This window comes from Marinobacter sp. C7, assembly GCF_022343555.1.
Lineage (GTDB): Bacteria > Pseudomonadota > Gammaproteobacteria > Pseudomonadales > Oleiphilaceae > Marinobacter.
In genome coordinates this window covers 1,698,743-1,929,428 of the sequence record NZ_JAKQZH010000001.1, presented here as the reverse complement: position 1 = coordinate 1,929,428, position 230,686 = coordinate 1,698,743, and the positions used below count along the sequence as shown (strand labels likewise).

At 57.7% G+C, this 230,686-nt stretch carries 207 protein-coding genes, 6 tRNA genes and 1 riboswitch (2 of these 214 cut by a window edge); of the genes, 124 read left to right on the top strand and 89 right to left on the bottom strand.

The window, feature by feature from the left end:
* Positions 1-613 carry the 3' portion of an HD-GYP domain-containing protein gene (locus tag MD273_RS19150; RefSeq protein ID WP_502846036.1) on the top strand. Its footprint begins 701 nt before the window's first position, so only the last 613 of its 1,314 coding nucleotides appear in the window; its start codon lies off the left edge, out of view; the stop codon is at positions 611-613.
* Here MD273_RS19150 and MD273_RS08890 read toward each other — a convergent pair.
* Complete coding sequence (locus tag MD273_RS08890; protein WP_239037377.1) at positions 603-1,721, bottom strand: organic solvent ABC transporter permease; 1,119 nt, start codon at positions 1,719-1,721, stop codon at positions 603-605. The genes MD273_RS19150 and MD273_RS08890 overlap by 11 nt on opposite strands.
* A gap of 250 nt (positions 1,722-1,971) precedes the next feature.
* On the opposite strand from MD273_RS08890, the gene MD273_RS08885 reads away from it, so the two are divergent.
* Genes MD273_RS08885 through queF form a run of 3 tightly spaced genes read left to right on the top strand, consistent with a single transcriptional unit; the run spans position 1,972 to position 4,531 of the window.
* A complete protein-coding gene (locus MD273_RS08885) occupies positions 1,972-2,922 on the top strand; it encodes an ABC transporter ATP-binding protein (protein ID WP_239037376.1) in 951 nt (316 codons plus the stop codon).
* On the top strand, positions 2,919-3,692 hold the full coding sequence (locus MD273_RS08880) for an ABC transporter permease (protein WP_239037375.1): 774 nt from the start codon (positions 2,919-2,921) through the stop codon (positions 3,690-3,692). The genes MD273_RS08885 and MD273_RS08880 overlap by 4 nt, the downstream gene beginning before the upstream one ends.
* A gap of 14 nt (positions 3,693-3,706) precedes the next feature.
* A complete protein-coding gene (queF, locus tag MD273_RS08875; protein ID WP_239037374.1) occupies positions 3,707-4,531 on the top strand; it encodes an NADPH-dependent 7-cyano-7-deazaguanine reductase QueF in 825 nt (274 codons plus the stop codon).
* A 10-nt stretch (positions 4,532-4,541) separates the two neighbouring features.
* Here queF and MD273_RS08870 read toward each other — a convergent pair whose 3' ends face one another.
* Together MD273_RS08870 and MD273_RS08865 are read right to left on the bottom strand one after the other, a co-directional pair.
* The gene (locus MD273_RS08870) at positions 4,542-5,999 is read right to left on the bottom strand and encodes an adenylate/guanylate cyclase domain-containing protein (protein ID WP_239037373.1); all 1,458 of its coding nucleotides are present in this window, start codon (positions 5,997-5,999) and stop codon (positions 4,542-4,544) included.
* Position 6,000: 1 nt separating this feature from the next.
* A complete protein-coding gene (locus MD273_RS08865) occupies positions 6,001-6,312 on the bottom strand; it encodes an Mpo1-like protein (RefSeq protein ID WP_239037372.1) in 312 nt (103 codons plus the stop codon).
* Positions 6,313-6,451: 139 nt separating this feature from the next.
* On the opposite strand from MD273_RS08865, the gene MD273_RS08860 reads away from it, so the two are divergent.
* The 7 genes from MD273_RS08860 (at position 6,452) to secF (ending at position 12,731) form a co-directional block, all read left to right on the top strand.
* Positions 6,452-7,015: a nitroreductase family protein gene (locus tag MD273_RS08860; RefSeq protein ID WP_239037371.1), complete on the top strand. Its 564-nt coding sequence runs from the start codon at positions 6,452-6,454 to the stop codon at positions 7,013-7,015.
* A gap of 50 nt (positions 7,016-7,065) precedes the next feature.
* Positions 7,066-7,152: transfer RNA gene (locus MD273_RS08855), tRNA-Leu, on the top strand.
* 31 nt (positions 7,153-7,183) lie between these two features.
* A complete protein-coding gene (gene queA, locus MD273_RS08850) occupies positions 7,184-8,287 on the top strand; it encodes a tRNA preQ1(34) S-adenosylmethionine ribosyltransferase-isomerase QueA (RefSeq protein WP_239037370.1) in 1,104 nt (367 codons plus the stop codon).
* 14 nt (positions 8,288-8,301) lie between these two features.
* Positions 8,302-9,423 (top strand): tRNA guanosine(34) transglycosylase Tgt, encoded by a 1,122-nt coding sequence (gene tgt / locus MD273_RS08845; protein WP_239037635.1) that lies wholly within the window; start codon positions 8,302-8,304, stop codon positions 9,421-9,423.
* 29 nt (positions 9,424-9,452) lie between these two features.
* Positions 9,453-9,815: a preprotein translocase subunit YajC gene (gene yajC, locus MD273_RS08840; protein WP_092002558.1), complete on the top strand. Its 363-nt coding sequence runs from the start codon at positions 9,453-9,455 to the stop codon at positions 9,813-9,815.
* Between the two features lie 92 nt (positions 9,816-9,907).
* Positions 9,908-11,785 (top strand): protein translocase subunit SecD, encoded by a 1,878-nt coding sequence (gene secD / locus MD273_RS08835; RefSeq protein WP_239037369.1) that lies wholly within the window; start codon positions 9,908-9,910, stop codon positions 11,783-11,785.
* Positions 11,778-12,731 carry a protein translocase subunit SecF gene (gene secF / locus MD273_RS08830; RefSeq protein WP_239037368.1) on the top strand — a complete coding sequence of 318 codons (954 nt, stop codon included), beginning with the start codon at positions 11,778-11,780 and terminating at the stop codon, positions 12,729-12,731. Before secD ends, secF begins: the two co-directional genes overlap by 8 nt.
* A 70-nt stretch (positions 12,732-12,801) precedes the next feature.
* Here the strand turns inward: secF and MD273_RS08825 are convergent, their stop codons facing one another.
* A complete protein-coding gene (locus tag MD273_RS08825) occupies positions 12,802-13,602 on the bottom strand; it encodes an inositol monophosphatase family protein (RefSeq protein WP_239037367.1) in 801 nt (266 codons plus the stop codon).
* Positions 13,603-13,792: 190 nt separating this feature from the next.
* Between MD273_RS08825 and trmJ the strand changes: the two genes are divergently transcribed.
* From trmJ to der, 13 genes are all read left to right on the top strand, one after another.
* Entirely contained in the window at positions 13,793-14,659 is an 867-nt protein-coding gene (gene trmJ, locus MD273_RS08820; protein ID WP_239037366.1) for a tRNA (cytosine(32)/uridine(32)-2'-O)-methyltransferase TrmJ, read from the top strand.
* Positions 14,652-15,425 (top strand): serine O-acetyltransferase, encoded by a 774-nt coding sequence (gene cysE / locus MD273_RS08815; RefSeq protein WP_239037365.1) that lies wholly within the window; start codon positions 14,652-14,654, stop codon positions 15,423-15,425. The genes trmJ and cysE overlap by 8 nt, the downstream gene beginning before the upstream one ends.
* 77 nt (positions 15,426-15,502) lie before the next feature.
* Entirely contained in the window at positions 15,503-16,000 is a 498-nt protein-coding gene (iscR, locus tag MD273_RS08810) for a Fe-S cluster assembly transcriptional regulator IscR (RefSeq protein ID WP_092002540.1), read from the top strand.
* A gap of 21 nt (positions 16,001-16,021) precedes the next feature.
* Complete coding sequence (locus MD273_RS08805) at positions 16,022-17,170, top strand: IscS subfamily cysteine desulfurase (RefSeq protein WP_239037364.1); 1,149 nt, start codon at positions 16,022-16,024, stop codon at positions 17,168-17,170.
* Positions 17,171-17,239: 69 nt separating this feature from the next.
* The gene (gene ndk, locus MD273_RS08800) at positions 17,240-17,668 is read left to right on the top strand and encodes a nucleoside-diphosphate kinase (protein ID WP_239037363.1); all 429 of its coding nucleotides are present in this window, start codon (positions 17,240-17,242) and stop codon (positions 17,666-17,668) included.
* Positions 17,669-17,727: 59 nt separating this feature from the next.
* Positions 17,728-18,840: a dual-specificity RNA methyltransferase RlmN gene (gene rlmN / locus MD273_RS08795; protein ID WP_239037362.1), complete on the top strand. Its 1,113-nt coding sequence runs from the start codon at positions 17,728-17,730 to the stop codon at positions 18,838-18,840.
* Between the two features lie 76 nt (positions 18,841-18,916).
* Entirely contained in the window at positions 18,917-19,678 is a 762-nt protein-coding gene (pilW, locus tag MD273_RS08790) for a type IV pilus biogenesis/stability protein PilW (RefSeq protein ID WP_239037634.1), read from the top strand.
* 16 nt (positions 19,679-19,694) lie between these two features.
* On the top strand, positions 19,695-20,663 hold the full coding sequence (locus MD273_RS08785; protein WP_239037361.1) for a RodZ domain-containing protein: 969 nt from the start codon (positions 19,695-19,697) through the stop codon (positions 20,661-20,663).
* Between the two features lie 34 nt (positions 20,664-20,697).
* Entirely contained in the window at positions 20,698-21,816 is a 1,119-nt protein-coding gene (gene ispG, locus MD273_RS08780) for a flavodoxin-dependent (E)-4-hydroxy-3-methylbut-2-enyl-diphosphate synthase (RefSeq protein WP_239037360.1), read from the top strand.
* A 49-nt stretch (positions 21,817-21,865) separates the two neighbouring features.
* Entirely contained in the window at positions 21,866-23,146 is a 1,281-nt protein-coding gene (gene hisS / locus MD273_RS08775; RefSeq protein ID WP_239037359.1) for a histidine--tRNA ligase, read from the top strand.
* 41 nt (positions 23,147-23,187) lie between these two features.
* Positions 23,188-23,844, top strand: a complete 657-nt coding sequence (locus MD273_RS08770) for a YfgM family protein (RefSeq protein WP_239037358.1) — start codon at positions 23,188-23,190, stop codon at positions 23,842-23,844.
* The gene (gene bamB, locus MD273_RS08765; RefSeq protein ID WP_239037357.1) at positions 23,844-25,016 is read left to right on the top strand and encodes an outer membrane protein assembly factor BamB; all 1,173 of its coding nucleotides are present in this window, start codon (positions 23,844-23,846) and stop codon (positions 25,014-25,016) included. The genes MD273_RS08770 and bamB overlap by 1 nt, the downstream gene beginning before the upstream one ends.
* Positions 25,017-25,025: 9 nt before the next feature.
* Entirely contained in the window at positions 25,026-26,447 is a 1,422-nt protein-coding gene (der, locus tag MD273_RS08760; protein ID WP_239037356.1) for a ribosome biogenesis GTPase Der, read from the top strand.
* Between the two features lie 11 nt (positions 26,448-26,458).
* Here der and pta read toward each other — a convergent pair whose 3' ends face one another.
* From pta to MD273_RS08745, 3 genes are read right to left on the bottom strand one after another with little or no spacing between them, the layout of a single operon-like run.
* Positions 26,459-28,609, bottom strand: coding sequence for a phosphate acetyltransferase (gene pta / locus MD273_RS08755; RefSeq protein WP_239037355.1), 2,151 nt, complete (start codon positions 28,607-28,609; stop codon positions 26,459-26,461).
* A gap of 23 nt (positions 28,610-28,632) precedes the next feature.
* Positions 28,633-29,826 (bottom strand): acetate/propionate family kinase, encoded by a 1,194-nt coding sequence (locus MD273_RS08750; RefSeq protein WP_239037354.1) that lies wholly within the window; start codon positions 29,824-29,826, stop codon positions 28,633-28,635.
* A gap of 17 nt (positions 29,827-29,843) precedes the next feature.
* A complete protein-coding gene (locus MD273_RS08745) occupies positions 29,844-32,261 on the bottom strand; it encodes a bifunctional diguanylate cyclase/phosphodiesterase (RefSeq protein ID WP_239037353.1) in 2,418 nt (805 codons plus the stop codon).
* A gap of 238 nt (positions 32,262-32,499) precedes the next feature.
* On the opposite strand from MD273_RS08745, the gene ccoM reads away from it, so the two are divergent.
* Positions 32,500-32,655, top strand: coding sequence for a cytochrome c oxidase subunit CcoM (gene ccoM / locus MD273_RS19200; protein WP_239037352.1), 156 nt, complete (start codon positions 32,500-32,502; stop codon positions 32,653-32,655).
* A gap of 57 nt (positions 32,656-32,712) precedes the next feature.
* Here the strand turns inward: ccoM and MD273_RS08735 are convergent.
* The 3 genes from MD273_RS08735 to MD273_RS08725 form a co-directional block, all read right to left on the bottom strand.
* Positions 32,713-32,788 (bottom strand) — tRNA-Glu (locus tag MD273_RS08735).
* 121 nt (positions 32,789-32,909) lie between these two features.
* A complete protein-coding gene (locus MD273_RS08730; RefSeq protein ID WP_239037351.1) occupies positions 32,910-33,818 on the bottom strand; it encodes a TIGR01777 family oxidoreductase in 909 nt (302 codons plus the stop codon).
* A gap of 28 nt (positions 33,819-33,846) precedes the next feature.
* A complete protein-coding gene (locus tag MD273_RS08725) occupies positions 33,847-34,233 on the bottom strand; it encodes a sirohydrochlorin chelatase (RefSeq protein WP_239037350.1) in 387 nt (128 codons plus the stop codon).
* Positions 34,234-34,332: 99 nt separating this feature from the next.
* On the opposite strand from MD273_RS08725, the gene MD273_RS08720 reads away from it, so the two are divergent.
* The 5 genes from MD273_RS08720 (at position 34,333) to MD273_RS08700 (ending at position 38,916) form a co-directional block, all read left to right on the top strand.
* Entirely contained in the window at positions 34,333-34,935 is a 603-nt protein-coding gene (locus tag MD273_RS08720) for a DUF924 family protein (RefSeq protein ID WP_239037349.1), read from the top strand.
* Between the two features lie 160 nt (positions 34,936-35,095).
* Entirely contained in the window at positions 35,096-35,818 is a 723-nt protein-coding gene (locus tag MD273_RS08715; protein WP_239037348.1) for a murein L,D-transpeptidase catalytic domain family protein, read from the top strand.
* Between the two features lie 142 nt (positions 35,819-35,960).
* Positions 35,961-36,036: transfer RNA gene (locus MD273_RS08710), tRNA-Gly, on the top strand.
* A 133-nt stretch (positions 36,037-36,169) separates the two neighbouring features.
* Positions 36,170-36,970, top strand: a complete 801-nt coding sequence (locus MD273_RS08705; protein ID WP_239037347.1) for an MOSC domain-containing protein — start codon at positions 36,170-36,172, stop codon at positions 36,968-36,970.
* A 2-nt stretch (positions 36,971-36,972) separates the two neighbouring features.
* Positions 36,973-38,916, top strand: a complete 1,944-nt coding sequence (locus MD273_RS08700) for an ATP-binding cassette domain-containing protein (protein WP_239037346.1) — start codon at positions 36,973-36,975, stop codon at positions 38,914-38,916.
* 56 nt (positions 38,917-38,972) lie between these two features.
* Here MD273_RS08700 and MD273_RS08695 read toward each other — a convergent pair whose 3' ends face one another.
* Together MD273_RS08695 and MD273_RS08690 are read right to left on the bottom strand one after the other, a co-directional pair.
* The gene (locus MD273_RS08695; protein WP_239037345.1) at positions 38,973-39,404 is read right to left on the bottom strand and encodes a universal stress protein; all 432 of its coding nucleotides are present in this window, start codon (positions 39,402-39,404) and stop codon (positions 38,973-38,975) included.
* Positions 39,405-39,554: 150 nt separating this feature from the next.
* On the bottom strand, positions 39,555-40,376 hold the full coding sequence (locus MD273_RS08690) for a hypothetical protein (protein WP_239037344.1): 822 nt from the start codon (positions 40,374-40,376) through the stop codon (positions 39,555-39,557).
* 432 nt (positions 40,377-40,808) lie between these two features.
* Between MD273_RS08690 and fadB the strand changes: the two genes are divergently transcribed.
* The 3 genes from fadB (at position 40,809) to topA (ending at position 47,053) form a co-directional block, all read left to right on the top strand.
* Complete coding sequence (fadB, locus tag MD273_RS08685) at positions 40,809-42,956, top strand: fatty acid oxidation complex subunit alpha FadB (protein WP_239037343.1); 2,148 nt, start codon at positions 40,809-40,811, stop codon at positions 42,954-42,956.
* Positions 42,957-42,988: 32 nt separating this feature from the next.
* Positions 42,989-44,164 carry an acetyl-CoA C-acyltransferase FadA gene (fadA, locus tag MD273_RS08680; RefSeq protein ID WP_239037342.1) on the top strand — a complete coding sequence of 392 codons (1,176 nt, stop codon included), beginning with the start codon at positions 42,989-42,991 and terminating at the stop codon, positions 44,162-44,164.
* Positions 44,165-44,413: 249 nt separating this feature from the next.
* Entirely contained in the window at positions 44,414-47,053 is a 2,640-nt protein-coding gene (gene topA / locus MD273_RS08675; RefSeq protein ID WP_239037341.1) for a type I DNA topoisomerase, read from the top strand.
* A 258-nt stretch (positions 47,054-47,311) separates the two neighbouring features.
* Here the strand turns inward: topA and MD273_RS08670 are convergent, their stop codons facing one another.
* Together MD273_RS08670 and MD273_RS08665 are read right to left on the bottom strand one after the other, a co-directional pair.
* Complete coding sequence (locus MD273_RS08670; RefSeq protein WP_239037340.1) at positions 47,312-48,187, bottom strand: NAD(P)-dependent oxidoreductase; 876 nt, start codon at positions 48,185-48,187, stop codon at positions 47,312-47,314.
* Between the two features lie 165 nt (positions 48,188-48,352).
* Positions 48,353-48,595 carry a PA2433 domain-containing protein gene (locus MD273_RS08665; protein WP_239037339.1) on the bottom strand — a complete coding sequence of 81 codons (243 nt, stop codon included), beginning with the start codon at positions 48,593-48,595 and terminating at the stop codon, positions 48,353-48,355.
* A gap of 333 nt (positions 48,596-48,928) precedes the next feature.
* Here MD273_RS08665 and MD273_RS08660 point away from each other — a divergent pair, with 333 nt between their 5' ends.
* Together MD273_RS08660 and MD273_RS08655 are read left to right on the top strand one after the other, a co-directional pair.
* On the top strand, positions 48,929-50,140 hold the full coding sequence (locus MD273_RS08660; protein ID WP_239037338.1) for a pilin: 1,212 nt from the start codon (positions 48,929-48,931) through the stop codon (positions 50,138-50,140).
* Between the two features lie 145 nt (positions 50,141-50,285).
* A complete protein-coding gene (locus MD273_RS08655) occupies positions 50,286-51,632 on the top strand; it encodes an erythromycin esterase family protein (protein WP_239037337.1) in 1,347 nt (448 codons plus the stop codon).
* A 79-nt stretch (positions 51,633-51,711) separates the two neighbouring features.
* On the opposite strand, the gene gltA is transcribed toward MD273_RS08655, so the two are convergent.
* The gene (gene gltA, locus MD273_RS08650) at positions 51,712-52,986 is read right to left on the bottom strand and encodes a citrate synthase (RefSeq protein ID WP_239037336.1); all 1,275 of its coding nucleotides are present in this window, start codon (positions 52,984-52,986) and stop codon (positions 51,712-51,714) included.
* A gap of 477 nt (positions 52,987-53,463) precedes the next feature.
* Here gltA and sdhC point away from each other — a divergent pair, with 477 nt between their 5' ends.
* The 18 genes from sdhC to MD273_RS08560 all read left to right on the top strand — a co-directional run bounded on the left by sdhC (position 53,464) and on the right by MD273_RS08560 (position 79,105).
* Positions 53,464-53,841: a succinate dehydrogenase, cytochrome b556 subunit gene (gene sdhC, locus MD273_RS08645; protein WP_239037335.1), complete on the top strand. Its 378-nt coding sequence runs from the start codon at positions 53,464-53,466 to the stop codon at positions 53,839-53,841.
* Positions 53,838-54,179 carry a succinate dehydrogenase, hydrophobic membrane anchor protein gene (gene sdhD / locus MD273_RS08640; RefSeq protein WP_502846051.1) on the top strand — a complete coding sequence of 114 codons (342 nt, stop codon included), beginning with the start codon at positions 53,838-53,840 and terminating at the stop codon, positions 54,177-54,179. Before sdhC ends, sdhD begins: the two co-directional genes overlap by 4 nt.
* Before the next feature lie 3 nt (positions 54,180-54,182).
* Positions 54,183-55,955, top strand: a complete 1,773-nt coding sequence (gene sdhA, locus MD273_RS08635; protein WP_239037333.1) for a succinate dehydrogenase flavoprotein subunit — start codon at positions 54,183-54,185, stop codon at positions 55,953-55,955.
* 17 nt (positions 55,956-55,972) lie between these two features.
* The gene (locus tag MD273_RS08630; RefSeq protein ID WP_239037332.1) at positions 55,973-56,677 is read left to right on the top strand and encodes a succinate dehydrogenase iron-sulfur subunit; all 705 of its coding nucleotides are present in this window, start codon (positions 55,973-55,975) and stop codon (positions 56,675-56,677) included.
* Between the two features lie 307 nt (positions 56,678-56,984).
* A complete protein-coding gene (locus MD273_RS08625) occupies positions 56,985-59,822 on the top strand; it encodes a 2-oxoglutarate dehydrogenase E1 component (protein ID WP_239037331.1) in 2,838 nt (945 codons plus the stop codon).
* 25 nt (positions 59,823-59,847) lie between these two features.
* Complete coding sequence (gene odhB / locus MD273_RS08620; RefSeq protein WP_239037330.1) at positions 59,848-61,068, top strand: 2-oxoglutarate dehydrogenase complex dihydrolipoyllysine-residue succinyltransferase; 1,221 nt, start codon at positions 59,848-59,850, stop codon at positions 61,066-61,068.
* 35 nt (positions 61,069-61,103) lie between these two features.
* Positions 61,104-62,546, top strand: coding sequence for a dihydrolipoyl dehydrogenase (gene lpdA, locus MD273_RS08615; RefSeq protein WP_092002416.1), 1,443 nt, complete (start codon positions 61,104-61,106; stop codon positions 62,544-62,546).
* Positions 62,547-62,582: 36 nt separating this feature from the next.
* Positions 62,583-63,749, top strand: a complete 1,167-nt coding sequence (gene sucC / locus MD273_RS08610) for an ADP-forming succinate--CoA ligase subunit beta (protein WP_239037329.1) — start codon at positions 62,583-62,585, stop codon at positions 63,747-63,749.
* Positions 63,749-64,621 (top strand): succinate--CoA ligase subunit alpha, encoded by an 873-nt coding sequence (gene sucD, locus MD273_RS08605; RefSeq protein ID WP_239037328.1) that lies wholly within the window; start codon positions 63,749-63,751, stop codon positions 64,619-64,621. Before sucC ends, sucD begins: the two co-directional genes overlap by 1 nt.
* A gap of 156 nt (positions 64,622-64,777) precedes the next feature.
* Positions 64,778-65,992, top strand: coding sequence for a tryptophan--tRNA ligase (locus tag MD273_RS08600; protein ID WP_285229125.1), 1,215 nt, complete (start codon positions 64,778-64,780; stop codon positions 65,990-65,992).
* 48 nt (positions 65,993-66,040) lie between these two features.
* A complete protein-coding gene (locus MD273_RS08595) occupies positions 66,041-66,871 on the top strand; it encodes a segregation and condensation protein A (protein WP_239037327.1) in 831 nt (276 codons plus the stop codon).
* Between the two features lie 43 nt (positions 66,872-66,914).
* The gene (gene scpB, locus MD273_RS08590) at positions 66,915-67,535 is read left to right on the top strand and encodes an SMC-Scp complex subunit ScpB (protein WP_113862926.1); all 621 of its coding nucleotides are present in this window, start codon (positions 66,915-66,917) and stop codon (positions 67,533-67,535) included.
* Positions 67,536-67,570: 35 nt separating this feature from the next.
* Positions 67,571-68,533, top strand: coding sequence for a 23S rRNA pseudouridine(2605) synthase RluB (gene rluB, locus MD273_RS08585; protein WP_239037326.1), 963 nt, complete (start codon positions 67,571-67,573; stop codon positions 68,531-68,533).
* Between the two features lie 133 nt (positions 68,534-68,666).
* Complete coding sequence (locus tag MD273_RS08580) at positions 68,667-69,350, top strand: GntR family transcriptional regulator (RefSeq protein WP_502846035.1); 684 nt, start codon at positions 68,667-68,669, stop codon at positions 69,348-69,350.
* Position 69,351: 1 nt separating this feature from the next.
* Positions 69,352-72,846 (top strand): chromosome segregation protein SMC, encoded by a 3,495-nt coding sequence (smc, locus tag MD273_RS08575; RefSeq protein WP_239037324.1) that lies wholly within the window; start codon positions 69,352-69,354, stop codon positions 72,844-72,846.
* 129 nt (positions 72,847-72,975) lie between these two features.
* Positions 72,976-74,046 carry a cell division protein ZipA gene (gene zipA, locus MD273_RS08570; RefSeq protein WP_239037323.1) on the top strand — a complete coding sequence of 357 codons (1,071 nt, stop codon included), beginning with the start codon at positions 72,976-72,978 and terminating at the stop codon, positions 74,044-74,046.
* 72 nt (positions 74,047-74,118) lie between these two features.
* Positions 74,119-76,152, top strand: a complete 2,034-nt coding sequence (gene ligA, locus MD273_RS08565) for an NAD-dependent DNA ligase LigA (protein WP_239037322.1) — start codon at positions 74,119-74,121, stop codon at positions 76,150-76,152.
* Positions 76,153-76,336: 184 nt separating this feature from the next.
* Positions 76,337-79,105: a hypothetical protein gene (locus tag MD273_RS08560; protein WP_239037321.1), complete on the top strand. Its 2,769-nt coding sequence runs from the start codon at positions 76,337-76,339 to the stop codon at positions 79,103-79,105.
* 4 nt (positions 79,106-79,109) lie between these two features.
* Here the strand turns inward: MD273_RS08560 and mnmC are convergent, their stop codons facing one another.
* Complete coding sequence (gene mnmC, locus MD273_RS08555; protein ID WP_239037320.1) at positions 79,110-80,987, bottom strand: bifunctional tRNA (5-methylaminomethyl-2-thiouridine)(34)-methyltransferase MnmC2/FAD-dependent 5-carboxymethylaminomethyl-2-thiouridine(34) oxidoreductase MnmC1; 1,878 nt, start codon at positions 80,985-80,987, stop codon at positions 79,110-79,112.
* 3 nt (positions 80,988-80,990) lie between these two features.
* Entirely contained in the window at positions 80,991-81,605 is a 615-nt protein-coding gene (locus MD273_RS08550; RefSeq protein WP_502846050.1) for a peptidylprolyl isomerase, read from the bottom strand.
* Positions 81,606-81,761: 156 nt separating this feature from the next.
* On the opposite strand from MD273_RS08550, the gene MD273_RS08545 reads away from it, so the two are divergent.
* From MD273_RS08545 to MD273_RS08525, 5 genes are all read left to right on the top strand, one after another.
* Entirely contained in the window at positions 81,762-82,586 is an 825-nt protein-coding gene (locus MD273_RS08545) for a CheR family methyltransferase (RefSeq protein ID WP_239037319.1), read from the top strand.
* 3 nt (positions 82,587-82,589) lie between these two features.
* Positions 82,590-83,795: an MFS transporter gene (locus tag MD273_RS08540; protein ID WP_239037318.1), complete on the top strand. Its 1,206-nt coding sequence runs from the start codon at positions 82,590-82,592 to the stop codon at positions 83,793-83,795.
* The gene (locus MD273_RS08535; RefSeq protein WP_239037317.1) at positions 83,785-84,402 is read left to right on the top strand and encodes a flavin reductase family protein; all 618 of its coding nucleotides are present in this window, start codon (positions 83,785-83,787) and stop codon (positions 84,400-84,402) included. The genes MD273_RS08540 and MD273_RS08535 overlap by 11 nt, the downstream gene beginning before the upstream one ends.
* A 22-nt stretch (positions 84,403-84,424) precedes the next feature.
* Positions 84,425-85,342, top strand: a complete 918-nt coding sequence (locus MD273_RS08530; protein ID WP_239037316.1) for a LysR family transcriptional regulator — start codon at positions 84,425-84,427, stop codon at positions 85,340-85,342.
* A 103-nt stretch (positions 85,343-85,445) separates the two neighbouring features.
* Positions 85,446-85,817: a DUF7352 domain-containing protein gene (locus MD273_RS08525; RefSeq protein ID WP_239037315.1), complete on the top strand. Its 372-nt coding sequence runs from the start codon at positions 85,446-85,448 to the stop codon at positions 85,815-85,817.
* A 34-nt stretch (positions 85,818-85,851) separates the two neighbouring features.
* Here the strand turns inward: MD273_RS08525 and MD273_RS08520 are convergent, their stop codons facing one another.
* Entirely contained in the window at positions 85,852-86,514 is a 663-nt protein-coding gene (locus MD273_RS08520; RefSeq protein WP_239037314.1) for a cupin domain-containing protein, read from the bottom strand.
* An 18-nt stretch (positions 86,515-86,532) separates the two neighbouring features.
* A complete protein-coding gene (locus tag MD273_RS08515) occupies positions 86,533-87,063 on the bottom strand; it encodes an isochorismatase family protein (protein WP_239037313.1) in 531 nt (176 codons plus the stop codon).
* A 206-nt stretch (positions 87,064-87,269) separates the two neighbouring features.
* On the opposite strand from MD273_RS08515, the gene MD273_RS08510 reads away from it, so the two are divergent.
* The 5 genes from MD273_RS08510 to MD273_RS08490 all read left to right on the top strand — a co-directional run bounded on the left by MD273_RS08510 (position 87,270) and on the right by MD273_RS08490 (position 90,323).
* Positions 87,270-87,360: transfer RNA gene (locus MD273_RS08510), tRNA-Ser, on the top strand.
* A gap of 332 nt (positions 87,361-87,692) precedes the next feature.
* Positions 87,693-88,199 carry a YeeE/YedE thiosulfate transporter family protein gene (locus MD273_RS08505; protein ID WP_239037312.1) on the top strand — a complete coding sequence of 169 codons (507 nt, stop codon included), beginning with the start codon at positions 87,693-87,695 and terminating at the stop codon, positions 88,197-88,199.
* A complete protein-coding gene (locus MD273_RS08500; RefSeq protein ID WP_239037311.1) occupies positions 88,196-88,807 on the top strand; it encodes a DUF6691 family protein in 612 nt (203 codons plus the stop codon). Before MD273_RS08505 ends, MD273_RS08500 begins: the two co-directional genes overlap by 4 nt.
* Before the next feature lie 12 nt (positions 88,808-88,819).
* On the top strand, positions 88,820-89,635 hold the full coding sequence (locus tag MD273_RS19145) for a protein tyrosine phosphatase family protein (protein WP_353050303.1): 816 nt from the start codon (positions 88,820-88,822) through the stop codon (positions 89,633-89,635).
* 7 nt (positions 89,636-89,642) lie between these two features.
* Entirely contained in the window at positions 89,643-90,323 is a 681-nt protein-coding gene (locus MD273_RS08490; protein WP_239037309.1) for a DUF6969 family protein, read from the top strand.
* A gap of 11 nt (positions 90,324-90,334) precedes the next feature.
* On the opposite strand, the gene MD273_RS08485 is transcribed toward MD273_RS08490, so the two are convergent.
* The gene (locus MD273_RS08485) at positions 90,335-90,613 is read right to left on the bottom strand and encodes an acylphosphatase (protein WP_239037308.1); all 279 of its coding nucleotides are present in this window, start codon (positions 90,611-90,613) and stop codon (positions 90,335-90,337) included.
* 81 nt (positions 90,614-90,694) lie between these two features.
* On the opposite strand from MD273_RS08485, the gene MD273_RS08480 reads away from it, so the two are divergent.
* Positions 90,695-91,462 carry a fructosamine kinase family protein gene (locus tag MD273_RS08480; RefSeq protein ID WP_239037307.1) on the top strand — a complete coding sequence of 256 codons (768 nt, stop codon included), beginning with the start codon at positions 90,695-90,697 and terminating at the stop codon, positions 91,460-91,462.
* Here the strand turns inward: MD273_RS08480 and MD273_RS08475 are convergent.
* Positions 91,447-92,394: an AEC family transporter gene (locus MD273_RS08475; protein ID WP_239037306.1), complete on the bottom strand. Its 948-nt coding sequence runs from the start codon at positions 92,392-92,394 to the stop codon at positions 91,447-91,449. The genes MD273_RS08480 and MD273_RS08475 overlap by 16 nt on opposite strands.
* Before the next feature lie 86 nt (positions 92,395-92,480).
* Between MD273_RS08475 and MD273_RS08470 the strand changes: the two genes are divergently transcribed.
* Positions 92,481-94,535 carry a sensor domain-containing diguanylate cyclase gene (locus MD273_RS08470; protein ID WP_239037305.1) on the top strand — a complete coding sequence of 685 codons (2,055 nt, stop codon included), beginning with the start codon at positions 92,481-92,483 and terminating at the stop codon, positions 94,533-94,535.
* Between the two features lie 65 nt (positions 94,536-94,600).
* On the opposite strand, the gene MD273_RS08465 is transcribed toward MD273_RS08470, so the two are convergent.
* Both MD273_RS08465 and MD273_RS08460 read right to left on the bottom strand, forming a co-directional pair.
* Entirely contained in the window at positions 94,601-94,933 is a 333-nt protein-coding gene (locus MD273_RS08465) for a branched-chain amino acid transporter permease (protein ID WP_239037304.1), read from the bottom strand.
* Entirely contained in the window at positions 94,926-95,630 is a 705-nt protein-coding gene (locus MD273_RS08460) for an AzlC family ABC transporter permease (RefSeq protein ID WP_239037303.1), read from the bottom strand. Before MD273_RS08460 ends, MD273_RS08465 begins: the two co-directional genes overlap by 8 nt.
* Before the next feature lie 127 nt (positions 95,631-95,757).
* Here MD273_RS08460 and MD273_RS08455 point away from each other — a divergent pair, with 127 nt between their 5' ends.
* The 4 genes from MD273_RS08455 to pgsA are packed head-to-tail and all read left to right on the top strand — an operon-like array spanning position 95,758 to position 99,129.
* Entirely contained in the window at positions 95,758-96,009 is a 252-nt protein-coding gene (locus MD273_RS08455; RefSeq protein ID WP_239037302.1) for a YheU family protein, read from the top strand.
* A gap of 46 nt (positions 96,010-96,055) precedes the next feature.
* On the top strand, positions 96,056-96,715 hold the full coding sequence (gene uvrY, locus MD273_RS08450; protein WP_239037301.1) for a UvrY/SirA/GacA family response regulator transcription factor: 660 nt from the start codon (positions 96,056-96,058) through the stop codon (positions 96,713-96,715).
* A complete protein-coding gene (gene uvrC, locus MD273_RS08445) occupies positions 96,699-98,561 on the top strand; it encodes an excinuclease ABC subunit UvrC (RefSeq protein WP_239037300.1) in 1,863 nt (620 codons plus the stop codon). Before uvrY ends, uvrC begins: the two co-directional genes overlap by 17 nt.
* 7 nt (positions 98,562-98,568) lie before the next feature.
* On the top strand, positions 98,569-99,129 hold the full coding sequence (gene pgsA / locus MD273_RS08440; RefSeq protein WP_239037299.1) for a CDP-diacylglycerol--glycerol-3-phosphate 3-phosphatidyltransferase: 561 nt from the start codon (positions 98,569-98,571) through the stop codon (positions 99,127-99,129).
* A 16-nt stretch (positions 99,130-99,145) separates the two neighbouring features.
* Here the strand turns inward: pgsA and MD273_RS08435 are convergent, their stop codons facing one another.
* From MD273_RS08435 to MD273_RS08400, 8 genes are all read right to left on the bottom strand, one after another.
* Positions 99,146-99,751 carry an ABC-type transport auxiliary lipoprotein family protein gene (locus tag MD273_RS08435; RefSeq protein ID WP_239037298.1) on the bottom strand — a complete coding sequence of 202 codons (606 nt, stop codon included), beginning with the start codon at positions 99,749-99,751 and terminating at the stop codon, positions 99,146-99,148.
* Positions 99,751-100,689, bottom strand: a complete 939-nt coding sequence (locus tag MD273_RS08430) for an MlaD family protein (protein WP_239037297.1) — start codon at positions 100,687-100,689, stop codon at positions 99,751-99,753. The genes MD273_RS08435 and MD273_RS08430 overlap by 1 nt, the downstream gene beginning before the upstream one ends.
* The gene (locus MD273_RS08425; RefSeq protein WP_239037296.1) at positions 100,689-101,525 is read right to left on the bottom strand and encodes an ABC transporter ATP-binding protein; all 837 of its coding nucleotides are present in this window, start codon (positions 101,523-101,525) and stop codon (positions 100,689-100,691) included. The genes MD273_RS08430 and MD273_RS08425 overlap by 1 nt, the downstream gene beginning before the upstream one ends.
* A gap of 3 nt (positions 101,526-101,528) precedes the next feature.
* Complete coding sequence (locus MD273_RS08420) at positions 101,529-102,692, bottom strand: ABC transporter permease (protein ID WP_239037295.1); 1,164 nt, start codon at positions 102,690-102,692, stop codon at positions 101,529-101,531.
* Between the two features lie 53 nt (positions 102,693-102,745).
* Positions 102,746-103,360, bottom strand: coding sequence for a thiamine ABC transporter ATP-binding protein (locus MD273_RS08415; RefSeq protein WP_239037294.1), 615 nt, complete (start codon positions 103,358-103,360; stop codon positions 102,746-102,748).
* The gene (thiP, locus tag MD273_RS08410) at positions 103,353-105,059 is read right to left on the bottom strand and encodes a thiamine/thiamine pyrophosphate ABC transporter permease (protein ID WP_239037293.1); all 1,707 of its coding nucleotides are present in this window, start codon (positions 105,057-105,059) and stop codon (positions 103,353-103,355) included. The genes MD273_RS08415 and thiP overlap by 8 nt, the downstream gene beginning before the upstream one ends.
* Positions 105,035-106,039: a thiamine ABC transporter substrate binding subunit gene (gene thiB / locus MD273_RS08405; protein ID WP_239037292.1), complete on the bottom strand. Its 1,005-nt coding sequence runs from the start codon at positions 106,037-106,039 to the stop codon at positions 105,035-105,037. Before thiB ends, thiP begins: the two co-directional genes overlap by 25 nt.
* Before the next feature lie 51 nt (positions 106,040-106,090).
* Positions 106,091-106,192, bottom strand: a riboswitch (TPP riboswitch).
* A gap of 48 nt (positions 106,193-106,240) precedes the next feature.
* Positions 106,241-106,621 (bottom strand): rhodanese-like domain-containing protein, encoded by a 381-nt coding sequence (locus MD273_RS08400; protein ID WP_239037291.1) that lies wholly within the window; start codon positions 106,619-106,621, stop codon positions 106,241-106,243.
* 282 nt (positions 106,622-106,903) lie between these two features.
* Here MD273_RS08400 and MD273_RS08395 point away from each other — a divergent pair, with 282 nt between their 5' ends.
* The 4 genes from MD273_RS08395 (at position 106,904) to MD273_RS08380 (ending at position 112,473) form a co-directional block, all read left to right on the top strand.
* Entirely contained in the window at positions 106,904-107,893 is a 990-nt protein-coding gene (locus MD273_RS08395) for a hypothetical protein (protein ID WP_239037290.1), read from the top strand.
* Between the two features lie 24 nt (positions 107,894-107,917).
* The gene (locus MD273_RS08390; RefSeq protein ID WP_239037289.1) at positions 107,918-108,526 is read left to right on the top strand and encodes an outer membrane beta-barrel protein; all 609 of its coding nucleotides are present in this window, start codon (positions 107,918-107,920) and stop codon (positions 108,524-108,526) included.
* Between the two features lie 180 nt (positions 108,527-108,706).
* Entirely contained in the window at positions 108,707-109,828 is a 1,122-nt protein-coding gene (locus MD273_RS08385; RefSeq protein ID WP_239037288.1) for a metallophosphoesterase family protein, read from the top strand.
* Positions 109,825-112,473 (top strand): AAA family ATPase, encoded by a 2,649-nt coding sequence (locus MD273_RS08380; RefSeq protein WP_239037287.1) that lies wholly within the window; start codon positions 109,825-109,827, stop codon positions 112,471-112,473. The genes MD273_RS08385 and MD273_RS08380 overlap by 4 nt, the downstream gene beginning before the upstream one ends.
* A gap of 50 nt (positions 112,474-112,523) precedes the next feature.
* Here MD273_RS08380 and MD273_RS08375 read toward each other — a convergent pair whose 3' ends face one another.
* The gene (locus tag MD273_RS08375; protein WP_239037286.1) at positions 112,524-112,730 is read right to left on the bottom strand and encodes a cold-shock protein; all 207 of its coding nucleotides are present in this window, start codon (positions 112,728-112,730) and stop codon (positions 112,524-112,526) included.
* 365 nt (positions 112,731-113,095) lie between these two features.
* Here MD273_RS08375 and MD273_RS08370 point away from each other — a divergent pair.
* The 3 genes from MD273_RS08370 to MD273_RS08360 all read left to right on the top strand — a co-directional run bounded on the left by MD273_RS08370 (position 113,096) and on the right by MD273_RS08360 (position 114,814).
* Positions 113,096-113,171, top strand: a tRNA-Gly gene (locus MD273_RS08370).
* A gap of 88 nt (positions 113,172-113,259) precedes the next feature.
* A tRNA-Cys gene (locus MD273_RS08365) sits at positions 113,260-113,333 on the top strand.
* A gap of 194 nt (positions 113,334-113,527) precedes the next feature.
* On the top strand, positions 113,528-114,814 hold the full coding sequence (locus tag MD273_RS08360) for a sensor domain-containing diguanylate cyclase (protein ID WP_239037285.1): 1,287 nt from the start codon (positions 113,528-113,530) through the stop codon (positions 114,812-114,814).
* A 59-nt stretch (positions 114,815-114,873) separates the two neighbouring features.
* On the opposite strand, the gene MD273_RS08355 is transcribed toward MD273_RS08360, so the two are convergent.
* Positions 114,874-116,961, bottom strand: a complete 2,088-nt coding sequence (locus MD273_RS08355; protein ID WP_239037284.1) for a hypothetical protein — start codon at positions 116,959-116,961, stop codon at positions 114,874-114,876.
* Positions 116,962-117,302: 341 nt separating this feature from the next.
* On the opposite strand from MD273_RS08355, the gene MD273_RS08350 reads away from it, so the two are divergent.
* Positions 117,303-117,971 carry a phosphoribosyltransferase gene (locus MD273_RS08350; protein ID WP_239037283.1) on the top strand — a complete coding sequence of 223 codons (669 nt, stop codon included), beginning with the start codon at positions 117,303-117,305 and terminating at the stop codon, positions 117,969-117,971.
* Here the strand turns inward: MD273_RS08350 and MD273_RS08345 are convergent.
* The 6 genes from MD273_RS08345 to MD273_RS08320 all read right to left on the bottom strand — a co-directional run bounded on the left by MD273_RS08345 (position 117,952) and on the right by MD273_RS08320 (position 127,084).
* The gene (locus MD273_RS08345) at positions 117,952-120,828 is read right to left on the bottom strand and encodes a bifunctional diguanylate cyclase/phosphodiesterase (RefSeq protein ID WP_239037282.1); all 2,877 of its coding nucleotides are present in this window, start codon (positions 120,826-120,828) and stop codon (positions 117,952-117,954) included. The two genes, MD273_RS08350 and MD273_RS08345, sit on opposite strands and share 20 nt — an antisense overlap.
* Positions 120,829-120,943: 115 nt before the next feature.
* On the bottom strand, positions 120,944-122,503 hold the full coding sequence (locus MD273_RS08340) for an FGGY-family carbohydrate kinase (RefSeq protein ID WP_239037281.1): 1,560 nt from the start codon (positions 122,501-122,503) through the stop codon (positions 120,944-120,946).
* Between the two features lies 1 nt (position 122,504).
* The gene (locus tag MD273_RS08335) at positions 122,505-124,082 is read right to left on the bottom strand and encodes a glycerol-3-phosphate dehydrogenase/oxidase (protein ID WP_239037280.1); all 1,578 of its coding nucleotides are present in this window, start codon (positions 124,080-124,082) and stop codon (positions 122,505-122,507) included.
* Positions 124,083-124,085: 3 nt separating this feature from the next.
* Positions 124,086-125,690, bottom strand: a complete 1,605-nt coding sequence (locus tag MD273_RS08330) for an FAD-binding oxidoreductase (protein ID WP_239037279.1) — start codon at positions 125,688-125,690, stop codon at positions 124,086-124,088.
* A 117-nt stretch (positions 125,691-125,807) separates the two neighbouring features.
* The gene (locus MD273_RS08325) at positions 125,808-126,467 is read right to left on the bottom strand and encodes a transglutaminase-like cysteine peptidase (RefSeq protein ID WP_239037278.1); all 660 of its coding nucleotides are present in this window, start codon (positions 126,465-126,467) and stop codon (positions 125,808-125,810) included.
* A gap of 8 nt (positions 126,468-126,475) precedes the next feature.
* A complete protein-coding gene (locus tag MD273_RS08320) occupies positions 126,476-127,084 on the bottom strand; it encodes a type II secretion system protein N (RefSeq protein ID WP_285229123.1) in 609 nt (202 codons plus the stop codon).
* 245 nt (positions 127,085-127,329) lie between these two features.
* Here MD273_RS08320 and gspE point away from each other — a divergent pair, with 245 nt between their 5' ends.
* From gspE to gorA, 11 genes are all read left to right on the top strand, one after another.
* Positions 127,330-128,838 (top strand): type II secretion system ATPase GspE, encoded by a 1,509-nt coding sequence (gene gspE / locus MD273_RS08315; protein WP_239037276.1) that lies wholly within the window; start codon positions 127,330-127,332, stop codon positions 128,836-128,838.
* A 3-nt stretch (positions 128,839-128,841) separates the two neighbouring features.
* Positions 128,842-130,053, top strand: a complete 1,212-nt coding sequence (gene gspF / locus MD273_RS08310) for a type II secretion system inner membrane protein GspF (RefSeq protein ID WP_239037275.1) — start codon at positions 128,842-128,844, stop codon at positions 130,051-130,053.
* A 66-nt stretch (positions 130,054-130,119) separates the two neighbouring features.
* Complete coding sequence (gspG, locus tag MD273_RS08305; RefSeq protein WP_239037274.1) at positions 130,120-130,572, top strand: type II secretion system major pseudopilin GspG; 453 nt, start codon at positions 130,120-130,122, stop codon at positions 130,570-130,572.
* Between the two features lie 6 nt (positions 130,573-130,578).
* Positions 130,579-131,106: a type II secretion system minor pseudopilin GspH gene (gene gspH / locus MD273_RS08300; RefSeq protein WP_239037273.1), complete on the top strand. Its 528-nt coding sequence runs from the start codon at positions 130,579-130,581 to the stop codon at positions 131,104-131,106.
* Positions 131,106-131,480 (top strand): type II secretion system minor pseudopilin GspI, encoded by a 375-nt coding sequence (gene gspI, locus MD273_RS08295; RefSeq protein ID WP_239037272.1) that lies wholly within the window; start codon positions 131,106-131,108, stop codon positions 131,478-131,480. The genes gspH and gspI overlap by 1 nt, the downstream gene beginning before the upstream one ends.
* Positions 131,480-132,247: a type II secretion system minor pseudopilin GspJ gene (gspJ, locus tag MD273_RS08290; protein WP_239037271.1), complete on the top strand. Its 768-nt coding sequence runs from the start codon at positions 131,480-131,482 to the stop codon at positions 132,245-132,247. The genes gspI and gspJ overlap by 1 nt, the downstream gene beginning before the upstream one ends.
* Positions 132,244-133,257, top strand: coding sequence for a type II secretion system minor pseudopilin GspK (gene gspK / locus MD273_RS08285; RefSeq protein ID WP_239037270.1), 1,014 nt, complete (start codon positions 132,244-132,246; stop codon positions 133,255-133,257). Before gspJ ends, gspK begins: the two co-directional genes overlap by 4 nt.
* 2 nt (positions 133,258-133,259) lie before the next feature.
* Positions 133,260-134,564: a type II secretion system protein GspL gene (gspL, locus tag MD273_RS08280; RefSeq protein WP_239037269.1), complete on the top strand. Its 1,305-nt coding sequence runs from the start codon at positions 133,260-133,262 to the stop codon at positions 134,562-134,564.
* A gap of 4 nt (positions 134,565-134,568) precedes the next feature.
* On the top strand, positions 134,569-135,099 hold the full coding sequence (locus MD273_RS08275; protein ID WP_239037268.1) for a type II secretion system protein M: 531 nt from the start codon (positions 134,569-134,571) through the stop codon (positions 135,097-135,099).
* A 14-nt stretch (positions 135,100-135,113) separates the two neighbouring features.
* Complete coding sequence (locus MD273_RS08270; protein WP_239037267.1) at positions 135,114-135,785, top strand: GNAT family N-acetyltransferase; 672 nt, start codon at positions 135,114-135,116, stop codon at positions 135,783-135,785.
* A 26-nt stretch (positions 135,786-135,811) separates the two neighbouring features.
* Positions 135,812-137,173 (top strand): glutathione-disulfide reductase, encoded by a 1,362-nt coding sequence (gene gorA, locus MD273_RS08265; protein WP_239037266.1) that lies wholly within the window; start codon positions 135,812-135,814, stop codon positions 137,171-137,173.
* 47 nt (positions 137,174-137,220) lie between these two features.
* Here gorA and MD273_RS08260 read toward each other — a convergent pair whose 3' ends face one another.
* The 3 genes from MD273_RS08260 to MD273_RS19070 are packed head-to-tail and all read right to left on the bottom strand — an operon-like array spanning position 137,221 to position 142,331.
* Positions 137,221-139,176 carry an ATP-binding protein gene (locus MD273_RS08260; protein ID WP_239037265.1) on the bottom strand — a complete coding sequence of 652 codons (1,956 nt, stop codon included), beginning with the start codon at positions 139,174-139,176 and terminating at the stop codon, positions 137,221-137,223.
* Entirely contained in the window at positions 139,173-140,147 is a 975-nt protein-coding gene (locus MD273_RS08255; protein ID WP_239037264.1) for an ABC transporter substrate-binding protein, read from the bottom strand. The genes MD273_RS08260 and MD273_RS08255 overlap by 4 nt, the downstream gene beginning before the upstream one ends.
* Before the next feature lie 36 nt (positions 140,148-140,183).
* Positions 140,184-142,331, bottom strand: coding sequence for a TonB-dependent receptor plug domain-containing protein (locus MD273_RS19070; RefSeq protein WP_285229122.1), 2,148 nt, complete (start codon positions 142,329-142,331; stop codon positions 140,184-140,186).
* 131 nt (positions 142,332-142,462) lie between these two features.
* Between MD273_RS19070 and MD273_RS08245 the strand changes: the two genes are divergently transcribed.
* On the top strand, positions 142,463-143,104 hold the full coding sequence (locus MD273_RS08245) for a J domain-containing protein (protein WP_239037263.1): 642 nt from the start codon (positions 142,463-142,465) through the stop codon (positions 143,102-143,104).
* Here MD273_RS08245 and MD273_RS08240 read toward each other — a convergent pair.
* The 4 genes from MD273_RS08240 to MD273_RS08225 form a co-directional block, all read right to left on the bottom strand.
* Positions 143,075-144,085, bottom strand: a complete 1,011-nt coding sequence (locus tag MD273_RS08240; RefSeq protein ID WP_239037262.1) for a bile acid:sodium symporter family protein — start codon at positions 144,083-144,085, stop codon at positions 143,075-143,077. The genes MD273_RS08245 and MD273_RS08240 overlap by 30 nt on opposite strands.
* Complete coding sequence (locus MD273_RS08235) at positions 144,082-144,765, bottom strand: FadR/GntR family transcriptional regulator (protein ID WP_239037261.1); 684 nt, start codon at positions 144,763-144,765, stop codon at positions 144,082-144,084. Before MD273_RS08235 ends, MD273_RS08240 begins: the two co-directional genes overlap by 4 nt.
* An 84-nt stretch (positions 144,766-144,849) precedes the next feature.
* Positions 144,850-146,328 carry a flavin-containing monooxygenase gene (locus tag MD273_RS08230; RefSeq protein WP_239037260.1) on the bottom strand — a complete coding sequence of 493 codons (1,479 nt, stop codon included), beginning with the start codon at positions 146,326-146,328 and terminating at the stop codon, positions 144,850-144,852.
* A 107-nt stretch (positions 146,329-146,435) separates the two neighbouring features.
* Complete coding sequence (locus MD273_RS08225; RefSeq protein WP_239037259.1) at positions 146,436-147,335, bottom strand: LysR family transcriptional regulator; 900 nt, start codon at positions 147,333-147,335, stop codon at positions 146,436-146,438.
* 115 nt (positions 147,336-147,450) lie between these two features.
* Here MD273_RS08225 and MD273_RS08220 point away from each other — a divergent pair, with 115 nt between their 5' ends.
* The gene (locus MD273_RS08220; protein WP_239037258.1) at positions 147,451-149,067 is read left to right on the top strand and encodes an NADH-quinone oxidoreductase subunit L; all 1,617 of its coding nucleotides are present in this window, start codon (positions 147,451-147,453) and stop codon (positions 149,065-149,067) included.
* On the top strand, positions 149,064-151,493 hold the full coding sequence (locus MD273_RS08215; RefSeq protein WP_239037257.1) for a YbcC family protein: 2,430 nt from the start codon (positions 149,064-149,066) through the stop codon (positions 151,491-151,493). The genes MD273_RS08220 and MD273_RS08215 overlap by 4 nt, the downstream gene beginning before the upstream one ends.
* Positions 151,494-151,603: 110 nt before the next feature.
* On the opposite strand, the gene MD273_RS08210 is transcribed toward MD273_RS08215, so the two are convergent.
* Complete coding sequence (locus MD273_RS08210) at positions 151,604-152,572, bottom strand: beta-ketoacyl-ACP synthase III (RefSeq protein WP_239037256.1); 969 nt, start codon at positions 152,570-152,572, stop codon at positions 151,604-151,606.
* 187 nt (positions 152,573-152,759) lie between these two features.
* On the opposite strand from MD273_RS08210, the gene MD273_RS08205 reads away from it, so the two are divergent.
* The 4 genes from MD273_RS08205 to MD273_RS08190 all read left to right on the top strand — a co-directional run bounded on the left by MD273_RS08205 (position 152,760) and on the right by MD273_RS08190 (position 157,196).
* A complete protein-coding gene (locus MD273_RS08205; protein ID WP_239037255.1) occupies positions 152,760-153,002 on the top strand; it encodes an HP1242/YdcH family protein in 243 nt (80 codons plus the stop codon).
* 407 nt (positions 153,003-153,409) lie between these two features.
* Positions 153,410-153,871, top strand: a complete 462-nt coding sequence (locus tag MD273_RS08200; protein ID WP_239037254.1) for a (2Fe-2S)-binding protein — start codon at positions 153,410-153,412, stop codon at positions 153,869-153,871.
* Positions 153,868-156,201 carry a xanthine dehydrogenase family protein molybdopterin-binding subunit gene (locus MD273_RS08195; protein WP_239037253.1) on the top strand — a complete coding sequence of 778 codons (2,334 nt, stop codon included), beginning with the start codon at positions 153,868-153,870 and terminating at the stop codon, positions 156,199-156,201. Before MD273_RS08200 ends, MD273_RS08195 begins: the two co-directional genes overlap by 4 nt.
* A gap of 2 nt (positions 156,202-156,203) precedes the next feature.
* Positions 156,204-157,196 (top strand): XdhC family protein, encoded by a 993-nt coding sequence (locus MD273_RS08190; protein ID WP_239037252.1) that lies wholly within the window; start codon positions 156,204-156,206, stop codon positions 157,194-157,196.
* 56 nt (positions 157,197-157,252) lie between these two features.
* Here MD273_RS08190 and MD273_RS08185 read toward each other — a convergent pair whose 3' ends face one another.
* Positions 157,253-158,521 carry a tyrosine-type recombinase/integrase gene (locus MD273_RS08185; RefSeq protein ID WP_239037251.1) on the bottom strand — a complete coding sequence of 423 codons (1,269 nt, stop codon included), beginning with the start codon at positions 158,519-158,521 and terminating at the stop codon, positions 157,253-157,255.
* A gap of 300 nt (positions 158,522-158,821) precedes the next feature.
* Between MD273_RS08185 and MD273_RS08180 the strand changes: the two genes are divergently transcribed.
* Positions 158,822-160,291 carry a malate:quinone oxidoreductase gene (locus MD273_RS08180; protein ID WP_239037250.1) on the top strand — a complete coding sequence of 490 codons (1,470 nt, stop codon included), beginning with the start codon at positions 158,822-158,824 and terminating at the stop codon, positions 160,289-160,291.
* A gap of 719 nt (positions 160,292-161,010) precedes the next feature.
* Here MD273_RS08180 and MD273_RS08175 read toward each other — a convergent pair.
* From MD273_RS08175 to MD273_RS08135, 9 genes are read right to left on the bottom strand one after another with little or no spacing between them, the layout of a single operon-like run.
* Entirely contained in the window at positions 161,011-162,615 is a 1,605-nt protein-coding gene (locus tag MD273_RS08175) for a complex I subunit 5 family protein (RefSeq protein ID WP_239037249.1), read from the bottom strand.
* Positions 162,501-163,997, bottom strand: coding sequence for a complex I subunit 5 family protein (locus tag MD273_RS08170; RefSeq protein ID WP_239037248.1), 1,497 nt, complete (start codon positions 163,995-163,997; stop codon positions 162,501-162,503). Before MD273_RS08170 ends, MD273_RS08175 begins: the two co-directional genes overlap by 115 nt.
* Complete coding sequence (locus tag MD273_RS08165) at positions 163,994-165,463, bottom strand: complex I subunit 5 family protein (RefSeq protein WP_239037247.1); 1,470 nt, start codon at positions 165,461-165,463, stop codon at positions 163,994-163,996. Before MD273_RS08165 ends, MD273_RS08170 begins: the two co-directional genes overlap by 4 nt.
* On the bottom strand, positions 165,460-165,810 hold the full coding sequence (locus tag MD273_RS08160; RefSeq protein WP_239037246.1) for a cation:proton antiporter subunit C: 351 nt from the start codon (positions 165,808-165,810) through the stop codon (positions 165,460-165,462). The genes MD273_RS08165 and MD273_RS08160 overlap by 4 nt, the downstream gene beginning before the upstream one ends.
* A complete protein-coding gene (locus tag MD273_RS08155) occupies positions 165,810-166,508 on the bottom strand; it encodes an MnhB domain-containing protein (protein ID WP_239037245.1) in 699 nt (232 codons plus the stop codon). Before MD273_RS08155 ends, MD273_RS08160 begins: the two co-directional genes overlap by 1 nt.
* Complete coding sequence (locus tag MD273_RS08150) at positions 166,505-166,780, bottom strand: Na(+)/H(+) antiporter subunit B (protein WP_239037244.1); 276 nt, start codon at positions 166,778-166,780, stop codon at positions 166,505-166,507. Before MD273_RS08150 ends, MD273_RS08155 begins: the two co-directional genes overlap by 4 nt.
* Positions 166,773-167,093 carry a cation:proton antiporter gene (locus tag MD273_RS08145; RefSeq protein ID WP_239037243.1) on the bottom strand — a complete coding sequence of 107 codons (321 nt, stop codon included), beginning with the start codon at positions 167,091-167,093 and terminating at the stop codon, positions 166,773-166,775. Before MD273_RS08145 ends, MD273_RS08150 begins: the two co-directional genes overlap by 8 nt.
* Complete coding sequence (locus MD273_RS08140) at positions 167,086-167,400, bottom strand: MrpF/PhaF family protein (protein WP_239037242.1); 315 nt, start codon at positions 167,398-167,400, stop codon at positions 167,086-167,088. The genes MD273_RS08145 and MD273_RS08140 overlap by 8 nt, the downstream gene beginning before the upstream one ends.
* Positions 167,397-167,912 carry a Na+/H+ antiporter subunit E gene (locus MD273_RS08135; RefSeq protein WP_239037241.1) on the bottom strand — a complete coding sequence of 172 codons (516 nt, stop codon included), beginning with the start codon at positions 167,910-167,912 and terminating at the stop codon, positions 167,397-167,399. The genes MD273_RS08140 and MD273_RS08135 overlap by 4 nt, the downstream gene beginning before the upstream one ends.
* A 207-nt stretch (positions 167,913-168,119) precedes the next feature.
* Here MD273_RS08135 and MD273_RS08130 point away from each other — a divergent pair, with 207 nt between their 5' ends.
* Both MD273_RS08130 and MD273_RS08125 read left to right on the top strand, forming a co-directional pair.
* Positions 168,120-168,500, top strand: coding sequence for a c-type cytochrome (locus MD273_RS08130; protein WP_239037240.1), 381 nt, complete (start codon positions 168,120-168,122; stop codon positions 168,498-168,500).
* Between the two features lie 469 nt (positions 168,501-168,969).
* Entirely contained in the window at positions 168,970-169,941 is a 972-nt protein-coding gene (locus MD273_RS08125; RefSeq protein WP_239037239.1) for a DUF5602 domain-containing protein, read from the top strand.
* Between the two features lie 7 nt (positions 169,942-169,948).
* Here the strand turns inward: MD273_RS08125 and MD273_RS08120 are convergent, their stop codons facing one another.
* The 12 genes from MD273_RS08120 to soxC form a co-directional block, all read right to left on the bottom strand.
* A complete protein-coding gene (locus MD273_RS08120; protein WP_239037238.1) occupies positions 169,949-170,884 on the bottom strand; it encodes an MBL fold metallo-hydrolase in 936 nt (311 codons plus the stop codon).
* A gap of 41 nt (positions 170,885-170,925) precedes the next feature.
* Positions 170,926-171,684 (bottom strand): thiol:disulfide interchange protein DsbG, encoded by a 759-nt coding sequence (dsbG, locus tag MD273_RS08115; RefSeq protein WP_239037237.1) that lies wholly within the window; start codon positions 171,682-171,684, stop codon positions 170,926-170,928.
* A 32-nt stretch (positions 171,685-171,716) separates the two neighbouring features.
* Positions 171,717-172,232, bottom strand: coding sequence for a GlcG/HbpS family heme-binding protein (locus tag MD273_RS08110; protein WP_239037236.1), 516 nt, complete (start codon positions 172,230-172,232; stop codon positions 171,717-171,719).
* Positions 172,233-172,260: 28 nt separating this feature from the next.
* Positions 172,261-172,722, bottom strand: a complete 462-nt coding sequence (locus MD273_RS08105; protein WP_239037235.1) for a DsrE family protein — start codon at positions 172,720-172,722, stop codon at positions 172,261-172,263.
* A gap of 3 nt (positions 172,723-172,725) precedes the next feature.
* Positions 172,726-174,483 carry a thiosulfohydrolase SoxB gene (gene soxB / locus MD273_RS08100; RefSeq protein ID WP_239037234.1) on the bottom strand — a complete coding sequence of 586 codons (1,758 nt, stop codon included), beginning with the start codon at positions 174,481-174,483 and terminating at the stop codon, positions 172,726-172,728.
* 93 nt (positions 174,484-174,576) lie between these two features.
* Complete coding sequence (locus tag MD273_RS08095; RefSeq protein ID WP_239037233.1) at positions 174,577-174,882, bottom strand: HEPN domain-containing protein; 306 nt, start codon at positions 174,880-174,882, stop codon at positions 174,577-174,579.
* A 23-nt stretch (positions 174,883-174,905) separates the two neighbouring features.
* Positions 174,906-175,745, bottom strand: a complete 840-nt coding sequence (gene soxA, locus MD273_RS08090; protein ID WP_239037232.1) for a sulfur oxidation c-type cytochrome SoxA — start codon at positions 175,743-175,745, stop codon at positions 174,906-174,908.
* A gap of 51 nt (positions 175,746-175,796) precedes the next feature.
* Positions 175,797-176,108 carry a thiosulfate oxidation carrier complex protein SoxZ gene (gene soxZ / locus MD273_RS08085; RefSeq protein ID WP_239037231.1) on the bottom strand — a complete coding sequence of 104 codons (312 nt, stop codon included), beginning with the start codon at positions 176,106-176,108 and terminating at the stop codon, positions 175,797-175,799.
* A 25-nt stretch (positions 176,109-176,133) separates the two neighbouring features.
* The gene (gene soxY, locus MD273_RS08080) at positions 176,134-176,622 is read right to left on the bottom strand and encodes a thiosulfate oxidation carrier protein SoxY (RefSeq protein ID WP_239037230.1); all 489 of its coding nucleotides are present in this window, start codon (positions 176,620-176,622) and stop codon (positions 176,134-176,136) included.
* An 18-nt stretch (positions 176,623-176,640) separates the two neighbouring features.
* On the bottom strand, positions 176,641-176,994 hold the full coding sequence (soxX, locus tag MD273_RS08075) for a sulfur oxidation c-type cytochrome SoxX (protein ID WP_239037229.1): 354 nt from the start codon (positions 176,992-176,994) through the stop codon (positions 176,641-176,643).
* A 51-nt stretch (positions 176,995-177,045) separates the two neighbouring features.
* Entirely contained in the window at positions 177,046-177,723 is a 678-nt protein-coding gene (locus MD273_RS08070) for a c-type cytochrome (RefSeq protein WP_239037228.1), read from the bottom strand.
* Positions 177,707-179,038, bottom strand: a complete 1,332-nt coding sequence (soxC, locus tag MD273_RS08065; protein WP_239037227.1) for a sulfite dehydrogenase — start codon at positions 179,036-179,038, stop codon at positions 177,707-177,709. The genes MD273_RS08070 and soxC overlap by 17 nt, the downstream gene beginning before the upstream one ends.
* A gap of 198 nt (positions 179,039-179,236) precedes the next feature.
* Between soxC and MD273_RS08060 the strand changes: the two genes are divergently transcribed.
* Positions 179,237-180,304 carry an MBL fold metallo-hydrolase gene (locus MD273_RS08060; protein ID WP_239037226.1) on the top strand — a complete coding sequence of 356 codons (1,068 nt, stop codon included), beginning with the start codon at positions 179,237-179,239 and terminating at the stop codon, positions 180,302-180,304.
* Between the two features lie 8 nt (positions 180,305-180,312).
* Here the strand turns inward: MD273_RS08060 and MD273_RS08055 are convergent, their stop codons facing one another.
* Genes MD273_RS08055 through MD273_RS08045 form a run of 3 tightly spaced genes read right to left on the bottom strand, consistent with a single transcriptional unit; the run spans position 180,313 to position 182,049 of the window.
* Complete coding sequence (locus MD273_RS08055; protein WP_239037225.1) at positions 180,313-180,903, bottom strand: ATP-dependent zinc protease family protein; 591 nt, start codon at positions 180,901-180,903, stop codon at positions 180,313-180,315.
* Positions 180,903-181,475 carry an acyl carrier protein phosphodiesterase gene (locus MD273_RS08050; protein WP_239037224.1) on the bottom strand — a complete coding sequence of 191 codons (573 nt, stop codon included), beginning with the start codon at positions 181,473-181,475 and terminating at the stop codon, positions 180,903-180,905. The genes MD273_RS08055 and MD273_RS08050 overlap by 1 nt, the downstream gene beginning before the upstream one ends.
* Before the next feature lie 34 nt (positions 181,476-181,509).
* Positions 181,510-182,049: an outer membrane beta-barrel protein gene (locus tag MD273_RS08045; protein ID WP_239037223.1), complete on the bottom strand. Its 540-nt coding sequence runs from the start codon at positions 182,047-182,049 to the stop codon at positions 181,510-181,512.
* Positions 182,050-182,300: 251 nt separating this feature from the next.
* On the opposite strand from MD273_RS08045, the gene MD273_RS08040 reads away from it, so the two are divergent.
* On the top strand, positions 182,301-183,713 hold the full coding sequence (locus tag MD273_RS08040) for a TrkH family potassium uptake protein (RefSeq protein ID WP_239037631.1): 1,413 nt from the start codon (positions 182,301-182,303) through the stop codon (positions 183,711-183,713).
* Between the two features lie 3 nt (positions 183,714-183,716).
* Here the strand turns inward: MD273_RS08040 and glgP (MD273_RS08035) are convergent, their stop codons facing one another.
* From glgP (MD273_RS08035) to glgC, 5 genes are all read right to left on the bottom strand, one after another.
* Positions 183,717-186,242 carry an alpha-glucan family phosphorylase gene (gene glgP, locus MD273_RS08035; protein WP_239037222.1) on the bottom strand — a complete coding sequence of 842 codons (2,526 nt, stop codon included), beginning with the start codon at positions 186,240-186,242 and terminating at the stop codon, positions 183,717-183,719.
* A 72-nt stretch (positions 186,243-186,314) separates the two neighbouring features.
* Positions 186,315-186,677, bottom strand: a complete 363-nt coding sequence (locus MD273_RS08030; protein ID WP_239037221.1) for a PilZ domain-containing protein — start codon at positions 186,675-186,677, stop codon at positions 186,315-186,317.
* 100 nt (positions 186,678-186,777) lie between these two features.
* Complete coding sequence (gene malQ, locus MD273_RS08025) at positions 186,778-188,259, bottom strand: 4-alpha-glucanotransferase (RefSeq protein ID WP_239037220.1); 1,482 nt, start codon at positions 188,257-188,259, stop codon at positions 186,778-186,780.
* Positions 188,256-189,986, bottom strand: coding sequence for a glycoside hydrolase family 57 protein (locus MD273_RS08020; RefSeq protein WP_239037219.1), 1,731 nt, complete (start codon positions 189,984-189,986; stop codon positions 188,256-188,258). Before MD273_RS08020 ends, malQ begins: the two co-directional genes overlap by 4 nt.
* A complete protein-coding gene (gene glgC / locus MD273_RS08015; RefSeq protein WP_239037218.1) occupies positions 189,976-191,241 on the bottom strand; it encodes a glucose-1-phosphate adenylyltransferase in 1,266 nt (421 codons plus the stop codon). The genes MD273_RS08020 and glgC overlap by 11 nt, the downstream gene beginning before the upstream one ends.
* A gap of 194 nt (positions 191,242-191,435) precedes the next feature.
* Between glgC and glgB the strand changes: the two genes are divergently transcribed.
* The 3 genes from glgB to glgP (MD273_RS08000) are packed head-to-tail and all read left to right on the top strand — an operon-like array spanning position 191,436 to position 197,365.
* The gene (gene glgB, locus MD273_RS08010; RefSeq protein WP_239037217.1) at positions 191,436-193,322 is read left to right on the top strand and encodes a 1,4-alpha-glucan branching protein GlgB; all 1,887 of its coding nucleotides are present in this window, start codon (positions 191,436-191,438) and stop codon (positions 193,320-193,322) included.
* On the top strand, positions 193,319-194,776 hold the full coding sequence (gene glgA, locus MD273_RS08005) for a glycogen synthase GlgA (protein ID WP_239037216.1): 1,458 nt from the start codon (positions 193,319-193,321) through the stop codon (positions 194,774-194,776). Before glgB ends, glgA begins: the two co-directional genes overlap by 4 nt.
* Before the next feature lie 36 nt (positions 194,777-194,812).
* The gene (gene glgP, locus MD273_RS08000; RefSeq protein WP_239037215.1) at positions 194,813-197,365 is read left to right on the top strand and encodes an alpha-glucan family phosphorylase; all 2,553 of its coding nucleotides are present in this window, start codon (positions 194,813-194,815) and stop codon (positions 197,363-197,365) included.
* Here glgP (MD273_RS08000) and MD273_RS07995 read toward each other — a convergent pair.
* Positions 197,362-198,540: a 1-acyl-sn-glycerol-3-phosphate acyltransferase gene (locus tag MD273_RS07995; protein WP_239037214.1), complete on the bottom strand. Its 1,179-nt coding sequence runs from the start codon at positions 198,538-198,540 to the stop codon at positions 197,362-197,364. The genes glgP (MD273_RS08000) and MD273_RS07995 overlap by 4 nt on opposite strands.
* 216 nt (positions 198,541-198,756) lie before the next feature.
* Here MD273_RS07995 and recQ point away from each other — a divergent pair, with 216 nt between their 5' ends.
* Positions 198,757-200,637 carry a DNA helicase RecQ gene (gene recQ / locus MD273_RS07990; protein ID WP_239037213.1) on the top strand — a complete coding sequence of 627 codons (1,881 nt, stop codon included), beginning with the start codon at positions 198,757-198,759 and terminating at the stop codon, positions 200,635-200,637.
* On the opposite strand, the gene MD273_RS07985 is transcribed toward recQ, so the two are convergent.
* Entirely contained in the window at positions 200,638-201,198 is a 561-nt protein-coding gene (locus tag MD273_RS07985) for a PaaI family thioesterase (protein WP_239037212.1), read from the bottom strand. It lies immediately after the preceding gene.
* 241 nt (positions 201,199-201,439) lie between these two features.
* Between MD273_RS07985 and MD273_RS07980 the strand changes: the two genes are divergently transcribed.
* The 5 genes from MD273_RS07980 (at position 201,440) to selD (ending at position 207,436) form a co-directional block, all read left to right on the top strand.
* The gene (locus MD273_RS07980) at positions 201,440-202,297 is read left to right on the top strand and encodes a type 2 periplasmic-binding domain-containing protein (RefSeq protein WP_239037211.1); all 858 of its coding nucleotides are present in this window, start codon (positions 201,440-201,442) and stop codon (positions 202,295-202,297) included.
* A gap of 72 nt (positions 202,298-202,369) precedes the next feature.
* Complete coding sequence (locus tag MD273_RS07975; RefSeq protein ID WP_239037210.1) at positions 202,370-203,902, top strand: bifunctional GNAT family N-acetyltransferase/carbon-nitrogen hydrolase family protein; 1,533 nt, start codon at positions 202,370-202,372, stop codon at positions 203,900-203,902.
* Positions 203,903-204,064: 162 nt separating this feature from the next.
* Entirely contained in the window at positions 204,065-204,460 is a 396-nt protein-coding gene (locus MD273_RS07970) for a hypothetical protein (protein ID WP_239037209.1), read from the top strand.
* Between the two features lie 40 nt (positions 204,461-204,500).
* Positions 204,501-205,160 (top strand): helix-hairpin-helix domain-containing protein, encoded by a 660-nt coding sequence (locus MD273_RS07965; RefSeq protein ID WP_239037208.1) that lies wholly within the window; start codon positions 204,501-204,503, stop codon positions 205,158-205,160.
* Positions 205,160-207,436, top strand: coding sequence for a selenide, water dikinase SelD (gene selD / locus MD273_RS07960; protein WP_239037207.1), 2,277 nt, complete (start codon positions 205,160-205,162; stop codon positions 207,434-207,436). Before MD273_RS07965 ends, selD begins: the two co-directional genes overlap by 1 nt.
* Here selD and senB read toward each other — a convergent pair.
* Positions 207,433-208,404, bottom strand: a complete 972-nt coding sequence (gene senB / locus MD273_RS07955) for a selenoneine biosynthesis selenosugar synthase SenB (RefSeq protein ID WP_239037206.1) — start codon at positions 208,402-208,404, stop codon at positions 207,433-207,435. The genes selD and senB overlap by 4 nt on opposite strands.
* Positions 208,405-208,558: 154 nt before the next feature.
* Here senB and MD273_RS07950 point away from each other — a divergent pair, with 154 nt between their 5' ends.
* From MD273_RS07950 to MD273_RS07935, 4 genes are all read left to right on the top strand, one after another.
* A complete protein-coding gene (locus tag MD273_RS07950; RefSeq protein WP_239037205.1) occupies positions 208,559-209,434 on the top strand; it encodes a putative selenate ABC transporter substrate-binding protein in 876 nt (291 codons plus the stop codon).
* Positions 209,434-210,084 carry a phosphonate ABC transporter ATP-binding protein gene (locus MD273_RS07945; RefSeq protein WP_239037204.1) on the top strand — a complete coding sequence of 217 codons (651 nt, stop codon included), beginning with the start codon at positions 209,434-209,436 and terminating at the stop codon, positions 210,082-210,084. Before MD273_RS07950 ends, MD273_RS07945 begins: the two co-directional genes overlap by 1 nt.
* 17 nt (positions 210,085-210,101) lie before the next feature.
* On the top strand, positions 210,102-211,568 hold the full coding sequence (locus tag MD273_RS07940; protein ID WP_239037203.1) for a PhnE/PtxC family ABC transporter permease: 1,467 nt from the start codon (positions 210,102-210,104) through the stop codon (positions 211,566-211,568).
* Positions 211,569-211,708: 140 nt separating this feature from the next.
* The gene (locus MD273_RS07935) at positions 211,709-212,272 is read left to right on the top strand and encodes a hypothetical protein (protein WP_239037202.1); all 564 of its coding nucleotides are present in this window, start codon (positions 211,709-211,711) and stop codon (positions 212,270-212,272) included.
* Positions 212,273-212,284: 12 nt separating this feature from the next.
* On the opposite strand, the gene MD273_RS07930 is transcribed toward MD273_RS07935, so the two are convergent.
* Positions 212,285-212,743 (bottom strand): hypothetical protein, encoded by a 459-nt coding sequence (locus tag MD273_RS07930; RefSeq protein WP_239037201.1) that lies wholly within the window; start codon positions 212,741-212,743, stop codon positions 212,285-212,287.
* Between the two features lie 135 nt (positions 212,744-212,878).
* Here MD273_RS07930 and MD273_RS07925 point away from each other — a divergent pair, with 135 nt between their 5' ends.
* From MD273_RS07925 to MD273_RS07915, 3 genes are all read left to right on the top strand, one after another.
* Positions 212,879-213,799 carry an ABC transporter ATP-binding protein gene (locus tag MD273_RS07925; RefSeq protein WP_239037200.1) on the top strand — a complete coding sequence of 307 codons (921 nt, stop codon included), beginning with the start codon at positions 212,879-212,881 and terminating at the stop codon, positions 213,797-213,799.
* A gap of 21 nt (positions 213,800-213,820) precedes the next feature.
* Entirely contained in the window at positions 213,821-214,582 is a 762-nt protein-coding gene (locus MD273_RS07920; RefSeq protein ID WP_239037199.1) for an ABC transporter permease, read from the top strand.
* Positions 214,583-214,674: 92 nt separating this feature from the next.
* Complete coding sequence (locus MD273_RS07915; RefSeq protein ID WP_239037198.1) at positions 214,675-215,082, top strand: DUF192 domain-containing protein; 408 nt, start codon at positions 214,675-214,677, stop codon at positions 215,080-215,082.
* Here MD273_RS07915 and MD273_RS07910 read toward each other — a convergent pair.
* A complete protein-coding gene (locus tag MD273_RS07910; RefSeq protein ID WP_239037197.1) occupies positions 215,079-215,870 on the bottom strand; it encodes an enoyl-CoA hydratase in 792 nt (263 codons plus the stop codon). The two genes, MD273_RS07915 and MD273_RS07910, sit on opposite strands and share 4 nt — an antisense overlap.
* 186 nt (positions 215,871-216,056) lie before the next feature.
* Between MD273_RS07910 and MD273_RS07905 the strand changes: the two genes are divergently transcribed.
* Positions 216,057-216,200, top strand: coding sequence for a hypothetical protein (locus tag MD273_RS07905; protein ID WP_239037196.1), 144 nt, complete (start codon positions 216,057-216,059; stop codon positions 216,198-216,200).
* Complete coding sequence (locus MD273_RS07900; protein WP_239037195.1) at positions 216,197-216,748, top strand: nucleoside 2-deoxyribosyltransferase; 552 nt, start codon at positions 216,197-216,199, stop codon at positions 216,746-216,748. The genes MD273_RS07905 and MD273_RS07900 overlap by 4 nt, the downstream gene beginning before the upstream one ends.
* Here MD273_RS07900 and MD273_RS07895 read toward each other — a convergent pair.
* The 3 genes from MD273_RS07895 to MD273_RS07885 are packed head-to-tail and all read right to left on the bottom strand — an operon-like array spanning position 216,740 to position 219,659.
* A complete protein-coding gene (locus tag MD273_RS07895) occupies positions 216,740-217,651 on the bottom strand; it encodes a formyl transferase (protein WP_239037194.1) in 912 nt (303 codons plus the stop codon). The genes MD273_RS07900 and MD273_RS07895 overlap by 9 nt on opposite strands.
* Before the next feature lie 18 nt (positions 217,652-217,669).
* Entirely contained in the window at positions 217,670-218,791 is a 1,122-nt protein-coding gene (locus MD273_RS07890) for a GNAT family N-acetyltransferase (RefSeq protein WP_239037193.1), read from the bottom strand.
* Positions 218,792-218,804: 13 nt separating this feature from the next.
* Positions 218,805-219,659, bottom strand: coding sequence for a cupin-like domain-containing protein (locus MD273_RS07885; RefSeq protein WP_239037192.1), 855 nt, complete (start codon positions 219,657-219,659; stop codon positions 218,805-218,807).
* Between the two features lie 429 nt (positions 219,660-220,088).
* Between MD273_RS07885 and MD273_RS07880 the strand changes: the two genes are divergently transcribed.
* From MD273_RS07880 to MD273_RS07855, 6 genes are all read left to right on the top strand, one after another.
* Positions 220,089-220,487, top strand: coding sequence for an HIT family protein (locus MD273_RS07880; RefSeq protein ID WP_239037191.1), 399 nt, complete (start codon positions 220,089-220,091; stop codon positions 220,485-220,487).
* A 9-nt stretch (positions 220,488-220,496) separates the two neighbouring features.
* Complete coding sequence (locus MD273_RS07875; protein WP_239037190.1) at positions 220,497-221,696, top strand: tyrosine-type recombinase/integrase; 1,200 nt, start codon at positions 220,497-220,499, stop codon at positions 221,694-221,696.
* Entirely contained in the window at positions 221,689-222,441 is a 753-nt protein-coding gene (locus MD273_RS07870) for a hypothetical protein (RefSeq protein ID WP_239037189.1), read from the top strand. Before MD273_RS07875 ends, MD273_RS07870 begins: the two co-directional genes overlap by 8 nt.
* A complete protein-coding gene (locus MD273_RS07865) occupies positions 222,431-223,294 on the top strand; it encodes an OST-HTH/LOTUS domain-containing protein (protein WP_239037188.1) in 864 nt (287 codons plus the stop codon). The genes MD273_RS07870 and MD273_RS07865 overlap by 11 nt, the downstream gene beginning before the upstream one ends.
* Before the next feature lie 129 nt (positions 223,295-223,423).
* Positions 223,424-223,621, top strand: coding sequence for a helix-turn-helix transcriptional regulator (locus tag MD273_RS07860; protein WP_239037187.1), 198 nt, complete (start codon positions 223,424-223,426; stop codon positions 223,619-223,621).
* A 203-nt stretch (positions 223,622-223,824) separates the two neighbouring features.
* The gene (locus tag MD273_RS07855; RefSeq protein ID WP_239037186.1) at positions 223,825-225,534 is read left to right on the top strand and encodes a replication endonuclease; all 1,710 of its coding nucleotides are present in this window, start codon (positions 223,825-223,827) and stop codon (positions 225,532-225,534) included.
* A gap of 167 nt (positions 225,535-225,701) precedes the next feature.
* On the opposite strand, the gene MD273_RS07850 is transcribed toward MD273_RS07855, so the two are convergent.
* From MD273_RS07850 to MD273_RS07835, 4 genes are all read right to left on the bottom strand, one after another.
* A complete protein-coding gene (locus MD273_RS07850) occupies positions 225,702-226,790 on the bottom strand; it encodes an HNH endonuclease family protein (RefSeq protein ID WP_239037185.1) in 1,089 nt (362 codons plus the stop codon).
* Positions 226,787-227,881 carry an adenine-specific methyltransferase EcoRI family protein gene (locus MD273_RS07845; RefSeq protein ID WP_239037184.1) on the bottom strand — a complete coding sequence of 365 codons (1,095 nt, stop codon included), beginning with the start codon at positions 227,879-227,881 and terminating at the stop codon, positions 226,787-226,789. The genes MD273_RS07850 and MD273_RS07845 overlap by 4 nt, the downstream gene beginning before the upstream one ends.
* A 725-nt stretch (positions 227,882-228,606) precedes the next feature.
* Positions 228,607-230,358: an ATP-binding protein gene (locus tag MD273_RS07840; RefSeq protein ID WP_239037183.1), complete on the bottom strand. Its 1,752-nt coding sequence runs from the start codon at positions 230,356-230,358 to the stop codon at positions 228,607-228,609.
* Positions 230,359-230,360: 2 nt separating this feature from the next.
* Positions 230,361-230,686, bottom strand: the end of a protein-coding gene (locus MD273_RS07835) for an SIR2 family protein (RefSeq protein ID WP_239037182.1). The gene runs 706 nt beyond the window's last position; only the last 326 of its 1,032 coding nucleotides appear in the window; the start codon falls outside the window, past its right edge — the gene reads right to left on this strand; its stop codon occupies positions 230,361-230,363.

The following is a 230,686-nucleotide window of genomic DNA, read 5'->3' as shown; positions in this document are numbered from 1 at the left end:
CGCCCGTTATCGGACCTACGTAGAGAAAGGCCTCGCCATGCTTGAGGGTACCGGTGTATCCCGGGCAGTCCTGAGCGTGGTTGGTGGACACCGCGAGAGACACAATGGCTCAGGTTTCCCCCAGGGCGTTCGGGGCACCCGGATTCCGTTGATGGCAAAAGTGGCGGGTATTGCCGAATATTTCGAGTCGTTGATTGGTCCGAGAGAGGGGGGGGATGATCCCATGACCCCCGCGAAGGCTGTCAGTCTGCTCTACGAGATGAGGAATATCGAATTCCAGGAAGATCTGGTGGAGAATTTCATTCAGGCCATTGGAGTCTACCCCACCGGCAGTCTGGTGGAGCTCAGCGATGGCCAGCGTGGCATCGTGGTATCCCATTCTCCGGAGCGCCGCTTGTGGCCCAAGGTGATGGTCATGACTGATCAGGAGCACCAGCCCCTGAAATCGGCGCATATTATTGATCTTGCCAAGTACAACGAGAGCCGCGACGTCAATGAAGCCCTGATCGTGAAGGAATGCCTGCCGCACGGCTCGGAAGGCCTTGATCCTTCGCGGTATGACGTGACCGGTGCAGAGTCCCGCTGGAGCCTGGGTCGTCTGATCAGCGGATAATCACCCTCAGGCTCTTGCGTATCCAGCGGTAGGTGTTTTCGGGGCGGAAGCTCATCACCAGTTCCGATTCACCGCCGCTGCTTCCACTGACGAAATAGTCCACCTCGGCACTCTGCCAGCTCCATGCGTGTATCGTGACGTCCTCCGGCCGCGTACTGATGGCCTCGATGGCAGACAGTTCGATTGGTCCCCCGATTCGTTTCACCCGGACGCTTTTGATGCCGGTGTCGCTTGCCGGATGGCTGGCTACGTCCTCATCGAGATAATAGCGATTGCTGACCGCTGTCGTGATGTCTTTCAGTTCCCTGCGCAGGTAAGTCCGCGCATCTTCATTGTCGATTTCGTCCATGGTGCGGATGGCTTCCAGGATCCGGTCGCGTTTTGCCTGAAGGTCCTGTCGGTACTCCGTTTCCGGATCCCAGTCCGCCTCGTTCTCCGGTCTCTCGGGAGCATTCTGGATTTGTTCCGGCGTTGGAGGCGGTTCGCAGAGTTCGTCGCCCTCGGGATGGAAACAGATCCTGGCCAGCAACTGGTTGGCTGGTGAGGGTGTCGTGCCCGTGGCGGTGAATTCCGTGGTGGGTACGTTGAAGTCGATGGGGGAGTCTAGCAATGGTAGGGCTGCGTTCAGCTGGTCGATCACCCGTTGGCGGATTTCGATGCCTTCGCCCTCCGGTACGCCCTGGGTCCAGTCCAGTAACATCAGCAGGCGGGTCATATTCATCAGAGACGCGTTTTCCAGGAGGTTCAGTTCGGTGCCGGTATGGGTTCGCAGGCCTTCGGCATCGACTGTCGGAGTTTGCAGCGCACTTCGGATCCCGGGAAATAATTCAAGCAGGGTGACGTGGCGCCGGGCCGGCACATTGTCTGCCAGGACCAGGTCTCCGACCCGAAAGCTCACGGTTTCGCCGGGATAATAGCGGAATTCACCATCGGCGCCGGTGGTGCCGCTCTGGCTTGCTGTGCTGAAACTCAGGCCGCTGAATCCGTTGTAGTTCAGCTGCCCGCTGCTGGTGGCGGAACCGCCACCGTCATCGCTGCCAAGGCAACCGGACAGCGAAAGCGAGGTCAGCAGGGTAAGCAGGGGTACAGTTCGGTGAACGGATTTCATGTTTCGGCGTACATCCCGGTCCTGGTGGCTGGCAGCGGACGATCCTGACAGCGTTTTGTAAGTTGTTGTAACCGCATTATAGGGATGGCTGTTGGCAGATATCGCGATTCCTGTCGCAGTTTGGACCTTTGGGCGGGTTGGCGGGCAGGCCCTTGAATTCCGTCAATTTGCCACAATGAATAGCACTCTACTTTTTGGCTTGCGCGGTTGTGCGGGCCGCCATCGAAATCCATCGGATCCGGGATGAGCTATGACCAATGCGCTGGAAATTGAGGGTCTCACCAAGACCTACGGTGACGGGTTTCAGGCCCTCAAGGGGATTGATCTTCATGTCAGGGAAGGGGATTTCTTCGCACTGCTCGGACCCAATGGGGCCGGGAAATCCACGACGCTGGGCATCGTCTGCTCACTGGTCAACAAGACCGCTGGCAAGGTTCGGGTGTTCGGCCACGACATCGATACCAATCTGGCAGATGCGAAACTGAACCTCGGCGTTGTTCCGCAGGAGTTCAACTTCAATCAGTTCGAGAAAGTGTTCGATATCGTGACTACCCAGGCGGGTTACTACGGGATCCCTCTGGCCCGGGCCTCCGTCTCCGCCGAGAAATACCTGAAGAAGCTGGGGCTCTGGGACAAGCGGAACACCCCGGCCCGCATGCTCTCCGGTGGCATGAAGCGGCGACTGATGATCGCCCGGGCACTGGTGCACGAGCCGAAGCTATTGATCCTTGATGAGCCGACCGCGGGTGTGGATATTGAACTGCGCCGATCCATGTGGACCTTTCTCGAGGAAATGAACCGGGAGGGCACCACCATCATCCTGACCACGCATTATCTGGAGGAGGCGGAAGCTCTGTGCCGGAACATTGCCATCATTGACCACGGCAAGATTCTCAAACACACCAGCAAGCGTGACTTGCTGCAGCAGCTGAGTGTGGAGACCTTTGTGATGGATACCGAGAAGGAGCTTTCCGAAGCGCCGCGATTGCAGGAGGTAACCTGCCGCATCAATGACGAGGGTGCGCTGGAAGTGGATGTGGAAAAAGGACAGGGTCTGAATGCGGTGTTTGCCCAGCTCGATCAGCTCGGAATCAAGGTAGTCAGTATGCGCACGAAGGCCAACCGCCTTGAAGAACTGTTCATCCGGATGGTGGAAGAGAATGCTGCCGAAGCCCGCAAGAACGTGGAGGGCGTGGCATGAGGCTTGATGCATTGTGGGTTGCGTTCTATACCATCGTTCTCCGTGAGATTCGCCGGTTTACCCGGATCTGGCCGCAGACGCTGTTGCCTCCGGCCGTCACCATGACTCTCTATTTCATCATCTTTGGTAACCTGATCGGGTCCAGAATCGGCGAGATGGGCGGCTTCAACTACATGCAGTTCATTGTTCCCGGCCTGATCATGATGGCGGTGATCACCAATTCCTACGCCAACGTGGTGTCGTCCTTCTTTTCAATGAAGTTCCAGCGCAGTATCGAGGAGCTGCTGGTATCACCCGTGCCGAACTGGGTGATCCTTGCCGGTTACGTGACCGGTGGTATGGCCCGTGGCCTCGGTATCGGGGTCATTGTCACGGCGCTCTCCCTGGCATTTACGCAATTATCGATTCACAGTCTCCCGATGGTGGTGGTCACGGTGTTCCTGACGTCCGCTCTATTTGCCCTCGGCGGCTTTATCAACGCCATGCTGGCGACCAAGTTCGATGACATCTCAATTGTACCCACGTTCGTGCTGACGCCTCTGACCTACCTGGGCGGTGTGTTCTACAGCATCGACCTGCTGCCAGGGTTCTGGCAGGGCGTGTCCATGGCGAATCCGATCCTCTACATGGTGAACGGCTTTCGTTTCGGCATACTGGGTGTTTCGGACGTTAATCCGTTCGTGTCTCTTGGTATGATTCTGGTCTTCATCGTTGTACTGGCGTTCATTGCCCTGCGCATGCTTGAGCGAGGCAAGGGAATACGCCACTGATTTCAGGAACCGATATGGCTTTGCACAATGCGCCGCTGGGCAAGTCCAGCGAATACCCGGATTCTTACAATCCGACCCTGCTGTTCCCGGTGGCGCGGGAGGAAAACCGGCGCCGGCTCGGGCTTGAGGATGGTCGCTGGCCCTGGTTTGGCGAGGATCTGTGGCAGGCCTGGGAAGTCTCCTGGCTGCGGCCCGGTGGTCTGCCTGCAGTTGCCTGGGCCGAGATTGTCGTACCGGCCGCGTCACCATTCATCATCGAATCCAAGTCCCTTAAGCTATATCTGAACTCGCTGAATCAGCACGTGTTCTCCACGGCTGAGCAGATGGTGGAAACGGTTGTCAGTGACCTCTCCAGCGCCTGCGGTGCGGCGGTCCGGGTGAGCCTGCACAGCGTCGATGAGAGTGGGGAGGCCATCGGGCGCCCGGCAGACTATCAGCTGATTGATGACGAGCCCGTCTCCGACGTGGTGTACCAGTATGCCCCGGAATCCCTGGGGGTTGAGGCGGGGGCAGAGCGGGTTACCGAGAGGCTGTGTTCGCACCTGCTCAAGAGTAACTGTCCGGTGACCGGTCAGCCGGATTGGGGAACGTTGCTGATCAGCTACACGGGCCCGAAGATCGATCGTTCGTCCCTGCTGCGGTATATCGTCAGCTTTCGTAACAAGCAGGATTTTCACGAGCATTGCGTGGAAACGGTCTTCACGGATCTCATGGAGAAATGCCAGCCGGCCGAGCTGGCCGTGTGCGCACGTTACACCCGCCGGGGCGGTCTGGACATCAATCCCTGGCGTAGTACGCAGGCAGAGGGCAGTGCCGGTCCGCGGCTGATCCGCCAATAGCTAATGGGGTTTAGCCAAGCTTGCCGGAGTCAGGGAGGTCTTCTTCGGAGCGAAGGCGGTCGGCGGCATCCTCAAGCGCTTCCAGGATGGCCTTGCGTTCCTTCTCGGTGATCTTGTCGGAGTCGAGGTACATGGCAAAACCGCTGTGCTCGTGTTCCAGGAAGCTCCGGTTCGGGCCCATATCGCGGCGGAAATCCACCACCTCATAGATCGGGACCGGCTTGGCGAAGCCCTTGACCGTGATTTCGCCTTTGTCGCGGCACATGATCCTGTCCTTGATCAGTGAGAACGTCTCGTAGGATACGAGGATCTCCCCGGGTTCAGCCAGGGATTCGAGCCGGCTCGCCAGGTTTACTTCCTTGCCGATAATGGTGTAATCCATCCGGTTTTCGGCGCCGAAGTTACCAACAGTCGTATACCCGGTGCTGATCCCCATGCGGATCTGCAGGGGAGTCTTGATGCCCTGGCTGCGCCACTTCTGGCGCATGATCTTCATGTGTTTGCGCATCTCGATGGCCATGGAGACGCAGGCAAAGGCATCCTCCTTCTGGCCCCGGCTGGTGGGATCCCCGAAGAACACCATGATCGAGTCACCGACAAACTTGTCAATGGTCCCGCCGTATTTCAGGGCCACCTCGGACATACCGTTGAAGTAGTGGTTGAGCAGTTCGGTCAGGGCCTCCGGCTCCATTTCTTCTGAAAGCTCGGTGAACCCCTTGATGTCCGAGAAGAAGACCGCGAGTTTCTTGCGCTGGGTTTCGAGGCGGACATCCCGCTCACCGGTAAAGATTGACTGCCAGACCTGGGGAGACAGGTACTTGGACAGCTTGTGGGAGAGCGCAATCGATTGTTCCCGCTGGTTCTGGATCTGGGTTTTGGCCAGCATCAGGGCACGAGCCTGCTGGTGCGAATAGAAAGCCGTTACGCAGATATAGATGCCGGTGGCCAGGACCGCGCTGATGCTGGTCAGCAGGGGGGCCTGGAATGAATCCGCCGGGCCAGCCAGGGCGACTCCGGATGCCATCGCGGCAGCCATCAGGGTCGTCCCCAGCAGCCATTGACGAATACCGCCGATAATCAGGCAGCTGAACATCATCATCAGGGAAACCGAAACCGCGGGAACGGCGACCAGGCCGGTAAGACCGATGAAGGAGCCGCCCAACACGCAGTCCACCAGCAGCATCTTCTGGCGAATTCGGGGTGAGCGGTTCAGGAAGGTTTTCCGGGTCAGCAGATGGGCGATGTGAGGCCAGAGCAGGGCGCCGGCAACCAGCCACAACAGCCACTGGTCGAACGCGCTTTGCAGAACGCCAATAACGATGATGACCGCAGTGACGGTGTAAGCCAGGATGCGCCCGCTGTAGTCCGGCATCGGGGGGACAGCCGTTGAACTGTTGCCCTGGTCGTGGGCCAGCGCATTACCGGCGCTGCCACTTGCATTTCGCAACTCCGCAGAGGCGCTCATCATCTCAGAAACGAATCCTGCCAATCAGCATGTCTCGAAACATAACCCAGTCCCCCATCAGACTGTATAGTGGGTATTTGAAGGTAGCCGGGCGATTCTTTTCGAACTTGAAGTGGCCCACCCAGGCGAAGCCGTATCCGATAACCGGTAGCGCCAGCAGCCACAGCAGTTTGCCTGAGGTGATCGCCCACACTGCGACGATCAGAACCAGCAGACTGCCGGCAAAATGCAGGCGGCGGCAGGTTACATCACTGTGTTCTTCCAGATAGTAAGGATAGAATTCTGAAAAGTTGCGAAATCCGTTCTGGTCATTCATGGTGCTGCCACTTCATTTATAGTTGTTAACATGGGCCAACCAGAATTGAAGGTTACCAGTATTACGTATAAGCCACAATTCACGTGTGGGCTTCCAGACGGCGCTTTTTGAACACATTTCTTCCTGACAGCGAGTGGATATGACGTCAGTTACCGAGTTTCTTCTCAATCGCAGTTCCCAGCCGCGTCTCACAGCGCCGGCCCCCGACCGCGCGACCCTCGAAAAGGCCTTTGCCTGTGCCGCCCGGGCGCCGGATCACGCACTGTTGCGACCCTGGCGCTATCTGGTGATCGAAGGGGAGGGGTTGGAGCAGCTGGGCAATCTGTTTGCATCCACTTGCCCCAATAATGCAGACGAGTCCGAGATCGAGAAACTCCGCCGTGCTCCGCTGCGCGCGCCGATGATTGTCGTCGGGATTGTGTCACCGAGCGAGCATCCCAAGGTCCCGGAGGTTGAGCAGCTGTTGTCTGCGGGTACCGGCATGAGCTTTCTGGAGTTGGCGCTTCAGGAGGCTGGATTCGGCGTCATGTGGCGTACCGGGCCGATCGCGTATCACCCTGCAGTCCGGGAGGGGCTGGGCCTGTCGGAGCATGAATCCATCATCGGTTTTCTCTATACCGGAACGGTCGCCATGGAGAAGCCGAGGGTGCCCCGCCCCGACGTTCACGAGTTCGTGTCGGACTGGCCGCCGGAACGCCCGTAATGTTATTGCTTTCGAAAATAACGTCAGTATAATCCCCCACACTCTCCGATGGCGGCGTGGTGAAATTGGTAGACACGACGGATTCAAAATCCGTTGGGGTAAAACCCGTGGCGGTTCGAGTCCGCCCGCCGCTACCATCTTCCTGCAGTCTCGAAACCAGTCCATCCCATGAACGTCTCCGACTTTTATTTTGACCTCCCGGACGAGTTGATCGCCCGGTATCCGCTCAAGGAGCGCAGTGCCTCCCGTTTGCTGTGCCTGGAGGGTCTGACCGGCAAGCTTGATCACCTTCGGTTCACAGACCTGCGGGATCTGGTCCAGGAAGGCGACCTGCTGGTTTTCAATGATACCCGGGTGATTCCCGCACGGTTGTTCGGCAAGAAGGAAACCGGGGGCCAGGTGGAAGTACTGGTCGAGCGGGTAACCGGTGAGCACGAGATCCTTGCCCATGTTCGCGCTTCCAAGGCGCTCAAGGACGGACAGAAGGTCATCCTCGAGGACGGCAGCGTGCTGCGCATGGTCGGGCGGCAGGAGGCACTGTTCCGGTTGGAGACCGAAACCGGTGAACCTGTGCTTGAACTGCTCGATCGCATCGGCCATATGCCGCTGCCTCCCTATGTTGACCGCCCGGACGAATCCTCTGACCGGGAGCGTTACCAGACCGTCTATGCCCGCGAGGCCGGTGCGGTGGCAGCGCCAACGGCAGGATTGCACTTTGACGAGGCGATGCTGGAGCAGCTTGAGGCGCGGGGGGTCGAAGCCACCTTTGTTACGCTGCATGTGGGTGCCGGTACGTTTCAGCCGGTGCGTGTGGACCGTATCGAAGATCACGTGATGCATAGCGAGGTGGCGCACGTGCCCGAGGAAACCGTCGAGGCGATCGAACGCACCCGTGCGCGTGGCGGTCGTGTCATCGCTGTCGGGACCACATCGGTACGTTCGCTTGAGTCGGCAAGCCGGGGAGGTCGCGTCCGGGTCTTTCGGGGTGAGACCGACATTTTCATCCACCCGGGCTATCGCTTCCAGACGGTGGATGCCCTGATTACCAATTTCCACTTGCCGGAATCGACCCTGATCATGCTGGTCAGTGCCTTTGCCGGTTACGACAACGTGATGGCGGCTTACCGGGAGGCAGTGGCAGAGCGTTATCGTTTCTTCAGCTACGGTGATGCCATGTTCATCACAAGCCAGGAGCCCAGCCGGGGTATGCTCCTGGGGGCATCTGCCAGCGTTGCAACTACCGAATCCGACGAGTCCGGAGAATCATCGTGACCAATTCCTGCTTCATGTCTTTCGAGAAAATCACCGAAGACGGTCGGGCCCGGCGCGGCCGGCTGACGTTTCCCCGGGGCGTTGTCGAAACGCCGGCATTCATGCCCGTGGGCACCTACGGAACCGTCAAGGGTATGCTGCCTCGTGATATCCACGAGATCGGCGCCCATATCATTCTGGGTAATACCTTCCATTTGATGCTCCGGCCCGGTACCGAAGTGGTCAAGGCTCATGGTGACCTGCATGACTTCACCCAATGGCAGGGGCCGATTCTGACAGACTCAGGCGGTTTCCAGGTATTCAGCCTGGGCGACATGCGCAAGATCACGGAAGAGGGCGTCACCTTCCGGTCGCCGGTGGACGGCTCGAAAGTGGAGTTGTCACCGGAAATTGCAATTCAGGTGCAGCGCGATCTCGGTTCGGACATCGTCATGATCTTTGACGAGTGTACACCGTATCCGGCAACCGAAAAGCAGGCCCGGGAATCCATGCAGCTCTCGCTCCGGTGGGCAGAGCGCAGCAAGAAAGCCCATGATGGAAATCCGGCAGCGCTGTTCGGTATTGTTCAGGGTGGCATGTACGAGGATTTGCGTGATCAGTCCCTTGCCGGTCTCACCGAGATCGGTTTCGATGGCTATGCCATCGGTGGCCTGTCAGTCGGGGAACCCAAGGAAGACATGATCCGCATCCTCGATCACCTGCCGCCGAAAATGCCCGAAGACAAACCCCGCTACCTGATGGGGGTCGGTCGCCCGGAAGATATCGTCGAGGCGGTTCGTCGTGGGGTCGACATGTTCGATTGTGTAATGCCCACGAGGAACGCCCGCAACGGTTACCTGTTTACCTCCACCGGCATCATCAAGATCCGTAATGCCCGTCACCGCCATGATACCGGTCCGCTGGATGAGCGCTGTGACTGCTACACGTGCCAGAATTTTTCGAGAAGTTATCTGCATCATCTGGATAAATGTGGAGAAATGCTCGGGGCACAGTTGAATACCATTCATAACCTGCGGTTCTACCAGAACCTGATGGCCGGATTGCGTGGTGCCATTGAAGCAGGTACATTGTCGGACTTTGTAAGCGACTTCTACGCCCTTCGCGGCGAATCGGTGCCGCCGCTGGCCGGTGCCTGAACGAATTGCCAAACCAACGGAGACAATCAATGAAATCAATGAAATTTCTTGTTGCTGGACTGATGGCCCTGATGCCTGCACTGGCGATGGCCCAGGATCCGGCAGCCCAGGGCATGGGCGTGATGGGGCAGGTGATCTTCTTCGCCGGCTTTATCCTGATTTTCTACTTCCTGATCTGGCGCCCCCAGTCCAAGCGTGCCAAAGAGCACAAGGCGCTCATGTCCGGCCTGAACAAGGGTGATGAGGTTGTGACTTCCGGTGGTGTTGCCGGCAAGATCACCAAAGTGACTGATGACTTCATCGTGATCGAAGTAGCCGACAACGTCGAAATCAAGGTTCAGAAGGTTGCCGTTGCCGCAGCCCTGCCAAAAGGTACCCTGAAGGATATCTGATCCAGGCTATCTGCCTTCCCAGGAACCTGCCTGTCTGATTCTTTCTGGCTGACAACCACGGCCGGCCCCGGGGCCGGCTATTAAGGGAACCCATGCTGAACAAGTATCCGCTCTGGAAAAACCTGGTTATCCTGGTCGCGCTCGTGATCGGGTTTATCTACGCTCTGCCCAACCTTTTCCCCGATGATTTCGCCATCCAGATTACTGGCGCCCGAAGCAGCACCGAAGTGAATGAACGTGTGCTGAACCGGGCGGTCCAGGCGCTGGAGGCCGAGGGCATCGAGGTGAAAAGCAGTTCTCTGCAAGAGCGTGATGCCCTGATTCGCCTGACCAGTTCTGATGATCAGCTCAAGGCCCGCCCCACGGTCCAGCAAGCGCTGGGTAACGAATACCTGGTGGCGCTGAATATGGCTGCATCCACCCCCGACTGGCTCAAAGCTGTCGGTGCCGGCCCCATGAAACTGGGGCTGGATCTGCGCGGGGGGGTCCACTTCCTGCTGGAAGTGGATATGGATACTGCTGTTCAGCAGCGGCTTGAGGCCCTGTCCAGTCAGATCAAGCGTGAGCTCCGGGAAGAGCGGGTTCGGTATCGTGGCGGTGATGTGGTCGCCGGTGATCGCCAGATCGTTCTGAGTTTCCGCGATGAGGGCTCCCGCTCCGAGGCATTTGATCTGGTGAGGGACCAATACAACCAGTTCCTCCTGGACGAGCAGACGCAGGATGATGAGTTCCGGCTGGTGCTGTCACTGTCAGAGGCGGAGGTGAAGTCCATCCAGGAGTATGCCCTGGAGCAGAACCTGACCACCATTCGCAACCGGGTCAACGAGCTGGGTGTGGCGGAGCCGCTGGTCCAGCGTCAGGGCACCGATCGCATCATTGTTGAGTTGCCCGGCGTTCAGGATACCGCGCAGGCCAAGCGGGTACTGGGTGCTACCGCCAATCTGGAGTTCCGGCTTGAGGCGCGTCCCGATGCCCCGGCCGGCGAGACCGAGCAGTACAGCTTCCGGGACAACCCGCAGCGTACTGCCCGCCTCGAGCGTGATGTCATCGTAACCGGCAATAATGTGGCCAATGCCCAGCAGGCATTCGACGAGAACGGCCAGCCGCAGGTCAATATCACCATGGATTCCGTGGGCGGTGACCTGATGAATCGGGCGACACGAAACGCCATTGGCCGTCGTATGGCGGTGCTGTTCATCGAATACCGGACCGAAACCGAAAGCCGGATGGTGGATGGAGAGCCCACCATGGTCGAGAAGCGGGTCGTGGAGAAGGGCATTATCAGTCTCGCCACCATTCAGTCTGCGCTGGGCAGCAGTTTCCGGATCACCGGTCTGGATTCCATTCCCGAGGCGTCCGAGCTGGCGCTGTTGCTGCGTGCGGGCGCACTGGCTGCTCCCATGTACTTCGTGCAGGAGCGGACTATCGGGCCAAGCCTGGGGCAGAAAAACATCGACGCGGGCATGATGTCGGTGGCGCTGGGCTTTGCCCTGGTCCTGGTCTACATGATCATCTACTACCGGGGATTCGGGCTGATCGCCAACGTCTCCCTGACTCTCAACCTCATGTTGTTGATTGCCTGTATGTCCATCCTGTCCGCAACGCTCACCTTGCCGGGTATTGCCGGTATCGTGCTGACCGTTGGTATGGCGGTGGATGCCAACGTTCTGATATTCGAGCGCATACGTGAAGAGCTGAGAGCAGGAGTTGCGCCGCAACTCGCAATCAACGCGGGTTATTCCCGGGCGTTCGTGTCGATCTTTGATGCCAACATCACCACTCTGCTGGTGGCGGTGATCCTGTTCGCCATGGGATCCGGCCCGGTCAAGGGCTTCGCCGTTACCCTGTGCATCGGTATTCTCACGTCGATGTTCTCCGGACTGATGGTCAGTCGCAGTATCGTGAATCTTGTGTATGGCGGTCGGAAGATCGGAAAGCTGTCGATTGGAGGGAAGCTCGCAAATGTCTGAGCTGGAGAATAAACCGTTTGATTTTATGGGGTTCCGGAAGGCCGCTTCCGTCCTCTCCATCGCCCTGATCATTGCCTCGATTGCACTGCTGGCGGCGCGCGGCCTCAATCTGGGTATGGATTTTACCGGGGGCACCTCCGTTGAATTCGAGTATGTCGAGGCGCCGTCACTGGATAATATCCGTAGCCAGCTGGATGAGGCCGGTTTCGAGAAATTCGTGGTTCAGAATTTCGGGTCCGATACCACAATCCTGATTCGCCTGGCAGAAGCGGGCAATGACGAGCTGGCTGTTGAGGTCGCATCTGCCCTGAAAGGGGGAGGTGCAGAGTTCGAGCTGATCAGCTCCGAATTCATCGGCTCCCAGGTGGGCGAGCAGCTGAAGGAAGACAGCGGCCTCGGCCTGTTGTTGGCACTGGCGGTTGTGCTCATCTACGTGGGCATGCGCTTCCAGTTCAAGTTTGGCATCGCCTCGGTGTTGCCGCTGGCTCACGATGTGATCATTGTCCTGGGCGTGTTCGCGCTGTTCCAGTGGACCTTTGACCTGACCGTGCTGGCCGCCTTGCTGGCCGTGATCGGTTATTCTCTCAACGACACCATCGTTGTTGCGGACCGTATCCGGGAAAACTTCCGGAAGATGCGGGTAGGGGATGCCTGGGACATCATTAACACCTCGATCCATCAAACCATCAGTCGGACCATCAACACATCCGGAACGACATTGGTGGTGCTGTTCGCGCTCTACCTTTTCGGCGGTGAAGCCATCAACAATTTTGCGCTGGCGTTGATTATCGGTGTTCTGGTGGGTACCTATTCCTCGATCTATGTATCAGCCAACCTGCTGATCGCGTTCGGTGTGTCCCGTGAGGACATGATGCTGCCGGTCAAGGAGGGCGCCGCAGGACAGGAAGAGGATGAAGAGCCGCCCGAATGGCTCAACCGGATGTGAATTCCGGCCATAAAAAAACCGCCACTCCCTGGAGTTGGCGGTTTTTTTTTTGGCTTGCGGAAATTGCCGGTCAGCGCGGCAGGCGTCCCCGGAAGGGGTGTAGCGTCTTCAGGACTTCCCGGAAGAGTTTCGGGTTGGCCACGACCAGCTGCCGTGCATTGCCGGTGGACGGGTTGCCGGAGAAGTCGCCGGTCAGCGCACCGGATTCCATGGCCAGTGTCACGCCGAGGTCCAGGTCGGCTGCTTCCGGGCGGAAGATGACGGCGGCGTCCAGGCTGCCGGAGGCAACTCGCGCAATATCCAGGACCACACAACCCGAGCTGCGGAACATGGCCGAATCATGGGCGATGACCGAAGCCATTTCGCCCCAGAGCTGTGAGTTTTCGCTCTTGCGGGCCTGGTCCATCAGGTTGGTGGCAATCGCTGCCTTGTCGATCTGCTTGATTTCGGAAGTGCGTACCCGACGGCTGTTCAGGGCTGCACCGTGCCCCCGGGATGCGGAATACTCCTCGCCGGTGATCGGGTTTACGATCAGCAGGTTTTCAGTGCGGTTGTTACGCTTCTGGGAGAGAGCCAGAACGAAGTCCGGGATCCCGCGCAGGAAGTTTTCGCGGCCCAGCACCGGAAAGATGTGCCAGCTCTTTTCACTGGTGCCGGCGCTGGCTTCGTTCAACGGGGCAATCGTGTGGTCCTTGTAGGACTTCTCGAGCTGCTCCTTGAAATTGTCATAAATGGACTGCTCAACCCGATCCAGCTGGCGGCGACGTTCGCTCTCGTCCTTGCCATTGGGTTCCTGGCGCTCGAAATGGGCTTTCAGGTAGTCGGACCCCTGACGCGCAACGCGCAGGGCCATTTTGATTGCTGGTTGCATCTGAGTGTTCATTATCCAGGTGTGTGGAGGCCGGCTATGATAGCAAAAGATGACCTGCCTTGTATGTTTTTTGACTCCGGAAAACCACGGATGGCGGTGGGTTACGGAATTTCCGGAGAGGTGGAAGGGTGGTGGTTCTGGTATCATGTCGCGTTTGGTTCACTCTGCAGACAGAAACGGGCTTTTGACGATGCACAAACCCGCGCTCCCCCTGGAAGGCACGGACACCTACAACGACCGGATTCGCATTGTTCTGGTTGAAACCTCCCACTCGGGAAACATTGGCGCGGTTGCCCGGGCCATGAAGAATATGGGGCTGGGGAATCTGTGTCTCGTCAATCCCAGATCCTTCCCCGATGAGGCTTCATACGCCCGTTCCTCCGGTGCCGCGGACGTGCTCGACCGGGCGCAGGTGGTCAGTAGCCTGGAAGAGGCTATCGAGGATTGTGTACTGGTGATGGGAACCAGCGCCCGTGGCCGGAAGGTTCCCTGGCCAGTGATGCCGCCACCCGAAGCGGCTGAAACCGCGTCAGAAGCAACAGCCGGCGGCACGGTCGCGCTGGTGTTCGGGCGTGAGAACAATGGCCTGAGTAATGACGAACTCCAGCATTGTCACCACCACATCCATATCCCTTCCAATCCGGAATACAGCTCTCTGAATCTGGCGATGGCGGTACAGGTGATGTGTTACGAATTGAGGATGTTTTACCTGCGTAACCTTGAAGGTGACGAGGTTAGCCCATACCTCAAGCCCATGTCGGCGCCGGGCGACGCCGGCTGGGATGTGTCTCCGGCCTCGGTCAGGGATGTGGAAGGTTTCTTCGAGCATCTGGAGCAGATGCTGGTGGACGTGGAATTTCATCGGCGCGAGAATCCGCGCCAGCTTATGACTCGCTTGCGGAGGCTTTTCCAGCGAGCCAGACTGGATCAGATGGAGGTCAATATTCTCCGCGGCATCCTGACGGCCGCCCAGAAGGCTGCCGCAAAGGCACCGAATCAACGTCAATCCACCGATGGAGAGTCATCGGCGACGGGACAGGAAAAAGGCCATGTTTGAACGACTGAGGGAAGACATTAACAGTGTTTTTCACCGGGATCCGGCGGCGCGGAACACGTTTGAGGTTCTGACCAATTACCCCGGCCTCCATGCGCTGCTGTTTCACCGGTTTGCCCACTGGCTCTGGAAACTGGGGCTGAAGTGGCTGGCGAGGACGATATCGACTATTGCCCGTTGGCTCACCGGTATCGAGATCCATCCCGGGGCGACGATTGGCCGCCGGTTCTTCATTGATCACGGCATGGGTGTTGTAATCGGTGAGACGACCGTTATCGGGGATGATGTGACGCTTTACCAGGGTGTGACTCTCGGAGGTACCAGCTGGAACAAGGGTAAGCGCCATCCGACCATTGGTGATGGTGTGGTGATCGGTGCCGGCGCCAAGATCCTTGGGCCTTTTGAGGTAGGTGAGGGCGCGAAGGTCGGTTCGAACTCGGTCGTGACCAAAGAGGTCCCGGCGGGGGCCACCGTGGTCGGTATTCCGGGGCGGGTGATCGTCAAGCGCAAGTCCGAAGACGATCTTCGCCGCAAGGAGATGGAAGAGCGTATGGGCTTCGATGCCTACGGTGTCACGGAGGAAATGCCGGACCCCGTGGCTCGGGCCATGCGGGCACTCCTTGATCACATGCATGCAGTCGATGACCGCATTGAAAACATGTGCAAAGCCATCCGGAAGGTTAACAGTGAATACCAGAACGGAGAGTTGCCGCCGCTGGATGAAGAGGACTTTGACTGCGTCCGGGATGACACGGATACGCGGAGTTGAATACTTGACTGAATTACTTGGTCAATTCATACTCGCACCTGTTAATCGAGATTCAATCCCATCACGGGGCTGACGCCATGAAACTGACCACCAAAGGCCGCTATGCTGTTACGGCGATGTTGGACCTGGCCCTCCACGGGGATCAGGGGCCGGTCAGTCTGGCGGATATATCGTCCCGGCAGGAAATCTCGCTATCCTACCTGGAACAGCTGTTCTCCCGTCTGCGTCGCCAGAAACTGGTTGTCAGCATCCGTGGCCCCGGTGGTGGTTACCGCCTGAGCCGGGATGCGGATCGTGTCTATATCGCGGAAGTGGTTGATGCGGTCAGCGAGTCCCTTGATACCACGCGCTGTGGAAACAAGGGCGACTGCCAGAACGGGGAGAAGTGCCTTACCCACCATCTCTGGTCTGATCTGAGTGATCAGATTCATCAGTTTCTCAGTGAGATCAGTCTCGGGGATCTGATGAAAAAGCATGAAATCCGTCAGGTTGCGGATCGTCAGAACCGTCGCCAGGACGGCAAGGATTCTGAAACCATCAACACCGACCGTCTGACCGACCAGGCGCCGGCCTGATACAGAACGTTCTTACAGATCATGAAAAAGCCCGTATATCTCGATTACGCGGCAACGACGCCCGTTGATCCCGTTGTTGCCGATGAAATGGCCAAATACCTCACGCTCGATGGAGTGTTCGGTAACCCGGCTTCCCGTTCCCATGCCTATGGCTGGCAAGCCGAGGCCGCAGTTGAAGCGGCCCGGCGGCAGGTTGCCGACCTGATTTCGGCGGATCCGCGGGAAATTGTCTGGACCTCCGGTGCCACTGAATCCGATAACCTGGCCATCAAGGGTGCGGTGGGTGATCGCAGCGATGTTCATGTCATCACCTCCAGGATTGAGCACAAGGCCGTCATCGATACCTGCAAATGGCTCGAAAGCCGTGGTATCGAGGTGACCTGGCTGGATCCGGATCCGGACGGGCGTATTCCCCTGGAAAAGGTGACTGCAGCACTCAGGGATAACACGGTCCTGGTCAGCCTGATGTTGGTTAACAACGAACTGGGCTGCATCACGGACATCGCGGCGATCGGCAGCGAACTCCGTGACCGGGGAGTGCTGTTCCATGTGGATGCCGCGCAGGCGGCGGGCAAGATGCCCGTTAACCTTAATCAGGTACCCGTGGACCTGTTGTCCCTGTCCGGGCACAAAGTGTACGGACCCAAGGGGATCGGTGCGCTCTATGTCCGCCGTTCACCAGACGTTCGGATCGAAGCCCAGATGCATGGCGGTGGCCATGAGCGGGGGATGCGTTCCGGCACGTTGCCGACTCACCAGATTGTCGGAATGGGTAAAGCCTTTGCGATCGCCGCTGAGGGCCTTGAGGCGGAAATGGCGCGTCTGGAATCGCTGCGCTCGGCGTTTCTGAAAGGGCTCGACGGCCTTGAGGGTGTGACCCTGAACGGAAGCGAGTCCCACCGGGTGCCGGGTCTGATCAATCTCTCGTTCGAGGGCGTGGAGGCGGAGTCCCTGATGCTCGGGTTGCGGGATCTGGCGGTCTCATCCGGTTCTGCCTGTGCATCGGCAACCATCGAGCCTTCCTTCGTGTTGCGAGGTATTGGCCTGAGCGATGAACAGGCGCATCGCGCGCTGCGCTTTTCCATGGGACGGTTTACCACCGAGGAAGAAGTCGCCTTCGCAAGTTCGCAAATCGTTGATGTCGTTACCCGCCTGCGTTCTGTGCGGTAGGCAGTAGGCCCCGGACTGCGTATAATCGCAGGCCTGAATTTTTAACCCGAACCATACTGGAGACTTACCATGGCAAATGAGCGCACGCTCTCTATCATCAAACCCGACGCAGTCGCCAAGAACGTAATCGGCGAGATCTACAGCCGTTTCGAAAAGGCTGGTCTGCAGATTGTTGCCGCCAAGATGATGCACCTGACCCAGGAGCAGGCTGAAGGCTTCTACGCTGAGCACAAAGAGCGTCCGTTCTTTAATGACCTGGTAGCGTTCATGACTTCCGGTCCGGTTGTGGTTCAGGTTCTGGAAGGCGAAGGCGCCATCCTGAAGAACCGTGACCTGATGGGTGCCACCAACCCGAAGGAAGCCGATGCCGGCACCATCCGCGCCGATTTCGCATCTTCTATTGATGCCAACGCCGTTCACGGCTCCGATTCCGCGGCTTCAGCCGAGCGCGAAATCGCTTACTTCTTCAATGACAACGAGATCTGCCCGCGCGGCTGATCTGGTTGTAAGGGGCAGCCTCCGCTGCCCCGAATTGGTTATTTGATCGAGGTTATGAAATGACAGCTGCTGCTGAAAAAACCAATCTGCTGGGGATGCCCAAGGCCAAGCTCGAGGCCTTCTTCGAGTCCCTCGGCGAGAAGCGCTTCCGTGCGCAGCAGGTGCTGCAGTGGATCCACCAGCGTGGTGTGGATGACTTCGACCAAATGACCAATATGAGCAAGGCGCTCCGGGAAAAGCTCAAGGAAGTGGCAGAGGTTCGGGGGCCGGAGGTCGTTTACGACGAAACCTCGAAGGATGGTACCCGGAAGTGGGTCATGCGCATGGATAACGGCAACAGCGTCGAGACCGTGTTGATTCCCGACGGCGAGCGGGGAACCCTGTGCGTGTCATCCCAGATCGGTTGCAGCCTGGACTGCACCTTCTGCTCTACCGGCAAGCGTGGATTCAACCGGAATCTGACGGCGGCGGAAATTATCGGCCAGGTGTGGGTTGCGCGAAAGGCGTTCATGCCGTTCGACCCCAATGCCGACCGGCCGATTACCAATGTTGTGATGATGGGCATGGGCGAGCCTCTGCTCAACTTCGACAATGTCGTCGACGCCATGAACCTGATGATGGAGGATCTGGCCTACGGGATCTCCAAGCGCAGGGTCACTCTCAGCACCTCTGGGGTCGTACCTGCTCTGGACCGGCTCGGTGAAGTTACCGATGTTTCACTGGCCATTTCGCTCCACGCGCCCAATGATGAATTGCGTAACCAGTTGGTGCCGTTGAATAAAAAGTACCCGATTGCGGAATTGCTCGCGGCAACGCGCAAGTATCTCGGCAGGCTGCCGGACAAACGCAAGGCAACCATCGAGTACACGGTGATCGAGGGGATGAATGACCAGCCGGAGCACGCCCGGCAACTGGTTGCCCTGTTGAAAGGGCTGCCCTGCAAGATCAACCTGATTCCTTTCAACCCGTTCCCCGAGAGCGACTTCCGGCGCCCGAGCATGAATGCGACCCGCCGGTTCCAGACGGTGTTGAATGAAGCAGGTTATATCGCGACCATCCGGACGACCCGGGGGGACGATATTGATGCTGCCTGTGGCCAGCTCGTTGGCAGGGTCGAGGACCGGACTCGCCGGAGCCAACGGTACATTGCAGTGCAGCAGGTTAATCCCTGATTCAGAAACCAGATGCGAGGATTGCAGAACAGTGGTGACTAAACCGGTGATCAGACGTGTTTCCCTTCTGGTGCTAATGTCTCTGACCATGGTGTTTTCCGGATGTGTTACCACCACTGACAGTCGATTCTCCCGCGAAGCCGATCGTCAGGAAGCCCTCGATAATTATGTAACGCTGGCAACCGCGTACATCGGTCAGGGAAACCTTGAGCGCGCAAGGCATCATCTGGATCGGGCCCTCGAACTGGATTCCGATGCGCCGGCCGCACTGGCCGCAATGGGGCTGGTCTACAATTCCGAGGGCGAAGCCGAGCTTGCCGAGTCCAGTTTCCGTAAAGCGATCCGTGCCGATGAAGGCTACACCCGTGCCAGGGTCTATTACGGTGCCTTCCTATACAGTCAGGGCCGGTTCGCCGATGCCCGTGACCAGTTCAGGGCGGCGTCCCGTGATACAGAGTATCCCGACCGTGGCTCCGTGTTCTTCAATCTTGGCATGTCCCAGGAGCGGCTGGATGAGCCGGACAATGCCATCACGTCATACCGCCGGGCAATCGAGTTATCACGAGGCGACGCCCGCCCCCTGCTAGCCTTGTCCCGGGTGCTGGTGGAGCAGGGTGAGTATGAGGCTGCTTCCCGTTACTACAGCCGATTATCCACCGCCATCGCCCGGAATCCACGCATGACGCATTCCGCGGAAAGTCTGTACACCGGCATCCGCATTGCCCGTTATTTCAATAACAAGAACCAGGAGGCGAGCCTGGCGATGTTACTGAAGAACGAATACCCGGAGTCAGTTGAATACCAACAATATAAGGTACTGATTTCTAATGGCCAGTGATGAAAACCCTCAACCAGTGGTAAACGATCCTGTCGGGCTCCAGCTCAAGCGCGCCCGGGAGAAACTGGGGCTTGGAATTGACGATATTGCCCGGGCACAACATCTGCGTCCCGCGATCATCCAGGCCATCGAAAACAGCGAACACACCCGGATCGACAGCGAACTTTTCCTGAAAGGCTATGTCCGGGCCTATGCAAGCCAGGTAGGGCTGGACCCTGACAGCCTGATTGCAAATCTCGACCGCGAGCTGGAACCGCTTCGCGTCGAGCGCGAAAAACAGCATGAAGACAATCCGCTGGTGGACATCGAGCGGCGTCGGCGCCAGAAACGGCGGATGGCGAAGATCCTGATATTGATTCTGGCCGTTGCACTGGCGGGCGTTCTTGCCTACCGCTTTGTCCTGCAGGATGACGGCACGTCCGCGACCGTTGAATCCGTGGAGCAGCCTTCGGAACCGGAGTCGGAACCGGATATGACAACGGCCGGTTCCGCTACCGAGTCGGAGGTGCCGGCGACAGAGGGCGCCGCCGAGTTGGCGCCCCTGGACGATGAGCCGGTATTGTCAGAGGCTGAAACCCCGGCGGGCGAGAGCGTTTCGGAAGAGGCCTCGGAGCCGGCGCCACAGGAAAGTCCGCTTGCGGAACCGGCTGCGGAGTCGGCTGTCGAACAGCCGGTCACGGTCGTTGAGCAGCCGGAGCCCCTTGTGGAGAATCCCGAGGAGCCGGTGGTGGTCGGAGACACAGCACGGCTCCAGATGACGTTCACAGCGGACTGTTGGGTGCAGGTGAGTGATGCCAACGGCAATCGCCTGGTAGCGTCGCTGCAACGCCAGGGCGACAGAGTTGATGTGTCAGGAGATGCGCCCCTCCGGGTCGTGATCGGAGCCGTGGATGCAGTGGGTTCCGTCCGTTTTCAGGGCGAGCCGGTGGACCTTGGTGATTTCAGGGTTGCCAACAACCGTACCGAATTCACGCTGTCCCTCTGACAGGTACAGTCGACATTCTATTGGTCAGTCAGACATGAAACACGAATCCCCGATAAAGAGACGTAAATCCCGCCAGATCATGGTTGGAAATGTGCCGGTAGGCGGTGATGCGCCGATCGCGGTGCAGAGCATGACCAACACCAACACGTGCGATGTGGATGCCACCGTTGCCCAGATCCGCGCCCTGGAGGAAGCGGGTGCCGATATCGTCCGGGTATCGGTTCCGTCCATGGATGCGGCCGAGGCTTTTGGCAAGATCCGGGAGCAGGTATCTGTTCCCCTGGTATCCGATATCCATTTCGACTACAAAATCGCCTTGCGCGTTGCCGAACTGGGTGTGGACTGCCTGCGCATCAATCCCGGTAACATCGGCCGCGAGGATCGTGTGAACGCGGTAATCAGTGCCGCCCGGGACCGGAATATTCCGATCCGGATTGGCGTCAATGCCGGTTCTCTGGAAAAAAGCCTTCAGCGCAAGTACGGTGAGCCCACCGCGGACGCGCTGGTCGAATCGGCCATGCGCCATATCGAGATTCTCGACCGCCACGATTTCCAGGACTTCAAGGTCAGCCTGAAGGCCTCGGAGGTGTTCATGACCGTCGATGCTTACCGGAAGATCGCCAGCCAGATTGAGCAGCCGCTGCACCTTGGCATCACGGAAGCAGGCGGTTTCCGCTCGGGTACTGTCAAATCGTCCATCGGTCTGGGCATGCTGCTGATGGATGGAATCGGCGACACCATCCGGGTCTCCCTGGCCGCGGATCCGGTGCAGGAGATCAAGGTTGGCTACGACATCCTGAAGAGCCTGCGCCTGCGCAGCCGCGGCATCAATTTCATTGCCTGCCCCAGCTGTTCCCGCCAGAACTTTGATGTGATCCAGACCATGAACGATCTGGAGGCCAGGCTGGAGGACGTCAATACCTCCCTGGACGTCGCCATCATCGGTTGTATCGTCAATGGTCCTGGCGAAGCCAAGGAAGCTGACATTGGCCTCACCGGTGGCAGCCCCAGGAACCTGTTCTACATGGGTGGCAAGCCCAACCAGAAGCTGGATAACGCCACGCTGACGGATGACCTGGAACGTTTGATCCGGGAAGAAGTAGCGCGCAGGAAAGAGCAGGAAGAGGCCATCATCGCCCGGTCAGACGACTGACCAGACTTCAGTTCACCAGTTAACCATCAGAAACAGTTAAGGGTTTCACTTGGCTAAGATTCAGGCAATTCGCGGGATGAACGATATCCTGCCGGAGCAGACGCCGGTATGGCAGTTTGTGGAAGCGACCGTACGACAGGTTCTGCGACAGTATGGTTACCAGGAAATCCGTATGCCGATCGTCGAGCAGACGGACCTGTTCAAGCGCTCCATCGGCGAAGTTACCGACATTGTCGAAAAAGAGATGTACACCTTCGAGGACCGGAACGGCGACAGCCTGACCTTGCGTCCCGAGGGTACTGCCGGCTGTGTGCGCGCCGCGGAAGAACATGGGCTGTTGTTCAACCAGACCCGTCGTCTCTGGTATACCGGCCCGATGTTCCGGCACGAACGGCCCCAGAAAGGCCGGTACCGTCAGTTCCATCAGATCGGGGTGGAATGCTTCGGTATGAGTGGGCCCGACATTGACGCCGAGTTGCTGATCCTGACCGCCCGTCTTTGGCAGGCGCTGGGACTGTCCGGGCATACCCGCCTGGAAATCAACTCCATCGGCACGTCGGAATCCCGGAAAATCTACCGGTCCGCGCTGGTGGACTACCTTGGCCAGTACAAGTCGGAGCTGGATGCGGACAGCCAACGCCGGCTGGAAACCAATCCGCTCCGTATCCTGGACAGCAAGGACCCCGGTACCCGCAAGATTCTGGAGAATGCCCCGCGTCTGGATGATTACCTGGACGACGAGTCCCGGGCCCATTTCGACCGCCTGCGTCAGCTACTGGACGCCGCGGGCATCGAGTATACGGTGAACCCGGCTCTGGTTCGCGGGCTCGACTATTATGGCAAGACGGTTTTCGAGTGGATCACGGACAGTCTTGGTGCACAGGGAACGGTTTGTGCCGGCGGCCGCTACGACGGACTGGTGGAGCAGCTCGGTGGCAAGCCTACGTTCGCGGTGGGTTTCGCCATGGGAATTGAGCGGCTGATTCTGTTGCTGGAGACTCTGGACCTGATTCCCGACCACGTGAACAGCAACGCTGATGTTTATGTGACTGCCATGGGCGAGGGTGCGGTGGCCCCGGCGCTGGCACTGGCGGAGAAGCTGCGGAACGAGCTTGCAGACTACGTTGTGGTCACCCACTGCGGTGGCGGTAGTTTCAAGAGCCAGATGAAGAAAGCGGACAAAAGCGGTGCTCGCTACGCCGTGATCCTCGGCGAGAACGAAGTTGCCAGTGGCACTGTGGGGCTGAAACCTCTGCGCTCGGATGAATCGCAGAAGGAAGTTCCCCAGGCAGAGCTTGCCGAAGCACTGGCAGACGCACTTTCAAACTGATTTCAACGTTACAAAAGCAATAATTTTCAACAGGAGTCATCATGGCTGAACTGCGCACCGAAGAAGAACAGGTCCAGGCGATCAAGGATTGGTGGAAGAGGAATGGCAGTTCGTTGCTGATTGGTATCGGTGCCGCGCTTGCCATCGTCTTTGGCTGGCAGGCCTGGCAGAACCACCAGGCCCAGCAGCGGACCGAAGCTGCCAACCAGTTTGCCAACCTGCTGAACGCGTTCAGCAGTCAGGCGGATGAAACATCCAATGAGACGGTTGCCTTTGTCGCCGGCAAGCTGCGGGAGGATTTCACAGACAGTGCTTACGCTATCTACGGTAACCTGATCCTTGCCCGCCAGCAGCTGATGGAGCAGGGCGACCCGGAAGCTGCGGTCGACTCCCTTGAATGGGCGCTGGAAAAGGCCAAGGACCACGCTGCCCTGGCGTTGGTGGTGAAGAATCGGCTGGCCCGTGCCCAGTTTGCCGCCGGCCAGTATGACGAAGCCCTCGCCACCATCGATGGTGTCAGTAATGCAGGTACCTTTGCTCCGATTCTGTCGGAACTGAAGGGTGACATCCTGTTGGCACAGGGTGACCGGGACGGGGCCAAAGAAGCCTACCTGACCGCGCGTGAGCAGAGCTCACAGGGCCGCAGTGGCATTCTTGAACTGAAGCTGTCTGACCTGGGTGTCAGGGAGGACGTCTGATGCCGGGGCTTCGCTTGAGCATCCCGAAATCAGCTCTGTTGGCAGGCCTGCTTGCGCTGGCGGCTCTCAGTGGTTGCAGCACCACGGACACCTTCGAGCAGCCAGCACCGGTTCCGGAAATCGATCCAACCGTCAGGTTCAAGCAGGTCTGGAGCATGTCTGTGGGCGATGGCCACGATGGTGACTTCCTGTACCTGGCACCGCTTAATGCCGGCGACACCGTCTATGCGGCATCTGCCGACGGCGAGTTGGTGGCAGTGGCCCCTGAAAACGGCGAGGTGTTCTGGGAGCGGGAACTGGAGGACCGTATCTTCGCCGGCATCGGTGGTGATGCCAGCCAGTTGTACCTGGTAACCCGTGAGGCTGACCTGCTTGCCCTGTCCCGGGACGGCGGTGAGGAACAGTGGCGAGCATCATTACCGACAGAGGTGCTGGCAGCGCCCCAGTCCAACGGATCGATGGTGGTCATCCAGACGACCGACGGACGTGTGCTGGCGTTCAATGCCGCAGACGGAGAAAAACTCTGGCAATACGATGGTCAGGTGCCGGTGCTTTCGATGCGGGCCGCTGCTGCACCGCTGGTCGGCGGTGACATCGTTATTGCCTCGTTTGCCAACGGCAAGCTGATCGCGCTGGCAGCAGATTCCGGCCAGCCCCTGTGGCAGTACGAGCTCGGTCAGCCCCAGGGGCGAACCGAACTGGAGCGTCTGGTTGATATCGGCGGGCAGCCGCTGGTTCTGGACTCCGCTCTGATGGTGGTGGGTTACCAGGGCAAGCTTGCGCTACTGGACATCCGGACCGGCCAGGAAATCTGGAGCAAGAAGGCATCCAGTCTCTATTCGCCCATGATTGGCAATGGTTCAATTTACCTCGCTTCGGCCAATGGGGATATTGTCGCCCTGCGCGGTTCCGATCGCAGGGAGCTGTGGGTGCAGGACCGCTTGTCCTGGCGACAGCTGACCCAGCCGATGGCGACAGGCGATTATCTGGTGGTGGGCGACTATGAGGGCTACCTCCATGTGGTATCCCAGGAAGACGGCAGCCTCCAGGGCCAGCTTGAATTCGACGATGAGGGTATCCGCGTACCGGCACAACGCCTGAGCAATGGTAATCTGCTCGTTTTTGGAAACAGCGGCCGCCTGGTGAATTTCGAACTCAGGCCAGTAGAGTAACGCATCATTATGACCCCAGTAATTGCCCTTGTCGGTCGCCCGAACGTCGGGAAGTCGACCCTGTTCAATCAGATGACCCGTTCCAGGGACGCCCTTGTGGCGGATTTCCCCGGGCTCACCCGTGACCGGAAATACGGCGAGGGCAACTATGAAGGCCAGCGGTTTATCGTGATCGATACCGGAGGCCTGACCGGAGACGAGGTGGGTCTCGACGCCGAGATGGCACGCCAGTCCATGCAGGCGGTCGAGGAAGCGGACATCGTACTGTTTCTGGTGGATGGCCGCGCTGGTCTGACGGCCGGAGACGAGATGATTGCCGACCACCTGCGCCGGAGTGGTAAACAGGCGCATCTGGTGGTCAACAAGACAGACGGCCAGGACCCGGACGTTGCTGCCTCGGATTTCTACAGTCTGGGCTTCGAGTCCGTCTACCTGATTGCCGCCTCCCACAACCGGGGCATCCGGTCCATGCTGGATGAATTGCTCCCGCGCCCGGAAGATACCGAAGAGGAAGACCGGGCTGACAAGTACCCGGGAATCCGGATTGGTGTGGTGGGCCGTCCGAACGTGGGTAAGTCCACCCTCGTGAACCGGATGCTCGGCGAGGACCGGGTGGTGGTATACGACATGCCCGGAACCACCCGTGACAGCGTCTACATCCCTTATGAGCGTCAGGGGAGCCAGTATACCCTGATCGATACGGCCGGCGTGCGCCGACGCAAGAACGTTCGAGAGGTGGTAGAGAAATTCTCCATCATCAAGACGCTGCAGGCCATCGATGATGCCCACGTGGTGATCCTGGTGATTGATGCCCGGGAAGGGTTGGTGGATCAGGATCTCCACCTGATCGGTTTCGTTCTGGATGCAGGCCGGTCACTGGTGATTGCCGTGAACAAGTGGGACGGTATGGATCCCGATGACCGGGCGCGGGTCAAGGAACAGGTGCAGCGTCGCCTGGACTTCCTCGATTACGCGGACAAACATTACATCTCGGCGCTGCACGGTTCCGGTGTCGGTGTGATGTACGAATCCGTGGAGGCCTGCTACGAATCGGCGATGGCGAAATGGCCGACCAACCGCCTGACCGCAATCCTGCAGGATGCGGTCGCCCAGCATCAACCGCCGATGGTCCAGGGACGTCGGATCAAACTCCGCTATGCTCACCAGGGCGGCTCAAATCCGCCGGTCATCGTTGTGCATGGTAACCAGACGGAATCCTTGCCCGGTGCCTACAAGCGATACCTTGAGAACACCTTCCGCAGGGTATTGCAGGTGACAGGGTCCCCGATCCGTTTCGAGTTCCGCTCCAGCGAGAACCCGTTCGCCGGAAAGGTGGACCGCCTGACGCCGCGTCAGAAGGTCAAGAAGGACAACGACCTGAAAAAGGGTCGCCGCATCCGCAAAACCCGGCAGAAAAGCCTCAAGCGTTAAGCGGGCAGGCTTTACGCCAGCCCGGCATCTTCCACTTGCTTTGCCTGTACCGCCGTAAGGGCGATGGTGAAGACAATGTCTTCCACCAGAGCCCCGCGGGAGAGGTCATTCACCGGCTTGCGCAGGCCCTGGAGCATCGGACCGATACTGACCACGTTGGCGCTGCGCTGCACGGCCTTGTATGTGGTATTGCCGGTGTTGAGATCCGGGAATACAAACACCGTCGCCCGGCCGGCCACCTTGCTGCCTGGAGCCTTGCTGCGCGCGACGCTCTCGATGGCTGCCGCATCGTACTGTAACGGCCCATCGATGAGCAGATCCGGTCTCCGTTCCCGCGCGATGCGAGTGGCTTCCCGGACCTTGTCCACGTCATGGCCCGTGCCGGATTCACCGGTGCTGTAACTGATCATTGCTACCACGGGATCGATGCCAAATGCTTCGGCAGATTGCGCGCTCTGAATGGCGATGTCGGCCAGCTCCTCGGCGTTCGGGTCCGGATTGATGGCACAGTCACCGTAGACCACGACCTGCTCCGGAAGGAGCATGAAGAAAACCGAGGATACCACCCGTGCCTGGTCGTGAGTCTTGATCAGTTGCAGGGCGGGGCGCACGGTGTTGGCCGTGGTGTGAACAGCACCGGAGACAAGGCCGTCGGCCTCATCAAGAGCGACCATCATGGTGCCCAGCACCACGTTATCTTCCAGCATGGCCTCTGCCATTTGCGGAGTCAGCCCTTTGTGCTGGCGGAGATTGACCATCGGATCCACATAACGGTCCCGTACCGCCGCCGGTTCGATCACTTCGATCTCATCCGGTAACGTCAGCCCCAGGGTTTCCGCGACACTGCTGATCTGGTTCCTGTCCCCGATCAGCACGCAGCGCGCCAGTTTTCGTTCGTGGCAGGTGATGGCAGCCTGGATCGTTCTGGGTTCGTTGCCCTCCGGCAGGACTATGCGTTTGTTTGCCGCCCGGGCGCGTTCGGACAGCTGATAACGGAACGCCGGGGGCGAGAGCCGGCTCTGACGTTCCACCCGCAGATGTTCGCGCAACCAGTCCGCGTCGATCCGGGGAGCGACTGCGTCCATCGCCTGTTCAATCCGCTCGGGATCGTCCAGCGGAATAGCGGACGACAGGTTGGCAAGCATGTGGGCGCTTTCATAGGTGTTGGTCTCGGAGCCAAGCACCGGCAAACCGGTATCCAGCGCCCGCCGGCACAGGTCAATAACAGATTGTGCCGGCATCAGGCTGCCGGTCAGCAGCAGTCCGGCCAGCGGAACTCCGTTTAGCGCTGCCAGCGCGGTTGTTACAACAATGTCCTCCCGGTCCCCCGGGGTAACCATCAGGGTGCCGGGTTTGAGCGTGTCGGTCATGTTTCGGATGGTTCGGGCGCACACTGATACGTTCTTGACGCGCCGTTTTTCCATGTCGCCCGCATTGAGTACAGTGATACCCAGTTCCCGGACGATATCGGACACCCGGGGCGCCAGCAATTCCGGTTGCCATGGGACCTGGGCCAGCAATCGGAGCTGGCCCTTGCTGAATACCTGACATTCTTTCTGGTAATCGATCGCCTCTGCCGGCTCCTCGTCCCTTTGCAACGTCAAGCCGGATTTTTCCGGCTCGCCCACCTTGTTGAGGATGGCGGCGATGACGTCCGGATCATTGGGGTCGGCATAGAGCCGGCGGGAAAAGTCCAGTTCCTCATCCAGCTCCGCGGCGCTGCAGTTTTTCGGGGTACTGACCAGGATAACCTCTGAGCCCAGGTTTCGGGCTACTTCGACGTTCAGGCGCGCAATATAGGCTTCGCTCCGGTCTGGTACCAGGCCCTCGATCACCACCACGTCGACTTTGCTGGCGACTTTGTGGAATTCGCCAACCACGTTCTCCATCAGCAGGTCGGATTGGTGCCGGTTGAGGAGTTGCTGGGCTCTCTTCAGTGGAATGGGTTCCGGGGTATCCAGGTGACTGCGGTCGCGGACGAAAGCAACGGAAGAGTCCTGCCCGGCATTGTGCAGAGACTCGGCCTCGTGTACCGACTGACTGAAAGGCTTGTAAAAGCCGACACTGACGCCCACGCGTTCCAGCGCCCGCAACAGTCCGAGACAGACTGAGGTCAGACCGGCATTCATGGAGGTGGGGGCGATAAAGAGACTCTTGGCCATAACGGGTATCCTGGCGTTGGAGATCAGTTCGAAGCGCTGGTGAGGCGGACGGCCTCCCGGGCAATCACGAGCTCCTCGTTGGTGGGAATGACCAGAACCGGAAACCGTGATTCCGGGCTCTCGATGTGACCGCCACTGTATTCGCCTCCGTATCGGTTCAGTTCCTGATCAAGATCGAAGCCCAGAAGCTTGAGGTTGTCCAGGGTCTGTTCCCGTACCCGCGAACTGTTTTCGCCTATGCCACCGGTGAATACCAGAGCATCAAGGTGATGCAGGGAGGCCATCATGGCCCCGATATAGCGGGCCAGGCGGAAACAGAAGACCTCGATTGCAATCCGCGATGGCTCATGGCCGTGTTCGGCCAGGTCACACAGTGTGCGCATGTCATTGGTCTGGCCGGACAGGCCGAGCAATCCGCTTTCATGGTTCAACACATGGTGCAGTTGATCCTGGGCAATGCCCCTGGATTTCAGGTAGTCAAAGAGTCCGGGGTCGATATCGCCACTGCGGCTGCCCATGACCAGACCTTCAAGAGGCGTAAGCCCCATGCTGGTATCGGCACTGAGGCCGTCACGAATGGCCGCAATGCTGCATCCGTTGCCAAGGTGGGCCGAGATGATGGATGTGGTGGCAGGTGTTTTACCGAGGCGCCGGGCGGCTTCTGTCAGCATGAAACTGTGGCTGATGCCGTGAAATCCGTAGCGGCGTACCCCCCAATCCCGGTAATAAGAGTAGGGCACGGCATACAGGTAGGCTTTCGGGGGTAAGGTCTGGTGGTATGCCGTATCAAATACGGCAACGTTAGGTACGCCGGGGAACAGGCTTCGGGTACTGTTGATGCCGGAGAGATTAACCGGGTTATGGAGGGGGGCCAGGCCCGCACAGTGTTCAATTGCCTCGAGGACCTGATCGTCTATCAGGGCGGCTTCCCGGAAGTTCTCACCTCCGTGCACAACCCGGTGCCCGATTGCTGCAGGCGGTCCCGACAGCAGTCCGGAGTCTGTCAGGGCTTTGGTCATGGCCTCCAGAGCCTCCCGATGAGTCGCCCCGGCCGGTAACGGAAAGTCACCCTCCAGTTCCGGGATGCGCGCTACGGCATCGTCGTGGTTGAGGCGCTCTGCCAGCCCGGTAGCGGTACACCGCAGGCTGTGTGAGTCAAACAGGGCCAGCTTCAGCGTAGAGCTGCCGCAATTGACCACCAATATTGCATTTTCCATAACCGTTTCCCGTGTGTTCAGACCGGTATCCGGTGATTGTCTCTGATCCAGGTTTCAAACTCCGTGGCTGGCCGTGGTCTGCAGTAGAAATAGCCTTGCGAATAGTCGCAATTCTCACGTCTGAGGAAGTCGGCCTGGTCCTTTTCCTCAACGCCTTCAGCAATCACTTGCAGACCAAGGCTGTGTGCCATGTTGATAATGGCACGGACAAGGGATGCATCCTCAGGTTCCTTGGTGACATCGTTCACGAAGGATTTGTCGATCTTGAGAACGTCGAAAGGGTAACTCTTCAGGTAGCTGAGTGCCGAATAGCCAGTCCCGAAATCATCAACGGACAGTCTCACTCCCGCCTGATCCAGACGATAGAGGATCGTGGCCGTTTCAATGGAGTTATCGAGGAGCAGGCGTTCGGTGATCTCCAGCTCCAACAGTTCGGGTTTCAGGCCGCTGTTGTTGAGTGCGCTCATCACCGTATCCAGGAATCCGGGATCGCGGAATTGACGGGGCGAGACGTTCACCGATATACCGATGTCCCGGCCTGCGGTTTTCCGCCAGCCGACTGCCGCCCGACAGGCCTCCCGTAGAACCCACTCTCCAACCGGAGTGATCAGGCCGGTTTCTTCGGCCAGCGGAATGAAGCGATCAGGCATGACCAGCCCGAGCGTCGGGTTGTCCCAGCGTAATAAGGCTTCCGCTGCCTGGAGTTCGCCGCTCTCGGTATGGACGATGGGCTGGAAGTGGAGCTGGAATTCATTGAACTCAAGGGCCCGGCGCATGAGCGATTCCATTTGCAGACGCTCATGGGAAACTTCGCTCATTTCCGGGGAGAAGAGCGCAAAGGCACTCTTGCCTTTGTGTTTGGCCTCGTACATGGCGGCATCCGCATGTTGGAGCAGCGTGCCGCTGTTGTCCGAATCGGTGGGGAAGATGGCAATGCCGATGCTCGTGGTAACAAACACTTCCTGGGCGTTCAGGGTGAACGGTGGCTCAAAGGTTTTGAGGATGCGTTCCGCCACCTGGGAGCAAGCGTCCGGCCCGGGCAGACCGGGCAGGATGACCAGGAATTCGTCGCCGCCAAGCCGGGCGACGGTACTGGTCCCTCGCAGACAGCTTGAAACCCGCCGTGCGGCTTCGATGAGCAGGTTGTCTCCGGCATCGTGGCCGAGGGTATCGTTAATGTGCTTGAAGTTGTCCAGGTCCAGGAACATGACGCCGACAAGCGTGTTCTCACGGCGGGCCTGGGCCAGCGCAAGTTTCAGGCGGTCCAGGGCAAGCATCCGGTTAGGAAGGCCTGTGAGGATGTCATAGTTTGCCTGGCGCAGCAGTTGCTGCTCATAGCGTTTACGGATGCTCACATCCTCGCCGAGGATCAGGAAGCCGGTGATTTCGCCGTCGTTATCCTTGATCGGGGTAACGACCAGTTGCTCCCAGAACCGCTCGCCACTCTTGCGAACGCTGTTGACCTCACCCTGCCATACGCCGACGCGCTGCACCTGCAGGCGGATGGATTGCCACAGATTCTGGCGTTCCCGGTTTTGGCCACTCTCATTGCCCAGATCTGCAGGGTGCTTGCCGAGGATAGAGTTCCGGTCGAACCCCGTGAGTTGTGTGAACTTCTGGTTTACGTACTCAATGCGCCACTGGCGGTCGCAGATCAGAACCGAGGAGGGGCTTTGTTCTATGGCCTTGGAGAATTTCCGGATTTCGGCGGCGTCCCGCTTTTGCCTTGCGATGTCGGTATTGAGGCGCTCGCGCATCTGGTTGATGGCATCCACAACCTGCCCGAGCTCATCCCTGTGATTGGCTGGGGAGTCGGGGCGATCCAGGGTGAGCCGCTGGGAAAGATTCGAAAGGGAAAAATCCCGGGCGTAGGCCGCCATTCGGGAAAGGTGCCGGGTGACCAGATACCGGAAAATCCAGAGGATAAGGATAGAGACAAATAATGTTTTCAGGAACTGCGTGACCAGAATGACACCAATCTTCTGTTTCATCTCCCGATATACCCGGTCGAGATTGGCGGTGATCGTCAGTTCACCCAGCCTGAAACTCTGGTCGCCGTCATGCACCAGAGTGAAGCTGTGGGTTTGGGTCTTCGCATTTCGTGGAATATCGCCCATCACCAGTTCGGAATCGGGCTCGATCCTCAGCCTGAGGTGCGTAATGTCCGGCAGACTAAGGATGCCTTCCATCTGGATTTGCAGAAGTTTCTGGTCGAGGGCCCAAAGACTTCTGGCAAGGCTTGATGCGTAACCGGATTCAATCACTTTCAGGCGCTGATCGATCAGGCCCACGTCCTTGCGATAGTCGGAGTAGAGCTGAATGCCGGAAGCGATCAGCGTGAAGACTGAGCTGAAGAGCAGAATCCAGGCCAGCAGCCTGAAAGACAGGGGAGAGCCTGAGCGTAAACGTTGGAAATGCTTCGACAAATTTGGCATGTCGTGAGTACTGCCACCCTGCTGGGAGAGGAAACCAGAGCCTTCGCACCCTTCCGAATATAGCAGTTGTCTTCGGCAAAATCCCTGCAAATGCAGGAAAACTGGAGAGAATTGTGTGACGAATTGGTGTTTTTTCGTATTTGGAGGCGAAAGGCTGGTTTGACCTGGGTCAATACCCTGGTTTCAGGGCCGGCGTAACCTGAGCTTAATCAAGTTTGATAAGTGAAGGAGAGTAATTATGTATATGGACGCCGTGGTAATCGCAGGTATTGTAACCGTACTACTGATGGTGGGCTTCTTCGTGGGTGTTGGCGTCTTTGTGATGAAAGACCAGAAGCAGCACGGGCACGATGCGAAAAAGCATCAGGGTAAGCATGGCGGAAAGCCGGTTTGACGAATTCGGGATTGCTGATCAGCAAGGAAGCTGATTAATCCCGGGCAAGAAGAAAATTGGCGTCCCCTAGGGGGTTCGAACCCCTGTTGCCGCCGTGAAAGGGCGGAGTCCTAGGCCACTAGACGAAGGGGACGCAACGTTTTCAAAAGCTTGCCTCGTCGAGGTGGCGCGTATATTAAGTAAGCCTCGGGGCGGTGTCAACGCTTTTTCCCAAAAAAATCTGGGGATCCACGCGGAGCATCGATTCGATGTCGCTACCGTGCACCGACGGAATCCTCGAGAGCCGCCTCCAGATCCTCGAACCGGAATCCGAAGCCCTCTTCTGTCAGTTTGGCCGGCCGGGCATTCTGCCCCGTCAGAAGAAGCCGGGACATTTCGCCCAGTGCCAGCTTCAGGACCGGTGCCGGCGCCGGAAATGGTGTGGGACGGTGTAACACCCGGCCAAGGGTCCGGGTGAATTCGGCATTGGTGACCGGATTGGGGCTGACCACATTGTATGGCCCCCGGGCGCTTTCCGTATCGACCATCCAGATCAGCGCGTTGACAACGTCCGTCCGGTGAATCCATGGCATGTACTGTTTACCGCTTCCCAGGCGACCACCAAGGCCGAGCCGGAAGGGCAGCAGCATTCTTTGCAGGAAACCGCCGCCCGGACCGGCAACCACACCGGTCCTGGACAGACAGACGCGGGTGTTGCCGTCTTCCAGCTCCATGGCCGCCTTTTCCCAGTCACTGCACAATCGGTGGGTGAATTCATCGTGGGGCGCCGTGTTCTCGGTGACAGGCGAAGCTCCCTGGTCGCCGTAAAAACCCACCGCGGATCCGGATACCAGCACCGTTGGTGACTCTTCCCACGTCTTGATGATCTCGACAAGTTTTGCGGTCAGCAGAATCCGGCTGTCCCTGAGGTCCTGTTTCCGGCTGGCAGACCAACGTTTGTCCGCGATGCCTTCCCCCGCCAGATTGATCACTGCATCGAAACCGGGGCCGGAACGCAGTGATTCGAGGTTGTTGACTGCTTCAACCCGACCGCACAGCGCCCTCACGCTCTCGACTGGCTGTCGGCTTAGTACGGTGAGCTGATCTCCCCGCTCAAGCAAACGGGGGCAGAGTTCTTTACCGATAAAACCGGTGCCGCCGGTAATGAGAATCCGTTTTGCCATAACCTGTGCCTCCGTCATTGTCACCCTGTCAGGGCGGGGAAGTCCTCGCCCGGTCCAGTTGCAGGGTGACCACGTCCTTGATCGCCTCTCCAAGCAGCGGATTTTCGCCGATTGGTGGTGCCAGATGAATTTTTACTCCATGGTCATTTTCGAGGTCCCTGATCATTGCCGGGACGTCTTTTCTCAGGTGCCGGCCTGCAGCCAGGAACAGGGGCACCACCGTATACTCATAGATGTTGTCGGTGATGCCCTCAGCGATGATCTTTTCCAGTGAGGGGGAGGCCAGCTCCATGTAGGCTATACGGGAGCCGGCGACAGCCTGAAGGGTGGGCGCGGCGAGCTGTTCGAAGGTTTCGCACCAACGTTTATCGCTGCTTCCGTGAGCCAAAAGAACGATGCGGTGACTGCTGGTCATTTATGCTCCTGAGTCATCAATTAGGGGAAGCCCGTCGTATTCCTGCACAATTGTGCGCCTTTGAAGCGATTTCAGTCCAAGATATCAGGGTGTGGCTTAATGTTCGATTGGAAAGAGATTCTGGATTTCTGGTTCGGAGAGCTTGACGATCTGGGGCTTCCGGACCGTTTTCACCGGAACCGCTGGTTCCGGTCGGACCGGAAGTTTGACCAGGAGTTGCGGAGGCGATTTCTTTCAATGGTGCTTTTTGCTTCCGAGCAGGGTCTCGACCACTGGCGCACGGAGCCGGGTGGGGCGCTCGCGGAGATTCTTCTGCTCGATCAGTTCTCCCGCAATATCTACAGGGGCGGGGCGCTGGCGTTCGAGCAGGATGCGCTGGCGCGAAAACTCTGCCGGCAGGCGATGCACAAGGGGCAGGATATGGCGCTTGTTCCGGTCCAGCGGGCCTTCCTGTATATGCCCCTGCAACACTCTGAGCGCCTGGAGGACCAGGACCTCTCAGTGGAGTGTTATGGCCAGCTGGCCGCCACAACCAGAGGGGTTCTGGGTGATTTCATGAAAAGCTTCCTGGAATCGGCGGAAGAGCATCGAGCCATTATTCGCAGGTTCAGGCGCTTTCCCCACCGGAACCGGGCCCTGGGACGAACGTCCACCCCCGAAGAAAGAACCTATCTCGAAGGAGGAAAGTCCTTCGGGCAGTGAGCGGCCGATGCAGTATTGGTTCATTTGTTACTGTTCTGTATAAAAAGTGTACGATTTGGCCGGTTTATCATCCATTGCTGATAGAATGCCTCAAAATTCAGGTGGTCCGGAGTCAGCGTAATCCGGATCTTGCCTCCAGATTCTGCCGTGGTGATTGAAGATGCTGTATTTCAGCGAGCGTATTGCTTTGTTCCTGTGTTTGCCGATTTTAACCCTGTTGAGTGTGCAGGCTCACTCAGCACCCCTTGACGACACCCTCGTGGCACGTATGGCCGAGTCTGCGCCCCGGCTGGATTCCAAAGTGCTGTCGATGGCGGTGAGCGCGTCCCGGTGTGCTGTGGGCAACGGAGTGGCAATGCCCGAACGTCTTGCTGTCATAGACTTTTCTTTGCCGTCCAGTCAGGAGCGCATGTGGATTTTCGACGTTCGCACCGGTGACCTTTTACTCAGGGATCTCGTGGCCCATGGCAGGAAGTCGGGCAATTTCCGGTCGACAGCGTTCTCCAATGTGGAAGGCAGCAATATGTCCAGCATCGGTTTGTTCCGGGGCAGTGAGTCGTACTATGGGAAGCATGGCTATTCGCTGCGCCTTGACGGGCTGGAGCCGGGGGTAAACGATCTTGCCCGCCAGCGCGCGATTGTGATTCACGGCGCCGATTATGTTAGTGACAGTTGGGTGGATCAGTACGGACGTATTGGCCGGAGCCTGGGGTGTCCGGCGGTGGATAACCAGGTGATTGAAGAGGTGGTCGATAGTCTCAAGGGCGGCCAGCTGGTCTTCAAATACTATCCGGATCAGGAGTGGCTCCAGAGCTCCAGCTTTTTGCACTGTGACGATACCCGTATGGCCGCAGCTGCCGGAAAAGGGGAAGGTCAGGGTTGATTTGCCTGCCTGCAAATTCAACGAATTGCGCGGTATCTGAACAGATTTTCCAGGCCTGAAAAAAAGTTGAAAAAAAGAGGTTGACGGCCGGAGTCTGATCCGTAGAATACGCCTCCGTTGACGGCAATTACCGTTCAGCAACGCGGGAATAGCTCAGTTGGTAGAGCACAACCTTGCCAAGGTTGGGGTCGCGAGTTCGAATCTCGTTTCCCGCTCCAGATTTCGAAACCCGGCTTTGAAAAAAGCCGGGTTTCTTCGTTTAAGGGCCACGCTCAGCCGCAGCGCCCGAACCGCCTCTCGGTTATACTCGGCAGCCATACCCAGTTCTTTGCAGGAAGGGAGGCGCTCAGCATGAGAATCCACTCGCTTTATCTTTATCCGGTGAAATCGCTGGCCGGCATCCAGGTTGATTCCTTTGCCATGGACGAGTTCGGGCCGGCCGGGGACCGGCGATGGATGATCGTGGATGACGAGCGTCGCTTTGTTACGCAGCGCAATTATCCCCAGCTGGCGCGGATCAACGCTTTTTTTTCAGGCGCCCGTGTCGAGGTGGACATCCCGGGTGAGGGTGCCTTTTCGCTTCAGCCAACCGGGGAAACCTTGCCTGTGCTGGTCTGGCGCGACTGGGTGAAAGCCCGGGTGGGCAATTCAGAGGCCAGTGAAGCGTTATCCCGGTTTTGTGGCCAGCGGTTCCGGTTTGTGTATATGCCGGAAGAAACTTTTCGCCGGATTGATGCGGATCGGGTCGGGGAGTACCGAAGAGTAGGGTTTGCTGATGGTTTTCCATTTCTGATCACCAACCTCGCATCGCTGGATGAGCTGAACGGCCGGTTGGAGAAGCCAGTGGAAATGCGCCGCTTTCGTCCCAATATCGTGGTCGAGGGGGCTGAGCCCTGGGTAGAGGATGACTGGCGGGAGCTGCAGATCGGCGCGCGGCAGTTTCGGCTGGTAAAGCCGTGCTCCCGCTGTATCATGACCACCGTTGACCCGGACCGGGGAGTGAAAGATCCCGCCGCCCAGCCACTTCGCACACTCACAGGGTACCGTCGTACCGACGAGGGCGTCATCTTCGGGATGAACGCCGTCCACGATCAGCCCGGCAAGATCCGGGTCGGTGACCCTGTAAGTATTGTCAAAACGGAGATTACCTGAACGTGCCTTTGTTAACTCTGGATTCGGTTTCCCTTTCCTATGGCATGCATCCGTTGCTGGATGATGCTTCTCTGGTGATTGAGGCCGGCGAGCGCGTGTGTCTTTTGGGTCGTAATGGTGAGGGCAAGTCGACCCTGCTGAAGATCGTCAGCGGCGAGGTCACGCCCGATGGTGGAATCGTGCGCCTGGATGACGGTGCCGTGCTGGCGGTATTGCCACAGAACCTGCCTTCCGATGACACCCGAAGCGCCTACGATGTGGTTTCAGGCGCTTTCCCGGAAACCGGGGAGTTACTCGCCGAGTTTCACCGGCTTTCCCAGCAGGCCGACGAAGCGAGCCTGGAAAAAATGACGCGGGTACAGGAGCGTCTTGAGGCATTGGATGGCTGGCGTCTGGATCAGAAGGTGAACACCATTCTCGGGCAATACGGAATCGATCCGGATCGGCGCCTGAATACGCTCTCGGGAGGCTGGCAGCGCCGGGTGTTGTTGGCACGCGCGCTCGTGGCCGAGCCTGACATTCTGCTGCTCGACGAGCCGACCAACCATCTGGATGTGCCCGCCATCGCCTGGCTGGAGGAGGCGCTGTCCCAGTTCCGTGGCGCCATGCTGTTTGTGAGTCATGACCGGGCCTTTATTCGCCGCATGGCCACCCGGATCGTGGAACTGGATCGCGGAAAGCTGGTCAGTTTTGCAGCCACCTATGACCGTTACCTCGACCTCAAGGAGAAGGCTCTGGAGGAAGAGGAGCGCCAGAATGCCCTGTTTGACAAGCGCCTCAAGCAGGAAGAGGCGTGGATTCGGCAGGGCATCAAGGCGCGCCGGACCCGCAACATGGGGCGTGTTCGGGCACTCAGGGCCATGCGAGAGGAGCACCGGCAGCGGCGGGTCAGGGGCGGCACGGCGAGCTTTGCCGTGGAAGAGGCTGACCGTTCCGGCAAACTGGTGGTAGAGGCCCGGGGTGCCGGATTCGCCTATCCCGATGGTGCACCGGTAATCCGGGACATGGAGCTGACGATCCTTCGGGGTGACAAGATCGGTCTGGTGGGGGAAAACGGAACGGGCAAGACCACCCTGGTGCGTCTGCTGCTGGGTGACCTCAAGCCCACCGAAGGAACCATCCGCCTGGGCACAAACCTGGAAGTTGCCTATTTCGATCAGTTACGGGGCGAGCTGGACCTTGAACGCAACGCCCTGGATAACCTCTCCGAGGGCCGTGAGTTCATCGAAATCAACGGCCAGAGCAAGCATGTGCTGGGCTACCTGCAGGAATTCCTGTTCACGCCCGAGCGGGCCAGGTCGCCTGTGCGGGTGTTCTCCGGTGGAGAGCGGGCCCGGCTTCTGCTCGCCAAGTTGTTCAGCAAGCCGGCCAATATCCTGGTGCTGGACGAGCCGACGAATGATCTGGATGTGGAAACGCTCGAGTTGCTGGAAGAGCAGCTGGCCGAGTTCAAGGGCACCGTCATCGTGATCAGTCACGACCGCGAGTTCCTGGATAACGTGGTGACCGAGACCATTTTTCTGGACGGCACCGGCAGGGTTCGGGAATACGTGGGCGGCTATTCCGACTGGCGCCGGCAGGGCGGGCAATTTCCGTCGGAGCGCGGAGGCAATCGGCCGGACAAACAGGATAAACAGGAAAAATCCGGTGAGCGCACGAGCCCGGATTCCAATGGGGCCAAAGCAGACGCTGAGAAGCCCTCTGCAAAAGCCAAACCCGCCAAGCTCAGTTACAAGCTGAAGCTGGAGCTTGAACAGCTCCCCGCAAGAATTGAAGCGCTTGAACAGGAAGTGGCCGAGCTGCAGGAGACCATCTCGGCGTCGGACTTCTATTCCGGGCCAGCGGACGAGGTCGCCACAACCCTGCAAAAGCTGACGGATGCAGAGCAGAATCTGGAAGCAACCATCGAACGGTGGATGGAACTGGAAGAGCAGGCTGGTCAGTAGGTTTGGTAGGGGCGGCAGGTCGCTCTGCCGCCCTGAGGGTCGTTAGTCGGCGCGGATCAGTGAATCCGGACCGCCAGAACGTCACATTCGGTGCCGTGCAGGACGCCGTTGGCGGTTGAGCCAAGCAGCAGCTGGAAGCCTTTGCGGCCATGGCTGCCGACAATGACGAGGTCCACATCCTGCTCCTTTGCCAGCCGGTGGATCTCGGATTCCGGCCGGCCTACCGTTACGACCTGGTTTTCCTTGGTCACTCCGTATTCATCCCCGTACTTGCCCAGCTGCTCCTTGGCTGCCTTGTCCAGCTGGTCCTGAAGCTCGGTCAGGTCCATGGGGATGTCGCCACCATAGGCATAGCCCACCGGTTCAACAACGTGTACGAGCATCAGTTCGGCGCCGTGGGCGCTGCTCATGGCCTTTGCCTTGTTGAGCACCTGCGGAGCCTCTTCCGTCAGGTCAATGGCAACCAGCATTTTCTTGTAGGCGGACATCGCATCACTCCTTCGCATCGGGCTTACATAGGAAATAGTAGTCCAAATCTAATCGAATGAGTGTAGCGGGAAACTGACAGGTATCAATACAGCGACGGAAAAAAATGAACTCTGACGGGGAATTACACCCCGTCAGCGATTGGTGGCCGGTCAGGAAGCGGAGTTTTCCAGCAGGTCAATGGTGGTTGCCAGGCTGTTGAGAATGCCCTTTGAGTAACGGTCGATCACAAAGCCGACATTATTCTCGTTGTAGTTGATGTATGAGCCCCGGATGAATTGCCATTTTGAGCTGATGTCGTCCAGCAGGGTCTTGAGTTCGCCCTGGGCCGGGCCCTTCCTGACGGTTGCCAGCAATTGATCGAATTCCATGGCCTGTTCGTCGAGGGAAGTCTCGGTGTCCGAGCCCTGGAAGGTCTGGGTGACGGCTGAATTACTCCTCACAGAGTACTTGGCCATCATCTGCGCCATCTTGACCGCGGCCATGCGTGCCGCTTCCACCCGCGGGTTGGTATCCGTTTCGCTGCTTTCCCGGGCGATCGCGTAGAGCTCCGTGGCCATGTTGTTCATGGTGAGGGCCTGGTTTGCCATGTCGGAAACGAGGCGGAGGTCCGGGTATCCACGATTACGCACATCGTTGATGTTGTCCCGCATCAGGGCCTTGAACTTGTCAAACTCCTGATTGAGTGACTCCAGTTGATCCTCGGACAGCACGCCGGCGGTACTCTGGCTGAGGCTGTTCATGGCGTCGTTGGCGGAGTTGATGCCCACCACGATCTCGTTCAGGGTGTCGGTAGCTCCGGTACCGCTGAAGCGATAGTAGGCATCCAGTGCCATATAGTTGCTGATCCGGAAGTTGTGCAGGTCGGACAGAAAGGTATTGGAGCTCTCCTGCGCTTTGGTGCCGAGGGACGTGAGGGCTAACGCGATCAGGCCGATAGCCAGGGATGCAAATCGGAGGCGGGCGTCTTTCATCGGATGACTCTCCGTAATACTGTGTTGTTATTGTCGACCAAAGTCGTACTTCGAAGGTAAATTAACTGTTCGGGCCAATCAAGCTGTTTTGGCAGAACGTACAGTGGCAATTGTGAACAACCGTCAAAGCATTGTGATCAAGCTCACACGAGCTCGATATTTCCATGCCAGGGGCCTGAAATACAACAATTCATTCGTTTTTTTTCGTTGGGTGCCTCCGTTCGCTCGGGGATTTTTGCTCACCCGCAGTAAGAAACAAATTGACAAACGCTCGGTTTTTTTTCATCGTGTGCCCTCACGATTCAAACGACTGTATGAATTTTTGGATCGGAAGATCGGGCAGTGACCGAAATCTCGCTGCACGGGCAGCCGCAAAGACGGACCAGGTCGGGCGGTTGTCAGCAGTTCCAAACACAGACTGGAGATCAGTTGATGATTTACGAAGGTAAAGCCATCACGGTTAAAGAGATCGAAGGCGGGATCGCTCAGTTGAACTTTGACTTGCAGGGCGAGTCAGTCAACAAGTTCAACCGTCTCACCATTGAAGAGCTTGGTGCCGCAGCCGAAGCACTCAAGTCCCAGAAGGATCTTAAGGGCCTGGTAGTTACCAGCTCCAAGGACAGCTTCATTGTCGGTGCCGATATCACCGAGTTCACCGAGCTGTTCGCGGGTTCCGAAGAAGACCTCGTGGCCAACAACCTGAATGCCAACGAGGTATTCAACGCGATTGAAGACCTGCCGTTCCCGACCGTTACCGCCATCAACGGTATCGCTCTGGGTGGTGGTTTTGAAATGTGCCTGGCCACTGATTACCGGGTCATGGCTCCGAAGGCCAAGGTAGGACTGCCGGAAGTGAAGCTGGGCATCTTCCCGGGCTTCGGCGGTACCGTTCGTCTGTCCCGTCTGGTGGGTGTGGACAACGCCGTCGAGTGGATTTCCGGCGGTAGCGAAAACCGTGCCGATGCCGCTCTGAAAGTGGGCGCTGTTGACGCCGTTGTAGGTGCCGACAAGTTGGTTGAAGCCGCGGTTGCCATCATCAACCAGTGCAACGAAGGCAAACTTGATCACATGGCCCGTCGTGAAGAGAAGAAGGGCAAGATCAAGCTCAATGCCATGGAAAGCATGATGGCCTTCGAGATTTCCAAGGCGTTCGTGGCCGGCAAGGCCGGCAAGAACTATCCGGCGCCGGTGGAAGCCATCAAGACCATGCAGAAGCATGCCAGCCTGACCCGCGACAAGGCGATTGAAGTAGAAGCCAAGGGCTTCGCCAAGATGGCCAAGACCAACGTCGCCGCGTGTCTCGTTGGCCTGTTCCTGAACGACCAGGCCCTGAAGAAGAAAGCCAGTGCCTGGGAGAAGGAAGCCTCTGATGTGAACCTGGCCGCTGTACTGGGCGCCGGTATCATGGGTGGCGGTGTGGCGTTCCAGTCCGCGCTGAAAGGCACCCCGATCATCATGAAGGACATCAATCAGGACGGCATCAAGCTGGGCCTGAATGAAGCCAAGAAGCTGCTGTCCAAGCGTGTTGCCAAAGGCAAGATGGACGCCGACAAGATGGGCGATGTCCTGAACAACATCACTCCGACCCTGAACTACGGTGATTTCAAGAACGTAGACCTGGTCGTTGAGGCTGTTGTCGAGAATCCGAAGGTGAAGGATGCGGTACTGCGCGAGACCGAAGACGCAGTTCGCGAGGACACCATCCTGACGTCCAACACCTCCACCATCTCCATCAACCTTCTGGCCAAGAACCTGAAGCGTCCGGAGAACTTCTGTGGCATGCACTTCTTCAACCCGGTGCACATGATGCCGCTGGTTGAGGTTATTCGTGGCGAGAAGACCAGTGATCGCGCCATCGCGACCACCGTGGCTTACGCCAAGGCCATGGGCAAGACTCCGATCGTGGTCAACGATTGCCCGGGCTTCCTGGTGAACCGTGTCCTGTTCCCGTACTTCGGTGGCTTCGCTGCACTGGTGCGTGACGGCGCGGACTTCCAGAAGATCGACAAGGTCATGGAAAAGTTCGGCTGGCCGATGGGTCCGGCGTACCTGCTGGACGTTGTCGGCATGGATACCGCCCGGCACGCCAACGAAGTAATGGCCGAAGGTTTCCCGGAGCGCATGAAGGCCGACTTCAAGTCCGCCATCGACGTGATGTTCGAGAATGACCGTTACGGCCAGAAGAACGACAAGGGCTTCTACAAGTACGAAGAAGACCGCAAGGGCAAGCCGAAGAAAGTTGTCGACGAAGAAACCTACAAGCTTATCGAGCCTGTGGTTAACGGCAAGAAAGACTTCGAGGAAGACGAAATCATCGCTCGCATGATGATTCCTCTGTGCCTGGAAACCGTTCGCTGCCTGGAAGACAACATTGTTGAAGACCCGGCCGATGCAGACATGGGCCTGATCTACGGTATCGGTTTCCCTCCGTTCCGTGGTGGTGCTCTGCGCTACATCGACGACATGGGCGTCGACAAGTTCGTCGAACTGGCAGACAAGTATGCAGATCTTGGTCCTCTGTACGCGCCGACCGAGAAGCTGCGTGAAATGGCCAAGACTGGCAAGAAGTTCTTTGGCTAACCCTAACGAGATTTCCGAACGGAGAAAGATCTATGAGCCTTAATCCGAGAGACGTTGTCGTCGTCGATTGCGTGCGGACTCCGATGGGTCGTGCCAAAAACGGCTGTTTCCGCAACGTACGCGCCGAGACCCTGTCGGCTGCGCTGATTGAAGCACTGTTTGAGCGCAACCCGAAGCTCGACCCGAAAGAAGTGGAAGACGTGATCTGGGGTTGTGTAAACCAGACCAAAGAGCAGGGCTTCAACGTGGCCCGGCAGATTTCCCTGCTGACCCGTATCCCGCACGAGTCTGCGGCCCAGACCGTCAACCGTTTGTGTGGTTCCGCCATGAGCGCCATCCACACGGCCGCCCAGGCGATCCAGACTGGTAACGGTGACGTGTTCTTTGTCGGTGGTGTCGAGCACATGGGTCACGTACCCATGACCGAAGGCTTCGACCACAACCCGGCTGCGTCCAAGTATTCCGCCAAGGCTTCCAACATGATGGGCCTGACAGCGGAAATGCTGGCCAAGATGCACGGCATCACCCGTGAGCAGCAGGATGAGTTCGGTGCCCGTTCCCATCGTCTGGCCCATGAAGCGACCGTTGAAGGCCGGTTCAAGAATGAAATCGTGCCCATCGAAGGTCATGACGAGAACGGCTTTGTGAAGCTGATCGAGGAAGACGAGACCATTCGCCCGGAAACCACCGTTGAGTCCCTGTCTCAGTTGCGTCCGGCGTTTGATCCGAAGAACGGTACCGTGACGGCTGGTACCTCTTCCCAGCTGACCGATGGCGCTTCTGCCATGGTGCTGATGTCCGCCGAGCGGGCCGAGGCACTGGGTCTGACCCCGATCGCCAAGATTCGCAGCATGGCCGTTGCCGGCTGTGATCCCGCAATCATGGGTTACGGCCCGGTACCGGCCACCAAGAAGGCGCTCAAGCGTGCAGGCCTGAAAGTCGAAGATATCGACTTCTGGGAACTGAACGAAGCCTTCGCCGGCCAGTCCCTGCCGGTCCTGAAAGACCTGAAACTGCTGGGTGTCATGGAAGAGAAGGTAAACCTGAACGGCGGTGCGATTGCCCTGGGCCATCCGCTCGGCTGTTCCGGTGCCCGGATCTCCACCACACTGCTGAATGTCATGCAGGCCAAAGGCGGAAAGCTTGGTGTTTCCACCATGTGTATCGGTCTGGGCCAGGGCATCGCCACGGTGTGGGAGCGTATCTGATTCCAGCTGTGGAACTGATCGCTCTGTGTACAGGAGGCCCGGCAATCGCCGGGCCTCGCTGTTTGTGGGCTGTGAAAAAAGGCCTACGGAAAACAAAGAATGGGTTGTCTTGCCAATCTTGACCCTGTAAAACAGTGGGCCTATACAGAATGGCGGTGCTTGTGTGTTTTCTAGCCGCCTGATTTTACAGCGAGTTTACGGTTTGCTGATTATTTGACCGATTTGTCGCCAAGGAAACAGATCTCCGATATGGGTAAAAGTCTCGTAATTGTCGAGTCGCCAGCGAAAGCGAAGACCATCAACAAGTACCTGGGCTCCGACTACATCGTGAAGTCCAGTGTGGGGCACATCCGGGACCTGCCAGTCAGTGGCAGCGGTTCCCAGAGCGACCCCAAGGAACGTGCGCGCCAGGCTGCGCTGACGCGGAAGATGAGTCCCGAAGAGAAGGCCGAGCACAAGAAGCGCAAGGCCCGGGAGCAGCTGGTGGCCCGTATGGGCGTGGATCCTGATCAGGACTGGCAGGCCCGGTACGAAGTCCTGCCCGGCAAGGAGAAGGTCGTCAGCGAACTCAAGCGTCTGGCCAAGTCGGCCGACCACATCTACCTGGCAACGGATTTGGACCGCGAAGGGGAGGCCATCGCCTGGCACCTCCAAGAAACCATTGGCGGCGACTCCGACAAGTACCGGCGCGTGGTCTTTAACGAGATCACCAAACGCGCCATTCAGGAGGCATTCAAGGATCCGGGGCATCTGGACACGAACCGGGTAAATGCGCAGCAGGCCCGCCGTTTCCTCGATCGGGTCGTGGGTTACATGGTATCACCACTGCTATGGGCGAAGATTGCGCGTGGTCTCTCCGCCGGACGGGTTCAGTCCGTGGCGGTACGCCTGATCGTTGAGCGGGAGCGGGAAATCCGCAAGTTCGTGCCGGAAGAGTTCTGGCAGCTGCATGCGGACCTGGCGCCAGAAGGTGCGAAGGAACCCGTGCGCTTCGAGGTGACCCGGTACAACGATCAGCCCTACCGGCCGGTCAATGAGTCCCAGAGCAACGAACATGTAACGCGCCTGAAGGCCGGCAGCTTCAAGGTTGCCAAGCGCGAAGACAAGCCGACCCGTTCACGTCCCTCTGCTCCCTTTATTACGTCGACGCTGCAGCAGGCGGCGAGTAACCGCATGGGCTTCAGTGTGAAGAAGACCATGATGCTGGCCCAGCGCCTGTACGAGGCGGGCTTCATCACCTACATGCGTACCGACTCCACCAATCTGAGTCAGGACGCGGTAGCCAGCTGTCGGGAGTTCGTCAAGAAGCAGTTCGGCGATAAATACCTGCCCGAGAAGCCCCGGGTCTACGGCAGCAAGGAGGGCGCCCAGGAGGCTCACGAGGCGATTCGGCCGACCGAGGTAAGCCGTCGTCCCTCTGACATCACGGGCCTGGAAAAGGACGCAGAGAAGCTCTATGACCTGATCTGGCGCCAGTTCATTGCCTGCCAGATGGCCGATGCCGAGTTCCTGAGCACCTCCATCGTAGTGGCTAATGATGGCTATGAGCTTCGGACCCGTGGCCGTATCATCAAATTTGACGGTTTTCTCAAGGCCGCGCCCCAGTCCAGCAAAAAGGACGAAGATGTGGCGTTGCCGGACATCCAGGTCAACGATCCGCTGGACCTGAAAAAGCTCGATCCGAGCCAGCATTTCACCAAGCCGGCGCCGCGCTATACGGAAGCCAGCCTGGTCAAGGAGCTGGAAAAGCAGGGTATTGGCCGTCCATCCACCTATGCCTCGATCATCTCTACCATCCAGGACCGCGGTTACGTACGTCTGCAGAACCGGCGCTTCTATGCCGAGAAGATGGGCGAGATCGTTACCGAGCGGTTGTCCGAGTCCTTCCCGAACCTGATGGACTTCGATTTCACAGCCCGCATGGAAGACGAGCTGGACGAGATCGCCGAGGGTGATGAAGACTGGAAAAAGGTTCTCAATGATTTCTACAGCCGGTTCCGCCAACAGCTGGAATCTGCTGAGAAAACTGAAGGCGGCATGCGTGCGAACACGCCCACGGAAACCGATATTCCATGCCCGTCCTGTGGCCGGAACATGCAGATCCGCGTGGCCAGCACCGGTGTTTTCCTGGGTTGCTCCGGGTACTCACTGCCACCCAAGGAACGCTGTAAGACCACTATCAACCTGATTCCGGGCGACGAGGTGGTGAGCGCCGATGAAGACGTGGAAGGCGAGGGCGAAACCCGCCTGCTGCGCAAGAAGCGCCGCTGCCCCAAGTGCGGCACCGCCATGGACAGCTACCTGATCGACGAAAAGCGCAAGCTGCATGTGTGCGGTAACAACCCGGACTGTTCGGGTTACGAGGTCGAGGAAGGTACGTTCCGCATCAAGGGCTACGATGGCCCGACCCTGGAATGCGACAAGTGCGGCTCCGAGATGCAGCTCAAGACCGGCCGTTTCGGCAAATACTTCGGCTGCACCAACCCGGATTGCAAGAATACCCGGAAACTGCTCAAGAACGGCGAACCGGCACCCCCGAAGATGGATCCGGTGCCCATGCCCGAGCTGCAATGCCAGAAAGTGGATGACACCTACGTCCTGCGTGATGGTGCTTCAGGTTTGTTCCTGGCAGCCAGCAAGTTCCCCAAAAACCGGGAAACCCGCCCGCCGCTGGTGAAGGAAATCAAACCGCATCGCAAGGAAATCGATCCGAAATACGATTACCTCATGGACGCCCCGGAAACCGATCCCGAGGGCAACCCCACGGTGATCCGCTACAGCCGGAAATCGAAAGAGCAGTACGTCATGTCCGAGAAAGACGGCAAAGCCACCGGCTGGTCCGCGTGGTACGTCAACGGCAAGTGGCAGCCGCGGGAGAAGGGCAAGTAAATTCCGGGAAGAGGCCAAAGCCGGGGTCAGATGAAAGCCTTCATCTGACCCCAATTTCAAGTCATGCTCCGGGGTCTGATGAACTCGTTCATCTGACCCCAACTTCGAGCCCGCCCCAGGGGTCTGATGAACTCCGTTCATCTGACCCCGACTTAAGGTCAACCCCGGGGTCAGAAGAAGGCTTTCTTCAGACCCCTCCTTTACTCGGGGGTCTGATGAACTTGTTCATCTGACCCCATCCTCATCAATACCCCAAACTCACCGAAACTTCCGCAACCGCTGAATCAACGAGGAAGTATCCCACCGGTTCCCCCCCATCGCCTGCACATCCGCATAAAACTGATCCACCAGCGCCGTCACCGGCAAGGTCGCGTTGATCTTGTTCGCTTCCTCCAGGCAAATACCCAGATCCTTGCGCATCCAGTCCACCGCAAACCCGTGGTTGAACTCGCCCTCGATCATGGTCCCGGAGCGGTTCTCCATCTGCCAGGACTGCGCTGCGCCCTTGGAAATCACATCCACTACCTTCGCCACATCCAGGTTCGCCTGCTCGGCAAAATGCAGTGCCTCTGACAGCCCCTGAACCAGGCCAGCGATGGCGATCTGGTTGACCATCTTGGTCTTTTGCCCGCTGCCGGCAGGCCCCATCAGGTTTACCGCACGGCCGTAGTGATCCATCACCGGCTTCGCCCTGGCAAAAGCCTCTTCAGGTCCACCACACATCACCGTCAACTTGCCGTTTTCCGCGCCTTGCTGGCCGCCCGAGACGGGCGCATCGATAAAGGCCTGATTGCGTTGAGCTGCGGCTGCCGCCAGGCGCTCGGCCACGCCCGCCGATGCGGTGGTGTGATCAATCAGGATGGCGCCCTCCGGCGCATTGGCTATGATGCCATCCTCGCCCTCGAACACCTCAATAAGATCCTTGTCCGCACCCACGCAAGTCATGACAAAGTCTGCGCCTTCAACAGCTTCCGCAATCGTTTTGCAGGCGGTTCCCTGGTACTCGTTGGCCCATTGTTCAAGCTTGGCCGCTGTGCGGTTCCAGACACGGACATCGAGGCCGGCTTTGGCCAGGTGTCCGGCCATCGGGTAGCCCATTACACCAAGTCCGATGAAGGTTGCAGTGGTTGCCATATTTATCTCCCGTTGTTGTGATGCGGAATTTTATAGTCTGACGTTAACACAACCGGGCGATAATGGCTGGCCTATCTTGGATTGAGGTGCAGGATGCGGTGGGGATGGTGGAAGGGTCGATTGGGATAAGGCGCGCCTGGCAAATGGAGCCAGGCGCTGGCGGTTTCAGGATGCACTTTCCATTTTCTGCATGGCCTCCCGAAGCACCTTGACGGACTCTGCATGCTTCCCTTGCTTATGCAGGGATTCACCCTGATCACGAAGCGCTTTGACGCTGGCTTCGGTCTCGCTGTCCAGTTGTGCTGTTTGCAGCTGTTGATCGATCTGGCTCATCAGAGCCGGGCATTGACCGGCCACTGCAGCACCGGCAAAGAACATCGCAAATAATAGTGCAGCTATATAACGCATGGTATTGCCTCCTTTTGGCACGCCCTCAGGGAGCATAGCTCACCTGGTCAGATTTTGAGCAAAACATCCTCGTTTGGTTCCGGGCGCGTTAAGAGGATTACGCGCGGCTATGGTGACCCGGATCACACTCTGACCAGAGGGTCGGTGAAATCGATATGTAGCCGTGGAAGAGATTTGATGCTGTTTCTATACTCCTTTGTCTACTGTGTGGACGCACCGCAATGACACTCCCGCCTGAAAATCCCGTTCATTGTCCCGTGCTTTCGCCCGGTTGAATTAACCGGGCCCGGGAAGTGGCCCGTCACCCTGTCGTCATTAAATTGAGGGAATAGCATGGAATTGGTTTACAAGAATGAGAAGCCGTTGCTCAGGATAGCGGTCGTGTTTTCAGCCATCATCTGGCTGGCGTTGTTTGTCGGAACCTTCGGGATTGTCTTGTTGTACCTGCTTCTGGGCTACGTGTTCTTCCTGTTTGCGCATTCCGCATTTATCTCCCACCTGAAAGGTTCGGGCGTGCGGATCAGCCAGGAGCAGTATCCGGATCTTTATGAGCGTCTGGTGCGTTGTTGCGAAAAGGTGGGTGTCAAACAGGTGCCGGAGGCTTACCTGTTACGTACTGATTTCTTTAATGCGCTGGCCACCAAGTTCCTCGGCCGCCACTTTGTGGTGCTCTTTACGGACGTCATTGACGCCCTGGAAGATCAGCCGGGCGCTATCGATTTCTACATTGGTCACGAACTTGGCCACATCCACCGTAAGCACCTTTCCTGGCGGGCGTTCGTGATGCCTGGCTCGTTGTTGCCCGTAGTTGGTCCGGCCCTGCGCCGCGCCGAGGAATATACCTGCGATCGTTATGGCGTTGCCTGTTGCCAGTCCGAGGATGACATCAAGGCCGCCATAGCAGCGATCGCCGCTGGCGATACGCGCTGGAAGACCATAAATGTCGACGCCTACGTCGGTCAGGTGCAGGCCACCAATGGTTTCTGGATGTCGTTCAACGAGCTGACCGGTGACTATCCGTGGCTGACCAAGCGGATGGCGACTGCAGTGGCCCTGGCACAGGGCAGGGAAGTCAAGCATCCTCGGCGTAGTCTGTGGGCCTGGACGCTGTCGATGTTTGTGCCCCGGGTTGGTGGCGGTGCTGGTGGGGCGGCGTCTCTGCTGGTAACGGTCGCGATGATCGGTGTGCTGGCCGCGGTGGCCATCCCGGCATACCAGCAATATACCGAAAGGGCCCGTTATTCAGCCGCTTACTCCCAGGCTCAGGATGTCCAGGAGCGGGTCACTTCCTACGCATATGACAACCAGGCCTGGCCGGTGACCATGCAGGAGCTGGGTTACCCCGAGCTGACGCTGGCGAATGAGGTGCAGAAGTATTCGATTGATGTCTATGAGGAAGGCATGATCGGGGTTGAAATGGGCGTGGATGATGCCGGAGAGTCGGAATACATTGTACTCGAGCCTTCCGTCGATAATGGTGAGATCAGCTGGGTCTGTTACGGCCAGAATGTGAACGAGCAGTATTTGCCGACCGCCTGTCAGTAGGAGCGTGGTGTAACCTTAAAAAGGACCTTCGGGTCCTTTTTTATTTAAAAACAAAAAGGTGCGACTATTTTATAGAAACGGCGTTAACTTCCCCGGGTGTACTAGACTGTAACCAAGGCACCGATCGGGAGGGCACGCTATGGTCATGGGTTATCATCCATCCGGTTCGGCAGGCCCGGGAGATGGCCCCGGGCTTGGTCCCGAACTCTCCACGGCAATCGCGGGGCTCGCCGAGCCCTTTGATTCAGTGGCCGGTATGCCGCTGGATAATTTGTTGGTGCGCATCGGTGATGCCCGGGTCGTGCTGCTGGGAGAAGCTTCCCACGGTACGTCCGAATTTTACCTTGCCCGCGAACGCATAACGCGAGCCCTGATCGAGAAAAAAGGCTTTTCCTTCGTCGCTATTGAGGGGGACTGGCCGGACGCGGCCCGCGTAGACCATTACGTCCGTCACGCCGACTATCCACCTTCCGAGTGGACCGCATTCTCCCGGTTTCCCGCCTGGATGTGGCGGAATGAGGAAGTACGGGGCTTCGTAGACTGGCTTCATGACCACAACAGGGAGCGACCGGTCACAGAGCGGGTCGCGTTTCATGGTCTCGATCTATACAGTCTGTACAGCTCCATCCGAGCCGTCCTTGAGTACCTGGAAGAGGTGGATCCTGACCTTGCGATCCATGCGCGCCAACGCTATGAGTGCCTGGCACCATTCGAAGGCGAACCGGCGACTTATGCCAGGGCAGCGCTCAATCCGCACTACCAGACCTGCGAACAGCCCGTCCTCGACATGCTCAGCGAGTTGCTCAGCCGGCATCGCCGCTATGCGGAGCACGATTCCGACCGTTTCCTGGATGCCGTGCAGAATGCCCGCCTGGTTGCGGATGCTGAGGAGTATTATCGCACCATGTATTACGGCTCCCACAGTGCCTGGAATCTGCGTGATACCCATATGTTCAAGACTCTGGAGTCGCTGTTGGATCACTATGGAGGCAACAGCAAGGCGGTGGTCTGGGCGCATAACAGTCATGTGGGCGACTCCGATGCCACGGACATGAGCCGGCGGGGGGAGTTTAATATTGGCAGGCTCTGCCGGGCCCGTTTTGGTAAGGCGCTCTATACCATTGGCTTCGGTACCGACCACGGCACCGTGGCGGCGGCCTCAAACTGGGATGCGCCGATGGAGGTCAAGCAGGTGAGGCCGGCGCTGAAGGGCAGTTTCGAGCGGCTCTGCCACCAGACGGGTATCTCCGGTTTCCTCCTTCCGCTCAATAAGGCCCGGGGCAGGGCACTTGAGGCGATGTCGGAGCGATTTCTGGAGCGGGCCATCGGTGTGATCTATCGGCCGGAAACGGAGCGCCAGAGCCATTATTTCCGGGCCTGTCTGCCGGAACAGTTTGATGAGTACATCTGGCTGGATGAGACCCGCGCGATCACCCCGTTTGCGACGGAAGTGTTGCCGGGGGTTCCGGACACCTACCCCTTCGGGGTGTAGTTTATCGGGAGCAGGAACGCAAAAAAGGCCGCTGAAATCAGCGGCCTTTTTTGTTCCGGATGGCAAGTCTTCGGGCGACTTACTTCTTCGGATAGTCGCGCTTGTCGGAGCCGGTGTACAGCTGGCGCGGGCGGCCGATGCGGTAGTTGCCGCTGACCATCTCGTTCCAGTGGGAGAACCAGCCGATGGTGCGGGCCATCGCGAAGATCACGGTAAACATGGAGGTCGGAATACCGATCGCCTTCAGGATGATACCGGAGTAGAAGTCGACGTTCGGGTACAGCTTGCGCTCCACGAAGTACTCGTCTTCCAGGGCGATCTTTTCCAGCCGCTGGGCGATCTTGAGCAGCGGATCGTTTTCCAGGCCCAGTTCCTTCAGGACTTCGTGTGCGGTTTCGCGCATCACCTTGGCGCGCGGATCGAAGTTCTTGTAGACGCGGTGGCCAAAGCCCATCAGGCGGAACGGGTCGTCCTTGTCCTTGGCCTTGGCGATAAACTTCTCGATGTTGGCCTCGTCGCCGATCTCGGCCAGCATGTCCAGGACCGCTTCGTTGGCGCCACCGTGAGCCGGGCCCCAGAGCGCAGCAATGCCGGAAGCGATACACGCGTACGGGTTGGCGCCTGTAGAGCCGGCCAGGCGAACAGTAGAGGTGGACGCGTTCTGCTCGTGGTCTGCGTGCAGGATGAAAATCTTGTCCATGGCCTTGGCCAGGACCGGGTTTGGCTTGTATTCCTCACAGGGAACGCCAAACATCATCTGCAGGAAGTTCTCGGAATAGGAAAGGTCGTTCCGCGGATACATGAACGGCTGTCCGAGGCTGTACTTGTAGCACCAGGCGGCAATGGTCGGCATCTTGGCGATCAGGCGATGCGCGGTGATCTGGCGCTGGGTCTCGTCGGTCACGTCCATCTGGTCGTGGTAGAACGCGGACAGGGCGCCGACCACGCCACACATGATGGCCATCGGATGCGCGTCACGGCGGAAGCCATGGAAGAAGTTGCGCATCTGGTCGTGCAGCATGGTGTGGTTCTTGATCGTGTCGTGGAAGCGCTTGTTTTCTTCCTCGGAGGGCAGTTCGCCGTTCAGCAGGAGATAGCAGACTTCCAGGTAGTCCGAGTGATCGGCAAGCTGGTCAATAGGGTAGCCGCGGTGCAGGAGCACGCCGTTGGCACCGTCAATGTAGGTGATGGCTGATTCGCAGGCGGCTGTGGAAACGAATCCCGGATCGTAGGTGAAAACGCCTTCCTGTACCAGGCCTCGTACGTCGATAACGTCAGGGCCGACGGTGCCGGAATAAATCGGTAGCTCAATGGACTTGTCCCCCACCGAGAGCGTGGCTTTCCTGTCGGTCATGGTGCTCTCCTATTTATCAGCTTTGAGAAGCTTTTCTGCATGTGTCGATGCGCTAGAAGGCGCGTATTATCGCAAAACTGGCGGCAAAATATAGGGCGTCAGCTTTTTTTGTCAATGGAGGAAGGCGGAAAAGGAAGAATTTGACTGGTGTTGTAAATCAGGGAAATCCCAAATACTGCTGTCTGGCCGCTGATATCGGATTTGTCAATAATCCTTATAGCTGTCTTAACCCCCGTAATTAGGCGGTTCCGTGAGGGTATCCCGTTTGTAATTGTAAGGGTCACTCCTTATAATCCGTAGCCCGGAATCGGGGATGCACTTTCACGCAAGCTGCAGCATAGCAAGCTATCTGGGTGGCATCCGCCCTCCTGAACCAATCGGTTATCGATAGCGTATCGATCGGCCGAACCTTACATACCAACCATCCGCGCGTCGGCTCGCCCGCTCCGCGGAACCAAGAGAGAGTGTGAGAGCGCTGTGAATAGCAAACGACCAGTAAATCTCGATCTCGGCACGTTTCATTTTCCACTGCCAGCCATTACGTCCATATTGCACCGCATCAGTGGCATCATCATTTTTGTTGGTGTTGCGTTCCTGCTTTATGGGCTTCAGCTTTCCCTGTCCGGGGAAGAGGGGTTCAGTCGGGTAAGTGAACTGCTGGACAGCTTCCTTGCCAAGCTGATTACCTGGGGCATTTTGTCTGCTCTGCTTTACCACCTGGTTGCAGGGATCAAGCACCTGTTCATGGATATGGGCATCGGTGAAGATCTTGAGAGCGGTCGCCTCGCTGCGAAAGCTACGATCGTGGTTTCCGTCATTCTCATCGTTCTGGCAGGAGTCTGGGTATGGGCATGAACAGCGCAACGAATATTGGTCGTAACGGTATCCAGGACTGGATCATCCAGCGGGTCACCGCTTACGTACTGGCCCTTTATACACTGTTCCTCCTTGGCTTCTTTGTGACCACGGATGTTGACTATCAGTCCTGGTCCGCTCTGTTTGGTCAGGGATGGTTCAAGATCTTTACGCTGCTCGCCCTGCTGTCCATTGCCGGGCACGCATGGGTTGGGCTGTGGACCGTTTCCACCGACTACATCAAATCGGCGATGCCGCGTTTCCTGTTCCAGGCTGTCTGCGTGCTCGTGGTTTTCGTGTATGTGGTGTGGGGCATTCAGATTCTTTGGGGGCTTTAATCGATGGCTAACATCAAGACCATGTCTTTTGACGCGATTGTTATCGGTGGTGGCGGTGCCGGTATGCGAGCCGCCCTGCAGTTGACTGAATCCGGTATCAATACCGCGTGTATCACGAAAGTATTTCCGACCCGGTCTCACACTGTGTCTGCGCAGGGCGGCATCACCTGTGCGATCGCAAGTGCCGATCCCAATGACGACTGGCGCTGGCACATGTACGACACCGTCAAGGGCTCCGACTACATCGGTGACCAGGACGCGATCGAGTACATGTGTTCCGTGGGTCCCCAGGCCGTATTCGAGCTGGAGCACATGGGTCTGCCGTTCTCCCGTACCGAGCAGGGCCGTATTTACCAGCGTCCGTTCGGTGGTCAGTCCAAGGACTACGGTAAGGGTGGCCAGGCGGCCCGAACCTGTGCCGCAGCCGATCGTACCGGTCACGCCCTGCTGCACACCCTCTATCAGGCCAACCTGAAGGGTGGTACCACCTTCCTTAATGAGTGGTACGCCGTTGATCTGGTCAAGAACGCCAAGGACGAAGTGGTTGGTGTTGTTGCCATCGAGATCGAGACCGGTGAAGTCTGCTACATCAAGTCCAAGGCCACGGTTCTGGCGACCGGTGGGGCCGGCCGTATCTATGCTTCCACCACCAACGCCATGATCAACACCGGTGACGGTATCGGTATGGCCCTGCGCGCCGGCTTCCCGATGCAGGATATGGAAATGTGGCAGTTCCATCCGACCGGTATCCACGGTGCCGGTACGCTGGTAACCGAAGGTTGTCGGGGTGAGGGTGGTTACCTGATCAACTCCGAAGGTGAGCGTTTCATGGAGCGCTATGCTCCGAACGCAAAGGACCTGGCCGGCCGTGATGTTGTGGCCCGCTCCATGGTTCTGGAAATCCTGGAAGGCCGCGGCTGCGGTCCCGACAAGGACCACGTGCTGCTGAAGCTGGATCACCTGGGGGAAGAAACCCTGAACCTGCGTCTGCCGGGCATCTGTGAGTTGTCCCGCACCTTTGCGCACGTGGATCCGGTGAAAGAGCCGATTCCGGTTGTTCCGACCTGTCACTACATGATGGGTGGTATCCCGACTAACGTTGGTGGTCAGGCTTTGACCCAGGACGAGAACGGCAACGACAAGCCGATTCCCGGTCTGTTTGCCTGTGGTGAGGCAGCTTGTGTATCTGTACACGGCGCCAACCGTCTGGGCGGTAACTCTCTGCTGGACCTGGTTGTGTTCGGTCGTGCGGCGGGTCTGCACATCGAAGAGCAGCTGCGCGGCGGCTTCGAAGTTGACGGCGCCAGTGAAGAGGATATCAAGCGTGCCATGGCTCGCTTGGACCGTCTGAATAACGCTTCCGAGGGTGAGAGCGTTGCAGAGGTTCGCAAGGATCTTCAGAACTGCATGCAGCTGTATTTCGGTGTATTCCGTGATGGCAAGAGCATGGAAGAGGGCTTGAAAAAGCTGGAGGCCATTGGCGAGCGAGTTCGTAACACCAGGCTTGCTGATACGAGTGACGCCTTCAATACCGCGCGCATCGAGGCGCTTGAGCTGGACAATCTTTATGAGGTTGCTCTCGCAACAGCCATTTCTGCGTTCGAGCGTAAGGAAAGCCGTGGCGCTCACGCCCGCAACGACTTTACCGAGCGTGACGATGAGAACTGGCTCAAGCACTCCATGTACTTCCCTCTGGACAAGCGGGTTGGCAAGCGTGATGTAAACTTTGCGCCGAAGACCGTGCCGATGTTCGAGCCGAAGATCCGGACTTACTAAAGGGGAGGATGTAGAGAATGTTGGTAAGCCTGTACCGTTACAACCCCGAGACTGACAACGCCCCCTATATGCAGGACGTTGAGATCGAGATTCCCGCGGGTAAGGACCTGATGGTCCTGGACGTGTTGAATCTGGTAAAGGAAAAAGACCCGACCATGTCCTACCGTCGCTCCTGCCGCGAAGGCGTCTGCGGTTCCGACGGCATGAACATGAACGGCAAGAACGGCCTGGCCTGTATCACCCCGGTATCCCAGGTGGTGAAGAACGACAAGCTGGTGCTGCGGCCGTTGCCGGGGCTGCCGGTCATCCGTGACCTCGTGGTCGACATGAGCCTGTTCTACAAGCAGTACGAGAAGGTCATGCCGTACCTCATCAATGACCAGCCGGCGCCGGCAATCGAGCGTCTGCAGTCTCCGGAAGACCGGGAGAAGCTGGATGGCCTGTACGAGTGTATTCTCTGTGCCTGCTGTTCCACTTCCTGCCCGTCCTTCTGGTGGAACCCGGACAAGTTCATTGGTCCGGCCGGCCTGTTGCAGGCCTACCGGTTCCTGGCGGACAGTCGTGATACTGCCCAGGCGGACCGCCTGGCCAATCTCGACGATCCGTTCAGTGTGTTCCGCTGCCGGGGCATCATGAACTGTGTCAGCGTCTGCCCGAAAGGCCTGAACCCCACAAGGGCTATCGGCCATATCCGGAATCTCCTGCTGCAACGGGCGACCTGATCAGCGGATTCCGACACAGACGCTATACTGTTCTGACCAGGTTAGCACCCCGAAGGCCTCGCTCTACGCGGGGCCTTCAACCAAAGGCTTATGGTCAAAAGTCTTAGTCGGGTGCACACTACGCATGCCGTGACGATAACTTAAAAGGTTTTCGCGGCTTTGCCGAGTATAAAAACCACTGGGGAATGGAAAACATCCGTGTCGCGTGTGGTGGTCAAAGTCATGCCGTAGATTCCCGTATTGACTGAGTTTTACCCCTGACCGACCATACCGGCTCCCCGCACCAGCCCAAGGTGAGCTATTCAAGATGCACGAAAGCATAATGGAGCAGTTGTGGCAGACTTCCCACCTGCAGGGTGGAAATCTTGCCTACGTTGAACAGCTTTTCGAAACCTACCTGACAGACCCCAACGCCGTTCCCGAAGAGTGGAGAAGCTACTTTGACAAGCTTCCCAGCGTTGACGGCTACCACGGCCGCGACATCGTCCACTCTTCCATCCGCGAACAGTTCGAGCACATTTCCCGAAACCAGCGTTTCCTGGCTACCAGCGGTGTTCCCGCCAGCGCCACATCTGACGCGGACAAGAAGCAGATCCGCGTGCTCCAGATGATCAACGCTTTCCGCTTTCGCGGCCACCAGGAAGCCAAACTCGATCCCCTCGGCGTGTGGCAGCGTCCCCAGGTAGAAGACCTGGACCCCAGGTTCCACGAACTTGGCGAATCCGACCTCGATCTCGAATTCCAGACCGGTTCCCTGAATTTCGGTTCCGAGACCATGAAGCTCTCGGACATCGTCGACGGGCTGCGTAAAACTTATTGCGAGAGTATCGGCGCGGAATACATGCACGTTGTCGATACCCGCGTTAAGCGTTGGTTCCAGCAGCGTATGGAACCGGTCCGCTCCCGGCCGGAGTACGAGACAACCACGCGCAAGCACATCCTTGAGCGCCTGACCGCGGCGGAGGGGCTTGAGAAGTATCTGGGTTCCCGTTATCCCGGCGTCAAGCGTTTCGGCCTGGAAGGTGGCGAGAGCCTGATTCCCTGCCTGGATGAGCTGATCCAGCGTGCAGGCTCTTATGGTGCGAAAGAAATCGTTCTCGGCATGGCTCACCGTGGCCGTCTGAACGTTCTGGTGAACACACTCGGCAAAAACCCCAAAGAACTCTTTGACGAGTTCGAGGGCAAGAAACTGGCGGACTCCGGCTCCGGGGACGTCAAGTATCACCAGGGCTTCTCTTCCAATGTCATGACCCCGGGCGGCGAAGTGCACCTGGCCATGGCCTTCAACCCGTCCCACCTGGAGATCGTGTCGCCGGTGGTGGAAGGCTCAGTGCGGGCCCGCCAGACCCGTCGTGGCGATACCGATGGCAGCCAGGTCGTACCGATCGTTATGCACGGCGACGCTGCGTTTGCCGGGCAGGGCGTGGTCATGGAAACCTTCCAGATGTCCCAGACCCGGGGCTATGGCGTTGGCGGTACCATCCACATCGTCATCAACAACCAGGTTGGCTTTACCACCAGCAAGCAGGATGATGCCCGGTCCACCGAGTATTGCACCGATGTGGCCAAGATGGTCCAGGCGCCGATCCTGCACGTGAACGCCGATGATCCGGAAGCGGTCATGTTCGCCACCCAGATGGCCATGGATTACCGTAACGAATTCAAGGGCGATGTGGTCATCGACCTCGTTTGCTACCGTCGCCGCGGTCACAACGAGGCGGACGAGCCGGCCGCGACCCAGCCGCTCATGTACGAAAAGATCCGCAAGTTGAAGACTACGCGGGCCCTGTATGCGGACCAGTTGGTTGAGGCTGGTGTCATCTCCGAAGATGAAGCCAAGCAGATGGAGACCGAATACCGTGACGCCCTGGATAACGGCGAGCACGTTGTCAAGTCTCTGGTCAAGGAGCCCAACACCGAGCTCTACGTTGACTGGACGCCGTACCTGGGTCATGAGTGGACAGCCAAGTGCAAGACCAGCGTGAACCTGAAGACTATCCAGAAGCTGGGCAAGCAGCTCACCTCCCTGCCGGAGGGGTTCAGTGTTCAGCGTCAGGTGTCCAAGATCGTCAATGACCGCGAGAAGATGACCGCAGGCGCCCTGGCCCTGAACTGGGGCTATGGCGAGATGATGGCCTATGCCACGCTGCTGAACGAAGGGCATCCGATTCGCATCACCGGCCAGGACGTTGGCCGGGGTACCTTCTCGCACCGCCATGCGGTACTGCACAACCAGAAAGACGGTTCGACCCACATCTCCCTGCAGAAGCTGTCCGACGACCAGCCGTTGTTCGAGATCTACGACTCGCTGCTGTCCGAAGAAGCGGTCATGGCGTTTGAGTACGGTTACTCCACCACCACTCCGAACGCGCTGATTGTCTGGGAAGCCCAGTTTGGTGACTTCGCTAACGGCGCCCAGGTGGTCATCGACCAGTTCCTGACCAGTGGCGAGCACAAGTGGGGCCGTCTGTGTGGTCTGACCCTGCTGCTGCCGCACGGTTACGAAGGGCAGGGCCCGGAGCACAGTTCCGCTCGCCTGGAGCGCTTCCTGCAGCTGTGTGCCGAGCACAACATTCAGGTGTGCGTGCCGACCACGCCGTCCCAGGTCTTCCACATGCTGCGTCGTCAGGTGAAGCGCCCGTTGCGTAAGCCGCTGGTCGCCATCACACCGAAGAGCCTGCTGCGCCACAAGGAAGCAACCTCAGGACTGGACGATCTGACCTCGGGTACCTTCCAGACCGTGCTGCCCGAGAAAGAGCCGTCCGATCCGAAGAAGGTCACACGCCTGATCATGTGCAGTGGTAAGGTCTATTTTGATCTTCTGGAGAAGAAAAAGGCTGATGAACGCGACGATGTCGCTATTGTCCGTATCGAGCAGCTGTATCCGTTCCCGGCGGATGACTTGGATGAGCTGCTGAGCCAGTACACCAAGCTCAAGAACGTGGTCTGGTGTCAGGAAGAGCCGATGAACCAGGGTGCCTGGTACTGCAGTCAGCATCATATGCGTAATGCGCTGCATCGCCTGAACCCCAAGCTGTACCTTCAGTATGCCGGTCGTGATGCCTCGGCTGCTCCTGCCTGTGGACACATGTCTGTCCATATCGAAGAGCAGAAGAAACTGGTCAACGACGCGTTTGAAATCTGACGAGCTACCGAACTAAGGATTTGTAATGTCAACTGAGATTAAAGCCCCCGTTTTCCCGGAGTCGGTCGCAGAGGGTACCGTCGCGACCTGGCACAAGCAGCCGGGCGAAGCCTGTTCCCGCGATGAACTGATCGTCGATATTGAAACCGACAAGGTGGTCCTCGAAGTGGTTGCACCGGCAGACGGTGTTATTGAGGAGATCGTTAAAGGCGAAGGCGACACCGTTGAAAGCGGTGAAGTGATCGGTAAGTTCAAGGAAGGCGCCGCGGGCGAGTCCAAGCCTGCAGCACCTGCAGCCAAAGAGGAAGCACCGAAGGAAGAGGCCAAGTCAGAGGCCAGTTCCGGTGAGGCGATCCTGAGCCCGGCCGCGCGCAAGCTGGCCGAGGAAAACGATGTCGATCCGAACGCTGTGAAGGGTACCGGCAAAGATGGCCGTGTTACCAAGGAAGACGTTCAGGCACACATCGACAGCGGCAAGGCCTCCGGTGGCGCCGCCAAGCCGGCTGCTGCCGCAGGTATGCCGGAAGTGAATGTGGCCCAGGGCGAGCGCCCGGAAAAGCGCGTTCCGATGACCCGCCTGCGTGCGAGCATCGCCAAGCGTCTGGTGGAAGCCCAGCAGACCGCTGCCATGCTGACCACGTTCAACGAAGTCAACATGAAGCCGATCATGGAACTGCGTAAGCAGTACCAGGACAGTTTCGTGAAGCGTCACGGTATCAAGCTGGGCTTCATGTCCTTCTTTACCAAGGCGGCGACCGAAGCACTGAAGCGTTTCCCGGCGGTGAACGCGTCCATTGACGGCAACGACATGGTGTACCACGGCTACCAGGATATCGGTGTGGCGGTTTCTACCGATCGAGGCCTGGTCGTTCCGGTCCTGCGGGATTCCGACGCCATGGGACTGGCCGACATCGAGAAGAAGATTGTCGAGTACGGAACCAAGGCCAAAGAAGGCAAGCTGGGCATTGAGGAAATGACCGGTGGTACCTTCACCATCACCAACGGCGGTATCTTCGGCTCGCTGATTTCCACGCCGATCCTGAACCCGCCGCAGACCGCGATCCTGGGTATGCACAAGATCCAGGAGCGCCCGATGGCGGTTAACGGTCAGGTTGAGATCCTGCCGATGATGTACCTGGCGCTGTCATACGATCACCGTATGATCGACGGTAAAGAAGCGGTGCAGTTCCTGGTAGCTATCAAGGAAATGCTTGAAGACCCGGCACGTATTCTGCTGGACGTGTGAACTGACACTTAACGAATCAGAGAACGGGATAAATTATGTCTGATAAGTACGACGTCATTGTCATCGGTGCCGGCCCCGGCGGTTACGTGGCAGCCATCAAAGCGGCCCAGCTTGGACTGAAGACCGCCTGCGTCGAGTCCTGGACGTCCAAAGATGGCAAAAGCCAGGTGCTGGGCGGGACCTGCCTGAACGTGGGCTGTATTCCGTCCAAGGCGCTGCTGGAAATTTCTCATAAGTATGAGGAAGCCAGCCACGACTACGAGATGCAGGGCATCATGGCGAAAGAAGTCTCCATGGACATCGCCAAGATGATGGAACGCAAGTCCGGCATCGTTCAGCAGCTGACCGGCGGTATCGCCGGTCTGTTCAAGTCCAACGGTGTGACCTCCATCCACGGCCACGGCAAGCTGCTGGCCGGACGCAAGGTGGAAGTGACCGACAAGGACGGCAAGACCAAGACTTACGAAGCCGACAACGTGATCATCGCTACCGGCTCCAAGCCGATCGAGATTCCGCCGGCTCCGTTTGACGGCGAGTACATCGTCGACTCCGAGGGCGCGCTCGAGTTCAGCGAAGTGCCCAAGCGCCTGGGCGTCATCGGTGCCGGTGTCATCGGCCTCGAGCTGGGCAGTGTCTGGGCCCGTCTGGGTTCTGAAGTCACTGTCCTGGAAGCCCAGGATACCTTCCTGCCGGCGGTTGACCAGCAGGTGGCGAAGGATGCCCTGAAGCAGTTCAAGAAGCAGGGCCTGAACATTGTTATGGGTGCGCGGATGACCGGCGCTGAAGTCAAGCGCAAGCTGATCAACGTCACCTACGAAGACTCGAAGGGCAAGCAGGAAGCCAAGTTCGACAAGCTGATTGTTGCAGTTGGCCGTCGTCCTTACACCGACAACCTGCTGGCCGAAGACGCCGGCGTCCAGATGGACGAGCGCGGTTTCATCTTCGTGGACGATAACTGCAAGACCGAAGCCCCGGGCGTATGGGCGATCGGCGACGTGGTTCGCGGCCCGATGCTGGCACACAAGGCGTCCGAAGAGGGTGTAATGGTTGCCGAGCGCATTGCCGGCCACAAGCCGCAGGTCAACTACGACTGCATTCCGAACGTGATCTACACCGCGCCGGAAGTGGCCTGGGTTGGCAAGACCGAAGAGCAGTTGAAGGCAGAGGGTGAGGAGTACAATGTCGGTACTTTCCCGTTCGCTGCCAACGGTCGCGCCATGGCAGCCAATGCAGCCAGTGGTCTGGTCAAGATCATTGCTGACGCCAAGACAGACCGCATCCTCGGTTTCCACGTGGTAGGCCCGCAGGCCTCCGAAATCGTGGCCCAGGGTGTGATCGCGATGGAGTTTGGTTCCAGCGCGGAAGATCTGGCCCTGACCTGTTTCGCACACCCGACTCTGTCCGAGTCCGTGCACGAAGCAGCTCTGGCTGTTGCCGGCGGTGCGATCCATATCGCTAACCGTCGCAAAAAGAAGTAACGCAAACCAGGAATTCTTTAATTCGGGACATTTACTATGAATTTGCATGAATATCAGGGCAAGCAGCTGTTTGCTGAGTACGGCCTGCCCGTATCCAAGGGCATTGCCTGCGATACTCCCAAGGAAGCCGTAGCAGCGGCAGACGAAATCGGCGGTGACGGCTGGGTTGTGAAGGCCCAGGTTCACGCGGGTGGCCGTGGTAAGGCCGGCGGTGTAAAGCTGGTCAAGAGCAAAGAAGAAATCCGTGAGTTTGCCGAAAAGTGGCTGGGTCAGAACCTGGTTACCTATCAGACCGACGAAAACGGTCAGCCGGTCAGCAAGATTCTGGTTGAATCCCTGACCGACATCGAGGACGAGTTGTACCTGGGCGCGGTTGTTGACCGCGGTACCCGTCGGATTGTCTTCATGGCGTCCACCGAGGGCGGCGTTGAGATCGAGAAGGTAGCCGAAGAGACTCCGGAAAAGATCCTGAAGGCCGAAATCGACCCGCTGGTTGGCGCTCAGCCATACCAGGGCCGCGAGCTGGCGTTCAAACTGGGTCTGGAAGGCAAGCAGATCGGTCAGTTCACCAAGATCTTCCTGGGCCTCGCCAAGCTGTTTGAAGACGCTGACCTGGCACTGGTTGAGATCAACCCGCTGGTGATCACTCCGGCCGGTGACCTGCACTGCCTGGACGCCAAAGTTGGTGTCGACGGCAACGCACTGTACCGCCAGAAGAAGATCCACGAGATGCACGATCCTTCACAGGAAGATTCCCGTGAAGCGGAAGCGGCCAAGTGGGAGCTCAACTACGTAGCTCTGGATGGCAACATCGGCTGCATGGTTAACGGTGCCGGTCTGGCCATGGGTACCATGGACATCATCAAGCTGTCCGGTGGCCAGCCTGCCAACTTCCTCGACGTAGGTGGCGGCGCGACCAAAGAGCGTGTTTCCGAAGCGTTCAAGATCATCCTGTCTGACGACGCGGTTCAGGCCGTACTGGTTAACATCTTCGGTGGTATTGTTCGCTGCGACATGATCGCAGAGGGCATCATTGGCGCTGTTAAGGAAGTCGGTGTAAAAGTCCCTGTGGTTGTTCGCCTTGAAGGTAATAACGCCGAGCTGGGCACCAAGGTACTGGCCGAGAGTGGCCTGAACATCATTGCCGCCACCAGCCTGGCGGATGCTGCAGAGCAAGTCGTTAAAGCCGCAGGGGGTAAGTAATGAGCATCCTGATTAACAAAGACACCAAGGTAATCTGCCAGGGCTTTACCGGCTCCCAGGGTACCTTCCACTCCGAGCAGGCCATTGAATATGGCACCAAGATGGTTGGCGGTGTAAGCCCCGGTAAGGGCGGCACCGAGCACCTGGGCCTGCCGGTATTCAACACCGTCCGTGACGCCGTTGAGGCTACTGGCGCGGAAGCCACCGTGATCTACGTGCCGGCTCCGTTCTGTAAGGACGCCATCATCGAAGCGGCCGACGCCGGCATCCAGCTGATCGTCTGCATCACCGAGGGCATCCCGACCATCGACATGCTGTACGCCAAAGAATACGTTGATCGTAAAGGCGTGCGCATGATCGGGCCGAACTGCCCGGGTGTGATCACTCCGGACGAGTGCAAGATCGGCATCATGCCGGGCCACATCCACAAGAAGGGCAAGGTCGGTATCGTATCCCGCTCCGGCACCCTGACTTACGAAGCGGTCAAGCAGACCACTGACTTCGGCTATGGCCAGTCCACCTGTGTGGGCATCGGTGGTGACCCGATCCCGGGCTCCAACTTCATCGATATCCTGAAGCTGCTGCAGGAAGATCCGGAAACCGAAGCGATCGTCATGATCGGTGAAATCGGCGGTACTGCCGAGGAAGAGGCTGCAGCGTTCATCAAGGAGAACGTAACCAAGCCGGTGGTTTCCTACATCGCGGGTGTGACTGCCCCTCCGGGCAAGCGTATGGGTCACGCCGGTGCGATCATCTCCGGTGGTAAGGGTACCGCAGACGAGAAGTTCGCTGCCCTGAACGACGCCGGTGTCAAAACCGTGCGCAGCCTGGCCGAGATCGGCAAGGCCCTGAAGGAAGTGACTGGCTGGTAAGCCTTTCCTCCGGAAGCAAAACCCCCGTGCACCTGACGGTGCACGGGGGTTTTTGTTTTTTGGCCTGTGTCCTTAACTGCGAAGGTCTATCAGACTATAATGCCCGGTCAGCCTCTTTTTCGCGGCGCATCATTAGAAACATAAGGAGTTCGTGCTTTGAGTTCTGTAGATTCCCAGCAACGGGTTTTGTCGGGCATGCGTCCGACCGGAAAGCTTCACCTTGGTCACTACCACGGTGTGCTGAAAAACTGGGTGAAACTCCAGCACGAGTATGAGTGCTTCTTCTTCATCGCCGACTGGCATGCCCTGACCACTCAGTACGATGATCCCTCCGGCATCGAGCAGAGTGTCTGGGACATGGTGATCGACTGGCTGGCAGCGGGGGTGAACCCGGGTTCCTCCACCATGTTCATCCAGTCCCAGGTGCCCGAACACGCGGAATTGCACCTGTTGCTGTCCATGATCACCCCTCTGGGCTGGCTTGAGCGGATTCCCACCTTCAAGGACCAGCAGGAGAAACTGCGGGAAAAGGATCTGGCTACCTATGGTTTCCTCGGGTATCCATTGCTCCAGAGCGCCGATATCCTGATTTATCGGGCCGGAAAGGTACCGGTGGGTGCCGATCAGGTCTCCCACGTGGAGATTACCCGGGAGATCGCGCGCCGCTTCAACCATATCTATGGCCGGGAACCGGGCTTCGAGGAGCAGGCCGAAGGTGCCATCGTCAAGATGGGCAAGAAGAACGCCAAGCTGTACCGGAACCTGAAGAAACGGTACCAGGAAGAGGGCGATCTCGAGGCACTGGAAACGGCCCGTGCACTGCTGAAAGAACAGCAGAATATTTCCCTGGGCGACCGTGAGCGCCTGTACGGCTATATTGAAGGCGGTGGCAAGGTCATCCTCCCGGAGCCGCAGCCTCTGCTGACCCCGGAATCCAAGATGCCTGGACTGGACGGCCAGAAGATGTCCAAGTCCTACAACAATTACATCGGCCTGCGTGAGGAGCCGGACACGGTTGCCGACAAGGTCCGCACCATGCAGACCGATCCCCAGCGGGTCCGCCGTACAGACCCGGGCGAGCCGGAAAAGTGTCCGGTCTGGGGGCTGCACAAGATCTATTCCGATGCCGATACCCAGGAGTGGGTGCAGACCGGTTGCCGCAGTGCGGGCATCGGTTGCCTCGATTGCAAAAAGCCGTTGATCGACGCGATAGTCGAAGAACAGCGGCCTCTGCACGAACGGGCCCGTGAATACGAGAGCAATCCGGATCTGGTACATTCCATCCTTCAGGAAGGTCGTGAGCATGCGCGGGACGCGGCCCGGGATACGCTGGAGGAAGTGCGGGCGGCTATGGGGCTCCATTACCGCTAAGAGTCAGTCGCTGATCCTGTTTCGGTCAGCGTCATCCGAGGGAAGGCTATGACGGACGATACCAGTACCACGGTAGCGGAGGCAGAGCAGGCGCCTGATAATCAGGAGCCGCTGGCATTGGTTTCCGGCAAGCCGGTGGTCGACCTTCCCAAGGATCTGTACATTCCGCCCGATGCCCTGGCGGTGTTCCTTGAGGCCTTTGAAGGGCCTCTGGATCTGTTGCTGTACCTGATTCGACGCCAGAATATGAATATCCTGGATATCGATGTCAGCGAGATCACCCGCCAGTACATGGATTATATCGGGGCTGTGGAGGCGATGAGGTTCGAGTTGGCAGCGGAATATCTGGTGATGGCGGCCACGCTTGCCGAGATCAAATCCCGGATGCTTCTGCCGCGCCAGGAGTCCGAGGATGAAGAGGAAGTGGACCCGAGGGCGGAACTGATCCGCCGGCTGCAGCAGTACGAGCGTTTCAAGCAGGCGGCTGAGGATATCGACGAGTTGCCGCGCATGGAGCGGGACACCTTCGGAGCGTCCGCCGCTCTGCCCAGGCTGCCTTCCAGCCAGCCCCATCCGGACGTGGAGATGCGAGAATTGCTGCTCGCCATGCAGGGGGTGCTCAAGCGCGCGGATCTCTTTACCAGCCACCACGTGGAGAAAGAAATCCTGTCTACCCGAGAGCGGATGTCGCACATCCTGTCCGTCCTTCAGGACGACCGTTTCGTGTCCTTCGAGAGTCTATTTACGTTCGAGGAAGGTCGCCTGGGTGTGGTGGTGACTTTCCTTGCGACCCTGGAGCTGGTCAAGGAGCAGTTGATCGAGGTAGTGCAGGCCGAGACTCTTGGGCCGATTCACGTTCGTGCCCGGGCGGCCAGCTGAACGCTGTCAAACCGAGAACTAACGCAGATACCGGATTCTGATCATGAATGAAGAACACCTGCTAAGGATTCAGGCGATTGCCGAGGCAGCCTTGCTGGCTGCGGGCAAGCCGCTTTCTCTGGAGCAACTGCGGGAATTGTTCACTGAGGATGAGCGTCCTGCCAGGCAGGTGATGGAACATGTCATGGTCCAGCTTGAAGCGGCGTGCGAGGGCAGGGGCTTCGAGTTGAAGAAGGTCGCCAGCGGCTACCGGTTGCAGGTGCGCGAGGAGTACGCACCCTGGGTCGGGAGGCTATTCGAGGAAAAGCCCCAGCGGTATTCCAGGGCCTTGCTGGAAACTCTGGCATTGATAGCCTACCGGCAGCCAATCACCCGGGGCGAAATCGAGGATATCCGTGGTGTAACGGTAAGCAGCAATATCATTCGCACCCTGCTTGAGCGAGAGTGGGTGCGCGTTGTCGGCCACCGGGATGTGCCCGGTCGTCCGGCTATGTATGCCACGACCAAACAGTTTCTGGATTACTTCAATCTGACCGGCCTGGATCAGTTGCCGCCACTCTCGGAAGTGCGGGATCTTGAGGAAATCGGCCGGGAAATCGAGAAGAACATGCAGGGGGAAATCGAGTTTGAATCCCCCGAATCCAGTCAGCAGACCATTCACTGACAATCTATACGTCAGTCATTACCAAGGATTTAACCATGGCGTCAGATCGACCAGGCCAAGGCTCAACAACACGTCAGGAAACAGCGAATGCGGACGCGCCGGAGCGGGTTCAGAAACTCCTGGCCCGGGCCGGTGTCGGGTCCCGCAGGGAAATCGAAGGCTGGATGGAGGCGGGTCGGCTCACGGTCAACGGTCAGCCGGTCAGCCCGGGACAGAAAGCTACGGTAAAGGACCGTTTTGAACTGGATGGCAAACGCCTGGATGTGACCGGTGCGGCGGATGTTCTCCGGCGCGTACTGATCTACAACAAGCCGGAGGGCGAGGTTACCACCCGCAAGGATCCCGAAGGGCGACCGACGGTGTTTGACCGGCTGCCAAGGCTGAAGGACCGGCGCTGGGTGTCCATCGGCCGTCTGGATATCAACACCACCGGCCTGGTGCTGTTTACCACTGATGGCGAGTTGGCCAACCGGCTGATGCATCCGTCCAGTGAGATCGATCGTGAATATGCCGTGCGCATCTTCGGAGAAGTGGATGAGGCGATGATTGAGCGCCTGATGGAAGGTGTGCTGCTCGAGGATGGCATGGCGAAGTTCACGGACATTACACCGGCCGGCGGTTCCGGTGTGAACCAGTGGTTCCACGTAACCCTGCTTGAGGGGCGGAATCGCGAGGTTCGCCGGCTCTGGGAATCCCAGGGCGTGAAGGTGAGCCGGCTGAAGCGCGTGCGCTACGGGCCGATCTTCCTGCCCAGTCGCCTGACGGTGGGCAAATGGGAAGAACTTGACCAGAAAGCGGTCGACCTCCTGAGCCGTACCGTTGGGCTGGACCCGGTGCAGATTCCTGCCAAGACCCCGGGCGAGCAGGCGGCCCACGACCGCCGCCGTCGCAAGGCGCCCTCCCGCCCAGGCCGAAAGGCGGGCGCCAATAAATGGCAGGTTGCTGATTCCGCACCGGAAAAACCCAAAGCGCGGCGTCGTCCGCAATCCCGCAAGTAGGTTGCTGGAAGGTTCCGTCAAAATCCCGGGTGGGGCAATCAAAATGTCGGACAAGGGGGTGGGGCCCGTGCAAGCGTGTGCTAAACTCCAGCGCTTGTGACTGTATTCACCCGGGAAGTGAGCGCCAGAATTTATGAGGTTTCAGGCTCCTGAAAGTTTGTCCGAACAGATTGCCCAGCACCTGGGGCAACGGATCATTACCCGCGATCTCAAGCCAGGCGAGCGTATCCAGGAACTGAAGGTCGCCGGCGACCTGAATGTCAGCCGTGGATCTGTGCGGGAGGCGTTATTGATCATGCAGCGGCGGCACCTGGTGGAAATTTTCCCCCGCCGGGGCGCCGTGGTGTCGGGGCTGACCGCAGAAAGCGTCAATAACCTCTACGATATCTACATCGATCTGCTGTGCATGCTGGGGCGCAAAGTCCTTGAACGCTGGTCCGGCGAGGAACTGGGCGGCGTGATGGGCCAGGTCCGTGAATTGCAGGCGGTTATCGATGCCCTCAACTCCAACAGCGCCGATGCGGCGGAACAGGTAATCGATGCCGGCTTCGGTGTCATGCGCTACGCTTACCGCCTGGTGGAAAATCCCTTCCTGGAAGAGACCCTGGAAAACTTCCGGCCGGCAATCAGCCGCACCTACTTTGTGGCTCTGGAGAATTTCCGGGAAGAAATCGTCGAGACGGCAACTTTCTTCCGCCAACTGGCGGACGCGGCCACCGCTGGCGATGCCGATCGACTCCAGGCGGTTATTCAGGCCTTCGGCGAGCACCAGCGTCAGCAGGTGCTGAGTATTCTCAGGGAGGAGGAGATCGCCTGATATGCGCCTTAAATCGATCAAGTTGTCCGGTTTCAAGTCGTTCGTTGACCCGACCACGGTACCGTTCCCCTCGAACATGACCGCAGTGGTGGGGCCGAACGGTTGCGGTAAGTCGAACATCATTGATGCCGTGCGCTGGGTTATGGGTGAAAGCTCCGCCAAGTACCTGCGCGGGGAATCCATGACCGACGTCATCTTCAACGGCTCCAGTGCCCGAAAGCCGGTTGGCCAGGCCTCTATCGAACTGGTGTTTGACAACAGTGATGGCTCGGCCCCGGGCGAGTTTGCCCGTTTCAACGAAATTTCTGTGCGCCGGCGGGTTTCCCGCGAAGGACAATCAGAATACTTCATGAACGGCGCCAAATGCCGCCGTCGTGATATCACCGATCTGTTCCTGGGTACCGGGCTCGGGCCTCGCAGCTATGCCATCATCGAGCAGGGCATGATTTCCCGGCTTATCGAGGCCAAGCCGGAAGAACTCCGTGTTTATATCGAGGAAGCTGCCGGTATCTCGAAGTACAAGGAACGCCGCCGGGAAACCGAGAACCGTATCCGCCGCACACAGGAAAACCTGGAACGTCTGACTGACCTCAGGGACGAATTGTCTCGCCAGTTGCAGCATCTGGAGCGCCAGGCCGCCGCCGCCGAGAAGTACAAGGCCTACAAGCAGGAAGAGCGTCAGAAGAAGGCGGAGCTGACCGTACTGCGTTGGCAGTCCCTCGATAACGACCTGCAGACCTGGCGCGGCAAGATCCGGGACACCGAGCTGGATCTGGAAAAGCAGCTGACCGAAAGGGTCAGCCTGGAAACCGCTCTCGAATCCCTCCGGGAGAGTCATCAGGACCGCACCGAGCATTTCAACCGGGCGCAGGCGCGCTATTACGAGGCCGGCGCCGACATCGCCCGCATTGAGCAGAGCCTGGAGCACCAGCGCGAACGCAGCCGGCAAACCGCTGCCGAACTGGACCAGGCCATGGCCAACGAGCGTGAACTGGCGCGGGAACTGGAGCAGGACGAAGAGAAACTTGCTGCCATCCAGGAAGAGCTGGACATGATGGAGCCCGAACAGGAAGCCCTGGCGATCCGTTCCGAGGAGTCCGGTGAGAAACTGCAGCAGGCGGAAGACGCCATGAGCGACTGGCAGCACAAGTGGGAAGACTTCAGTACCCGATCTTCCGACGCCCGCCGGCAGGCGGAGCTGGCCCAGTCCCGTATCCGCTCCCTGGAAGATGCGATCGAACAGCTCCGGAACCGGAGTCGCAAGCTGGAGGATGAGCGTGAACTGCTCGAAGGCCAGATGGACCGGGCCGAACTCGAAACCCTGCTTGAGCAACAGGAAACCCTGGAACTCCAGCGGGAAGAGGCATCCGAACGCATCGCCGATATCCAGGACGAGCTCTATGAGGCCCGCCAGCAGCAGCGCGAAGCCGAGAACGCTCTTTCGGATGAGCGCCAGCGAGTCCAGAGCCTCCGGGCGTCCCTCGAATCCCAGCAGGCACTGCTGGATGAACAGCTGGGCAGCCAGGACGATCAGCTGCAGTCCTGGCTCTCCGACCATGACCTCCTCGACACCCCACGCGTGGCCTCTCGCCTCCGGATTGATGACGGCTGGGAATTCGCTGTGGAACAGGTCATTGGCCGGTTCACCCAGGGGTTGGCGCTGCCGGGCATTTCCGACCTCTCTGGTGCCATGGCCACCGCCCCACGGGGATTGGCGATGGTGGATGAGCGTTCCGGGGATACCGGTAGCGGCGCCGGTCTTGCTGCCCGGGTCTCGGGCATACCGGCGGTAACCGCGATGCTCGACGGAATCGACACCGCCGAGAATCTGGATGAGGCGCTGGCGTCGCGCGAGAGCCTGGTGGCAGGTCAGAGTCTGATCACCCGTGAAGGTATCTGGGTTGCCCGTGACTGGATCCTGATGCCGGACTCGGACGCCGGTCAGGTGGGGGTAATCGAGCGCCAGAAAAAAGTTGCAGAGCTGACTGAGCAGCTGGCCAGCGCCGAAGCCGCGATGGAGGCGGCAAACGAACGCCTGGAGCAGCTCCAGGAGCGAACCGAACGGGCCGAAGCAACCCGTGAAGATGCCCAGGCGAAGCTGTCCGATGCCGAGCGTGAGCTAAGTAGCCTGGGTTCCAGGATCTCCGGGCTCAAGGCGAGGGCGGAGCAGATTGATGCCCGCCTGCAGCGGATCAACGAGGATCGCGAGGACGTTGCTGTCAGCCTTGAAGAGCAGCAGGAAAGCCTGCAAATGGCCCGGGAGGAATGGCAGCAGGCGCTGGCCTCCACCGAGGACAGTGACGAGGAGAAGGAGCGTTTGCTGGAGCAGAGAGACACGCTCCGCGAGAACCTGGACCGCCTTCGCCAGGAAGCGCGCCACGATCGCGACCATGCCCATCAACTGCAGCTGCAGTTACAGACTCTGAACAGTCAGCGGGAAGGTCTGAAGCAGACCATTGACCGGATGCAGCTGCAGAAGGAACGGATTCAGGAGCGCCTGGAGATCCTGCGGGAGGCCCGGGAGAACGCCGAGGAGCCCATGGAGGACCTCCAGATGCAGCTCGAGGGTCTGCTCGACCGTCGGCTGGCAGAGGAGGAAAAGCTCGGTGCGGCGCGTGACTCCCTGGAAGAGATCGACCGTGAGGTGCGCGAGAAGGAGCAGTCCCGGAGTCGGATTGATCATGAGATCCAGGATGTCCGCGCCCGGCTGGAAAAGCTCAAGATGGAATCCCAGGCGCTTGAGATACGCTCAGGCAACCACATCGAGCAGCTGTCGGAACTGGATGTGAAACTGCAGGAGGTGCTGGAGCAGTTGCCCGAAGAGGCCAATGAGAAAGACTGGGCCGAGGAGCTGGAAAAAATTGGCAACCGCATTCAGCGGCTGGGAGCCATTAACCTGGCGGCTATCGAGGAGTACCAGGTTCAGAGTGAGCGGAAAACCTATCTGGACAGCCAGCATGAAGACCTGATGGAAGCCCTGGAGACGCTGGATAACGCGATCCGCAAGATCGACCGGGAAACCCGGCAGCGCTTCAAGGAAACGTTCGATCAGGTCAACGGCGGCTTGCAGGCGCTGTTCCCGAAAGTATTTGGTGGTGGTAACGCCTACCTTGAACTGACCGGAGAGGACCTGCTGGAAACGGGGGTCGCGATCATGGCGCGGCCACCGGGCAAGAAGAACAGCACCATCCATCTGTTGTCCGGTGGTGAGAAGGCTCTGACGGCTATCGCCCTGGTGTTCTCCATCTTCCAGCTGAATCCGGCGCCGTTCTGTATGCTGGACGAGGTGGATGCACCGCTGGATGATGCCAACGTTGGTCGCTACGCGAACATGGTCAAGGAAATGTCCAAACAGGTGCAGTTCATCTACATTACCCACAACAAGATCGCCATGGAGATGGCGGACCAGTTGATGGGCGTAACCATGCACGAACCGGGGTGTTCGCGCCTGGTATCGGTGGATGTAGAGGAAGCGGCGGCTCTGGCCGAGGCCTGATGGGCGAGGCTGGTTGAACTGTCACCAAGAATGACAAAAACGCCATATGGCCCGGCAGCGCGTTGTATTCATTACGGGCTTTTCTTAGAGTAGCAACATTATTGAACCTGCACACAGGACAGCAGCACTATGTCTCTTAGGGAATGGTTAATCGCCATAGGTACCCTGGTTATTCTCGGCATCGTGATCGACGGGATCCGTCGGATGCGAAGGGCCCGAAAGGAGTCCATGGCCATCTCGTCGGGGATGGGCGCGGATGATCTGGATGAATCCCCGTTGGAAGAGGATTACAACCCCGAGCTACCCAATGGTGGTGCGCGGACCGTTTCCCGGGATGTCCTCGAGGAGCGTGGTTACGTGAAGCCGGAGCGTTCGAACCGGTTCGGCAATCCGCCGCCGAAGCCGACCAGGCCGGCGAAGGAAGCCCGCACTCAGGAACAGCCGCTTGATGCCGAGCCGGAGTTGACGAAAGAGGATCGTTTTTCATCCGTCGATCAGGACGACCAGGACGACGATTTCCGGGACGCAGGCTGGGGTGCCAATGACGATGTTTCACTTGAGGAGGATATCGTTGGTGAACCTCGCACGGTATCCGTCGAGCCCGGCCGCGCCCAACCCGATGTTGCCGCCGGGCCGGAAGGCCATGAAGAGCCGCCGACCGGTAACGCTCCCCCGATCGTAACCACCGAGGTAGAGGAAGACACCGCACGCCGGAGCCCGGCGGCTCGCCGGTCCGATCAGCCCCTGGCCGGGGCTAACCGACCGGAGGCGCGCGAAGTAATCGTCATCAACGTACTCGCCCGCAGTGGCGGCGAGTTCACCGGGCTCGCCCTCAAGAAGCTATTCGAGGCCTGCGGGCTCGAACATGGTGATATGGATATCTACCACCGCCATGAGCAGTCGGACACCACCAGTCCGGTTCAGTTCAGCGTCGCCAATGCGGTGGAACCGGGTACGTTCAAGCCTGAGGACATCCCGGGCATCAAAACGCCGGGAATCAGCTTCTTCATGAGCCTGCCCGGCCCCTCCAGGCCGTTGCAGGCCTTTGATTTCATGCTGGAAACCGCTCAGGCCGTGGTTCGTAATCTTGGAGGTGAACTCAAGGACGAACGGCGTAGCGTGATGACACCGCAAACCATCGAACATTGTCGCCAGCGTATCCGGGAGTTCGAGCGCAAGCAGCGATCCCAGCGGGTTTGAGGGCCGTAACACCGACAGCGTAATGCCCGGCTCTGGTCCGGGCATTTTTGTGACAGCCGAGAGTGCACATTGATGAGCAAAGCCACGCCCGACATTCTCCAGCGTGCTGAAGAACTGCGGTCCCAGATCGAGGACCACAATTACCATTATTACGTCCTGGATGATCCGCGCATTCCGGACGCCGAATATGACCGCCTGTTTCGGGAGCTGCAGCAGCTGGAGGCTGACTACCCCGAGCTGGCTTCGGACGACTCGCCGACCCGGCGGGTGGGTAGCAGTGCCGAGACCAGTTTTGAGGAAGTGGTGCATCGTCTGCCGATGCTTTCCCTTGATAATGCCTTCAGTGAAGAAGAGCTCAGGGACTTCGACCGGCGGGTCCGTGACCGCGTCGGAGCCGATCAGGACATCGAGTACGTGTGTGAGCCCAAGCTGGATGGGCTGGCAGTCAGCCTCCACTACGAAAAAGGCTCACTGACCGTCGCGGCCACCCGGGGCGACGGCTACAGTGGAGAGGATATCACGGCCAACATCCGCACGATTCCGTCTGTGCCGCTGAAACTCCGGGGAGGCGATGTTCCGGATATGGTGGAAGTCCGGGGTGAGGTCTATATGCCCAAGGCCGGCTTTGAGAAGCTCAACCAGCGGCTGGCAGACCGGGGGGAGAAGACCTTTGTGAACCCCCGTAACGCAGCTGCCGGCAGTCTGCGCCAGAAGAAATCCACGGTGACTGCCAGACGCCCGCTGGAGATGTGTGCCTACAGTGTTGCGGTCACCGACGAGAGTCTCTTGCCGGATACCCAGTGGGACGGCCTGCAGCAAGTGCGGCACTGGGGCTTCCGGATCAATCCGGAAATGCGCAAGGCCCGGGGCGTGGAGGAGTGCCTTGAGGCCTACAACGAACTGATGGCAAAGCGGGACTCATTGCCGTACGAGATTGACGGCATCGTGTTCAAGGTCAACCGACTGGATCTTCAGCAGAAGCTGGGTTTTGTGTCCAGGGCGCCACGATGGGCCATCGCCCATAAGTTTCCCGCCCAGGAAGAGCTGACCGTGATAGAGGACGTGGAGTTCCAGGTCGGCCGCACCGGTGCGGTTACTCCGGTGGCGCGGCTCAAACCGGTGTTCGTCGGGGGCGTGACCGTGAGCAATGCGACTCTCCACAACATGGACGAGATCCGGCGCCTGGATGCCCACATCGGCGACACTGTATTTATCCGCCGGGCCGGGGATGTGATTCCCCAGGTGGTCAAGGTTGTCGTGGAAAAACGCCCGGTAGGTGCCCGGCCCGTCGAGTTGCCAGCGGTCTGCCCGGTGTGCGGTTCGGATGTCATCCAGATCGAAGGCGAGGCCGTTGCCCGCTGTTCCGGCGGTCTGTACTGCCCCGCCCAGAGAAAGGAAGCCATCCGCCATTACGCCTCCAGAAAAGCCATGGACATCGAAGGGCTTGGCGACAAGTGGATCGATATTCTGGTGGATCAGGGCATGGTCAAAACCGTCGCTGATCTCTATCACCTCAAGGTGGAGGACCTGACCAGCCTGGAACGCATGGGCGAGAAGTCCGCCAGCAACCTGGTCAATGCGATCGATGGCTCCCGGGCGCCGGTGCTCTGGCGTTTCCTCTACGCTCTCGGTATCCGCGAAGTGGGTGAAGCCACGGCCAAGGCCCTTGCCGGTCATTTCGGAACGCTCGAAGCGATTGCCGACGCGGATGAAGAGGCGTTGCAGCAGGTACCGGACGTCGGCCCGATTGTTGCCGGGCACATTCGCAGTTTCTTCGATCAGCTACATAACCAGGAAACCCTTCAGGCCCTGAGGGATGCGGGTGTCCGCTGGCAGGAAGAGCTAGTGGAGCAGGGCGAAAGGCCCCTGCAGGGCCAGACATGGGTGCTCACCGGCACTTTGTCCCGGATGACGCGGGACGAGGCCAAAGAGAAGCTCGAAACACTCGGAGCGAAAGTCGCTGGCAGCGTTTCGAAGAAAACCGCCAGTGTTGTCGCCGGTGAGGCGGCAGGGTCCAAGCTGGCCAAGGCCGAGAAACTGGGTGTTCCAGTCCTTGATGAGGAGGGTTTGATGAAACTTCTCAAGGAGCATGGCCTCGAAGGCTGAGCTGCCGGTCACATTCGCGCCGCTGCCCGCGGGCCATGGAGGTCGCGGGCAGCGATTCTGAGAACTCGCGCAGATCCCGTTCCCGGCAAATTGGCTACCATGGCGCTGTTCTGTAACGGTGTGTAAACCGGTTTCCCCGACCGGTGCACGCCCACAATAACAACAGCCCGAAACGGACTCTTCCATGCGCGCCGATTGTCTTTCCAGCATCGCTCCCGGTTTCCGCTTTACCGGCCTCATACTCCTTTCCCTTGTCCTTGGCGGCTGCAAGACCGAGACAGACCCGGACCAGCCAACCATTCTGGGCGCCCCGCCGTCCACCGCCTACCTCGGTGTGGAGTACTACTACAACTGGGGCGCCTACGGGGGTGAGGGTATACTCGATTACAGTCTGACCAACGCACCGTCCTGGCTGGCGCTGGAGGATATCAGCAACAAGGCGCGCCAGGGCGTGATCATGTACGGCGTACCCGGTTTGACCGGGGGAAGTCGGGGCGAAGCGGACCTGGGCAAGACCGAGGATATCAATCTGGTAACCACCGACGGTAGCCTGGCGGGAACCGTTCCGTTCGACATCGAAGTGAAGTACAACCCGCTTGCCCTGGAAGCCGGCAATTTCACCGAGGGGGTGATTCCCGATCCAGGAGCCCCGACAGGTGAGCACTGCGCGTTGCCGGATTTGTCCGCGCCGGGTCAACACACGTTCACCATCAATACCTATGACGAGACAGGCGCCGTTGATGGCGAAAAGCAGGTAACGCTACCGACCCGTCAGGTTGCCCTTAAGGTGACGCTGGACAAGCCCTCAGTAACCCGGGTAGCCGTCGCCTTTGAACTGGCCTCCCAGTACGATCCGACCCGGTGCGATCCCTCTTTCAGCGGCAGTCCGCCCCACCAGCGCTGCGATTTCAGTGCCGCCAATGCCAGTGACGCCATTATCGGAAAGGACATTGTGGGCCTTGGCACCGGCACTCTGGCGCCGGTTGACGAGCAGGGAGACCCGCTGAACTACCTGTCCTACGAGCCAGACGACAATGGCTACCTGAGTCGGGGGGTCGTTACCCTGGAGCCGGGCATCACCGAATGCTATATCCGACTGGAGGTGGTGGAGGATAGTTTCGCCGAACTTTCGGAGTCTGCAAGTCTCATCCTGACCGAGGTGCGCTCCGGACTCGCCGGACTTGGCCCCGGCAACGGCGGGGTACAGGCCAGGGTCACGATTGATGATGATGAACCGGTGGTGGCTCTCGAAACCCTCGGGGGTGGAGTCCGTGACACCCTCAACGTGGGAAGCTACCGCGAATACCGTGCCACGCTCTCCGGGGAGAGGGATGGCGCTGCCCAGGCCCGCCTGGTTCATTCAGGAAGCTCTACGGCAAAGATCGACAGCGAGTTTGTCATCGAGCAGCAGGAAGGTGGCCTGTGGGTTGTGAATCCGACCCTGACGTTCCCCGCGGATCAGGATCAGGCCACTTTCCGCGTACGCGTACCCGCGGACGGGTACAGCAACCCGGACCTGGCGGACCGGTTTATCGAACTGGCGCTCGACGAGCCTTACCAGGCGGGGCGAGAGAACTTCGCCCGACCGGCGGCGGAGACGCTGCTGCGTATCAGCCTGAATGAATTGACGAACCCGATCCTGCTACCTGCCACTGCAGGGTTTGTTCCTGCCGACCTGGCCATTGGTCACAATGGGCGGATGTTCCTTGCCGGTTATGACAGTGCCGATGGTAACCGGGTCAAGGTGAAGATCTTTGACCAGAAGGGAAGCCAACTGCAGGAGGTGGACGTTTCGCCGCCGGGCATAAGTATGCTGCCAACGTCTCCGGTCATCGGTATCGTCAACAGACAGGTTACGGAGAATAACACCAAAGTTGACCGGTATGAGTTTGTTGTCGCCTATCACACCGGTGAGGACATCCCCGGAGCAACCGTCATGGACGGTGACATGGCCCGGGAGGATGTCGTCGCGTCTTTATTCAGGTTTGACAGTGCTCTGAACGGCGGCGAATACGCTCACTACTGGACACTACGCAGCGGCACCACCGGCGAGGACAGGGTCCGGGGCGCCGGAATCAATGCGGACTCCGGCTATGTCATCCTGTCCGGCGAAACCACCGGAGCCTGGCCGGGGCAAAGCTCGGCCGGCGGCGTGGACAGTTTCCTGCAGAGGGTCGACACGGTGCTGGACGGCGAAACGCCGGTGCCGAAGGTTGCCTGGACCCGCCAGGTGGGTTCCGCCAGTGATGATGCCGTGGCGGGGAGTACGGTCCGGGCCGTCACGCCCATATTGTTCGGGTCGGCAAGGGGGGCGGTAGGCGGAGCGGACGTGATCGGCGGGGAGGATGCCTATTTCTACTCCTTCAGCGGTGCCACAACGGCTCCGAAGGTCTACCAGGTCGGTACCGCCGGTGATGAGACGGTGCGTACGGGTCTGTTCAGCGCCAACAATCTCTGGCTGCTCGGGAGCAGTGACGGAGGCTATTCAGTGGCGACGGGCGAGGATGACATACGCACTCTGGCGCGCGAACAGTTGTCCAGCCAGGCGGGTTTCCTGCTGTCCTATTCCTCTACCGGAGGTCTGAATCGGGCTTTCACCCTGAACGACACCGCGGACATAGCTAACGAGTCATTCCAGACCCTGACCGGGTTCGTGGGCGATATCGTGGCCGGGGGCGACTCTGATGGCAACTTCACCGGTGAGGCCGGGAGTTCATCCGGGCAGCGGCAGGGTATTGTGGCCAGGATTTCACTCAACGAGTCCGCCGAGAACGAGGAGAACGTATCGGCGTTTCGGAATGAGTGGCGCTACCAGCTGGTGCTGGATGACACGACGGTTGTCCGTCTGGCCAACTACCGGGACGATGAAATCACCGCCTTGATACACTCAGGGGCGGACTGGATGGTCGTGCTGCTCAGTCCGGAAGGGGAATTGCTGACGCCCCTGAACTGAGGCGTCAGTCTGACCGACGGCGGCACATCCTGTCAGGGCGAACACTGCTGGCGAGTGAGGCCGGCAGGCACGCCGGTTGGCCGGTGATACGGTCCGCCACGTATTCGGCCAGCAGTGGGGCATAGGTGAGACCCTTGCTGCCCAATCCGGTGAGCAGGTAAACGCCCTCCAGTGACTGTCCGCTGCAGTCCTGCATCATTCCAGCCACCGGTTGGTAGTCATGGGTGGTACAGCGGAAGCCGACCCGCCCCTCGAACTCTCCCTGATGCGCCTCGTCCGGAAAAAGGTCCGGCAACATGGCACTGAGCTGATCGAGGTTTTCCCTGTTCGCCTCTTGGGTGACGGCGGGATCGGTGTTGTGCAGATCAAAGGTGGCGCCGGTGACCGCGACACCGTTATGGCTCGGATTGAGGTATTTCTGGCCACAGATGACGGCTTTGGGTGCCCGCATCAATGCCTCTGGAACCTCGGTAACCTGACCGCGTATGGACTTGAACCGGTATTCGCCCTTGAGCGGAATCAGTTCCGGCGTCCTGTGGCCTGCCGCGATAACCACGTTGTCCACGACGATATCCGCGCCATTTCGGCTGGACAGGTGCCACTTGCCGTTACAGGGCACCAGGCGCTCGATCCGGGTGCCGAAACGGCAACGGATGAGGGCGTGACTGGCCAGTTCCCGGCAAACACCGGCGGGCGAGAGCCAGCCGTTGTTCGGAAACCACAGGCCACCGGCACTGACCGGTGTGCCTGTCAGCTCTGAGGCGGTGGCGGCGTCTACGGGGTACAGCAGTTCTTCGGGATACCGGTTGCGGTCGATAAAGCGGGCTTGCCGGTCCTGCTCCTGTGGGTTCCAGGCCAGCTGTAGCAGCCCGGTCGGGTGCCAGAGTGTGCCCTGGTAGGGAGCGTAGGCGCGTTGACTGAAAATCAGCGCGGACAGGGCCAACTCGGTCTGGACGTTGAACTCCACGCCGAGCTTCACATACATAGCCCCCTGGAGGTTTCCCGAGGCAGCTGCGCCGGCGTCTTCCGCCGCATCAATCAGGGTCACGGCTATCCCGCGACTGGCCAGGTTCCGGGCCAGCAGTGTGCCGGCGATGCCTGCACCGATAACCGCTACTGTCCCGGAATCTGGTGGCGATGTGGCAGGTGCGTTTACCTGCATCACTCCGGCAATCATGTCCCGTTTGCGCCCGTAGCCCGGTGTCTTGCGCATCTCGAAGCCTTCGCGCTCGAGTGCACGGCGTATTTTGCCGACGGCGGTAAATGTAGCGAGGGTTGTGCCCGGTTTGCTGTGTCGACGGATGAGGGCGATCGCGTTGTCGAGCCACATGTCAGGGTTCAGCGCCGGGGCAAAGCCGTCCAGGAACCAGGCATCTGCCGCAAATGACAGGCTCTCCCATGCATCCATCACGTCGCCAAGGTACAGGGTCAGGCGTACGCGGCCTCCGTCCAGTACCAGGCGGTGCGTTCCCCGGACCAGAGGGGGATAACTGGTCAGCAATTCTCTGGCCAGAGGCGCCAGTTCTGGCCATAGGTCCAGGGCGCGCTTGAGATCATCCCGCGTGAGGGGGTAGCGCTCGGCCGAAACGAAATGCAGCACAGATCCATTATCCGGACGGCATTCCCGCCAGGCCTGCCAGGCGGCAAGAAAGTTAAGGCCGGTGCCAAACCCTGTCTCGGCGATTACGAATGCGCCCCGGGGGGGCACGTTCCGGAACCGATCCGGTAACCCGTTGTGGCTGAGGAAAACGTAGCGGGTTTCTTCCAGTCCATTCTCCCGGCTGAAATAGACATCGCCAAACCGGGCAGACTCCGGGAGTCCGTCCCGCCAGACCAGTTCAGCCGGCTCTATGGCAGGCGCGGGCAAGCTGTAGTCTGTCATGGGCTACTCGTTGGCGCTGACCACCGTGGCGCTTTGAATGATGACCGGCTCGCGCGGAACATCCCTCATGCCCCGTGCGTACCCGGTCTCGACACCGGCGATGGCGTCAACCACCTCCATCCCGTCGGTAACCTGGCCAAACACCGCATAACCGGGGCCCCGGACTCCGGCGTTGAGAAAATCATTATCGACGACATTGATGAAGAACTGCGACGTCGCCGAGTCAGGATTGCTGGTGCGAGCCATGGCCACGGTGCCCCGTTGATTCGGGAGATCAGGGCTTGCCTCGTTGACAATCGGGTCGCGGGTGGCTTTTCGGGACAATTCGGGGGTGAAACCGCCGCCCTGAATCATAAACCCGGGTATGACACGGTGAAACACCGTACCCTCGTAAAATCCATCCCGGACATATTCAAGGAAGTTCTCGACCGTTTTGGGAGCAACATCGGGACGCAACTCAAGCGTGAATTCGCCCTGACTTGTTACAAACCGGACTTCCGGCACAGCGGCCTTGTCGCTGGCGGACGCTTGTATCGGGGTGGCGATCAGGCAAGCCGCCGTCACAGCGGCCAGTAGCGGAGAAGCCAGGTGACGGAGGGAAGGGAGGTAATGACTCATATCCAGGGCACTCTCGATGTTGTTACTGAAGTTTCGGATGAGGTACATCAGCGGGACCAACTGTGCGAAGCAGGATCTTAGCAGATTGATACCACACAACGGGCGATTGAAGGTGATAAAATGCGCTCTGATCTACGCGGAAATAATAATGACTCAATGGAATCAATAACGACAAGCGACTTCAACGCCTTGCAGGCCTATCTTCGAGATGCCTGCGGTATTCTGCTGGGCAACACGGCCGGGGATCTGGCCTTGCGCCGGCTACGACCGGTATTGGATGGTTATCACCTTGTCTCCGTGGGTGATCTGCTGGAATCTCTCGGCAGACCGGGGCGGCCAGGCCTGAAGGAAGCCGTGGTGGATGCCATCACCCTGAGCGAGAGCCAATGGTTCGGAGAGGAAGCAGCGTTCACGGTGTTGCAGGATTCGATATTACCGGAGATCGCAGAGCGCAAACCCGGCAAGCGGGTGTCTATCTGGTCCGCTGCGTGTGCCACCGGTCAGGAGCCATATTCGGTAGCCATTATTGCAGACGAGTTCCGGGACAGGCACCCGGACGTTCTCGGCGGAATCCGGATCGTAGCTACCGACACGTCCCGAAGTGCCCTGGAGGTCGCCCGAAGGGGGCACTACGAGATTAACCCCAGAACGAAGGAGGTCAGCCTCGGCCGTCGAGAGCGATATTTCGTGCCTCTGGCAAATGGTGGCTGGAGAGTGAGCCCCGATATCCGTGCCCTGGTCGAATTTCGTGAACTGAATCTGCTCCGACGCACTCTGCCGGGCAAGTTCGATGTGGTGATTTGCCAGGATGCTCTGGTCTACTATTCGGCGCACAAGAGGAAAGCTATCCTTACCCGCTTTCACGCTGCCCTGAACCCCGGTGGCTACCTGATTTCCGGGACGCCTGGGCTTGCCGGCGAAATCCCCGATCTTTTTGAACCCGTTGAGTGCCCTGGTGGCACCGTCTACAGGAAAAGGTAAGTCATGCCCCTGAATGTCTGGGTGCTGGTCGCTGCGCAGGCGCTGGCCATGTGTACGGCGCCGTTTATCATCGTCATCGGCAGTATCCAGGGCCGCGCCCTTGCGCCGGCTGCGGAATGGGCCACGTTACCGGTAGGGCTGGTGGTGGTCGGGACCGTGTTTTCAGTCAAGCTGGCTACCTGGCTGATGGAACGGGTCGGGCGCAAGCCGGTCATGCTACTGGGTGCCACGATGGGGATCCTGGCCGGTGGATTGGGTGCGCTGGCTTCCTGGCTCGGCTCTTTCCCCTTACTTTGTGTGGCCGGCATTGTTGGCGGCAGTGGCCTCGCCGTGGTCCACCAATACCGTTTTGCCGCGATGGAGTCGGTTCGGCCGGAGCTTGCGGGATCCGCTGCCGCACGGGTTTTGCTGGGAGGGCTTGGTGCGGCATGGCTGGGCCCCGAAATCGCCACGGTCGGGGCCGGCCCGGAGGAGGCCTATCCGTTCATGGACAGCTGGCTGGGTCTGCTGCTTGTCCAGGCGGTGGCTCTTTTGACGCTGTTTGCAGGCTACCGTTCGAAAGGGGAACTGGTGCGGAAGGAGCATGTTGGCGGCGGTCGGCCGTTGCGTGAAATCCTGGCCAGTCCCCTGGTGCTGGCAGCCGTTGGCGCCGCCGCTATAGGGTACGCGGTCATGAGCTTTATCATGACCGCAACACCGTTGAGCATGACGGAAATGGCCGGCCACAGCCTGGACGATGCCAAGACCGTTATCCAGCTGCATATCATGGCTATGTACCTGCCTTCATTGATCAGCGGATGGCTGACCCGGGTGGTCGGTATTCCGCTGATGATGGCAGGCGGACTGGTTGCCTATCTTGCCTGCGTGCTGCTGGCGGCTGCGGGGATCAGTTTCCACCATTACCTGGGGGCGCTCCTGTTACTGGGCGTCGGTTGGAACTTCCTGTTTGTGGGAGGGACTGCGCTGTTGCCGGAAGGCTATCGGGATTCAGAGCGTTTCCGGGTGCAGGGACTGAACGATATCCTGGTGTTCGGCTCCCAGGCGGCGGCGTCACTCTCGGCAGGGGCGGTCTTTGCGTGGGTCGGATGGTCCGGTCTGGTTATGGTCGCCGTACCGTTTCTGGTGCTTCAGGGCATTCTCGTTTTGCTATGGCTGGCTCGGTCCAGGGCAACACAGAAAATACAGACAGGAGGTGCAGATGCAGATTGACTTTGATGGCATGGACCCGAAAGAGGCCTATCACATACTGACCCAGACCGTGATTCCCAGGCCCGTGGCCTGGGTGCTCAGCGAAAACCCGGATGGTGATTACAACCTGGCGCCATTCTCTTTCTTCACACCCATCACCAGCAACCCGCCACTGCTGATGTTCTCGGTCGGGAAGAAACCCACTGACGGTTCGTTCAAGGACACTCGCGTCAATATCGAAACGAACGGACACTTCGTGGTCCATATTGCGCACCGGGAGATGGCTGAAGCGATGACCGAAACCTCCCGGACCCTGCCACACGGGGAGTCCGAACTGAAAAATGTGGAGCTGGAACTGACGGAATTCAGCGGATCCCCGCTGCCGCGTCTGAAGGAGTGTCGGGTAGCCCTGGCATGTGAACTGTACGAAATCAAGGAAATCGGGGCGGCCCCCCAGTCACTGATTTTCGGCAGGATCAAGGCCATCCACGTCGCCGATGAGGCGGTTACCCGGGATGACAAGGATCGCCTGCGGTTTGACGGGACCACCATCGATCCCCTTGGCCGCCTCGGAGGCAGTGAATATGTCACTTTCGGCGAGATCCTGAAGGTACCCAGACCGGCGTGACTGCCACAAGAGGCCAGAATCCATGGAACAGCTGAATCTCCGGCACCTGTACTACTTCTGGGTGATCAGCCGGGAGGGGTCGATTGCCAGGGCCAGCGAAGTGCTTGATCTGGCCCCGCAAACCTTGAGTGGTCAGCTGGCCACCTTCGAGACGGCAGTTGGTGGCCGATTGTTCGTCCGGGAGCGGCGTCGTTTGGTCTTGACGGATCTCGGACGGATGATCCTTGGCTATGCCGATGACATCTTCGCCCTGACGGGTGAGTTGACGGATACCCTGCAACTGGCACCCTCCGATCGCCCGTTGACTCTCTCGGCCGGAATTTCCGCCTCGATCCACAAGCTGATTGCCTATTATCTGCTGCAGCCGGCCATGGTGCTCAAACGACCGGTTCAGCTGGAGTGCCGGACTGGAAGAACCGAGGATCTCGTACTGAGCCTCAAACGGAAGGAACTGGATGTAGTGCTGGCAGACCGAATGCCCGGGCTGGACGAGCATGGGCCGTTTACCGTGCATCCGGTAGCAGGATCCAGTATCAGTCTGTTTGCCGCGCCCGCGCTGGCAACGACCCTGAAAGATGGCTTCCCCGATTCCCTGAATGGCCAGCCGCTGTTGGCGAATGCCACGGATGCGCCATACTTCGAACGCCTGATGAACTGGCTCTCCCTGCAAGGTGTGCGAATGAAACTGATGGCACGGGTCGACGACAGCGCCCTGATCAAGGTGTTTGGCCGACAGGGCTACGGGGTGTTCGCCGCGCCAACGGTCATACGCCGGGAGGTGTGCCGGCAGTACGAGGTCGAACACATCGCCAGTATTGATGATGTGCAGGACGAACTCTTCGCCATCACCCGTGGGCGGAAGCTTGCCCATGAAGGGGTGCGCGCAATTTGCACAGCTCCCGTCAATTTTGATGCCCTGGGGTCAGACCTTACGAGCTGATGCATCGAAAAAAACGAACGACAAAGATCAAAAAAACTTATTTTCTCGAAGGTGTGTTCGGAGGACTATGGAATTGTGATGTGGCAATTCGGAGGAAGCAGCCATGAAAACGATTCACAAATTCCGCGTTGACGCCGGGAAAGAGCCGACAACCCTGAACCTGAAAGAGGGCTATCGGGTAGTGCGCTGCGAATACATCGTTCCGCACAAGGCCGTTTACCTCTGGGTGGAGCAGCCACTGAATGTGGGTACACCAACCGTTGAGCGGCAGTTCCGCGTGGCTCTCTCCGGTGAGCCGGTGCCGGACCGTTATGATTACCTCGGTACCGCACTGGATCCGTTCGGGCCGGAGGCCTATCACGTGTTCGCCGTGCCGGCCGGTGAGAATGACTTCCGTTATACCCCTGCAAGGGAAGGCGCGAGCAACGACCTCTTCAGCAGCGTCAGTTGGCAATCCTCAGCAATGTCATCCTGATGCACACTCTCTTGGCCCTTCGGGGCCTTTTTTTCTACTTCGTTGGCAACAGTGGAAGGTGGCCGGTCTTGACCCAGATGACCGTCTCCTGCTCCACAAACGGGTGATGCTGGCTCATATGTGGGCTGCGGATCCAGGTACCCGCCGGATATCGCCCGTGCTCGTCGCAAAACTCGCCGGAAAGCACGAAGATTTCCTCGCCTCCGAAATGCCGATGGGGCTGGAACACCTCGTTCGGCGGCCATTTAACGAGCGCTACATGCTCGTGCTCAAAGTCATGCAGGGGCATCACCTGCAGACCGCCAATACCGGGTAGCCATTCTGCTTCGCGAGTATCGATCCGGACGGCCTCCCTGTCTCTGTCGTCGAACTGATGCAATTTGACCAGGAGCGTGCACCCTTCCTTGCTAAAGGGCGCGTGGCCGCTGCCCGGTGGGTTTCTTATATAGGTGCCGGCAGGGTAGTCTCCCGTCTCGTCGGAGAAGACTCCCTCAAGCACCAGGATTTCCTCGCCACGAGGGTGCTCGTGGCGCTTGAAGGATGCCCCCGGCTCGTAACGGACCACACTGGTCGCGTGTCCCCGCTCGGCTTCCTCGCGGGCGAGAGGCTTTCTCATCACGCCTCCGGCAGGGCTGGGTACCCAGTCCATCTCCGCAGTACGGATCACTACCTTCTCGCTGAAATCCATGTTGAGCATGCCAAACCTCTGGGCTATTTACTTGATCAGTGCCTGGATATCCCGGAAACGCGGGTGCCCGCAGTCACGCATCCACTCGAACGCAACCATCTCCAGGGTCACAATACGGGCGCCACTCTCGTTGAGCCGGTCCAGGGCGACATCGCGGTCAAATTCGTTTCTGGAGCCGGTTGCATCCGCGACCACCCAGACCTTGTAACCGGCGTCCAGCAGGCTCAGTGCAGTCTGCATCATACAGACATGAGTCTCACAGCCACCAATGACAATATGTTGCCGACCCTCCGGCAGCTGGTCGATGAGCCCATCCGGACAGGCGTCAAAATGGGTTTTGTCCAGAACAGAGTCGCACAGTTCCCGAACCGGCTCTATATTCGGTCCCAGTTTGTCCGGTATCTGCTCGGTGCCGAGTACGGGAACCCCGAGAAGTCCGGCAATCGTCGCCAGAGTGGTACAGCGGTCTGCAACCTCCTCGCCGAAGCTGATCGCAGGCATGAGCCTTTCCTGGATATCGATAAGGACCAGGACCGATTGTTCTGCTTTCATCAGCATTTTTATTCTCCTTGTTCTGACACGGCAGGTTTGTGGATAGAACTCTTCTAACAATACTCCTCAATCGGATTGACCGGTAACCGGAAACCGGGCCAACGGAAAAATTTTCGGTGATTTCGGGATAGGGTGTTGCCAAGGACCTGAAAAACCATTAAAGTTTGCGCCCTCAAATGAGCGGCAACACCGCTGATTTGGAACAGTTTATTGGAGAGGTGGCCGAGTGGCTGAAGGCGCACGCCTGGAAAGTGTGTATACGTTAATAGCGTATCGAGGGTTCGAATCCCTCCCTCTCCGCCAATACAAAACCCCAGCATTGCTGGGGTTTTTTATTGGCCGATTGGTAGGGTAAGAAGAACCCTCGCGGGTTCGACCGTAGGCTGCGAAGCAGCCGGAGGAACGTCGGAGCAACGCGACGATGGCCCCGAAGGGGTGAGGCCCGCCGGGCCGAATAATCCCTCCCTCTCCGCCAATACAAAACCCCAGCACTGCTGGGGTTTTTTTATGGCTCGAATTCAGCATCTAAACTTGATAGGGATCACTTCCCAGGCAGTCTCTGATTGTGGGTGTTTGACAGCTGGGAATAACCATATATAAAAGGGGTATATCCAGCTGAATGAAGAGGAGCCCTTATGTCTCCACGTCCTTTCTGGTCGCCGTTCTGGGCGGGCATTGCCCTGGGACTGGCCCTGTTTCTGACCTTTGTCCTCACCGGTCATGGCCTGGGTGCCAGCGGTTTTTTCACCCGCCTTACTGCGGAAGCCGGGCAATGGCTGGCACCTGAGTTGACGGCGGCTAACCGTTATCTGGGCGATTACGTCCGTGGCGAACCCTTGCAGGCCTGGATCACCTGGGAAGTGCTCGGTGCCTTTGTCGGTGCGCTGGTGGGTGCGCTGTCCGGCCGTCGATTCAGACCTCAGGTTGAAAGAGGGCCGACATCCGGAGTTGGAAGCAGGCTTGGCCTGGCTCTGGTTGGGGGCGTTCTGACCGGGTTTGGTGCCCGGCTGGCAAGAGGATGCACCAGCGGCCTCGGGCTATCCGGAGGCGCAGCACTGGCGGTCGGCGGTTTTGTCTTCCTGATCTGCTTCTTTGCAGCGGGTTTCCTGTTCAGCTTTATTGTAAGGAGGTACTGGCAATGATCTGGCCTCTCTATGATTCCGGCGTTGCGGCCGGTCTGCTCGCCGGTTTTCTGTTCGGCTTTGTGCTTGAGAACGCGGGGTTTGGCAGCCCGCGGAAGCTCACCGGGCAATTTCGCCTGGAAGACTGGTCGGTATTCAAGGTCATGTTCACCGCGGTTATTGTGGCGGCCCTGCTGTTGTGGCTTTCAAAGCAGATCGGGTTCATGGGGGGCGGCAGCTACTACGTGCCGACGCCGTTCTACGTCGCCATGGCGGTCGGCGGATTGCTGATCGGCGCCGGGTTTGCCATCGGTGGCTATTGCCCGGGCACGTCCGTGGCCGGACTCGCGGGCGGACGCTTTGACGCCCTGGTGTTCATGGTCGGCATGCTGCTGGGCACCGCGTTGTTTGCTGCCTGGTTCGGACCTCTTGAGGAGCTCTATCTCGCCACATCCGGACCGCAGGGGCAAACACTGATGGATCTTTCCGGACTGCCGGAGTGGCTGATTATTGTGGCACTGGCAGCCGTGGCCTGGGGTGGCTTCAGGTTGGGCAGCACGCTGGAGCGCAAGCTTGGCGGGCCGTACCAGGCATCCGACCTTTTTCGGGAAAGCAACAACCACAATTGAAGGAGCACAGCCATGATCAGCTATCGTTACAGGCGCGCTGCATTGCCGGTCGCTATTACCATCGCATTGGGTCTGGGAGTTACCGGGTGCTCCGACTCCCAGAATCCGCCAGCAACCCAGGCTCAGACGAGCAATCAGGCGGCAACCGCGAATCCATGTGCTGCCGCGAACCCCTGCGCTGCGGCCAGCCAGAGTGCCGGCGCTAATCCCTGCGCCGCGGCTAACCCATGCGCGGCGGCCTCTCCATCCGCAAACCCGTGTGCAGCAGGTGCCGGCTCGGCCAATGGAGCTGGTGGGCCCATGCCGGCTGCCGTTCCGCGTGAGGACACGCAAAACCCTGACCGCGCCTTGCCGTATGCCATCGAAAATGACTGGGCCAAGGTACCCTTCGGCAGTGAAATGCCTCCGGTTGTTAAAAACTATAATCGACCGTCGCCATTCATCGCTGCCGGCGGGCATGTAGAGAAGGGGGCAATGGCCGAACTGAAGGCCCAGGGGTTCAAGACGGTGGTCAGTCTGCTCACCGAAGAGGAAGGCGTGGCCGAGGAGGAAGCCGAGGCACACGCGGCTGGCCTGAATTTTCATGGCCTGGGGGTTTCGACCACTGCGCCCACCTGGGACCAGGTAAAGGCATTCTCGAAGATCGCTTCATCGCCGGCGAACTATCCGATTCTGGTGCATTGCGCAAGCAGCAACAGGGTTGGCGCCATGTGGGCGCTGTACCGGTTCCATATGGGCGTGCCGCCGGAAATTGCCATTGAGGAAGGGCGAGCGGCCGGCCTGAAAACCAGCAGGGAAGGTGCTGTCCGGGAACTGATGGGGCTCTGATTGTCTGATGGATATTCATCCCGACCTCGCGGCGATAACAGACGAAGAACTGGAGAACCTCCTGGACTCGGCGAACCGGGTCCGGGAGTGCTATCGCGTGCTTGAAAAGGGTGGTCTGAACATCGTTGGTGAGGTCCTCAAGGGGCAGGGCACCTTCTACGAGATGGAGCATTACCCCAAGGGGGATGTTTTTGACCGGGAAACCCGGAGTCAGTACTACTACCATGCCCACCGTCCAGACAGCGATGAGCACGGGCATTTCCATACCTTCCTGCGGGTGCCGGATGAGGACCATGGCGGGGATCGGACGATGCACTTCGTCGCCATTTCAATGGATGCCTGGGGCTATCCGGTCGGGCTGTTTACCACCAATCGCTGGGTGACCGACGAGCAGTGGCATTCTGCCGAGCAGGTTATCTCCCATCTGGGAGAGTTCGAGATTGACCATGCCTCGCCGAGCTGGCCGGTAAACATCTGGATAACCCATTTCGTAAGGCTTTACAGGTACCATGTCGCTGGCTTGCTTGAGGCGCGTGACCAGGCAATCCTGAACTCGGGACTTCCGCTGGGAGAGATCCTGGAAAACAGGGACTTCGAGGTGTTAAGCCATTGCCCGGTTGACCTGAATGCCTGGCAGGCGACCCTGGTTCGGGAATGCAGGCATCGAAGTCTCTCCTTGCATGGATGAATCTGCCGGCCTCAGGATTTTACCCCGAAACCGTGGAATTCCCCGTTGGCCTTCTGCTCCTCAATCTCGATACCGGTTACTTTGGCCGCAGGCGGCCCTTCCAGGCACCATTGGTGCAGCTGCCGGAGATCCTCGGGGCTTCCTTCAGCGATAACTTCAACGCGCCCGTCCGGCAGGTTTCGAGCATAGCCGCAGACGCCCAGGCGCCGAGCCTCCTTTTCGGTGGACGCCCGGTAATACACTCCCTGAACTTTGCCTGAAATCATCATTTTCCAGCGTTTCTTGTCCATATCGGTCCTGCACTCCGTTACATGTTAGCCTGAGGTCAATCTAACCCCCCGGCCGGAGACGATTCAAGGAAGGGTAGAACCATGTTCACCAAACACAACACCACCAGATTCGCTGACGCCCTGATTTGTGAGGCGGAGGGCCTTGAAAGCCTCCGGGCCGCGCTGGAACAGGCGGGGGTGATTGGTATCCGGGTCCCGGAGGTGCTGCGTGTCAATCACGATGTGCTGGAAATGACGGGCATTCAGTCGAAGCCGGCGACTGACGAAACCCTCTCCATGCTGGGCGAGGGCCTCGCCCTGATGCACCGACTGAAGCAGAGTCAGTATGGCTGGAGCAGAGACAATTACATCGGCCTCTCCCCGCAACCCAACAGGTGGTCGGATTCCTGGGGAGAGTTCTTTGTTAGCGACCGATTGGCCTATCAGGTGAGCAGGATCAGAAATCCGGAGATCCGGAGCGAGTTTGCCAATAACCTGGAACAGTTCGGGAAGGCGCTTGCCCGCTGGCTGGACGGCTCCTGCGAGCACCCGAGTCTGCTACACGGCGATCTGTGGAGCGGGAACGCGCTGTTTGATGCCAGTTCGCCCTGGCTGATTGACCCGGCGGTCTATTGTGGCGATCGGGAAGCGGACCTGGCGATGACCGAAATGTTCGGGGGGTTCGGGCAACCTTTCTACGAGGCCTACGACCGCATGTACGCCCGCACACCAGAGTATTCCCACAAGCGGGATATCTACAATCTCTACCACTATCTCAATCACTACAACCTGTTTGGCGGCGGCTATCTCGGTGGCTGCCAGCGCGGGTTTGACGCCATACGTTCGCTTTGCTCTCAGATGAGCCCGTAACTGCGCAACAGAAAGACCCCGACCGTAACCGTGACGCTTGCCATCAAGGTGGTCAACGCGATGATGTTGGCCGCCAGGCGGTCATTACCCCCGAGCGCTTTGACCATCACAAAGCTTGCGGCCGCGGTCGGACTTGCGAAGAACAGGAACATCAGTCCCAGCTCCGGGCCCCGGAAGCCGGCAAGCCAGGCTGCCGCCGTGCACAGGGCGGGCAACACCACCATTTTCATTGAGCTCGAACCGAACGCTGTGCGGCTGTCACTGCGAATCGAGCTCAGGGAGACGGTGGCGCCGATACACAACAGTGCCAGCGGAAGCGTCAGGGAGGCAAAATAATCGGCACTGGTCATGATCCAGGTTGGAAGGCCAATCTCGAGCCAGGCAAAGGGGATGGCTATCAGAACCGCGATAATCAGGGGGTTACGGACGATGTCATGGAAAATCTTGCGCCAGCTGGCGGACTGTCCGGGCTGATAGGCGATCAGGACAACGACCGACAGTGTGTTGTAGGAGATAATCACCAGGCCAAGCAGTATGCCGCCTGCGGATAAACCGAAGTCCCCGTAAAGGTTGGCCGCCAGGGCGAGCCCGACAATGCCGCAGTTGCCGCGGAAGGCGCCTTGCACGTAGACGCCGCGATCTGCTTTTTGCACGCGCCAACAGGCCCAGAGCCAGGTCAGAGCAAATCCTCCAAGGGTGGCCAGCAGGTAAAACAGCAGGAGTCCCGGGTTCAGGGCGGTGGTCAGGTCTGCGCGGATGATGCTCAGAAACACCAGGGTAGGCAGCGTTGCCTTGAAGACCAGTGCCGAGGCGGTATTGATGAAGGGGGCATCAATCCAGCCAAGACGCCGCAGCCCCAGGCCAATGAAGACCATCGCAAATACCGGCAGGGTGGTTTCCAGTGTCTGGAGAAAAATGTCGATCAGGTTCATTAAGGGGCCGTGGCAAATAGTGCAGGGGCATCGGTGCTGGGAGTGTATACTTTCATTCAGGTTTCCCCAAGGATTTGACCAGCCAGATGAGCGGGTTCAGCGGTTTACAGCGGAATTACCTGAAGATCCAGCCTTGTGGCTGCCTGCTGGTATTGACCGGGTCAATGGATCGCATTGTCCTGTGCAGCGCAAACGCCGAGTATTTCCTCCAGCGTCCCGCAGAATCACTGCTTGAGTGTTCACCGGAACTGATTCTGGGGGCCCGGGTACTCGGGAGGATCCGCAGGGAGCTGGCCCGGGAAGATGCTCTGAGCGGGCCGGTGTCCATTCGACCGGAGAGCAAAGGTCGCAACCTTCGCCTGCAGGTCAACGCGTTCCGCTCCGGCGGCTGGGTGATCGTCGAAATCGAACCGATTACCGGGTTGGGCAGTCGGCGACTTACCGGTACAGTCAGCCGGTGGCTCGCCAAGCTCGCCACTGCTGCAAATCCTGATGAACTGATGAAGATCCTCGTGGACGGTGTGCGGGATCTCGTGCGTTTTGATCGGGTCGTGGTCGCACATTTTGATGAGCAGGGCCACGGCGTATTCCTGGCCGAGAGCAAACGGAAAGGGGTATCGCCCATCCGGGGGCAGCGCTTTTCTGCTACGGCTTACCCTCCCGCTCAGCGCGACAATATGACCAGGCACCAGGTGCGGAGTATTCCGGATGTTCATGCCGGTCTGGTTCCCGTCCTGGTTTCAGACCGGTTGACGAAGGAACAGCTGGCGGATATCGATGCCAGTGGCACGGTTCTGAGGGCGCCATCCAGACGTCAGACGGCGTATCTCAAGTATTTCCGCGCGCAGGCGCTGCTTTCCATTGCGATCGTCGGGCCGGGCGGTTTGTGGGGGTTGGTGACCTGCACAGCGCAAAAGCCCATACCCCTTGCTCCGACTCTCAGGGATGGGGCCCGTACCCTGGTACTGATGGCCACCCAACGCCTGTTTCTGTTGAGATCCCGGATGGAAGCCCAGTTTCTCCAGCGTGTTCATAGATCCCGGGACTTTCTGGCAGCGGATATAACGCTCGGGCTGTCACCCGCCAGGATGCTCGAGAAGTATGCGCCGGATTGGCTGGCCCTGTTTCGTGCACAGGGCATGGCGTATGCGAACAACGGGGACATTTCGGCTCTCGGGGAGGTCCCTCCCGTTGCTGCACTGGAACAGATGGTTGCCAGGCTGAACGCGGAAAAGGGCAGATCCCCCTGGGTCTCTTGTCGATTGGACGAAGAATCGCTGGTCAAGGACCTGGACCTTGGCACGGCCTGTGGGATGCTGGCGGTGCCTTTGCCTGGGGAGCGGGTGACCAGCTGGCTCCTGATCTTCCGTCCCCAGCAGGGGCGGGGTGTTTACTGGGAGGGACGTCCGGAGGCGGACATCCTGACCAGTGCGCCTGGCGAGGAAGAAACGTTCCGGAGGGCCTTCGGCTCCTGGCTGCAAGCAGTCGAGGGCAGCAGCGAGACCTGGAAGCGGGTGGAACGAATCGCGGCCGTGGATCTCGCCGAAGATCTGGCGTTGCTGGCTTCGATCAGCGAGATCACCCGTCTGAACGAATTGCTGAAAGCTGAACAGGCGGCACTGGCACAGGCCAATGAGCAACTCAGCCACGCGGCCAGCCATGACTCTCTCACTGCTCTCTGGAACCGTTACAGGACGGAGGAAGAACTGGATCGGGAGTTGGCCAAGTCCCGGCGTCATGGCCTGCCGTTTTCGGTCCTCCTTCTGGATGTCGACCATTTCAAGCAGATCAATGACTCTTGGGGGCATGCCGCCGGTGATGAAGTGCTCCGGGAGGTTGCCCGGAGAGTCACCAGTGTTTTAAGGCAAGGAGACCACCTGGGGCGATGGGGTGGCGAGGAGTTTGTCATCCTGGCTAACGGTGCAGACCGGCGGGATGGTGTGATATTGGCGGAGCGGATTCGTCACACCGTTTCGGAGGTCGCCGTACCCGGAGTAGAAACCTCGATCACCGCCAGCATCGGAGTGGCCACCTGGCGCCCGGAGGATAAGCGTAAAACGATCGTCCAGAGGGCAGACAGGGCCATGTACGCTGCCAAGAAAAGTGGCCGCAATCGGGTGGAAACGGACGAGGGCCTCTAAGCGGGGCTTTCAGACGAATTTCGCCCATCCCGGCAGGTGATGGGGGAGCAGAAAGCTCAGAATCCTCAGAGAAAGCCGGTTTGCTGGATGGCCATGTAAGCGGCAGTGCCCGCGGCAATGGACAGCAGGGCGTTTCGACGCCAGAGGTGGATTGCTACCACCAGCAATCCGGGAAGTAGCGCGTCTATGCCGGGAGGGGTTGCATTCCAGTCTCCCGAGCGGGTGAGAAATACCGTTGCCAGCAACGCCATGACGGCAGCAGGAAGGTACCTGCCAAGATGCTTGATCAGTGGATGTTCGGTGTGGCGTTCAAAGAAGACGAACGGGATTACCCTGGTCGCGAAGGTGGCCGCGGCGGCCACGGCAATGAAGGAAAGCAGGTAGGGCAGGTCAGCCATGGGATGTACCTTCCTTGCCGTTGGTGTCTCTCAGGCGCCGGTAGTGAAGCAGGAGTACAGCAGTCACGATGACGATGGCACCGATCAGTTGGTGTGCCGGGGATAACAGCAGCATGGCAATACCGGCGGAAGCGGCGCCGGCCCAGATCGGGAAGCCGTCGTTCAGGGCCTTGTATTGCTCGATGGTGAGCACGATAAACAGAGCGACGAGTGCGAATTCTATGCCCGTGCTGTCAAACGCCAGGTTGTCACCGAGCAGGGCGCCAATGGTACAGCCGATCACCCAGTAACACTGATTGAATCCGGTGATCCTGAAATCCAGTTCCTGTTCGTGCTGGCGGTCCGGGCCGCGGCGACGACTGGTAAGCAGGGAATAGGTTTCATCTGTCAGGCCGAATATCAGGTAGGCCTTGCGCCATCCCGCACCCCGAAACTGGCCAAGGAGTGAAAGCCCGTAGAACAGGTGGCGCGCGTTAAGGACAAACATGGCTACAAAAACCTCCAGCATACCGGCCCCGACGGCCAGCAGGCTGACGGCCAGAATCTGCCCCGCCCCGGCATAAATGAGCAGACCCATCAGGGGCGCAGCCCACCATGGGTAATCCAGCTGGGTCGAGAACAATACCCCGAAGGCCATTCCCAGGGGAATGTAACCGAACAGGATCGGCAGCGTCAGACGAAAGACAGACTGATTCATTAGCATCCAAACCGTTGAAAGCGAGGCATGATAGTGAAATACGTCCGGATTTTGAAGTTGCCGGATGTTCCGGGGCTTCTACATGGCGGGTTAAATCCTTAACATACTCATACTCATAGGAGGGAAAATGACCGACGAAGCTGCCCTGCATCCCGAGCCCGATCCCCGGGATGAAAAGTTCGTGGTGGATACCGGTTTACTTACAGAAGACCAACTTCTGGGGCTGGTTGAGGAGTACTGCACCCGCTACCATGGCCTTAATGACACCGAGGACCCGCTTGCAGAGAAAGAACGGGTCCTGGCAGCTGTCCGGCGAGGAGAGCTGGTAGTCTGGTTTGATCCGGTAGAAAATTCTGCCGGACTGGGTATGTCCGAGTAGGGTAGAATCCCGCTGTATTTCATGAAGCCGTGTGCGAGGTGGAATCTTGATCAGGGTATTGGTTGTCGACGACCACGAGCTGGTTCGTTCCGGAATCACCCGGATGCTGGCTGATAACCCGGACATCGACGTGATAGGCCAGGCATCGTCCGGAGAAGACGCCATTGACTTTGTCCGCAAGCAACGGCCCGATATCGTCCTCATGGATATCCGCATGCCGGGTATCGGTGGTCTGGAGGCCACCCGGCGCATCCTGCGCATTGACGACTCCATTCGCGTGATTGTGGTCACCGCCTGTGCAGACGATCCCTATCCGACGCGGGTGATGCAGAGTGGCGCGAGCGCCTACATCACGAAGGGCGCGGACATCCAGGAAATGGTACGAGCCATTCGCCAGGCCCATTCCGGCCAGCGTTACATCAGCCCGGAAATTGCCCAGAAGATGGCGCTCAAGCAGATATCAGGCGACAAGGACGAGAATGGCGAGCTGTCGCTGTTCGAGCGGTTGTCCGAGCGGGAAATGCAGATTGCGATGATGGTCGTGGATTGTCAAAAGGTCCAGGACATCTCGGACAAGCTGTGCCTGAGCCCGAAAACGGTGAACAGTTACCGTTACCGGATCTTTGAGAAGCTGGAGATTTCCAGCGACGTGGAACTGGCCCTGATGGCTGTTCGGCTTGGATTGCTGGATGCCGACAAGGTCTGAGTCCAACACCGAGCACAACGGGGAGTTCGACAGCAAAAACTTCCTGAAGCAGTTGACCGAGCGGCCCGGCGTCTACCGGATGTATGACGCCGCGGGACAGGTGCTGTATGTCGGTAAGGCCCGCAATCTCAAAAAACGTGTCAGCAGCTATTTCCGAAAAACCGGTCTGGCACCGAAGACCGAGGCCCTGGTCGCCAAAATTGATGCTATCGAGGTCACGATTACCGGCAGCGAGACAGAAGCCCTGCTGCTGGAACAGAACCTGATCAAATCCCTGCGGCCGCCCTATAACATCCTGCTGCGGGACGACAAATCCTACCCCTACATTTACCTTTCTTCCCACAAGGATTATCCGTCCCTGACGTTTCGGAGGGGGCGGACCAAGAAAGGCGGCGGCACCTGGTTCGGCCCGTTCCCGAGCTCGGGTGCGGTCAAGGAAAGTCTTAACATCCTGCAGAAGGTTTTTCGTATAAGATCCTGTAGTGAAAGCTATTTCAGAAACAGAACCAGGCCCTGTCTTCAGTACCAGATCAACCGGTGTACGGCCCCTTGCGTGGGTTACATTACCCCCGAGCAGTACCAGGAAGACATCCGCCATGCCGCCATGTTCCTGGAGGGCAAGAATCCGGCCATCATCCATAATCTGATGAATGCCATGGAAAAGGCCTCCGCAAATCTTGAGTTCGAGAAGGCGGCTGCCTACCGTGATCAGATCAACCACCTGCGCCACGTGCAGGAGCAGCAGTCCGTCGACAGTGCCGGGGGCGATGCTGATGTGATAGCCATTGCCCAGGATGCGGGAATCGTCTGTATTGTCGTCATTATTGTCCGCGGCGGGCGGGTTTTGGGTACCAAGGATTATTTCCCCCGGTACTCGATTGAACAGACAGAAGGCGAATTGCTCAGCGCTTTTCTGGGCCAGTATTATTTTGGTGGTAATACCCGCCGCGAAATTCCCCGGGATATTCTGGTTCCGGTGGATGTTGAGGGCGAGGAGCTACTGGCCGAGGCTCTGTCCGAGGCGGCCAACCGCGAGACCCGGATACGTGGTAATGTGCGCGGGGAAAGGCGTCGCTGGCTGGAGCTTGCCATGACCAACGCCCGGCAAACCTTGCTGACGCACCTGGCCAGTAAAGAGACTGTTTACCGCCGTTTACTGGCCCTGCGGGACTTGCTGGATCTTCCGGAAACGCCTTCACGGATGGAATGCTTCGATATCAGCCACAGCCATGGCGAAAACACGGTCGCATCCTGTGTCGTTTTCGACGAGAATGGCCCGCTGAAGAGCGATTATCGACTGTATAACATCGAAAATGTGAAGGCCGGTGACGACTATGGCGCCATGCGCCAGGTGCTGACCCGGCGATACAAGCGTATGGTTGCGGGTGAAGGCAAGCGGCCCGACCTGGTATTTATTGATGGTGGCAAGGGGCAGCTGAACGTTGCCCGCGAGGTGTTTGACGAGCTCGGAGTTTCCGATATCCCGCTTATCGGTGTCGCCAAGGGCGTCACCCGCCGGGCCGGGATGGAACAACTGATTGATGCCATGACCGGAGACGTGTTCCGGGTGCCGGCGGATTCTCCCGCATTGCACCTGATTCAACACATCCGGGACGAGTCGCACCGATTCGCTATCACCGGCCATCGGGCGCGCCGAGACAAGAAGCGGCGGCAGTCCACCCTTGAGGGAATTGAAGGTGTTGGCCCGAAACGGCGACGCGAGCTGATCCGCTACTTCGGCGGGATTCAGGAGATTCGCAAGGCCAGTGTCGACGAAATGACGAAAGTGCAGGGCATCAGCAAGGCCCTGGCTGAAACGATTTACGCAGCATTGCATGACGAATAGGAAGCCCATGAACCTGCCAAACCTGCTCACACTCTCCCGCATCGTGATGATCCCGGTCTTCGTCGTGGTGTTTTACCTGCCTGTGGAGTGGAGCTACATCGTCAGCGCGCTGATTTTCGCACTGGCGGGTGTGACTGACTGGCTTGATGGTTACCTGGCCCGTAAGCTTGACCAGAGCACGCCGTTTGGTGCTTTCCTCGACCCTGTTGCGGACAAACTGATGGTGGCTGTGGCTCTGGCGGTGCTTATTGAGGAGCATTCCGCGGCGCTGCTGACCATTCCGGCCACTGTCATTATTGGTCGGGAAATCGTCATTTCTGCCTTGCGCGAATGGATGGCAGAGATCGGAAGCCGGGCCAGTGTGGCGGTTTCCTACATCGGTAAGATCAAGACGACCGCCCAGATGGCGGCAATTGTCGGTTTGCTGGCATTTCCTCCAGGCAATACGCTGGCCTATGTTGCTATCGCGCTTCTGTATATGGCAGCCGGTTTGACCCTGTGGTCCATGGTGCTGTATCTGAAGGCGGCCTGGGCTGACCTGTTCCCGGAGGAACGGGAGTCAGCCTGACCGCATCGATTTTGCGTCAGTCATCTGTCAGGCAGTTATAGACCCAGATAACGGTTTCCTTTGATAAACGGTTGGCTGCGGCACCGAACGACCGTACGACGTCGTCCAGTTCTCCGCTGTCCGCCGCCTGGCTGAGCCGTCTGTCCCGGACGCACAGACTCTTGCGAGAGCGATTGTCCAGGACCTCCGTATGCAGCTCGATAATCACCTCCGTTTTTCCATTCCGCTGTTCCGCATGAAAGGCAGACAACTCACTGATCAGCGTCAGATCGGTACTGGCCGGGCTGGTATCAGTGACCACATTGGTTAACCCTTCACTCTGCCTTAAAGTGTCTATCAGGTGATCCCTGATCAAGACCGGCGCGCTGTCCCGCCAGCGGGCCAGGCTATAGGTCTGGATCTCGTGAGGCGAGGGGCTGGTCAGGATGCGGGTTCCATTCAGAGGTTCGGACGCAAGCGGCGTATCCACTCTCAGGGACTGCGGACGTCGGGGCGTCAGGCGCTCGACCTGTTCTACCGTACCGAGGCTCATGACCCTTGGTGCTTCCGGAGCGGGAAAGACCGTGCATGCAGTGACAGCAAGCGACGTCAGCAATGCGGCGATACCTTTGACGCGACTCATCATTGATCAACTTCCTTGATATCGGATCCGCCAAGCAGGGTGCCTGCGGGGTTCGCCTCGAGCCGGTGGGCAAACTGGTTGAGATTGCGCAGGGCGCTGCGAAGCTCCCGGATGGCTGGAGTCAGTTCGCCCAACCCCTGGAGCCCCGCATCGAGAGCGCCGGCGTTAGTGCGGGTCAGGTCATCAAGGCGGGTCAGGGTCGGCTGCAGACTGGACAGAGCCTGATCCATGGAGTCCAGCACAGGCGCCACCTTGTCCAGCAGGATGGCATTGGCATTATCGGAAACGTCGGAGACCTTGAGAGCGGCTTCCTCAGCACGTGTGCCCGCGGCGTCGAACTGCTCCATCAGAGCCAGCAGTTTCTCCCTTTGAGCCAGGAGGGAGTCCGTTGCAGCACGGGTATTCTCGAGAATGCTGGAGATATTCTCCATGTTCTTCTCAGAGAACAGATTATTGGCGCTGGTCAGCAGAGTCTCGGTCTTCTCGATCAGGGCCTGGCCGTTGGTCAGCAGGCTGCTGAATGCAGAAGGATCTGCGTTGATGACCGGTGGGTTGTTGCGATCGCCCTGCAGCACGGGGCTTTCCCTGGTTCCCCCGCGGAACTGCACGCTCATGCTGCCAGTGATGTTGGCGAGGATCAGCCCCACATGGGTGTCCTTGCGAATGGGAACTTCCTGATCCACCCGCACCAGAACGCGAACGTGGCTCGGGTTCTCCGGGTCCAGGGTCAAATCCAGAACCTCGCCCACAGGCACGCCGCTATACAGCACCGGATTACCCTCGGAAAGGCCGGAAATCGGATGGTCGAAGCGGATCTGGTAGTAGGCCCATTCACGATCCGCGGACGATTTGCCCAGCCAGAGGGCAAAAATCAGCGCCGCCCCTACGGCCAGGACAGTGAACAGGCCAATAATCACATGATGCGCCCGGGGCTCCATCAGACGTTTTCTCCTTGTCGCCTCGGTGTTCGGTCAGCGGCCGTATAGCTTGCCGCCCGGCCCCTCGGGCCGTTGAAGTAATCCTGTATCCATTCATCCGGGTTGGCGGCGACAGTTTCCAGTGTATCTGCAATCAGGACACGCTTCCGGGACAGCACGGCGACCCGGTCACAAGTGGAGTAAAGGGTGTCAAGATCGTGGGTGACCAGGAATACCGTTAACCCCAGGGCATTGCGGAGCGTGACAATCAGCTCGTCAAAGGCCGCTGCGCCAATCGGATCAAGACCTGCTGTAGGTTCGTCGAGAAACAGGATTTCCGGGTCCAGGGCCAGGGCTCGTGCCAGGCTCGCACGCTTGACCATACCACCGGAGAGTTCCGCAGGGTACTTGAGCGCCGCATCCGGAGGCAGGCCGGTCAGGGCAAGTTTCATGCGTGCCACGTGCTCCGCGTCCGCGCGCTTGAGTCCGGCATGCTCGATGAGCGGGACGGCGATGTTTTCCTGCAGGTTCAGCGAGGTGAACAACGCGCCACCCTGGAACAACACGCCGAACCGCTGTTCCATTCGTGAACGTGCCCGGGGAGACAGGGTATCCAGGATTTCGCCGAATACCCGGATTTCACCGGATGTGGGTTTGTGCAGACCAATGATGCTGCGCAACAGCACCGATTTTCCGGTGCCGGAGCCACCAACCACACCAAGAATTTCTCCCCGGTACAGGCCAAGGTCGAGATTCTCGTGGACAACGTGATCTCCAAATCGATTGCAGAGGTTGCTGACCTCGATAACTGTGTCCGCTGTGTGCTGCGATTGACCCGTGCCTTCGACTGCCGCCATCGGTTACCACCCCATTTCCATAAAGAATAGCGCAGCGATGGCGTCCAGCAGAATTACGATAAAGATGGACTGCACCACGCTGGAGGTGGTGTGCTCGCCCACGGATTGGGCACTACCGGCCACCTTGAAGCCTTCGAGACAGCCGATGACGGCGATCAGGAAGGCAAAGATCGGCGCTTTGGAAATGCCGACGAGGAAATGGCGCAGGGCAATGTCCCTTTCCACGATGGCCAGGAACTGGGTCAGGGTGATATCCAGGGACAGCACACACACCAGCGCGCCGCCCACCATGCCTGCCATCATGCCGACGAAGGTCAGGATCGGAAGGCTGATCATCATGGCCAGAACGCGCGGTAGAACCAGCAGTTCGATGGGACTCAGTCCAAGGGTTCGGATGGCATCGAGCTCTTCGTTGACCTTCATGGCGCCAATATGGGCGGTGAACGAACTGGCCGTCCGTCCCGCCAGCAGGATGGCGGCGAGCAGTACGCCGAATTCCCGCAGGAAGGAGAACGCCACCAGATTGACCGTATATATGGTGGCGCCGAAATCCTCGAGTACCGTGGCACCGAGAAAGGCAACAACGGCACCGACCAGAAAGGTCAGCAGGGCAACGATGGGAAGGGCGTTCAACCCCGTGTCCTGAATGGACGCCACAAACGGCGTTACCCGCCAGCGCTTCGGTCGGGGCAGCACCCAGGCCATGGCGGCGAGAGTCTGGCCAATGAATCCGAGCAACACCCAGATCAGACGGCCGAGTGCCTCCACCTGCTGGCCGGTATGACCCAGGAACAGGCGAATCGGGGAAACCTTTGGAGGTACCGGTTCCTGCCAGTCTTCCAGGGACCGGGCCACCGCCAGCAACAGGGCCGCCTTTTCTTCCGGCAGGGTTGCTTGCGCAGTTACGTGCCGCTCCAGGGCTTCCGGACCTAAAAAGGATGCCAGTACCGAGGCCCCTGCGGTATCAATATGCTTCAGGGCCGATAGATCCAGAGTGGTCGGTGAGCTCGCCCCGGCACGGAGGGCAGCCAGCTGCTGTGACAACGAGTGGTAGCCCGAAAGAGTCCAGTCGCCGGCAATGATCAGGCGCCCGGACTCGAACCTGGCATTGCCGGCGCCGTTTTCGGCCTCGCCGGGTGCCTTTGACTGGGGAGGGCTTGGTTCCATCTGTGGATGCGTCCGGACCTCGGAAAGTTATTGAATATCAAGCTAATGACAGCTTAGAGATTCAGTAGCTTATCCGCCAGTATCTTTCGGTCTTCCTGATCGTGGCTGGCCAGTACCAGAACCTTGCCAGCGGCCTTGTGCCGGAGCAGCAACGCCCGTAACTGGGTGCGGGCCTCGGCATCCAGTCCGGTCAGGGGCTCATCCAGCAACAGGATGGGCTGATCCCGGAGCAAAGCCCGCAAGAGAGCAACGCGCTGGCGCTGTCCACCGGACAGGTCTCCCGGCATCCGCCTTTCAAAACCGGTCATCCCGACGCTGACGAGGCCGTGCGAAATGGCTTCTTTCTGCGTACGGGTCAGTTTCAGTCCCGGGTGTATCCCAAGTCCGATATTGGTCTGGACGTCCAGATGCTCAAACAGGTTATGCTCCTGGAACAGGCTGGTTACCGGTCGCTCCCATGGGGGCAGCTCATTCAGTAATCGGTTTTCCCAGCGAATGGTTCCGGATTCCGGCGTGAGAAAGCCTGCCAGCAGATTCAGGAGGGTGGACTTTCCGGAACCACTGGGGCCGTTGATGGCAATGCATTCTCCATGATCGACGCCAAACGTGAAACGCCAGATGGTTTCTGTTTCCGGATACCTGAAGGTCAGCCCCTTTACCTCAAGCATGGCGGCCCTCCGCGAGTGCCTTGAACACATTGCCTGCGAGGTTCCTGTGATTACGTCTGTAGCCGGGCAAACTGAAGGCGGCAAAGACCAGCAGCAACAAGCAGACGAGCCACAGAGCCGTGCCGGCCGCAAGGTCCATGCGGTAGCTGCCCAGCTGCTGGTAAAGCAGAACCGGTATCGTGGGTTGTCCCGGCGTGCCGAACAACGCAATAACGCCAAAGTCTCCCAGTGACAGGCCCGTTCCATAGGCCATGGCAAGAGCAAGCGGACGCTTGAGTCGCGGCCAATGCAGCCAGCGCCAACGATACCAGCCGCGGAGCCCAAGCTGATCTGCCTGACGCACCGTGGATTTGTCCAGATTATTCAGCGGGCCTCTCATAAGCTGCGTGACGAACGGCAATGCCATCACCCCGTTTATCAGGGCAACGAGGGCCAGACCGTCATAGGAATTTCCGAGGCTTGGTCGGAGAAGCAGGAACAGCGCCGTGCCCAGGACAATTGGAGGCACCATCAGCGGGACAGCTGTTGCGACTGAAGATAACCTCGAGAGGTGACCACCACCCCGGCTGGACATGGAGAGAACAAGCAGGCCGGAGAACACAGAAAAGGCACCGGCAGGCAGGGCAATGGCAAAGCTACGCAGCGTTGCCTCCGTCATCTCGTTCAGGGGCTGACCACCGTTTATCGCTACCGTAGCGAGTCCGGGCAGGCCGCGGAAGAGGACCGCGGCCAGTGGCAGCAAGAGAAAAAGGGAAAAACATAGCAACAGGGCTACATCCTGGAGCCGCCTGACTCCCTGGCTGTCCGGCCGGGGTATGGATTCCGGAAATTCACGTGCTGGCGAGAGGTTAGCGGACAAACTTCGACGTACCATCAGGAACCAAAGCGCACCGCAGATCAATAACTGCACGACCGCCAGCAGGGCCGCTCGACCGAAATCGAATTCAAATCGCAGAGACTGATAGATGGCTACTTCAAGAGTCGTTGACGCCGGACCGCCGCCCAAGGTCATCACAATGGCGAAGCTGGTAAAACACAGAGTGAATACCAGTGCTGCCACTCCCGGCAACACGCGGCGCACGGCCGGCCAATCCAGGGTGCGCCAGAGCCACCGGCCTTTCAGCCCCAGTTGACTGGCAATACGGCGACGTGGGGCGGGGACCGATTCCAGCGCCTGGAGCAGGATCCGGCCAGCCAGTGGCGCATTGAAAAAAACATGGGCCAGCACGATGCCGTTCAGCCCGTAGAGATTCCATCGGACCGTGGTCCACTGTTCAACGATGGCGGTCAGCCATCCGTGTCTTCCATATACAGCCACCAACCCCGACACTGCCACGATCGTGGGCAGAACCAGGCTCAGCTCCATCACACGCAGTAGCAGTCTTCTGCCGGGGAATCGTGGCTGCCGGACGAGAGCGAGAGCAATGAACAGCCCCAGCAGCAGGCTGAGGGCAGTGGAAACGGTTGCTTGCCAGACAGTGAAGCGAATGACGTTATTCAGGTAACGGTTCCGCCACAGCTCGGACACCTCCGGCAGGTGAGCCTGCCAAAGCAGCGCTGCCACGCCGGTAACGGTCAACGCAATCAGGCCGCAGGCGATGGTCAGGCCCGGGCCAATCTGCCAGGCCGGATGGCTGAATGGCGCCTGCGTGTATCCGAAGGGAGAGTGACGCATCACGGAATCATTGCGTTCAGCCATTCGTCCAGCCAGGCTTTGCGTCTTTCGGCCACCCTGGCGGGGTCGATAAACAGGGTGGCGTCCGGCTGAATCAGTCGAGCAAAAACGTCCGGTAATTCGTCACCCAGGTCTATGGCCGGGTACATCACGTTCTTGAGCGGTATATGGCGCTGGAAATCCGGTGTCAGGATAAATCGCAGGAACTCTCCGGCCAGATCTTTCTGATCCGAGGGCTCTACCATTGCCGCTACCTCAACCTGCAGGTAATGGCCTTCCTCAAATTCCGCCGCCTGGTAGCGATCGGTTTTGTCGATGGCCATGTGGTATGCCGGGGAGGTGGAATAGGAGAGGATCATGGGCGCTTCACCGTTCATGAAAAGCGAGAAATAGCCGTCGCTCCAGCTCTTTGTGGTGGTGAGGATGTTGTCGCTGAGCGCCTGCCACTTCTCGCCCGCACGATCGCCATAGACTGCCTTCATCCAGAGCAGAAGGCCGAGGCCGGGTGTGCTGGTCCGGGGGTCCTGGATGATTACCTGGAGATCGTTGGGGGCGTTGACCAGTTCTTCCAGGCTTTTCGGTGGATCGGGCAGCTCCTCGGTGTCGTAGACGAAGGCAAAATAGCCCCAGTCATATGGCACGAAGAGAGAGTCCTGCCAGTCGACGGGCAGGTCGAGTGCATCAAGCTTGATGTCATGGGGAGCAAGCAGGCCGGTCTGGCGGGCGGTTTCCATGGTGCCGGTGTCCAGTCCGAGAACCACGTCAGCGTCGGTCGACTGCCCTTCAAGCCGCAGGCGTTGCAGTATGTCGCCGCCGCTCTCGAGGACGACATAGTCGAGAGAGCAACCGCATTGTTGCTCGAACGCCTCTTTTACGCCCGGGCCAGGCCCCCAGTCGGCAGCAAACGACGGGTGCGTATAAACAGTCAGGGTGTTGTTATCCGTTGCATTGGCAACGAGTGGCAGGCTAATGGCTGCCAGCAAGGGCAGGGACTGTCTGAGCATGGTTCGCGTCCTCGATCTGGATCGGAGGGGGACCATGCCACGGTTTCATCAGAACGGTGAACGCTCAATCCCTTCGCCGGCATGATCCGGATCAGGTTCCGCGGGTATGGTCTCAGCCCCCGGTGTTTGAGGAGGGCACCCCGTTGAGTGGCAGCCAGTATAGCATGTCAGGCATGTTTGCCCGCCCGAAAACCAGGCGGATCAGTTGAACTCGGGCAGGTCCGGCTTGACCAAAGGCTTGCCAGCCTCCTGCCAGGCGTCGATCCCGCCGGCTATAGACTGAACGTGAATATACCCCATCTCCTTCATCGCCTTGGCGGAGAGGGCGGAACGCCCGCTGTTCTTGCAATAGATCACCATATTCAGCCCCCGATCCTCCAGGGCCGGATCGTTGGTCAGTTTGAACTCGAGAATGCCCCTGGGAATGTTGACGGCTCCCGGGATGTGACCGGCGTGAAATTCGTCTGCTTCGCGCACATCAATCAACAGGTCGGCCTGTTTGATGGCTTCCTCGGATTGTTCCAGTGGAACTTCCCGGATGTCGGCTTTCGCAGCTTGAACCATCTCCTGAACTGTTTTCATCGTGAAAGGCTCCTGAGTATCTGTTGCGGATATTAGTACGTGTACGTGAGGCCAGAAGCGATTGTCGTTATCGCATGAGCATTATAAATCCGTACAGGCTGACCGATATTTTACAAAGTTTGACATTGTTTCTCTAAATGCCCCGTATCAGAGCGAAATCTATGCTGAATTTCTGTGATTTTTAACTTGCTCCCTGATCAGATGGTCTATCTTTGTAGTGGACTGGTCAGTAATTGAACATTGTCGACCGACCAAGGATGTGGCAGTTGGAGGATAACAATAATGGACGTTACACGTGCGCTGAGGAAAGGATCCCTGATTCTGGGAGCGGCCTCCCTGGTTGCCTGCGGTGGGGGCGGGAGCGGGAATAGCGATGGTGGCGATACGGTGGCTGCCCTGGCGTGTGAATCGCCGGACCTTCCGGTGTATACGCTGGAAATGGATACTCAGAACTACGCGGGCCAAACGATAGACATATCCGTGGGGAGCGATATTGGAGGAATGCTGGGATTATACAGCGACCTCGAAGAGGGCTTCACATTGGTGGACAACGTTCGCGGCAATCTCGTCAGCCAGAGCGGTGGGAAGGCTGGTTCCATTCAGTGCAAGGGTGGTGGCACAGCGACAGTCAGTTATTTGGGCTCTGGTACCGATACGGATGAGCAGTGGAGCTTTGACCAGTGTGAGGTTGCGACGGGTGCGGGCTCCGTTCGCCTCAGTGGCAGTTACCGGTACGTGGACAGACAAACGGCGCAAACCAACACTTCCCAGACCCGTGAAGGCTTTGAGGATTACAACATCACGGGAGTGGCCATCGGCTCAGGGGCCGACAGTTCTGACGAAGCTCTGGTCATCAAGGGGCGGAGCGGTTTTGTCTTTGAATATGAATTTGACAGTGAGGATGGTTGTGTAACAGAAGCCATCTCGGGCCTGGAGTATAAACGGGGGCAGCGCTATGTGGCTCTGAGTGCGGCCGAGACTCGGCTCGACCGGGCGGGCTCCTCCACGCGAATCGGGATTCAGGGCAAGCTCGTAGGCTCGTCCATCAATGGCTACGTCAACATAGGAACACCCACTTCCATCCTCTTTGAGGATTCGCAGACCTGTCCGGTCGAGGGCATTATCAGCGTTTCCAGTAACGGTGAAGCGCAGGTCCGGTTTGGCTCCAGTGCAGGGGGGACCGCGCCGGCGACCGGTGTTGCTGTTTGGGTCAACGGGCAATCAGAGAGTTTCGATAACTGCCAGGACATTGGTGTGGCACCACTGTACTGATAAAACGAAAGGGAAGTCACTGCTATGAAAACAAGAACACTATTCGCTGCTATCGCCGTTAGTTCCATCTGGGTATCCAACGCCCAGGCTGTGGAGTTCTATCCCGGATATTTTGGCCTTTCCGTGGGCCAGGCTGAAGTTGATGATTTCTGTTCCGGGGCTGAAATTTCCTCCTGTGACGACAGCGCCGTGACGGCTCGTCTCTATGGTGGTTCCGAGTATATCGGTTTTGCCAACTTCGAGTTTGGCTACCGTTACCTGGATGAAGTTTCCGCGTCGGGCACAGTCGAAGGCCTCGGCTTTGCCTCTGCCGAAGTCGAAGGTCACTTTTTCGATGCGACGCTGCAGCTGGGTATGCCGAGAGCGGGGCGTTTCAAGGTGTTTGCCAAAGCCGGCGCAATGTTCTGGCAGCTGAACTATGAAGCCACTGCGCAGACCAGTGGGGGGAATCTCCGTTTCAGCGACGATGACACCGGGGTCGCTCTCAGAACCGGGCTCGGTGCCAGCTTTAACGTTTCCGAGAATTTCCGGGTACGGGCTGACTGGGACTTTCTCATGGATGTCGGCGACGAGGACGAAACCGGTGAGTCCGACATCAACGTCTTTAGCATCGGCCCCGAATTCCTTTTCTGAACCGAAAGAGGGGTCAGATGAAAGCTTTCATCTGACCCCGCGTCGATGCTCTCCCGCTCTCCGGATCTTCCGTTCGATTCCGTAAAGCGCCCGCCAATCAGAGTGTTGTGCAATTCTTATCAACTACCGGTAACCTTGTGTGCGTGTTGAGACAGCATGTATTCAGACAGGGGATCGCTTGTGCCCAGATTTCTTCATACCGCTGACTGGCAGATGGGCCGGTCGTTCAGCCGATTTGAAACCGAAGATGGTGCCGCGCTGGTAGAGGCCCGATACGCAGCGATTGAAAAGCTGGCACAACTGGCAGTCGAGCAGGAATGCGATGCGGTCCTGGTGGCGGGCGATGTGTTTGACGCCCAGGCGGTTTCCGACCGGACAATCCGCCGAGTCTTCAATGCCACCAGTGTATTCAAGGGCCCCTGGATAATGCTCCCCGGTAACCACGACGCTGCCCTTGCTGAAAGCGTCTGGACACGGGCCCGGCGTCTTGATGCTGTACCCGGAAATATCCACCTGGCGCTGGAGGCCGGTGTCATCCTGCTGGAAGAGCAGCGTCTTGCGGTCCTGACGGCACCGCTGACCCAGCGTCATACCTACACTGACCTCACAGAAGACTTCAAGGATCGGGAAACGCCCCAAGGCTTTCTCCGTATCGGCCTGGCTCATGGCAGTGTGCAGGGGGTGCTGCCGGATGACGTGGATTCAACCAATCCGATCGCGCCGGACCGGGTTGATCTGGCCAACCTTGACTATCTTGCCCTGGGCGATTGGCACGGTACCAAAGAGATCAACGAACGAACCTGGTACAGCGGTACACCGGAACCTGAGCGCTTCCGGAATAACGATGCAGGCTACGCCCTGGTGGTCACCATTCCTGAGCCCGGAGCTGTCCCCGAGATAACAAGCCACGAAATCGCGCGCTATCGGTGGCATCAGTGGCGGGAAACCTTGTCGGTGCCGTCCGACCTGGACAGGCTGATCGAGCGTATGGAAGAACTCCCGGAAACCTCGGTGCTGGATATCAGACTGGATGGTGCCATCACCCTGGAGGGGCTACAGCGCCTTGATCATGCGCTCTCCCTGGCTGAGGCCCGATTCCGGAGCGTGGCCTGCGATCGAGCATCACTCCAACTCGAGCCCACCGAAGATGACATCGCGTCCCTGCACGCTGATGGCTATCTCGGAGACGTCATTGAAGAACTGCAAATGCGTCAGGGAGGGGATTCCCCGGGGCCGGCGCGGGATGCCCTGGCAATCCTGGCGGGAATGCTGAAAAGCCGCGATCAGGGGGTGAACCAGTGAAGCTCCAGCGGCTGCGTATTGAACAGGTGCGGCAGTTTCGAACTCCCATCGCTCTGGACGACTTACAGCCGGGTATCAATCTGATACACGGTCCCAATGAATCCGGGAAAAGCACCCTGGTGCGAGCCATCCGGGCAGCTTTTTTCGAGCGTCATCGCTCCAAATCGGTTGAAGACCTGCGCCCGTGGGGCGACTCTGCTGCCGCCCCGGCAATTGAGCTGAGCTTCGAGCACGGTGGTCATCAATGGTCGCTGACAAAAAGCTTCCTACAGCGAAAACGTTGTGACCTGCAAATCGATGGTCAGAGTTTCAGCGGTGAGGAAGCTGAAGAAAAACTCGCCGAGCTTCTGGGCTACCAGTTCCCGAAAAAGGGCGGTAGTAAGGAGGAACACTGGGGTATCCCGGGGTTGCTTTGGGTCGAGCAGGGCACCGGCCAGGATATCGAAAAGGCAGTTGAGCACGCCGGTGATCATCTGAAGTCCGCCCTGAACAATCTGGTTGGTGAGGTAGCCAGCACCGGGGGCGACGACGTAATCCAGGCCATTGAAAAGCAACGGGCAGAACTGCTGACCGGAACCGGAAAACCCCGGGGAGAGTACCTGCAACTGGAAAAAGAGCGGGCCGGGTTGGAGGCTGAAATCGCTGAACTCGGAGCCCGGATAGAACAATACCAGGCCCAGGTTGATCGCCTCGGAATCCTGACATCGGAGTTTGAGCGAGCCAACAGGGACCGGCCCTGGGAAGAGGCCCGCCGGAGGATGGAGCAGGCGCAGCAGCACTTGCGGCAAGTGGAGTCACTTCAGGCGCAACAATTGAGGGAGCAGGAAACACTCGATCATGTTCGCCAGCATCTGAAGCTGCTTCACCAGAACCGGGAACAGATGCAGAGCCAGGGAAAGAAGCTGGAGCAGAGGGAGGCTGATCTCTGTAAAGCCCGGGAACTCCTGGTGGAGGAAGAAGCCCGCACGCCTGCCCTCGATCAAGCCGTCCGGGACGCTCGTGAGGAATACGACACGGCGGTGAGGATCGTCGAGCAAGCCCGCCAGCATGAGATCAGGACACGGTTGAAGCAGGAGATTGCGCGCCTGCAGGGACAGTATAAGACCTCCCGCCAGAGCCTGGACAAGGCAGCTGAATTCCAGCAAAAACTGGACGAGGCCCGACAACAGAAGCAGGAGAACAGGGTTGATGCCGATGCAGTGCAACAAGCCAGAGCCACCCGGCGCCAACTTGATGAAGAACGGATCCGGTCACAGACGATCGCCACGCGTCTGACGTGGCAGTTGGAGCCCGGGCAAAGTCTGGAGCTGAATAACGAGTCCCTCGAGGGCAAGGGCGAACGCCGCCTCCTGGACGAGAGTACCATGCAGATTCCCGGTGTGGGGCGCTTAGGTATTTACCCGGGTGGTGAAGATCTGGCGAGTGTCCGGCGGAACCTGGCCCGTCTCGAGCAGGCACTGGACGAAAAGCTCCGAGAACTCGGTGTCCGGAGCCTTGATGAGGCAGAACATAAGCTTGCGCACTATCAGGATGCCACAAGCAGGCTGAAGCACTCCGAAGACCTGCTATTGTCGGTTGCGCCCCAGGGCCTGGAACGCCTCCGGACGGTTACCCGGGATACCCTTGCCGAGCTCGAGGCCCGAAAGGAGGAGCTCAATGCTCTGCTGGACGCTTCGGGGACGGCTGACGACTATCCTCCGAGTCTCGCCGATGCCGAGCGCGCAAGAAAACAGGTGGAAAGCCGTCTTTCCGGGGCGGAAGCTGCCCGGCGTCAACATGAGAAGGCAGTTCTGACCGCCAGGCAGAATGTTCAGAATGCCAACCGTGAATGGGAGCAGCTCGCCGAGGAACTGAGCAAGTCTGAAAGCCAGCGCCAGCTTCAGGAGCTGGTTGAGAGAATCTCGGCATCGGAGAAACGGGAATCAGAGCTTGTAACAACTCTCGCGTCACTGGACAAAAAGATCCGTGACGCCAGACCGGACCTGCTGCAACAAGACATCCAACGTTTTCGCCAGGCAGCTGAAACCCAGCAGAAAGCCCAGGAAAACCGTGAGCGGGAACTGAGGGATGTCAGGGTCAGGCTGGAAGCCTGGGGGGCGGAAGGGCTTGAAGAGCAGCTCAGCGAAAAATCCGGAGAGCTTGAGCACGCCAATCGCCGCTACGAGGAACTACACCGTAGAGCGGAGGCGCTTGATCTGCTCTTGAACGTACTGAGCGAAAAGCGCCAGGCGCTGACCCGGCGCCTGCAGGCGCCGCTGCAAAAACATCTGGATCACTACCTTTCTGTGCTTTTCCCGGAAGCAACGCTGGAAGTGGATGAACACTTGATGCCCGGCAGGTTTTCCCGTGGCAGCGAGTTGGGAACGATGACTGAGCTGAGTTTCGGGGCCCGGGAACAGATGGGCCTGATCAGCCGACTGGCGTATGCGGACCTCTTGCGGGAAGCCGGGCGGCCAACCCTGATTATCCTGGACGATACACTGGTGCATTCCGATGCGGAACGGCTGGACGGGATGAAGCGGATTCTGTTTGATGCGGCGCACCGGCATCAGATCCTGTTGTTCACCTGCCATCCTGAAAAGTGGCAGGACCTGGGTGTGGAGCCCCGGGATCTGCAGGCATTGAAGAGTCAGGCTGTATCCTGAAAACGAAAAAAGGCAGCCGAAGCTGCCTTTTTTGTGTCTTGGTCGGTTAATTACAGACCAATCACGTTCTCTGCCTGCGGGCCTTTCTGGCCCTGGGTAACGGTGAACTCGACCTGCTGGCCTTCAGCCAGAGTCTTGAAACCGCTGCCCTGAATGGCGCTGTAGTGAACGAATACGTCGGGGCCACCGTCGCGAGTGATGAAGCCAAAGCCTTTGGATTCGTTGAAGAACTTGACGGTGCCGGTAGTAGTAGACATAAAGATAAATCCTGAATTCGATATTTAATATGTGCCGCCAGGGATCTTGGCGATCTGCTGGTCAGCGATGTGCGGGAAACAAAAAACTGGCGGGATCAAAAACAGGACTTGCTACTGCTTTGCAGCGTCTTATTGATGAAATGCTTTGCTAAATCTTTCCAACGAGGGCCACTGTACCCCTGTTGCTACGAAATGCCCAGCTTTTTCTCATAGGCATTTACACGTGTCGGGAAACTGGTCGGGCCGGCGAACAAACTTTAATCAACAAATCCCTATAAAACAGAAACTTGAAAAAAAGTATTGACGGCAGAACCGTAATCCGTAGAATACGCAGCCGTTGACGAGGCAATGCCTCTGAACACAGAGCGGGAATAGCTCAGTTGGTAGAGCACAACCTTGCCAAGGTTGGGGTCGCGAGTTCGAATCTCGTTTCCCGCTCCAATTTCTCTCCGGTTTGCCGGTTGGAAATCACAATTCAAGTCTCTCAATGCCTCCTGAGAGCAAAAAGCCAGTTTCACAGGCTTTCCCCGGCGCGGTGGCAGAGTGGTTATGCAGCGGACTGCAACTCCGTGTACGCCGGTTCGATTCCGACCCGCGCCTCCAATTTCCATCTTTCCTCAATACCTGAAAGGCTCGCGAAGCAGTTGTGAGTTTGTGGTGGTTTTCCGGCCCGGGCATCCCGTTTTCAGCTACACTTATTAGGCTGAATGTTTGTACGACTTCAGGTCGCTGGATCGCGTCCTCAGATTGCTGTCGGGGTGCGTCAGGTTGGCCGTAGAAGCCAGGCCGAGGGAAGGATGCAGCTATCTTCGGAAACCCGCCTTAAAGCCATACTGGACGGAACCGGTGCAGGCACCTGGGAATGGAACCTGGACACTAACGACGTCATCTTCAATGAACGTTGGGCCGGCATGTTGGGCTATACCCTGGACGAACTTGCCCCCGTTACCTTCGGCACATGGGAGCGTCTCTGCCATCCGGCGGATCTGGATCTGGCCTGGAAAGCTTTGCAGAAATATCTGGATGGGAAAGGACCGCAGTTTGAGTGTGTCATCCGGATGCAGCACAAGGACGGCCAGTGGCGATACATCCATACCCGGGGAATGTTGCTGAACGGCAATGGGCAGCCGCGCTGGCTTATGGGTACCCACCTCGATGTGACGGAAGAGAAAGTGACCGGGCGCAGGCTCGCCCAGTTAGCGGAATCGCTGCCCGGCATTATCTACACCTTCGTCATGGAACCTGACGGGCGTTATTACTTCACCTACATGAGCCGAAAGGTCGAAGATTTTTTCGGGCTTACCGCGGCCGAAGCGTGTGCGAATGCCGAGTTGCTGTTCCAGCATATTCACCCCGATGACCTTCAGGCAGTCCACGACTCGATCGGGAACTCCTTCGCTACGCTTCAGCAATGGGTTTGCGATTACCGCGTGATCAATAGCGGAATGACCGGGTGGTTGAGAGGTGTCGCAAAACCTGAAAGGGAACCTGACGGCAAAGTCATCTGGCAGGGCATGGTCATCAATATTGATGACGAAAAACGGCTTGAGTTGGAGTTGGAGCGTTTATCCGTTACGGATGAGCTTACCGGGCTCTTCAACCGCCGCTATTTCCTCCGAAAGCTGGAAGAGACGGCCACGCAACAGGAACGTTACGGGGGCGAGTTTTCACTGGTTTCCGTGGACCTCGACCATTTCAAGGAGATCAACGATGCCTATGGCCACCCTGTCGGGGATCTGGTGCTCAAACGGTTTGGCCAGCTGATCCAGAATCGTGTGCGGAAGTCGGACGTGGTAGCGCGCACTGGAGGCGAGGAGTTTCTGATACTCATGCCCCAGACTTCCCTGGAGAATGCAGCCCAGGTGACTGACGATCTTCGCAGCGCCATCGAGGCAGAGAGCTTTGTCAGCGACGAGAATCAGGCATTCACCGTTACCATGAGTGCTGGTGTGGTCAGCTGCAGGGAAGAGGTCGTCACCGTTCGGGAGCTACTCTCGGTCTGTGACCGGTCCCTCTACAAGGCAAAGCGCAAGGGCCGTAATCAGGTCATGGTGCAGTATCCCGCGTCAGAAACCCGGGCCTGAAGTGAGCCGGAGAAAGTAGAAAACCCCGCCGAAGCGGGGTTTTATGCGTGCGGTCTATGTCAGATAGCTTCCGGCAGGGGATCCTGAATCACCGTGTGGATGAACTGGATGACGTTGCGTGTATCCTCCGCCTGTTTGACGAAGGCTTCGATGTTGCTGCCGGTGTAGTCGTCGCTGGCAAGTACCCGCTCCCAGACGTCTTCGGTACGGTCGCCATAGGCACAGCTGAGGTCGACCGGTTGACGTTCGACAAAATCAACCTGTGCACCGGAATAGACGGTTTGGGTAGTGTGGTTGAAGGCACTATAGTCGACATAACCACTGGCCAGGCGATTGGTGCCGCACTCCGCTGGATTACTTTGGCAGGCGGTGGTACCTGTCATCAGGAACAACAACCCTTCATCGGTCAATTGCTGCTCCAACTCAGGCTTAATGGCCAGATCTACCGTGGTCCACGAACCATCCTGCATGATTTCAACGCTGCCCTCCAGCTTGCCCCAACGCATCAGCGCCCAGTACAGAGCCAGCCCGGCGAGGGGGGAGTCAACGGTCTGGTAATAATCCAGAGCCCCGGTCCCATCATCTACGCCATATGCCAGGCGGCCAGACAGATCCAGTTTCAGGCCGACAGAAGCGTTGATCGAATTCATGACATCGTACAGAGCCCGGTCAAGAACACGTGGGTTCGTCAGAGCGACACGGACCACATTCAATCGGCCAAGCTCCAGTTCGATCACATCATCTTCATAGCCTTCAACGATTGCGCATTCACCGGAATCCGGGTCGAATGCCATTGGCACGGTGCCGCCATTCACGGAGACCGGCTGGGGGCAATTATTGGCATCCAGAATCGGAACCCCGTCTTCGTCCCGTATCAGCGCCCAAAGGTCGCCAAAGATCTCGCCTTTGTTGGTAAATTCGACGCCTTCGTTCAGTCCAAGCACGGTATTGATGAAAACCAGGCCATCAATAGTCAGGGGCACACTCTTGTTGGAAGCCCCCCCAAGGAAGGCAGCGGCGGCGTGCATCAGGTCAACCCTTCCATCCGATGTGGGTAGCGTCTGCAGTGGGGCTTCCGGCATGTCCTGGATCACATCGTGCATGAACACGATGGTCCGGCGTGCATCATCTGCATGGGTGGTGAAGCCGGCAATGTTCGCGCCGTAATAATCCTCCAGGCCGAAAACCTGCTCCCACGCATACCCCGTGTCATCACGGTAATGGCAAGCGCTGCCGTCGTCATAATACTGGACGTAGCTCAAGAGCTGGGTTGCGTAGTCCAATTGCCGGTCATGAACGGCTTGTGACAGGTCGGCATAGCCATTATTCAGGTCAACGCCATGATCCCTTCCGGGCGTGCCGTCCCGCAGATAGGCGAGGTCACCGAGTTCAAGATCCTCCCGGATCTCGAGCCACTGGGGCGCAATGGTCTGGCCGCCCTCGTGTTTCTCAGGACCATAGCCGGCGATCCGGCCTTCTCTGAGAAGCGCGTTGTAAAGGGCAAGGTTCTCGCGTGGCGAATCAATGGTGCTTTCAATCGGCGCGCCGGTGACCGGATCGCTGGAGACCAGGACCAGTCGTCCCGCCGGATCCATTTTGACGGCCTCGGAGGCATTGATGTTCTTGATCGCCTCTTCCAGGGCACGTGCGAACACCGTGGGGTTCTGGGTCATGGTGCGGACCATGTTCAGCCGACCAATCTCCAGTTCGATGGTGTATTGTTCGTAGCCCTCTTCGACCGTGCACACGGGTTCCTCTTCCAGAGTATCGATGACCATGGGCACGGTATCAGTCGTAGTGCCGTCCGGAAGCGTGATCGTCTCGGAGGCGATGGGCTGCATGCACCCTTGGGCATCCAGAACCGGGACGCCATAGGCATCGCGAACGATCATCCAGAGGTCGCCGAACAGGAACTGCGGATCATTGGGCAGATCGTTCAGGCCCAGAGCTGAGTTGATAAAGATGACAGAGTCCACCGAGAGCGGTATTTCCTTGCCGGTGGCGGCGCCGAGGAACGAGGCGGCGCTATCGAGCACGTTCGGTGAGATATCGGCCTGGACGGTGGTCCCACCATTATCAATAGCGTCTCTCAAACTGCTGAGGCTTGAGGAGCTGCCATCACAGCCTGCGAGAAAAACGGAGGTCAACAGAGTTCCAAGTAAGGCATTTCGATAGTTGCACAGATCAATCATGACCACACCCATTAACGATGTTAAGACGGATTACCGTAATCAACACAAATCCGGACAGAAGTCGTTGACTGGCAACTACATGGCAGACCTCCGAAGGTCGCGCCTACCTCGTTCGCTCTTCCGTACTGAATAACTATAGAACGGAAAGAGATGAGGGCGGATAGATCTGGATCAAGAAATGGCTCCCCCGAGAAAATGGTCCTGGTGGTGGATCTGACCCACGGCAGGTTTTCCGATGTGCCGGCTTGAGGCTACTATTCTCAGGAGGAGCCTCAATTCAAAAGGGGGAGGCACGGATGGCCGGATTACGTTTCAAAGACAGAACAGATGCCGGCGCACAATTGGCCGAAGCTTTGGCGGCGATCCGGATCGAGCCTGGCGCGGTGGTACTTGGTTTGCCCCGTGGCGGCATCCCTGTCGGCTACGAAGTTGCGCGACGCCTGCACCTGCAACTGGATTTCCTGAATATCCGCAAGCTCGGGGTGCCCTGGCAGCCGGAGGTAGCGATGGGTGCGGTTGGGGAAGATGGGGTTCCTCACCTGAATGCGGACCTGGTGCGTTCCCTGGCGATCACATCCGAACAGATCAAACGGATAAGGGACCTGGAACTGAGCGTCATCCGGGAGCGGAAAAAGGCCTACCGGGGGTTCGCGCCAACAGCAGATCTTCAGGGGCGGCAGGTGATCCTTGTTGACGATGGCATTGCTACTGGAGCAACCATGGATCTGGCGATTGAAATGGTCAGAACGGCCGGCGCGCGGTCGCTGATCGTGGCGATTCCCGCGGGGCCTCCGGGCACGTCTGACAAATACGAGGATATGGTTGATCACTGCATCTGCCTGCAGGAGCCTGCCGAATTCAATTATGTGGGGCAGTTCTACCGGAATTACCAGCCGGTCACGGACGACGAAGTGTGCGAGCTGTTGGGCGCAAGTTTTCAGGCGCTCAACCGGGGAGCATCGTGACACCCCGACTGAGCAGGCGCTGAAACTTGCCCGCAGGCATGGGCTTGCCGAGGTGATAGCCCTGCACCTCGTCACAGGCCAGCCGGTCAAGGTGTTCCATTTGAGCTGTGTTTTCGACGCCTTCAGCGATCACTTTCAGGCCGAGACTGTGGGCCATCCGGATAATCGCGAGCACTACTGACGAGTTATTGGGATCCGTGCCCATGTCATGGATGAACGAGCGGTCGATCTTGAGCTTGTCCACCGCAAAGCGGTTCAGGTAGGCGAGACTGGAATAACCGGTGCCAAAATCGTCGATGGCGAGGTGGATACTGCGCTGCTTGAGCCCACGGATGGTGTTATCCACTCGTTCCTGGTTGCCGATAAGAACGGACTCGGTCAGTTCGAGTTCCAGGTATTGGCCTTCGAAGCCGGTTTCGTCCAGGATCGCACCCACCTTGTCGCACAGATCGCCGCGCTGGAACTGGATGGCAGACAGGTTAACGGCCAGCGTGATCGGCGGCAGGCCGAGATCCATCCAGGCCTTACCTTGCCGGCAGGCTTCTTTCAGGACCCATTCGCCAATCTCGACTATGAGCCCGCTTTCTTCGGCGATCGGGATAAACCGCGAGGGAGAGACCCACTCCAGCTCTGGATTGTTCCAGCGCAGGATGGCTTCGGCGCCCGTAATCCGACGGGAGGCCAGATCCATCTGGGGTTGGTAATAGACCTCCATCTCCTTTCTTTCCAGCGCCCCGCGCAGCTTCGCCAGCAGATTCTGGCGTTCGAAGGCTTTCTCCTGCATGGCAGTATCGAAGCGCCGGAAAGTGTTTCTTCCCTCCAGTTTCGCTGCATACATGGCGGTGTCCGCATTGCGGGAGAGTGAGGTGAAGTCAGTGCCGTCGGCGGGATACAGTGCCACCCCCATGGAGACCGATGTGGCCAGATTATGCCCGTCCACTGCAAAACTGTTGGCGAACAGCTGATGCAGGCGGTCCAGTTCATGGACATGGGCTTTCTCTTCCGGCCCCAGTTTCGCAAGTACCATAAACTCATCGCCCGAAGCGCGGGCGATAATGTGGGTTTCTGGCGGAAGGGTTCCGAGACGGCGGGCAACTTCCTTCAGCAGGCCATCGCCGATGGTATGGCCCAGCGAGTCATTGATGTCCTTGAAGTTGTCCAGGTCGAGATACACCAGAGCGTAGCGACTGCCATCGGACATTGCCTGTGCGAGTCGTTCATTGACCTGTTCCTCGAAACGGGCGCGGTTGGGGAGCCTCGTCAACGGGTCGAAGTGGGCCAGAAATTCGATTCGGGCCAGATTGGACTTGCGCTTGGTGATGTCCCGCACGAAGGAGAAGAAGCCGGAGGTAAATGTGCCATCGAACACGTGAGCACTGATTTCCACATCCCGGATGCTGCCGTCTTTGTGGCGCCAGCGGCTTTCCAGGCGCCCGGATCCCTCGGCCATTATCTGGTCCAGCGAGTGTTCGACAGCGGCAGAGTCCATTTCCGCATCCAGATCACGAAGGTTCATTGTCAGAAGTTCGCTCTGGCTGTAACCGGTAATCTCCTCCGTTGCGCGGTTAACCTGAAGGAAGTTGGCCTCGTAGTCCATGACCAACAAACCATCCATGGCGGCCTGAACCATCAGCTCATAGTTGGCCTGGGTCCTGCGATGGTCGGTTACATCAGTGGCTATGGCCCCGCTTCCGGAAATCTGGCCGGCTTCATCGACAATTGGAAAATGAACGGCCTCGAACATCCTCGGCTCATTCTCGAAATTAACGACATCGGTTACCGTGATCGGCTGGCCCTGTTCCCGTGCCCGGTGATCATGGCGGTCGATCGTTGCGGCCGCGGCAGGGGGGAAAACGTCAAAAATGTCTCGCCCCAGGATCTGTTTTTCCGGGAGTCCCACCAGCTTCCGGAAAGCGGGATTGATCAGTGTCAGGTGGCCATCTGCATCGGCCAGATAGATGAGCGCTGGCGAATGTTCGATAAAGGTGCGCGTCAGGGACTCACTCAAAGCCAGTTGGGCCGTCCGCTCGGAGACCAATTCCGACAGGTGTTCTTCATGGCGCTTGAGGTCACGGAAGAGAAACTGGTAGGGCCTGATCAGCCCCGTCACCAGTACACCACGATAGATCAGGTAAGCCGACACAAGCAGCAGGTAATGCCCGAGTTCGTTGGCAAAGCCATAAACACTGACATACTGGGTCAGCGTCAGTGTCGCCAGGATATTGAATACCAGCGAGGTCTCGATCAGATAGAGCACCGGGGGGGCAAAACGTTTTCTCTGCCGGTAGAGCAGTAGCATGGAAACCGCGAAGAGTCCGGCGATAATGTACTCGGAGGTGACCTTGAACCGGGTCAGGCCGGCACCTTCGAGGTAGCTGTCGGGAAACATCCCGAAGAATACGGCAGTTGCCAGAATCAGGGTGGCAGTACCAAAGACCACAAAGGGTGGAATGAGGCTGATGTGCCATCTGACAGCCATGATGCCAATCAGGAAGGCAACAGCTTCAAGATACCGGAATGCAACCCACAGCTGGGTGGGCAGGTTGCCGTCATCCCCGGGAAAAATGCCAATGCCCTTGTAGCTGAGGGTATGGAGCAGCTCGAGGGAGGCTACGAAGATTGCGGCGGTGCCAATCACACCGAGGAAGCTGTTAGATGCCCAGTGCCGGGTGTGCCAGGCAAGTGCAAAGAGCCCGGCGAGCACAACGATCCGGATCATTTCCACCAGAGTGTGGAAAAGCAGGTAGTCGTTGCGGGCAATCAGATGCAGCAAGGCAAGCACAATAACCAGCCCGACCACTTGCGGCAGGGCGATCGGCAGATCGGATCTGGGTGCTTGACTCTGGTACCGTGGCATGGGCTTTCTGCAAAGAGATGCTTGAAGCTTCCAGTCTATACCACCGTGGTATTTTCGGCTCGTGTTTGCGGGAAATTACTGACCCGTCACTGACCATGGTCAATTCGGTGCGCCACTACCGCGGATATCCGGTGATATCACGAATTTTGCGATAGATCGGCTTCAACCTGGGATACATTTCCAGGTACACCTCGGAATACAACCTGTTATAGAGAACATGGGTGTCGGGGTCGGGGTAAAAGCACCTGCCAACGCGGGTCATGGCGCTGACGGCCGATTCAAAGTCCGGATGCAGGCCGAGGCCGACGGCTGCGTCAATGGCTGCACCCAGCCCCGAAGTTTCAAAAGTATGCGGACGTTCGGCGGGCAAACCGAAGATATCCGCGGTCAGCTGCATGGCAGCATCGCTCTGGGAGCCACCACCGGCGACGCGAAGTTTACGAATGGGTACACCGCTGCGTTTTTCTATTCGTTCCTTTCCCTCCCGCAAGGCATAGGCCAGACCCTCGAGAATGGCCCGGTAGATATGGGCCCGGGTGTGAACATCGCCAAAACCGAGGATCGCCCCCTTGGCTTCAGGCCCCGGCTCACGGACCCCGGGCGACCAGTAGGGTTGCAGCATGAGTCCCATGGAACCGGGAGGCACCGTTCGCACCAGTTCGTCAAACAGGGTTTCCGGTTCAATGCCTTGCTGTTCGGCAATTTTCTGCTCCCTGAGACCAAACTCCCGCTTGAACCAGCTCACCATCCAGAATCCCCGGTAGATCATGACCTCGGTGGAATAGTGCCGGGGCAGGGCGGCTGGATAAGGGGGCATCAGCCGTATCGGTTCTATGTACCGCGGGCTGGTGGTATTGATGGTCGCCGTCGTGCCGTAACTCATACAGCCTATGTCAGGGCTGAGGCCGCCAGATCCCAATACCTCGCAGGCTTTGTCAGACGCGGCTGCAATGACGGGAAGCCCCTCGGGCACACCCAGATGTCGGGCAGCTTCCGGGAGCAGGTCGCCGATGCGATCGCCGGGTGCCACCAGATCCGGCAGCTGCTCAGGGGTGACCGGCATGGTTTGCCACTTGAAATCATGTTTGCCGGCCCAGCTGTGTTTCTTGTAGTCGAACGGCAAGTACCCGACCTGGCTGCCGGTCGAGTCGCGATATTGGCCCGTCAGGCGGAAATTGAGGTAGCCGGAGAGCAGCAGGAATTTGTGGGTTTTTGCCCAGATCTCAGGCTGGTTCTGTTCGATCCAGTTGGCCTGGGTTTTCTCGCGAAAGCGGGCAATGGTGTCTTCCAGGCGTGCGAGCCTGAACAGCCAGCCCCAAAGGCCTGGTACCGGCCCTTCGACTCGGGCGTGGCGCTGATCCAGCCAGATAATCGCCGGGCGTAAGGGGTTGCCGTCACGATCAAGATTGATGACGGTGCCCCGTTGGGTTGTCACTGTGACACCAGCTATCTGGTCCGGGCGGGCATCCGTACTTTGCCAAAGTTTGTCGCAGGCTACTCCCAGACTCTCCCAGAAGTAATCCGGGTGCTGCTCTGCCCAGCCGGGCCGGTCTGAGAAATAGGGTTCAATTTCCTGTTTGCCCTTGCCAACCAGATTGCCCCGGGCGTCAAAAAGCAGTGCACGAACGCTCTGGGTGCCGTTATCGATAGCGAGAATCAGGGGTGAGTCGTTCATGTCAGGCTTCACCGGTTGGCAGACTGTAGGCTTGCTGATGCAGCTTGAGATAGCGCCTTTCTTCCTGCTCCCATTGTGGGTCGGACCAACCAAGCAGCGGCTGGCACCGGCGCCGGAGCTCCGGCAGCAAAGCTGAGGCGGCCTCCGGCAACACCAGACCCAGACGAGTCCGGCGAAGCAGCAGGTCGTCAAGGTGTCTCACCTGTTCGTGCCGGCAGGTCCAGGCAAGCTCTGCCCAAAGCACACCGGTATGGGCAATGGGCGCGAGATCGGCTTCTTCAACGACGCCGGCGACATCGGGCCCATACCAGCCCTGCAGGCGCCGCCAGGTCAGATGTGGTACGCCAACGGGTCGGGGTGTGGGTGAGGCCGGTGTGAACACCGGGCGCGAGTCCGGACGCAAGAGGTGCCTCCGACCCTCGCCAAGACCCAGCTCGAGTGCTTCGCGGGCAATGCGCCGGAAGGTCGTCAGCTTGCCGCCGGCAATGCTCACCAGTCCATTATCCGCGCGCAAGACGTGTTCCCGGCTTTCCTTGGATGCGGCTTTGCCGGATCCATCGGTCACAACAGGGCGCACGCCGGCCCACGTTGACAGGATGTTGTTCCGGTCCAATCGGGAGGAGGGGAAGACCCGACCTGCGAAGGTCAACAGGTATTGCACTTCTTCCGGGGTAATGGCGGGCTCGGAGTCAAGGTCCTCATGATGATCGAGATCGGTGGTGCCCAGTACTGTGGTTCCCGCCCAGGGAAAGGCAAACACCGGTCTGCCGTCGTCCGGGTGCAGGAGCGAGACAGCGCAGGACACCGGTAACCGGCTCCAGGGCACCACCAGATGGCTTCCGCGCAGGGGGCGGATGCAAAGGGGGTTGGAGCCGGGTGCCTGTTGCTGGAGAGTTGCAGCCCAGGCGCCCGTGGCATTGATAACCAGCGGTGTTCTGACAGTCACACGGTGGCCGTCTCCGGTATCGATCAGCTCAACTCCGCTGACGCGGCCCTCGTTGCGGAGGACGGTTTTTGCCACGGTGTAATTCAGGCAGACCGCGCCATCCCGACGGGCTTCCTCCAGGACGCGAAGGACCAATCGGGCATCATCGGTAACGCCATCCATAAACAGGCTGGCAGCGTTCAAGCCTTCAGGCGTAAGGCCTGGCACCCATTGAAGTGCTTCGCGCCGGTTCAGGTAGCGTCGGGTGCGGACGCCTGCAATGCAGTCATAGACACCCAGCAATAGTTGAAACAGGCGCGGACCGGGGAAGGATCTGCGGAAATGGGGCATCGCAAAGGGGAGCGGTTCAATCAACCCCGGCGCCTCACGCATCAGGCGCTGTCGTTCCGTTACCGATTCCCGAGTGAGCCGGATATTGCCGTTACCAAGGTAGCGGAGGCCGCCGTGGACCATTTTGGACGACCGGCTGGAGGTGCCCCAGGCAAAGTCCTTCTGTTCCACCAGCAGAGTCCGGAGACCGCTTCCTGCAGCTTCCCGGGCAACGCCGGCTCCGGTGATCCCGCCACCGACGACAACCACATCGAACTCGGGGTTGGCCGAGTCCAGGTCCGTAAGTCTTGCCTTTCTGGCCATCGTTCACTCCACCAGTGTTCCGGGGTTGAGCAGGGCGTCAGGGTCAAACTGGTGACACAGGCCCCGGATAGCCTCCATGCCCAGTTTGCCCTTCTCAACCTGAAGGTAGGGCGCGTGGTCTTTGCCGACGCCATGCTGATGGCTGATGGTTCCGCCGTTGTTGACGATCAGTTCCGAAGTCGAATGCTTCAGTCTCTGCCAGCGGGCGAGCGTCTCTTGATAGGTGTTGGCGGCCCGGAATACGTAGGTGGTGTAGATGCTGCAGCCCTGGCCGTAAAAGTGTGACAGGTGGGTGAACACGTGAGTTCGTTCCTGCTCCTGCGAGAGCCCCTCGCGAAGATTGGACTCCATCAGACACATCAGATTGTCCACGTTTGACCAGTCAGTAGCGGTTTCCAGAGTGTCCACCGCGTAACCCAGCTGCCAGAGGGCCTCGCGCAGATAAGGCATGGTAAAGCGCTTCTCCGCCCATTTTTCGCCCATGCGGGTACCGGTGTAGACACCGCCAAACTCCTTGCAAACGGCTTTGGCCTGGGTCTTGACTGCCTTGCACTGGGATCTGGTGCCAGTAACCCCGAACGTCATCATGCATTTACCACCATCTGCACCACGGAGGGCCAGAAACCTTTCGAGAAGCCGGATCAGCGCCGGGTGGCCCGCCAGGGCCAGTTGTGTTTCTGTTTCCACCGGGTTGCTCAGGCGCAGCATCGACAGCTGGGTTCGTTGCTGGACCAGTTTCCGGCAGGCGGTGCGGGCGCTGTCCCAGTCCGGGAAAAACACCACATGAAAGCTTTCGTGCTCCGGCAGTTCACTGACCCGGACCTTGACGTCGGTAATGATGCCCAGGCGGCCTTCCGAACCGAGGATCATCTCCCGGATGTCCGGGCCGGCACTGGAGGCCGGAAGCGTCGGTATCTCCAGGGTGCCCTGGAGGGTCTCAATCCGGCCTCCGGCAAACATCTGCTCGATGCGCCCGTAACGCAGGGATTGCTGGCCGCTGGAGCGGGAAGCTACCCAGCCACCGATGGTGGAGAGTTCAAAGGACTGGGGGAAGTGGCCGAGGGTATAACCGTGGGCACGAAGCTGGGATTCCACCAGCGGACCGGGGGTGCCGGCACCAAAGGTTGCAATCTGGCTCTCCCGGTCAAGATCGGTCAGTTGGTTCATGTTCGCGAGGCTTACGGTCAGAACCGGCGTTTCGCTCCCGGCCGGATTGATGTGGCCGGCGACGCTGGTGCCGCCCCCATAGGGGATAAGATGAACGTTATGCTTGCGGGCATATGAGAGCAGGGCCTGGACATCTTCGCTGGTACTGGGCAGGGCAACGCCGTCCGGAAAGTCGCCGACATCGCCGCTGCGCAGGGCGAGCCAGTCCGGAAGACTCTGGCCGCGGGCATGCCGGACACGGGTTTCCTGATCAAGGTCTATCAGAGAGGCAGTTTCCTCATCCCGGGGAAGACGGGATTCCGGCACGCGGGCGCACACATCCTCAAGCTTTGCATCATCCAGGGCTCTGCCCGGTCCGATTTTTCCGTCCAGAAAGGCATGCCCCTCTCTGGGCAGGTCAAGTGAAAACTGTTCGTCGCCCCAGCCGTTCCAGCGTCTCATGGTATTGCTCCGTCTGTATCCTTTGTCGGGTTGGCATTCTAGCGTTTGTGGTGCACCCGTCATTGTCGGGTGGCGACATCCCGGCTGTCATTTGCCGCCATCCCTGGTGCAGGGGAATCATGGACGGAGGGACTGGTCCAGGCGCTTATTGAGTTCCTGCCAGCGCGAGAGCTTCTCGGATTCGCCAAGCCTGGTTCGCCTGCCGCCGGATTTGTTCAGCCAGAGGCCCTCGCCATTGAAGCTATAAACCGGTTCAAGATCAGTGCGTTCCGAGGCAGGCTTGATGTCATTTATGAGGTTATCAAGGATCAATGGGTCGGCATCCGGCTCGGGGTACCAGGCCAGAACCATATGAGCCTGGTTCAGCTCCAGGGCTTTTACATAAACCACGCGAAGCTGATCGTCCGGCACCCCCATGGATTTGAGGGTCAGGTACTTCGCGATGGAAAAATCCTCGCAATCACCGGCGTTTGTCGTGAGCAGTTCGATCGGGGTCGCCCAGTAATCCTCTTCGCCCCAATGCTGGATATCACTGACAAAATTGACCCTGTTGAAGAATGAGTTGACCAGCCGGAGCTGACGGTCAACCGGGGCATTGGCCGCGAGATCGTTCAGCCGCTGCCAGTCTACCAGGCGTTGATGGGCTTCCTGGCCGAAATCCTGAAGTACGTAGTTCATCAGGCGGTCGCTCAGCTCCAGTGCGCCGGCCAATGAGACTGCAAGCACCAGGGGCACCCAAGCGGAGCGGCGGGACAGTCCTGGCGCTGCCGAGGTCATGGCCGGGCCTAGTTGTTGTTCCGGAGGCGTTCCCGGAGCTGTTCGAGACGCCGACGGATTTCCTCACGCCGTTGCTGGTCGGCGCTCGGGGTGGAAGGCGAAGTGGTGGTCTGGCTTGATTCAGAGGTCCGGGTCCCGGCTTGCTGTTGCTGGTCGTCGGCAGTAAAGGACATGCCGGCGCGATTGGCCTCTTCCGGGAAGTAAAGATTCTCAAGTTTGCCGGAGCGCTCGATAATCACCCGGTTGGGAAATACCGAGCGCAATCTGGCATTGCCGGGCAGTTCGTCTCCCACCAGATAGACTTCGGTCTTGCTTTTGTCGTCCTCGATCAGCGCGCTGCCGGGAAATTCGCCGCTGGCCGCAAGCACACCACGAAGATAGAGTCTGAGGTTGGTCTCGGGCAGGTTTTCGGTATCGAGTTCGGCGGGTGCGCTATCGGCATCAGGGGAACCAAACAGGGTAAGGGCTGCCAAATCTATCTCGGGAACTTCGCGGGTATCCGGCAGCGACTGCTGTGCCACCTCGCCGGTTGCGGATAAGGCAGGCCCGGTCTCTGTTTGCCAGAACCGGTAGCCCTGCCAGGTGGTTACGGCCAGCATGGCAGCTCCGGCAGCCATTGCGAGAACCGAGGGGAGCCGAGGGTGAATTAACAGCATCGATCATCCTGAGTGCTTGGTGGGCCATTGGAAGGCCCACAGGTTATCAGACTGCAACGTTTTAGTGGCAGTATAGTGTATAGAGTTATTCAGCGGGTCCATATCCTGTGGTAGCCTTTCTGAATTAGTTGAATCAAAAAGGGTTTCCGGGCCAGCCTGGTCTTGGATCCTGACAAGAAGAATGCCTGACGAAAACGAGGACGACCTTGACCACCGAGACAGAAGTTCAGCCGCAGGATGCTCCGCTGGGACGTCTTCCGTTTACCTTTGCCAAGCGCAATGGGGTGATCCTGACGCGTTCGGAAGACGGTGAGCCGATCATTCTTGTACGCCCCGGTGCGTCCCATTCGGCCGTTGCGGAGGCCAACCGCTTGAGCGGTGGCCAGGCAAGGTTTTCCTCGATTGATCCGGACCGGTTCGATCAGGCGCTGAATGCGGCCTACCAGAGCGATTCCGCCGAAGCCATGCAGATGGTTGAAGGCATCGGCGACGACATGGACCTGGCCTCCCTCGCCGATTCGGTGCCGGAAACAGAGGATCTGCTCGAGCAGGAAGACGATGCGCCGATAATCCGTCTGATCAATGCCATCCTGACCGAAGCCGTCAAGACCAATGCTTCGGACGTTCACATCGAAACCTATGAGAAGCAGCTCATCGTGCGCTTCAGGATCGATGGCGTGCTCAGGGAGGTGGTGCAGCCCAAACGGGCCCTGGCGCCGTTGCTGGTATCGCGGATCAAGGTCATGGCCAAGCTCGACATCGCCGAGAAACGGATTCCGCAGGACGGACGGATCGCTCTTCGTGTGGCCGGGCGGGAAGTGGATATCCGGGTTTCCACCATGCCTTCCTCCAGTGGCGAGCGGGTGGTGCTGCGTTTGCTGGATAAGCAGGCAGGTTCGATCCGTCTTGAATCGCTCGGAATGGCGGGGCGTGATCTCAAGGTCCTTCGCAAACTGATTTATCGCCCCTACGGCATTCTGCTGGTAACCGGTCCGACGGGGTCCGGTAAATCCACCACACTTTATGCATCTCTACAGGAGATCAACGACCGCAGCCGGAATATCCTCACGGTCGAGGATCCCATTGAGTACAACCTCCCGGGCATTGGTCAGACACAGGTCAATACCAAGGTTGATATGACTTTCGCCCGCGGATTGCGGGCAATCCTGCGGCAGGACCCGGATGTCGTCATGATCGGTGAGATCCGGGACCTGGAGACCGCCGAGATTGCGGTGCAGGCCAGTCTGACCGGTCACCTGGTGCTTTCAACCCTGCACACGAACACGGCAGTGGGGGCGATCACCCGTTTGATGGACATGGGGATCGAGCCCTTCCTGATCTCGTCCAGCCTGGTCGGCATCGTGGCCCAACGCCTGGTCCGGGTCCTGTGCCGCGAATGCCGGGAGGCCTATACCCCGAGCGAGGAGCATTGCGAGTTCCTCCAGCAGGATCCGGCCAATCCGCCGACCATTTATCGCGCCAAAGGGTGTGAACACTGCAACCAACTGGGGTACCGGGGGCGTATCGGTATCTACGAGGTGGTGGAGATCAACGAGGAAATCAGTTCGTTGATCCACAAACGGGCCGGCGAGCTGGAACTGGAGAAAGAGGCGCGCCGGGACGGCCCGAGTATTCACGCCGACGGGGTTCAGAAAATTCTCGATGGCGTCACCACGGTGGAAGAGGTTCTCCGTGTGACCCACCGGAGCCAGTAAGCCATGCCAGCATACGAGTACAAGGCTCTGGATGCGCGAGGCAAGCAGAAGCAGGGCGTGCTTGAAGCCGATGCGCCCCGGGCTGTGCGACAACAGCTCCGTGAAAAGGGGCTGACGCCGCTGGCGGTAGAACCTGCGGTGGAGAAACAGCGACGGGCGAGTCCGCTCAGTGGCCGGGGATCTCTGACAGCCTCGGATCTTGCGCTGGTCACCCGGCAGCTTGCGACCCTGATCCAGTCAGGTATACCGGTTGAGCAGGCGTTGAGTGCCGCAGCCCAGCAATCGGCGAGGCCACGGATCCGGAGCATGCTCATTGCAATTCGTGCCAAGGTGATGGAGGGCTACAGCCTTGCGGACAGTCTGGGCGAGTTTCCGAAAGCGTTCCCAAGGCTGTATCGATCCACGGTGGCCGCCGGAGAGCATGCCGGACACCTGGACCTGGTGCTGAACCGTCTGGCCGATTACACCGAGAACAGGCAGGAAGCGCGGCAGAAGATCCAGCTGGCGGCGATCTATCCGATCATCCTCAGCTTTGTGGCCATTGCTATCGTGGTGTTCCTGTTGACTTACGTGGTTCCCGACATCATCGAAGTGTTCCTGAAACAAGGCCAGGAATTGCCTGCGCTGACCATGGCGATGCTCGCCATGTCGGAATTTCTGGGCAGTTATGGTGTCTATATCCTGATTCTCCTGGTGCTGGCCCTGGTCGGTTTTCGTGTGGCCTTGCGTAAGCCCGATTTCCGCAAGCGATTCCATAAGCGGTTGCTTCACCTGCCACTGGTTTCCGGCATGGTCCGGGGGGTGAACACTGCCCGTTATGCCAGCACCCTGAGCATTTTGACGACTAGTGGCGTCCCACTGGTCGAGGCCATGAGGATAGCCGGTGAGGTTCTGTCCAACGATTACCTGCGAGAGCGGCTGCGGGATGCTGCCCGCAAGGTAAGCGAGGGAGGTGCGCTGCACCGTTCGCTGGAACAGACCGGGTATTTTCCGCCCATGATGCTGCACATGATTGCCAGCGGTGAGGCGAGCGGTGAACTTGATAGTATGCTTGAGCGAACCGCCCGAATGCAGGAGAACACCCTGCAGTCAAAGATCGCAGCTATTGTTGGCCTGTTTGAGCCAATGATGCTGCTGGTGATGGGAGTGGTGGTACTGATCATTGTACTGGCGATCATGCTGCCGATCCTGAACATGAGCAACCTGGTTGGGTGATATCCAGGCCCGAGGTCCGGGAGTACTTTTCCGGGAACGGAATCCATATCAACGACGAGTGAGAAAATGACGAGCAAGACTATGTACAAAGTGTCCAGACAGCGTGGTTTTACCCTGATCGAGATCATGGTGGTCATGGTGATCTTGGGCCTGCTGGTAGCAATTGTGGCTCCCAACATCATGGGCCGGAGTGACCAGGCCAAGGTCACCATCGCCGAGACCCAGCTGAAGAACATCCAGAGCGCCCTGGATCTGTATCGGTTGGACAACAGCCATTACCCGTCCACCCAACAGGGGCTGGAAGCCCTGGTGTCCAGGCCGAGCGGTAGCCCGGAGCCGAAGAACTGGAACCCTGACGGCTACCTCAAGAGCGTGCCTGAGGATCCTTGGGGCAATCAGTTCCAGTACGTGAGCCCTGGTACCGAGGGGCCCTACGATCTCTACTCCTATGGTGCTGACGGTCAGGAAGGCGGTGACGGCGATGCCGCCGATATCAGTGTCTGGAAGACCGAGGGCTGATCGGCAGTGCATTACAGGGCAACGCACAGCGGTTTCACGCTGATAGAGATTCTCGTTGTCCTGATCGTGGTGGGACTGCTGGCCTCCCTGGCTGTGTTTACCCTGGGTGGCAGTTCGCAACAGCGGGAACTTGAAAACGAAGTTCGGGAGCTTTACTTGCTGATGCAGACGGCATCGGAACAGGCTGTTCTCAATAATCTGGAGATGGGTGTCAGGCTGGAGGACGATGGCTACCAGTTTGTGGCGTTCCAGGACCGTAATGCCGAATGGAAGGCATCGGGAGAGCGGATTTTCCAGCCAAGGAGTTTCCCGGACTGGCTGGTTGCGACCGAATACATTGAAAACGATGCGCCCAGGCTGGCGTCCGAGGAGGACCGCCAGCTGCCGGATATCGTTTTTTTCTCCAGCGGGGAAACCACCCCTTTCCAGATTGAGTTCACCCCAGGCAGCAACACCGATTACATGCACGTACTGGAGTCTGACGGGGTGACCGGTATTCACTGGCGCAAACCCGGTTCAGAGGATGAATCCTGATGGATCGGTCGCGTGGATTCACCCTGATTGAGGTCCTGGTCGCGCTGCTGGTTTTTGGTCTGATTGCAACCGCGGCAGCGGAAGTCGGCAGCCAGTATATCTCCAGTTTCGAGCGGATCCGGGATAAGACTCTGGCCGGCTGGATTGCCGATAATCGCATCAACACCATCCGGCTGGAGGAGGAGCTTCCCGGCATTTCCGAGAACTCCACCGATACCGATTACGGTCCTTTCAGATGGCGCGTCACGACAGCTGTAAAGGCGACAGCCGAGCCGACGATGCGTCGGATCGAAGTGTCTGTGGCCAAGTATACCGATGAACGCAGCAATCCATTGCCGCTGCACACACTTTCCGCCTTCGTGGGGGAGAAGTGATGCGTCAGTCCGGCTTCACCCTCATGGAAGTTCTCATTGCAGTGACCATTACGGCGGTGATTGGTCTCGGTGTCTGGCAGGTTATCAACGGCGTCGTCAATTCCAGGGACCGGGTGAACCAGTTGGCCGAAGAGTTTGACCGTATCCAGCGCACCATGCTTCTTCTGGAGCGGGATATTACCCAAGTGGTGAATCGTCCTGCCCGGGATGTATATGGGGACTTCCAGCCCGCGCTGACCAGCCGGGAGGAAGGTTATGCCCTTTTGCTCACCCGGCAGGGCTGGCGTAACCCACTGGGCCTCCGGCGCAGCGGATTACAGCGGGCCGGCTGGGAATACACCGGTACCGAACTGTTTCGCCGTTACTGGCCAACGGTTGACCAGGGCCAGGAAGACAACAGTGAGAATGTACTGCTGCTTGAGGACATCAATGCCTTTGAGGTGCGTTTCATGAATGGCGATCGCGCCTGGCAGGAAGATTGGCCATCCGATGATGATCTCGCTGGCCTGACGCCGGGCGAGCGCCCGGAATTTCCTTTGCCCCTGGGCATTGAGATTACCCTGGAGCACGAACGGTTTGGCGAACTGGTTCGCACCTTTGCATTGCCGGACTTTGACCCCGCTGAGGCGCAGGGGCTCGTCAATCAGGCTAATGAGGCAGCCACGCAAACGGACGAGGAAGAGGAGGGCGAGCAGCAGCCCGGGCAGCCAGGAGAACAGCAACCAGGCCAGGAAAGTCCTCTCCAGCAGAGCGGGACCTCAGGATGAGGACGCTGTCTGCCAGTCAACCCCTGCAGCATCAGGAAGGTGTTGCTCTTGTTATGGTGCTGCTGGCCATGGCGCTGGTGGTCATGCTGGCTTCGGGGATGACCCAACAACTGAATATCCGGGTCTTCCAGGCCGGGCATTACCTGGCCCAGCAACAGGGCCAGAGCATTGCTCTGGGCGCCGAGGCCTTTGCCCGGCGCATCCTGGTCCGGGATTTCGAGGAAGACAAGGACGACGGCTCGATGGTTGATAGCCTCGACGAGTTCTGGGCGATGAACGCTGCGATCCTCCCCCTTGACGATGGCAACAGTGTGGTTGAGGTCCAGATCGATGACCTGGGCGGCCGTTTCAACCTGAACGATCTGGTTACACCGTCCGGGCAAGTGGATACCCTGGCCAAGGACCGGTTTACCCGACTCCTCATGGCTCTGGGCATCACCAGCATCACCGCGGATGCGCTGATTGACTGGATCGACAGTAACGATCAGACAATCAGTGCCTATGGCGCCGAAGATGGCCAGTATCTGATGGCCGATCCCGGTTATCGCGCCGGCAACCAGCCGTTTGTTGATGTGACAGAGTTGAGGCTGATCGAAGGCATGACCGAGGAAATCTACCAGGCCCTCAGGCCCCATGTCGCGGCCTTACCCGTCAGTGGCGCCGGCATCAATGTCAACACGGCAACGGGACCGGTATTGCAGTCGCTTCATGAGGAATTGTCCGAGGCGTCGATTGCCTCCGTACTGGAAAAACGGGAAGAGGAAGCCTTCAGCAACCTTCAGGATTTCCTCGCCTTGCCGGAGTTTGCCGGCCTGGGGCTCAAGACCGCGGGTCTGACGCTGCAAACCCGTTTTTTTGAAGTTGTTTCCAGGATTACCTACGATAATCGTGTCGTTAACATGGTCAGCACCGTCTTCCGTAACGGGGAGGGTGAGGTCCGGACGGTTCACAGGGATACCGGACAGAAAAACCGAATTACCAAAGAGCCCTATACCATTTCAGAAGGATAGCCATGTCTTATCGCCTTTTTGTCCGGCCGGTCCCGCCGTTTGCGGATATCGATGAGAATCCCGATGCCCAGCTATTCAACTGGGTGCTTCAGGATGCCTCCGGCGATGCCCAGGCCCGGGGCACCGGGGATAACCGGGGAATCATCGAACAGACGCTCGCCCAGAACGCCCTGGAAAACGTGCTGCTGGTTGGCCTGATACCTGGTGAGGATGCCCTTTTCTGCGTGGCCGATATTCCGGCAAAGCAACACCGCTTCATCCTTCAGGCGTTGCCCTATGCTGTAGAGGAACAGATTGCCCAGGACATTGACTCTGTTCACCTTGCGCTTGGCAAACATTCCGAGGACGGCTATCGCGTGGCGGCCATCGATCGGGAGCGCATGGCGAACTGGCTGACCCTGTTCTCGGGGTGGGAAAATGCCCGCCTTGACGCCATTTACCCCGATGCTTCTCTTTTGCCAACCACCGACGGCGGCTGGAGCATCTGCCTGGATGGCGAGGTCGCAATGCTGGTAAGCGACCGGGGCGAATGGTTGAGTATGCAGGCGGCCAACCTGGGTATGTTCGCACACACCCTGGCTGTGCCACCGACCGAGGAAGTTATGGCCGAGGTCCCGGTTACCCTGTATGGCACACCGGATGCGCTTGAGTATCACCAGTCGGTGATCGCGGACCTCAAGGCCCCGGGACGGCTTTCGGTTCGGCAGGAAGAACTGGATCTGATGCCACTGGAACTGCTGACCCATGCCCATCACCATCACCGTTGCCAGCCGATCAATCTCTGCCAGGGTGCGTTCTCGATCAAGGCCGATAAGGACAGTGCCTTCAAACCCTGGAAACCGCTGATTGCCGTGGCCTCACTCTGGTTTGTGATTCAGGTGGCGCTGGAAGCCGGAATGGGCTTTTATTACCAGGGGCAGGCGGAGGAACTGGAACAACAGGCGATGGCCATTTATCGGGAAGTCTTTCCGGATGACCGCCGCACCCATGCCGGCAATGTCCGGCGGGTTCTCGAGGGACAGTTACGGGTTGCCGGTTCCCGGGGCCCGGAACTCGATTTCATTGCACTGATGAAGTACACCGGCCAGCAATATTCCCAGTTGCCGTCGTCCGGTTCGGTGACCTTCAATTCGGTAAATTACAGTCGGGACCGAGGCGAACTGGTGGTGGATATTCGCGCCGACAGTTACGACCGGTTGAGCGCCCTGCGAAACGGTCTGTCCGGTCAGGGGCTTGAAGCCCAGATCGGTTCGGTGGTCAACGAATCCGGCGGCGCCCGTGGCCGTCTGACGGTATCCGGAGGGTAACGGAATGCTGGAACGTCTGAAGGAACAAGCCGCCGTCGGTAAGCTCATTGCGCAGTATGACCAGTTGCCCCGTCGTGATCAGCAGGCTTTGACTGCACTGGGGATTGCCGTACTGGTTGGAATCCTCTATTTCGCGGTGTGGCAGCCGGTGACCGGATTCCATGATCGTGCTGCCAGTGCGCGGGATAATGCGGCTGAATTGCTCAGCTGGATGCAGGCAAACGAACCGGTAATCCAGGGGCTGGCTGGAGCGTCCTCGTCAAGTGCCGCTGCAACCGCGGACAAACCGGCCGATGGCCGGGCCCTCATGGCGTTGGTGACCAGCTCCGCGCGCGAGGCAGGCCTGGCCCTGCAGCGCTTTGAGCCCAGTGGTGACGACGCAATCCGTGTCTGGCTGGACGGCGTACCCTATGCCGACGTTGCCTCCTGGCTTGAGCGGCTCAATACAGAGAATGGTGTGGTTATCGACCAGGCTGCCATGGACCGGGGCAACGACCCGGGCAAAGTTTCAGTTCGTTTGACACTGACAATCTGAGAAAGGGGAAGACGATGACCGACGGCAAAGACAACAAGAACAATCCTGAGCCGGTAATTGTGCGTCTGGACGACACCGCCCGGAATGAAGCGCAATCCATTCTCTATCATGCCTACCGGAATGAGCCGACATTCGAGTACCTGTTTGATCACCGTCGGCCGGGCTACGATCAGCGTGTCCGGGCCACGGTAAGAGAGTTGATCGATCTGTACTTTGAGTATAATCAGGACGCTATTGGCGTAATGGTGGATAATACCCTGGTCGCGGTGGCGTTCGTTGGGGAGCCTGAATTACGGATGAACCTGGCCGAGCAATTCAGCTGGAGAATCCGCATGGTTCTGACCACGGGCTTTGCCTCCACCCGTCGTTATCTCGATTACCATGAGAAAATCCGAAATATGCTGCCCCAGCCTCAGGCGCACCAGCTGCCTTTGATGGGGGTAGACCCGAAATACCAGAACCGTGGCTATGGTCGGCTGCTGCTCAGGACCGTGGAGCGGATATGTGGCGAGAATCCCCGTGGCAGCGGTCTGGTGCTGGATACCGGCAACAGCCGGTATCTGCCTTTTTACGAATCCGAAGGGTTCAGGAGCCTGGGCAAGATTCGCCTGGGGGACTATGAGGACCATGTGTTGTTCCGGGAACTGAAACCGGAAAACCAGACCGCTGCCTCGGGACCCGGTTGAAGTCATCTTTATCAACAGGAGAAACTGTGTCCGACAGTCTGGATTATGATCTGATCGTTATTGGTGCGGGTTCCGGCGGTGTTCGCCTTGCCCGTATGTCCGCCCAGCGAGGGGCGAGAGTTGCAGTTGTGGAATCCCGATACCTCGGCGGAACCTGTGTCAACGTCGGCTGTGTTCCCAAGAAGCTGTTTGTCTACGGTGCCCATGTTCACGAGGACCTGGAAGACGCAGCGGGTTACGGCTGGAATGTACCTCTCGATAATGTCAGTTTTGACTGGTCCACCCTTGTGGCGAACAAGAACGCCGAGATCGAACGTCTCAACGGTATCTACGGACGACTCCTTGAAAACGCCGGAGTGACCATCATCGAGGGCACTGCAACCCTTCAGGATGCCAATACGGTCCTGGTTGGCGGTACATCCTACACAACCAGACATATCACCGTGGCCACCGGCAGCTGGCCCGTTGTTCCTGATGTGCCCGGCAAAGAGCACATCCTGACTTCAAACGAGATGTTCTACCTGCCGCAGCTGCCGAAACACGCGGTGGTCTGGGGAGGCGGCTACATAGCCGTGGAGTTTGCCGGAATACTGGCCGGTCTGGGTGTAGAGACCACTTTGCTCTACCGGGGGGAATTGTTCCTGCGCGGTTTCGATGACGACATTCGTCATTTTACCGAGCAGGAGATGCGCAAGAAAGGCATCGACCTGCGCTTCGGGACCACCATCGAGGCTGTTGAGCCCAACGACACCCACCACCATGTCAGGCTCAGTACCGGGGAAACCCTGGAGACCGGTCTGGTTATGGCAGCAACGGGGCGCCGGGCTCTCGTTGACGGTCTTGGTCTTACCGATCTGGGCGTTGAGCTGAGTGCCTCGGGGCACGTTGTGGTCGATGACGCTTTCCAGACGGCTGTTCCCTCAATTACCGCACTTGGCGATGTCATCGGTACGCCTCAGCTGACGCCAGTGGCTCTCGCGCAGGCCATGGTACTGTCCCGACGCCTGTTCGGTGACGGGGAGGGTGAGATGGACTACTCCGCCATTCCAACGGCGGTATTCTGTCAGCCAAATATCGGAACGGTCGGTCTGACCGAGTCCGAGGCACGGGAAAAAGGCCACAAGCTCAGGATCTACCGGTCCGAGTTCAGGCCGATGAAATACACCCTGAGTGGCCGCGACGAGCGATGTCTCATGAAACTGGTCGTCGACGATGAGTCAGATAGGGTAATTGGCGCCCACATGGTGGGACCGGATGCCGGTGAGATCATTCAGGGCCTGGCCGTTGCGATCAAGGCGGGAGCAACCAAGGCCGAGTTTGATTCCACTCTGGGGATTCATCCGACCTCGGCCGAGGAATTTGTCACCATGAGGGAGCCTGTCGCCTGACAGTGTTGTGAGCCAGCCCGGGTCGCCCGATGGCTGGCTTTCTTGTCTCACTCCTCCCGCAGTGGCGTCCAGCGGCTCAGAACTTCCTGGAGTTTCTCTTTTCGTACCGGTTTGGCCAGGAAGTCGTTCATTCCGCTACCCAGGCAGATGGATTCCGTGGCCGGCAACACGTCGGCTGTCAGAGCGATAATCGGAACACCTTGCTGGCCGTTACTGCGCTCCCATTCCCGGATCTGCCGGGTCGCCTCATAGCCATCCATTACCGGCATCTGGCAATCCATCAGGATCAGGTCATACCCCAGGTGGTTACGCTTGACGGTGTTCACCGCTTCTTCACCGTTTGCCACGGTGTCTGTGTGATAGCCCAGACGCGCCAGCATCGCCGAGGCCACTCGCTGGTTTACCGGATTGTCCTCTACCACCAGAGCGTGGGACAGGTGCTCATCCGGGTTCACGGCGGGAGGTGGCCGTTTGGCAGGGAAGACTCTGACTGTGGGACCCAGCTCGAATGGGAGCTCAAAACGGAAACTGGAGCCCTGGCCGAGGTCCGTTTCCACCTGGATATGACCGCCCATCAGCTCCACCAGGCGCTGGACCAGTGACAGTCCCAGCCCCGTGCCGCCGTGGCTGCGGGTGTTTCCGGAGTCCAGCTGCTCGAAGGAATTGAAGATATCGTGCATGCGTTCAGCAGGCATGCCTTCACCGGAGTCGTTGACTGCACAATTAAGTAGGATCGTGTTTTCTTCGAGGGGGAAGCAGCCTGCCTGAACGGATATGGTGCCCTCGCCGGTGAACTTGATCGCGTTATCCAGCAGCCCTGCAATGATCTGCCGCATTCTACCGGCATCACCAATGACCAGTGGCTTCTCTGGCCACTCACCAAAAAATTCGACACTCAGGGACAGGCCGTGCTGTTCAGCCTGGTGGCGATAGGAGGCTACGCAGTTATTGATGGTGTCGCGGAGGTTGAATTCGCGGTTCTCGAGCTTGATACCGCCGGCATCCATCTGGGCATAGTCGAGGATGTCGTTGATGACCGTCAACAGATCCTCGGTTGACTGGCGGGCGGTATGCAGATAGTCCCGCTGTCGGCAGGTCAAAGGCTCTTCCTCGATCAGGTCAACCATGCCCAGAACACCATTGAGCGGGGTGCGTAGCTCATGACTCATGGTTGCCAGAAATTCAGATTTTGCCTGATTGGCTATTTCGGCTTTTTGCCTCGCGGACTGTGAAGCAGACAGCACCCGGTCATGGTCTGCTTTGAGTCCTGACAAATGCTTAGCCAAATTATTAAGTTTGGACTCTATAATATTGATATCCCTTGAAGTTCCTCGGGATACCGATATAGCCTCCGAATAATCCCCGTTAATCAGCCGGTCGATTCGGGTCGACAACCTGTGTATCGGCGAAAGGATATTTCCCAGGAAGTGCTGGATCACAAGGACCGTAAAGAGCAACAGGGCGGAGCCTACGGCGATCGAGGTCCATAAAATTTCCTGTTGTCTCGCCTTCAGAGCGTGTGTGCTGACGCCAACCTCAATGGTGCCAACCCTGATTGCACCGGAATCAAACCCGAACTCGGGTGCGAACCACTCGTTCGCTTGATTGGAGCCGATTTTCAATGGCAACTGGAGTATCTCTGCCTCGAAGCTCAGGTAGTTGTCGGTCTCCTCGCCCGGGAGTTCGCCAGGGGCCGTAACCATTCCGATTTCATCACCCATGACGTCCGTCACACGGACCCACGCCGCGTTACTGTACTTCAGGGACTGGGACAGAATCTGTTCGAGCGCCATGCTATTCCCTGATACAACGGGATACTCAAGCGCAGGGGCCAGACTGTCAGCAAGCATCTGGCCTCCCGTTATCAGGTCCTTGCGTGCGTCCTCGAGCCGGGCAGAGGTGAAGAATCCCATCAGCACGATAAACATAACCACTGCGGGAAGGGCGCCCAAAAGCAGAAGTTTGCGGGAGAGGGTTATGTTGGACGTATTCACCCTGTTCATTCTCCGGTGCCCTCATACTGCGCCTGAGCTCGCTCAAGTTCCTGATCCAGGGTTTCCTTGTCAGGCAACGGTATGTTCAGTGAACGCGCAACCTGGCTGTTAATCTCAACACTGAAGCGGTCGGGGTATACCGGAGCGGGAAACTCGCCATTTACGAAATAGTATTCCAGCTGGTCTGCAGCGGCTCGGGTCATGGCTGGAAACGGGGCATAGCCCGATGCCAGGGCCCCGGCTTTTACATATGCCTGGCTCGGGCCGATCACGATCCGGTTGCGGCGATAAGCGGTCAGAAGGATGTGTTTGATCGTTCTGGGGTTGTAAAGCATGTCATCAGGGCCAGCCAGGAGAAAATCGCCGTAATTCAACGCTCGCACCAGGGTCGGGATCAGATCCTCCTGGGAATCAACAATGAATACCCGGGGTTGAAGGCCCATGGGTGGCAATTTATCCACGATCGGTTCGTAGAGCTCGGCAGTCTCCGTCGTTGCAATGATGGCGACCTTGGTTGCATGCGGCAGGACCGCCTTGCCAATCGTTGCCTGTAGCTCAAGGGGGACGTTGTAATACACTGCGGATATCTGGCCGGGATTGTCGGCTGCATAGTCCTCGATAAAGGACTCTTCAACCAGCATGGCCAGGATCGGGGCCTGGCGGTTTGCCTGTCGGACGCGGGAAAAAGACGAGGGGCCGATCGCGATGATGGGTGCCTGGTCCGGGGTCGTTGTCTGCCCGTTGTCCAGCGGTCGGAGCACAATGTCTCTGCCCAGTGAATTCTCCAGCAGCTGAATCATGTGCTGATCCAGGGCACGATTGCCCGAGCCCGCCAGATAGGCAGTGTGAGCGGCCCGATCCTGGGCCCAGACCAGAGTGGAGAACAGAACCATAAAAAGGCCGAACAAAGTGCGAAAGCCGGGGCTGCCGCACTCGTGGCCATGTTTTCTGTCCTGCCGCAACTGAGTATTCCTTTCCATACCTTCCCGGGTTACATGCTGTCCTTGGCCGAAAACTCAGAACCGGATACCGGCTTCAGCGAAAAACTGATTGTGGTCCTCTATCCGGTTGTCAGGGCTGATCCAGGCCTTCGGATTGAGGTAATGCTGTATCGTAAAGGCCAGTACGTAACTGTAGTTTAGCGCGTCTACCCGTTTGGCGAGCCGAAAATCGGCACGCTCGAATCGTGTATTCCTTACTTCATTCGTCCAGTAGAACGCCGCGGAGGAAGTCAGGTCCATCGGAAGGTCCTGGATCCACGCAAAACTGCCGGAATGTTGGGCGGACAACCGTCCCAGCAGATCAACAGCGTATTGCTGATCGCTTTCAGAAAGGCTGGTGGGATCACCAACGTAACGGCCGTCCTGATCAAGATAGCCGTACGTTGCGCGCAACATCGTTCCCGAAAATTCCAGTGAGGTTTCAACTTCAAACCCCTCCTGATCAAGGTCGACGTTGTTATCTATGGTCCATTCCTCTTCATTGATCACGCCGCTGATCATGTCGTGGAGGTCATCATTAAAATAGCGGACTTCCATGGAAAACAGCGCATTGTCCAGGTGGAACTGGCCGAAGTAGCTGATTTCCCTGGATGTGATCCATTCCTCTTCCAGATCCTCACCCAGCGTTGACGTTTGCGGATCAACGAGATCGGCGACCCGAAAACGGACCCCGTCGAGCGCCGAGAACGGCGGCTGAACATTGGCAGGGCGGTATGACCAGTCGGGTTCCTGCTCAAATGCATCCGGTGTTCGTACCGCACGGGAAAACACGAACCGGAGGACATGGTTGTCGTTGAAGATGAAATTCGAGGCGGCGCGGGGAGAGAAGTAGCCTTCGCCGGTCGTTGTCGTTCTCTCGTAGTTGCCCCCGGCATTGAAAGTCACCCAGCGGGCCGGTGAGTATTCGGCATTGGCGAATACCCGACTCTGGTAGTTGTGGCCGCGGCCGTTGAAGAAGGTTTCCGAATCGAACGTGTCTTTACGGTAGCCCAACCCTGACACCAGCTGGAGTTCCGGATTGACGATCACTGTGTCCTGGAATTCGAATTCCTGCCGGGATTCCTCTCTGTCCTCATTCAGGACCGCGATGAAGGGTCCCTGATCGGTCGGGAACGTATTGTCAGGAGGAAGGAGGGTGACAAATTCCTCTGCCGGGGTGTTTACCAGCCAGCGCTGTCGTCTTTTCTGGTCCTGGTAACTGGCCTGCAGATGATAGAAATGGTTGGGGGAGGTGCTCCCGTTGAATCGGATCTGCAGATAGTAATCGTCCATGAGAATATCCGGATGGGTTACCGCCCCCAGTTTTCCGGATTTAAACTTGTCTTCTTCATTGACACCTTCCAGTACCCCCGCCCGGAAATCAAAAGAATGCCGGTTGTCGATTTTCAGGATGCTGTCAAAGTTGAAATTGTTGGTGTCGTGGCCGTCATGGAACGGAATCGCTTCGCCGCCTTCAAGTTGCGAGTCGAAGCCATTGGATTTTCGTTTCTCGTAGGACAGGCGCCAGCTGCCGCCGGGGTTGGTGTCACCCACCGAGGTGAATGTTCTCAGGTAGCCCCGGGAGCCGGATGCGGCATAGGCTTCAACGCCGGCGGTGTCTTCAGGGGATCGGGTGATGATGTTAACAGTACCGAGAAACGCGTTGATACCGTAAGCGGCGGAGTTGGGGCCTCGGCTGACCTCAATGCGTTCGATATTTTCCAGCGCAACCGGCATGGCGATCCAGTCCACATCGGCAAGGCTTGCGCGATAGGCGGTGCGCCCATCGATCAGCACCTGAAGGCGCCGTTGCTCGTATTGCGATGTGCCGTGGTAGGTTGCCACAGGGTTGGTGCTGCCGTGGTCGCCCACAACCATCCCGGGCACCAGCCTGAATACTTCAACCAGATTCATGACGCCGAGATCGCGAATCATATCGCCGGTGATGATGGTCGTCGTACCGGGTACCTTGAGCTTTGATTGCCTCAGCCGGGTCGTGGTCAGCACTTCGGGGAGCTCGAAGAGTTCACCGTCAATGGCGAGGATGTCCGGCGACAGTGCGGGGTCGGAAACCTGGGCTTGGGCCGGCAAACAGGCGGCGGATGCGAGCACCAGCACGAATCGGAATTGCCGATGCTGCGGCAGGTTTATGAAACTTAACTGCAATCTTGTCGAAACACTCATGGATCACGTTCTATAATTTGCCGGTCTTTGGAGGTAACTCAGTGTTCTTGTTGTTGTACCTATCGTAGGGGACTACACACTGTTTGTCTCTCAAAATTGTAATCAATCTCGGGGGTGGGAGTTACAGCTCTATGAATTGCTGGGAGATCCTTGGAATCGAACCAACCGGTGACCGTCAGCGGATACAGCAGGCGTACGAACAACAGCTGAAATTTGCCACCGGAGACGAGGCTGAGAGGCTGGATCGGGCTTTTCGTGAAGCAACCGGTGAGGCACCTGTAGCCGGGCCGCAAGAAGACTACGAACCGGCAGAAGCTCCAACGGCTCCCCAGGAGACGGTCAACCGGCGCCCTCTTGACAGCCACGAAGGTCAGATTGTCCGTGAGGTGATTATCCAGATCAAAGCGCTGCTGAACGATTCCGGTCGCAGCAAGGACGTGGGTATCTGGAAAGCCATTCTCTGCGAGCCGCCGGCCGATCAACCGGCTCTGCGACGGGAAATAGCCGCCCAGCTGGAACCTCAGCTACGCCCCATGGCCGAGAATGGGAGCCTGCCTGCGCCCGTTTCCCGCTTTCTGGGCGAATGGTTTGACTGGTACAGCCTGCTGGAGACGCCGGAACAGGTTGATGACAGAACCTTTCCGGAGCTCGACATGGCCGACGAACAGCCGGAACAGCCACCTCAGATGGTCAACTTCTGGCCGGCTGTGATCGGCTGGATCGTGGGGCTGGTGATCCTCGCTTCAATCTTCGGTGGCATGGGCGGGGGATGATGCCCTCGCTTGCTCGATTTTCTCCCGGTATTTCCGGGCCAGGATAGCCCCCACAATTACCTGGATCTGGTTGTAGCACATGATCGGCAGCACAATCATGCCGAATCCGGGGTGTCCGGAGAACAAAACCTTGGCCATGGGGAGTCCGGATGCCAGACTTTTCTTTGACCCGCAAAATACCACCGCTGTCTCGTCTTCCAGGCTGAATCGGAACCGTCGTACCAGAAACCGGGCCATGACCATGAACAAGCCAAGCAGCGCGAAACAGAGGACAACCGCAAACACGATCGCCTGTACCGGGAGGTTTTGCCAGAGGCCGCTCTCCACGGAGTGGGAAAAGGCGGAATAGACAATCAGCCAGATGACGCCCTGATCGTAGCGTGCCATGAGTTTTTCGTTCCTTGCCAGGTAACCGCCCAGCCAGGGCCTCAGGGCATGTCCAACCGCAAACGGCAGCAACAGCTGGATGACAATATCCTTCAGTGCTTCGGCTACCGAGAAGCCTCCGGCTCCGGAAGTGCTTACCAGCAGTAATAGCAGAAAAGGTGTGAGCATCATGCCAAATACATTGGAGGCCGCTGCGCTGCATATTGCTGCGGGTACGTTGCCTCTTGCCATGGCTGTGTAGGCAATGGAGGAGGAGACCGCCGAGGGCAGAACACCCAGATAAAGGAAACCAAGCCCCAGGTCTCTCGGCATCCAGGACGGAATCACATCAGACAGCGCGTTGATCGGCAGCACCGCGAGAGGAAAGAACACGAAGGTGAGGGCGGTAATCAGGATATGCAGTCGCCAGTGCGTCGCACCGGCAATGATCTGTTCACGGGAAAGGGCAGCTCCGTGAAAGAAGAACAAAAATCCCACCGCCACACTGCCCGCCATAGCCAGCCAGTCTCCGATTGTGCCGGTGGCAGGCAGGAATGAGGCCAGAACAATGGCACCCAGTAACAACAGGGTAAAAGTGTCGATGCGAACTTTCATGAACCGGCAACTCCGGGATTGAGGGCGTTCAGACTGGGTTCGAGCAATGCCCGCGCCAGGTGTCCCGCTTTCTGGGCCTCCCCACGACGGATAGCGGCAAGCAGGAGTTCGTGATCTTCCTGGGAGGGCTCGGGTAGATCTGCATCCATTTCTGTGCGCTCAATGGTCTGGCTCACACCATGCGAAAAATAGTCATAGAGCTCAATCAGGGCAGGGTTGTGGGAAGCCATGACCACTGCATGGTGGAAGCGTTCGTCATGGTGGATGCGATCCTCAAGATTGGTTGCCGAACGTGCTCTTGCATCCAGGGCATCCGTCATGCGTTTCAGGTCTGTGTCAGTCCGTCTCAGCGATGCCAGCTTGGCGGCTTCGGACTCCAGCATGATACGAACCTCAAGCTGGTCGGCCAGTTCGGTACGGGCGATGCGTCGAAGGGTTTCCCCCGCATCCCGGGTGGCACGCACATAGGTGCCATCACCCTGACGGGTTTCCAGCATTCCCACATGAACCAGCACTCGGACCGCCTCCCGGACAGTGTTGCGGCTTACCCCAAGGGATTCCGACAGTTCGGATTCCACCGGGAGCTTTGCGCCAATTCCCCAGTCTCCTTTCTCGATGGCCCGTCTGAGACTTTCGATTGCGGTTTCCACCAGAGATCCCTTTCGTATTCTTTCCAGCATTGCATGAACATCCTTCTACCTGATGATCCAATCATCCTATGAATGCGAGAAAACTTCAACGGCAGTGAAACTGCCGTTGTTTTGTCAGTTGGCGGGATTCAGAAACCGGTAGTCGGCGGTATCCACATGCCGGGTAGAAAACCGGTAGGTGAAGGTGAAACCGGGCCAGTTCACCGTGTTCTTTCCGTTCTCATCAAGGTACCAGGAGGTACAGCCGGTATCCCAGACCGAGCCCTTGAGCCCGGCCTGAACCACCTGCGAGAAACGTTCCTGACGGTCCTCCCGGACATCCATGGCTGCTCCGGGGTACTTGTCCAGTGCTTTGAGGCAATCGAGGACATACCGGAACTGGGATTCGAGCATGTAGAGAATCGAGTTATGGGCCAGGTTGGTGTTCGGGCCATACAGCATGAACATATTGGGAAACCCGCTGACGGTGATGCCTTTGAAGGCCACGGCGCCGTCTTTCCAGGCCTCATTCAGGTTTCTGCCGTTGCGCCCCGTGATGGTGATGGGCGACAGGAACTCCGACGCCCGAAAGCCGGTCGCCAGGATGATTGCGTCGGCCGGGTGGTGTTTTCCGTCAGCCGTTATCACGCCGTCGGTAGCGATTTCGCGGATCGCCTCGGTGACAAGGTTCACGTTGGACTGGTTGATGGCCGGGTACCAGTCATTGGAAATCAGGATCCGCTTACAGCCGATCTGGTAATCCGGGATGATCTTACGAAGTTTCTCCGGGTCGGTGATCCGTTTTTGCGCCTCCTTCCTCGCCTGTCGGGCAAAGGTCTCCAGCAGGCCTTTGAAGCGTGTGAAGGCCAATGCCCGGCTTTCGTTCTTCCAGTAGATCAGGTATCGGTAGAGTCGGTCCCACACCGGGAGCTTGCTGAACAGCCACTGCTCCCACGGCCGGAACGGACGATCCGGTTTGGGCAGAACCCAGGCGGCGTTGCGCTGGAACAGGTTGAGGGTGCGCACCTGTTTGGCAATTTCAGGCACAAACTGGATGGCGCTGGCGCCGGTGCCAATCACGGCAACTTTCTTACCGGTGATATCGTAATCGTGGTCCCAGCGGGCCGAATGGAAGATCCGCCCCCGAAACCGGTTGAGGCCTTCGATTTTTGGCCAGGCGGGTTGGTTCAGTTGCCCCGTCGCGGTGATCAGAATATGACTCGTGAGTACCTCACCATTAGTCAGGGTAACGTTCCAGCGATTCAGCCGCTGGTCGAAGCTGGCGTCTGAAACCTCCGAATTGAAGCGGATGTGCTCACCCAGTCCGTATTTTTCGACACAGTGCTCCATGTAACCCAGAATTTCGTGCTGAAGTCCGAATTTTCGGGACCAGTCGTGTTTGGGTTCAAAGCTGTAGGAATAGAAGTGGGACTGAACGTCGCAGGCGGCGCCGGGATAGGTATTGTCGCGCCAGGTGCCGCCCACGCGATTCGCTTTCTCCAGCAGGATCAGGTTCTGGTAGCCCGCTTTCTTGAGCTGGATCGCCATCCCCAACCCGCCAAACCCGGTGCCGATAATGAGTATGGATGGGGACTCGGTGTTTGCTCTGTGCATGGTTCTCGCTGCCCTGATGTTGTTATTTTCATGGACTCACTTCGAGTATAAGGCGACCAGTTTGAGGAATGTATGACTTATTCGCGCTCCGTAGCTGGTCAGAATGCTCAGTCGGGCAGGGAGGCCAGCAGTTCATCCGCGGGCTGATTCAGCAACCCGGTTACCAGTGACTGCTGAAACTGGCGCCGGATGCTGATTGCATAGAACTCCTCGTACACGCCGGGAAGCGCCCCGTAATCGCGCAATACCCCGGTACGCAACTCATCCCTGACCACAACCGGCGGTAATATCGCAAAATTTCGGGTATCGCGGGTAAGCAGCCGCATCATGGCCATGTCATCCACCTCGGCGATAATGTTCGGGTAGACCCCGTGATATTCGCATATCTGGTCGAATGCCTGGCGGACATGGTTGTCGGGTCCGGGCACGATCAGGTTCCTGCCGTGCAGGAATTTAGGCAGCTCAGGCATGCTGGTGTCTCCCGGCGGGCCGATGACACTCACCGGTTGCCTGGCCAGACGCCTTGAGCGCCAGGGATTCTGGTCATCTCCCTGGACCGGCTGGTTGGAAAGGATCAGATCCAGCCGGTGGGCAGACAGACGCCTGAGTAAATCATCGAGGCTCCCACTCTGGAGCTTCAGTTCGAGATCCTTCCGACCCAGCAAAGGGCGAAGGAAACCCTCCTGAAAGTTCCGGGACAAGGTTGCGACTGCGCCAACCTTGAGGATCTCCCGGTTGGTTTGAGCCCCGGAGCGAAACAGGGCCGACAGTTCTTCTCCCTGTCGGAAGATGTCCTCGGCGTAGTTGAAGGCAACCCGCCCCGCTTCCGAAAGCTTCAGCCGGCGGCCTTCACGGATAAACAGATCATGACCGAGGCTCTCCTCAAGTTTGCGGATCTGCCCCGATAACGCCGATTGCGAGATATGCAGTGACTCCGCGGCCTTGGTGAGATGGCCAACCCTGGCCACCGTCCAGAAGTAGTACAGGTGATGATAATTCAGTCGCATGTAAGCAGTCTCTGGTAAAACGTTCTCTTTAAGTGAACGGTTTGATATTTATAAACCATTTTTATCGATGCTGCATCCCCGGCAAAGTATCAGCACGCTGTGAAGGGAGTTAAGCATGATCGAAAGCCTCAGTTTTTTATCCATCCCGGTAATGGTCGGGTGGCTTTTGCTGCCAATCAGTTTCTTTGGAGTTGCCATCTTCAGTAACTGGTCGAGCAACCCTCTGAAAATCCGCCACTGCTGGCGGATTTCCGAGGGACTCCTGCTGGCCTGCCTGGGGGTTACCGGCGTTGTAGGCCTGCTTTTGCTGGTGGATGCCTTGCTTATCGATACCGGACTGCCCGCCATCGGTGCCCGCCTGGGGCTGTACCCCGATGCCCTGGCGGTCTGGATGGGGATGATGGTGGCGTTCATAGGGTGGGTCATTCTCCGTTATGCCCGGGACTATCTGGCCGGCGATCCTGCCCGTGAGACCTTTCTTCCCTGGTTTCTGACTACGCTGGCGTGTGTGCTGCTGCTGGTGTTCACTGATCACATGCTGGTCCTGGCGGGTGCCTGGATCGGTGTCAGCCTCGCTCTACATCAGTTGCTGACCTTGTACAGGGATCGCCCCGAGGCCCGTCTGGCAGCTGCCCAGAAGTTTATTGCAAGCCGGCTTGGAGATGCCTGCGTTATCGCCAGCGTCCTGCTGCTCTGGGATCATTACGGCACCTTCCGACTCCCCGAGATGATCGATGGCGCGGCGGCTGTAGGGCAGTCCTCCACGACACTGGCATGGGCGTCACTGCTGTTGGCCGGCGCTGCGATCCTCAAATGTGCCCAGATTCCGTTCCACGGCTGGTTGCTCCGGGTAATGGAGGCGCCCACCCCGGTTTCTGCACTGCTTCATGCGGGCATTATCAACCTGGGCGGTTTCCTCTGGCTGCGACTGTTTCCAGTGTTTGACGGCTTTACCGCGGGACACGCGCTGCTGTTGGTCGTGGGAGGGGTAACAGCCGTGGTGGCCGTGCTCACCATGATGACACAGACCTCGGTGAAGCATGCGCTCGCCTGGTCCACGATTTCCCAGATGGGGTTCATGCTGTTTGAAATAGCGCTCGGTGCCTATGTACTGGCACTGCTCCACCTGATGGCACATTCCCTCTACAAGGCCCACTCCTTCCTGGCCTCGGGGCGAACCGTCAAAGTATCTGCGGGTTCCTTCGCCTCTGGCGTGTCGGGTACCAGTAATCTGCTGCTCGCCATCGTGGGTGCCGGAATGGCCTCGCTGGTCCTGTGGTTGCTGCCCGAGCTGGTGCAGGGTAAATCGGTGCTGGCCGGCTTGCTTGTGGTTGCGATTGCAAGCGTCATCCTCGGTATCCCGCAGGGTGCAAGCAGGAAAACCCGCGCCCTGGTCGTGCTCCTGGCATTGTCACTGATCCCGGTGTACGGGCTGCTCCATGCCTTGCTGGGCGGTGTGTTCGGAGCCGGCGCGGCGATGGTTCCGCCGCTGGAGGCAACGTTCGTTGCCTGGGTCATCCTGATCAGTCTTTTCCTGCTTTCCGCGCTGATCCTGTTCTACAGCCGCTTCAGGGCTGTACGGATACTTCAGGCGCGCTTCAGTCATGGCCTGCGCCTTGAGCAACCTTTCGAGAGCCTGACGCGTCGGCTTGCCAGTGACGCTCTGCGAGGACCTCGCATGAAACGGGATCATCTGTCCGGCTATGCCGCTACTGCAGGAGAAAAGTCATGACTGCAAAGCTTGCTGTTTCCCTGACCGCCCCGGCGAAAGATATGTCATCGATCCTGCCGGGTATCTGCGAGACGATTGCGCCGATCTGGCCGCTGGATCGCTGGATCGCGGTAAACCCCTGGTGGGGGCTTCGCGATCTTCCGATCAGGGACGCAGCCCGAAAGCTCGGCCAGAATGCGGGCATCGGTGTGCTGATGCCCGCAGAGTTCTATCTCGATGCCTATCAGAGCGGCCGAATCCGGCCTGAAGACCTGCAGCAGGCAATCCGCGAGCAGGGTCTTGATGTGCCTGTCGAGGGCGTGACGGAGGCACTAAAGAAAAGCCGATCGCCTACCCGGCAGGTTTTCTCTGCCCTTGAACACCACGCCGGGCAGAAAGGCCATTTGTCGATGATGGAGGAGGTCAAGGAGCAGATCGGGCGTGTATGCGCCCGCTTCTTTGACGAAAGGCAATCCCGTTGGCGGCCTGAATCGGAATCCGAAAGCCTGTTCGCTTTCTGGCTGGATCAGACCCGTATTGATCCCTGGCCGGGTCGCAGCACAGGCGTCAAGATCACTCGGGATGACCTTGAAGGGTTACCCTCGCAATGGCAGCAGGCTGCCGATCGAGTCATTTCAAGTCTGCCTTATACCGAGGCCGAACTGGCGGCACTGGGGCATAGTCTGCTCTGCAGCCTGACGGGATGGGCGTCCTGGTGTCGGGGCATCGACTGGCGCGCGGGTCTTGAGGGACGGGAGTCCCACGTCTGTTCCCAATTGCTCAGTATTCTTCTGACCTGGGAATGGCTTGCACTTGAAAGACTTCCGGTTCAGAAAAAGGCTGCCTGGCAACGGGGGTGGGCCGCCTGGGATGAGACCTCAGGGGGGGGAGCACCGGACAGCCTTCATGAAAACAGCCGCTGGCTTTTCCAGAGAGCTTTTGAGCTGGCATGGCAGCGGACGCTTGAAACCAGACTGGTAAACGCGGCTTCAAAGCCGGAAAGCGAGAAGGTCACGCCGCCGGCGATCCAGGCCGCATTTTGCATTGATGTCCGGTCCGAGGTTTTCCGGCGCCATCTGGAAATGGGCGGGGCCGGGATCCAGACCATCGGATTTGCCGGATTTTTCGGGATCCCTGTCACTCACCAGGTGCCCGGTCCGAAAGAGGACGAACCCCGGCTTCCAGGCCTGTTGGCGCCCAGTTACCGTTTCAACGAATCCCTGGGTGATCTCAAGTCTGACCTGGAGCTTGGTCGTCGTCTTGATCAGCGGGAGATGACCAGGGAATCGGTTCGCAAGGGAAAGTACTCCAGCCTCTCCACCTTTACGCTGGTAGAGACCACAGGGCTTGCCTGGGCATGGAAACTGATTCGGGACAGCTTAAACCGCAACGGCAGCGGTCATTCTGCTGATGAAGGTCTACCGGAAGGGCGCCTGTGCCATGTTCACGGTGGCGATCCCGTGCGAGACGAGGAGCGCGTGACACTTGCGGAAAACCTGTTACGGGGCATGTCGCTGACCAGAAATTTCGGCACTCTGCTTGTGCTGGTTGGCCACGGTACCCACACCGACAACAACCCCAATGAGGCGGGACTGGCCTGTGGGGCCTGCGGTGGAAAGAACGGAGGAGTAAACGCCAGAATTGCCGCTGAACTGCTCAATGACCGGATTGTCCGCGAGGGTCTGGCTGAGCGGGGAATCCGGATTCCGGACTATTGCTGGGTATTGGCTGCGGAACATTGCACGGTTACGGATCATGTCCGGATTATTGGTCGTGACCGTGTGCCGGATTCACATCTGATCCGTCTCGAGGAACTGGAGCATGCCCTGGCAACCGCAGGTCGCGAAGCACGGCGGGAGCGGGCAACCAGTCTGGGGCTCAACGGAACGACCGATGAGCAGCTTGAGACAGAACTGAAGCGTCGAACCAGAAACTGGGCCGAAATCCGCCCGGAATGGGGCCTGGCCAACAATGCGGCAATCATCTTTGCGAAGCGGGAACGAACCCGGGGCGTCGACCTGGGTGGACGGTGTTTCCTGCACGACTACGATCCTGCCCTCGATGATGAAGGGGGTATTCTCGAGGGGCTGATGACTGCACCAATGGTCGTTGCCAACTGGATCAACCTGCAGTATTTCGCGTCCGTGACCGCCCCGACAGTTTACGGAGCCGGCAACAAACTGCTTCATTCCGTGGTGGGAGGCAATATTGGCGTTATCGAGGGCAACGGCACCGATCTGAGGATTGGTCTGCCCATCCAGTCGGTCCATGATGGGCGGCTATGGCGCCATGAACCGATGAGGCTGACAGTCGTAATTGACGCACCGGAAGCACGTATCCGGACGGTACTCGAAGAGCATCCTGACGTGGCGGCGCTGGTCAACAATGAGTGGTTGTGGCTGTATCAGCTGGGGGATGGGGGAGAGTTGATTCCCTGGAAGGGGTAAGGCCGCCGTAAGCCCGGGGGGGCAGAAGAGCGGTTTCTTCTGCCCCCTATTTTCGTCAAGTCGGGGTCAGATGAACGCATTCATCTGACCCCATCTTCAAAAAAGCCGGATCAATACCGGAGCAACGCCGAACCCCAGGTGAAACCACCCCCAAAGGCTTCCAGCAAGACCACCTCATTACGCTGGATACGGCCATCGCGAACAGCCACGTCCAGTGCCAGGGGAATAGATGCGGCCGAGGTGTTGCCATGCTGATCCACCGTCACCACCACGCGATCCATCGGCAATTTAAGCTTCTTGGCGGTTGCCGAAATGATCCGCAGATTCGCCTGATGTGGAACCAGCCAGTCTACGTCGCTCTTTTCCATGTTGTTGGCTTCAAGGGTTTCGTCGACGATCTTGCCGAGCGTATTCACGGCAACCTTGAACACCTCGTTTCCTTTCATTTCCACGAACGCGAGGCCGGCTTTTACCCGCTCGAAGTCATCGGCGATACCACAGGGAACGTGCAGCAGATCTTCGTATTGTCCGTCTGCGTGAATATGGGTCGACAGAATGCCGGTTTCTTCGCTGGCTTCCAGAATAACCGCACCAGCGCCATCGCCAAACAGAACACAGGTACCCCGATCTTCCCAATTGAGAATCCGCGAGAACACTTCGGCACCAATCACCAGCGCTTTCTTGCTGCTGCCAGTCTTGATGAACTTGTCCGCAACAGAAAGGGCATAGACAAACCCACTGCAGACCGCCTGGATATCAAAAGCCGGACAGCCGTGAATGCCGAGGCGGGCCTGGAGGATACAGGCAGAGCTGGGGAAAATCTTGTCCGGGGTTGAGGTAGCGAACACGATCAGATCAATGTCCCCGGCACTGATGCCGGCGGCCTCAATAGCCCGGAGCGCGGCTTGCTCGGCGAGGTCGACCGTGGTCTGTCCGTCTTCGGCAATGTGGCGCTGTTCGATACCGGTACGTTCCCGAATCCACTGGTCGGAGGTATCCACCAGAGACTCCATGTCCTTATTGGTCAGGATCTTCTCCGGAAGATAGGAGCCGGTGCCAACGATTCGGGCGTAGGTCATGCTTATTATTCCTCAGGTATGCGGTGTTTCTGTCTGGCATTGGTTGCAATGTTGTCATCCTATACCCTGACGCCGGCTTGGGTAATTAGCGATTTGTCAAAGACCCCCCAGGAATGTTCCAGTTCTACTATGATGATGAAGGGGGCAAATTGCCCGCTCAAATTCAGTAAATTGGAGGCGAACCACCATGGGCATTTCCAGCCACGAACTCCACAAGGAATTTCCCGAATACAAGGATCGGATTGAGGAACTCAGAGGCAACGACATGAAATTCAGTGAGAAACTCACCCGTTACTCGGAGTTGGATCAGGAAATCGAAGGGCTGGAGAAAAGAGGCGGACCCATCAGTGATGACAAGATGCACCGGTTAAAAACGTGGCGAGCGCAACTCAAGGATGAGCTCTACCGGGCATTAACAAACAGTAATTAAGCTCTGTCCACTCTTATACAGAATTGGCGGCGTCAGCATTTCCAAGCTGGCGCCGGGCCATAAAGAAAATCATAAGGCGCGCAAGCGCAGTTGTCGCACCAACATACGCCGTAGACTCTCAGCCGTAACCCGCCGTGATGGCCGAACCGCCCAACCAGTGCCCCATGGCATTGGGCCACATTAACCAACTTGGTCTAAAGCTCGGGGCTGTCGTGATCCTGTCGAATTTTTGCCTGATTCTACACGTCGAACTGAAAACCGATGAAAGCCAGCATCGTAATGATGTTGAATCAGAGTATCGAAGAGGGGGCCGGGCTAATGCAGGAGCGAGGTGAAATTGTCAGCTTACTTTGTGAGTTGCGTGCATAGCGCCGGAAAGCCGCCAATAAATCATTAGGGAGAGAACAATGGCCAGTCTGACGATCAATGGGCGCCAGTATGAGCTGGAGGTTCCTGACAACATGCCCCTGCTTTGGGTCATCCGGGATGTTGTCGGAATGAGGGGTACCAAGTTCGGTTGTGGTATCGCGCAGTGCGGCGCCTGTACAGTACACATTGACGGTGTGGCAACACGCTCCTGCGTGACCCCGGTTTCCGCCGTGACGGGGGAAGTCCAGACCATTGAAGCCATGGCAGATGATTCGGTCGGCAAGAAAGTACAGCAAGCCTGGCTTGACGTTGGCGTAGCCCAGTGCGGTTATTGTCAGGGTGGGCAGATCATGAATGCGACCGGCCTGCTCAAGAACAACCCGGAACCGAGCACCCAGGAAATTATCGACGCCATGGCCGGTAATCTGTGTCGCTGTGGTACCTACAATCGCATCCTCGCGGCCATTGAGCGGGTTGCAGGTAAGGAGGTCAGCTCATGAGCCGTTCAGAGGATACGTTGCTGCTAGCCAATGTCAGCCGTCGCGGACTTCTGAAAGGGATGGCCGGGGCTTCGGCACTGGTACTGGCCGCCCGCTGGGATACCGGGCACGCCAATGAAAAGGCCCAGTTTGGTGCCGGCGCCATGCCCGGCGGCTGGATCGATAATCCCAATGTGTTTATTCACATCGACGCCGATGGCGTGGTTACCTTCATCAACAACCGGGCCGAGATGGGGCAGGGCATTCGCACCAGTCTGGCCATGGTGGCCGCCGATGAACTGGGCGCGGACTGGCACCAGGTCCGGGTTGAGCAGGCGCCCGCGAATCAGGACAAATACGGCAACCAGAACACCGATGGTTCCCGCAGTATGCGCCACTGGTATGAACCCATTCGCCGTGCCGGGGCTGCGGCCAGGCTGATGCTGGAGCAGGCGGCGGCCAACCAGTGGGGGGTGCCGGTTTCGGAAGTTCGCACCGATGTTCACAAGGTGGTTCATCCGGCTACCGGGCGGGACCTCGGTTTCGGTGAGCTTGCAAAAGCCGCCCGGGAGCTGGATGTGCCGGGCAGAAATGCGCTGGTTCTCAAATCAGATAGCGAACTGCGTTTCATTGGCAAGGAATCAGGCCTGGTCAATGGTGAACTGACGTCGGCTTACCCCAAGGCCGTTGACGGCGAAGACATCGTTACCGGCAAGGCAGTGTTTGGTGCCGACGTGGACCTCGATGGGACCCTTTATGCGGTCATAGCGCGCCCGCCGGTCTATGGCGCCGGGATAACCAGCGTTGACGACGCCAATGCGCTCAAAGTCCCTGGCGTCAAAAAGGTTATCCGCATTGATACGGCGGATCAGCCTGCCGCCTTCAACCCCCTCGGTGGCGTTGCTGTGGTGGCCTCCAACACCTGGGCCGCCCTGGAAGGCCGCAGGGCACTCAAGATTGAGTGGGACCGTGCGGCGGCCGGCGACAATGCCGACTACACCTCCAAAGCCTACAGGGAGGCACTGGAAAAGGCGGCGCAATCGCCGGGCAAAGTCATTCGTCAGAAGGGCGATACGGAGGCCGCCCTGGAAGAGGCGGATAAGCGGGTGTCTGCTACCTATTACATGTCGCACATGGCTCAGGCCCCGATGGAACCTCCCGTCGCTGTAGTGCGCGTAAGCAATGGCAAGGCCGAAGTCTGGGCCCCGGTTCAGAACCCGCGAGCCACGCGGGACGGAGTTGCGGGTGTGCTGGGACTGGACCGGGAAAACGTCACTGTGCATCAGACTCTGCTCGGTGGCGGCTTCGGGCGTAAGTCAAAGCCTGATTTTGTCAGCGAAGCGGCCCGGATCGCGAAGGAATTCGAGGGGCAGCCCATCAAGCTTCAATGGTCCCGGGAAGACGACATTCAGCACGCATATTTTCACGCGGTCTCTGTGGATCATCTGGAAGCCGGTCTGGATGCGGATGGCAATGCCACCAGCTGGCGTCATCGAACGCTGTCCCCGAGCATTGCCTCCCTGTTTGCCCCGGATCCCAGGCACAAGGGCGAGTTTGAACTGGGCATGGGCTTCAATACCATGCCGTTCAGTATTCCCTCGATTCGTCTGGAAAACCCGCCAGCCCCGGCCCATGTTCGGATTGGCTGGTTCCGGTCTGTCTACAACCTTCCTCACGCCTGGGCTATCCAGAGCTTCGCCCATGAAATGGCCGTGGCAGCCGGTAAGGATCATCGGGACTATGTGCTGGATCTGCTTGGGCCAGACCGGCAGGTGCACAACCTGACCGTCGGGGATGGCTGGAATTACGGTGAAGATCCGGATCTGTACCCGATCGATGTCGGTCGGATGCGGCGCGTCATCGAAAGGGCTACCGAGGAAGCCGGCTGGGGTCGCGAGACCCCGAAGGGACGCGGTCTCGGCCTGGCCTTCCATCACAGCTTCGTATCCTACACCGCCATTGTTTTTGACGTGGAGGTAGACGACGCCGGCGAACTCACCATTCACCGGGCGGACATTGCCTTCGACTGTGGCCCTCAGGCCAACCCCGAGCGGATCCGGGCACAGCTGGAGGGAGCCTGTGTGATGGGCATCGGGGTTGCGCTGAAGAGCGAGGTGACGTTTGAGGATGGGGTTGCCCAGCAGGCCAACTTTGACAAGTACCTGATCCCCAGGATGCCGGACGCCCCGAAAGTGGTAAAAGTCCACCTGATCGACAATCCGGACGACGCCATGGGCGGCGTCGGCGAACCCGGGCTGCCACCTGTGGCGCCAGCTCTTTGCAACGCAATCTATGCCGCCACGGGCAAACGTATCCGGCGCCTTCCGGTTGGTGACCAATTGAGCGGATGACCATGCAGAGCCTTGATTATCGGGTCGTAAAGCAGGCCACTGAATGGCTGGACGAGGGCAGGACCGTCTGGCTGTGTACCGTTCTTTCAACGTTTGGCTCTTCGCCCCGCGAACCGGGATCGCTAATGGTTGCCACAGCCGAGGGCGACCATGTCGGGTCACTGTCCGGGGGGTGTGTGGAGGAGGATTTCCTTGAACGCCTGGCTGCCGGTGACTATTCGTTGCCGGCGGTTACGGTACGCTATGGCGATCATGGCGAAGGACCCTCGAACCCCCGGGTTCGCCTTCCATGCGGTGGCGTCCTCGATGTTCTGGTTGAGCGAATGGTTGCCAATGACGAGAACAGGGCTCACTGCGGGCAGCTCCTTGAGGCCATGGTGTCGGGCCAGGTGGCGCTTGCCCGGCAGGTGAGACTGACGGACGGCGCGAGCTGGTTTGAAAGGTCCCGGTGCAATGGCCCGAGAGTACGTGTAAACCAGGCTGACGAAACTGTGTCCATTCGCGTCGGAGCGCTTTCCAGGCTCATCCTTGCAGGCTACTCAACCGTCGCAGAAGCATGCGCCAGCTTCGCGATCAGTCTGGGTTATGAGGTGATTATTTGTGAACCCCGTGAGGAGGTGATTGCCAACGCCCGGATTCCGGAAGGGGTCCGGTTCGAGCCGGTTTTACCCTCGCTCTATATCAGTGGTGATGGCGTGTGTACCGCCTCGACGGCGGTGGTCGCGGCAACTCATGACCCGAAAATCGATGACCTGGCGATGATGGCGGCTGTCAAAACCCCTGCGGGCTACATCGGTGTCATGGGTTCCAGGAAAACATCTCAGGCACGCGCGGAGCGTCTGCGTCGCTCGGGCGGACTTTGCGAGGACGAGATCAGGCGTATCCACATGCCAATCGGTCTGCAACTTGGCAGCAAGACCCCCGCGGAAATTGCATTGGCGATTATGGCTGATATCGTCCGCGTGAAGCGTGCACGGGAACTGAATGAGCTATGACCGTGCGGCTCAGGAAAATGAGAACACTTCAAACGCCAGTTAGCTGATCCCTTGGCTCACACCAGTCGTCTTCGACCCTCGCTACGTCTGCGCGCCTGCTCAGAATTGACGTAAACCGATTCGGTGAAAGTTGCATTGGCGTGACCGAGCTCTTCGCTGATATGCCGGATATCACCACCCGCTTCAATCGCCTGGCTGGCGCCGGTATGTCGGAGGTAGTGGGTTTCGGATCGAATGGCCAGCATCTGTTTGGCTTCGTCTCGGTATCCTTCCTGCTCCATGCGGTCGGCGGTGGCAACCATTGCCTGCTCATAGATCCGCTGAACCTGCCTTTTACCTATGGCATCTCCCTTTTTGGACGGAAGGATGGGCGTTGAATCGCCCGGAACGGGCAGAGGGGACGTCAGTCCCAGATGGTTACGCCACCGCTTCAGGTAGCTGAGATATGCATCCGGGAGCGTGACCTGACGGGTCTTGTCGCCCTTGCCGAAGACCGAGTAGACCCAGTAGGGTTCCCCGTCGACGATGGTTCGCCTGAAATCGCCGAATGTGGGCGTTCTGATTTGGCCTCGGTCCACGGGTCTTGGGGCCAATTCACTGACTCGCAGAAACAGGCTTTTCATGGTCACGATCACGAAAAGATGGCGCTCATATCTGACATCGGTGCTGGCCAGTGCCGTGAGTGTTTCCAGCAGATACGACCACTGCCAGTCCGTTAGTCGCCGCACTTCGGCATCTTTGTCCTGATTAAGGTTCGGTTTGGCACTCCGGTCCCGTTTGCGGACATCAAGTAACGGGTTTCGTTGCAGGTAATCCTGTGTCACCAGGTATTTGAAAAAAGTCTGCAAGGCTGTCCGGCTGGCATTCAGGCTTGCCTGCGTTATGGAGTAGGGCGCGTTGGTGTCCTTGGACCGCAGGGCCATGGGGCGCCACTGTGGATTGAAAAAACGCTGGTCATTATCGCTGATGAAGGCGGGGTAGATCCCCCGGGACACCCACGGTGCCGGCGGCGTTTTCAGGAAGGTGAAATAGCTGCTGACAAGGTCGGTATCTGCCTGTGAAAGCCGCCGTTTTGCGATCAACCAGGTGTAATTCAGAAACCTCTGAATCTCGCTTCGAAATCGGCTATAAGTCCCTGAAACATCGCTGTATTTCACCAGGAACTTGTGGGAGATACTGAAATCTTTCAGGGCTGACCCGTGATCGATCGGGAGCGCAGCCAAAGCCGCCTGCAGGTCCGGATAGAGCTCGAGATCGGCCTGTTCGTGGATGAGTTCGGCGGTATCGAACAAGGGAAAACCGGGAAATCTGGCTCTTGAGTTCATGCGAGGCGTCTTTTGGGCGACTACAGTGAGTGCTAAATCGTCGGCGCGAGGAATCAATAGGTTACGGAGTAAGTTTCACACAAAGTGCTAAGCAAATTTGAAGCGGAGTCTAGCATAACTAGTCGATTCGAGGTTCCTCAAAAAGTGTTAAGTTCGTGGTCCAAATCAAGCAAGAGCAGCATCAGAATGTCGGTCGATGCTCAGCCGAGCGCTTTTTCGTCTACAGAAAAAGCGTGCTACCGTCATCGAAGTAAGCTTTGCCGAATAATTTCAGAATGTTGACTCTGACGGGAAGAACGAATGAATGTAATTGTGATCGGCGCAGGAATAATGGGCACTACTTTCGCCACCCTGGCGAAGGAACTGGCACCGGGACTGGATATCACCATTCTGGAAAGGCTGGACGGTCCCGGTTCCGGGAACTCCTGGGTGTTCAACAACGCAGGTACCGGGCACGAGGCGAATTGTGAGCTCAACTACACGCCGGTGGACGAAGAGGTTATTTCAGTCGAAAAGGCTGTAAAGATTCACGCCCAGTTCAATGTCGCCAAGCAGTTCTGGGCCTATCTGATCGAGAAGGGAGCGATCAAGGATCCCAAATCGTTCATCAACCAGACCAAGCACTGCACCATCGTCTCCGAGCCGTCGATTCAGGAGCTGAAGCTGCGATTTAAAGAGATGTCGGGACATCACTTCTTTGAGCAGATGCGCTATTCAGAAGACTTTGATGAGATCAAAAGCTGGATTCCTTACATCATGGAGGATCGGCCACGCCATGAGAAGATGGCGGCGACCGTCATCGAGACGGGTACAGACGTTAACTTTGGTGCGCTGACAGAGCAAATGGCCAGGCACGCTGTTGACGATCTTGGGGTAAAGATTGAATACGGCACTCACGTCAAGCGCGTACATCGCAGCCCGGCCGGCAGCTGGCTAGTGGAAACCCAGAGCAGGGGAGTTGATCGCCAGTACAAAGCGGATGTTCTGTTTGTCGGTGCTGGCGGTGGCGCATTCCCGATCCTGAAGAAGAGCCATCTGCCTTTTGCTCGTCGTTTCACCGGTTTTCCGGTTGGGGGGCGTTTCCTACAGGCCGAAATCTCCGCCGAGCAGGCCAAACAATACAGGGCCAAGACCTATGGGAAGGCGAAAGTGGGTGCACCGCCGATGTCTGTCCCGCACCTCGATCTGCGGGTGTCAGATGGAAAGTATTACCTTCTGTTTGGCCCGTTTGCCTCGTTCAAACCGGTGCTGGAGAAAGGGCGGGGGTTCCTCGATTACCTTCGTTCAATGCGGATCCACGATGTTCCGAGTCTGCTGAATGTCGCCCTTGAGCACTTCCCGCTGGTCAAATACCTGGTTTCAGAGACCTTCAAGGGCGAAAAGAGCATGTTCGAGGAGTTGGACAGCTTCGCGCCGGGCATTAGCAAGAAGTTCAACTGGAAGGCGGTCGAGGCCGGCCAGCGTGTGCAGATCATCCGGGATGGGGACCTGCAGATGGGCACCGAGATCCTGGTCTCCAGTGACAAGACCTACGGCACATTGCTGGGCGCGTCTCCCGGTGCTTCGGTATCGCCGGAGGTCATGTTGCGTTGCCTGGAACAGCTTTTGCCGTCTATTTTTACCAGTGAGGAAGCGGAGAAAAAGAAGAAAGAGATATTCCCCGAAGACAATCTGGATGCCCTGGCGAAGAATCCCGAGCGTTACCGGGAAATCCGGGATGCCGTTAATGAGCGGTTGGGGATCAAGCCGTCGGCATCACAGCAGGACTGAGCTGGGGCCAACAAATTGGAGATGAGTTCTGCGGGGGATACATTTTATGTCCAATACTCCCAAATATTGGACATTAAACATATCCACGTAAAAACAGCATGTTACCCATTTTATCTAATGCCTTTCACCTAAGTCGTCATGGGACGCAGAATTCCTGTGAGGTCCGGCGATTACCGGCGAAAACATTTTTGGCGGTGCTGATTAACGGGTTTGGCGGTTGGTCCGCGGAAAGATGGGGTCAGATGAAGGCTTTCATCTGACCCAGAGGATAAAGGGAGATTCCAGCACGGTCAGGCGTCGTCATCCTTGCTGTCATTTTTTTCGGAAAATACTGTGAGAAGAAGGAAGGATAGGACCAAAAATAATACGGCGAGATTTGAGGCCGTTACTTCTCGATCAAACAGGAGAGAAACAGCCTGGGCTATTTCCTTGGTCCAAATGACCATGACGATTCCCAGTGGCAATATTATGGCAAGGAAAACCAGGTTGGCCTTGGACACAGTCATTCACACCCGCAGCATTAGTTTTCGGCTTTCGGAGATGGCCGGGAGGTCCTTTTCACGTAAGGTAGGTGCCTCGAGTGAGAAGTTTAGCACTTTCTGTGGTCGTCCAATTTGTACCCTGGTTCCTCGATGCAAATAATCCAGTACTGCGTATAATGTATATTATGTTAAATCTGGTATTCACTCACAAATCTCGCAATTAGGATCGTTCCAGATTCAGTCAACACCAGAGCCCTTGCGTCCCCTCGCAATCCACCAACCAATAGACATGGCCGTGGCTATCAGGATTGGCCAGATCAGGCTCCAACCCTCGCTCGCTGTCAGAACGAACCAGGGCTGTCCCGAGTGAGTCCAGACGCCTGGTAGGAACCAGACTGCCACCAGACTGCATCCCGTAGCGAACAGCCACCCCAGCCATGTGCAACGATGGTTAGGCCCTGTCCGAACGCTCTGATGGAGCGCCCAGAAGAACCGCCAGATCAGTAGCATGGTGGCAACAGCACCTGCGGACATTATCAGGGGTAAGTGTTCCGCCAAGGTGAAATCATACTGTTCAGGCTTCAAGGCATCCTTCATGGCCAGTTTGGCCGCGGCCCCGCTGGTCAATGGCAGGCCCGCGAGTGAAAGCCCGGGTACTCCAATCAACAGCCAAACGAGCCGGCGGGACCGGCGTTCTGCCGGCATTTTAATTGCCGTGGAAAGAAACAGGCAGCCTTTGGCTAGTCCATGATGCAACGCATACAAGGTAATGGCAGTCAGAAGTGTGGCTGTCTGGGCCGCGTTTGCCATCGCAGCGCCAACCATCAGGGTGATGAGCCCCATCTGACTGATGCTCGAATAAGCCAGAATCGTTTTCGGGCGGATGTGCATCATCCCGAGCATTGCACCGCCGATAGCACCGGTTGCGCCAAGAACCACAAGCGTATTGCCCCAGCCCGGTAGTGATAACTCTCCTATCGGGAGAGTAACGAGCCAGCCAAGTAACCCTGCCTTTATCATTGCACCACTGAGTACGGCACTGGCCGGTGTTGGCGCGACCGGATGGGCCAGCGGAAGCCAGAAATGAAGGAACGGAAGCCCCGCCTTGACTCCGAACCCCGAGACCAGCAAGCCGATGATCAACCAGCTCCGGTCGTAATTCGCAATTGCGCCAGGCAGCTCGGTAAGCAGGATGCTGTCTGCGTGCTGTGCTGCCATTAGCAGACCGGTGAGCAGGGCCATCTCGCCGGCCACTGCTATGGTGAGGTAGACCCGCCCTGCCCGGTTTGCTTCTGCGGTGCCCTCATGGACTACCAGTCCATAGGCCGCAAAGGTCATGAGGGCAAAGAAGCTGTAGAAACTGGCAAGATCTACAGAGATTATCAGGCCCAGGTTTCCGGTTAGCGTGAGGGCCCAGAAGACGCAGAATGCCCTTAGTTTTCGTGTATTCAGGTAACCAATCGCATAGATGCCAGCTGTTGCCCAAAGCGCAGACGTGAGCAAAAGAAAGCTTTGCCGCAGGTCATCAAGCCCCCAGGTACCATCAAGAAGCAACCAGGGCAGCTCAAGCCAGTTTTGGAGTTCGGCGTTCAGTCCCGCCAAGAGTGCCGGGACTGGCAGGAGAGGCAGGCTGTACAGGTAAACTTTCTGCCATCGTTGCCTGAAGGCCAGTAAAAGAGAGCCCAGAGGGAGAACGACGGTCATCAACAACAATGAAGCGGTGATCATCACAGATTTACCTCTCTCGTGATAATCAGCTCGACCCATCCCAGCGGGCTGAAAGGTGCCGAGGCCAGCAGGCCTGCCAATAGCAGGAAGCCCGCAGTCACCAACGGAGGCCATAACAGCCAGGCGCTGGTTTCAGAGCGGCCCCATTGGCGTTCCTCGCGCCATGGATCTTTCTGCTCGCCGAACCAGATTCTTCTGAGTACCGGCAAAAAGTACGCAGCATTGAGCAGACTACTCACCACCAGGACGGCAATTACCCAGTCCATGCCAGCTGCGAGAGCACCGGTCCCCATGGTCCATTTGGTGATGAATCCCGCCAGTGGTGGCGTTCCGATCATGCCGAATGCGGCAAGGGTGAAAGCGACGGAAGTTCCCGGCATTCGCCGCCCTGCACCATCAAGTTCATCTATTCGGTGTAACCCCAGTGTTTCCGCGTAATTACCGGCGCAGAAGAACAGCGTGATCTTCATGACACCCTGATGAACCAGATGAACCAGACCGCCGGCTACGCCCACGGGTCCCGCCAAACAAAGCCCGAGAATGATATAGGACACCTGACTGACGGTTGAAAATGCCAGGCGCCGCTTCAAGTCGGATTGATACAATGCCATTACCGAGCCATAGAGAATGGTGAACGCGGCAATGGCGGCCAATCCCGATAACAAACCCAACGCACCTGCTGTTTCCAGGCCGTAGATTTCGAACACCACCCGGACAATGCCGAACGCCCCCGCTTTTACTACAGCAACAGCATGCAGCAGCGCGCTGACCGGCGCCGGTGCAACCATCGCCACGGGCAACCAGCCGTGCAATGGCACTATGGCGGCTTTTACGCCAAGACCGGCAATCAGAACCACGAAAACGATGGTCAGGGGCATCTGCAGGTCAGGAGCCATATCGGCAAAATGACCGCCCGGTCTGAACGGGAGGTCACCGGAGAGAACGTGGAGCGAAGCGATCCCGAACAGCAAGACTGCACCCCCGGCGAGCGTATAGATGATGTAGGTTCGCCCGGCCCGCAATGCCTGCTCGGTTCCGCGGTGCACCACCAAAGGATAGGTGGAGAGCGTGAGCATCTCGTAGAAAAGAAAGAAGGTGAACAGATTCCCCGCCAGTGCGATTCCCAGGGTACTGGCGACACACAGGCTGAAAAAACCGAAGAAACGGCTTCGATTCGGGGAGTTTTCCAGGTAACCCACTGAATACACCGTGGTCAACAGCCACAGTGCTGCCGAGAGTCCCGCAAACAACATGGCCAGGGCGTCTGCGCGGAGAACGAACTCCACACCCGGGATCATGGGAAAAGCAATCCCGTACGCCTTACCTTGAAATACTCCCCGGATCATCAGGCCGACAAGAAGAAGCTTCAGGATTGCGGCTGTAAGGTTTACAAAGGTTCGAAGCCGGTGCTTTTGCTCAGGCAGGGCGAAAATGATGACAGCCGCAGTAAGGGATGTCATTAGCGCGAAAACCGGTAACAGGGCGGTGGCAGTCATGTGCCCTCCCCGTTGGCGAACGCCAGGGCCATCACCGAGAGTACCGGCTCAGCCATCAGGCCAAGTCCCAGGGAAAGCAGAGCCAGAATCATCGGGATGATTTCAAGGCGGCGGGAAGGGTGAAAGAAATGATCGATATCGGAGTCTTCGACGAATGAGGCTCGATACACCCGGAATACGTAGGCCGCAGACAGCAGCCCCCCGCCCAGAAGCACCACCAGCCACCACCACTGACCGGTGGCCAGACTTGCCTGTAGAAACAGCCATTTTGCGGCGAAACCGCCAGTGGGTGGCAAGCCCATAAGCGATACCCCAGCCAGGCCAAATGAAAACAGTGAAAACGGCAGAAAATGGCTGACACCGGCCAGCGCATTCAACCGATTGCTGCCCACCGACAGGATCAGGTTTCCCGCGGACAGAAACATTGCAGCCTTGGCCAGGGCGTGGCTGATCACCTGCAACGTCATGGCCTGCTGCGCCTGTATTATCACCGCTTCCGTGGTATTCCAGGTGAGCGGAAACAGCAAAAACAGGTATCCGATCTGCGCGACCGACGAGTACGCCACTACCTGTTTAAGTTTTGAATGCCGGAACGCCTGCCAACCACCCCAGAACACCGCCATACCACCCAGTACTCCAAGCAACTGAGCGAGGGCAAGAGAACCCAGGGTGGCTCCGAGCTCAAGCCAGAGCCGTGCCGCGATATAGAACGACCCTTTTACCACCAGGGCGGACAGTAGCGCGCTGACCGGAGATCTCGCGATACCGTGAGCCGGTGGCAGCCAGCGGTGCATCGGGAACAACGCTGTTTTGAGAGCCAGACCGAAAAACATCAGTATCAGGGCAAAACCTGAACCCTCAACTGCGATGTCCTGATTCAATGCGGAGGCAATCCCCGAGAGCGACAGGCTGCCAAACTGGCCATAGAACAAGGCAACGCCCAACAAATAAGCCAGGGAACCCAGTAAAGCAGCCATCAGGTAGCGGATAGCAGCCCGCAAGGCCTCCGACTGCCCGCCAAGTGCAACGAGACCAACCGCCGCGAGGCTTATCAGTTCCAGCCCCACGTACAGGTTGAACAGGTCATTCCCCAGCCAGACCACGTTCAGGCCAGCCCACAGAAACCAGAACAGCGGCCAGAAATACCGGTGCCAGTCCTTGTCAGGATCCAGGTAAAAGCCGGCATGGAGGCCGGAGGCAGCAGCGACCAGCGCGGTGAGGAGAACAAACGTCACCGCCAGACCATCCATCCGCAGTTCTATTCCCAGCGGAGCCTGCCATCCGCCAAGCGGATACTGGAAGCCGCCCTCGGCGGCAACAACCGCCCAGAGAGCCAGCGATACCAATACCTGGATCACTATTCCCAACCAGGTTATTGCCCTGCCCCGTCTGAATCCGGTAAGCAGGGTCAGGACTGCCCAGGCAAGCGGTGTGAACAGCAGTCCGGCCATCAACCAGAGAGTCATTCGTGCGGAGCCTCCCGGGCCTGGCGTGGCCCCGGGGCCGGCGGTGGGTTCTGGGCAGGGTCTTCAAGGGAAGTCTTACCGGAGAGATGGTAATAGCGCCGGATCAAAACCACCGCCAGTGCGGTGGCAGCAATGGCAACCACAATGCCGGTAAGTACCAAAGCCTGGGGCACCGGATCCGGTCCGGAGCGGTGCTGGGCAAGGCCGACCATCACCAGGAAAACCCCGGAACCCATGAGATTGAAGGCCAGAAGTTTCCGCAACAAGTGCGAGATGAGGATGAAACCGAACAGGCCGATGCTGCACAACGCGGCCCCTGCGAGGGCGTACAACAAGAAAGGCGTCATCAGGAGCCGCCCTCTTCCGGTTCCTCTGCATTATTGATCGGAGCAGATACAAACAGTGCCAGCAGCACCATAGCGATGGAAAGCGTAAGAACCGTCTCGATTGCCACTATAAGCGTCCTGGCCATTTCGGGAGGGTATGCCAGGAACCGGCTTCCGGACAGCGCACTGGCTACGGCCACAAGCAGGAATACGGAGAAGCCCAGGGATAGCCCCAGCCGAAGCATCAGTCCCGGGCGCAGAAAGTCCATTGGAATACCCCCAAGGCGCATGAGTACACCGCTTGCGGCCAGAACCGCCCCCGCCTGAAACGCGCCGCCAGGGCGATCGGATCCGGCCCAGAGCAGATATCCGGCGAGCAAAAGCGTCAGAGGTACCAACCAGCGCTGCAATGCATAGAGTAATTCATCCGAGGTGCGAAGTTCCGGATCTTCCAGTGATGAAGTCTTGGCCACTGAGATTCCGGCAATGCCCGCGATCACCAACACACCGATTTCAAGCAGGGTATCGTAGCTGCGAAAGTTCAGAAGCACCGCTGTAACCGGGTTCTCGACGCCGCTATCGTCAAGGTTGCCGGCCAGCAACGCTGGCAAGTCGACCGGTGTAGTCGTTGCCCCAATCTGCCAGATCGAATAGACCAGACCGGATAAAAAGGCAAAACAGACAGCAGTGACTGTCAATATGGCCAGCACGCGGGTCATGGCTTTTTTTCCTTACCGTCCTCGCCTTGGGACTCGTCATTCGAGAGATGCCGGGCTGCGTCCAGTAGTAGCACCCCCGTTAACCCGGCCCCTATTGCTGCTTCGGCAAGCGCAACATCCGGAGCCCGAAGGCGTACCCAGGCCAGCGCCATCAGCAACCCGAACGCAATAAAGAAGACAACACCCCGAAAAAGGTCACGGGACCACAGGACACTCGTCGCGGTTACCAGCAACGCAATAACAAGCAAAATATCCAGCGACCATTCAGTCATTATTATCCTCTGTCGGGGAACCATCCGTGATGCCGCCACGAACGGCTCGCGCCACAAGGTGAGCCGAAGTTGCACTTGCTGCCAAGGCAACAACCCAGATCAGCAGTGTCTTGAGGCCGGCACTGAAGGAAGGCGCCAAAGGCAGCAATGCCAGCACAATGAAGCCCAAACCAAGGTTATCCGCCTTGGTCAGCGCATGGATACGCGTGAGGGTGTCGGGGAAGCGGAAGAGACCGAGACTGCCCAGCGCAAAAAACACACAGCCTGAGACCAGCAGTATCAGCTGAACCACCATCACCAATCCGTCAAACATGGGGTTCCTCTCTGGACTCGGCATTGGCTGACTTACCGGACGCGGCTTCCCGATCAATCCTGACTACCCGTGTCACAAAGGCTGCTACGGCCAGGACTGCCAACACGGCAACGGTCAGTGCCACATCCATCAGGGCTGGCCACGAACCGGCGTATGCCAGCACAAGCAACAATGCGACCCCCGTGGTGCAGAATAATTGAGAGGCCAGCATCCGGTCAGCCGCTTCCGGTCCCCGCCAGATCCGGATCAGGGATAGCAGTAACGTGACCAAGAGAAACGCAGCAACGCTCAACAAGACGCCAGTCATGATTGCGCCCCTTCCCATGGGGCCAGAGGAATCCTGAAGGCCCTGGCGACCTGCGACTCTGCTCTGCGAACGCCCGCCTCTATATCAACACTAGTATCCAGGCAATGGACTGTTAGCAGGTTGTTGTCGAAGTGTACGCTGAGCGTTCCCGGCATCAGCGACAGGGTGTTTGCAAGCAGCCAGCGAGGGCCACCCTCTGGCAGGCGAAGAGAGAGGGTTATCTCTCCGGGTGTAATCGCCAGTGAAGGTGTCAGCAGACGCCTTGCTACATCAACACCGGCAAGAACCGAATGGCCGAGGAAGTAAGCGATGAACTGGACCAGGCCCAGCGGATGAAGACGATGGATGGAAGGAGGAAACAGCAACACGGATAGCCAGGCGACCAAAACAATCACCACTGCCCCGAACCCCCAGGCCGAAGGGGCTCCGAGGGTTAATATCCACCAGAGCCCGGCGAAAAAAACCGCGCGGGCGGCAAAGGTCGCGATGGGTGACGCCAGCGCCGGCTGCATCGGTACTCCTTTTACCTTGTCAGAGGTTCGGGCCAACTAGCGCCCTCCAATAACCTCCAAAAAGCCTAACACAGTGGATTGGATGGCGGCACCGGGTGGAACCAGTGGGATTCCTGATCTAATTTTAGGGAAGGGATAGCAGTCTTGGTCAATGCCATAGGTCGTAATCTCGAACAGTTAACCAGGATTGAACGAAAGGAAGCAGACATGAAACGGATAATCCTATCTACCGCCCTTATTGGCAGCCTGTGCCTGGGGGCCGCGGCTGCGCAGGCAGACTCGCACGGTATGAGTGCGATGCAACTCGCCGAGAAAAAACAGTGCATGGCCTGCCATACCACTGGTAACGAGATGCCTAGCGCGCCCGCTTTCCCGAGTATCGCCCAGAGGTACACCATGGATGAGTTTGATCGGCTGGTTCAGGTCGTTCTTACAGGTGGCGAGGATCACTGGGGATCGGCTGAAATGCCTGAAATGGAAGCACAAGCTGTTGATGAAGGGAATGGACATTATCAACAGACTCGCCCGGAAGTGAGTCAGGAGGAAGCGGAAAGGCTCGTGACCTGGATTCTCGAGATGCGTGAATAAGAGTACGGTGCTGGCTAACGCACAGCCGTATTTTGGCCGGGGCAATTCTATTGCCCCGGCTTGAGCCCTACACTTCCTGTCCGGATAATCAGACGTTAATCAGAACTTCCAGAAAGGTGTACGCAGCTTTGCTTCGATGACCTCGGGGGCAAACCCGGCATCCAGAAGCAGTCGCGGTTCGGTCGTTTCTACGAGGCGTACAAAGTTGCGCTTCATACGCCAACCTTTAAACCAGGTAGCAGCAGTTTTCATCGTTCGTTTCATCCTTATGGGTTTGATGGCAGGCAGCGCATGCCTTGATAGTCGTTAGGTCACTATATTAAAGGTTGTTTTCATTTAATCAGATGCTTAGAAACCACTACGTGCCAGGCTTAAAGCGCCATGCGTGACCGCTGCTGCGTAAGGAAAAGTACTTGCTCCTGGCTCAACAAAAACCCTCACAGACCTCATTTCTGGTGATATATTGATCATGTTCGGCCATACCCTTTCTGGTGGTCGTCAGATTAAGTGGGCGGACAGGCTGTTTTTCTCTGCTGTCAGTCCCTCCTGCTCCTTGCGTTTTCTTCTGAATCAGTCTGAAGGGCGATGGCTTGCCGGCCGTCCTGGCCGGTCATTGGCGACGCTTTGGCTGCGCCTTTTATGGAGGGGTAAATCAATGAAATCGCAAGGGTATTATTATTGTTCAGTGGGCCTGCTTCAGCTCCTTGTTCTTTCAGGCCTGGCAGGCGGCGTGCAGGCCGGTGATGAGGATGGTTTCACTGGCGCACCTGTGGCTGTGGGGAATGGTGCCGCCTGGGTGGTGGTAACGGTCGATACACTCGGGGAGCCTGAATCCGTGTCCGTCGTGATGGATAGCGGCGCCTTGACCGGATTACCTGAAGCCACAGCCGAAAAGTCAGCCTGGGAGTTTCCCATTCCGATGCCTGAATCAGGCCCGCGAACCGGGTATGACCATGTGCTTCTGGACTGGAATCCTGTTGGCCACATGCCTGAGGGGGTGTACTCCGTCGCCCATTTCGATGTGCACTTTTACATGATCAACAATGCGGCACGCGAAGCAATCACCTTCCACGGCGAGGGCCGTGACCGGGCCATGACTGCACCCGATCCGCAATTGCTTCCTGCAGGCTACGTTGTACCGCCCGATGCAGCGGTGGAACGTATGGGAATGCATGCTCTGGACCCAGCCGGAAAGGAGTTCCAGGGCGAGCCGTTCAGCCATAATTTCATTTATGGCTACCACAATGGCGAGTTGATGTTTGTTGAACCAATGGTTTCCCTCACCTTCCTGCAGTCCCTTGCGGACTCGACAACACCGGTAAAAAGGCCCGAGCGCTATAGTTACCCGGGTTGGTATCCTTCGGCGTACCGGATCGGTTTTGACGTTGAAAAAGGTGAGTACACCATCGCGCTACAGGGATTACAGAGATTCGACGAGTAACAGTAACTCAGAAGTACTCGAATTCAAGATCCTGATAAACGCGCCCTGCATTTTTGGCGGCAAGTTCCTCATAGGTGTCGAGGTAAGACCACTGGGACTGGTCGATATTATAGGCATCGTCCAGTCCACCACCCTGCTCCAGGATCTCGGTCACGGCATTACGAAGGAAAACCAGGTACCCCCGGGTTTCTTTGGTGACAACATCCAGGGTGGTTGGTTCACCGTGACCCGGAATCACAATCGCCGGGTCCAGTTGTTCGGTCATCTTGTCGAAAGACTCGATCCAGGATCCGGTGTCGGTATCCTCGAAAACTGCCAGCAGGCGTTGATGGAATCCGAGGTCACCGGTAATCAGCAGCTTTTCTTCGGGGACCCACAGAGCAATGTCCCCGGGTGCATGCCCCGGCCCGAAGTAATGCAGCTCAATGGTCACATCTCCCATGTCCAGATCGTAGCGGTCCTCGAAACCGATGTCGGGCACTGCTACGTAGGTACCTTCGGCCTTTTCCTTGTTCCTGCGTTCCATTGACGCCAGTTTGGCTTCGCCCTGGTGCTCGAATTCCTTGATTGCCTCTTTCTGGGCAATGATCGGAACGCCCTGATCCCGCCAGTAACTGTTACCCAGCATGGAATGCCCCTGGGCATTCTCATTGGCAACGTATTTGACCTCTTTGTCGGTGATGCTGCGAATGGAATTATGGAAAGACTTCGCCAAAAGGTAGTTGTCACCGCCATTGAAGACCACCACGCCCTTATCGGTGATGATAAAGCTCAGGTTGTTGTTGTGACCGTGATTTTCGTAAGTGCCCGGGGCTGTCTCGCCGATGGCCGAGTAGACGCGGTCAGTTACTTTCGTGAGTTCCAGTTTATCCGGAATGCCATTGCCTGCCGAGACAACGCCCGGAACGATCAGTAACGCCAGAAACAGCCCTCGAAAACTCATGATTATTCTCCTTTTACAGCCCCCTGGGCCAACAGACATTGCTATTCCGGATACCGGAACACGGCCTCGGCCAGTGCCGAGTCATCAGGGAGACCGACAATCTTGTGCATTTTCCCGGCTGGATCCTTGTAAATAACCGAGGGGGTTGCCGCGATGGATAGGCTCTCCATCAATCGGTTATTGCTCTGGACCTGCTCCCGAAGCTCCTCGGGAACATTTTCCTCCGAAGCGAGCCAATCCCTGGGAAACTGGCTGTCATGGAACTCCAGCTGTTCCACCGGATTATCCGCTCCAAGTACGCTGGCAGCTTTCGCCAGACTGGAAGGCTGAATGATGCCCACCATGATGTGCCGCAGCTCGATTCCCCGCTCAAGGAATGGCTGCGCTTTTTCCCGAAACGCCACACAGTAACCGCAGTTGGGGTCGGAAAACACATAGACAATTCGTTCAGCATCCCGGGGACCCTCAGATACCCAGGCCGCATTCTCGAGTTTTTGCCAGGCACCGGTCAGATCCGGTTTGGGGAGCCAGTTCCGGATGTGACTTGCGCTCAGATCCTGACCGAAACCGTCAACCATCTTCCCGATGACGACGTGCTCGCCATCCGGCATAAGGTAAAGGGATACCGGATGTCCGTTCCGCCGTCCGACAAATCCTTTCAGCCCTCCGGGTGCCTCAAAGGTGGCTTCCACCTTGAGACCTTCATCAACCAGTACCTGAACTGCGTCCGGATACGCCCCAACTGCCATCGCAGGAAGCATTAATAATGGGGAAACAACTTTCAGAACACTGCGTAGCATTATGATTCCCCTGCATGTTCAGAAAACGTCCATCAGAAAGACGCCATTTCCAGGTCCATTTCTACCGCGGCAACCCCCGCCAGGGCGCAGTTCTCATCCGTTTCCCCGGATGGAGCGCCGCTGACGCCGACACCACCGATGGTCTCGCCACTTGCCTGGATAGGAACGCCTCCACTTGAAAGCAGTACTTTATCGATCTTGCCGACGGAAAATGGCCCGGTGAAACGGTCTTCGAGGGACGAAGTGGGACTTGTGAAAGTCATGGCGGTGTAGGCCTTCCGATAACTGACTTCCAGGGCCAGATCCATGGCCAATACATCCCGCAATACCACCTGGGGATGCCCGCCCCGGTCCACTACCGTGACGGCCACCTGCACGCCTTGCTCCCGGCAGGTTTCGATGGCGGTTTTCGCGATAGTCAGGGCGGTGTCCATGGAAAGTTTCTTGATCTCCACCATCACCGGCTGGTCACTTTCCTGTGCGCTGCAAACACCTGCGGCAGCAAGAGCGGAGACGAGCATCAGGGATTTCGACAGCTTGGTCTTCATGGAACCCTTCCTTTATCAGGTCAGACGATCATGGGCGAACGAGTACATAGCCCTCCTCGACTACATCCAGGATATGGGCAACCCCGACGTCGACCGGGATGCTTTCTGGATGAAGCTCCGGACGGTTTCCGGTTTCTCGCTCGATGGTATCGATTGTGTTCATGCACACAGTGAATCGCACACCCTGGGCCATCAGGCTGCTGATCCTTTCCTGACGACTGTTATCGGCATACAGCAGACGCACACCCGGACCGAAGGTGGTTATCTCGATATCAATTGCGTCCGGGCCATAGTATTCCAGCAGGTTGCCGGCAATGCTCAGGACCTTGTCCTGTTTCTCGGATTCACCATCGCTCAATTGCAGCAGCAGGAATTTCTCGGCAAACGGCTTGCTGTCGGTTGCATGCTCTGCCTGAACAGAGGCTGCCCCTACCAGGAGCAACACCCCGAACAGCACAGCCGTGGTTTCAGCAAAGAAGTTCCTGCTCATCACTTAACCTGCGTAGTCTTCAAGCCCCGGGTTACCCGCTACATTCTTGAGGGCCGGCGTGTTGAACTTGTCGATCTTGACGGTTTTCTCCGATCTCAGATAATCGGCGACCACATCCCAGATCGGCCGACCGGGTGCGCGGGAATTTACCGTTGCCCAGCCTGCAACCTTGTACATCTTGTTAGCGTCAATCGGCTCTCCGTTATCCAGACGCATATCAGAGATGCGACCGTTCATATTGGCAGTGGGGTCGCAGGTGTAGTCCATACCGCCGACGCGAACCATATCGCCACCCTGCTGTCGATACGGATCCTTGTTGAACAGGTTGTCGGCCACGTCTTCCATGATCAGTTTCAGGTCGGCGCCGGACATTTCACGGACATAGGTTTCCGGATAGGTAATCGCTGTGGCATTCATCACGTCGTCCATGGTGATGTGTTCACCCGGGAGCACGGTCGTGCCCCAGCGAAAGCCTGGTGACAGCGAGATCTGGGCGTCCAGGACTTTTCGCTGCGCATCGCAGATCACCTGATCCATGGTGCCGTTAAAGTTGCCCCGCCGATAAAGCAGTTCGTCTGCGATGGCGAGTTTTTCACTCAGTTTGTCGATGTACGGTGCCCGGACATCCTGTATGAAACTGGTCATGGCCGCATCCGGTTTGATCAGGTCCGAAAAGACCGGCAGCAGCTTGTATTCATAGCCCCGAACGCCGTTATTGCCGATATCGAGATCCAGTACGGCGACGTATTTGCCGTTGGTGCCAGCATTGCTCACCAGGGTTTTGCCTCCCGGATTGCTGACTTCAGTCGGCTGCGGGACCGCGTCGTGGGTATGGCCGCCCAGAATGGCGTCGATACCCGTTACGCGGCTGGCCATTTTCAGGTCCACGTCCATGCCGTTGTGCGAAAGCACGATCACCGCGTTAACCTTTTCGTTTTCACGGATCTCGTCGACCAGAGACTGCATCTCGGCCTCCCGGATGCCCATGCGCCAGTCGGGAATGAAATAGGAAGGATTTGCAATCGGCGTATAAGGGAAGGCCTGGCCAATGACTGCAACGCGTTTGCCACCCAGCTCCCGGATTGTATAGGGCTTGAAAACACGGCCACTGGCCTCGTCATAGGCCTCTGCCCCCATGAACATGGCTTCATCCGAGAGGAACACGTTCTGGGCCAGGAACTCCCCCTTGAACGCACTGACATTCTTGCGAATCTGCTCTTCCGGGTAAGTGAATTCCCAGTGTGCGGTCATGATGTCGATGCCAAGGCGGTTACTCGCCTCAACCATGTCCTCGCCGTTGGTCCAGACGGCTGTGCCTGATCCCTGCCAGAGATCTCCGCCGTCCAGCAACAATGAGTTGCCTGCACCGGCCTGTTCACGGAGCTGGTCAATCAGGGTCTTCAAATGAGCGAAGCCGCCGAGCCTGCCGTATTCCTGCGCGGCTTCCGTGTAATTGAGATAGGTAAATGCATGGGATCGACGGCTATCCGACGGAATACCGAAATGATCCAGGAAATGCTGTCCCACCAGGTGCGGCACCCGGCCCTTACTGGGACCAATACCCAGGTTCACGTTGGGTTCACGGAAATGAACCGGTGACAACTGGGCGTGAATATCGGTGAGATGGAGCAGCCGGACATTGCCGAACTTCGGTGCGTCGTACAGTCCCTCGCCGCCTTTTGCCAAAGCAAGTTTCGGGGCAAGCCCGGCTACGGCTGCCGCTTGCATTGCCATCAGGAAGTCTCTGCGGGAAATTGACACTGCACTCTCCTTTCTTTGTCGTTATTGGAGTTAACCGGCTTCCCCGGAGCCCGTAATGCTCTCGGGAAAGCCATTTCCGTTCGGCAAACGGGTTCAGTTACCAATGGCGGCGTTCCGCCATGCCTCTTGCTGCTGTTTTCGTTGCGCGACCGACTCCTGGGCTAACTTGAGAGCCTGCCGGGCCATCGAGGCGGCTTTGTCATAGTCGCCGCTTTCAGCGGATGTTTTTGCCGCTTTCATCCTGTCGGTCGTCGTGGTCCATTGGAAGTTCCCGGCATCCTGATGGGTGCTCTGAGCCTTTGCATAGACTTCATTGAAGTCTTCTTTGGCCCCTGCCTGGGCAGCCAGCGGAACAGACAGGGCAAGCGAAATACCGATGGTCAGTAAAGGCTTGTTCATTGTGTTTCTCCCTTTCTGTTTCGTTATGGCCGGGTAGCCGGGCCAACAACCGGCAGACCGTTGCTCATGTATGTCAGGAAATACTCGAGGTTACGATATTCCTCACTCTGGGCCGGCAGCGGTTCCGCACGGACATTGTTATTGCAGCCGGCAAAACGGCGATGCAATGTGCCCAGTTCACCCCACTTCGAACGGTGTACCGGGAAGTTCGAAGGTTGCCCAAGCGCGGGCGACAGAAAGTCTGCCCGGATCCATTTGCCGGGGTTCTGGACATGACAGCTGGCACAGGAAAAATTCAGTTGGCCCCGCCGGCTGTAATAGAACTCCTTTCCATCCTGGTAGGCCGCCAGAGCATCGGGATCGTCAGGCACCTCGATATTGATGGGCTTGCCCTCGGAGGTGGATGCCATGTAAGCAGAAATTGACGCAATGGCCCCTTTCTTCCATCTCAGAGGCTCCTCACCATTGGCCTCACGGCAACGGTTTATGGCGAGCTCAAGCGTGATCACTTCCTTCTTTTCTGTATCGAAGTACGGATAGTTCTGTCGAATACCGATTCCACCATTCTCGAAGCAGCTGGCGTAGGTCTTGCCATTGGCAAACGGCGTTTCGAACATCTCCTTGCCCTCGGCCACCGCAAACTCGTAGGGTGGAAAATCCTGCATTGATTCCCACTGCTTGCGACGATCTTCGTTCAGTGCGTACTGGCCGTTCACGAACTCCTCGAGCGGTACATCGGGGAACATCTGCTTGAAGTATTCAACCGTTTCTTTCCGGTCCTCTTCCGGTGTAGCTCCCGCCAATGCCTGTGGCATCGCAAGCGCCGCTCCGAGCGCGACCAGAATGACTTTCGCTTTAAGCATGTCCAATCCTCCTTTGCGGCGGTTCAGGGTGAGCCTGTCCGCCGACAATCTTCAGGCGATCGTTGCAGTGGTTGAATCGCTTTCGCCCTCGTTATCGATCCAGCTGATGGTGAGTTCGTCACCCTTTTTGGCTCCCTTGAACCGACACTCAAGAAATGGATCCTTGGATACAGCCGGACCCCAGTTGGCAACGAACACGTTCTTGCCGTTATGGGAAATGGTCAGGACTTTTATGAAGTGGGCCGGAATAACATTACCTGCCGAATCCTTTACAAACCCTGAATCCATCGGATGTCGAACCAGGGCTTTCAGTGATGTCACACCGTTATTCTCTACTGCACGTACTCTGATACTGGACGCCATTGTTGTTCTCCTGTCCGTTTAACTGTTAGCCGCCACAGCCGCCAACGGTCACTTTCACGTTCTGGGTTGCCTTGTAGGCTTTGCCGTCAGAAATCACGACTGCCACCACATCGGTCGTCTCCGCCATCTTCAGGCGATTCGATACGAAGGGCATCGTGCCTTCGGGAATATCAAAATAGGCCGCCAGGGCATTCGGGTTCTTGGCCACCAGAAGCGCGATGCCGGTTACGTTCGGAAGCGCGGTTTCAACAGTGACGGGTACGACCGCACCATTTTGCGCAATCGTAGGCAGATCCATGGTGATCTGGTCGGATTCAGTCGCTTCCATGCCATAGAGTTCTGCAATGGTCTCGTCCACACCCGGGGTACCGAATGCCTTCTCCGGCCAATCGGACGCATCCGGAGCCGTGGCGGCTTCGACGCGCAGCGGCACGATGCCGGAACCCAGTGCAAAGGTGGCAACACCTGCACCCAGCACCCCCTTCAAAAAGCCTCTTCGCCGTTGATCAATCACGGTAACTCCTCCTCGCATTTACAGCGTGTACAGGTAATCAATGACCCGGTTGATTTCTTCTTCGCTCAGGATCATGTGTCTTCCGAATGGCGGCATCACCGTCATCGGATTGAACTGGGTCTCGTCCCAGATGCGTTTGAACAGAATTTCGCGGTCGGGATAGCGGGTTTTCATATCCACAAGTTCCGGACCGATGTTTCCGGTCAGCTTGCCGTCATCCATCTTGTGGCAGGCAAGGCAGTTTCCGTCCTTGCGGCTGAAAGCAAGTTCCTTGCCCCGGTCAATATCGGCCTGGGTAGGTTCGGCGAACACCGGTGCTGTGGCACTCAGTGCGAGTGTGGTCAAGCACACGGAAATTAACCCTTTTCGCATCACGCAGTCCTCCTCGGCACTCATTGGAGCTTTTGCTCCGGTTCAGCCTTCTTATTCTGTAATCCCCTCGTCGAGGGGGCCGGTCGTGCTTGGTGTCAGGTTTTTCCCCGCTGCCGAGTCAGAGACGGTTACCTCTTCCTTGCAGTCTTCCATGCAGCGTTCGTTTTGAACGACAGGGCGCGGGTCCTCCCAGGTGAAACCGTCGTGATTCGGCATCACCACCTCAGGAAGCGTCTCCTTGTTGGCGACAAAGTCACCGTCCACGATGTAATTCAGGTTCAGTACATAAGCAGTGAGGGCATAGACCTGGTCATCCGTCAGCGACTGGGGCGCGAAGAACGGCATTGCCCTATGAATGTAATCCCAGAGGGTTGAGGCGTAAGGCCAGTAGCTACCGACGGTCTTCTCAGGACGGTCTTCGGTCAGGCTGCCCTCGCCACCGGCAAGTTTGGGGTAGCGTCCCATGCCCTCGCCGAAGGCGCCGTGACAGGAGGAACAGTAGGTTTCAAAAACCTGCATGCCTTCATCCACGGAACCACTGCCTTCCGGAAGCCCCGTCCCGTCCGGGCGGACATCAATATCCCAGGCAGCGATCTGTTCCTCGGTCGGGGATTCACCGTACCCGTAGTGCCCCACCGACTCGGCAGCGCCAAGCATGGGCATGGACGCAAGAAGGAAACCAGAACAGACACCGGTAAAGACGCGTGACGATTTATGAAAGCTGAACATTGACCACACTCCCGTCTCCGTTGACTTTCCAGGTCTGGATCGCGTTCTTGTGATAGATGGAATTGGTACCTCGGGCTTCCCGGAGCTGCGCGAGCGTCGGTTGCACGTACCCGGTTTCATCAATTACCCGGGACTGGATAAGCGCAGGGTTACCGTCCCATTTCCACTCAAGGGAGAAGCGGGTCAGTGACTTCGACATCACCGGCTCTCTCAGCTGGGCCTGCTGCCAGTTCTGGCCCCCGTCGACCGAAACGTCCACTGCCTTGACCTTGCCCCGGCCGCTCCAGGCAAGCCCTTCGATCTGACAGATGCCTTTGTTCTTCAGCGGCATTTCCGGACACGGCGACGTGATGACGGACTTGGCTTCCATGACCCAGGTGAAGCCGTGGGCGGTGCCGTCCGGCATCAGATCGGTGTACTTCGAGGTTTCCTCACGCTGCATCCAGGGCTTGTCCCCCACTTCCAGCCGGCGCAGCCACTTCACATGGGTGTTGCCTTCCCATCCCGGGACCACGAGGCGGACCGGATAGCCCTGCTCGCGGCGCAGCGCCTCACCATTCTGGGCATAAGCGACAATAACGTCGTCCAGCGCCTTCTCCATGGGAATACTGCGGGTCATGGCTGCACCATCAGCGCCCTCGGCCAGGAGCCACTTACCTTCGGGTTTGATGCCGACTTCCTGCAGCAGCGTAGAGAGTCGAACCCCAGTCCATTCGGCGCAGCTCACCATGCCGTGCAGGAACTGGAGAGAGTTAAGCTGGGCCCCCCGCCATTCCATACCACCGTTCGCGGGACACTCGATGAAGTTGATCTGGGAAACACTGGGAAACCGCTGGAGATCCTCCATCGAGAGGATGATCGGGCGTTCCACGAGACCGTGAATCATCAGGCGGTGCTGTTGCGGGTCAACTTCCGGTCGACCGGCATGATGGCGTTCGAAGAAAAGACCGTTTGGAGTGATGATCCCTTTCAGATGCTGAAGAGGGGTAAAGCTGATGGATGAAACTTTGTCAGCGGTCAGCCAGGGGACATTCCTGCGGATAACATCTTTTTCGAACGGTGATGGTACGCCGTAGGGGTCAGTCACCACGCCGGGGCCGAGGGATCGGGTCCATGGCGGAATCTCGGGTGGGTACTGTGTCGCTGCGAGAGCCTTGGGGGCGACACCCGCGAGGGCGCCTCCGACCATGGCACCACCCGCGGTGAACAGGCCACTTCTGAGAAAACGTCTGCGTTCTTCTGAGGGTAAGCGTTCTGACTCTTCCAGGGCTATTTTGGACACATCCCGGTTGAGTCGGCGGAGTTTGCCGAGCATATAGTTTTTCTCCTCCTTCGATGCCTTCTAAGGGCAGTCGGCCGGCAATCAGCAGGTCACTGAAAGGCGGTCTTGTTGTTTCTGTTATAAGGATATAATTTATTTATAAACCTCTCGTTTTCAGGTTACAAGTGGTTTTTGAATCGGGATTCATAGGACGTTTGTCGCAAAAGGGGCTTCCCGATTTCCTGGGAATTGATGGAAATCAATGTCAATACAGGCACTTACATGGCAAGGAATCAGATCAAGGGAGGGGCTGGAATGCGGGCAGAAAAAATTGGTGTCAGCGTCAGACTTATCGGGATATTCGTGGTAATGGCTATCGGCTCTGGCGCAAAGGCGGCGGAATCGTCTTCTGGCTATCCCCCGCTCTCGATTCCGTTTGAGGCCGAACCGGTAAGTGCTGAGAACGTTTACTATTTTTCCGGTCAGTCCGGTGTGCCCAGTCAGCAAAACGAAGGCTTCACAGCGAACGCAGGGTTTGTCATTACAGAAGAGAGCGTTGTGGTGTTCGATGCCCTGGGGACGCCAAGCCTGGGAGCGGCGATGATCGACAAAATACGCGAAATGACCACCCTACCCATCTCTCACGTCGTTATCTCCCATTATCATGCAGATCATGTTTACGGCCTTGAGGCGTTCAGGGAGCTGACGGACGCCCAGGTGATTGCCCAGGAAGCATCCAGTATCTATATCAATAGCCCGGATGCAGATAAGCGGCTGCAGCAGCGCAAGCAGGCGCTTTCACCGTGGGTGGGTGAAAGTACCAAGGTGGTCCCTCCGGATGTGACATTTAAGACTGAGATAGCATTGGAATCTGGCCAATTCAGGTTCAGGGTCGTGCATGCCGGGCCGGCACATTCGCCGGATGACAGTCTGATGATGGTTCAGCCGGCGGGGGTTCTGTTCTCCGGAGACATCATTCAGCATGGACGTGTGCCCTACCTTGCCAGCTCAGAAGTGGATACGGGTAACTGGATGCAAGCTATTGACAAGGTGCGGGAAATGAAGCCGAAGATCCTGATTCCCGGCCATGGCAGTGCCTCCGAAAATGCCATGGAGGCGTTGAATTTTACCTACGACTACCTCGGGTATGTCCGGGAACAGATGGGAGCTGCCGTCGAGAACTGGATTCCATTCGAGGACGCCTACGAAGCGGCAGATTGGTCCCGATATAAGGGCTTGCCTGCGTTCGAGGCGTCCAACAAGGCCAACGCCTACCGGGTTTACCTTGAAATGGAGAAAGCCGCGCTGGGTGGCGGCTAGGAATGGTATCAGCGAACCACTTTGGCTTGCTGATTCTCTACGAGCTCCTCAAGGCTGCTGTATTCGCAGTCCTTGCTGGCAAGGAAGCTGTCGGAGGAGTCGACCAGGATGTTATCGTCTCGCATGAAACGCCGGCCCAGAAGCACCGGGTAGGAAAACTTGCCTCGGTCAGTCAGCGAGAACTGGGTGGTGTGGATTGTGCCTGCGATACAGAACTCGAGGTCCACCACATAACGGCGTTGTGAAGGAGCCCCCTTGCGCTTGATGAGAACGGTCCTGCGCACCGGCCGCTCCAGGACGATCACCACGTCGTCATGTTTGAATTCGCCCTCTACCGGCTGATCCTCGTGATCTCCGAGAGGGATCTCGAAGCTTACCCAGCGTTCGTCGTTACGGTTGAATTCTTCAACATTGACCGCGTGCAGGGATGAAGTCTTGGCACCGGTATCGAGCCGCGCCTTCAATCGCAGCCGGGTATCTTTCATGACCACCCACTCCACGAAACCGAGCGTTTCGGGAACCCTGTCTTCCTTTTCTTCAGCCATTGCCGAGGTGGCTGTCAGCGAGAGAATCATCAGAAAAATAGCGAGAATTCGCATTAAAACTCCTTCGCAATTGATTGAAGATCGGAGAAAAACCTTAGAAAACGTTGCTCCAGCTCCGGGCCGTGAGCCTGGATCTCATCGATGATCCCGTCAAACCGGTTCGGAAACCGGACGCGGGCTGCCACACGGTCCAGGGCCTGCCCGATGTTATCCAGATCCTGGTACGCGCCGAACCAGTCGTGATCGATCATCCGGTCCGTAACCCGGGCCATCTGCGGTGGCATCAGGTGTCGGTTCTCGCGCAGTTCCCGATAGGTGCGACGGATGAACCAGTCACAATCCCGATCACTGAATGTGTGCCAGTTCTTGAGCAGGAAATGGTCGTACAGAATATCCAGGGCCACACCGGCAAAACGGCGGCGGCGTTCTGAAAATAACCGCTTGGATTCAAGGACTTCGGGGTGGCGGTCAGTAAACGTATCGACAGCGAAATGGTGACGGACGCCCCGGTGGACTTCCCCCGGCAGCGCCGAAAGCTCAACGCCCCGGGTGAAGTCCCCAAGAATGCTGCCCACGCGGGCCTCAGCGGAATCCGGTGCGAGGAACACGTGGGCGAGATGGTTCAAAACGACTCCTCTTGGGTTAACTCAACGGGGACGATCAGAAATTGACCTGGATACCGACACCAAGGCCGTCGATCTCAACGTTGTCGTCGTCGTAATAACGCATGTACTCGAGGTTACCAGACAGGTTCGGTGCGAACTCCATGTTGGCACCAATACCGTAGGAAACGTCGGAGTCATCGTCTTCGGCGGAACCCGCTTCGAGTTCAATCCGGGTAAAGCCCAATACCGCATACGGAGTTATGGGGGACTCATTGGCCAGATTGAAGGTGGCGTAGCCCCCGTAGAAATTATCCACGGACACATCCACTCCGTTGATGGTGTCATCATCGACGCCAAAGCCCGCGCGGGCCTCAATCCCGAGAAATGGAGTTGCCATCACCCCGACCTTTCCCGAAAGAGTGCCTGTATCGGCGTCAAAGGGGCCGAGCTCGGCGTCCATAAACGTGTAATTCAGGCCGGCATAAAGCCCGCCAACACCGGATTTGTACATGTCCTGAGCTTGCGCCGCTCCGCTGGCCACAATGCCTCCTGAAAGGGTTGCCAGCGCCAGCGCGAGAGATTTTGTACGTGTCATGGTTTGTTCTCCTTAACCGTTCCTTTCGGTGTTCAACTATGAAAATGCACCAACCCCACGATGTTTGCCATAGTAAAGATCCGAATTTACCCGTTATTTACGACGATTTAATTCGTGCTTCATGCCTTGCCAAGGCCCTGATTGCCTTGCGGAAGGCGGGGGCGGCAGGTATTCTGGCGCGGTCTCCCGGTTCAGCTGGCTAGAGCATCCATTTGAGAAATCTAAACCCTGTCATCTTTATTGTCAGCGTTATGTTTGTGCTTCTCAGCATATTCATGACGTTACCGGTGATTTTTCTTGCCGGGTCCGAAGCGCCGAATGCCATGGCGTTTGCGGAATCGGCTGCCATTGTCTGCGTTCTCGGCATACTGGGTATCGTCACCACCTATAACCAGCCGCGGGACCTCAAGCCGCGATTCATGTTCGTGCTCACCGTATCCAGCTGGTTCATCATCGCCCTGCTGTCATCCCTGCCCTTCTACCTGAGTGATCTGCACTTGTCCGCCGCTGATGCCTTTTTCGAGGGCACGTCGGGGATAACCACCACGGGCGCAACTGTCCTGAGCGGACTGGACGACATGGACCCGGACCTGTTGCTCTGGCGCTCGATACTGCAGTGGATTGGAGGTATCGGGATCATCGGCATGTTCGTTGCCGTGCTCCCGTTCCTCCGGGTGGGGGGCATGCGTTTGTTTGCCACCGAATCCTCCGAATGGACGGACAAGGCACTGCCACGAATGAAGACCCTCAGTCGTGGGCTTTTGTTTGTCTACGTGGCGTTTTCGGTGATCGCGGTCCTCACCTACTGGTTATCCGGCATGAGCCTGTTTGATGCATTCAACCACGGTCTCACCAGTATCGCGACGGGTGGTTTTTCCACCTCCGATCTTTCCATGGGCAAGTTCAACGATCTGATTCTTATGGAGGCAACGCTGTTCATGATTATCGGAAGCTTGCCTTTCTTCCTGTTTGTACGTGAAATGCATGGCCAGCATGGTGTGCTGTTTCGGGATCAGCAGGTGCGAATGTTCCTGGCCATTCTGCTGATTGTTCCGGCACTGCTTACGCTCTACCGCTGGTGGGTATCACCGGTGCCCTTTGATCCGCTGCACAACTACGCCTCGACGCTGTTCAACGTCACTTCCGTGGTTACGACCACCGGCTATGCCTCCGAGGATTACAGTGCCTGGGGTCCGCTGGCATTTGTCCTGTTCTTCTTCCTGATGTTCGTCGGCGGGTGTTCAGGATCAACGGCAGGGGGTATGAAGATTTTCCGGTTTCAGTTATCCCTGATAATCCTCAGGGAGCAGTTGATGAGGCTTCTGCATCCGCGGGCGGTGCTGACCCGAAACTATAACGGGCGTTCTGTCAGCGACGAAATCATCTCTTCAATGATCGCCTATACCTTTATATTCCTGCTTTGTCTGCTGCTGATCACGGTCGCCCTGGCCGCCCTGCAACTCGATTTCATTACTGCTTTGTCCGGGGCACTCACTTCCCTGACCAATGTGGGACCGGGGCTGGGGGAGATTATCGGTCCGGCCGGCAATTTCGGCCCTCTCCCGGATGCTGCCAAGTGGGTTCTTTCGGTTGGGATGCTGATGGGGCGACTTGAGATCCTGAGCGTGGTGATTGTGCTCTCACCCGCTTTCTGGCGGGGCTGAGCACTACCTTAACCAGAGTACCGACGAATTCTCCAGCGGCAGGTTCAGGCGATCATCTCTTACCCGGACCCGGGGGGTGTAGTGCCCTTCCGGACGCGCAGGAACCGTACACTGGTAAACCCATCCACAGGCAGAACCCTCCATAGCCTGTTTTCGCTCCATGGAATGTGCCTGTCTGGGCCCGTATTCTGAAGCTTCTGTCACCAGCTCGACCTCTATGCGCTCCGGCGGTACTCCGTCCAGGTAGACATCCACGGTGAAGAGCTGCGTATCACCCTGCTCTTCAACCTCGATCGAGGTGAATCGGAGCCTCGACCAGTGGGCACTGATCTCCCGGGACTCCTGGACCATAGCGTGTGCTGTATCCGGGTCACGCTGGCAGCCCATCGCAACCATGGGCTGGTAGAACCTCTCCACGTATTCGCGAACCATTCTGTTGGCTGAGTAGTGGGGAGTCAGCTGGTCCATACTGGCCCGGATCATCTTGATCCAGTCCTGCGGCCGGCCCTCCTGGTCAACCCGGTAAAATGCCGGGACCACCTCATTCTCAAGAAGATCAAACAGCTCCCTTGCATCCGCTGCATCGTGGTCGTTGGTATGGCTCAGTTCTTCGAACGTGGCGCCGGGCCGGATGGCCCAGCCGACATCGGGATTCCATGCCTCAGCCCACCAGCCATCAAACTGGGACAGATTCAGGCCACCGTTCACAAGGACTTTCATGCCGCTGGTACCGCAGGCCTCCCAGGGATGCCGGGGAGTATTCAGCCAGACATCAACGCCCTGTATCAGTTGGTTTGCGACCCCCAGATCGTAATCCTCGATGAATACCACCTTGCCCTCTGCTTCCGGACGGCGAGAGAAGTGCTTCCACCTCCGGATCAGTGCCTTACCCGATTTGTCATAGGGGTGCGCCTTGCCAGCCAGAACGATCTGAACAGGCTTGTCCCGGTGATTGAGTAGCGAAAGCAGGCGCTCAGGGTCACTGAGTAGCAGGTCCGGGCGTTTGTAATCAGTGAATCGCCGGGCAAAGCCCAGGGTCAGTGTTTCATTGTCGAGAAGAAGTCCGCAGGCAGCTGCCGGGTCATTTCCCGGGGTGTGCTCACAGTGCTGGCTGGCCAGGCGCTGACGCAGGTAGCGAATCAGGCGTTTTCTCTGGGCCAGCCGCATGTCCCACAGGTCCTGGTCCGAAATCGTGCCCATCGGACAGCTGGTTTCCATCGGGCGACGCCAGCGTTCCTTTCCGCAGGCGCGAGTCCAGAGTGCGTCCGACTCCGCGGAATCCCAGCTCGGCGTATGGATACCGTTGGTGACATAGTCAACCGGAATATCCTCTGCCGGCCAACGGGGGAAAAATGGCTGGAGTATCGTCTGGGAAACCTTTCTGTGAATCCGGCTGACACCGTTTACCCGTCCACTCATGTTGAGCGCAAGCCAGGCCATGTTCAGCAAAGGGTCGCCCGTGGCATCATGATCCGAATTGTGGGTCCCCAGATCCATGAGCTGATCCACAGTCAGATCGTGACCAGCAAGCCATGGGCTGAGGTAAAGCTCTATAAGACGCCTTGGAAAGCGGTCGAACCCGGCGGCAACAGAGGTATGGGTTGTGAACAGGTTGGTTGCCCTGGTAGCCATGCGGGCCGTATCAAAGTCGCGCTCTTTGTCAAAGGCCCATCCGAAAGCCCTTTCAATCAGAGCCAGGGCGCAATGGCCCTCATTCAGGTGACACACCGCCGGATCTCTTCCCAGGGCCCGCAATAATCGCCATCCTCCGATACCGAGAACCATCTCCTGCTGTAGCCGTTTTTCCGGATCACCTGTGTAAAGTTCACTGGTGATACCCCGGTCGCCGGGTTCGTTGCGTGGATCGTTGCTGTCCAGAAGCAGAAGTTCGCAATGCCCGACCTGCCCGACCCAGGCTCTCAGGCGTAAATCCCGGCCCGGCAACGGCACGATAACGCGAAGCCATTGGTCATCCTTATCCCGTAGCGGGGATACCGGAAGCATGGTGGGATCATTGTAGGGATAGAATTCGAGCTGCTCACCATCGGTACTTATGGCCTGGCGGAAGTAGCCCTGCTGGTAAAGAAGCCCGACGGCCGTCACAGGAACACCGAGATCGCTGGCCGCCTTCAGGTAGTCTCCCGCGAGCACGCCCAGACCACCGCTATAGAGTGGCAGGGACTCGCTCAGACCATATTCCATGCAGAAGAAAGCAATACCACGATCCAGTTCATCGAGGTCCTGTTCGGAATACCAGGTGCGGGCCCGAACAAACCGTTCGTGGGCATCCATCTGCTCCCTGAACCGGGACAGAAACCCGGAATCCCGGCTGAGTTCATCCAGGTGGTCCCCTGCCACACTATTGAGAACCAGCCAGGCATTGCGGGTGCTGTCCCAGGTTTCGGGATCAAGGGTGCGCCATAACAGATCACTGCCATGATGCCAGCTCCACCTGAGATCCAGGGCAAGGGTGAACAGACCGTTCAGGGCCTCAGGCAACTGCCTGGGCCGGTAGGCCGCTAAAGTCATCTGTGTTCACATCCCCTTGTCTTGCGCCCTGGCCTTCGGTGTTTCCATGATAACTCCTGATGGGGCCATCAATCAGTGGACACGATACTTCGGGGAGGCATCATAGGTCATCGTTGCATGGTGGCTGGCCAGCCAGTTGAGGAGCTTGGAGATGCCGAGCGCATCATTATCCGCTCCATCAAAGTCAAGCCCCAGGCCATCCGGTGACTTCCTGATAACGTGGGCTTTGAGTCTGCGGAGCTGCTTTTCGGTTTTTTCCGGGTAACAGAGTTCCAGCTCAAGCGTCTGGTTCAGCTTCACATCGTCATAGTCTGTGGAAACGAAAACACCCCGGCGCGATGCATTGCGGACCTGTCCTGTGGCGACGGGCATTCCTCGTTTGTAGACAAGAAGTGAAAGTTTGCCGGGGACGCGCTTGCTGAGTCGGTGTTCCATTGGATCCTCCCTGAACAGATACAGCGTTAATCACAAATTGCCTGTTTTTTATACACCAGCACTTTCAGGATCAAATTGATGCCGGTCAATATGTGACCAGTCAAAGCCGAATTCGTTCATGCCGTGAAACTGCTTCCCGGATCTTTTCCGTAAGCTCGTCAGTACACCAGGACAGGTCCAGTTGCCAGGTCCAGTTGCCCTCAACCGTACCGGGGGTGTTGAAGCGTGCTTCTGAGCCAAGTTCCAGAAAATCCTGCATCGGCACAATGGCCAGCCAGCAAACGGATCGGAAGGCCGCATCCACAATTGGCCATGGCATGCCGGTTCCATCGGTACCGAGATATTGGTTCACATAGCCCCGGGTGTGGTCGTCCAGGCTTTGATACCAGCCCAGGCTGGTATCGTTATCATGCGTTCCGGTATACACAAGGTCACCGGGCTCGTGCCGATGCAGCAGATGGGGGTTGTCCGGGCTGCCATCGAAACCGAACTGGATCACCGTCATACCCGGAAGCCTGAAGTCCCTTCGCAGTTGCTCCACTTCGTTGCTGATAATTCCCAGGTTTTCCGCAACCAGCGGCAATCCCGGAAAGCGCTCGAAACAGGCCTTCAGGAAGCTGCGCCCCGGTCCGGCCACCCAATATCCAAACCGGGGTTCTGGCGTGGCAGCAGGAATCTCCCAAAAAGATTCCAGACCACGGAAGTGATCGATCCTGAGCAGGTCAAAGAGCTGGCGCTGGCTCTCGAGCCGTTGCAGCCACCACTGATATCCGTCATTGGCCATGGCGTGCCAGTCGTAGAGAGGATTGCCCCAGTGCTGGCCGTCCGGAGAAAAGTAATCCGGCGGCACACCGGCAACGACCGTCGGGTTGCCCTCGTCATCCAGCTTGAACAGGTGCCGGTTGGCCCAGACATCAGCACTGTCGTGAGCCACAAAGATGGGGATGTCACCGAACAGAAGAACGCCCTGCGCAGCAGCGTAATCTCTGAGTGAGTGCCATTGATACTGGAACAGGAACTGCTCGAACCGGATTGCCTGAACCGAATCCGCATTATTCCGGACGAATTCAGCCACGGCCTCGGGGTGCCTGTCGCGCAGTGGCGCAGGCCAATCGGGCCAACTCATACCCGGCAGCTTCTCCCGAATGCCACAGAAGATGGCGAAGTCTTCCAGCCAATCACCATGTTCGGCGCAGAAAACTTCGAATTCCGGGAAGCGCAGCTGGCCTTCACCGTTAAAAAACCGCTCGGCAGCCAGTTTGCAGAGGGCCCGCCTGTCAGCCTTTTCAGGCGGTTCAAGCTCTTCCGGCCTCAGTAATCCGAGCGTTACGAGTTCTGACAGGTCGATAAATTCGGGATTGCCCGCGTGCGCAGAAAGCGACTGGTAGGGGGAAAGGTCGCTGTGAGTCGGCCCCACCGGTAGTGTCTGCCAGACGCTGAGACCGCTCTTCGCCAGGAAATCCACGAACTGACGGGCGTTGGCTCCCAATATGCCGTATTGCCCCCGAAGTGCGGTCGGATGAAGCAGTACTCCTGCCCGGCGGGCCTCGAAGAGTCGCTGCGATATTTCCTCCGTACTCATGGCGCCTCTGCATCCCTGTCATGCCCGGGTCGCATAGCCCCACCCCGGGCGGGCTCACCACCGCCCTGGCTCAGTTGCTGGAACACTGACGGGGGTGCGGGATATCCAATCTGTTCGTACAGGTTAACCAGGTGCCGACGGTACAGACGCTCGAAGTCCTGGACGATCTGGGCTGGATTATAATCGCCGAACCACCAGAACCAGTCAGATCCCTCACACAGGGCGAGCTGGCGCTGCGCGGCTCGCTTCTCGTCCGAATTCAGGCTGCCGTTGTCCATGACCCTGTCATAGTGATTTTTTGCCTCGCACAACAGGTCCCACGCACGGTTCTTGTCGGGGTCGCCAATCCAGGTGGAGAAGGTGCCATAGATCCAGCTTCCGGCGACCAGATGGGGCAACACTACCGGTTCGGATACCGGTTCCTCGAGCAGTTCCCGGTAGGTTGTCAGCTTCAATCGGGGGTGGTTTTCAAGAACCGAGTAAAGCCGATCGAGGAAATGGATGCCATTTTCCGGGTAATACTCCCAGGCGTTCTCGCCATCCAGGATCACAGAGATAACCGGCCGGGCTTTTCCTTTCGCATGCGCAGCGATATTTTCCATGTGGTGGACCAGGTCTCCGACTGCATCGTCGGCATGCCAGTCCGCATAGGTAAATCCGATCAGGTCGGAGAGCCCATCGTCCCGGAAAAAGACCATTACATCGGAGTCGCCGAACCGGAAAGGCTGGTGAATGCCCGCTTCCTCAGGCAATTCCTCTTTTTCCCGGGCCAGATTGATGCTGTTGTGAATCACAGAGTCCCCGCTGGCCGTCCATCGGAACCCGTGTTTCCCCAGCTGGCTCAGAGTTGCCTGGCTCAGTCCGCCCTCCGAGGCCCAGCAGCCCACGGGATCAATGTCGAAGAAGCGCTTGAAGGTTTCCCTCGCCTGCTGCAACTGCCAACTCGCCCTTAATTCGCCTCCGGGGTATCGGGAATGGGATGGCAGGGTTATGTCTGGCATGGCCTCCCTGGCCGACTCCAGATCCAGCAATAGCGGCAGGATCGGATGAGTGTACGGACTGACGGAGAGCTCCACTTGTCCATTCTTTGCCAGATGCCGGTATCTTGGCCCGATCCCCGACATAACCTCGAAAACCACATCAAGCAGTGCCTTCCGGTCATCCAGACTGAATCCGACCCCTTTTTCCTGAAGGCTCTGAACACAGGAATTGCGCTGGCGCACGGTTTCGCCCATCCAGCCCAGGTGGTACCAGACCAGAAGGTCGCTAAGGAAGGTCGGTGCTATGTAACGCTGGATGTCCGGTTTGGAGCGATAGAATTCAGCCAGGTCCGCAAGGCGGGAATATGCCGGGAAACGCTTGATAATCCGATCCGGGTTGGCCCTCAGGGCTTTGTTCATCAGGTCCAGAAACGCCGGGCTCCCCGTGTCGGGCAAGGATTCTGAGACCAGGGCCGCCAGGAGCGGATCCCCAATGTCCCCGGCGCCATGACGCCATCGCTCGATCTGGACCAGATAGTTTTCGATCTGCTCCAGCAATACCGGGGCGAAGTTCACGACGGCCCGAGCCGCTGGATGGGCCTCAAGGTGCGCTGCCATGTCGCTGTAATCCTTGATGGCATGCAGGTAAACCCACGGGAACAGAAACTGGCCGGTTTTCACATCCTGGTAGCCCGGCTGGTGCATGTGCCAGCAAAGCACGACGGGTGTTTTTTTGTCAGAGGCCATGGGGATAGTCCTGCCCGAGCATCTCGGGGGTTACCAGAACAATTCCTTTCGGGGACACATAGAAGCGCTTGCGGTCTTCGTCCTCGTCAAATCCGATTTGGGTCCCTTCCGGGATCTTGCATCCACGATCAATCAGGGCGCGCTGAATTCTGCAATTCCGCTCGATCTCCACATCGGGGTAAATCACCGAATCAGACACCTCGCTGAAAGAGTGAACCCTGACCTGGGAAAACAGCAACGAATGCCGGACCATGGCGCCAGAAACAATGCAACCTCCGGCAACCATCGAATCCACGGCGGTACCACGGCGGTTTTCATCGTCAAAAACAAACTTGGCGGGCGGCAACTGTTCCTGATAGGTCCAGATCGGCCAGTTCGAGTCGTACAGATTCAGCTCGGGGCTCACCCCGATCAATTCGAGATTGGCCTTCCAGAGGGAATCGATCGTACCCACATCCCGCCAGTAGGCGGGCCCATTCTGCACCGGATCCTTGAAAGGGAACGCCATGACCCTCAAACGGCGGATCACCGAGGGGATAATGTCCTTGCCGAAATCGTGGGAGGAAGTTCCCTGTAACTGATGATCCCGGATGAGTTCCTCAAACAGGATTCGGGTACTGAACACGTAAATGCCCATGGAGGCCAACGCCCTGCCCGAGTTATTGGGCATGGGCCGGGGATTCGCGGGTTTCTCCTCAAATTCCCGGATTCTCATCTCGTCATCCACATCCATCACACCAAACGCGGATGCATCTTCGATGGGAACCTCTATGCAGCCAACGGTGATGTCCGCTTCACTCTCCACATGAGCGGCCAGCATGGTGCCGTAATCCATCTTGTAGATGTGATCGCCTGCCAGTATCAGGACATACTCGGGCTGGTGACTTCGGATGATATCAAGGTTCTGCAGCACAGCGTCTGCCGTGCCCTCGTACCAGGAGGTCTCAATCCTTTGCTGTGCGGGCAACAGCTCGACGAACTCGTCGAGCTCCCCCCGCAAAAACCCCCAACCCCGTTGAATGTGGCGAATCAGAGAATGGGATTTGTACTGGGTGATCACCCCCACCTGCCCTATGCCCGAATTGATGCAGTTGGACAGTGGAAAATCGATGATCCGGAATTTCCCGCCAAAAGGAACGGCGGGCTTGGCACGCCATTTGGTGAGATCGTGAAGCCGGGAGCCGCGCCCCCCGGCAAGTACCAGAGCGAGCGTCTGGCGAGTGAGGCGACTGACAAAACGCTTGGCCGTATGCATGAATCCTTCCCTGCAAACCATCTGGCTTGATGCTGTCTGCCGTGCGCCTTTGCGGCACATCGACAGCCCTCTTACCGCCGTAATAATATTAGAACAATATCACGGGATTATGACCTAGAATTGTTACAGGTCATTTTTTGAACGCGCATGCAGGCGTTCAATACCCGGGAACCCGTAAGGAAGATGCCTGGTCTATGGAAAGCCCCACCCTGAGCGACTTTGACTTATACCTGTTTGGTGAAGGACGTCACTGGCATATCTATAATGTGCTGGGTGCCCATATCCAGACCAGGGACGGTGTAGAAGGTGTGCGGTTCGCGGTCTGGGCGCCCAATGCTTCCGATGTGAGCGTCGTGGGCGACTTCAACGACTGGATTCCGGGCCACCATCCGATGACAGCGCACGGAGCTTCGGGCGTCTGGTCTGTATTCATTTCGGGGATTGGCGCCGGCGCCCGGTATAAGTTTGCGATTACCACCCGCGCCGGGAAACAGCTCTTCAAGACGGATCCCTACGGACAATTCTTCGAGTTACGCCCGTCAAATGCGGCCGTGGTGGTCCAACGTGGCAGTTACAGTTGGGGCGATGGTGACTGGCTGGCCCGGCGCAGCCAATGGGTCTGGCAAAAGTCCCCGGTTTCCGTCTACGAAGTCCACGCCGCGTCCTGGCAGCATCATGGATCCGGACGCTGGCTGACCTATCGGGAGCTGGCCGACCAGCTGATTCCCTACGTCCGGGAGCAGGGTTTCACCCATATCGAGCTGCTTCCGGTTACCGAACATCCTCTGGACGAGTCCTGGGGTTACCAGACGACAGGCTATTACGCTCCGACGAGTCGATTTGGCGAACCGGACGATCTTCGTTACCTGGTCGATCAGTGTCACCGAAACGGTATTGGTGTAATTCTGGACTGGGTGCCCGGTCATTTCCCGGAAGACGAACATGCCCTGGCGCGATTCGATGGCACGGCCCTCTATGAGCACGAAGACCCGCGTCGGGGACAGCACAAGGACTGGGGCACCCTGATCTACAATTACGGCCGCCATGAGGTCCGCAACTTCCTGATCGGCAGTGCCCTGTACTGGCTGGACACCTTCCACATCGATGGCCTGAGGGTGGATGCGGTGGCTTCAATGCTCTACCTCAACTACTCCCGCAATCCCGGGGAGTGGCTTCCCAACGTCCATGGCGGCCATGAAAACCTCGAGGCAATCGATTTCCTGAAAAACCTGAACCAGACCTGCCAGAGCCGTTTCCCGGGAACGCTGGTGATTGCAGAGGAATCCACCTCCTGGCCGCGGGTAACACGACCACCGGAAATCGGCGGGCTTGGGTTTAACCTGAAGTGGAACATGGGCTGGATGCACGATTCGCTGGAATACCTGCAACAGGACCCGATCTACCGTCAGTACCACCACGACAAGCTCACTTTCGGGTTGCTGTACGCATTCTCGGAAAACTTCATGCTGCCGCTCTCGCATGATGAAGTCGTGCATGGCAAAGCCAGCCTCCTTAACAAGATGCCCGGCGACGACTGGCAACAGAGGGCAAACCTGCGCCTGCTCTTCAGTTTCCAGTTTACCTACCCCGGCTCCAAGCTCTTGTTCATGGGAGGAGAGTTTGGCCAGCGGCGGGAATGGAGCGAGTCCCGTGAGCTGGACTGGTTCCTGCTGCAGTACCCAGAGCACCGGGGCCTCCAGAAATTGATACAGGACCTGAACGGCCTCTACCGGCGGGAGCCTTCGCTGCACGCACGCGATTACTATGGTGACGGCTTCGAGTGGATCGACTGCCATGACTCCCCGCAATCCGTTATCAGCTATCTCCGTCGCTCGGAAGATGAAGTTACAGTGGTCGTCATAAACTTCACCCCGGTACCCAGGCACCAGTACCGGATCGGCGTTCCATACAGCGGTCGATGGGTGGAGATACTGAATTCAGACTCCGAATATTATGGCGGGAGTAACGCCGGCAATCCCTACGGCCTCGAGGCCAGTGAGAAGCCCTGGATGGATCGCCCCTGCTCCCTCGAACTCACCTTGCCTCCCCTGGCCGCGATCATTCTCAGGCCTGCATCATGAAAAGGGTTCTGTTTGTTACCAGCGAGGTCTTCCCGGTGATCAAGACCGGTGGGCTTGCGGATGTTTCGGCCAGCCTGCCGGAGGCACTGAGCCGTCAGGAGTGTGACGTCCAGATTCTGTTGCCAGGATACCCGGCAGCACTTGAGGCCGCCCGGACCGCCGGCAGCCGGCGTAAGGCACGGCTGAGCATCGGCCAGTACCACGTTACCCTCTGGCGCACGAGACTGCCAGGAACCGCCGTCAGCCTCTGGCTGGTGGATTGCCCCGCCCTGTTCGACCGCCCGGGCAATCCCTACCAGAACGAGCACGGAGAAGACTGGTGGGACAACGCACACCGGTACCACTTGTTCTGCCGGGTCGGGGCAATGATGGCCAGTGGGCAGCTGGGTCTGGGATGGACCCCGGATATCGTTCACTGCAACGATTGGCAGTCCGCTCTGGTTCCCGTGTTCCTGGACCAGCTGCCCAAGCGACCCGGGACCGTTTTTACCATCCACAACCTGGCTTATCAGGGATTGTTTTCCCATGAGACATTCCGGGCGATGGGGTTGCCGGATTCTCTCTGGCGTTTTGACCGGCTGGAGTTCCACGGCCAGCTGTCTTTTATAAAGGGCGGCCTGGTCTATGCGGACAGAATCACTACCGTCAGTCCGACATACGCTCAGGAGATCCAGACGCCGGAGTTCGGTTATGGGCTGGACGGGCTTCTGAGATACCGGGCGGACCGGCTCTCGGGAATCCTGAACGGTATCGACACCCGGATGTGGAATCCCTCCGATGACCGCTATCTCGACTTCCACTATGGGCCAGACAATCTCGGCAATAAGGCACAGTGTAAGGCCAGAGTACAGCAACAGCTGGGTCTGGCGGTCAATGACGCGCCTCTGTTCGGGTCGATCGGGCGGCTGGTTGAGCAGAAAGGTGTCGATTGGGTGCTGTCGGTCATTCCCCCCCTGCTGAAGAAAGGCTGCCAGTTTGCCATTCTGGGCTCCGGCGAGGCCCGCTATACCGGTCCACTTCGGAACCTGGCGCGCGCGCATCCTGAGCAGGTGTCACTGACCGTGGGTTATGATGAACCCCTGGCTCACAGGATCACCGCTGGCGCCGACATGTTCCTGATGCCTTCCCGTTTCGAACCCTGTGGTCTCAACCAGATGTTCAGTCTGCGCTACGGGACCATTCCGGTTGTGCATGCCGTAGGGGGACTGAAAGATACCGTGGTCGACCCGGGCCACGCAGCAGGTAACCGGGCCACTGGTTTCTGTTTTGACAGGCCCAACGAGGATGCCTTCCTGCACGCTATCGACCGGGCTCTGGAGCACTATCACAACCGCAAACAATGGGGCCGCCTGCAGCGCAACGGCATGGCAGGTGATTATTCCTGGAAGTACCGGGCCCGTGAATATCTGGGGCTCTACCAGTCGATTCTGAATGAGCAATGCAAACGTCAATGAAAACCAGACCGAAGGTTCCTTCACAGGAGGACAATCATGAGCAAGGCCACCGAGTTTCGGCTTGAAGCACGCCCCAGGGTTCCGGAAGGTCTGGAACGGCTGGAAGAGTTGGCCAATGACCTGTTCTACAGCTGGGATCACGGCGTAAGAAACCTGTTCGCCCGCATCGACCCCGGTCTCTGGCAAAAGGTCGAGCATAATCCGAAACTCTTCCTCCGCAGGGTGGCCCAGGAGCGCCTGGACGACGCCGCGCAGGACCGTGCTTTCCTCGCGGAGTATCGTCAGGTACTGAGCAGTTACGATGTTTATGTGGAATCCGAGCCGGGCCCTGAAGTCACCGACTTGCTGGATCCGGAGCGGGATCTGGTGGCCTATTTCTGCGCCGAGTTCGGTTTCCACGAAAGCTTCCCGATTTATTCCGGGGGCCTGGGTATCCTCGCTGGCGACCATTGCAAGGCCGCCAGCGATCTTGGTCTGCCTTTCGTGGCTGTGGGCCTTTTGTATCAGCAGGGATACTTTATCCAGACCATTGACGCTCAGGGGCATCAGATCGCCCGGTACAAGTCCCACTCCAGCGATGAACTTCCCATCTCACCCGTGGAGGTGGACGGTGCACCGTTGAAGGTTAATGTTCCCTTCCCCGGCCGAATCGTTACCGCACGGGTTTGGCAGGCCCGGGTCGGGCATATCCGGCTGTACCTCCTGGACAGTAACACCCCGGACAACACTGCGGACGACCAGAACCTCACGCTTCAGCTCTACGGCGGGGACGAATCCACCCGGATCAGTCAGGAGATGCTGCTGGGCATAGGGGGCACACGGGTACTGGAGGCCCTGGGTCTGAAACCCACGGCATGGCATATCAACGAAGGGCACGCCGCATTCCAGATACTGGAGCGTTGCCGTCAGTTGATGCAGGACGGCCTGATGTTCGAGCCCGCCCTCGAAGCGGTTGCGGCCTCAACCCTGTTCACCACGCACACACCGGTACCCGCCGGACATGACATCTTCTCCCGGGAACTGATGCACCATGCCCTTGGAGACTACCTGGAAGAGGCGGGACTGGAGTTTGAAAAGGTTTTTGCCTTGGGCACCCGGGATGGCAGCGACAGTTTCAATATGACCAGTCTTGGGCTTCGGGGGTCCCGTTTTCATAACGGTGTCAGCCGGATCCACGGTGGGGTGGCTTCCGAAATGGAAGGGTATATATGGCCGCAGGTTCCTGCTCCGGAAAACCCGATTGGCTACATCACCAACGGTGTCCACGTGCCGACATTTCTGGCGCCTGAGTGGGCAAGCCTGTTCAATATCCAGGCCCCCACCTGGCAAAGCGAACTGCGCAACCCCGATTTCTGGAAGTTCGTCGACCACATTCCCGACTATCACTACTGGAGCGTGCATAAGGCGCTCAAGCAGCAGATGGGGGAATTTCTGGTGGAACAGCTGGCGCGTCAGCACGAACGCAACGGTACCGGTCATTCCGTGACCGAGCGGATGACACGGCAACTGGTGTCACCGGGAAAAGACACGCTGGTTATCGGTTTTGCGCGCCGGTTTGCCACCTACAAGCGAGCCACACTGATTTTCTCCGACCTTGAGCGGCTCGAACGTCTGCTGACCGATCCCGATCATCCGGTGGTACTGATTTTTGCGGGCAAGGCACACCCCAAGGACAGGCCCGGACAGCAACTGATCAAGGTCATACACGATCTCTCCATGCGGCCGTCACTGATGGGCCACATCCTCCTTCTGGAGGATTATGACCAGGCGATGGCCCGTTACCTGCTCGCTGGTGTCGATGTCTGGCTGAACAACCCGGAATACCCAAAGGAAGCGAGCGGCACTTCCGGCGAGAAAGCGGCCCTGAACGGTGCCCTCAATCTGAGCGTTCTGGACGGCTGGTGGGGTGAAGGTTATGACGGCACCAATGGCTGGGCAATTACGCCCAGAGATACCGGTCTCGATCCCGAGTTCCGTAATGAAGAGGAAGCCAGGGATCTGCTGGATCTGCTGGAGTTCGAGATCATCCCGCTCTACTACGACCGCGCCTCCCAGGGCTATTCGCAGGGTTGGGTAGCCCGCTCGAAAGCGTCCATGAAAACCATCACTCCAAGGTTCAATAGTCAGCGCATGGTTATGGATTACGTGGAACACTATTATGAGCCGGCCTCAGCCCAGGGGCACCGGCTGCTGGCTGACGGTGCAAGTGCCGCCCGTGAACTGGCAGAGTGGAAAGCAAAGGTGCGTGAGGCCTGGCCGGGGGTATCGCTGTCTGTTGTTGGCAACGTGGAATGCCGGTGTGCGTATGACGAAACCGTGGAGTTGCGGGTCGAAGCGGTGCTCAATGGTCTGACAGCCGAGGATGTTCGGGTGGAATGCCTGGTCACACCGGAATGCACCGGCATCCACGACGCACCTGGCACCGACCGGTTCCTGCTGACCATGGAAAGCGAGCAGGACGGTACAACCGTGTTTGCGACACGGGTTCCACCGCCCTACCCGGGACTGCAGACTCTTCGACTCCGTATGTATCCCTATCACCCGGCGCTGACCCATCTCCTGGAGATGGGAGCGATGCTCTGGGTCTAGCGGGAATTGGCCTGGAGTGCTGTAACCACCGGATTGGCGTACATATCCAGCAGGTAAGGCCGGATCGCCGGTTCGCAGGCCTCCAGTCGCCGCTCCATTTCCGCTTCGGCGGCAGCAATATCCGCCGGCGACCAGGTTTCCGCGGTAACCACGGATTCGCTAACCGTCTCCGGAGTTGCATGGGCGTCCGGGTGCAGGCCACGCTGCTGGTAGGCCACCAGGTTCGAGGCATGCAGGTGGTAATTGGCATGCATTTCGTGATCAATCCGACTCGCCAGTTCCTTCGGATTCTCCGGGGCGTCTGCTATGGGGGCGCCGAAGTGCACGTGCACATGCCCCTTGAAGCCGGTGAGGCCTTTGACGATCTGCTCGCTGTCCTCGCCCTCGGTCTTGGTGTAACTGCCGGTCCGCGCCCGGGTTTCAAGCTCTTTGGCCTTATCGACGTCGCAGGGATCGTACTCATAGGAAATGGAAACCGGCACGATATGCAGCCGGTTCATTGCCTCGGCGAAGCTCAGGCCGCTTTTCTTCCGGCTCATGTAGAACATCTTGATGATGGCCGGGTCCGTGTAATCCAGCCCGTCTTTGGCACGCCCTTCCCGCTGGGCAATCCAGATACTGTGATTGGTGTCGATACTGTGATTGATGAAGCCGGACAGGGTCATGTACGCATCCCGCATCTCCCGCGGGCTGGTCATGTTCCTGCGCACCACAAAGCTCTTGTTGAGCCGCATCATCTCGGCAAACACCCGGTTCTGCAGCAGGTTGTCTCCGATGGCGATGCGGGTGGTGTAAAAGCCGTTCTGGAACAACAGGTAGTTCACGACCATCGGATCAAAAACGATGTCCCGATGGTTGGAAATGAACAGGTGGGCACTGTGTTTGTCCAGATTTTCCAGTCCACTGGTGGTTACCCTTGTGGTGGTGCCTTCGACCAGTTCACCTACGTATGTGGACAGTCTGGCCTGCAGGTCATCCACGCGGGTGAAATGGCCGAAATTACTGATCAGCCAGCGGCGAAGGAAGAACCGCAGCAGCCCTGGTGCCCAGCGCTCTATGGTCGGTGACTTGAAGCGCCCGATCATATCGAGAAACTCCCGGTCATTGACCAGGCGCTGGATGGCCGGACCGGTTTCTTCGTCCGAATAGGGACGGATGGCATCAAATTCGTGCATTGAAACCCTGTTGTTATCGTATCTAACGGATTACGCCGGGAATGTCTGGTTCAAAAACCGCGGTATTGTAGCGTTTCTGAGTCAGGTTTGCCTCACCCGAAAGGCACCTTGACCAACCGGTTCGAATATTCTGGTATCATCCCTGCCGCACCAGGGACGTGGTGCCATCTGCCTGTAATCCCCTTATTCATCATGGAAGACACACACGGTTCTGCTATGCAACTCGACCAGGATTTCGAACAACTCGCCACAGAGAAGCCTACTTCAGCCCGGAGAGATCCCGCGCAGATCCTCCATGAAGTGTTCGGGTATGAGTCGTTCCGGCCCCTGCAGGGTGACATTGTTCGGGAAGTCGTCAACGGTGGAGATGCGCTGGTCCTGATGCCCACTGGCGGGGGTAAGTCTTTGTGTTACCAGGTGCCAGCCCTGGTCCGCCCGGGCACGGCAATTGTGATATCCCCATTGATCGCCCTGATGCAGGACCAGGTCGCTGCGCTGCGTGAACTGGGCGTGAAAGCCGCGTTCCTCAATTCCACGATGGATATGGAGCAGGCCCGCGCTACCGAGTACGCCCTGATGACCGGCGAACTCGATCTGCTCTACTGCGCGCCGGAACGGCTGATTCAGCCCCGAACCATCGAACTGCTGCACAATGCTTCCATTTCCCTGTTCGCCATTGACGAGGCCCACTGCGTTTCCCAGTGGGGGCACGATTTCCGTTCGGATTACCTGCAACTGAGCATGCTGGCCGGGGAGTTCCCCGGTATTCCGCGGATTGCGCTGACCGCGACTGCCGATGAGCGAACACGCAAGGAAATTGCTGAACGACTTTCTCTGACTGAAGCCCGGCATTTTGTCAGCGGTTTCGACCGCCCGAATATCCAGTACCGGATTGCCCCCAAGACCAACGCAAACAAGCAGTTGCTGGATTTTATCCGCCGCGAACACGAGGGTGAGTGTGGCATCGTCTACTGCCTGTCCCGGAACAAGGTGGATACGACCGCACGCATGCTCGCGGACAAAGGCTTCACTGCGTTGCCCTATCATGCCGGACTTAACGCCGACGAGCGGGCCAGGCACCAGGAACGTTTCCTGCGCGAAGACGGTGTCATCATCGTCGCCACGATTGCCTTCGGTATGGGCATCGATAAACCCGATGTCCGCTTTGTGGCGCACCTTGATCTGCCCAAGAGTCTCGAAGCCTATTACCAGGAAACCGGCCGTGCCGGTCGCGATGGCAAGCCTTCAACGGCCTGGATGGTGTATGGCTTGCAGGATGTCATCAAGTTGCGGCAGATGCTCGAGGGCTCTCTGGGCAATGACCAGTTCAAGCGGATCGAACGCCAGAAGCTCGACGCCATGCTCGGTCTGTGCGAAGTGACCAGTTGCCGCCGCCAGGTACTGTTACGGTATTTCGGCGACAACCTTGAACAACCCTGCGGCAATTGCGATACCTGTCTGAATCCTCCCGAAACCTGGGATGGCACCGTAGCCGTGCAGAAAGCGCTTTCCTGCGTATACCGGACCGGCCAGCGATTCGGGGTGACCTACCTGATAGATGTGCTGCGGGGTTCGGAGAACGAGCGCATTCTGCAGTCGGGTCATGATCGCGTGTCCACCTACGGCATCGGGACTGAACTGAGTGCCAGCGAGTGGAAATCGGTATTCCGCCAACTGGTGGCTAACGGCTACCTCAGGGCAGACCCTGAGGGATACGGAGCCTTGCAGTTGACGGAGCGCTGCCGCCCGTTGCTCAAGGGCGAGGAAACGGTCTGGCTGCGCAAGGATCCGGTCCAGAAGACGACTTCCGCGGGACGCTCAGGCTCCGGAAAGAAGCGGTTTACTTCCGATCAGATCCAGAATCAGGCGGGCTGGGACCATCTGCGCGCCTGCCGTAAGGCACTGGCTGACAAACAGGGCGTGCCGCCATACGTGATCTTCCACGATGCAACCCTCTTCGAAATGCTGGAACGAAAGCCACGGACCATTGAAGAGCTCGGAGAGATTAACGGCGTGGGTGCGGCCAAACTCGAAAAGTATGGCGAAACCTTCCTTGAGGCCCTCTCACAGATCAACTCCCTGGAGGTTACAGGGTGATCAGCCGTCAGCCGGGGGCGTGAACCCTTTTTTACGGACACGGTAATGGGCAATTGAAGTAGCCACGTGCCTGCCCTCCTCGTCTTTTAGAACTCCCTGCAAGGTGAACTTTGCGCGGCCGGAATCATCGGCGTCGGCTCGAATCCTGGCAACCTCCTCTGGACTGAGGGAAAACTCAACCGTCACATCGGAGTTGGCGGGCTCGTGGAACTGCAATGTCATTTCCTTGAGGATCGGGATGTACGACGGGCCCAGGTCAAACAGGGTCAGGACACCCCCGGGGATCTCCGCCACCAGGAAATAGGCGCCGGCGTAAAGACTGCCAAAGTGATTCTTGTTGCCCTTCAGACGAATCCGGGCGCGGACATAGCCGGGCCTGACCTCCTCAACACTGAAGCGGTTGCGGGGCGCAAAGGGAATGGATAAACCGATAATCCGGTTCACTGCCGCATAGCCTCCGGTTTTCTTGAGCCATTCCAACGGGTGCGCCAGAGTCGCCCGGGGATTCGTCGAAGCGACCCATTGCCCGGTCGCTTCGATCATATTGTCGATCAGTGCCATGTGTTCCATCCTGTGATTCAGACCGAAGAGATGATTGCAACGTAACCCGATGACCGCAAGCCGGTTTTCCCGTTTTTTTGCAAGTTGGCCCACTTCACGTACCTTTTATAGTCTAGAGTGGAATGAGCATTAGATCTGAAAACCGAAACTGAGAGGGAGCTCCGGTTTGGCGTCAAAAGTCCGCAGTCTGCTTCCAATAATCGGTCTTTGCTTTTGGTTCTCGGGACTTGGCCTGCCCGAAGTGGCGGCTGAAGTCGAGCAGTCTGCCGATCAGTCCTCCCGCAAGCAGGCGTTCATGCTCTGGTACCGGAACTACGACAACCCGGCTATCCGCTCTCTGGTGGGGCTCGCCCTCGCCAAGACATCGGAGTATGGCGATTACAGGCTGGTTCGTAGTCGGGAATTGACGCAGGGTCGGGCCTTGTATGAGCTTGCAAACGACAAATCCGGTCTCATCGACATCATCAATGTGGCCACCTCACCTGCACGGGAACAGCGCCTGAATGCCATCCCTGTACCCATCGATGGCGGGCTACTCGGCTTCAGGGTGTGTGTGACAGTCCCGGAAAAGCTTCCCCTGTTCGAGGGCGTCCGAACGCTCGATGACCTGGTGGAACGTGGCATCAGTATTGGTCAGGGCTCGCACTGGCCGGATACCCCTATTCTGAAGGCCAATGGCGTCTCCGTGGTGACCCACTCCCATTATGAAATCCTGTTCGGCATGCTGCGGAACAACCGGTTCGACTGCTTTGCCCGGGGCGTGAGCGAGGTACTCCATGATCTTGAAGTTGAAGGCGACCCTGGACTCGTGATCGAGCCGAACCTTGTTATCGCGTATCCGATGCCCTCCTACCTTTTCGTTGGTCCGGAAAAGGACCTTCTAGCCTATCGGTTGCAGCTCGGTCTGGAACGGGCAATAGAGGATGGCACCTTCGCTGAATACCTGCGGCACTATTTCAGTCGCCCGGTCATGAGTCTCAATCTGGAAGATCGGCACATCATTCGTCTGGAAAATCCGTACCTCACCGAAGAATCCCGTCATCTCGGTCGAAACACTTTGCGTAATTTACAGCAGCGAGTGAAACTCTTTGCAGATTAATATCTGTTAGACTTCCGACAGATTTAAGTGGTCGTTGTACCTTATATACTTTCAAGACGGGAGCCGGACTGAATGGCCCACGAAGAACTGCACCTGAACCTTCGAAACCTCACCCTCGATGATTATGATCAGCTCCAGGAACTGATGGATCTTGTTTATAAAGACATTGGTGGCGCCTGGCCGAAGGAGACCATCAAGGCCCTGGTGGAACAGTTCCCGGATGGCCAGATCTGTATCGAGGACAATGGCCAACTGGTGGCGGTGGCACTGACCGTTTGCGTGAAGTACGAGCGTTTCAGTAACCCGCACACCTATGACGACCTGATCCTGCGCAACGAAAAGATCTGGCACAATGCCAACGGCGACTCCCTGTATGGGCTCGATGTTTTCATCCACCCCGAATACCGTGGCTATCGCCTGGGCCGGCGTCTTTATGAGGCGCGCAAGGAGCTATGCCGGTCAATGAATCTACGGGCCATTCTGGCCGGCGGCCGTATTCCCAGTTACTACAAATACAAGGATCAGTACACTCCCGCTGAGTACATCCAGCGTGTGGACCGCAAGGAAATCTATGACCCGATTCTGACTTTCCAGCTTTCCAATGATTTCCAGGTCACACGGCTGATGCACAAGTACCTGCCGGAAGACGAGAAATCCATGGGCTATGCCACGCTGCTGGAGTGGCGGAACATTCTCTACACGCCCCCTTCCCCGGTGTTGAGCGTCCGGAAAACCCAGGTAAGACTGGGGGCTGTGCAGTGGCAGATGCGTGAGTTCACCTCGGTGGACGAAGTGTTGAAACAGGTGGAGTACTTCGTTGATGCGCTTTCCGACTACAAGAGTGATTTCGCGCTGTTTCCGGAATTCTTCAACGCTCCTCTGATGGGGCTGACAGACCAGATGGACCAGACCCGGGCCATACGTTTCCTCGCCGGTTTTACCGAGCAATTCCGGGATCAGATGTCGGAAATGGCGGTCAGCTACAACATCAATATCATTACCGGCTCCATGCCCCTGTTGGAGGACGACCGGCTTTTCAACGTGTCGTACCTGTGCCATCGGGACGGTCGGGTGGACGAACAACGAAAGATCCACATCACCCCTCACGAACGTCGGGACTGGGTAATCGAGGGCGGTGATACTTTCGAGGTGTTCGATACCGATGCCGGACGTGTGGCCATACTGATCTGCTATGACATCGAGTTCCCGGAACTGGGTCGGATCGCCGCAAGCCAGGACGTCGATATCATCTGTGTTCCCTTCTGGACCGACACCAAGAATGGTTACCTGCGGGTCCGGCATTGTGCGCAGGCACGGGCGATCGAAAACGAATGCTACGTCGTAATAACAGGCAGCGTGGGTAACCTGCCCAAGGTCGAGAATCTGGACGTACAATACGCCCAGTCATCGGTATTCTCGCCTTCGGATTTTGCCTTCCCGCACGATGCGGTCATGGCCGAAACGACACCCAACACCGAGATGATCATGTTTTCGGATATGGACCTGGAGAAGCTGACTCTGGTCCGTAACGAGGGCTCGGTGAACAACCTGAAGGATCGCAGGGAAGACATGTACGAGGTACGGGTCAAGTCGTCAGATGCCTGAAGCGCTCTCCCTCACTATTGAGGAAATGCGTGAGAGGGTGTTCGTAGGGCACTGATGGAATTGCCAATACCGAAAACAATGTCTATTGTTTAATCATTATCCAGCCTGTCCGAACGGTGGACAGGTCGTAGTGGATAGGAATCTCAGCAGAGAACAGGATTCATGAACGAAGCGTTACCGGATCTCATTGCCCGTTTCAGGATCAAGCAGGGCCTCTTCCGCAAAGAATTGGTGGAGGCCGCGGTCTTTGAGCTCGACAGCTACGGCTGCGTAATGAAAACCGACAAGGTCTTCGAACCCGGCGACAGTCTGACGCTGGATCTGGTCATGGATATGCCATTTGAGGAAATCTGCGCACAGAGCGTATCCGGACTCGTGACAGAACGTAGAAAGCACTGCAGCAACTTCTACTACTCCATTGATTTTTCAGAATTTGAACCTGGATCACCCAACCGCGACAAACTCAAGCGGATCCGCGAGGTCCTGTCCAGAAAGCTGTCTCTGAAATCCCGTCGTTCATCTTCAGGTTCCATCTCCGGCTTCCGGCAAATGGCCTGATCGTTACTGTCCGTTCCAACCATCCGTAAGGAGACATTTCATGGCGAAGAAAGCCAAACCGAGCGTCGACAAGATCGTGAAAAAGGTCAACAAGGAGTTCGAGAAAACATCATCGCAGATTGAAGGGCTGATCAACGATGCACTGAAACAGTTCGACAGTCTTCAGACCCAGGTCGAAGAGCCGGTGCGAAAACTGCTCAAGGAAGTGAAAGACCTGCGAGAACGGGAAATGAAGCGCTTCAACGAGGAGTTCGAGCGCCGTTTGAGCGAATTCCAGGAACTTCAGAGCAGCATTCTGGAGAGGCTGGGCGTTGCTGCAAAAGAAGCTGGCTCCGATGTCAAACAACTGACAGATGAAGTCAGCAAGGAGGCTCAGACCGCAGCCAAAAAAGCTGCGCCGAAGAAGCCTGCAGCCAAAAAGACCGGGGCAAAGGGCGCTTCCAAAGCGAAGGGCTCTACAGCCGCAAAGAAAACCTCTGCGAAGGCCACAACCAGGAAGGCGGCCAAGCCGGCAGACAAGAGCGACCTGACCCTCGTCAAGGGCATAGGGCCGGCAACCGCCAAGAAGATGAAAGACGCCGGCATCACCTCCATCGATCAGATTGCCAACCCGTCCGCGGCCGACAAGGAAAAGCTCCAGGCCTTCAAAAGCCTCAAGGGATTTGACCAACTTACCGCCGAAGCCAAAAAAGTTAACTGATGCAAACGCCTGACCAGCCTGTTTTACGGGACATTGTCCTGGTTGGCGGCGGGCACAGCCACGTCGGGGTCCTCAAACGGTTCGCCATGAACCCGGTCCCCGGTGTGCGCCTGACCCTCATTTGCCGCGATACCCACACCCCCTACTCCGGAATGCTGCCGGGCTACGTCGCCGGACACTATAGCTACGATGACGTCCATATCGATCTGAGCCGCCTGGCGGAATACGCCGGGGCACGTTTCTACCGTGACGAAGTTGTCGGGATCGACCGGACAAAAAAGCGCATCCTCTGCCGCAACCGGCCGAATGTGCCCTACGACATCCTTTCTATCAACATTGGCTCGTCCCCGAAAGTGAGCGACGTTGAGGGTGCCGAAGAATACGCCGTGCCGGTCAAGCCCATCAACGGCTTCAACCAGCGTTGGTTGTCGCTGTTGTCCCGCATTGAGAATCATGACGGCCCAATGACCCTGGCAGTGGTCGGGGCCGGCGCCGGCGGTGTCGAGCTGACCCTGGCCATGCAGTTCCGGCTCCGCAAGGAGCTTGCCCAGCGTGGCAAAGACCCAGATCAACTGCATTTTCACCTCTTTGATGCCGCGGACCGGATTCTGTCCACGCACAATGACAAGGTTCGTTCGGTCTTCGAGCGTAAACTGTCCGAACGGGGCGTGAAGGTACATCTTGGTGCTCCGGTATCCCGCGTTGATTCGGGGCTGCTGGTATCGGAGTCCGGCGAAACGCTGCAGGTGGATGAGGTACTGTGGGTCACCCGGGCAGGTGGTCCCGCCTGGCTGGAGGAAACCGGCCTGGCCCTGGACGAAGGTCGGTTTATAAGGGTACGGGATACGCTCCAGAGTGAAACTGACGACAGCATATTTGCCGCCGGGGACATTGCCAATGTCGTCAACCATCCCCGTGAAAAAGCCGGCGTGTTTGCCGTGCGCCAGGGCCCGCCCCTGGCTGACAACCTCAAGCGGCTCGCCACCGGGAAACAGACACGCAACTTCTATCCCCAGAAAAAGTGGCTTGCCCTGATCAGTACCGGCGACAAATACGCGGTTGCTTCCCGGGGAGACGTGGAGTTCCACGGCCGTCTGGTATGGCGCTGGAAAGACTGGATTGACCGGCGCTTTATGCGCAAGTTCAGTGACCTCCCCGCCATGGAGGAATCCGCCACGCTGCCCGATACTGCAGCGGCACAGAATGCCGAAGAAGCGTCCCAGGCCATTTCCGCGGTGGCCATGCGTTGTGGCGGTTGTGGTGCCAAGGTGGGCAGTACGGTTCTGTCGCGCGCGCTGAATGAACTCAAACCGGTCGAGCGGGACGATATCATTATCGGTCTGCACGCCCCGGACGATGCCGCTGTGTTACGCGTACCACCGGGAAAGGCCGTGGTGCATACCGTCGACTTCTTCCGGGCCTTTATTGACGATCCGTACGTGTTCGGCAAGGTCGCCGCCAACCACAGTCTCGGTGATGTATTCGCCATGGGGGCAGAAGCCCAGAGCGCTACGGCGGTTGCAACGGTGCCGTACGGCATTGAATCCAAAGTGGAGGATGTGGTTTACCAGATGATGTCCGGTGCCGTAGAGGTCCTTAACGAAGCCGGTTGTGCGCTTGTCGGCGGACACACCGGCGAAGGTAAGGAACTGGCTCTGGGTTTCGCGGTAAATGGCCTGATTGATCCGGACGAGGTGATGAGCAAGGGCGGCTTGCGAGCCGGCGATGTACTGATCCTCACCAAGCCAATCGGGACCGGTACCCTTTTTGCCGCCCACGCACGCCTGGCCGCCAAGGGTCGCTGGATCGATTCCGCGCTGGCCTCCATGATCCATTCGAACAAGCTTGGGGCCGAGTGCCTGCGCCGATATGGCTCCCGCGCCTGTACCGACGTGACCGGTTTCGGACTTCTCGGCCACCTTGTGGAGATGACCCGTCCGTCCGGCGTGGACGCGGAACTGGATCTTTCCGCCATTCCGGTATTACCGGGCGCGGAAGAAACCGCGGCTGCAGGCATCCTGAGTTCGCTGCAGCCGGCCAACATCCGTTTGCGGCGTGGCATCCGTGACCAGGAGAAGTGGGTGAAGCATCCCCGCTACCCTCTGATCTTTGATCCCCAGACGGCCGGCGGTTTGCTGGCGAGCGTCGCCGCAGATCAGGCGGAAGACTGTGTTCGGGAGTTGAAGGCTCTCGGGTATCCGCACACGGCAATTATTGGTCGGGTCCTTCCACAGGATGAGTCCGGACCAATCGAACCCATCCTCCTGAAGGACTAGCCAGCGCGGACACGCTCGGAACAGCGTTGGCGCGCAATCGCCAACGCCTGTTCCAGACTGCGCTGTTCCCGTTCCGGTGTGAACCGGTCAGCAAGCTCATTCACGTGTGACCTGAGTGTCTGGAGGAATTCCGGCTCGGTCTCTGCCTTGCGGAGCAGTTTGGCCAGCGCCTTCTCGTCGCCGGGTGGGAAATAGCCCGGATAGTCGTTACCCAGAAGTCCCCGGTTCCCGGGAATGTCGCTGGCGAGCACCGGGATGCCGGCCCGGCAGGCTTCCGAAACAACATTGGCGCCGCCCTCCATCACCGAACTGATGACCATCACGTGGCTGCCGGTGAGCAGCTTCCGGGTATTGCGCTCATTCAACTGTCCAAGCCAGCGGAATCGCGGGTTTTCCCTGGCCTCTTGTTCAGCCATCTGCTGCCATTGGTCATTGTGAGCCTTCCCTGCAGACAGTACCTGGATCCTGGAGTCTTCCGGCAGGAGCCTGGCCGCCCGGGCCGCCCGAAGGGAATCCTTTTCTTCCCTCAGGTGACCGACGACACAGACCTGAAAGCGATCAGTGGACCGTTCGGTGGCAACCGGCGGTGCGACGGCAGATTGATAGAGGGTGATCAACTTATCCCGGAAACGCGTGGGAATATCCTCTGCCACTGTGTCATGCAGGCCAATCAGAACATCAGCCATCGTCATCGAGGCGAAGGTTTCCTCTGGAAATTCGGCCTGGTGGCGGTAAACGTCAGTCCCGGTGAGTACCACAATCAACGGTGTTTCCGGCCACCTGCTATGGAAACAGGCAACGGCGCCGTGACTGCGCCAGGCGTGCAGGGCAATGAATGCATCGCAAGGCTCATCCTGATACTCGGTAACGACCTCGACTTCATGGCCGGCATCTTCCAGTAATGTTTTCCAGCGCTCGGCGGTGGCGCGATTACCGGCCCGGGATCCCGGAGCGGCCGGTGTAATCATTATTATTTTCATCGGTTACAATGCTGATCAGGGCCTGAAAGAAAGAAATGTTTGGCTGAGCCAATAAAACCTGCCAATCGTATAGCTGTTCAGAGTTCAGGTAAATCAAGGTATCCTGACTCTCCTCCAAAACCGATCAAAACAGGGATTTCAAATGGCTTTGAATCTGATACGGAAATTTGTGGCTTCCAGCCTTCTTTTCATGACTGCAGCCTCGGCAAACGCGGAGACGTTTGTATTCACGGCAATCCCCGACGAAGATGAGACCAAACTGGTCGAGCGGTTCCGTGGTGTGGCCGACTACCTCTCGGAGCAGCTGGACGTTGAGGTTCGTTATATCCCGGTAAAGTCCTATGCGGCAGCTGTTTCTGCTTTCCGTAACAACCAGGTACAGCTTGCCTGGTTTGGTGGTCTTTCCGGTGTTCAGGCCCGGCGGTTGGTGCCCGGCTCTGAGGCCATAGCGCAGGGCGTGGAGGATGAAGCCTTCCAGACCTATTTCATCGCCAACACCAGCGCTGGCATCGAACCGGCACAGGAACTGGCCGAGCTGGAAGACGAACTCCGGGGCAAGACTTTCACGTTTGGCTCCAAAGGCTCTACTTCCGGGCGCCTGATGCCCGAGTTCCACATCCGTGACACCTTTGGTGAGGCGCCCGAGGACTTCTTCGGCCGCGTAGGCTTCAGCGGCAATCACACCCGGACGCTGCGCCTTGTCGAGGCAGGCACCTATGAGGTAGGCGCCCTGAACTTCCAGGTCTGGCAGAAGGAGCTGGAGGACGGCAATATCGATACCAACGCTGTGCAGGTGATCTGGGAAACGCCGGCCTATCCGGACTACCAGTGGACCATCCGCGGTGATGTGAATGAGCGCTTTGGCGATGGCTTCAAGGCCAGGGTGAAGGAAGCGCTGCTGGCACTCGATGACAAAGCTCTTCTGGAGAGCTTCCCCCGTTCCGGATTCATTCCTGCTTCCAACGAGGACTACGAGCCCATTCGCAAAACAGCCGAAGAGATTGGAATCCTTGATTGATGTCCGGATTTGATCTCTCGGGCCTAACGGCCTCATTTGGGGGAGAGCGCGTCCTTGGGCCGCTTTCCCTCAGAGTACGCGAAGGTGAACAGGTTGCCCTGGTCGGAAAGAGCGGCGCAGGCAAATCCACCCTCATCCGCCTCATCCATGAACAGGTGGGCCGTAACTCCTCCCTCGTTCCCCAGGAGCTGGGTCTGGTCAACGCCCTGCCCGTTTTCCATAACGTCTTTATGGGCCAACTGGACAAGCACCGTACCTGGTACAATACGCTGTCTCTGATTCGGCCTTTCGCTGCCGACCGCGCTGCGGTAAAAAACCTGCTGGACGAATTGGGAATGGCTGAGAAGCTGTGGATTCCCACTGCGTCTCTTTCCGGTGGCCAGCGTCAACGGGTTGCCATCGCCCGGGCGATCTACCGTGATGAAAGCCTGTTGCTGGCGGACGAACCCGTCTCGGCATTGGACGGGCCCAGGGCGCTCCAGGTCATGGCCCTCCTCAGGGACCGCTTTGCAACCAGTGTAATTGCCCTGCACGATGTAGAATTGGCACTGCAGTACTGTAATCGGATTGTTGGCATCCAGGATGGTCTGATCGAGCTGGACGAACCGAGTGACCGCCTGTCGCCCTCCGACATCATGTCCCTGTACTGAGGTTACCGGCTGATTCCATGCTTTCTTATCCCACGGTCAGAGCCAGCCTGATATTTTTCGCGGTCGCGATCGCGGGGCTGCTGTTTGCCGATATTGCCATAACGGCTTCCAATCCCTGGCGGGACCTGGGCAATTTTTTCCTCGGCGTGGTCACTCCCAATTTCTTCAGTTCCGAGGGGTTGATGACTGCCCTTCTACGCACCGTTGCTTTCGCGTTCGTGGGCGTGGCACTGGGCAGTTTTTTCGGGTTCCTGCTGGCACTGGTTTACCGGCTATTACCGGTTCGCATCTTCTGCGCATTCATCCGAGCGATTCATGAGCTGTTCTGGGCACTGATCTTCCTGCAGTTCTTCGGGTTTCACCCGCTGACCGGTGTGCTCGCCATCGCCATTCCCTACTCGGGTATTTTTGCCAAAGTCTATTCGGAGATCCTGGAGGAGGCCGATCCGGAGCCAAGGCGGCTGCTGCCACCCGGTACCGGTATGGTTGCTGCGTTTCTCTATGCCCGAATTCCCGATTGCTGGGACCAGATGCGGACCTACACCGCTTATCGCCTCGAATGCGGACTGCGCTCCAGTGCGATCCTCGGCTTCGTCGGCCTGCCCACCCTGGGCTTTTACCTGGAGTCGTCTTTCTCGCAGGGGCTCTACTCCGATGCCGGGGCAATGCTGATCCTGTTCTACGTTCTGATCGCCTCCATTCCACTCTGGGTACGCCCAAAACTGCTTCCCATCTATATTCTGGCTGCGCCCTTCTTCCTGGGAGAGGGACTGCCGATTGTCTGGGGTAATGTTGAGCGTTTCTTCACTGAAGACATCATTCCCGCCCCCCTGCGCGGCGACGAAGGGCTGACCGGGCTTCTGCCCTGGCTTAACGACCTGATGATAAACGAAGCGCTTCCGGGGATCTGGAATACCATCCTGCTGACTCAGATAGCCCTGGTTGCGACCGGCATCCTGGCATTGCTGGCGTTCCCCCTCATATCCAATCATTTCGGGGGGCCGGTGCGCCGGACCAGCGGTCACGTATTCCTGGTGATCGCCCGGTCAACGCCAGAGTACATCCTGGCCTATATCCTTCTGCAACTCTGGGGTCCCTCCATGCTCCCCGCCGTTGTTGCCCTGGCCCTGCACAACGGTGGCATAATCGGCCATCTGATTGGTCGTCAGACCAACAACATTCGCCTGCGGCCCGATGCACCCGCCGGATTCAACCGGTACACCTGGGAACTGGTTCCCCGCGTGTATCGTTCCTTCCTGGCATTTCTCTTCTACCGCTGGGAAATCATCATGCGGGAAACAGCCATCCTGGGGATCCTCGGAATCTATACCCTAGGTTTCTACGTGGACAGTGCCATCCAGAACATCCGGTTCGACCGGGCCATGGTCCTGATCCTGATCACCGCATTGCTCAATATCGGTGTGGATGCCCTCGGTCGATACATCCGCCGGAAGCTCGCCCTTCAGACCATGCCCACCTGCTGACACCGCCTGAGACCAGCGTCACAAGTTGATAAACGCGGTGTCGCCCTCCTCATTGAATTGCTGAACCGTTGGCAGTTTTTGGACATTACATATTGTTACCATCGCCTCTTTCGGGGAGGTCGATCAAGGTGTTCGAAAATATGTCGTATTGGCTCGTGGTGCTCACGCAGGTGGCCCTGGTTGCGCTCCTGCTTTTGCTTGGGGTTCAGATGTTCCGTGTCTCACGGGAAGGAGCGCTGGCCGGCGGCCCGGGTACCGAGCCTCAGCCGCAACGCAAGAGCCGTCCAATCCATACAGACAGGGCGACGAATAGCCGATACCGCACCGAACTGTTTACCCAGCTCCACATCCTGGCCGCCCTCCAGGAACGTGAATGCCGGGGCAAAGGACTGGACCGGCCGGAAATGGCAACCATCCTCGGTACCTGTGCCACGGCATGGCTCTATGGTGCCGGCTGTGCCCTCTGCGACGAAGCCGACCGCCACTCTGAAACCCTTGCCGGACTGGTTGTGCACATCATAAGCCGGAAAACCGGGATCTCCCGTTCAGAGGCGCTTTCCGTGATTGAGGATCTCACGGTCAATACCCTCTATCTCGCCTGTTTCCGCGCAGGACTGGATGGCGCGAGACACTGGCGCGAGCATAATTATGTTCCCAGCCAATCCGGTCTCTGTGAGTTGGTGGCGGGCCACACGTTTATCTAGGGTGGGCGGTGATTACCGTGCCCGGAAAGTCAGTTTCATGGGGTTTCCACCTACAGCCTGCTCCCCGCTCTGAAGGTCGATCCGCCACTCCATTTCGGAACCGGTCGTGCAGAAGGGCGCCGTGAATCGGGCGCGCCAGGTTTCGCCATGCTGGTGCTTGAGGGGAATCGGGTATTCACCCATGTACATGGACTCGCCCCGCAGTATTGCGAGGAAACGGTCCGGGGCTTCCGGAGCATTCACGGTGATCCGGAACTCGACGCCCTGGTCACCTTCGCCCAGCGATTCCAGCTGGACAAGCCAGGTGCCCGTCTCTCCTTCCCACTGGCAATCCCGCTCCAGCAGATCACACCGGGGCTCATCCGGGCCTGACACCTCGTCGGATCCCGGCGAAGTCAGATAGCGGGGTCCGAACACCAACAGCGCCACCAACCCGATAATCAAACCCGTAACCGCAATTGCCCGTATCATTACCCACCTCTTTTTGCCAAACGCGCATTATGGGGATTTCCCCGATCAAGGCAAAGGTTTCTAAACTGGCGCCAGTCGTGAGAAAATGCTGCGCCTCCTAACTTATCGATCCACCCTCAGATACAGGACATGCCCGTGCAACCGGATATTTCCGTCAGGCACCTGAACAAAACCTATGGCGATGGGTTCCAGGCGTTGAAGAACATCAACCTGGAGATTGAACGCGGCGAGATCTTCGCCCTGCTCGGCCCTAACGGCGCTGGCAAGACGACCCTGATCAGTATCATCTGCGGCATCGTTAACCTGAGCAGCGGTGAAGTCAAAGCGGCCGGCTATGACATCGTCAAGGACTACCGTAAGGCCCGGGAAACCATAGGTCTTGTGCCACAGGAGCTGAACACCGACTCCTTCGAGACTGTCTGGGACGCAGTCTCCTTCAGCAGGGGGCTGTTCGGCAAGGCGCCCAACCCCACCCACATCGAGAAAGTGCTCAAGGCATTGTCGCTCTGGGACAAACGCAACAACCGAATCATGTCCCTTTCCGGTGGCATGAAACGGCGCGTCATGATCGCCAAGGCCCTTTCCCACGAACCGCAGATTCTGTTCCTGGATGAGCCTACAGCGGGTGTGGACGTGGAACTCCGTCGGGACATGTGGGAGATGGTGCGCAAACTGCGGGAGAGCGGCGTCACCATCATCCTGACCACCCACTACATCGAAGAAGCCGAGGAAATGGCGGACCGCATCGGCGTCATCCGGCAGGGTGAGATCATTCTGGTGGAAGACAAAGCCCAACTGATGACCAAGCTCGGCAAGAAAGAGCTCCGGCTGCAGCTCCAGCAAAAGCTTGATCAGGTTCCCGGTGAGCTGACCCTGGAGCCGGTGGAATTGGCGAACGATGGCTGGGAGCTCATTTTCACCTTTGATTCCCAGCAAGAGCAGGCCGGGGTGGCGCGGCTGCTACGGACACTGGGCGATCTCGGCATCGAATACCGGGATCTTCAAACGCGGGAAAGCTCCCTGGAAGAGATTTTTGTCGGCCTCGTCCATGAATAGCCCGACCTGACGGAGAATCGAATGAACCTTTACGGTATCCGCGCAATCTACAAATTCGAAATGGCCCGGATGAAGCGCACAGTGATGCAGAGCGTGCTCTCGCCGGTGATATCCACCTGCCTGTACTTCGTCGTTTTTGGCTCTGCCATCGGCTCGCGCATGGGCGATATCGATAACATCAGCTACGGCGCCTACATCATTCCCGGCCTGGTGATGTTGTCGCTGCTGATGCAGAGCATTTCCAATGCCTCTTTCGGCATCTATATGCCCAAATTCTCGGGCACCATCTACGAAGTGCTCTCGGCACCGGTCTCCTACGTGGAGGTTGTCATCGGCTATGTCGGTGCGGCAGCGAGCAAGTCGGTAATCCTCGGCCTGATTATCCTGGCCACCGCCAGGCTGTTCGTGGACTACACCGTGCTGCACCCGTTCTGGATGTTGTCGTTCCTGGTGCTGACCGCCGTCACCTTCAGCCTGTTCGGCTTCATCATCGGCATCTGGGCGGACGGCTTCGAAAAGCTGCAGATCGTGCCCATGATGATCGTCACGCCGCTGGTCTTCCTGGGGGGCACCTTCTACTCCATCGACATGCTGCCGGAGATCTGGCAGACCATCAGCCTGTTCAACCCGGTGGTATACCTGATCAGCGGTTTTCGATGGGCCTTTTACGGGGTGTCTGATGTGCACGTGGGCATCAGCGTTGCGATGACCATGTTCTTCCTGGCCCTCTGCATGACCACAGTATGGTGGATCTTCAAAACCGGTTACCGGCTGCGGTCATGATGGCTGTGTTTCGTCAAATCAGTTTTTGGCTGGTGCTTGGCCTGGTTTCCGGATGTGGTGTCAGTGCTACACCGGCCCAGACGGAGCTGCCTGTGATCGATGCATGCTTCGTTAACGCCTCGGAGTCTGTTCCGGTCGTACTCGAGGTGGCCAGCACGTCTGAGGAAAGGCAGGTTGGACTCATGGGCAGACCCGAGTTGCCGGCAAAACACGGCATGCTCTTCCGGTATGGGGAGCGGAGGGAGCCTCAGGACGGTTTCTGGATGTACCGCACCCTGATCCCCCTGGACATTGCTTTCCTGGACCGGGAAGGCACCATCCGCAACATACGCGCCATGGTGCCATGCTCCGCTTCAAGTGGCCGGAACTGTCCCACCTACCCGGCGGGCGTTCCTTACTGGTCAGCCGTGGAAATGAACGCCGGTTTCTACCTTTCCAACGGCATCGAGGTAGGTGACCGGCTAATTCAGGGAAAAGAAAACTGCCCGGGGGCGGACTAGCTGTCTTTCCACTCGGGCTCGCGCTTTTCCAGGAAGGCGCAGATACCTTCCTGAGCGTCGTTGGTCTGCATATTTTCCGCCATCACCGTTGAAGTGTACTCATAGGCTTCCGCCAGTGGCATTTCCAGTTGGCGGTAAAACGCGCTCTTGCCGATTTTCAGGGTGTGGCCGGACTTCCCGGCAATAGTGCGGGCGAGCCGGTAGACCGTTTCATCGAGAACCTGCTCGTCCACCACCCGATTGACCAGCCCTATCTGTTCCGCTTTCGGTGCACTGACCAGCTCGCCGGTCAGCAGCATCTCCATGGCGTGCTTGCGGGAAACATTCCGGGAAAGCGCCACCATCGGGGTGGAACAGAACAAACCGATATTCACCCCCGGTGTGGCAAAGCGCGCGGTATCTGCCGCAACCGCCAGGTCACAGGATGCCACCAGCTGGCACCCGGCCGCCGTCGCCACCCCGGCCACCCTGGCAATTACCGGCTTGGGCAGATTCACAATCTGCTGCATCACCTTGCTACACAGGTTGAACAGGCCCAACTGGAATTCATGGCTGTCGAACTGATCCCGTACTTCCTTCAGGTCGTGCCCGGCGCAGAAGACATTACCGCGCGCAGCCAGAACCACGACCCGTGTCTCCGGATCATCTGCCACCCGCGAAAGCTCCTCTGACAAAGCCTCCAGCATGGCCACAGACAGGCTGTTGCGACGCTCCGGCTGGTTCAGAGTAAGTGTTGTAATCCCGTTTTCCGCGTAGTGCGTTACCAATGCATCGCTATCGTCCGTCATGACATTAACCTCCTGAACGTGTTGTCATTCTTTTGAGTCAGTATCAGTCAGGAGTGGATATCTGTCGAAGGGACTTTGGTCGGATCTCCGATTTGCCTGCCCCGCCCGGAGGGTAACGGTTGCAATCGAAGGATTCGTCCTCAGGTTTATACGAGCACTCTTTCGACAACCAGAGAGGAGCCTGCAATGTCCAAATCGCTTATCCTGAGGATCCTTGTGGCCATTGCGATCATAGGTGGCGGTATCTTTGTGATCATCAAAGACGAACCACAACCGCCCACCGGCGACATCAACAGCATTGAGCCCTTGCCCGAACAGGACAGCCCATGACCCGGCCCAAACGCGTCTACCTTGCTGGCCCGGAGGTGTTCTTTCCTCCGGAAGAGCAACAAGCAATCATTACCGAGAAAAAGAATATCCTGCAGAAGCACCGGTGGGAGGGAGTCGACCCTCTCGATGCTGAACTGAGTGTGTCTCAGGAAGAAACGAAACGGCAACACGCCTTTCGGATATACGAGGCAAACCGGGAGCTCATGGACAGTTGTGACGCAATCATCGCGAACCTGACGCCATTTCGCGGAATCAGCGCGGATCCCGGGACCGTATTTGAAGTCGGATATATGGTCGGTCAGCAGAAGCCTGCGTTTGGCTTCAGCATGAGTGGTCTGGACTACCGGCAGCGTGCGGGAGCGGTCGACGCTGACGGGCATGGGCACTCGATTGAGGATTTCGGGCTGGCGGAAAACCTGATGATTCACTGCGGCATTGTGAACTCCGGCGGCACATTGATTACAGCCGACCGTGAGCCCCGTCATCGGTTTTTCGACAAGGACATCTTTGAAAGATGTGTGGAAGCCCTGGTCCGAAAACTAGGTTGACGCCGAAACGGTGCTTCCGGCTTCAGGTTTTACGGCGTCGAAATCATTAATCAGGGAATCCAGAACCCGTTGGTCGCGCCCGGCTTTATTGGCCAGGTAATCTGACAGCACCCCGTCAGCCACTTTTCGCCAGGTCCTGCGCTTTGCCGCCAGATTGAAGTCTTTATTGAGATACAACCGGCCCTTCGATATCAGGGGCGTTGAGTGACAGCGACCGTGCTCTATGTCCCAAATCGCCCTGGCCATCATTTCGACGCCCAATTCAACGACCTTTCGGTATAGGGTGTTCGGGTTATCACGTTCTTCAATGCCGGGCCGGCCCTGATAGACGACATCACCGTCGTCCACACCCTCGGAAACGAAATGGACAGTTGCTCCAATACACTCCGGTTCAGAGTTGTGAATCGCCCAGTCGGTTGTAAACAGGCCCCGGTAGAATTGGGCAAGTCCGCCGTGTAGATTCAGAACACCATGCCCGGGAATGGACAACATATCGGACTTCAGTATGGACGCTCCACAAACGGCAATAATGTCGGGGTTCTGGTCCCTGACCCATTCCCGGTACTCGGCCTTGTTAATGTCGTTCGGCCCCCGGGTATAAAGAACATTGACCCCTTCTCCCGGTTGCAGCGTCCGATCATCACCTCCGAAATCCAGAGAGTTTCCCGGATAATTGTAAGCCTGGCGAGGCTCGACAAACCGCCGGTCCAGCACCTCCGCGACCTTGGCCAGGAAAAGCCCCGGCCGGGAGGCATATTTCATCGCCTTTCTCGGCAGAGGCGAACAATCGCGCTCCGGTATCTGGTTTTCAACCACAATACCGACCACATTCAGCCTTTTCGCCAACTGATTGGCGAAGTAGATGTCTGACTTATCCTGGCTGACGATAACGAGCGTCCGCACTGGTAACCTCACTGTTCCCTAGTCCAGGGGCCTCACCGTTCGGTCTTTCCTGCCGATCATGCGTTTGACCAAAGGTATCAACCGGTATTCAAGTTCATAGAGCGCGCGCATTGTCCAATGACTGCCAAAGAGCTCCACCGTGCAAAGCGACTGATAACCGTTGGCCCAGTTACTCAGATACCAGTAGTCGTCTGCACACGTGTAGTATTGCCGGCAAGTGCCACTTTCGAACAAACTTTTCAACGCCGTGTACTCCAGAATCGAACCGGGAGAATAGGCTTTGAAGCCTTCGTCATAATCAGCCCGAATCGGGTATACCACACCATCACAGGACAGGTGCAGTTCGTATGCCACCGGTTTGTCCTTGCTCCTGATAATCCAGGCACTCAATGTGCCCAATTGCCCGAATGACGCAATCAGGTTCAGAAAAAAACGACGGCTTCGAGAATTGGACCCCAGGTCGTTCCCGATCCTTGACTTCCAACTGTTGGCGGAGATCCGGATCAGCTCATCAACAATGGATTGCTCAGCGGAAATAATCTTTTCCTCAGAGATTGAGAACCGCCCACTTCTGTCAAACTTGTTGCGTTTATTATTCAGGCTTTTCTTCAGTTTTCTCGGCCTCGACCCGTAAAACTCATCCCAGGTCTGATCGATTTGAATAACCGGTGTAGAGAGGCTTGGCTTTTGACCCACCCGCTTCGCAGCTCCACTTGCAGGATTCATCAGGAAGTGATGGAGCTCGCTATTTTCATGAATCTTGAAAAAAACACCGACTTCCTCGGGACCGACTCTCGTCAGTGCAGTCAACACCTCTTTCCTTATCTCCCCGGGAACGGAGGTGTCGACGACAATCGAAGAGTAAGGAGTGTGCCCGTTTGCCGCCAGCCGCAGGACCGTGACGGGGAAACCTCGATACAAGCTCCGCGATCTTACGAGAGGTGCGATCCCAACCAGATCTTCACCCCGGAATACGCACCTGAATTCCATTTCTGTATCGAACGAAAAGGCATCAAGCCAGGAGCGAAGCCAGCCATGGGTCAACGGAAGCGGAACCGGATCGATCCGGGTCAGGAGCCCATCCCACTGGGATTGAATCTCATCAAAGTGATCCAGCGTCCTGACTACTCTCAATTCCACAGCCGGAGGCCTTTTACGCAGCAGACAGTTTATGTTTCACCTTGCGAAGCTGATCCAACATTCCAATGGCTCGCCGCTTGATCCAGAAATTAAGCAGCGGTTGCTGGCACCAATCCCTGATACTGTTCTGCATCCAGAAATAATTGACTGATACATTACGGCCTTCCGCCTCAATGAAGTGCCAGGTCCCGGCAGGAATGAAAAGCGCCTCGCCATCTTCCAGCCACCCACTTAGACCTTTGGCCTCGCCAAGCTTCGGAAAAGCCTTCAGATCCAGCTCACGGCAGTCTATTTTGCTGTCGACTACCCGGTTCTCGAGTAATGCCGTCAGACTGAGCGGACTGTAGGGATACATGCAGTCGGTCTGCTCCGGGGGAAACAGGATAAAACGCTTCCTGCCCTCGAGCATCATCAGCAGGCTGTGTGTCTCATCGTAATGCAAAACCGACTTGTTCCCACCCGGGCCGATATAGAGGTTGGAAACACGGAAGTTGTCTTCGGAAACAAAGGCCGGGAGGTCGACGGAAACATCCCCGGGTAAATCTTCGGACACCCCTTTGCCTTTCAGAGGTTCCAGGGCATAGCAGTCTTGTGAGGTATTCATGGCTTGATCGAACTCGTCCATCGGAATCCGCTCAAAACCAAGGTAATGGTAGATCCCGTCCTCTGACCGTCGCTGGACCCGGATCGACGTCAAGGAATGCCTGAAATACTCATAGTTCCAGTCCCGAAGGAACGGCAGGGCTTCCCGGACACCACTGAGCAAAACCGGCTGCCGGTGCTGAATAAACGGTCTGAAACCTTCCATCCCTGTCGGAAAAGGAACCGTTTCAATGGTTTCCGAACCGGCCAAATCGAACAAGCTCATTGCGAATTTCCTTTTCAATGACTTGCAACTGATTGATTAGGCGACTCAAAAAATGAATATTGATTTCTCTCAAAGACGCCCAAGTCTGTTTTCAAAATATGCCAGGTTCAAATACTGCGCAAGCATCACGATGGTAATAATCAGGCGCTTTATTCTGTCGGCGTCAGACTTTATTACAGGCGGTTTTAATAGATGGTGCCCGGAGCCGGAATCGAACCGGCACGGCCTTGCGGCCGAGAGATTTTAAGTTATTTGAGTCCTTCTTTGAGGAATTTGGAAGAACTTTTAATAAGCTCTTAAAAACAGTCAAATACAGAGCTTTTCTCGAAAACGCTGTTTGCCGTTGTTTGAAGAAATCCGCTAGAATTTGACCGATTTTGTCTACATAGTGTCTACATAAAGACACAAGAGACTCTGAGGAAGCTGCTAGTGGATCACGCCAAAACGACCTCCGATTGCCTGTTCTGTCACCCCGTCGAGAACCGGATTGAGGTTCTGGCGGAGAACGAACTGGCCCTGCTACTCAAAGACAATTACCCCGTATCCCCCGGCCACTGCCTCGCCGTTCCCCGGCGCCATGTGGAAACCTACTTCGATCTGAGCCAAACGGAAATCATCGCGCTCAACGAGCTTCTCCGGGAACGAAGGAAAGCGCTGCTCGCCGAGGACGCCCACATTACCGGCTTCAACGTCGGCACCAATGCCGGCGCTAGCGCCGGACAATCGGTCTTCCATGCCCACATCCATCTAATTCCGCGTCGGGACGGGGATCAGGACAACCCACGTGGCGGGGTTCGCAAGGTGTTCCCTGACAAGGCCAGTTACTGAGGGACCGGTATGCGGATTACCAAGAGCTTTGTCGACAAGGTCGAGATTCCGAGGGTCAAACCCGATGGCAAACCGGCCCAGGCCTTCTACCGGGATTCGGCCATTGCCGGGTTTGGTCTGCGCGTCACCAGCGGCGGCGCAAAGTCGTTCATTGTTGAAAAACGGGTCGATGGTCGGGTCAAGCGGAAAACCCTGGGGCGCTATGGCAACCTGACGGTCGAACAGGCCCGCAAGGAGGCCATGAAATTCCTGGGCAAGGTCGCCTCCGGCATTGATCCGATCCGGGAGGTTCACGAGAAACGCGCCCAGCGCATCACCCTCCAGGACGCCTTCGAGGATTACCTCGCCACCCGGAAGAACCTGAAACCGAACACCCTAAACGACTACCACCGCTCCATGCGCGAGATGTTCAAGGACTGGCAGACCAAGCCCCTCAAGGACATTTCCCGCGATATGGTGCTCAGTCGTCATGCGGAGTATGGACAGCGCAGCCACGCCCGCGCGGACAACGGCATGCGAATCCTTCGCGCCGTGTTCAACCACGCGCTGCAACGCTATCAGGACGCCTCCGGGAAGCCGTTTCTGGTGGCCAACCCGGTCAACGTCCTGAGCCATCAGCGCGCCTGGTACAAAGTGGAAAAGCGCCAGTCCCTGATCAAGGACCACCAGCTCCAGCCCTGGTACGAGGCCACCCTGCAACTGAACAATGAGACCACGCGCGATTACCTGCACCTGGTGTTGCTGACCGGTCTACGCCGAACCGAGGCAGCCACCCTCACCTGGGATCAGATCGACTTCAAAGAGAAAACGCTGACCATCACCGCGACCAAAAACAGCCGGGTTCACCGACTGCCCTTCAGTGATGCGCTTGAGGTGCTGTTGGAGCGGCGGTTTGAGGAACGGTCCAGCCCGTTTGTGTTCCCCAGCGATGCCGAACGGGGGCACCTGTCCGAACCGCGCACGGCCATCGCCCGCGTGACCAAGCTATCCGGGGTAACGTTTACCCTCCATGATCTGCGTCGAACCTTTATCACGGCGGCCGAGCGACTGGACATCCCTGCCTACGCGCTCAAACGGCTGATCAATCACAAAGACCCCAACGACGTCACCGAGGGCTACATCATTTTCGACGTAGAGCGCCTTCGCGTTCCCATGCAAAAAATCACCAACTTCTTCATTCAACAGTTTGAGAAGCCTGACCATGTTTGATCGCTCCGTACTAGACAGAACTGACCCAACAGCGCAGCCGAAGCAGATTATTGCCGATGTCGTTCCAGATCTTCGCTTCACCAATCACCTCGAATATGTCATTCGCCAAGCTCAGAGCAGGCTCGAGAGGCGCAGTCCGGAGGAATTGCGGATCGGTGCAGGTTATCTGGAGCAGTTGTTTAAAGAGGCGGACCAAATCGCTTTCGACCGGGCCTTTTACAAGCGGGGAGCCGAGCCCCCACTTGAGAGAATCAACGATCCCATAGCCTTTTCTTTGCTTTTCCAGGAGCAGGAACTCGATAAGAAAGAGGATTTTCCCGATGCTTCCGCCATCACCTATTTTTCGTTGCTCGCGTTGATCTATGCTCTGGAGTGTCTGGAGTACCTGAAACGGTATGAGGATGCCAAAGAACGAGAACGGGCGGCGATGCACTCGCTAGTTCTGGAGCGCGCCAAAGAAATGATCGCGTTTATTCAGGGAATGGAATTCGAGGGAATTTTCCGCAAAAAACTCGCTACCCAAGCGAATCAAGCCCGTTATCAGCCGTTCAACGAGCTCAAGCAACAGATCTTCGATTTTGTAGATTCAGAGTGCGAGGAATATTCGAATCGAAAGTCTTCCCAGATAGCCTATCTACAATTCAAGGAGGCCATTGATGCCGCAATGGATTCTGACGACCCGGAACATCAGATTGCCAAATGGATAGGACAACACCGCAGGGAGCAGAAGGCAGGTGACGAATGACTTTGTAGGCGAAAGCCTGGAGAACATCAGGGCAGAGATCGAGAGGGGCGTGGGGCAATGCATACTCCAGCTTCAGCAATACGAGTTGGGGTTAAAGCGTTTCTTGTCGAAAACCGTTTTGAGGGGAAATGCCAAAACCCTTAAGAGCTACCACGAGATTCGTAAGGCCGATCTCGCCAATAAAACCCTTGGGCAATTGATCGGACAGATTACGGGCCAATACCTTCTTCCATCCTCATCAGAGGAGGGTTTTCCTGATACGCCAGTTGACCCCGAGGAAAACTCCGATCTTGCCGAACTCCAATTTAGGTTTACGATGCCGCTCTCCCAGGAAAACCACGACGCTCTCAGAGCAGAGCTCTCCGAAATCGTCTCGATTCGAAATGAGCTGGTGCACCACTTCCTGGAAAGATTCGATCTTCAAGATACCGGCAGCTGCAAGGATGCCCTCAATCACCTGACAAGTATCAAAGAAACAGTCTCCCACCACTTCGAAAAATTGCAGGAATGGGACTCAGCTCGAAACGCCGCGGTCCAGCATGCACTGGAATTCTTCGATTCAGTTGATCTTGAATCGCTGCTGAACTACGGATTCTGCCCCGGCCATCCGATTGTTTGGGGCAACACCACTGCCGTACAACTTTTGAAATCGGCAGAAGCGCAGCTGCAAAGCGCCGGCTGGACAGACCTGAGAATGGCTCTCAGGTTAATCAAGCAACAGCGTCCTGACCTCGGCCCCAAAATCTACCAGTGCAACAGCTGGCGGCACCTCCTTCATGCTTCCGGGCTTTTCGAACTTAAAAAGGTAAAGCAGCAGGACCAAAGCACCTCCACCCTTTTTCGAAGTCGATAATCCTACCCTCGCTTAGCGGAGGTATACCTCCGCTTAGTGCAGGTATACCTCCGCTAAGCGCAAGCATTCCGCTCCCCCTCTCCAACGCCTTAAAACTGAAGCCATATCAATCAACACAGGAATATGGCGATGAAAAACCAGCTTCTTACCACAGCGAAAGCCGCAGAAATTCTGGGCGTCAGCAAAGCGTTTCTGGAAAGAGACCGGTGGGCCGGCGCTCGCGTGCCTTTCATTAAAATCGGCAGTCGAGCGGTGCGCTATCGGATGGAGGACCTGGAACGCTATATCGAAAAGCAAATCCGGCGTTCGACCTCGGAGTTGTCTTGATGGCCAACCAATTCTGCCCGGTTAACAGAGCGCTCCCCGTTGGTGGGGCCATCGTCACCCCGTTAACAGGGAGCCCTGTTAACGGGGGATTGGCGCCGATCGCCCCGTTAACGGGGAATCACACCCGAAACCACCACCGTTTTCTCACCCTGTTTAACAGGAATGGACCTGGATTGCTTCAAATCAGGCCGGGGGATTAAGACATGTCAGCTAACCTTCCAATGGGGCCTTTTAACTGGCATAGGCAGGAAGGTCGCCCTTATGCCTTGGGCGACCATCGCTCACGAAAAATGCTCCGCACTGTCGAGGACAAGCACCCTCACCTAAAGCAACGAATTTTTCAGTGTTATCTGCGTATCGCCGACGGCGCCACCTATCACCAGGCCGACATGTGGCTCGAAAGCATCCTGGATCGATTGCACCTGCATGATGACCTGGGCGGCTTAAAGGCCGATTCGCCTTTTGAGTTGTTTCAGTCATTCTCGGAAAAGATTTCCCGGCGGCTTGAGCGAGAGTTTACGGGCCATGCGGTGGCGGTGAACGGAAAAGAAGCCTTGAACCTTTTGATCCGTGAGGTTCACAAGGCCGGAATGGAATTTCCAGTTGAGCCTGACGACCTAACCGACAAAGAGAAGGTGATTCCGGCGCTCGCCCGCGTTTTCGATTCCAACTGGTGGCGACGGCGGCTCAGGAGGAAAGCGTACCTCAGCTCCGAAGGCGTCTACCGGGAGTTGGGACTGGTTTCTAAGGCCACTAACCTCTACGTAAGCGAATACAATTTCCGGCGCAACCTCGCGGCCCAAGCGAGCAACGAGGAGCTGCTATCTCTACTCACTGCAGAAAACCAATTCGGTTACTCAGCGACCCTCTCAAGCCTCAAAGAAAAATCCGTCAGCAACCCCAGAAACCGTCGCAACGAGACGATGATGCGGATTGGTGGCCTGGAAGACTACGCAAACGAACACGGCCACGTTGGCGTGTTCTACACCCTTACCTGCCCTTCCAAGTACCACGCGACCCATCAAAACGGCCACGCCAACGCAAAGTTTGACGGTGCCACTCCGCTCGACGCCCAGAAATACCTTAATCGCGTCTGGGCTCGCGTGCGCGCAGCTCTAAAGCGTACTGGAATCGACTGGTATGGCATCCGGACCGTTGAGCCACACCATGACGGCACGCCCCACTGGCACCTGCTCATGTTTCTGGAGAAGGGAGACCTCCCCGAGGCTAATCGAATCTTTCGCGAACATGCACTTCAAGAGGATGGCGCAGAAAATGGGGCGGAAGAAAACCGCTTCGTCATTGAGGAAATCGACCCCGAAAAAGGGAGAGCCACGGGCTATGTCGCGAAATACATTTCCAAGTCCATCGATGGCTATGAAGTTGGCGAGGACTCCTATGGCAATGATGCTGTCGAGTCAGCAGCTCGAATAAGAGCATGGGCAAGCATCTGGGGCATCCGTCAGTTCCAATTCATGGGATCACCCAGTGTCACGGTCTACCGAGAGCTTCGACGCCTGCGCAATATCGAGGGAGATCGAAAAGGCCTCGTCCAAGAGCTGGAACAGGCGGCGGATAACGGGGATTGGAAACGGTACGTAGAACTCATGGGCGGCACTTGCCTTCGACTGAAAGACCGTCCTCTGCGCGCCCTCATGGTGCCCAAACCTACAGAGAACAAATACCACGAAACCGTCGAACACCTAAAAGGCCTGGTTGGTTCAGCCGGTCGAGTGATCACCAGGATTTATGAGTGGACTATCGGACGGACGAAGCCATCTGAGAACCACCTTCCGGCCGCCGGACTGGAGGAGATTTCTTTAAGAGGCGCGAATGCGCCTCCTTGGAGTTCTGTCAATAACTGTACGTCTCAAAATCACCTGCATGAGGCTCCGCCCCCCTTTTTTAGGTAGCGTTGAATAAGAGTGACGGGGTATCTAAATCATGCCGCCACAGCGTCGTAGTCATCGGTGAAAACGCAGACCTTGAGGTCACCCGCCGTCAAGCATGCGCAGCTATCGTTTAAAGGCGAAACCACACACATTACTGCAGGCAACATGATTGTCCTTGATAGACCACGTCATTTGCCTCCTTTTTTTCTGTTATCGTCAGCGCAGAGCATCTGACAGTTTTCCGCCTCAGTTTTGCCGCCCTCGTGCCAAGGCGTGATGTGGTCTGCATGCATCTCTTCGATTTTGAAAGTGTTGCCGCAGTCCGGGCACACGCCCTTCTGCCTTTCAAACGCTGAACGGCGCATTCTCTCATCGAATTGGCGAATGTTGAGATGTTTTTCTTTGCCATCCAAAACGTAGTGATAAACACCGCGATGGTTAGTCACGTCCGGGTCTTGGATGAGCGCTGAAATGCGACTTTCAAGTTCGTCTGGGTCGAGTGCCACATCCTTATACTCGTTGTATAGTAAACCCCACGGTTGTCCTTTCATTTCTTTCTTACGCTCAACAGGAAAGGTCGCCCTCACCCACGCAACCACGTTTTGGAAGTACACCCACAACTCGTTGGCCTTGGAGTTATGTTGGTGTTTCCCCATGTACTCCCGAATTTTGCCGCCGCTGATCCAATCAAGGACAGTTTCGAGATAATCTTGGCGGATTGGCGAACCTTTCATGAGGTCTCCGGCCACTTGGTACGCGGGGCAACCGGTCTTACTGAAATGCTTCTTGGCGTCTGACAACCATGGACCTGGATAAGTCGCGTTATTTAGTTCCTGATTGGTGAGAACCTTACCCGCAATGTTGATGGTTTCGAACCACGACAATCGTTCGCTGTCTGTGCCCTTACAGAAATACACCATCAATTCGTAGTTAAGGATTTGCTCCTGCTGGTCATCAGTGAGATTGTGAAAGTAAAGATCATTCCACGCGAATTCTCCGTCCACATACTGGCAAATTGAGATCGTGCGCTGCTGACCGTCGATCACTTCGTAGGTTCCATCATCGCGTACGGACCAGTACATGACATTAAGTGGGAAATCTTGGGTGAGTGTGTCTATGACCTTGTTGCGCTCCTTGGCGTTGTAGACAAACTCACGTTGGTAGGGCGGGCGAATGTCGAGCTTACCTCCGTACCCGAAAACACCACCTTCTGCGTCGTCCTCGTAGTCCTCGCACAAATCACGAACGGGGATCTTCTTAAGTTCGATTTCCATCATTCAACCTTCTTGTTCTTTATAAAGACCCGCGCATAAAGCGACTTAAAGGGCTCACCGTCCACAATGTAGTAGGTCTTACCGGATGGTGGTGTATCCAACTTGATAGCAGGAGCATCGTTAAGCTTACCCACGTTGCTCTTTTTCCCGTTTGCATTTACTTGAACCTGCGTAGGGTATGTCTTGCACGATGCTCCGTACCAAGACTGAGAGATGCCAACGATCTCAAACTGATCGGGGTTGTGCTTTGTCAAAAAACCGATCGTGACGCCCATGACGCCTGGATAGTCTTTCGGAATGTCAGCGACCTTGCTGACCTCGATGGCATCAAAGTTGTCATACTTCGGGTACTCGGCGGGGTCATACGTTTTGTAGAGGATAAGGTCCTCGTGTCGCTTCTTGTAATCAAGGTTCGTAAACCAGCACATATTCCCAAAACTGCGCCACTTCTGACCGCTCTCATCTTCCCAATACCGTGTAGCGCGCGGTGTATAGTGAGCCGGAACCCTGAAACTCATATCCCCGCTGTTGGCACCGAGCCACAACTTATTCTGCTGAATTAGCGGAAAGATGCCCTTGTACTTGATTGCGTTTTGGTTCGCCAAAATGATGAATTTTTTTTCATATTTAATGAGTTGATCAACATATTCCCGGAAGAGAGAAAAGGGAGGATTCGTGACGACTATGTCCGCTTGTTTCAGAAGTTCGATAGACTCCGCACTGCGGAAGTCCCCATCGCCTTCTAGAAAGCTGGTCTCTATTTCGTCGTCTCCCGGAATTCGGTCACCATCCTTGTCGCCCTCGTACTCCAAAAATAGCGCGCGCTCGCTGTCATTCTCACTGAACAGATCACGCTTTTGGTTCTTGTAGCAAGTCGCTATCAACTTCCGAAGGCCCAGCTTCTCGAAGTTGTAAGAGAAGAAGTGAAAAAAGGCACTCACCCGGGGATCATCGCAGTTAAGGTAGACGACTTTCCCCTTGAAGTGCTTCCGATAATGTTTAAGCTCGCGCTCGACATCTTCAAGCTGCGTGTAGAATTCGTCTTCCTTATTTGACTTCGCCCTGCTCAGGCTCGAGTTCTGCGTCTCTGCCATCCTGTTGTTCCTAAGATCGACCGTTTTTTTTCAGATAAATCAATTTGTGGTCTAGCGCTAAATGCCCCGTCGAACATTTTTGAGCCATTCGAATCACGGACTTTGTTCAAGGTGCCGATTGATGTTTACCGGCTTTGGGTCGCCCCACTATTCCATAATTTTCATGAGCTTGTAACCACCTCCCGGCGCAATTTACTAATTTTTTCACCGACGATTATTTGTTGCGGCACATACTGTGGCTCACCAAAGGTCATCCACTCCATGCCAACGAATCCTAGACCACCTCAGAACCTGAACGGACCGGAGCCTCCGTATGACCAACGGACTTTCGTAGATTGATTGACTATTTCCAGGTTTGAGCGCCCTTTTCAGTTGCCTCTCTCTCGCGATAATAAAAGTGACCAAGACGGCAATACCGGGAATCGAATGCAATGCAGTATTTCAACGCACGGCAAGGAATCGAGACAGCAACCTTGCCTACATAAAAAAATCGGAAGTAAAAATTAAAAGCTAAGAAAGGTAAGCTAATGTTTTAAATGGTGCTCCGGGCCGGAATCCAACCAGCATATCCGTGGGGTCGAGAGATTTATCATCCTGGGACTTTGGCACCGAGTCCAAATCAAGATGAAAAACAAGGAAAGTGTGACCGTTCCCTTTACTGTCTGGCCGAATCTCCTCGTGATAACCCAGGCATTCGGCGCTACCCACTTATCTAACGAGCCACTTTAGCTCTTCAGAGACTGCTTACGCCAAGAACTAACCGCTGAGGGTAAGTCGTTCTCGGCATCACTATCTGACCAACAATCCCAAAACGGTATGGTGGCGCTCACAGGTTCATTGATAGGCTTAGCAACCCGAATCCGTGTAGGTAGAAGAGTTGCATCTCCGACCACAAGCGCCTCCCCTGTATCCAATACCGGCAAGAGGTCTCCAAAGCTGCCTAGAGAATCTGGTAAAAGGCGCTTAACCACCGACTGGTCTTCTCCGTTAGTGAGCCTCATTGCCACAACGTTGCTGCACTGACTGACCACTGTTCTATTCAGCTCGGCCGGCCTTTGACTTATAACAACTAGCCCAACACCATATTTCCTGCCTTCTTTAGCCACTCTCTCAAAAATTTTCACCGAGTTATCAGTGGCGCTGGAATTGATATCTTGCGGAATATAAAGATGGGCCTCGTCACAAAAAAGTGCAATTGGATGGCGACTCTCAAACGTTTGCCATTGCTGAATTGAAAATATTAGGCGCGCAACCATTCCGAGTATAAGCGGGAGGATATCTGACGGGACCTCAGAGAAGTCAACGACTTTAACACCTCCCTGATCTTTCTCCTGTGCTGCCCTTCCACCCATCAACAAACTGACGAGATGGTCCAGCCACTCAAATGCCAAAGATTCTTCGCCACTAGGGAACAAGAAACCAAGGCGGCGATCTTCCGTTTTACTAGCAAATCGCTGTATCAAACGACTAAGCTTTCCGTTGAAATCTCCTTTTACAGGTTTACCGCTTGAACCTTTGACCATCTCGTCGTTAAGTTCTTCGAGCTTATCTTTGACGTCTTCGATACGGAAGGGAATCGGACTATCAATGGTAAAGTTCGCCATCACTTCCTTGTGATTACCAGATTCTAGATACGCTTTCTTGGCTTCAACTATGGCTCTAGACATGACCATGGCCTGATTCGGCGCATTCTGGTCAGTCCTGTCGACAAACATCGACAATAGTGCCTCATAACTTAGTAGCCAATAGGGTAAGTGAATTACCCCATCGCCTAATCCTCGTTGCTCTTCAATATCGCCTGGTCCAGCGACCCTTAAGTGTTTGAATCCCTCGCTGGTCAGCGACCGATATTCTCCATGGATATCAAATACGATAGCGTTGGCATTAGACAGGGCTGCGACTTGCTCAAGCATTCTGGCTGTGGTCCAAGATTTACCTGAGCCTGTGCTCCCAACCACTACAGCGTGGCGCTGAAAAAGTTTGTTTCCGTTCAAAAACGCTTCAGCGTCCTGGTCTAAAGTGTAATTTCCCAAAGAAAGACGTTGGCCATCTCCACTAACCGAGGAAATCACCTGCATGAATTGAGTTAAACGCTCACCCTCGAGAGAAAAACAATTTGCATCAATTTCGGGAACTGTTTCCAAGGTGCGGCGAAACACATCACGCTGGGTACCTATAACGTCTATCAAGGTACCAATCAGCGACACACGAAGCATGTTTACTTCGGGAAACGCTTCTTCGACACCCATGTTGTCAGGCTCAGATTCCTCAAGTTTGGTTTCTATGGCGGTTCTGGTAATTTTTTGAATCACCCCAATCAAATGCTGACCAGCAAGACTACTTTGGAGAACAGCTAATCGGTTAACTTGTAGCCTCCGGAGAGATTCAACATCGTCCACTTGAACCACGACCGTCGCAGTATCTACGGAGATGACCTTCCCTAGTGCTTCATGATCTTCATAATCAAAAATGCTCACGTTCAATCTCCAATCGTGACATCAAGAAATTTATCAAGTTGCCAGAGACTTTGTTCCGGTACATGTACGCCATCGGGGGTGAAGTGAGTGTAAATCATCGTGCCCCCTCTATATTCCTCCATTGCCAAGAACTGACGACATCTACCTTTGAATAAGAAATTCTTGGCAGTATCCGTAAGCTCCTTAGTGATTATTACAATGGGAGTATCATTACCCTGACATCTCTCAACTAACTTCGTTTGCAAATGCTCATCATTGAATCCAAATCCTATGCAAAGATAAGACCTAGCCGCATCAATCGCACTGTCAGCAGCCCCAATAATGGTCC

Coding starts and splice junctions, on each gene's coding strand:
- MD273_RS08890 (WP_239037377.1), bottom strand. CDS start 1,721: ATGAAATCCGTTCACCGAACTGTACCCCTGCTTACCCTGCTGACCTCG.
- MD273_RS08885 (WP_239037376.1), top strand. CDS start 1,972: ATGACCAATGCGCTGGAAATTGAGGGTCTCACCAAGACCTACGGTGAC.
- MD273_RS08880 (WP_239037375.1), top strand. CDS start 2,919: ATGAGGCTTGATGCATTGTGGGTTGCGTTCTATACCATCGTTCTCCGT.
- queF (WP_239037374.1), top strand. CDS start 3,707: ATGGCTTTGCACAATGCGCCGCTGGGCAAGTCCAGCGAATACCCGGAT.
- MD273_RS08870 (WP_239037373.1), bottom strand. CDS start 5,999: ATGATGAGCGCCTCTGCGGAGTTGCGAAATGCAAGTGGCAGCGCCGGT.
- MD273_RS08865 (WP_239037372.1), bottom strand. CDS start 6,312: ATGAATGACCAGAACGGATTTCGCAACTTTTCAGAATTCTATCCTTAC.
- MD273_RS08860 (WP_239037371.1), top strand. CDS start 6,452: ATGACGTCAGTTACCGAGTTTCTTCTCAATCGCAGTTCCCAGCCGCGT.
- queA (WP_239037370.1), top strand. CDS start 7,184: ATGAACGTCTCCGACTTTTATTTTGACCTCCCGGACGAGTTGATCGCC.
- tgt (WP_239037635.1), top strand. CDS start 8,302: ATGTCTTTCGAGAAAATCACCGAAGACGGTCGGGCCCGGCGCGGCCGG.
- yajC (WP_092002558.1), top strand. CDS start 9,453: ATGAAATCAATGAAATTTCTTGTTGCTGGACTGATGGCCCTGATGCCT.
- secD (WP_239037369.1), top strand. CDS start 9,908: ATGCTGAACAAGTATCCGCTCTGGAAAAACCTGGTTATCCTGGTCGCG.
- secF (WP_239037368.1), top strand. CDS start 11,778: ATGTCTGAGCTGGAGAATAAACCGTTTGATTTTATGGGGTTCCGGAAG.
- MD273_RS08825 (WP_239037367.1), bottom strand. CDS start 13,602: ATGCAACCAGCAATCAAAATGGCCCTGCGCGTTGCGCGTCAGGGGTCC.
- trmJ (WP_239037366.1), top strand. CDS start 13,793: ATGCACAAACCCGCGCTCCCCCTGGAAGGCACGGACACCTACAACGAC.
- cysE (WP_239037365.1), top strand. CDS start 14,652: ATGTTTGAACGACTGAGGGAAGACATTAACAGTGTTTTTCACCGGGAT.
- iscR (WP_092002540.1), top strand. CDS start 15,503: ATGAAACTGACCACCAAAGGCCGCTATGCTGTTACGGCGATGTTGGAC.
- MD273_RS08805 (WP_239037364.1), top strand. CDS start 16,022: ATGAAAAAGCCCGTATATCTCGATTACGCGGCAACGACGCCCGTTGAT.
- ndk (WP_239037363.1), top strand. CDS start 17,240: ATGGCAAATGAGCGCACGCTCTCTATCATCAAACCCGACGCAGTCGCC.
- rlmN (WP_239037362.1), top strand. CDS start 17,728: ATGACAGCTGCTGCTGAAAAAACCAATCTGCTGGGGATGCCCAAGGCC.
- pilW (WP_239037634.1), top strand. CDS start 18,917: ATGTCTCTGACCATGGTGTTTTCCGGATGTGTTACCACCACTGACAGT.
- ispG (WP_239037360.1), top strand. CDS start 20,698: ATGAAACACGAATCCCCGATAAAGAGACGTAAATCCCGCCAGATCATG.
- MD273_RS08770 (WP_239037358.1), top strand. CDS start 23,188: ATGGCTGAACTGCGCACCGAAGAAGAACAGGTCCAGGCGATCAAGGAT.
- bamB (WP_239037357.1), top strand. CDS start 23,844: ATGCCGGGGCTTCGCTTGAGCATCCCGAAATCAGCTCTGTTGGCAGGC.
- der (WP_239037356.1), top strand. CDS start 25,026: ATGACCCCAGTAATTGCCCTTGTCGGTCGCCCGAACGTCGGGAAGTCG.
- pta (WP_239037355.1), bottom strand. CDS start 28,609: ATGGCCAAGAGTCTCTTTATCGCCCCCACCTCCATGAATGCCGGTCTG.
- MD273_RS08750 (WP_239037354.1), bottom strand. CDS start 29,826: ATGGAAAATGCAATATTGGTGGTCAATTGCGGCAGCTCTACGCTGAAG.
- MD273_RS08745 (WP_239037353.1), bottom strand. CDS start 32,261: ATGCCAAATTTGTCGAAGCATTTCCAACGTTTACGCTCAGGCTCTCCC.
- ccoM (WP_239037352.1), top strand. CDS start 32,500: ATGTATATGGACGCCGTGGTAATCGCAGGTATTGTAACCGTACTACTG.
- MD273_RS08730 (WP_239037351.1), bottom strand. CDS start 33,818: ATGGCAAAACGGATTCTCATTACCGGCGGCACCGGTTTTATCGGTAAA.
- MD273_RS08725 (WP_239037350.1), bottom strand. CDS start 34,233: ATGACCAGCAGTCACCGCATCGTTCTTTTGGCTCACGGAAGCAGCGAT.
- MD273_RS08720 (WP_239037349.1), top strand. CDS start 34,333: ATGTTCGATTGGAAAGAGATTCTGGATTTCTGGTTCGGAGAGCTTGAC.
- MD273_RS08715 (WP_239037348.1), top strand. CDS start 35,096: ATGCTGTATTTCAGCGAGCGTATTGCTTTGTTCCTGTGTTTGCCGATT.
- MD273_RS08705 (WP_239037347.1), top strand. CDS start 36,170: ATGAGAATCCACTCGCTTTATCTTTATCCGGTGAAATCGCTGGCCGGC.
- MD273_RS08695 (WP_239037345.1), bottom strand. CDS start 39,404: ATGTCCGCCTACAAGAAAATGCTGGTTGCCATTGACCTGACGGAAGAG.
- MD273_RS08690 (WP_239037344.1), bottom strand. CDS start 40,376: ATGAAAGACGCCCGCCTCCGATTTGCATCCCTGGCTATCGGCCTGATC.
- fadB (WP_239037343.1), top strand. CDS start 40,809: ATGATTTACGAAGGTAAAGCCATCACGGTTAAAGAGATCGAAGGCGGG.
- fadA (WP_239037342.1), top strand. CDS start 42,989: ATGAGCCTTAATCCGAGAGACGTTGTCGTCGTCGATTGCGTGCGGACT.
- topA (WP_239037341.1), top strand. CDS start 44,414: ATGGGTAAAAGTCTCGTAATTGTCGAGTCGCCAGCGAAAGCGAAGACC.
- MD273_RS08670 (WP_239037340.1), bottom strand. CDS start 48,187: ATGGCAACCACTGCAACCTTCATCGGACTTGGTGTAATGGGCTACCCG.
- MD273_RS08665 (WP_239037339.1), bottom strand. CDS start 48,595: ATGCGTTATATAGCTGCACTATTATTTGCGATGTTCTTTGCCGGTGCT.
- MD273_RS08660 (WP_239037338.1), top strand. CDS start 48,929: ATGGAATTGGTTTACAAGAATGAGAAGCCGTTGCTCAGGATAGCGGTC.
- MD273_RS08655 (WP_239037337.1), top strand. CDS start 50,286: ATGGGTTATCATCCATCCGGTTCGGCAGGCCCGGGAGATGGCCCCGGG.
- gltA (WP_239037336.1), bottom strand. CDS start 52,986: ATGACCGACAGGAAAGCCACGCTCTCGGTGGGGGACAAGTCCATTGAG.
- sdhD (WP_502846051.1), top strand. CDS start 53,838: ATGAACAGCGCAACGAATATTGGTCGTAACGGTATCCAGGACTGGATC.
- sdhA (WP_239037333.1), top strand. CDS start 54,183: ATGGCTAACATCAAGACCATGTCTTTTGACGCGATTGTTATCGGTGGT.
- MD273_RS08630 (WP_239037332.1), top strand. CDS start 55,973: ATGTTGGTAAGCCTGTACCGTTACAACCCCGAGACTGACAACGCCCCC.
- MD273_RS08625 (WP_239037331.1), top strand. CDS start 56,985: ATGCACGAAAGCATAATGGAGCAGTTGTGGCAGACTTCCCACCTGCAG.
- odhB (WP_239037330.1), top strand. CDS start 59,848: ATGTCAACTGAGATTAAAGCCCCCGTTTTCCCGGAGTCGGTCGCAGAG.
- lpdA (WP_092002416.1), top strand. CDS start 61,104: ATGTCTGATAAGTACGACGTCATTGTCATCGGTGCCGGCCCCGGCGGT.
- sucC (WP_239037329.1), top strand. CDS start 62,583: ATGAATTTGCATGAATATCAGGGCAAGCAGCTGTTTGCTGAGTACGGC.
- sucD (WP_239037328.1), top strand. CDS start 63,749: ATGAGCATCCTGATTAACAAAGACACCAAGGTAATCTGCCAGGGCTTT.
- MD273_RS08595 (WP_239037327.1), top strand. CDS start 66,041: ATGACGGACGATACCAGTACCACGGTAGCGGAGGCAGAGCAGGCGCCT.
- scpB (WP_113862926.1), top strand. CDS start 66,915: ATGAATGAAGAACACCTGCTAAGGATTCAGGCGATTGCCGAGGCAGCC.
- rluB (WP_239037326.1), top strand. CDS start 67,571: ATGGCGTCAGATCGACCAGGCCAAGGCTCAACAACACGTCAGGAAACA.
- MD273_RS08580 (WP_502846035.1), top strand. CDS start 68,667: ATGAGGTTTCAGGCTCCTGAAAGTTTGTCCGAACAGATTGCCCAGCAC.
- smc (WP_239037324.1), top strand. CDS start 69,352: ATGCGCCTTAAATCGATCAAGTTGTCCGGTTTCAAGTCGTTCGTTGAC.
- zipA (WP_239037323.1), top strand. CDS start 72,976: ATGTCTCTTAGGGAATGGTTAATCGCCATAGGTACCCTGGTTATTCTC.
- ligA (WP_239037322.1), top strand. CDS start 74,119: ATGAGCAAAGCCACGCCCGACATTCTCCAGCGTGCTGAAGAACTGCGG.
- MD273_RS08560 (WP_239037321.1), top strand. CDS start 76,337: ATGCGCGCCGATTGTCTTTCCAGCATCGCTCCCGGTTTCCGCTTTACC.
- mnmC (WP_239037320.1), bottom strand. CDS start 80,987: ATGACAGACTACAGCTTGCCCGCGCCTGCCATAGAGCCGGCTGAACTG.
- MD273_RS08550 (WP_502846050.1), bottom strand. CDS start 81,605: ATGAGTCATTACCTCCCTTCCCTCCGTCACCTGGCTTCTCCGCTACTG.
- MD273_RS08545 (WP_239037319.1), top strand. CDS start 81,762: ATGGAATCAATAACGACAAGCGACTTCAACGCCTTGCAGGCCTATCTT.
- MD273_RS08540 (WP_239037318.1), top strand. CDS start 82,590: ATGCCCCTGAATGTCTGGGTGCTGGTCGCTGCGCAGGCGCTGGCCATG.
- MD273_RS08535 (WP_239037317.1), top strand. CDS start 83,785: ATGCAGATTGACTTTGATGGCATGGACCCGAAAGAGGCCTATCACATA.
- MD273_RS08530 (WP_239037316.1), top strand. CDS start 84,425: ATGGAACAGCTGAATCTCCGGCACCTGTACTACTTCTGGGTGATCAGC.
- MD273_RS08525 (WP_239037315.1), top strand. CDS start 85,446: ATGAAAACGATTCACAAATTCCGCGTTGACGCCGGGAAAGAGCCGACA.
- MD273_RS08520 (WP_239037314.1), bottom strand. CDS start 86,514: ATGCTCAACATGGATTTCAGCGAGAAGGTAGTGATCCGTACTGCGGAG.
- MD273_RS08515 (WP_239037313.1), bottom strand. CDS start 87,063: ATGCTGATGAAAGCAGAACAATCGGTCCTGGTCCTTATCGATATCCAG.
- MD273_RS08505 (WP_239037312.1), top strand. CDS start 87,693: ATGTCTCCACGTCCTTTCTGGTCGCCGTTCTGGGCGGGCATTGCCCTG.
- MD273_RS08500 (WP_239037311.1), top strand. CDS start 88,196: ATGATCTGGCCTCTCTATGATTCCGGCGTTGCGGCCGGTCTGCTCGCC.
- MD273_RS19145 (WP_353050303.1), top strand. CDS start 88,820: ATGATCAGCTATCGTTACAGGCGCGCTGCATTGCCGGTCGCTATTACC.
- MD273_RS08490 (WP_239037309.1), top strand. CDS start 89,643: ATGGATATTCATCCCGACCTCGCGGCGATAACAGACGAAGAACTGGAG.
- MD273_RS08485 (WP_239037308.1), bottom strand. CDS start 90,613: ATGGACAAGAAACGCTGGAAAATGATGATTTCAGGCAAAGTTCAGGGA.
- MD273_RS08480 (WP_239037307.1), top strand. CDS start 90,695: ATGTTCACCAAACACAACACCACCAGATTCGCTGACGCCCTGATTTGT.
- MD273_RS08475 (WP_239037306.1), bottom strand. CDS start 92,394: ATGAACCTGATCGACATTTTTCTCCAGACACTGGAAACCACCCTGCCG.
- MD273_RS08470 (WP_239037305.1), top strand. CDS start 92,481: ATGAGCGGGTTCAGCGGTTTACAGCGGAATTACCTGAAGATCCAGCCT.
- MD273_RS08465 (WP_239037304.1), bottom strand. CDS start 94,933: ATGGCTGACCTGCCCTACCTGCTTTCCTTCATTGCCGTGGCCGCCGCG.
- MD273_RS08460 (WP_239037303.1), bottom strand. CDS start 95,630: ATGAATCAGTCTGTCTTTCGTCTGACGCTGCCGATCCTGTTCGGTTAC.
- MD273_RS08455 (WP_239037302.1), top strand. CDS start 95,758: ATGACCGACGAAGCTGCCCTGCATCCCGAGCCCGATCCCCGGGATGAA.
- uvrC (WP_239037300.1), top strand. CDS start 96,699: ATGCCGACAAGGTCTGAGTCCAACACCGAGCACAACGGGGAGTTCGAC.
- pgsA (WP_239037299.1), top strand. CDS start 98,569: ATGAACCTGCCAAACCTGCTCACACTCTCCCGCATCGTGATGATCCCG.
- MD273_RS08435 (WP_239037298.1), bottom strand. CDS start 99,751: ATGAGTCGCGTCAAAGGTATCGCCGCATTGCTGACGTCGCTTGCTGTC.
- MD273_RS08430 (WP_239037297.1), bottom strand. CDS start 100,689: ATGGAGCCCCGGGCGCATCATGTGATTATTGGCCTGTTCACTGTCCTG.
- MD273_RS08425 (WP_239037296.1), bottom strand. CDS start 101,525: ATGGCGGCAGTCGAAGGCACGGGTCAATCGCAGCACACAGCGGACACA.
- MD273_RS08420 (WP_239037295.1), bottom strand. CDS start 102,692: ATGGAACCAAGCCCTCCCCAGTCAAAGGCACCCGGCGAGGCCGAAAAC.
- MD273_RS08415 (WP_239037294.1), bottom strand. CDS start 103,360: ATGCTTGAGGTAAAGGGGCTGACCTTCAGGTATCCGGAAACAGAAACC.
- thiP (WP_239037293.1), bottom strand. CDS start 105,059: ATGGCTGAACGCAATGATTCCGTGATGCGTCACTCTCCCTTCGGATAC.
- thiB (WP_239037292.1), bottom strand. CDS start 106,039: ATGCTCAGACAGTCCCTGCCCTTGCTGGCAGCCATTAGCCTGCCACTC.
- MD273_RS08400 (WP_239037291.1), bottom strand. CDS start 106,621: ATGAAAACAGTTCAGGAGATGGTTCAAGCTGCGAAAGCCGACATCCGG.
- MD273_RS08395 (WP_239037290.1), top strand. CDS start 106,904: ATGGACGTTACACGTGCGCTGAGGAAAGGATCCCTGATTCTGGGAGCG.
- MD273_RS08390 (WP_239037289.1), top strand. CDS start 107,918: ATGAAAACAAGAACACTATTCGCTGCTATCGCCGTTAGTTCCATCTGG.
- MD273_RS08375 (WP_239037286.1), bottom strand. CDS start 112,730: ATGTCTACTACTACCGGCACCGTCAAGTTCTTCAACGAATCCAAAGGC.
- MD273_RS08360 (WP_239037285.1), top strand. CDS start 113,528: ATGCAGCTATCTTCGGAAACCCGCCTTAAAGCCATACTGGACGGAACC.
- MD273_RS08350 (WP_239037283.1), top strand. CDS start 117,303: ATGGCCGGATTACGTTTCAAAGACAGAACAGATGCCGGCGCACAATTG.
- MD273_RS08345 (WP_239037282.1), bottom strand. CDS start 120,828: ATGCCACGGTACCAGAGTCAAGCACCCAGATCCGATCTGCCGATCGCC.
- MD273_RS08340 (WP_239037281.1), bottom strand. CDS start 122,503: ATGAACGACTCACCCCTGATTCTCGCTATCGATAACGGCACCCAGAGC.
- MD273_RS08335 (WP_239037280.1), bottom strand. CDS start 124,082: ATGGCCAGAAAGGCAAGACTTACGGACCTGGACTCGGCCAACCCCGAG.
- MD273_RS08330 (WP_239037279.1), bottom strand. CDS start 125,690: ATGAGACGCTGGAACGGCTGGGGCGACGAACAGTTTTCACTTGACCTG.
- MD273_RS08325 (WP_239037278.1), bottom strand. CDS start 126,467: ATGACCTCGGCAGCGCCAGGACTGTCCCGCCGCTCCGCTTGGGTGCCC.
- MD273_RS08320 (WP_285229123.1), bottom strand. CDS start 127,084: ATGGCTGCCGGAGCTGCCATGCTGGCCGTAACCACCTGGCAGGGCTAC.
- gspF (WP_239037275.1), top strand. CDS start 128,842: ATGCCAGCATACGAGTACAAGGCTCTGGATGCGCGAGGCAAGCAGAAG.
- gspG (WP_239037274.1), top strand. CDS start 130,120: ATGACGAGCAAGACTATGTACAAAGTGTCCAGACAGCGTGGTTTTACC.
- gspI (WP_239037272.1), top strand. CDS start 131,106: ATGGATCGGTCGCGTGGATTCACCCTGATTGAGGTCCTGGTCGCGCTG.
- gspJ (WP_239037271.1), top strand. CDS start 131,480: ATGCGTCAGTCCGGCTTCACCCTCATGGAAGTTCTCATTGCAGTGACC.
- gspK (WP_239037270.1), top strand. CDS start 132,244: ATGAGGACGCTGTCTGCCAGTCAACCCCTGCAGCATCAGGAAGGTGTT.
- gspL (WP_239037269.1), top strand. CDS start 133,260: ATGTCTTATCGCCTTTTTGTCCGGCCGGTCCCGCCGTTTGCGGATATC.
- MD273_RS08275 (WP_239037268.1), top strand. CDS start 134,569: ATGCTGGAACGTCTGAAGGAACAAGCCGCCGTCGGTAAGCTCATTGCG.
- MD273_RS08270 (WP_239037267.1), top strand. CDS start 135,114: ATGACCGACGGCAAAGACAACAAGAACAATCCTGAGCCGGTAATTGTG.
- MD273_RS08260 (WP_239037265.1), bottom strand. CDS start 139,176: ATGAACAGGGTGAATACGTCCAACATAACCCTCTCCCGCAAACTTCTG.
- MD273_RS08255 (WP_239037264.1), bottom strand. CDS start 140,147: ATGGAAAGGAATACTCAGTTGCGGCAGGACAGAAAACATGGCCACGAG.
- MD273_RS19070 (WP_285229122.1), bottom strand. CDS start 142,331: ATGAGTGTTTCGACAAGATTGCAGTTAAGTTTCATAAACCTGCCGCAG.
- MD273_RS08245 (WP_239037263.1), top strand. CDS start 142,463: ATGAATTGCTGGGAGATCCTTGGAATCGAACCAACCGGTGACCGTCAG.
- MD273_RS08240 (WP_239037262.1), bottom strand. CDS start 144,085: ATGAAAGTTCGCATCGACACTTTTACCCTGTTGTTACTGGGTGCCATT.
- MD273_RS08235 (WP_239037261.1), bottom strand. CDS start 144,765: ATGCTGGAAAGAATACGAAAGGGATCTCTGGTGGAAACCGCAATCGAA.
- MD273_RS08230 (WP_239037260.1), bottom strand. CDS start 146,328: ATGCACAGAGCAAACACCGAGTCCCCATCCATACTCATTATCGGCACC.
- MD273_RS08225 (WP_239037259.1), bottom strand. CDS start 147,335: ATGCGACTGAATTATCATCACCTGTACTACTTCTGGACGGTGGCCAGG.
- MD273_RS08220 (WP_239037258.1), top strand. CDS start 147,451: ATGATCGAAAGCCTCAGTTTTTTATCCATCCCGGTAATGGTCGGGTGG.
- MD273_RS08215 (WP_239037257.1), top strand. CDS start 149,064: ATGACTGCAAAGCTTGCTGTTTCCCTGACCGCCCCGGCGAAAGATATG.
- MD273_RS08210 (WP_239037256.1), bottom strand. CDS start 152,572: ATGACCTACGCCCGAATCGTTGGCACCGGCTCCTATCTTCCGGAGAAG.
- MD273_RS08205 (WP_239037255.1), top strand. CDS start 152,760: ATGGGCATTTCCAGCCACGAACTCCACAAGGAATTTCCCGAATACAAG.
- MD273_RS08200 (WP_239037254.1), top strand. CDS start 153,410: ATGGCCAGTCTGACGATCAATGGGCGCCAGTATGAGCTGGAGGTTCCT.
- MD273_RS08195 (WP_239037253.1), top strand. CDS start 153,868: ATGAGCCGTTCAGAGGATACGTTGCTGCTAGCCAATGTCAGCCGTCGC.
- MD273_RS08190 (WP_239037252.1), top strand. CDS start 156,204: ATGCAGAGCCTTGATTATCGGGTCGTAAAGCAGGCCACTGAATGGCTG.
- MD273_RS08185 (WP_239037251.1), bottom strand. CDS start 158,521: ATGAACTCAAGAGCCAGATTTCCCGGTTTTCCCTTGTTCGATACCGCC.
- MD273_RS08180 (WP_239037250.1), top strand. CDS start 158,822: ATGAATGTAATTGTGATCGGCGCAGGAATAATGGGCACTACTTTCGCC.
- MD273_RS08175 (WP_239037249.1), bottom strand. CDS start 162,615: ATGGCCTCCGTTGGTGACTGCGGGCTTCCTGCTATTGGCAGGCCTGCT.
- MD273_RS08170 (WP_239037248.1), bottom strand. CDS start 163,997: ATGACTGCCACCGCCCTGTTACCGGTTTTCGCGCTAATGACATCCCTT.
- MD273_RS08165 (WP_239037247.1), bottom strand. CDS start 165,463: ATGACTCTCTGGTTGATGGCCGGACTGCTGTTCACACCGCTTGCCTGG.
- MD273_RS08160 (WP_239037246.1), bottom strand. CDS start 165,810: ATGACGCCTTTCTTGTTGTACGCCCTCGCAGGGGCCGCGTTGTGCAGC.
- MD273_RS08155 (WP_239037245.1), bottom strand. CDS start 166,508: ATGACCCGCGTGCTGGCCATATTGACAGTCACTGCTGTCTGTTTTGCC.
- MD273_RS08150 (WP_239037244.1), bottom strand. CDS start 166,780: ATGACTGAATGGTCGCTGGATATTTTGCTTGTTATTGCGTTGCTGGTA.
- MD273_RS08145 (WP_239037243.1), bottom strand. CDS start 167,093: ATGTTTGACGGATTGGTGATGGTGGTTCAGCTGATACTGCTGGTCTCA.
- MD273_RS08140 (WP_239037242.1), bottom strand. CDS start 167,400: ATGACTGGCGTCTTGTTGAGCGTTGCTGCGTTTCTCTTGGTCACGTTA.
- MD273_RS08135 (WP_239037241.1), bottom strand. CDS start 167,912: ATGCAGCCGGCGCTGGCGTCACCCATCGCGACCTTTGCCGCCCGCGCG.
- MD273_RS08130 (WP_239037240.1), top strand. CDS start 168,120: ATGAAACGGATAATCCTATCTACCGCCCTTATTGGCAGCCTGTGCCTG.
- MD273_RS08125 (WP_239037239.1), top strand. CDS start 168,970: ATGTTCGGCCATACCCTTTCTGGTGGTCGTCAGATTAAGTGGGCGGAC.
- MD273_RS08120 (WP_239037238.1), bottom strand. CDS start 170,884: ATGAGTTTTCGAGGGCTGTTTCTGGCGTTACTGATCGTTCCGGGCGTT.
- dsbG (WP_239037237.1), bottom strand. CDS start 171,684: ATGCTACGCAGTGTTCTGAAAGTTGTTTCCCCATTATTAATGCTTCCT.
- MD273_RS08110 (WP_239037236.1), bottom strand. CDS start 172,232: ATGAAGACCAAGCTGTCGAAATCCCTGATGCTCGTCTCCGCTCTTGCT.
- MD273_RS08105 (WP_239037235.1), bottom strand. CDS start 172,722: ATGAGCAGGAACTTCTTTGCTGAAACCACGGCTGTGCTGTTCGGGGTG.
- MD273_RS08095 (WP_239037233.1), bottom strand. CDS start 174,882: ATGAACAAGCCTTTACTGACCATCGGTATTTCGCTTGCCCTGTCTGTT.
- soxA (WP_239037232.1), bottom strand. CDS start 175,745: ATGCTTAAAGCGAAAGTCATTCTGGTCGCGCTCGGAGCGGCGCTTGCG.
- soxZ (WP_239037231.1), bottom strand. CDS start 176,108: ATGGCGTCCAGTATCAGAGTACGTGCAGTAGAGAATAACGGTGTGACA.
- soxX (WP_239037229.1), bottom strand. CDS start 176,994: ATGCGAAAAGGGTTAATTTCCGTGTGCTTGACCACACTCGCACTGAGT.
- MD273_RS08070 (WP_239037228.1), bottom strand. CDS start 177,723: ATGTTCAGCTTTCATAAATCGTCACGCGTCTTTACCGGTGTCTGTTCT.
- soxC (WP_239037227.1), bottom strand. CDS start 179,038: ATGCTCGGCAAACTCCGCCGACTCAACCGGGATGTGTCCAAAATAGCC.
- MD273_RS08060 (WP_239037226.1), top strand. CDS start 179,237: ATGGAAATCAATGTCAATACAGGCACTTACATGGCAAGGAATCAGATC.
- MD273_RS08055 (WP_239037225.1), bottom strand. CDS start 180,903: ATGCGAATTCTCGCTATTTTTCTGATGATTCTCTCGCTGACAGCCACC.
- MD273_RS08045 (WP_239037223.1), bottom strand. CDS start 182,049: ATGACACGTACAAAATCTCTCGCGCTGGCGCTGGCAACCCTTTCAGGA.
- MD273_RS08040 (WP_239037631.1), top strand. CDS start 182,301: ATGTTTGTGCTTCTCAGCATATTCATGACGTTACCGGTGATTTTTCTT.
- glgP (WP_239037222.1), bottom strand. CDS start 186,242: ATGACTTTAGCGGCCTACCGGCCCAGGCAGTTGCCTGAGGCCCTGAAC.
- MD273_RS08030 (WP_239037221.1), bottom strand. CDS start 186,677: ATGGAACACCGACTCAGCAAGCGCGTCCCCGGCAAACTTTCACTTCTT.
- malQ (WP_239037220.1), bottom strand. CDS start 188,259: ATGAGTACGGAGGAAATATCGCAGCGACTCTTCGAGGCCCGCCGGGCA.
- MD273_RS08020 (WP_239037219.1), bottom strand. CDS start 189,986: ATGGCCTCTGACAAAAAAACACCCGTCGTGCTTTGCTGGCACATGCAC.
- glgC (WP_239037218.1), bottom strand. CDS start 191,241: ATGCATACGGCCAAGCGTTTTGTCAGTCGCCTCACTCGCCAGACGCTC.
- glgB (WP_239037217.1), top strand. CDS start 191,436: ATGGAAAGCCCCACCCTGAGCGACTTTGACTTATACCTGTTTGGTGAA.
- glgA (WP_239037216.1), top strand. CDS start 193,319: ATGAAAAGGGTTCTGTTTGTTACCAGCGAGGTCTTCCCGGTGATCAAG.
- glgP (WP_239037215.1), top strand. CDS start 194,813: ATGAGCAAGGCCACCGAGTTTCGGCTTGAAGCACGCCCCAGGGTTCCG.
- MD273_RS07995 (WP_239037214.1), bottom strand. CDS start 198,540: ATGCACGAATTTGATGCCATCCGTCCCTATTCGGACGAAGAAACCGGT.
- recQ (WP_239037213.1), top strand. CDS start 198,757: ATGCAACTCGACCAGGATTTCGAACAACTCGCCACAGAGAAGCCTACT.
- MD273_RS07985 (WP_239037212.1), bottom strand. CDS start 201,198: ATGGCACTGATCGACAATATGATCGAAGCGACCGGGCAATGGGTCGCT.
- MD273_RS07975 (WP_239037210.1), top strand. CDS start 202,370: ATGGCCCACGAAGAACTGCACCTGAACCTTCGAAACCTCACCCTCGAT.
- MD273_RS07970 (WP_239037209.1), top strand. CDS start 204,065: ATGAACGAAGCGTTACCGGATCTCATTGCCCGTTTCAGGATCAAGCAG.
- MD273_RS07965 (WP_239037208.1), top strand. CDS start 204,501: ATGGCGAAGAAAGCCAAACCGAGCGTCGACAAGATCGTGAAAAAGGTC.
- selD (WP_239037207.1), top strand. CDS start 205,160: ATGCAAACGCCTGACCAGCCTGTTTTACGGGACATTGTCCTGGTTGGC.
- senB (WP_239037206.1), bottom strand. CDS start 208,404: ATGATTACACCGGCCGCTCCGGGATCCCGGGCCGGTAATCGCGCCACC.
- MD273_RS07950 (WP_239037205.1), top strand. CDS start 208,559: ATGGCTTTGAATCTGATACGGAAATTTGTGGCTTCCAGCCTTCTTTTC.
- MD273_RS07945 (WP_239037204.1), top strand. CDS start 209,434: ATGTCCGGATTTGATCTCTCGGGCCTAACGGCCTCATTTGGGGGAGAG.
- MD273_RS07940 (WP_239037203.1), top strand. CDS start 210,102: ATGCTTTCTTATCCCACGGTCAGAGCCAGCCTGATATTTTTCGCGGTC.
- MD273_RS07935 (WP_239037202.1), top strand. CDS start 211,709: ATGTCGTATTGGCTCGTGGTGCTCACGCAGGTGGCCCTGGTTGCGCTC.
- MD273_RS07930 (WP_239037201.1), bottom strand. CDS start 212,743: ATGATACGGGCAATTGCGGTTACGGGTTTGATTATCGGGTTGGTGGCG.
- MD273_RS07920 (WP_239037199.1), top strand. CDS start 213,821: ATGAACCTTTACGGTATCCGCGCAATCTACAAATTCGAAATGGCCCGG.
- MD273_RS07910 (WP_239037197.1), bottom strand. CDS start 215,870: ATGACGGACGATAGCGATGCATTGGTAACGCACTACGCGGAAAACGGG.
- MD273_RS07905 (WP_239037196.1), top strand. CDS start 216,057: ATGTCCAAATCGCTTATCCTGAGGATCCTTGTGGCCATTGCGATCATA.
- MD273_RS07900 (WP_239037195.1), top strand. CDS start 216,197: ATGACCCGGCCCAAACGCGTCTACCTTGCTGGCCCGGAGGTGTTCTTT.
- MD273_RS07885 (WP_239037192.1), bottom strand. CDS start 219,659: ATGAGCTTGTTCGATTTGGCCGGTTCGGAAACCATTGAAACGGTTCCT.
- MD273_RS07875 (WP_239037190.1), top strand. CDS start 220,497: ATGCGGATTACCAAGAGCTTTGTCGACAAGGTCGAGATTCCGAGGGTC.
- MD273_RS07870 (WP_239037189.1), top strand. CDS start 221,689: ATGTTTGATCGCTCCGTACTAGACAGAACTGACCCAACAGCGCAGCCG.
- MD273_RS07860 (WP_239037187.1), top strand. CDS start 223,424: ATGAAAAACCAGCTTCTTACCACAGCGAAAGCCGCAGAAATTCTGGGC.
- MD273_RS07855 (WP_239037186.1), top strand. CDS start 223,825: ATGTCAGCTAACCTTCCAATGGGGCCTTTTAACTGGCATAGGCAGGAA.
- MD273_RS07850 (WP_239037185.1), bottom strand. CDS start 226,790: ATGATGGAAATCGAACTTAAGAAGATCCCCGTTCGTGATTTGTGCGAG.
- MD273_RS07845 (WP_239037184.1), bottom strand. CDS start 227,881: ATGGCAGAGACGCAGAACTCGAGCCTGAGCAGGGCGAAGTCAAATAAG.